At 44.4% G+C, this 213,135-nt stretch carries 185 protein-coding genes and 2 pseudogenes (1 of these 187 cut by a window edge); 94 read left to right on the top strand and 93 right to left on the bottom strand.

The window, feature by feature from the left end; genetic code table 11:
* Positions 1–158 precede the first annotated feature (158 nt).
* The 4 genes and pseudogenes from R7P74_RS05640 to R7P74_RS05620 all read left to right on the top strand — a co-directional run.
* Positions 159–1,022: pseudogene (locus R7P74_RS05640) on the top strand (aldehyde dehydrogenase family protein); the annotation flags it as partial.
* A gap of 142 nt (positions 1,023–1,164) precedes the next feature.
* The gene (locus R7P74_RS05630; RefSeq protein ID WP_443292418.1) at positions 1,165–2,598 is read left to right on the top strand and encodes an FAD-dependent oxidoreductase; all 1,434 of its coding nucleotides are present in this window, start codon (positions 1,165–1,167) and stop codon (positions 2,596–2,598) included.
* Between the two features lie 12 nt (positions 2,599–2,610).
* Entirely contained in the window at positions 2,611–3,927 is a 1,317-nt protein-coding gene (locus tag R7P74_RS05625; protein ID WP_005385877.1) for an NAD(P)/FAD-dependent oxidoreductase, read from the top strand.
* On the top strand, positions 3,924–4,274 hold the full coding sequence (locus tag R7P74_RS05620) for an ethanolamine utilization protein EutQ (protein ID WP_005375208.1): 351 nt from the start codon (positions 3,924–3,926) through the stop codon (positions 4,272–4,274). The genes R7P74_RS05625 and R7P74_RS05620 overlap by 4 nt, the downstream gene beginning before the upstream one ends.
* A gap of 226 nt (positions 4,275–4,500) precedes the next feature.
* Here the strand turns inward: R7P74_RS05620 and azu are convergent, their stop codons facing one another.
* The 4 genes from azu to norR all read right to left on the bottom strand — a co-directional run bounded on the left by azu (position 4,501) and on the right by norR (position 8,659).
* Positions 4,501–4,953 (bottom strand): azurin, encoded by a 453-nt coding sequence (azu, locus tag R7P74_RS05615; protein ID WP_005375211.1) that lies wholly within the window; start codon positions 4,951–4,953, stop codon positions 4,501–4,503.
* Positions 4,954–5,288: 335 nt separating this feature from the next.
* Positions 5,289–5,939, bottom strand: coding sequence for an HAD family hydrolase (locus R7P74_RS05610; protein WP_318122733.1), 651 nt, complete (start codon positions 5,937–5,939; stop codon positions 5,289–5,291).
* Between the two features lie 269 nt (positions 5,940–6,208).
* Complete coding sequence (locus R7P74_RS05605) at positions 6,209–6,727, bottom strand: DUF7691 family protein (protein WP_005375218.1); 519 nt, start codon at positions 6,725–6,727, stop codon at positions 6,209–6,211.
* Positions 6,728–7,126: 399 nt separating this feature from the next.
* Positions 7,127–8,659: a nitric oxide reductase transcriptional regulator NorR gene (norR, locus tag R7P74_RS05600; RefSeq protein ID WP_225473208.1), complete on the bottom strand. Its 1,533-nt coding sequence runs from the start codon at positions 8,657–8,659 to the stop codon at positions 7,127–7,129.
* Between the two features lie 190 nt (positions 8,660–8,849).
* On the opposite strand from norR, the gene norV reads away from it, so the two are divergent.
* The 4 genes from norV to R7P74_RS05580 all read left to right on the top strand — a co-directional run bounded on the left by norV (position 8,850) and on the right by R7P74_RS05580 (position 12,955).
* Positions 8,850–10,352, top strand: a complete 1,503-nt coding sequence (gene norV, locus R7P74_RS05595; protein ID WP_318122732.1) for an anaerobic nitric oxide reductase flavorubredoxin — start codon at positions 8,850–8,852, stop codon at positions 10,350–10,352.
* Positions 10,353–10,362: 10 nt separating this feature from the next.
* Positions 10,363–11,511 carry an NADH:flavorubredoxin reductase NorW gene (norW, locus tag R7P74_RS05590; protein WP_318122731.1) on the top strand — a complete coding sequence of 383 codons (1,149 nt, stop codon included), beginning with the start codon at positions 10,363–10,365 and terminating at the stop codon, positions 11,509–11,511.
* Positions 11,512–11,553: 42 nt separating this feature from the next.
* Positions 11,554–11,892, top strand: a complete 339-nt coding sequence (locus R7P74_RS05585; protein WP_005375231.1) for a DUF1971 domain-containing protein — start codon at positions 11,554–11,556, stop codon at positions 11,890–11,892.
* Positions 11,893–12,076: 184 nt separating this feature from the next.
* Positions 12,077–12,955, top strand: a complete 879-nt coding sequence (locus R7P74_RS05580; RefSeq protein ID WP_318122730.1) for an NAD(P)-dependent oxidoreductase — start codon at positions 12,077–12,079, stop codon at positions 12,953–12,955.
* A gap of 195 nt (positions 12,956–13,150) precedes the next feature.
* Here R7P74_RS05580 and R7P74_RS05575 read toward each other — a convergent pair whose 3' ends face one another.
* From R7P74_RS05575 to malK, 17 genes are all read right to left on the bottom strand, one after another.
* Positions 13,151–14,590, bottom strand: a complete 1,440-nt coding sequence (locus R7P74_RS05575; RefSeq protein WP_017821260.1) for a catalase — start codon at positions 14,588–14,590, stop codon at positions 13,151–13,153.
* Positions 14,591–14,881: 291 nt separating this feature from the next.
* Entirely contained in the window at positions 14,882–15,499 is a 618-nt protein-coding gene (locus R7P74_RS05570) for a glutathione S-transferase family protein (RefSeq protein ID WP_005375238.1), read from the bottom strand.
* Between the two features lie 14 nt (positions 15,500–15,513).
* Positions 15,514–16,548 (bottom strand): NADP-dependent oxidoreductase, encoded by a 1,035-nt coding sequence (locus R7P74_RS05565; RefSeq protein WP_025768523.1) that lies wholly within the window; start codon positions 16,546–16,548, stop codon positions 15,514–15,516.
* Between the two features lie 151 nt (positions 16,549–16,699).
* Positions 16,700–17,299 carry a TetR/AcrR family transcriptional regulator gene (locus R7P74_RS05560; RefSeq protein WP_005385858.1) on the bottom strand — a complete coding sequence of 200 codons (600 nt, stop codon included), beginning with the start codon at positions 17,297–17,299 and terminating at the stop codon, positions 16,700–16,702.
* Between the two features lie 50 nt (positions 17,300–17,349).
* The gene (gene yqfB / locus R7P74_RS05555) at positions 17,350–17,670 is read right to left on the bottom strand and encodes a N(4)-acetylcytidine aminohydrolase (protein ID WP_318056224.1); all 321 of its coding nucleotides are present in this window, start codon (positions 17,668–17,670) and stop codon (positions 17,350–17,352) included.
* A gap of 67 nt (positions 17,671–17,737) precedes the next feature.
* Positions 17,738–18,133 carry a VanZ family protein gene (locus R7P74_RS05550; protein ID WP_318122729.1) on the bottom strand — a complete coding sequence of 132 codons (396 nt, stop codon included), beginning with the start codon at positions 18,131–18,133 and terminating at the stop codon, positions 17,738–17,740.
* A 2-nt stretch (positions 18,134–18,135) separates the two neighbouring features.
* Entirely contained in the window at positions 18,136–19,443 is a 1,308-nt protein-coding gene (locus R7P74_RS05545) for an oligosaccharide flippase family protein (RefSeq protein WP_213893291.1), read from the bottom strand.
* A gap of 8 nt (positions 19,444–19,451) precedes the next feature.
* Entirely contained in the window at positions 19,452–20,483 is a 1,032-nt protein-coding gene (locus R7P74_RS05540; RefSeq protein ID WP_017821257.1) for a glycosyltransferase family 4 protein, read from the bottom strand.
* On the bottom strand, positions 20,480–21,313 hold the full coding sequence (locus R7P74_RS05535; RefSeq protein ID WP_005375258.1) for a putative capsular polysaccharide synthesis family protein: 834 nt from the start codon (positions 21,311–21,313) through the stop codon (positions 20,480–20,482). Before R7P74_RS05535 ends, R7P74_RS05540 begins: the two co-directional genes overlap by 4 nt.
* Positions 21,314–21,328: 15 nt before the next feature.
* Positions 21,329–22,576, bottom strand: coding sequence for an O-antigen ligase family protein (locus tag R7P74_RS05530; RefSeq protein ID WP_318075649.1), 1,248 nt, complete (start codon positions 22,574–22,576; stop codon positions 21,329–21,331).
* Positions 22,542–23,594 (bottom strand): glycosyltransferase, encoded by a 1,053-nt coding sequence (locus R7P74_RS05525; protein WP_047102584.1) that lies wholly within the window; start codon positions 23,592–23,594, stop codon positions 22,542–22,544. Before R7P74_RS05525 ends, R7P74_RS05530 begins: the two co-directional genes overlap by 35 nt.
* 2 nt (positions 23,595–23,596) lie before the next feature.
* Positions 23,597–24,406 carry a putative capsular polysaccharide synthesis family protein gene (locus R7P74_RS05520; RefSeq protein ID WP_047102585.1) on the bottom strand — a complete coding sequence of 270 codons (810 nt, stop codon included), beginning with the start codon at positions 24,404–24,406 and terminating at the stop codon, positions 23,597–23,599.
* Positions 24,384–26,564, bottom strand: coding sequence for a GumC family protein (locus R7P74_RS05515; protein WP_171342490.1), 2,181 nt, complete (start codon positions 26,562–26,564; stop codon positions 24,384–24,386). Before R7P74_RS05515 ends, R7P74_RS05520 begins: the two co-directional genes overlap by 23 nt.
* A 15-nt stretch (positions 26,565–26,579) precedes the next feature.
* Entirely contained in the window at positions 26,580–27,113 is a 534-nt protein-coding gene (locus tag R7P74_RS05510; RefSeq protein ID WP_203345609.1) for a polysaccharide biosynthesis/export family protein, read from the bottom strand.
* A 12-nt stretch (positions 27,114–27,125) separates the two neighbouring features.
* Positions 27,126–28,331: an outer membrane beta-barrel protein gene (locus tag R7P74_RS05505; RefSeq protein WP_203345610.1), complete on the bottom strand. Its 1,206-nt coding sequence runs from the start codon at positions 28,329–28,331 to the stop codon at positions 27,126–27,128.
* A 10-nt stretch (positions 28,332–28,341) separates the two neighbouring features.
* The gene (locus tag R7P74_RS05500) at positions 28,342–29,742 is read right to left on the bottom strand and encodes an undecaprenyl-phosphate glucose phosphotransferase (RefSeq protein ID WP_104980111.1); all 1,401 of its coding nucleotides are present in this window, start codon (positions 29,740–29,742) and stop codon (positions 28,342–28,344) included.
* 421 nt (positions 29,743–30,163) lie between these two features.
* Positions 30,164–31,282 carry a maltose/maltodextrin ABC transporter ATP-binding protein MalK gene (gene malK, locus R7P74_RS05495; RefSeq protein ID WP_005375271.1) on the bottom strand — a complete coding sequence of 373 codons (1,119 nt, stop codon included), beginning with the start codon at positions 31,280–31,282 and terminating at the stop codon, positions 30,164–30,166.
* Positions 31,283–31,954: 672 nt separating this feature from the next.
* Between malK and malE the strand changes: the two genes are divergently transcribed.
* From malE to malG, 3 genes are all read left to right on the top strand, one after another.
* Positions 31,955–33,133, top strand: coding sequence for a maltose/maltodextrin ABC transporter substrate-binding protein MalE (malE, locus tag R7P74_RS05490; RefSeq protein ID WP_005375272.1), 1,179 nt, complete (start codon positions 31,955–31,957; stop codon positions 33,131–33,133).
* A 79-nt stretch (positions 33,134–33,212) separates the two neighbouring features.
* Entirely contained in the window at positions 33,213–34,787 is a 1,575-nt protein-coding gene (gene malF / locus R7P74_RS05485; RefSeq protein ID WP_005375273.1) for a maltose ABC transporter permease MalF, read from the top strand.
* A 12-nt stretch (positions 34,788–34,799) separates the two neighbouring features.
* On the top strand, positions 34,800–35,690 hold the full coding sequence (gene malG, locus R7P74_RS05480; RefSeq protein ID WP_005375275.1) for a maltose ABC transporter permease MalG: 891 nt from the start codon (positions 34,800–34,802) through the stop codon (positions 35,688–35,690).
* A gap of 367 nt (positions 35,691–36,057) precedes the next feature.
* On the opposite strand, the gene R7P74_RS05475 is transcribed toward malG, so the two are convergent.
* The 3 genes from R7P74_RS05475 to R7P74_RS05465 form a co-directional block, all read right to left on the bottom strand.
* Positions 36,058–36,303, bottom strand: a complete 246-nt coding sequence (locus tag R7P74_RS05475; RefSeq protein WP_005375277.1) for a hypothetical protein — start codon at positions 36,301–36,303, stop codon at positions 36,058–36,060.
* 171 nt (positions 36,304–36,474) lie between these two features.
* A complete protein-coding gene (locus tag R7P74_RS05470; protein ID WP_005375279.1) occupies positions 36,475–36,960 on the bottom strand; it encodes an acyl-CoA thioesterase in 486 nt (161 codons plus the stop codon).
* 145 nt (positions 36,961–37,105) lie between these two features.
* Positions 37,106–38,011 (bottom strand): DMT family transporter, encoded by a 906-nt coding sequence (locus R7P74_RS05465; RefSeq protein ID WP_149191610.1) that lies wholly within the window; start codon positions 38,009–38,011, stop codon positions 37,106–37,108.
* 98 nt (positions 38,012–38,109) lie between these two features.
* On the opposite strand from R7P74_RS05465, the gene R7P74_RS05460 reads away from it, so the two are divergent.
* Positions 38,110–38,898: an AraC family transcriptional regulator gene (locus tag R7P74_RS05460; RefSeq protein WP_005385013.1), complete on the top strand. Its 789-nt coding sequence runs from the start codon at positions 38,110–38,112 to the stop codon at positions 38,896–38,898.
* On the opposite strand, the gene R7P74_RS05455 is transcribed toward R7P74_RS05460, so the two are convergent.
* On the bottom strand, positions 38,893–39,810 hold the full coding sequence (locus R7P74_RS05455) for a M14 family metallopeptidase (RefSeq protein WP_318122728.1): 918 nt from the start codon (positions 39,808–39,810) through the stop codon (positions 38,893–38,895). The genes R7P74_RS05460 and R7P74_RS05455 overlap by 6 nt on opposite strands.
* 172 nt (positions 39,811–39,982) lie before the next feature.
* On the opposite strand from R7P74_RS05455, the gene R7P74_RS05450 reads away from it, so the two are divergent.
* The gene (locus R7P74_RS05450; RefSeq protein WP_017821242.1) at positions 39,983–40,888 is read left to right on the top strand and encodes a DUF808 domain-containing protein; all 906 of its coding nucleotides are present in this window, start codon (positions 39,983–39,985) and stop codon (positions 40,886–40,888) included.
* 95 nt (positions 40,889–40,983) lie between these two features.
* Here the strand turns inward: R7P74_RS05450 and pyrC are convergent, their stop codons facing one another.
* Together pyrC and R7P74_RS05440 are read right to left on the bottom strand one after the other, a co-directional pair.
* Positions 40,984–42,012 (bottom strand): dihydroorotase, encoded by a 1,029-nt coding sequence (gene pyrC, locus R7P74_RS05445; protein WP_005385019.1) that lies wholly within the window; start codon positions 42,010–42,012, stop codon positions 40,984–40,986.
* Between the two features lie 155 nt (positions 42,013–42,167).
* The gene (locus tag R7P74_RS05440) at positions 42,168–42,332 is read right to left on the bottom strand and encodes a YqaE/Pmp3 family membrane protein (RefSeq protein WP_005375297.1); all 165 of its coding nucleotides are present in this window, start codon (positions 42,330–42,332) and stop codon (positions 42,168–42,170) included.
* 267 nt (positions 42,333–42,599) lie between these two features.
* Between R7P74_RS05440 and R7P74_RS05435 the strand changes: the two genes are divergently transcribed.
* Entirely contained in the window at positions 42,600–44,417 is a 1,818-nt protein-coding gene (locus R7P74_RS05435; protein ID WP_047101750.1) for a hybrid-cluster NAD(P)-dependent oxidoreductase, read from the top strand.
* A 100-nt stretch (positions 44,418–44,517) separates the two neighbouring features.
* Here the strand turns inward: R7P74_RS05435 and nadE are convergent, their stop codons facing one another.
* The gene (gene nadE / locus R7P74_RS05430; protein WP_005375299.1) at positions 44,518–45,348 is read right to left on the bottom strand and encodes an ammonia-dependent NAD(+) synthetase; all 831 of its coding nucleotides are present in this window, start codon (positions 45,346–45,348) and stop codon (positions 44,518–44,520) included.
* Between the two features lie 178 nt (positions 45,349–45,526).
* On the opposite strand from nadE, the gene R7P74_RS05425 reads away from it, so the two are divergent.
* Together R7P74_RS05425 and R7P74_RS05420 are read left to right on the top strand one after the other, a co-directional pair.
* Positions 45,527–46,060 (top strand): nicotinate-nicotinamide nucleotide adenylyltransferase, encoded by a 534-nt coding sequence (locus R7P74_RS05425; RefSeq protein WP_005375300.1) that lies wholly within the window; start codon positions 45,527–45,529, stop codon positions 46,058–46,060.
* A gap of 14 nt (positions 46,061–46,074) precedes the next feature.
* On the top strand, positions 46,075–46,557 hold the full coding sequence (locus R7P74_RS05420; protein WP_005375301.1) for a hypothetical protein: 483 nt from the start codon (positions 46,075–46,077) through the stop codon (positions 46,555–46,557).
* A gap of 127 nt (positions 46,558–46,684) precedes the next feature.
* Here R7P74_RS05420 and R7P74_RS05415 read toward each other — a convergent pair whose 3' ends face one another.
* Positions 46,685–47,293: an AraC family transcriptional regulator gene (locus R7P74_RS05415; RefSeq protein ID WP_213866217.1), complete on the bottom strand. Its 609-nt coding sequence runs from the start codon at positions 47,291–47,293 to the stop codon at positions 46,685–46,687.
* A 191-nt stretch (positions 47,294–47,484) separates the two neighbouring features.
* Here R7P74_RS05415 and R7P74_RS05410 point away from each other — a divergent pair, with 191 nt between their 5' ends.
* Complete coding sequence (locus R7P74_RS05410) at positions 47,485–48,594, top strand: 1-acyl-sn-glycerol-3-phosphate acyltransferase (protein WP_005385027.1); 1,110 nt, start codon at positions 47,485–47,487, stop codon at positions 48,592–48,594.
* A gap of 74 nt (positions 48,595–48,668) precedes the next feature.
* On the opposite strand, the gene R7P74_RS05405 is transcribed toward R7P74_RS05410, so the two are convergent.
* The gene (locus tag R7P74_RS05405; RefSeq protein WP_017821237.1) at positions 48,669–49,268 is read right to left on the bottom strand and encodes a hypothetical protein; all 600 of its coding nucleotides are present in this window, start codon (positions 49,266–49,268) and stop codon (positions 48,669–48,671) included.
* Positions 49,269–49,587: 319 nt separating this feature from the next.
* On the opposite strand from R7P74_RS05405, the gene R7P74_RS05400 reads away from it, so the two are divergent.
* Positions 49,588–49,860, top strand: coding sequence for a YnjH family protein (locus R7P74_RS05400; protein WP_213866218.1), 273 nt, complete (start codon positions 49,588–49,590; stop codon positions 49,858–49,860).
* A gap of 88 nt (positions 49,861–49,948) precedes the next feature.
* On the opposite strand, the gene R7P74_RS05395 is transcribed toward R7P74_RS05400, so the two are convergent.
* Positions 49,949–50,248 carry a YfcZ/YiiS family protein gene (locus R7P74_RS05395; protein WP_005375307.1) on the bottom strand — a complete coding sequence of 100 codons (300 nt, stop codon included), beginning with the start codon at positions 50,246–50,248 and terminating at the stop codon, positions 49,949–49,951.
* Positions 50,249–50,855: 607 nt separating this feature from the next.
* Here R7P74_RS05395 and R7P74_RS05390 point away from each other — a divergent pair.
* Entirely contained in the window at positions 50,856–51,317 is a 462-nt protein-coding gene (locus R7P74_RS05390) for a TetR/AcrR family transcriptional regulator (protein WP_005385033.1), read from the top strand.
* A gap of 113 nt (positions 51,318–51,430) precedes the next feature.
* Here the strand turns inward: R7P74_RS05390 and R7P74_RS05385 are convergent, their stop codons facing one another.
* The 6 genes from R7P74_RS05385 to R7P74_RS05360 are packed head-to-tail and all read right to left on the bottom strand — an operon-like array spanning position 51,431 to position 56,009.
* The gene (locus tag R7P74_RS05385; protein ID WP_318122727.1) at positions 51,431–52,213 is read right to left on the bottom strand and encodes a heme ABC transporter ATP-binding protein; all 783 of its coding nucleotides are present in this window, start codon (positions 52,211–52,213) and stop codon (positions 51,431–51,433) included.
* The gene (locus tag R7P74_RS05380; RefSeq protein ID WP_005375318.1) at positions 52,213–53,250 is read right to left on the bottom strand and encodes a FecCD family ABC transporter permease; all 1,038 of its coding nucleotides are present in this window, start codon (positions 53,248–53,250) and stop codon (positions 52,213–52,215) included. Before R7P74_RS05380 ends, R7P74_RS05385 begins: the two co-directional genes overlap by 1 nt.
* Before the next feature lie 9 nt (positions 53,251–53,259).
* Positions 53,260–54,129: a heme/hemin ABC transporter substrate-binding protein gene (locus tag R7P74_RS05375; protein WP_005375320.1), complete on the bottom strand. Its 870-nt coding sequence runs from the start codon at positions 54,127–54,129 to the stop codon at positions 53,260–53,262.
* A gap of 28 nt (positions 54,130–54,157) precedes the next feature.
* A complete protein-coding gene (locus R7P74_RS05370; RefSeq protein ID WP_005375322.1) occupies positions 54,158–54,571 on the bottom strand; it encodes an ExbD/TolR family protein in 414 nt (137 codons plus the stop codon).
* Positions 54,568–55,266: a MotA/TolQ/ExbB proton channel family protein gene (locus tag R7P74_RS05365; RefSeq protein WP_005385044.1), complete on the bottom strand. Its 699-nt coding sequence runs from the start codon at positions 55,264–55,266 to the stop codon at positions 54,568–54,570. The genes R7P74_RS05370 and R7P74_RS05365 overlap by 4 nt, the downstream gene beginning before the upstream one ends.
* Positions 55,266–56,009: an energy transducer TonB gene (locus tag R7P74_RS05360; RefSeq protein WP_318122726.1), complete on the bottom strand. Its 744-nt coding sequence runs from the start codon at positions 56,007–56,009 to the stop codon at positions 55,266–55,268. The genes R7P74_RS05365 and R7P74_RS05360 overlap by 1 nt, the downstream gene beginning before the upstream one ends.
* A gap of 160 nt (positions 56,010–56,169) precedes the next feature.
* On the opposite strand from R7P74_RS05360, the gene hutW reads away from it, so the two are divergent.
* From hutW to R7P74_RS05340, 4 genes are all read left to right on the top strand, one after another.
* Entirely contained in the window at positions 56,170–57,540 is a 1,371-nt protein-coding gene (gene hutW, locus R7P74_RS05355) for a heme anaerobic degradation radical SAM methyltransferase ChuW/HutW (protein WP_225473219.1), read from the top strand.
* A gap of 32 nt (positions 57,541–57,572) precedes the next feature.
* The gene (gene hutX / locus R7P74_RS05350) at positions 57,573–58,076 is read left to right on the top strand and encodes a heme utilization cystosolic carrier protein HutX (RefSeq protein ID WP_132936320.1); all 504 of its coding nucleotides are present in this window, start codon (positions 57,573–57,575) and stop codon (positions 58,074–58,076) included.
* Between the two features lie 56 nt (positions 58,077–58,132).
* On the top strand, positions 58,133–58,663 hold the full coding sequence (gene hutZ, locus R7P74_RS05345) for a heme utilization protein HutZ (protein WP_225466685.1): 531 nt from the start codon (positions 58,133–58,135) through the stop codon (positions 58,661–58,663).
* Between the two features lie 97 nt (positions 58,664–58,760).
* Positions 58,761–59,297, top strand: a complete 537-nt coding sequence (locus R7P74_RS05340) for an ATP:cob(I)alamin adenosyltransferase (protein WP_033906781.1) — start codon at positions 58,761–58,763, stop codon at positions 59,295–59,297.
* An 80-nt stretch (positions 59,298–59,377) separates the two neighbouring features.
* On the opposite strand, the gene R7P74_RS05335 is transcribed toward R7P74_RS05340, so the two are convergent.
* The gene (locus tag R7P74_RS05335; protein ID WP_005385059.1) at positions 59,378–60,292 is read right to left on the bottom strand and encodes a chemotaxis protein; all 915 of its coding nucleotides are present in this window, start codon (positions 60,290–60,292) and stop codon (positions 59,378–59,380) included.
* Positions 60,293–60,506: 214 nt separating this feature from the next.
* Between R7P74_RS05335 and ppiC the strand changes: the two genes are divergently transcribed.
* The 6 genes from ppiC to R7P74_RS05305 all read left to right on the top strand — a co-directional run bounded on the left by ppiC (position 60,507) and on the right by R7P74_RS05305 (position 67,565).
* Positions 60,507–60,848 carry a peptidylprolyl isomerase PpiC gene (gene ppiC, locus R7P74_RS05330; RefSeq protein WP_080276970.1) on the top strand — a complete coding sequence of 114 codons (342 nt, stop codon included), beginning with the start codon at positions 60,507–60,509 and terminating at the stop codon, positions 60,846–60,848.
* A gap of 343 nt (positions 60,849–61,191) precedes the next feature.
* Positions 61,192–62,496: an MATE family efflux transporter gene (locus tag R7P74_RS05325; protein WP_225473239.1), complete on the top strand. Its 1,305-nt coding sequence runs from the start codon at positions 61,192–61,194 to the stop codon at positions 62,494–62,496.
* Positions 62,497–62,671: 175 nt separating this feature from the next.
* Complete coding sequence (locus R7P74_RS05320) at positions 62,672–63,433, top strand: ATP-binding cassette domain-containing protein (protein ID WP_213885192.1); 762 nt, start codon at positions 62,672–62,674, stop codon at positions 63,431–63,433.
* 20 nt (positions 63,434–63,453) lie between these two features.
* A complete protein-coding gene (locus R7P74_RS05315; RefSeq protein ID WP_225473240.1) occupies positions 63,454–64,302 on the top strand; it encodes an ABC transporter ATP-binding protein in 849 nt (282 codons plus the stop codon).
* Positions 64,292–65,806, top strand: a complete 1,515-nt coding sequence (locus tag R7P74_RS05310; protein ID WP_225473241.1) for an ABC transporter substrate-binding protein — start codon at positions 64,292–64,294, stop codon at positions 65,804–65,806. Before R7P74_RS05315 ends, R7P74_RS05310 begins: the two co-directional genes overlap by 11 nt.
* 4 nt (positions 65,807–65,810) lie before the next feature.
* Positions 65,811–67,565 (top strand): ABC transporter permease subunit, encoded by a 1,755-nt coding sequence (locus R7P74_RS05305; protein ID WP_374043581.1) that lies wholly within the window; start codon positions 65,811–65,813, stop codon positions 67,563–67,565.
* A gap of 177 nt (positions 67,566–67,742) precedes the next feature.
* Here R7P74_RS05305 and R7P74_RS05300 read toward each other — a convergent pair whose 3' ends face one another.
* Positions 67,743–68,501 (bottom strand): DeoR/GlpR family DNA-binding transcription regulator, encoded by a 759-nt coding sequence (locus R7P74_RS05300; protein ID WP_005375354.1) that lies wholly within the window; start codon positions 68,499–68,501, stop codon positions 67,743–67,745.
* A gap of 274 nt (positions 68,502–68,775) precedes the next feature.
* Between R7P74_RS05300 and ltnD the strand changes: the two genes are divergently transcribed.
* The 6 genes from ltnD to R7P74_RS05270 all read left to right on the top strand — a co-directional run bounded on the left by ltnD (position 68,776) and on the right by R7P74_RS05270 (position 74,915).
* Positions 68,776–69,684 (top strand): L-threonate dehydrogenase, encoded by a 909-nt coding sequence (ltnD, locus tag R7P74_RS05295; protein WP_005375356.1) that lies wholly within the window; start codon positions 68,776–68,778, stop codon positions 69,682–69,684.
* Positions 69,685–69,709: 25 nt separating this feature from the next.
* Positions 69,710–70,966, top strand: a complete 1,257-nt coding sequence (otnK, locus tag R7P74_RS05290) for a 3-oxo-tetronate kinase (protein ID WP_213969429.1) — start codon at positions 69,710–69,712, stop codon at positions 70,964–70,966.
* An 11-nt stretch (positions 70,967–70,977) separates the two neighbouring features.
* Complete coding sequence (gene otnC, locus R7P74_RS05285) at positions 70,978–71,625, top strand: 3-oxo-tetronate 4-phosphate decarboxylase (protein ID WP_005385078.1); 648 nt, start codon at positions 70,978–70,980, stop codon at positions 71,623–71,625.
* A complete protein-coding gene (gene otnI, locus R7P74_RS05280) occupies positions 71,625–72,401 on the top strand; it encodes a 2-oxo-tetronate isomerase (RefSeq protein ID WP_130545818.1) in 777 nt (258 codons plus the stop codon). Before otnC ends, otnI begins: the two co-directional genes overlap by 1 nt.
* Positions 72,402–72,462: 61 nt before the next feature.
* Positions 72,463–73,422: a D-erythronate dehydrogenase gene (denD, locus tag R7P74_RS05275; protein ID WP_017635260.1), complete on the top strand. Its 960-nt coding sequence runs from the start codon at positions 72,463–72,465 to the stop codon at positions 73,420–73,422.
* Positions 73,422–74,915, top strand: a complete 1,494-nt coding sequence (locus R7P74_RS05270; protein WP_005375369.1) for a GntP family permease — start codon at positions 73,422–73,424, stop codon at positions 74,913–74,915. Before denD ends, R7P74_RS05270 begins: the two co-directional genes overlap by 1 nt.
* Positions 74,916–75,181: 266 nt before the next feature.
* Here R7P74_RS05270 and rcnR read toward each other — a convergent pair whose 3' ends face one another.
* Complete coding sequence (gene rcnR, locus R7P74_RS05265) at positions 75,182–75,454, bottom strand: Ni(II)/Co(II)-binding transcriptional repressor RcnR (protein ID WP_005375370.1); 273 nt, start codon at positions 75,452–75,454, stop codon at positions 75,182–75,184.
* Between the two features lie 135 nt (positions 75,455–75,589).
* Between rcnR and R7P74_RS05260 the strand changes: the two genes are divergently transcribed.
* Complete coding sequence (locus tag R7P74_RS05260) at positions 75,590–76,666, top strand: nickel/cobalt efflux protein RcnA (protein ID WP_225473242.1); 1,077 nt, start codon at positions 75,590–75,592, stop codon at positions 76,664–76,666.
* A gap of 548 nt (positions 76,667–77,214) precedes the next feature.
* On the top strand, positions 77,215–78,774 hold the full coding sequence (locus tag R7P74_RS05255; RefSeq protein ID WP_017635256.1) for a methyl-accepting chemotaxis protein: 1,560 nt from the start codon (positions 77,215–77,217) through the stop codon (positions 78,772–78,774).
* Positions 78,775–78,920: 146 nt separating this feature from the next.
* Here R7P74_RS05255 and R7P74_RS05250 read toward each other — a convergent pair whose 3' ends face one another.
* A complete protein-coding gene (locus R7P74_RS05250) occupies positions 78,921–79,820 on the bottom strand; it encodes a LysR family transcriptional regulator (protein ID WP_005375376.1) in 900 nt (299 codons plus the stop codon).
* Positions 79,821–79,961: 141 nt separating this feature from the next.
* Between R7P74_RS05250 and accD the strand changes: the two genes are divergently transcribed.
* Positions 79,962–80,825 carry an acetyl-CoA carboxylase, carboxyltransferase subunit beta gene (gene accD, locus R7P74_RS05245; protein ID WP_017821534.1) on the top strand — a complete coding sequence of 288 codons (864 nt, stop codon included), beginning with the start codon at positions 79,962–79,964 and terminating at the stop codon, positions 80,823–80,825.
* Positions 80,826–80,856: 31 nt separating this feature from the next.
* On the opposite strand, the gene R7P74_RS05240 is transcribed toward accD, so the two are convergent.
* Positions 80,857–81,834: a hypothetical protein gene (locus R7P74_RS05240; protein WP_318122725.1), complete on the bottom strand. Its 978-nt coding sequence runs from the start codon at positions 81,832–81,834 to the stop codon at positions 80,857–80,859.
* A 448-nt stretch (positions 81,835–82,282) separates the two neighbouring features.
* Here R7P74_RS05240 and R7P74_RS05235 point away from each other — a divergent pair, with 448 nt between their 5' ends.
* Both R7P74_RS05235 and R7P74_RS05230 read left to right on the top strand, forming a co-directional pair.
* A complete protein-coding gene (locus R7P74_RS05235; RefSeq protein ID WP_225473245.1) occupies positions 82,283–84,709 on the top strand; it encodes a M9 family metallopeptidase in 2,427 nt (808 codons plus the stop codon).
* A gap of 282 nt (positions 84,710–84,991) precedes the next feature.
* A complete protein-coding gene (locus R7P74_RS05230; RefSeq protein WP_005375384.1) occupies positions 84,992–85,222 on the top strand; it encodes a PAS factor family protein in 231 nt (76 codons plus the stop codon).
* A 77-nt stretch (positions 85,223–85,299) separates the two neighbouring features.
* On the opposite strand, the gene R7P74_RS05225 is transcribed toward R7P74_RS05230, so the two are convergent.
* Entirely contained in the window at positions 85,300–85,677 is a 378-nt protein-coding gene (locus tag R7P74_RS05225; RefSeq protein WP_005375385.1) for a carboxymuconolactone decarboxylase family protein, read from the bottom strand.
* A gap of 58 nt (positions 85,678–85,735) precedes the next feature.
* On the bottom strand, positions 85,736–86,092 hold the full coding sequence (locus R7P74_RS05220) for a MerR family transcriptional regulator (RefSeq protein ID WP_005375386.1): 357 nt from the start codon (positions 86,090–86,092) through the stop codon (positions 85,736–85,738).
* A gap of 520 nt (positions 86,093–86,612) precedes the next feature.
* Here R7P74_RS05220 and R7P74_RS05215 point away from each other — a divergent pair.
* A complete protein-coding gene (locus tag R7P74_RS05215) occupies positions 86,613–87,962 on the top strand; it encodes an alpha-amylase family protein (protein ID WP_005385092.1) in 1,350 nt (449 codons plus the stop codon).
* A gap of 108 nt (positions 87,963–88,070) precedes the next feature.
* Here the strand turns inward: R7P74_RS05215 and R7P74_RS05210 are convergent, their stop codons facing one another.
* The gene (locus R7P74_RS05210) at positions 88,071–88,364 is read right to left on the bottom strand and encodes an ArsR/SmtB family transcription factor (protein WP_005375388.1); all 294 of its coding nucleotides are present in this window, start codon (positions 88,362–88,364) and stop codon (positions 88,071–88,073) included.
* 245 nt (positions 88,365–88,609) lie between these two features.
* Here R7P74_RS05210 and R7P74_RS05205 point away from each other — a divergent pair, with 245 nt between their 5' ends.
* Positions 88,610–88,903, top strand: coding sequence for a hypothetical protein (locus R7P74_RS05205; protein ID WP_005375389.1), 294 nt, complete (start codon positions 88,610–88,612; stop codon positions 88,901–88,903).
* 92 nt (positions 88,904–88,995) lie between these two features.
* Here R7P74_RS05205 and R7P74_RS05200 read toward each other — a convergent pair whose 3' ends face one another.
* The 3 genes from R7P74_RS05200 to R7P74_RS05190 form a co-directional block, all read right to left on the bottom strand.
* Entirely contained in the window at positions 88,996–90,960 is a 1,965-nt protein-coding gene (locus R7P74_RS05200; protein WP_318122724.1) for a monovalent cation:proton antiporter-2 (CPA2) family protein, read from the bottom strand.
* Entirely contained in the window at positions 90,957–91,574 is a 618-nt protein-coding gene (locus R7P74_RS05195; RefSeq protein WP_005375391.1) for an NAD(P)H-dependent oxidoreductase, read from the bottom strand. Before R7P74_RS05195 ends, R7P74_RS05200 begins: the two co-directional genes overlap by 4 nt.
* Before the next feature lie 166 nt (positions 91,575–91,740).
* Positions 91,741–92,166 carry a universal stress protein gene (locus R7P74_RS05190; protein ID WP_005375398.1) on the bottom strand — a complete coding sequence of 142 codons (426 nt, stop codon included), beginning with the start codon at positions 92,164–92,166 and terminating at the stop codon, positions 91,741–91,743.
* 445 nt (positions 92,167–92,611) lie between these two features.
* Here R7P74_RS05190 and R7P74_RS05185 point away from each other — a divergent pair, with 445 nt between their 5' ends.
* The 7 genes from R7P74_RS05185 to R7P74_RS05155 all read left to right on the top strand — a co-directional run bounded on the left by R7P74_RS05185 (position 92,612) and on the right by R7P74_RS05155 (position 104,435).
* A complete protein-coding gene (locus tag R7P74_RS05185) occupies positions 92,612–94,183 on the top strand; it encodes an ATP-binding cassette domain-containing protein (protein WP_318122723.1) in 1,572 nt (523 codons plus the stop codon).
* Positions 94,184–94,389: 206 nt separating this feature from the next.
* The gene (locus R7P74_RS05180; RefSeq protein WP_318122722.1) at positions 94,390–96,549 is read left to right on the top strand and encodes a prolyl oligopeptidase family serine peptidase; all 2,160 of its coding nucleotides are present in this window, start codon (positions 94,390–94,392) and stop codon (positions 96,547–96,549) included.
* Positions 96,550–97,079: 530 nt separating this feature from the next.
* Positions 97,080–97,871 carry a hypothetical protein gene (locus R7P74_RS05175; RefSeq protein WP_005488175.1) on the top strand — a complete coding sequence of 264 codons (792 nt, stop codon included), beginning with the start codon at positions 97,080–97,082 and terminating at the stop codon, positions 97,869–97,871.
* A gap of 90 nt (positions 97,872–97,961) precedes the next feature.
* Positions 97,962–99,104 carry an efflux RND transporter periplasmic adaptor subunit VmeP gene (gene vmeP / locus R7P74_RS05170; RefSeq protein ID WP_005391278.1) on the top strand — a complete coding sequence of 381 codons (1,143 nt, stop codon included), beginning with the start codon at positions 97,962–97,964 and terminating at the stop codon, positions 99,102–99,104.
* A 10-nt stretch (positions 99,105–99,114) separates the two neighbouring features.
* Positions 99,115–102,255: an efflux RND transporter permease subunit VmeQ gene (gene vmeQ, locus R7P74_RS05165; RefSeq protein ID WP_005479247.1), complete on the top strand. Its 3,141-nt coding sequence runs from the start codon at positions 99,115–99,117 to the stop codon at positions 102,253–102,255.
* 120 nt (positions 102,256–102,375) lie between these two features.
* The gene (locus R7P74_RS05160; RefSeq protein WP_318122721.1) at positions 102,376–103,461 is read left to right on the top strand and encodes an OmpP1/FadL family transporter; all 1,086 of its coding nucleotides are present in this window, start codon (positions 102,376–102,378) and stop codon (positions 103,459–103,461) included.
* A gap of 176 nt (positions 103,462–103,637) precedes the next feature.
* Positions 103,638–104,435: a hypothetical protein gene (locus tag R7P74_RS05155; protein ID WP_064369133.1), complete on the top strand. Its 798-nt coding sequence runs from the start codon at positions 103,638–103,640 to the stop codon at positions 104,433–104,435.
* Between the two features lie 47 nt (positions 104,436–104,482).
* Here the strand turns inward: R7P74_RS05155 and speG are convergent, their stop codons facing one another.
* On the bottom strand, positions 104,483–105,022 hold the full coding sequence (speG, locus tag R7P74_RS05150) for a spermidine N1-acetyltransferase (protein ID WP_005375417.1): 540 nt from the start codon (positions 105,020–105,022) through the stop codon (positions 104,483–104,485).
* Positions 105,023–105,268: 246 nt separating this feature from the next.
* On the opposite strand from speG, the gene R7P74_RS05145 reads away from it, so the two are divergent.
* Positions 105,269–105,421 carry a hypothetical protein gene (locus R7P74_RS05145; protein WP_005375418.1) on the top strand — a complete coding sequence of 51 codons (153 nt, stop codon included), beginning with the start codon at positions 105,269–105,271 and terminating at the stop codon, positions 105,419–105,421.
* A 112-nt stretch (positions 105,422–105,533) separates the two neighbouring features.
* Here R7P74_RS05145 and R7P74_RS05140 read toward each other — a convergent pair whose 3' ends face one another.
* The 7 genes from R7P74_RS05140 to R7P74_RS05110 form a co-directional block, all read right to left on the bottom strand.
* On the bottom strand, positions 105,534–106,583 hold the full coding sequence (locus R7P74_RS05140) for a sensor domain-containing diguanylate cyclase (protein WP_021707655.1): 1,050 nt from the start codon (positions 106,581–106,583) through the stop codon (positions 105,534–105,536).
* 282 nt (positions 106,584–106,865) lie between these two features.
* Entirely contained in the window at positions 106,866–107,717 is an 852-nt protein-coding gene (locus tag R7P74_RS05135; protein WP_005375420.1) for a carbenicillin-hydrolyzing class A beta-lactamase CARB-42, read from the bottom strand.
* Between the two features lie 324 nt (positions 107,718–108,041).
* On the bottom strand, positions 108,042–108,578 hold the full coding sequence (gene copI / locus R7P74_RS05130) for a copper-resistant cuproprotein CopI (RefSeq protein WP_172563892.1): 537 nt from the start codon (positions 108,576–108,578) through the stop codon (positions 108,042–108,044).
* A gap of 76 nt (positions 108,579–108,654) precedes the next feature.
* Complete coding sequence (locus R7P74_RS05125; protein ID WP_318122720.1) at positions 108,655–111,864, bottom strand: efflux RND transporter permease subunit; 3,210 nt, start codon at positions 111,862–111,864, stop codon at positions 108,655–108,657.
* Positions 111,865–111,866: 2 nt separating this feature from the next.
* Entirely contained in the window at positions 111,867–113,585 is a 1,719-nt protein-coding gene (locus R7P74_RS05120) for an efflux RND transporter periplasmic adaptor subunit (RefSeq protein WP_318122719.1), read from the bottom strand.
* A 164-nt stretch (positions 113,586–113,749) separates the two neighbouring features.
* Complete coding sequence (locus R7P74_RS05115; protein WP_262579604.1) at positions 113,750–115,141, bottom strand: TolC family protein; 1,392 nt, start codon at positions 115,139–115,141, stop codon at positions 113,750–113,752.
* A 135-nt stretch (positions 115,142–115,276) separates the two neighbouring features.
* A complete protein-coding gene (locus tag R7P74_RS05110; RefSeq protein WP_318122718.1) occupies positions 115,277–115,699 on the bottom strand; it encodes a hypothetical protein in 423 nt (140 codons plus the stop codon).
* Positions 115,700–116,014: 315 nt separating this feature from the next.
* Here R7P74_RS05110 and fdhF point away from each other — a divergent pair, with 315 nt between their 5' ends.
* Both fdhF and R7P74_RS05100 read left to right on the top strand, forming a co-directional pair.
* Complete coding sequence (fdhF, locus tag R7P74_RS05105; RefSeq protein ID WP_213968302.1) at positions 116,015–120,253, top strand: formate dehydrogenase subunit alpha; 4,239 nt, start codon at positions 116,015–116,017, stop codon at positions 120,251–120,253.
* Positions 120,254–120,645: 392 nt separating this feature from the next.
* On the top strand, positions 120,646–121,017 hold the full coding sequence (locus R7P74_RS05100; RefSeq protein WP_005375433.1) for a hypothetical protein: 372 nt from the start codon (positions 120,646–120,648) through the stop codon (positions 121,015–121,017).
* Between the two features lie 109 nt (positions 121,018–121,126).
* Here the strand turns inward: R7P74_RS05100 and R7P74_RS05095 are convergent, their stop codons facing one another.
* The 4 genes from R7P74_RS05095 to R7P74_RS05080 form a co-directional block, all read right to left on the bottom strand.
* Positions 121,127–122,224, bottom strand: a complete 1,098-nt coding sequence (locus R7P74_RS05095; RefSeq protein ID WP_017635233.1) for an ABC transporter permease — start codon at positions 122,222–122,224, stop codon at positions 121,127–121,129.
* The gene (locus R7P74_RS05090; RefSeq protein ID WP_262596933.1) at positions 122,224–123,150 is read right to left on the bottom strand and encodes an ABC transporter ATP-binding protein; all 927 of its coding nucleotides are present in this window, start codon (positions 123,148–123,150) and stop codon (positions 122,224–122,226) included. The genes R7P74_RS05095 and R7P74_RS05090 overlap by 1 nt, the downstream gene beginning before the upstream one ends.
* Before the next feature lie 4 nt (positions 123,151–123,154).
* Positions 123,155–124,105 carry an HlyD family secretion protein gene (locus R7P74_RS05085; protein WP_372060962.1) on the bottom strand — a complete coding sequence of 317 codons (951 nt, stop codon included), beginning with the start codon at positions 124,103–124,105 and terminating at the stop codon, positions 123,155–123,157.
* 207 nt (positions 124,106–124,312) lie between these two features.
* On the bottom strand, positions 124,313–125,104 hold the full coding sequence (locus R7P74_RS05080; protein WP_213968304.1) for a PhzF family phenazine biosynthesis protein: 792 nt from the start codon (positions 125,102–125,104) through the stop codon (positions 124,313–124,315).
* Positions 125,105–125,291: 187 nt separating this feature from the next.
* Between R7P74_RS05080 and R7P74_RS05075 the strand changes: the two genes are divergently transcribed.
* Together R7P74_RS05075 and R7P74_RS05070 are read left to right on the top strand one after the other, a co-directional pair.
* Complete coding sequence (locus tag R7P74_RS05075) at positions 125,292–125,825, top strand: YbhB/YbcL family Raf kinase inhibitor-like protein (protein ID WP_005375444.1); 534 nt, start codon at positions 125,292–125,294, stop codon at positions 125,823–125,825.
* Between the two features lie 19 nt (positions 125,826–125,844).
* Positions 125,845–126,624, top strand: coding sequence for a helix-turn-helix domain-containing protein (locus tag R7P74_RS05070; RefSeq protein ID WP_005375447.1), 780 nt, complete (start codon positions 125,845–125,847; stop codon positions 126,622–126,624).
* Between the two features lie 36 nt (positions 126,625–126,660).
* On the opposite strand, the gene arsB is transcribed toward R7P74_RS05070, so the two are convergent.
* Both arsB and R7P74_RS05060 read right to left on the bottom strand, forming a co-directional pair.
* Positions 126,661–127,716 carry an ACR3 family arsenite efflux transporter gene (gene arsB, locus R7P74_RS05065; protein WP_005375449.1) on the bottom strand — a complete coding sequence of 352 codons (1,056 nt, stop codon included), beginning with the start codon at positions 127,714–127,716 and terminating at the stop codon, positions 126,661–126,663.
* An 85-nt stretch (positions 127,717–127,801) separates the two neighbouring features.
* Positions 127,802–128,143, bottom strand: coding sequence for an ArsR/SmtB family transcription factor (locus R7P74_RS05060; RefSeq protein WP_005375451.1), 342 nt, complete (start codon positions 128,141–128,143; stop codon positions 127,802–127,804).
* 270 nt (positions 128,144–128,413) lie between these two features.
* Here R7P74_RS05060 and R7P74_RS05055 point away from each other — a divergent pair, with 270 nt between their 5' ends.
* Positions 128,414–128,998 carry an NAD(P)H-dependent oxidoreductase gene (locus tag R7P74_RS05055; protein WP_017635228.1) on the top strand — a complete coding sequence of 195 codons (585 nt, stop codon included), beginning with the start codon at positions 128,414–128,416 and terminating at the stop codon, positions 128,996–128,998.
* 167 nt (positions 128,999–129,165) lie between these two features.
* Positions 129,166–129,531 (top strand): winged helix-turn-helix transcriptional regulator, encoded by a 366-nt coding sequence (locus R7P74_RS05050; protein ID WP_005375456.1) that lies wholly within the window; start codon positions 129,166–129,168, stop codon positions 129,529–129,531.
* A 195-nt stretch (positions 129,532–129,726) separates the two neighbouring features.
* On the opposite strand, the gene R7P74_RS05045 is transcribed toward R7P74_RS05050, so the two are convergent.
* Together R7P74_RS05045 and R7P74_RS05040 are read right to left on the bottom strand one after the other, a co-directional pair.
* Positions 129,727–130,410 carry a hypothetical protein gene (locus tag R7P74_RS05045; RefSeq protein ID WP_138939625.1) on the bottom strand — a complete coding sequence of 228 codons (684 nt, stop codon included), beginning with the start codon at positions 130,408–130,410 and terminating at the stop codon, positions 129,727–129,729.
* Between the two features lie 512 nt (positions 130,411–130,922).
* Entirely contained in the window at positions 130,923–131,462 is a 540-nt protein-coding gene (locus tag R7P74_RS05040) for a redoxin domain-containing protein (protein WP_005385152.1), read from the bottom strand.
* A 637-nt stretch (positions 131,463–132,099) separates the two neighbouring features.
* On the opposite strand from R7P74_RS05040, the gene R7P74_RS05035 reads away from it, so the two are divergent.
* The 10 genes and pseudogenes from R7P74_RS05035 (at position 132,100) to R7P74_RS04990 (ending at position 142,796) form a co-directional block, all read left to right on the top strand.
* On the top strand, positions 132,100–133,179 hold the full coding sequence (locus tag R7P74_RS05035) for a phosphoribosyltransferase domain-containing protein (protein WP_225473264.1): 1,080 nt from the start codon (positions 132,100–132,102) through the stop codon (positions 133,177–133,179).
* A gap of 5 nt (positions 133,180–133,184) precedes the next feature.
* Entirely contained in the window at positions 133,185–133,928 is a 744-nt protein-coding gene (locus R7P74_RS05030; protein ID WP_053303784.1) for an HAD family hydrolase, read from the top strand.
* Positions 133,929–133,935: 7 nt separating this feature from the next.
* Entirely contained in the window at positions 133,936–135,054 is a 1,119-nt protein-coding gene (locus tag R7P74_RS05025) for a cysteine protease StiP family protein (protein ID WP_053303783.1), read from the top strand.
* Entirely contained in the window at positions 135,051–135,926 is an 876-nt protein-coding gene (locus tag R7P74_RS05020) for an HpcH/HpaI aldolase/citrate lyase family protein (RefSeq protein WP_225473266.1), read from the top strand. Before R7P74_RS05025 ends, R7P74_RS05020 begins: the two co-directional genes overlap by 4 nt.
* A 70-nt stretch (positions 135,927–135,996) precedes the next feature.
* Positions 135,997–137,109, top strand: a complete 1,113-nt coding sequence (locus R7P74_RS05015) for a hypothetical protein (protein WP_225473267.1) — start codon at positions 135,997–135,999, stop codon at positions 137,107–137,109.
* On the top strand, positions 137,110–138,357 hold the full coding sequence (locus R7P74_RS05010; RefSeq protein WP_225473268.1) for a toxic anion resistance protein: 1,248 nt from the start codon (positions 137,110–137,112) through the stop codon (positions 138,355–138,357).
* Between the two features lie 3 nt (positions 138,358–138,360).
* Positions 138,361–138,927: a TerD family protein gene (locus R7P74_RS05005; protein WP_225473270.1), complete on the top strand. Its 567-nt coding sequence runs from the start codon at positions 138,361–138,363 to the stop codon at positions 138,925–138,927.
* A 9-nt stretch (positions 138,928–138,936) separates the two neighbouring features.
* The gene (locus R7P74_RS05000; protein WP_225473271.1) at positions 138,937–139,515 is read left to right on the top strand and encodes a TerD family protein; all 579 of its coding nucleotides are present in this window, start codon (positions 138,937–138,939) and stop codon (positions 139,513–139,515) included.
* Between the two features lie 500 nt (positions 139,516–140,015).
* Positions 140,016–140,530 (top strand): annotated as a pseudogene (locus R7P74_RS04995) (IS5/IS1182 family transposase); the annotation flags it as partial.
* A gap of 508 nt (positions 140,531–141,038) precedes the next feature.
* Positions 141,039–142,796 (top strand): SgrR family transcriptional regulator, encoded by a 1,758-nt coding sequence (locus R7P74_RS04990; protein ID WP_053307851.1) that lies wholly within the window; start codon positions 141,039–141,041, stop codon positions 142,794–142,796.
* Between the two features lie 9 nt (positions 142,797–142,805).
* Here the strand turns inward: R7P74_RS04990 and R7P74_RS04985 are convergent, their stop codons facing one another.
* Positions 142,806–143,681 (bottom strand): LysR family transcriptional regulator, encoded by an 876-nt coding sequence (locus R7P74_RS04985; protein WP_053307850.1) that lies wholly within the window; start codon positions 143,679–143,681, stop codon positions 142,806–142,808.
* A 141-nt stretch (positions 143,682–143,822) separates the two neighbouring features.
* Between R7P74_RS04985 and R7P74_RS04980 the strand changes: the two genes are divergently transcribed.
* The 3 genes from R7P74_RS04980 to R7P74_RS04970 all read left to right on the top strand — a co-directional run bounded on the left by R7P74_RS04980 (position 143,823) and on the right by R7P74_RS04970 (position 145,735).
* Positions 143,823–144,791 (top strand): aldo/keto reductase, encoded by a 969-nt coding sequence (locus tag R7P74_RS04980; RefSeq protein ID WP_318122717.1) that lies wholly within the window; start codon positions 143,823–143,825, stop codon positions 144,789–144,791.
* A 9-nt stretch (positions 144,792–144,800) separates the two neighbouring features.
* Positions 144,801–145,187, top strand: coding sequence for a GlcG/HbpS family heme-binding protein (locus R7P74_RS04975; protein ID WP_017821615.1), 387 nt, complete (start codon positions 144,801–144,803; stop codon positions 145,185–145,187).
* A gap of 167 nt (positions 145,188–145,354) precedes the next feature.
* Positions 145,355–145,735, top strand: a complete 381-nt coding sequence (locus tag R7P74_RS04970) for a hypothetical protein (RefSeq protein WP_005375467.1) — start codon at positions 145,355–145,357, stop codon at positions 145,733–145,735.
* A gap of 111 nt (positions 145,736–145,846) precedes the next feature.
* Here the strand turns inward: R7P74_RS04970 and R7P74_RS04965 are convergent, their stop codons facing one another.
* On the bottom strand, positions 145,847–146,179 hold the full coding sequence (locus R7P74_RS04965; RefSeq protein ID WP_005375470.1) for a helix-turn-helix transcriptional regulator: 333 nt from the start codon (positions 146,177–146,179) through the stop codon (positions 145,847–145,849).
* 141 nt (positions 146,180–146,320) lie between these two features.
* Here R7P74_RS04965 and R7P74_RS04960 point away from each other — a divergent pair, with 141 nt between their 5' ends.
* The 3 genes from R7P74_RS04960 (at position 146,321) to R7P74_RS04950 (ending at position 149,087) form a co-directional block, all read left to right on the top strand.
* The gene (locus R7P74_RS04960) at positions 146,321–146,632 is read left to right on the top strand and encodes a hypothetical protein (RefSeq protein ID WP_005375472.1); all 312 of its coding nucleotides are present in this window, start codon (positions 146,321–146,323) and stop codon (positions 146,630–146,632) included.
* A 723-nt stretch (positions 146,633–147,355) separates the two neighbouring features.
* Positions 147,356–148,513 carry an amino acid permease gene (locus R7P74_RS04955; protein WP_213867825.1) on the top strand — a complete coding sequence of 386 codons (1,158 nt, stop codon included), beginning with the start codon at positions 147,356–147,358 and terminating at the stop codon, positions 148,511–148,513.
* A gap of 232 nt (positions 148,514–148,745) precedes the next feature.
* A complete protein-coding gene (locus R7P74_RS04950; RefSeq protein WP_213871208.1) occupies positions 148,746–149,087 on the top strand; it encodes a hypothetical protein in 342 nt (113 codons plus the stop codon).
* A gap of 144 nt (positions 149,088–149,231) precedes the next feature.
* Here the strand turns inward: R7P74_RS04950 and R7P74_RS04945 are convergent, their stop codons facing one another.
* The 4 genes from R7P74_RS04945 to R7P74_RS04930 form a co-directional block, all read right to left on the bottom strand.
* Entirely contained in the window at positions 149,232–151,103 is a 1,872-nt protein-coding gene (locus R7P74_RS04945; protein WP_017821611.1) for a methyl-accepting chemotaxis protein, read from the bottom strand.
* A 436-nt stretch (positions 151,104–151,539) separates the two neighbouring features.
* Entirely contained in the window at positions 151,540–152,904 is a 1,365-nt protein-coding gene (locus R7P74_RS04940; protein ID WP_017635848.1) for a YjiH family protein, read from the bottom strand.
* A gap of 455 nt (positions 152,905–153,359) precedes the next feature.
* Positions 153,360–154,031 (bottom strand): YoaK family protein, encoded by a 672-nt coding sequence (locus R7P74_RS04935; protein ID WP_005375484.1) that lies wholly within the window; start codon positions 154,029–154,031, stop codon positions 153,360–153,362.
* Positions 154,032–154,184: 153 nt separating this feature from the next.
* A complete protein-coding gene (locus R7P74_RS04930; RefSeq protein WP_025768472.1) occupies positions 154,185–154,586 on the bottom strand; it encodes a GFA family protein in 402 nt (133 codons plus the stop codon).
* A gap of 200 nt (positions 154,587–154,786) precedes the next feature.
* Here R7P74_RS04930 and R7P74_RS04925 point away from each other — a divergent pair, with 200 nt between their 5' ends.
* Both R7P74_RS04925 and R7P74_RS04920 read left to right on the top strand, forming a co-directional pair.
* Positions 154,787–155,416, top strand: coding sequence for a hypothetical protein (locus tag R7P74_RS04925; RefSeq protein ID WP_017635850.1), 630 nt, complete (start codon positions 154,787–154,789; stop codon positions 155,414–155,416).
* 124 nt (positions 155,417–155,540) lie between these two features.
* A complete protein-coding gene (locus R7P74_RS04920) occupies positions 155,541–156,824 on the top strand; it encodes a peptidoglycan DD-metalloendopeptidase family protein (protein ID WP_025768471.1) in 1,284 nt (427 codons plus the stop codon).
* A 106-nt stretch (positions 156,825–156,930) separates the two neighbouring features.
* Here R7P74_RS04920 and R7P74_RS04915 read toward each other — a convergent pair whose 3' ends face one another.
* Together R7P74_RS04915 and R7P74_RS04910 are read right to left on the bottom strand one after the other, a co-directional pair.
* Complete coding sequence (locus R7P74_RS04915; protein ID WP_005375494.1) at positions 156,931–158,751, bottom strand: putative bifunctional diguanylate cyclase/phosphodiesterase; 1,821 nt, start codon at positions 158,749–158,751, stop codon at positions 156,931–156,933.
* 183 nt (positions 158,752–158,934) lie between these two features.
* Positions 158,935–159,822: a LysR family transcriptional regulator gene (locus R7P74_RS04910; RefSeq protein ID WP_025768470.1), complete on the bottom strand. Its 888-nt coding sequence runs from the start codon at positions 159,820–159,822 to the stop codon at positions 158,935–158,937.
* Positions 159,823–159,927: 105 nt separating this feature from the next.
* Here R7P74_RS04910 and R7P74_RS04905 point away from each other — a divergent pair, with 105 nt between their 5' ends.
* The 3 genes from R7P74_RS04905 (at position 159,928) to R7P74_RS04895 (ending at position 161,913) form a co-directional block, all read left to right on the top strand.
* Positions 159,928–161,121: a multidrug effflux MFS transporter gene (locus R7P74_RS04905; RefSeq protein ID WP_017821607.1), complete on the top strand. Its 1,194-nt coding sequence runs from the start codon at positions 159,928–159,930 to the stop codon at positions 161,119–161,121.
* Between the two features lie 176 nt (positions 161,122–161,297).
* Positions 161,298–161,645 (top strand): hypothetical protein, encoded by a 348-nt coding sequence (locus R7P74_RS04900; RefSeq protein ID WP_005375501.1) that lies wholly within the window; start codon positions 161,298–161,300, stop codon positions 161,643–161,645.
* Positions 161,646–161,778: 133 nt separating this feature from the next.
* Positions 161,779–161,913 (top strand): hypothetical protein, encoded by a 135-nt coding sequence (locus R7P74_RS04895; RefSeq protein WP_017635854.1) that lies wholly within the window; start codon positions 161,779–161,781, stop codon positions 161,911–161,913.
* A 127-nt stretch (positions 161,914–162,040) separates the two neighbouring features.
* Here R7P74_RS04895 and R7P74_RS04890 read toward each other — a convergent pair whose 3' ends face one another.
* From R7P74_RS04890 to R7P74_RS04880, 3 genes are all read right to left on the bottom strand, one after another.
* Positions 162,041–162,655 carry a glutaredoxin gene (locus tag R7P74_RS04890; RefSeq protein ID WP_253657169.1) on the bottom strand — a complete coding sequence of 205 codons (615 nt, stop codon included), beginning with the start codon at positions 162,653–162,655 and terminating at the stop codon, positions 162,041–162,043.
* A gap of 43 nt (positions 162,656–162,698) precedes the next feature.
* A complete protein-coding gene (locus tag R7P74_RS04885) occupies positions 162,699–163,556 on the bottom strand; it encodes a DMT family transporter (RefSeq protein WP_042521505.1) in 858 nt (285 codons plus the stop codon).
* Positions 163,557–164,020: 464 nt separating this feature from the next.
* On the bottom strand, positions 164,021–164,992 hold the full coding sequence (locus tag R7P74_RS04880) for a porin (protein WP_136976480.1): 972 nt from the start codon (positions 164,990–164,992) through the stop codon (positions 164,021–164,023).
* 609 nt (positions 164,993–165,601) lie between these two features.
* On the opposite strand from R7P74_RS04880, the gene R7P74_RS04875 reads away from it, so the two are divergent.
* Positions 165,602–166,660: a porin gene (locus R7P74_RS04875; RefSeq protein WP_042521502.1), complete on the top strand. Its 1,059-nt coding sequence runs from the start codon at positions 165,602–165,604 to the stop codon at positions 166,658–166,660.
* A gap of 220 nt (positions 166,661–166,880) precedes the next feature.
* Positions 166,881–167,495: a fumarylacetoacetate hydrolase family protein gene (locus tag R7P74_RS04870; RefSeq protein ID WP_017635857.1), complete on the top strand. Its 615-nt coding sequence runs from the start codon at positions 166,881–166,883 to the stop codon at positions 167,493–167,495.
* Here R7P74_RS04870 and R7P74_RS04865 read toward each other — a convergent pair.
* The 3 genes from R7P74_RS04865 to R7P74_RS04855 form a co-directional block, all read right to left on the bottom strand.
* Positions 167,492–167,803, bottom strand: a complete 312-nt coding sequence (locus R7P74_RS04865) for an AzlD domain-containing protein (protein ID WP_005385193.1) — start codon at positions 167,801–167,803, stop codon at positions 167,492–167,494. The genes R7P74_RS04870 and R7P74_RS04865 overlap by 4 nt on opposite strands.
* Positions 167,803–168,513 (bottom strand): AzlC family ABC transporter permease, encoded by a 711-nt coding sequence (locus R7P74_RS04860; protein WP_213885957.1) that lies wholly within the window; start codon positions 168,511–168,513, stop codon positions 167,803–167,805. Before R7P74_RS04860 ends, R7P74_RS04865 begins: the two co-directional genes overlap by 1 nt.
* 79 nt (positions 168,514–168,592) lie before the next feature.
* Entirely contained in the window at positions 168,593–169,420 is an 828-nt protein-coding gene (locus tag R7P74_RS04855; protein WP_005385198.1) for an AraC family transcriptional regulator, read from the bottom strand.
* A 229-nt stretch (positions 169,421–169,649) separates the two neighbouring features.
* Between R7P74_RS04855 and R7P74_RS04850 the strand changes: the two genes are divergently transcribed.
* Positions 169,650–170,282: a LysE family translocator gene (locus R7P74_RS04850; protein ID WP_115386735.1), complete on the top strand. Its 633-nt coding sequence runs from the start codon at positions 169,650–169,652 to the stop codon at positions 170,280–170,282.
* A gap of 79 nt (positions 170,283–170,361) precedes the next feature.
* The gene (locus tag R7P74_RS04845; protein WP_054701313.1) at positions 170,362–170,784 is read left to right on the top strand and encodes a GNAT family N-acetyltransferase; all 423 of its coding nucleotides are present in this window, start codon (positions 170,362–170,364) and stop codon (positions 170,782–170,784) included.
* 98 nt (positions 170,785–170,882) lie between these two features.
* On the opposite strand, the gene R7P74_RS04840 is transcribed toward R7P74_RS04845, so the two are convergent.
* The gene (locus R7P74_RS04840) at positions 170,883–172,577 is read right to left on the bottom strand and encodes a phospho-sugar mutase (protein WP_225473274.1); all 1,695 of its coding nucleotides are present in this window, start codon (positions 172,575–172,577) and stop codon (positions 170,883–170,885) included.
* A 330-nt stretch (positions 172,578–172,907) separates the two neighbouring features.
* Here R7P74_RS04840 and coxB point away from each other — a divergent pair, with 330 nt between their 5' ends.
* The 4 genes from coxB to R7P74_RS04820 are packed head-to-tail and all read left to right on the top strand — an operon-like array spanning position 172,908 to position 177,195.
* The gene (gene coxB, locus R7P74_RS04835; protein ID WP_318122716.1) at positions 172,908–174,071 is read left to right on the top strand and encodes a cytochrome c oxidase subunit II; all 1,164 of its coding nucleotides are present in this window, start codon (positions 172,908–172,910) and stop codon (positions 174,069–174,071) included.
* Positions 174,068–175,699, top strand: a complete 1,632-nt coding sequence (ctaD, locus tag R7P74_RS04830) for a cytochrome c oxidase subunit I (RefSeq protein WP_005375510.1) — start codon at positions 174,068–174,070, stop codon at positions 175,697–175,699. The genes coxB and ctaD overlap by 4 nt, the downstream gene beginning before the upstream one ends.
* Positions 175,700–175,719: 20 nt before the next feature.
* Positions 175,720–176,259 carry a cytochrome c oxidase assembly protein gene (locus tag R7P74_RS04825; protein ID WP_017821600.1) on the top strand — a complete coding sequence of 180 codons (540 nt, stop codon included), beginning with the start codon at positions 175,720–175,722 and terminating at the stop codon, positions 176,257–176,259.
* A gap of 51 nt (positions 176,260–176,310) precedes the next feature.
* Complete coding sequence (locus R7P74_RS04820; RefSeq protein ID WP_005385214.1) at positions 176,311–177,195, top strand: cytochrome c oxidase subunit 3; 885 nt, start codon at positions 176,311–176,313, stop codon at positions 177,193–177,195.
* Positions 177,196–177,219: 24 nt separating this feature from the next.
* Here the strand turns inward: R7P74_RS04820 and R7P74_RS04815 are convergent, their stop codons facing one another.
* On the bottom strand, positions 177,220–177,456 hold the full coding sequence (locus tag R7P74_RS04815; protein ID WP_206225727.1) for a DUF2909 domain-containing protein: 237 nt from the start codon (positions 177,454–177,456) through the stop codon (positions 177,220–177,222).
* On the opposite strand from R7P74_RS04815, the gene R7P74_RS04810 reads away from it, so the two are divergent.
* From R7P74_RS04810 to cyoE, 4 genes are read left to right on the top strand one after another with little or no spacing between them, the layout of a single operon-like run.
* On the top strand, positions 177,455–178,246 hold the full coding sequence (locus R7P74_RS04810) for an SURF1 family protein (RefSeq protein WP_195723057.1): 792 nt from the start codon (positions 177,455–177,457) through the stop codon (positions 178,244–178,246). The genes R7P74_RS04815 and R7P74_RS04810 overlap by 2 nt on opposite strands.
* On the top strand, positions 178,236–178,772 hold the full coding sequence (locus R7P74_RS04805) for a hypothetical protein (protein ID WP_025768462.1): 537 nt from the start codon (positions 178,236–178,238) through the stop codon (positions 178,770–178,772). The genes R7P74_RS04810 and R7P74_RS04805 overlap by 11 nt, the downstream gene beginning before the upstream one ends.
* A gap of 11 nt (positions 178,773–178,783) precedes the next feature.
* Positions 178,784–179,803: a COX15/CtaA family protein gene (locus tag R7P74_RS04800; RefSeq protein WP_017635865.1), complete on the top strand. Its 1,020-nt coding sequence runs from the start codon at positions 178,784–178,786 to the stop codon at positions 179,801–179,803.
* Entirely contained in the window at positions 179,796–180,695 is a 900-nt protein-coding gene (gene cyoE, locus R7P74_RS04795; RefSeq protein WP_005375639.1) for a heme o synthase, read from the top strand. The genes R7P74_RS04800 and cyoE overlap by 8 nt, the downstream gene beginning before the upstream one ends.
* 82 nt (positions 180,696–180,777) lie before the next feature.
* On the opposite strand, the gene R7P74_RS04790 is transcribed toward cyoE, so the two are convergent.
* Both R7P74_RS04790 and R7P74_RS04785 read right to left on the bottom strand, forming a co-directional pair.
* Positions 180,778–181,251 (bottom strand): FKBP-type peptidyl-prolyl cis-trans isomerase, encoded by a 474-nt coding sequence (locus R7P74_RS04790; RefSeq protein ID WP_005375638.1) that lies wholly within the window; start codon positions 181,249–181,251, stop codon positions 180,778–180,780.
* A gap of 13 nt (positions 181,252–181,264) precedes the next feature.
* Positions 181,265–181,897: a thiol:disulfide interchange protein DsbA/DsbL gene (locus R7P74_RS04785; protein WP_213903490.1), complete on the bottom strand. Its 633-nt coding sequence runs from the start codon at positions 181,895–181,897 to the stop codon at positions 181,265–181,267.
* A gap of 282 nt (positions 181,898–182,179) precedes the next feature.
* Here R7P74_RS04785 and R7P74_RS04780 point away from each other — a divergent pair, with 282 nt between their 5' ends.
* Positions 182,180–182,806, top strand: coding sequence for an OmpA family protein (locus R7P74_RS04780; RefSeq protein WP_213903491.1), 627 nt, complete (start codon positions 182,180–182,182; stop codon positions 182,804–182,806).
* 191 nt (positions 182,807–182,997) lie between these two features.
* On the opposite strand, the gene R7P74_RS04775 is transcribed toward R7P74_RS04780, so the two are convergent.
* The 4 genes from R7P74_RS04775 to R7P74_RS04760 form a co-directional block, all read right to left on the bottom strand.
* Positions 182,998–183,357, bottom strand: a complete 360-nt coding sequence (locus R7P74_RS04775) for a glutaredoxin family protein (protein WP_005375631.1) — start codon at positions 183,355–183,357, stop codon at positions 182,998–183,000.
* A gap of 111 nt (positions 183,358–183,468) precedes the next feature.
* The gene (locus tag R7P74_RS04770) at positions 183,469–184,011 is read right to left on the bottom strand and encodes a hypothetical protein (protein ID WP_005375629.1); all 543 of its coding nucleotides are present in this window, start codon (positions 184,009–184,011) and stop codon (positions 183,469–183,471) included.
* On the bottom strand, positions 183,998–184,543 hold the full coding sequence (locus R7P74_RS04765) for a YaeQ family protein (protein ID WP_005375627.1): 546 nt from the start codon (positions 184,541–184,543) through the stop codon (positions 183,998–184,000). Before R7P74_RS04765 ends, R7P74_RS04770 begins: the two co-directional genes overlap by 14 nt.
* Positions 184,544–184,632: 89 nt before the next feature.
* Positions 184,633–184,842: a cold-shock protein gene (locus R7P74_RS04760; protein ID WP_005375625.1), complete on the bottom strand. Its 210-nt coding sequence runs from the start codon at positions 184,840–184,842 to the stop codon at positions 184,633–184,635.
* A 365-nt stretch (positions 184,843–185,207) separates the two neighbouring features.
* Here R7P74_RS04760 and R7P74_RS04755 point away from each other — a divergent pair, with 365 nt between their 5' ends.
* The 3 genes from R7P74_RS04755 (at position 185,208) to R7P74_RS04745 (ending at position 188,426) form a co-directional block, all read left to right on the top strand.
* Positions 185,208–185,495, top strand: coding sequence for an alternative ribosome-rescue factor A (locus R7P74_RS04755; RefSeq protein WP_031781276.1), 288 nt, complete (start codon positions 185,208–185,210; stop codon positions 185,493–185,495).
* Positions 185,496–185,760: 265 nt separating this feature from the next.
* On the top strand, positions 185,761–187,203 hold the full coding sequence (locus tag R7P74_RS04750; protein WP_225473275.1) for a transporter substrate-binding domain-containing diguanylate cyclase: 1,443 nt from the start codon (positions 185,761–185,763) through the stop codon (positions 187,201–187,203).
* Between the two features lie 332 nt (positions 187,204–187,535).
* The gene (locus R7P74_RS04745) at positions 187,536–188,426 is read left to right on the top strand and encodes a sigma-70 family RNA polymerase sigma factor (protein WP_017635872.1); all 891 of its coding nucleotides are present in this window, start codon (positions 187,536–187,538) and stop codon (positions 188,424–188,426) included.
* A gap of 26 nt (positions 188,427–188,452) precedes the next feature.
* On the opposite strand, the gene R7P74_RS04740 is transcribed toward R7P74_RS04745, so the two are convergent.
* From R7P74_RS04740 to R7P74_RS04710, 7 genes are all read right to left on the bottom strand, one after another.
* Positions 188,453–188,827: a hypothetical protein gene (locus R7P74_RS04740; protein ID WP_258508919.1), complete on the bottom strand. Its 375-nt coding sequence runs from the start codon at positions 188,825–188,827 to the stop codon at positions 188,453–188,455.
* A 105-nt stretch (positions 188,828–188,932) separates the two neighbouring features.
* Entirely contained in the window at positions 188,933–191,071 is a 2,139-nt protein-coding gene (locus R7P74_RS04735) for an ATP-binding cassette domain-containing protein (protein ID WP_262634130.1), read from the bottom strand.
* On the bottom strand, positions 191,068–192,654 hold the full coding sequence (locus tag R7P74_RS04730; protein ID WP_025768455.1) for an ATP-binding cassette domain-containing protein: 1,587 nt from the start codon (positions 192,652–192,654) through the stop codon (positions 191,068–191,070). Before R7P74_RS04730 ends, R7P74_RS04735 begins: the two co-directional genes overlap by 4 nt.
* Positions 192,644–194,068: a TolC family protein gene (locus R7P74_RS04725; protein ID WP_262634129.1), complete on the bottom strand. Its 1,425-nt coding sequence runs from the start codon at positions 194,066–194,068 to the stop codon at positions 192,644–192,646. The genes R7P74_RS04730 and R7P74_RS04725 overlap by 11 nt, the downstream gene beginning before the upstream one ends.
* Entirely contained in the window at positions 194,043–196,274 is a 2,232-nt protein-coding gene (locus R7P74_RS04720) for an ATP-binding response regulator (RefSeq protein ID WP_318122715.1), read from the bottom strand. Before R7P74_RS04720 ends, R7P74_RS04725 begins: the two co-directional genes overlap by 26 nt.
* Before the next feature lie 3 nt (positions 196,275–196,277).
* Positions 196,278–197,627: an HlyD family type I secretion periplasmic adaptor subunit gene (locus tag R7P74_RS04715; RefSeq protein WP_033906830.1), complete on the bottom strand. Its 1,350-nt coding sequence runs from the start codon at positions 197,625–197,627 to the stop codon at positions 196,278–196,280.
* Between the two features lie 9 nt (positions 197,628–197,636).
* Positions 197,637–198,005, bottom strand: coding sequence for a hypothetical protein (locus tag R7P74_RS04710; RefSeq protein WP_031777210.1), 369 nt, complete (start codon positions 198,003–198,005; stop codon positions 197,637–197,639).
* Positions 198,006–198,187: 182 nt separating this feature from the next.
* Here R7P74_RS04710 and R7P74_RS04705 point away from each other — a divergent pair, with 182 nt between their 5' ends.
* A protein-coding gene (locus R7P74_RS04705) for a tandem-95 repeat protein (RefSeq protein ID WP_318122714.1) crosses the window boundary here: on the top strand, positions 198,188–213,135 show its 5' portion. The gene runs 4,306 nt beyond the window's last position; the window shows 14,948 of its 19,254 coding nt (coding positions 1–14,948); it begins with the start codon at positions 198,188–198,190; its stop codon lies off the right edge, out of view.

Below are 213,135 nucleotides of genomic sequence, written 5' to 3'. Positions count from 1 at the left end.
GAGGCTTCCTTTTTCAACCTCATCAACTACAGTGAGTTTAAAAGCGAGGGAGTAATCGCGCTGAGTTCTTTTAGTTGTTGATTTCATAACACTCTCCAATTTTGGGGGTGGAAAGTGTCAACCTTATTTAGGACGGCACAGGTAATGTTAAAAAAGCGGGCTTCCCAAAAGGCACGATTAACTTGCTATGTGGCAAAGGCTCAGTCGTTGGCAGTCATTTGGTGCAGCATCAAGACGTTGATCAAATTGTCTTTACGGGTTCTGTACCGACCGGCCAACGCATCCTGCAAGATTCAGCGCAACGCGCCACACCATCTGTGATGGAGCTGGGTGGTAAATCGGCTGCTATCACACTGAAAGATGTGAGTCTCGAAACACTTTTGAAAAGTGTCCAGGTCGGTATTTTCTTTAACGCTGGTCAAGTGTGCTCGGCAATGTCTCGTTTGCTGATTCAAAAAGAGCGTTATGAAGAAGTAAAAGCGGCGGTAGTGGAAATGGCAAAAAGCCTAACTATTGGTCAAGGCGAAAGCCAGCCGGACATCACACCCTTGGTATCGGCTGATCAACAAGCGCGCGTGCTTGAAATGATAGAACAAGCAAAAGCCGACGGCGCGAATATCCTAACGGGTGGCTACGCACCTGATTTATCGGGTTACTTTGTGGCACCAACGGTGATTGAAGCCTCACCAGATATGCGTATTGCTCAAGAAGAAGTGTTTGGTCCTGTACTGGTAATTACGCAGTTTGAAACCGATCAAGAGGCTGTTGAAATCGCGAATGGCACCGATTTTGGCCTGGTCGCTGGTGTCTTTGGTGAAAGCCTAAACCAAACATTGCGTGTGGCACAGCAACTGCGTGGTGGACAAGTGTTCATCAATGAATGGTTTGCTGGTGGCATCGAAACACCATTTGGTGGCGTGGGCTTGTCCGGGTTTGGGCGAGAAAAAGGACAAGAAGCGATTTATAGCTACGTCCAGACACGCAATATTGCCATTCGTTTGCAGCAAGACAGCAACGTATAGCTACCGTGTAACTGTATTTTCATCACCTCGTACCGGCTTGGATTTCAGACCACAAGCTAGGGCGAGGTTGATGGAATCGCTACAAATCTGACAGCGGTTTGTAAACACGGAAATTCTGAACAAGGTAGTTGGAGTAAAAGTGATGAGAAAGTGGCTCTGTATTATTTGCGGCTTAATCTATGATGAAGCACAAGGTTGGCCATCCGATGGCATTGCACCAGGAACAGCATGGGAAGATGTACCGGATGACTGGTTATGTCCTGACTGTTTAGTGGGTAAGGCCGATTTTGAAATGATCGAAATCACCGACGATGTGCCACTAGAAGAGGTTGCAGCGGTGTCTTCGGTGTCGGTAGAAGCATCTGTTCAGCCAAATACGGCTCAGCCTCTTCCATCTGAAGTTACTCAACCTGTATTCTCAAATGACCCTATCGTTATCATCGGTAGTGGCCACAGTGGTTACCAGTTGGCGGCGGCACTTAGAGCGCAATCTGAGACGGTTCCGATCACTGTCTTTACCGCTGATGATGGCGCTTTGTACAGCAAACCAGCATTGTCTAATGCACTGGTCATGAATAAAGACGGCGACGCGCTACAAAGTGAGAGCGCGTTGGAGTGGGAAAGCCGTCTCAATATCCGAGTTTACCCGCATACCCGTGTTGAACAGATCGATCGTGCCAATTCAACGCTACATACCTCCATCGGTAAATACGCCTACAGCCGCTTGGTACTGGCAACAGGTGCATCACCGATTGAAATCCCAATTGAGGGCGATCGCTCTTGGGTTATGAGTGTGAACGACTTAGTTGATTACCGCCGTTTCAGAGCGGAGCTGCAAGACAAAAAGCGCATCGCAATCCTCGGCGATGGCTTAATTGGCTGTGAGTTCGCGAATGACCTGATCGAAAGCGGTTATGAAGTGACAATTATCGGGTTAGGTCAATGGCCAATGGAGCGTTTGATCCCGCAACAGTTGGGTGAATCATTACAAAGCGCACTTGCCGATAGAGGCGTGCAATGGGCTCTACAAGACAGTATCACCAGAATCGAGCCAAGGTCGGAATCTTGTGCGGCTTTACATCTGAACAGTGGCAAGCAGATTGAAGCAGATCTAGTGCTGAGCGCGGTTGGACTCAAGCCAAATGTTTCTCTGGCTGAGCAAGCAGGGCTCGAAGTGGGCCGCGGCATTAAAGTGAATCAATTCGGCCAGACGAGTGATGAGAATATTTACTCGCTAGGTGATTGTGTTGAAACTGAGCAAGGTTGGCAGCCCTATATTGCACCGATTAATCAAATGATCCCTTCTGTAGCGAAAAGCTTGCTAGGCGATGTCGCCCCTATCTCGTTAACATTAACTCCAGTGATTGTAAAAACGCCGATTCTTCCACTCACGATTTTCCCGGTAGCCGCTGAAGAACAGGGACAATGGTACATCGAGAACCAAGCAGATGAATTGACCGCTGCGTTTTATTCACCAGAAGGAGCAATGCTCGGTTTTGCGTTGCTAGGAAGAAAAGTACAGTCATTACGCGGACCTTGGCTAGCTCAATTGTCATTGAAACTGTCAGCAGCGTAGCGGAGAAAAAAGATGATTCATTTACCCAATGATGACGTGACGTGTGGTTGGTACCATGCGTTGCCAAGTATTCCAGAAAAATCGGCGTTAAAAGGTAAACAAAGTGCTGACTATGCCGTGTTAGGTGCCGGTTTCGCAGGCCTAGCTATGGCAAGACGTTTAGCTGAACTTATGCCTAATGCACGAATTATACTGATTGATGCGCAACGTATCGGCCAAGGGGCTTCAGGAAGAAATTCGGGCTTTGTTATCGATTTGCCTCATAAGTTTTCACTTGAGCATCCCGACCCTGAGCACAAGCAAAAGTTATTATCACTCAACCGTTCTGCGATTGCTCAGCTAAACACTTTAGTGTCGAAGCACAGTATTTCTTGTCAGTGGTCAGCAAAGGGCAAATATCAAGGAGCCGTAGGGGCGCGCGGTGAAGCATATCTCGATCACTTTGAGCACCTAATGAAAGACCTTGGCGAACCATACTTCCATGTTAATGGTAGTGAGCTGGCGAAAGTCTTGGGAACAAACTACTACAGCCGCGCAATTTACACGCCAGGTGGTTATTTAATGCAACCAGCTGCTTTGGTGCGTGGGCTAGGGGAAAGCCTTCCAGAGAACGTCGAGGTGTTAGAGAACTCGCCAATCCGCAAGCTCAGTAAAGAAAACGGTTGCTGGGTATTACATGGAGATAGTGGCTCTGTTGAAACTCCTGAACTGTTGCTTGGGACCAGCATTTTTACTCGGGAGTTTGGTTATCTTAAAAACAGACTACTTCCAGTGATGACGTTTGCAAGCTGGACGCGTCCATTGACCGACGCAGAAATGCAACGATACGGAGGTGAGCTGAATTGGGGGTTAACTCCAGCTGATCATGCGGGAACGACGTTACGTATGACCGCCGATCGACGTATTTTGATCCGCAATACTTACAAACACGTGCCGAAATATGGCTCAAGCATGAACGATAAAGTCAGAGAACAAATTCGCGACGATCATCGTCAGGTCTTTCTGGCGCGTTATCCCGAGCTGGCCGACGTACCATTTACTCACACATGGGGTGGGGTGTATGCCATCTCTCGTAACTTTACTAACTTTTTCGGTCAATTAGATGAAGGTGTTTATGCCAGCGCTTGTGACAATGGTGTTGGTGCTGCGTGGGGAACCATTTCTGGAACACTGTTAGCTGACTATGTCGTTGGTGCGACATCTAAATCATTAGATGACATACAGCAAGTGACAGGAATGCCTTGTTTGAATCCGCCAGAGCCTTTTTTAGGTTTGGGAGTAAAAACGCGTATCCAATTAGCAAAATGGCAAAGCCGGAGTGAATTATGAAGCAAGTCAAACTTGTTGATAGTAAAAGTCTAGATTTCAATGTTCGTGGTGATACGCCGGGAATGGCGTATGTTGCCAGGGCGTTAAGCCCAGAAATTTCACCAAACATTGGCGTAGGCTTTGCTAAATGGGAAGGCGCTAAAGTGGCTTGGACAGTGCTTTATGATGAAGTTATTTTCGTGATTGAAGGCTGTTTCGAGCTGACCGCAAATGGTGAAACACATTTTGTGCACCCAGGTCAGATGCTGTGGATACCGGAAGGGACTGAATTGGTTTATGGTGGGCATGCTCTGTTCGGCTATGTGGTTCATCCAGGAAACTGGAAAGAGTTACATGGTATTGAATGACTTTTATCATTTAGTAGTGTCTCGGAAAGGCAAAACAAAAATCCGATTTTTACCCACGAGTTTTCGTAAGAGAACTTAATCTCAATGGAGCAAGGGTTTCTTACTTGCTATGTTTCTTGGTCACGTTTCCAGACGTGTTAGACCTTTCTCAATTGCTATTTTATCTATCAAAAAGGGAAGCCTTGGCTTCCCTAGAATGAGTCTTCTTTTGGCTTGGCTAAATCTTTTATTTTAGCTCAAATTTACCCTGCATGATTGCCCAGTGACCCGGGAACGAACAGAAGAATGAATAGTCACCGCCGGCTTTCATTTTCTCAGTACTGAACGTAATGCTGGTGCTTTCACCGCCACCAATTACTTTTGTGTGAGCGTAGACGCGATCATCATTTGGTTTTACGTAGTTATTTTCTGCTCCAGCTGCCATGCCATCAGTACCGACTGCTTGTAGGTTGGCTGTGTCAGAGATGACCACGTTGTGACCCATCGATTGCGCTGGCATCTTACCTGTGTGATTCAGCGTCAGTTTTACCTCTTTACAAGTGGCTGGTACGCTCAATGTTTTAGTAGAAAACTGCATCATATCGTTAGCATCTAATGACACTTCACACTCGGCACTGGCTTGGGCACCAAAGCTCATTCCTACTAATGCGAAGGTTGTTGCTAATAAACGTAAAGACATATAACACTCTCCATTTTGTATTTTAGGCTGACTTGGATTGATCTTATCCAATAGTTCTCATTATCAGCCAATTTTCACTCCAAAAACGTGCTTCAATCGGTATATTGACGTTTTGTTGCAAGCTTGTACTGGTCAGTTCCGCTATTTGATCACTCAAATGCCTTATTTCATGCGATTGCGTGAGTTAAATCAAAAGTCGTGATTAGCCAGAGTTAAGGTGAAATTAATCTCGCTAAACGGGTGGCAAAATCGTTTGGTTTTAAGGTATTGGAGAGGTTTCGAGAAAGAAGCTCAGCTAGACTGCTGAGCTTCTAGAGAACAGATGACAAGTAAACCTAGCGAGTTTGTTTTAACGTGTGCAGCACATCATGCAGTGAAGGTGCGACGGTATGGCCTAATTGTTTTATTTCGTTGCAAGGCTCAACCAAATCAGGAATTTGATAAGTGATCATGTTCGCTGCTACCGCAGCACGCACGCCATTATTTGAATCTTCAAAGGCGAGACATTTGGTTGGATCTACGCTTAGACGACTTGCTGCAAGCAGGTAGATCTCTGGATCAGGTTTGCCGTGTGACACTTCACAGCCCGTCGTTAAGTTGTCGAAATACTTGCTTAGGCCCGCTAACTCCAACTTCTTCTGTGCCACTTCTTTTGCTGTAGAAGTGGCGACTGCAATTGGCAACCCTTGGCCTTTCAACCACTCAAGCAGCTCAATCACCCCTTCTTTTACCGGTATCGCTTGGTGCTTAACCACAGCGTCGTAACGGTCGCGCCACTCTTGGTGTAAGCGGTCAAGATCATCCCCATAAGCTTTACGAAAAATCACTTCAATGCACGCTGCATTGCGACCAATGATTGAAAGGTAAACATCTTTATAGAAGGGTAGGTTCTGGGCTTCACATGCTTCTTGGAAAATATGCATACAGACGCGCTCGGTATCAAGGAGCAAACCATCCATATCAAAAATAGCAGCTTGGTAGTTCATTACATTAAGACTTTTTGGTTGGGATGGCGCATTTTGACACAAGCAGACCGGTTTTTCTTCTAAAAATTAGAACTTGATTTTGATCCTATGAGTTCACATTGCCTCTGAACACACTATACATAGAGTCTATAAATTAGGTGTTAAATATAATGTTTTTAAAATTAGAAAAATTTCAGTTAAATAGATAAAACTCTATCTTAATATAAGCTAGAGTTTTATTAATATTCTATTGTTATTTTAACTATTGGATGATTTATTAATAGTTAAAATTAATAATAAAATAATACCAAATCACGATTGTTTACGACTGCATGAGTGTACCAGCTCTTGACTTCAGATATTTGTTGCTCTGATAAGCCTCCGAAGTCAACGTTATCTTGGTGAATATCTTGATTTTTTATCATAAAAACAACAGGGAAATCGTCAGGGAATGGGAATTTTATAGGATAATCGGTATTAGTGAATGGAATATCGCAGAAATCGTTTACATCGCAAGGATACCAAGAGTTATTGGATAAGTAATAACCAGTTATCTTACATATAGCTTCAAGCAAGTAAGCATAGGCGTAACCCAAGTGACTGTATTTTATCTCTTCAGACAACATTTGCATAAGAAGCTCTTCAGCTCGGATGCTTTCGCCACTACTTTCCAGCATTTCATTAATCACCTTAAAGGAGTCTTGACACCTTTCCATTATGGCTTTTTCTAGCTCTGGATTACGCTCATTCTTTAGTACGTTAAAAACCTTTTCAGTATCTAATGAATATACTGTCGCCCCATATCCCATATTTTATTCTCCTCACTTTTATACAGTTAAATTCATTTAAGTGTTTTTTATCGAAGGGATTATATTTTGATGTTTTTTGAAGGTAAAGTGTATATATAGAGGTTGTATTTATTATGATGAACTTTGAAAGTTTAGATTCTTAAAATAAATACTATATATTTAATTTTATTAGATCTAGCTCATAAAAATACCTTAACTATTATTGTGTTTATTGTTAAGGGTTATTAAATCTGTGAGGTGGTTCAAGACAATAAAATTTAGAAGAAAATACCGTCAAACTTAGGTAGCTATTCTATCTGAGCACTCAGCCCACTACTTATGGTGGGCTGAGTGCGCGGTTGGGCATCAGGCACATTATTTGGCGATGAATATGCCATATTAGGTGATATTCGTTAGTGTCTATTTTATCCCTAGGCGTTTTGCTAAGCGGTGTAAATTACCGTTATCTAATTCAAGCTGACGTGCAGTTGCTGCCCAGTTACCTTGGTTCTCTTCCAGAGCTCTAACAATCATCGCTTTTTGGAAGGCATCTGTGGCAGGCTTCAATCCGCCTTCTGGTAGCTCAAGCCGAGAGTTTTGTTCCGCTTCTTCAATGTTCTTGATGTTCTGATTCGGCGTTCGGATATCAAAATCTTGCTCAACCAACTCAATGTCCAAGGCGTGACTACGCGCTTTTGCCAAAACACCGGCACGTTTAATGACATGTTCAAGCTCTCGCACGTTGCCTGGCCATGAATAGTCTTTAAGTGCCAGCACCAAAGCAGGAGACAAACGAATGCTGTTTAATCCCAATTTGCTTCTTAAGCGTTCGGCGAAAAAGCCTGCGAGTAATACCACATCGTCTTCACGTTCACGAAGAGGTGGAACATGAAGCGGGAAGACACTTAAACGATGATACAAGTCGGCTCGGAAGCGACCAGCAGTCACTTCTTCATGCAATATGCGGTTAGTGGCGGCGACAATGCGTGTGTTGACTCGAATATGACGGTCATCACCCACACGTTGAATGTCGCCGTATTGTAGAGCTCGAAGTAACTTGGCTTGCAGCTCTAACGACAGTTCGCCGACTTCATCCAAAAACAGTGTGCCGCCGTCGGCTTGTTCGAACTTACCCTTACGATTACTGATTGCGCCTGTGAATGCGCCTTTGATATGGCCGAACAACTCGCTTTCCGCGACTGACTCCGGCAGCGCCGCACAGTTGAGGTAAACCAAAGTATTGCTAGAGCGGCTAGAACGATGGTGAATAGCGCTAGCAACCAACTCTTTACCTACGCCCGTTTCTCCCATCACCAGCACAGACAATTCCGTATCGGCGACTGCATCAATCTGCTCTTGAAGATTCTTCATACCCTGAGAGTTGCCAATGATTTCGTTACTTAAGGTGCGCTTCTCGGCGTAAGAATCACGTGGCAGGCTCGCTTGTGTCTCTAGTTGTTCTAGTAGGAGTGCAGTGTGTAGGCCACCTGCTGCCAACGCGCTGACAAAACGTAACTCTTGGTTGCGTAGCCCATCAAATTGGTTGGGGTCGAAGGCGTCAATCGTAATAGCACCAATCAGTTGATCGTCGATCAGCAAAGGCAAACCAATGCAAGAATGGACATGCAGTTTGTCATCGTGGTTTGGAATCAAGCCATCGTATGGATCAGGTAAGTCGCTGTCGGAGGGAAAGCGCACGATATCGCCTGCTCGGGCAATGGCTTCTAATCTTGGGTGCTGCTCAATGGAGAAACGGCGTCCAAGGACCTCTTTCGCCAATCCATTGATCGCTAAAGGTTTAAAGTGCTGGTCTTCATACAAAAGAAGGGCAGAAGAGTCACACTTCAATACCTCTCGAATCGTGGTTAATAACGTGTCAAAGCGAGCTTGTTGAGTGAGCGCCGAGTTAAGGTCTTGCGTGATGTGTAGCCATTGCGCGATTAAAGAAGTCATAGCCAATACCGATTGTGTCAATATGACTATTGTAGTGTCTAAATGACAATTTTCAACTGTGTCTCAATGACAGTCATTAAAGTTGGGTTTCAATTAAGCTATTGAAATATATAGCAATTAGAAGTTGGCACGCCCAGTGCAATACAAGAAGAAATTATTTTTGTTTATCCCGTCATTCAAGGTAGTAATTATGACAATTCACGTAAAAAACAACATCCACTGGGTAGGTCAACGCGATTGGGAAGTTCAAGACTTCCACGGTACAGAATACAAAATGACAAAAGGTACCAGCTACAACAGTTATCTAATTCGTGAAGAGAAAACCGTATTGATTGATACGGTCGATCATCGATTCAGTCAACAATTCATCCAAAATTTAGAGATGGAAATCGACCTTAAGTCTATCGACTTTATCGTGGTAAACCATGCAGAAGAAGATCACTCAGGTGCATTGTCGGCATTGATGGAGAAAATTCCGAACACACCAATTTACTGTACAGAAGCGGCGATTGATTCGATTGTGGGTCATCACCACCATCCTGAGTGGAACTTCAAAACCGTAAAAACGGGCGACAGTATCGATATTGGTAACGGTAAGCAATTAGTCTTCGTGGAAGCACCGATGCTGCATTGGCCAGACAGCATGATGACTTACCTAACGGGCGATGCAGTGTTATTCAGCAATGACGCATTTGGTCAGCACTATTGCGATGAACGTCTGTTCAATGATGAAGTGGATCAAAATGAGTTGATGGAACAGTGTTTGCGTTACTACTCAAACATCCTAACGCCATTCAGCAGCTTGGTAACCGCAAAAATCAAAGAAGTGCTGAGTTTCAATTTGCCTGTCGACATGATCGCAACGTCACACGGTATTGTATGGCGCGATAATCCGGTTCAAATCATCGAGCAATACTTAGCATGGGCAGACAATTATCAAGAAGATCGCATTACGATTTTCTACGATTCTATGTCAAACAACACCCGAATGATGGCCGATGCAATCGCGCAAGGCATTCACGATGTCGCCCCTGGCGTGGCGGTCAAAGTCTTTAATGTCTCTAAGCATGATAAGAATGAAATTCTCGCCAACGTATTCCGCTCAAAAGGTATCTTGGTTGGTTCGTCTACCATGAATAACGTCATGATGCCGAAGATCGCAGGCATGCTAGAAGAAATTACTGGTCTGCGTTTTAAAGCGAAGAAAGCCGCTGCATTCGGTAGCTACGGGTGGAATGGTGGCGCGGTGGATCGTATCCATGCTCGATTGACCGACGCAGGTTTTGAAACCGCAGTGAGCTTGAAAACCAAATGGCGACCAGATGGAAAAGCGATGCGTGAATGTCGCGAACATGGTCAGAACATCGCGAAGTTGTGGGCGAAGCCTGACCTGACAAGTCCTGTTATTTCTCCGGCGATTGCTGCGTCTGCACCACAAGTTCAATCACAACCCGCTGCACAAGTAGCAACACAAGCTGTGGTAGATGCTGCTCCTAGTAACCCTAGTACCGAGGCGCATCCTGCAGATTGTCAATGCATGGTTTGTACGGTTTGCAATTGGGTATACGACCCAGCTAAAGGCGAGCCTAATCAAGGCGTTGAACCGGGTACGGCATGGTCTGAAGTGCCAGATTATTTCTTGTGCCCAGAATGTCACTTGGGTAAAGACGTCTTTGTCGAATACAACGGGTAAGGGGGCGAATATGCAAGCACCTATTGTGATTATTGGTAGCGGCTTTGCGGCTTACCAATTGGTGAAAACAGTGCGTCGAATGGACGCACATATTCCGCTGCAAGTGTTTACTGCTGATGATGGCGCGGAATACAACAAGCCTGATTTGAGTCATGTATTCAGCAACAAGCAAACCGCCCAAGACTTAGTGGTTAAAAGTGGTGAGGCGTTCGCACAGGAACACAACATCGAACTGTTCGCACATACCATGATTGAGCATGTCGACGTGCAAGCTCAGCAAGTGGTAGTCAATGGCCAAGTCTATCCTTACTCCAAGCTGGTGTTTGCTACAGGCGCGAAAGCCTTTGTGCCGCCAATATCTGGTGATGCAGCACCTGAGGTGATAACGCTGAACTCGCTACAAGAATATCAATTAGCGGAAGAGCAAATCAGTCGTGCGAAACGAATTCTAGTAATGGGTGGTGGTTTGATCGGCGTCGAGATCGCCATGGATCTCGCAACCAGTGGTAAAGCGGTTACGGTGGTTGAGCCAAATCCCCGTTTGCTCGCTAACTTGATTCCTGAATTCGTCGCATTGCCGCTTGAAAACCAACTTAAGCAGCAAGGTATTCAACTTGCCTTGGAGACTGGAGTTGCTGCGATTAATCACTCAAATGATTCGCTGGTGGCAAGCTTGAGCCAAGGTAAAGCAATTGAAGCTGATGTAGTGATTTCAGCGGCGGGTTTACGTGCTAACACTTGGTTAGCGAAGGCTTGTGGGTTGAGTGTCAACAAAGGCATCGAGGTGGATGCTCGATTACAGACATCAGCAGTCAATGTGTTCGCATTAGGCGATTGTGCTGAGATCCAAGGTCGAATGATGCCGTACCTCCAACCGATCGTGCTAAGTGCCAATGCTTTGGGAAAACAACTACTGGGGCAAGAAGCAGAGTTGAAACTACCGCCCATGATGGTAAAGGTCAAAACGCCGAGCTACCCAATTCAATTGGCAGGCGATTTTAGTTCGGTGACGAACTGGAGCGTGCAGATTTCTCAAACAGGCATTGCCGCGAAAGCAGAAGATGAAAATAGCCGACTCATGGGCTTCGTCGTGACGGGAGAACAAGTTACGCAAGCATTTCCATTGCTTCGAGAGTTGTCTCAAGCCGGTCAGGCTTAACCGATTTAAACGAAAAGAATTGTAATTAGAGAGGGTATTATTATGTCGCATCTACGAATTCCTAAAGACTGGACTGTTCAACGTTCAACGCCTTTCTTCACTAAAGACAATGTGCCACCAGCGCTACTGACTCATCACAATACCGCTGAGGGAGTGTTTGGACAGCTTTGCGTCATGGAAGGGCAAGTGACTTACTACGGCTTTGCTGATGAAAATGCCACAGAAGCAGAAGTAGTGGTGGTGATTAATGCAGGCCAGTTTGCTACAAGTCCACCGCAGTACTGGCACCGCATTGAGATGAGCGATGATGCTCAGTTCAACATCAATTTCTGGTCGAACAAGGACAAGAGTGGGCAAGCGATGTTCCATGCTAAGCAGTAGTGAACCTATGTAAGTGCTTTGACTGTTACGCTAATCGTCAAGTAAAGGGGTGTAGAAGGCGCAATAAACGGACTGCAATGCAGGATCATCGAGACCGAGGAAAGAGAAATCACGAGTAATGATTTCAATTCTTTAGTAGCATGTTACGAAACATTTCAGTCAGGTGAACTAAGGGAAGCGTGCAATGGAAAAACAACGAGTAGCATTTATTGGTCTGGGTGTGATGGGATACCCAATGGCTGGTTACCTAAGTAAAGCGGGCTTTGAAACCAAAGTATACAACCGCACAAAAGCGAAAGCCGACAAATGGGCTGAAGAATACCAAGGCGTAGCTTGTGAAACACCACGTGAAGCGGCGGAAGGCTGTGACATCGTTTTTATCTGTGTGGGTAATGATGATGACGTTCGTAGCGTTGTTTACGGTGAAGAGGGCATTCTGGTCGGCTTGAAAGCGGACGCAGTGCTAGTCGATCACACGACCACTTCTGCAGACCTAGCGGTTGAGCTGGCTGAAGCGTGTGTTAAGTACGGTAATCACTTTATTGATGCGCCAGTTTCTGGTGGTCAAGCGGGCGCAGAAAATGGTGTTCTAACCATCATGTGTGGTGGTGAACAAAGCATTTTTGACCGTGTGTCTCCGGCGATGGATGTGTACGCGAAGCAGATGACGCTACTGGGTGAAAACGGTCAGGGTCAACGCTGTAAGATGGTAAACCAAATCTGTATTGGAGGCGTTTTACAAGGTCTGAGTGAAGCTTTGTTGCTAGCACAAAAATCAGGCTTGGACATTGCTCAAGTTGTAGAAACACTTAAGCATGGCGCTGCAGGTTCTTGGCAGATGGAAAACCGCGCAAATACGATGGCTGAAGACAAGTTCGATTTTGGCTTCGCTATTGATTGGATGCGCAAAGACTTAGGTTTCTGTCTGCAAGAAGCTGAGCGAGTGGGTCTAGAACTTCCACTGACTAAGAAAGTGGATGAGCAATACGCAGACCTTCAACGTGATGGTTTAGGTCGCATGGATACATCAGTACTGATCAAAGCGGTAGCTAAAAATCAGTAGTTGATGAATCAGTAATAGATAAACAGTTCTTTGGTATCAAAGAGCTTAAAGAAATCTAAGTTAATCATAATGAATCACCTTGAGCATGTTTTGTGACTTGTGATTAAGGATTAGTGATTTGAAATCAGGAGGTACTGTAGAGTACCTCCTTTTTTTCGTCTTTAAATCACACAGTGTAATGATTGCAGCGTTCGCTTACTTGTTTAAGCCTAGTGCAATTTCAAGACCTTTGCCGTACGCTTCGTCCGCTTGGTATGCGTGTTGAACGTGGCGCTGTTGGATGAACTCTGGCACACCGTCCATTGCGCGAGCTGTGTTGTCGAACAGAGTTTGACGTTGCTCTTCGCTCATCAGACGGAATAGGTCACCCGCTTGGCTGAAGTAGTCTTCGTCTACACGGTGGTCGTAGTGATCAGCGTTGCCGTTGATGCGTAGAGGTGGCTCAGAGTAATCTGGTTGCTCTGCCCATTCTTGTTTGTAGTTTGGCTCGTAGCCTAGTGTTGAACCAAAGTTGCCATCAACGCGCATTGCACCATCGCGGTGGTAGCTGTGAACAGGGCAACGAGGCGCGTTCACTGGGATTTGATGATGGTTCACACCTAGACGGTAACGCTGAGCATCGCCGTAAGCGAACAGACGACCTTGTAGCATCTTATCTGGAGAGAAGCCGATACCAGGTACTACTGCAGCTGGGTTGAACGCTGATTGCTCAACTTCTGCGTAGAAGTTTTCTGGGTTACGGTTCAGTTCAAACTCACCAACTGGGATCAGTGGGTAGTCTTTTTGAGACCATACACGTGTTAGGTCGAATGGGTTGAAGTTGACTTCATCCGCTTCTAGCTCAGGCATGATCTGTACGTACATCTTCCATTTAGGGAAGTCTTGACGCTCAATCGCTTCGTAAAGGTCACGGTGATGGCTTTCGCGGTCTTTACCTACGATCGCTTCTGCTTCTTGGTCAGTTAGGTTTTTGATGCCTTGCTGAGTTTTGAAGTGGAATTTCACCCAGTAACGCTCGTTTTCTGCGTTGATGAAGCTGAATGTGTGGCTACCAAAACCATGCATATGACGGTAAGACGCTGGGATACCACGGTCACTCATTACGATAGTCACTTGGTGGAATGCTTCTGGTAGTGATGTCCAGAAATCCCAGTTGTTGGTAGAGCTACGCATGTTAGTGCGAGGGTCGCGTTTTACTGCGTGGTTTAGGTCTGGGAATTTTAGTGGGTCACGTAGGAAGAATACTGGTGTGTTGTTACCAACCAAGTCCCAGTTACCTTCTTCAGTGTAGAATTTTAGTGCGAAACCACGGATGTCGCGTTCTGCGTCTGCTGCACCGCGCTCACCAGCTACAGTAGTGAAGCGAGCGAATAGTTCTGTTTTTTTGCCGATGTCAGAGAAGATCTTAGCGCGAGTGTATTTTGTGATGTCGTGCGTTACTGTGAACGTACCGTAAGCACCAGAACCTTTTGCGTGCATACGACGCTCAGGGATCACTTCGCGGTCAAAGTGTGCCAATTTTTCAAGGAACCAAACGTCTTGTAATAGTTGAGGGCCACGAGGACCTGCAGTCATAACGTTTTGGTTATGTGCGACAGGGCAACCTGCTGCTGTAGTCAATTTCTTGTTTGTCATTTTTCTTCCCCCTCCAGGGTTCAATACCTTAGAAACTGTAGAGGAGGTTATTACGGAAAAGCTGGGGGAGAAAACTGATATTGCTTATCAATTCAATAGATGGTGACTATGGTCGAAACTATATTAGAATCAGAAATTTACTACATTAGCTTGATTGACATAACAATCGGCGTTCTCGAAAGCGATTTACTGGGGGGGAGCGCTATCCAGTTAGCGTGTCTGCGATGCTAGTAATATCGCCCCTTAAATGAAGTTTTACGTGTCATCAAAGGGGCGAAAGGGGGGAAGTAATTAAGAGTACTTCACTTCAAGTTGTTCAGCTTTTGCAAATGCTGGGTGTGTCGCGAGCTGTTTCCCATAACGTTCAATATTAGGGAAGTGATTAACTAAACCAAACTTTTGAACCAATTCGACAATGAAAGACATCATGATGTCTGCGCCAGTCAGACGCTCTTCTACTAGGTAAGTTTTGCCTTCTAAGGATTGCTCGAAGTAGCCTAGTACATTCATTGCTTCCTTGTCGGCATAGCCTGATAAAAACTGAGTTTCATTTGGCTCTTTGCTTACGAAGATTTTTAGCAGCATAGGTAAAATTGCGGAGCTTTCTGCAAAGTGCATCCATTGCAAATATTCTGTGTGTGCTTTTGTACCGCGCTCAGGAGCAAAGGCTCCGTCACTGTATTTCTCAATCAAATATTCGGTCATTGCACCTGACTCAATGATAATCTCGCCGTTATCTTCAAGAACAGGTGACTTTCCTAATGGGTGAACACTTTTTAGTTCTGGCGGTGCCATGAAGGTCACGGAATCACGGACATAGGGTACAATTTCGTAATTTACATCTAGCTCTTCAAGTAACCAAATGATGCGCTTTGAACGAGACTGATTGAGGTGGTGAAGTTTAATCATTTACATATCCCTTTTTATAATGGGTCGTTAATCTGTACTACAAGTTTGCCGAAATTCTTACCTTCCAACAGACCGATGAATGCTTCTGGCGCATTATGCAGTCCTTGTACTAGATGTTCGCGGTATTGGATCTTTCCTTCTGCCAACCATTGATTAATATCTTGCGCAAATTCACCGTAACGATGTCCGTAATCATCAAAAATGATGAAGCCCTGCACCTTGATTCGTTTGGTCAGGAGCTTACCCATTAGTAATGGAAGATGGTCGGTACCTTCAGGCAGCTCTGTCGCGTTGTACTGAGAAATCAAACCACAAAGTGGGATACGCGCATTTGTATTCAGAAGTGGCAATACAGCCTCGAATACTTTGCCACCTACGTTTTCGAAGTAAACATCGATACCTTTGTCACAGGCATTTTTCAGTTGTTCTGCAAAGTCTTCAGCTTTGTGATCAATACACTCATCGAAACCAAGCACCTCTTTAGCGTAACGGCATTTTTCTTCTCCGCCTGCTATACCAACAACTCGGCAACCTTTGATTTTACCAATTTGACCAACTGTTGCGCCTACAGGCCCCGTAGCAGCTGCTACCACGATGGTTTCCCCTGGTTTTGGCTGACCAATGTCGAGTAAACCCATGTACGCGGTAAATCCTGGCATACCTGCAACGCCTAACGCGTAAGAAGGGTTTTGCGGTTCTTTACCAAGTTTAATGACCATCTCACCAGTTGAGATAGCGTAGTCTTGCCAGCCAACAGTGTAGGCAAGAACCCATTCACCCGCTTCGTAATCTGGGTGGTTTGATGTTTCTACCTGACAAACTGTACCACCGACCATTACGTCATCAATTGCAACAGGGTCAGCGTATGATTCGGCATCACTCATGCGACCACGCATGTATGGATCTAGAGATAAATAAACCGTTCTCAATAGCATTTCACCCTCTTTCGGAGTCGGTTTCGTTACCTCTTCTAAACGAAAGTTTTCTTGTGTCGGTGCACCATGGGGACGTGACGCGAGTACGATTCTGCGATTTGTTGCGTTAGTCATATCTATCTCACTTGTTGATTAGACCGGTCGTCTAGTATTTATTTCAAAATATCCCGCTTATTTAAAGCGGGAAGGTTTACTGTGTTAACACTGACGCTTTTTCTGACAGTGAAACGTGTGTAGGGTGTTCATTCTGCTTCCACGCCGCCTGTTATGGACAAGTGCGCGTATTCTGCAGTAAGTGTTGAGTATAGGTCAGACTTTGCGTCAATGCTGCCTGATCTTGATAAAGTTTGTTCAGCAAGCTAGCGCCATTCCAAAGGTAGTATATCTGCCTTGCTAATAACGCACTGTCACCATTGGGGATTGAGCCATCTTGAATGCCGATGTCTATGCAATCCGCTATCGCTTGAATGGTTTTGTCTGCTCCTTGGCGTAATGCCAAGCGCATTGACTCAGAGAGATCGGAGACTTCTGCACTTAACTTGACCAATAAACATTTGTTCGCATTACACACGTCGTCTTCTACTTTGACCATTTCTTCGAAATAGCTCATTAGGCGTTGGTAGCCACTCAGTTCAGTATTGGTAAAGCGTGCGTTTAAACGCTCAAAATACTTAGTAAAGTAGTCTTGAATCATCGCTTCACCAAATTGTTCTTTGGATTTGAAGTAATGATAAAACGAGCCTTTTGGCACTGCGGCCTTTTTTAATAGCTCTGAAAGACCAACACTCGTGAACCCTCGGTTTACGATCAACTCGTATCCGACGTCGAGAATATGTTGGCGTGTGTCATTCGTCTTTGCGTTCATGAAGTGTACTATAGAATGAATTAGACCAGTCGTCTAGTATTTGTTGTGGGTTATTTAATCAGCTCATACTCAATAACAAAGAGCGTGTCGGTATTTGGGTAGATTTCTCGAATTAACTGCTTGAGTTTTGGTAGTTCGATGGCTTCTTGTTCTGCATGAAACTCATTAATATCTTCAAAGTGAAGTGGTTCTACAGAACGTATCTTGATATCGCAGACTTTACGATCCGTTTCTAAGGTAAAAACTTCGACTTCTGTATTGGGAACGTAATGGCTTTCTGATTCATCTCGAATCGTTATCGTCTTTTTGCCTGACGTGATCAACGGGGTTAAGAGTTCAAAAAAAGTAATCTTGGTTGGATGAGATGGCATGATGTACTCGTTAGTCTGGTTGTTTGGCGTAATTATATACCCAAATACCCCAGAGATTCCTGTCTTACTAGAACGATCGAGCGCGGATGAAACGAATTAACTTGGTACTAAAGTAACCTGAGATAACGCCTATCCAGTTGGTGCTGAGATCATCAAAACTAAATGATCGATTTGGAATAAAAAGTTGGCTTATTTCTTCCATTGAAACGATAGCCAACAGCAGTAGCAAAAGACGAATCCCAAAAATGTCGGTTTTATTCGAGCTCACCAGAGAAGGGAACGTGAAAACCGATAAAAAGCCGATCAATAAACTGAAAGTAAAGTGAAGCGTACTCGATCCGCCTAAGTAGGTTTCCATTTGCAGGTAAGCAGTATGGTGTAGGTCAGAGCTTTTCCACAAAGAGAGTGAAGCGGTTAGCATCAGGACTAAAACAAAACTCGTGCGTGCCAGTATTAAAGCCATAATTAACCTATTGGAAAGAAGCCTAAGTAACGTTTTACAAAGTACAGTGCAGCTAAATTCTGGATAGCCATGCCAATTGCCATTGCCCACGCTGCACCAATCACCCCAAACATTTGGCAAAGCGTAACAAGTAGGCAGATAGACACCGTACCGGAGGAAATTGTAATGTATTTCATGGTTCTCTCATGACCGCTCATTAATAATAAAAACCCTACTGAACCAGTCGCAACATTGACTAACTGCCCCAGAGAAAGGACGACTAATAGTGGCGCCGCGGCGAGAAACTCCTCACCAAAAAACTGCATTACAAACTCGGGGAAGAGGGTGCAAATAATTACGGGTACAATCGCTAAACCAACATTGGCTCGGCACGCCAAGCGGCTCAGGTTCTGCAGTTTGAGCATTTGACGCTCTTTGTAGAGAGAGGCAAACATCGGGGCGACCACAAAGTTAATGGTAATCAGCACGAAGCCAATCAGTAGTGATGTACGTTGGGCTGCGGCTAACAAACCGAGTTCCGCTGTTGAGATAAAAAAGCCCGTAATAACAAGGCTTCCCCATTGAAGAACATTCGTGAAGATACTGCCAACCCAGACTTGCTTGGCAGAAGAGACCATTTTTTTGTTTGGTACGAAAGCCGATGTTTGATATTGATCTGAGCCCAGCCAATTGGCACTAGATATGACCGCGACACCTATGCTCGCTAAAAGCAGTGCGGTCATTAGATTGTTGATATTTTGCTGACCGATATAGTCTAGGGCAAAGACAAAAATGACCATCAACATGCTTACCCCAAGCTGCAACGCAAACAGAGATGATACGACTTTTCTACATGCTTGAAGCACCCGACTGTTGGTTTGCGCAAGCACCAAGAAAGGTATGCAAAGCAAGCATAAAGTAATCGCATACATTGGTGATTGAGTCTGGTTTAGCTGTTCTGGAAACAGATTAAACCCTGCCAACAAAACGCCTATGGCGAGCAAGCAAAATGCCATACTTCGATAAAGTGCGGTTTTATAGTTTTGGCTTTGTTCAAGCTTCTCTTTGTTATTAAAAGCGATCGCATTGTAACGAACTAACGAGACATCAAAACCTAGCTGAGAAACGATAGCGAGTAGCGAGACTAGGTTGAATAAAAAGAAAAATTGACCGGCCGTCGAAGCGTCACTGGTCTTCGATACAATCAGAGTCAGTAAAAAAGCAAATAGCGCACTCAACACACGCGTGATTGCGGTTTTTAATCCAGTAGATAACAAGCTTTTTTTACCGCTGGGCATCAACAGTAATTTTTGTTGAACAGTGTGAAACATAGGGGCATTTAACCGTAAAGTTTATTGAGTGCGAGGCGCTGTTTTTCTTCACTGAAGGCATCGTTTAATTCTGCTGTATATTGGCGAAAATCGATCTCTTCATAATGATTGACACAATGCGCGATCTGCTTGGCCATTTCTTCAGGTGTGAGCGCTAAAAACGGGTAGTTGAGATCTTTGGTTGCGCCGATGGTCCGAATAACCATAGGAAGATGTAACTTGGATGCTTCTAGAATGGTTAACGGCATCCCTTCCCATGCTGCAGTATGTAGATAAAGGTCTGAACCCTTGAGCTTTTCAACTACCTCATCGCGAGGCAGCATGCCCGTTACATCCACATTTTCAGTGCGTAATTTCTGTTCGAGTACGTGGTCACCGCCACCTATCCATGTGATCTCTATCGGGCGGTTAAGCGCATACCGATTAAGGAACTGCAATGTGCTGATAAGAAACTGAGGATCTTTTTGGGGCGCGACACGACCAAGTACAACGAGCTTCAGCGCTTCTTGCTTGTTTCGCTCTATACGATCTTCACTTTGATAAGACACGTAGTTGTTGAGCAGTTCGGCACGTTTCGCACCAATGCTAATGGCTAGGTCACACTCTCGTTGGCTACAGCCTGCAACCACATCAATTTTGCTCAGTTTTACTTTCTCTAGTGCTTTATAGATCTGGCGTGCAAGCTCTGAGATATCTTCACGTTCGAAGGCATAACAGTGCGGTGTGTAAACCAAGCGTGCCTTGCCAAGCTTTAGAAATCGGCCGAGAAATCCTGCTTTACTCGAGTGCAAATGCACGACGTCGGGACCAAGTGATGCAATCATGTGGTTTGCATCGCGAATAAATTGAAGCAAGCCGCCTTCTACCCACTTTGTCTGTACGAAAATGTGGTGGTTGTTCTCATTGGTCAAGTCGTTTTCTCGGGCTCTGGCTAGCAAGAAATGCTGATAAGGCTCGTCTCTGGATGAGTGAACATAACTATAGAGGGCGGTTTGAACGCCACCTCCAAATGCTTCTGTAACATGGAGCACTTTCTTCATGATGATTTTGTCCCTGGTGTTTGCATCCATTTGTGTTTAAAAGCATCACGCTCTTGCTCTGAATAAACGTGGCGATACAAGGGAAGATCGTACATATAGAACAGTTTTGAGAAGTCGTAGTGATTCTTAAAGTGTTGGTGGATATTGGAGTACCACTTGTTTTTCGCTTCGTTGCTGTTTTTCAGTACGAAGTCTTGCAACTCAAGAAACTCACCGATTTCTTTATCAAGAGAACTGAGCTGTTCGCATTTGATTAGCATGACGTTGGCCTGATCGTTCTGGAATGTGAAGAAAGGTTGAGTGTTGTCCAGCTCTTGGCGCATCACATCGATATTGAAATTACGCTTTAACTCGTTGTCGAACCAGTCCGCAAAATAGTTGAGATTGATATAGTTATCAAAGCAATGCTCGAGGTGCTGATACGTGACTTCCATATCTCGGTGAATTGCATCATTCTTTTTGCCTTCGATAAATTGCAAATGGAGGTCTTGAAAGAAACGAGAAAAGACAGTTGCGATTGGATCGCGGACCAGCGTAACGATTTTAATCTGCTCGCGTTTTTGTAAGATACGTTTTCGCTGCTTGAGCACTAAGCGATAGAGTGCGCGGTTTCGGAAGTCGAAGAATTTACTCACGTCTTTTTTATTGTGATACATGTGAAATTCTTCGTGATCATCAAAGGTGTGGATGTGATAGCTCGGGATATTTTTCTCCCCTAGCGTGTGCTCAATTGATGAGGAGCCAACTTTGCCCATTTGGTAAACTAAAACAAAATTATCAGCTTGGAGTTCTCGGTTCTTTTCAAATTGTCGAGAGATTGAATACTTCATCTATCCTATCCTTGATTATTCATATTCGTGGTGATGGTTTACCGGAAAAGTATGAGCAATGGCCCTTGAGTCGTTGCTAATGCTGATCATGACGGGTAATAAGAGTATTAAAATTATGGTGGTGTTTACCGCAACGAAAAACACCATGATGAGGGCGTATATCGCAAGTAATAGGCTTTTTCTGTTTTCATTAAGACTACGGAAGCAAAAGCGAATAAAAAGAAAATAACCACCAAACAGCAGACCGATACCAAGCAATCCGTATTCAATTGCGGTATCTAACACAAAGTTGTGGGTGTAGATCGCCAGCTCATCATAATTAAAGTAACTGATCATAAAGTTGGGTAACATTTTCGCGCCGACACCTAGCACTGGGTGTTGAAGTAAAATATCTAGCCCATTGGCAAGTAAAAGTTTTCTATGAAGATTCGATACCCAGCGGGCTTCACTTTGGTTGGCAAATAAGACGTCTTCTTGGGTTATTTCCAATGTGTCTGCTAGCGTTTCAAACCCAACGTAGAGTGTGGTTGTGACGGCAGTAAACACAATGAAGCTCAAGGCTAATAAAATCGCCCACGTGTACGTTTCGCTGAGCGATTTTCTCATTAAGTTTTTTACGAGCAGTTGGTCAAAGAAGAAAAGCAGACAAAAACCAAGTAGCGCTTTTCTTTCTTGTGACAACACCAGTAATACTAAAGCTACGAGCATCAAAAGGTGAAAAGCGCGAATTTTATCTCGATAAAGGTACAGTAGTGAGCACAGTACACCGAACCCGTATTTACTTACCCCGAGTAACTTAAACCCGCTTTGATAGCCCTGAGCAAAGTGCCATAAGGCAACGAGCGTACAGATGAAAAACAACAGATACGTGAAATAAACCATTACCCGTTCGTCATCAAACACGCCATAGGCGTACATTAGGCTCAGTAGGCACAAAATCGCTAACCATTGCACAGTTTCTATAACTAGCGGCATTAAAGGGACGCGATTTAGCAGACCATTTATGAACACATACCCAGTGAACAATACGAGGAACCCCATACAGGGATGCATGAGTTTTTCAGCTTTTCCTTCCAATACCACTAATGCAGTAAAACCAATGGACAAAAGGCTTGCGATGTCAGATGGGGCTAGCGCTATTCCTCCAGCACGAAACTTCATAGGAATAAAGAACAATGCTAATAGGCATGCTGCAAGCAATGAGGCGCGATGGCTCGATGGCACGGAACTATTTGTTGGCGCAAAGCTGCTGGTAGATTCCATAGTAACCTTCACGAAATTTATCGATGGTGTAGAGAGAGGCCCTATTGACTGAGTATTGACTTGCAGCGTCGTACCGCTCAACACTTTCACACAGTTGGAGCACTTTTTGGCTCAGTTCAGTGGCGTTACCAACTTGAAATAAATATTCGGCACGTCCGGTGACGTCATCCAAACCAGGTACGTCCGACGATAGTACGGGTAAGCCTGCTGCCATTGCCTCAACCGCCGCCAAACCAAAGCCTTCGACGTGCGACGATTGCACGTAAATATCCATGTCGTTCAAAAAGGCTGGAACGTCTGAAACTACGCCATGAAAGTGAACACGTTGCGCGACGTTGATTTTTGTTGCCAATGCTTGCAGTGACGATTTTTTTTCTCCATCTCCCGCAAGGTGGAGTTCGTATCGTCTTGGTAAATGGATAAGTGCTTGGATAAGCGTTTCATGATCTTTATGTTGGTGAAGTCGGCCCACCATGCCAATCTTGATGACTGGTTTGTCGATCAGGTGGCTGGCGCACTTCGGCATCATAGGAAACCTTTTTAAATCAACGCCATTGTGCACCACGTGATATTTATGTTGGTAGCGAGGCATGAACTTCACCAGTTCATCTTGTACTTTTTCACTAATACTGACCGTCAAGTCGTGGCCCCAATACAAGACGTATTCCATGAACTTAAACAGCGGATAGTCACGTCGACGGTTATAAGAACAGTGCTCAGTCTGGATTCGTTTTTTACCTACCGCCAATAGCGCTAGGTAAATGGAAGGGTAGAGGTGCCCGTGAACGACATCCGGCCAACGCAGCAAAGAGAATTTCTCACTCAATGACAAAGTGCGCCAGTTAAAACACTCTATCCCTTGGGCGGATAGCATTGGTAAGTAATCATTTTCATCACACAAGACCAAAATTTTGATTTCGTATTCAGGCTTATGTTCTAAAACAAGGTCGACTAAGAACTTCTGAGCACCGCCGTTCTGAGAAAGATCATTAATAATATGTAGAATCTTGGTTTTCATGATTAATTGGTCAGATATTGCTGTTTAAGGTCGGTGATTTCTGCATTTGAGAAAAAGTGCTTCGTCAATTTAGAATTCAGCATTTCTTCAACGTACTCGGGTGTAGGTTGAAATTGCGTTTTGAATTCTTTCAGTAGTGGCGAGTACCATTTGTTGTCTGATTGATTTTCATAAACAACATCCACGGGGTAACCTAAAAAGTCTTCAACTGCAGAATTAGCCTTCGCTAGCTTGTCACTTCGAATCACCAACAGTGAGAAGTTATTGTTATGGTATGTTTGATAGCCTACTTCGTGATTAAAAGACTCGTTAAACACATCAATCCCTGTTAGTTGTTTGATCTCGTTGTCAAACCACTGCAGCGCATATTGATGATTCATGTGCTTATCAAATGCTTCTTGGAGTAATTGCGGTCGTTCGGTACGTATTGCGCTGTCATCCTTTAGATATTTGTCCGCCATCCAAAAAGGAAGTGCTTGAAAGAACATTGAGACATTTCGTCCGATCGGTTCACGCACCAGCGAGATAATTCGAACTTTTTTCTTGCGCTTTAACATTTGGCTCATCGTTATACGCTTTAGTCGTCGCTTTAACGCATTGATCTGAGGCTTATGCAATTGCGCTCTAACGGGGGATATTTGTTTTTGCGCATCGACGGTCATAAGGTCGTGCAAGTGAATCGAGTCAGGAATGGAATGCTCTAATGCACTCGAACCTACTTTGCCCATTTGATAGATCAATACCGGCTGTTCTTGGCTTTTCAACGTTTGGTACCAAGATAGGTTTACGTTAGTAGGCGTATTTCTGGACATAAAGCGTCTCTCCTTCCTTGGCCTTGGCTTGTGTGATTAAGACGCCAAGAGATGGAACTGAGTGTTGTATTTGTTTAGATAACGCAAGGTTAACCAGTGATGATTTTGTTGATTCTGAGCGAATGACGGTGATCAGACCATTGGCATACTGACCAAGAATAAGTGCGTCACTCACTGACAGTAGGGGTGGTGTATCGATAATGATCCGGTCATACTTATTTTGAAAATGTTCGAGCAACTTTTTAAAGCGATCAGAAGCCAGTAATTCCTGTGGGTTTGGCGGAATTAGGCCGGCCGGTAATACATCTAAGTTGGCTTCTTTTATATGTGTAACACAATCTTTGATTGGCGTATCCATCGTCAGGATATGCGTTAAGCCAGGGCTTGATTCAGCAATACCGAATCGCTTTGCTATGGAAGGTCGACGTAAATCGCAGTCGATGATCAATACCTTTTCCATTTTTGAAAACGACACCGCCATATTGATACTGGTCGATGTTTTTCCTTCTTCTGGAATAGCAGAGGTAAAGGGCAATATCTTTTGCTTCGTGTTGGTTAATCTGAGCAGAAGCGAGGTTCTGACGGAGCGGCAAGCTTCACTAAATAGCTTTTCTTCATCATCTAAATACGCGGTATAACTGACGCCGTTTTTACGCAAATTGCGTTTTTTGACCATAGGAATCACACCTAAACACGTAACACCAAGTTTTTCCTGCACATCGGCTGTGCTTCGGATAACTTCTCGCATCGTTTCTAAGATGATGACTAGAGCGCAAGCAATGGCAAAGCCAAAAAAGGTGGCAATTAGTACCAGTTTGATTCGTTGTGGTGCCACCGGGAATAGAGGAATGATGGCTTTATCAGTAAAGCGAGCAGTGACATTCTTGTAGTCGCTGGTGGCGTTGGTCTCTTTCTCACGATTTAAGAACGCTTCATAGAGTGCCTTATTGGATTCAACCTCGCGTTTTAACTGTTCGTAACGCGCTTTTTGTGACCCTAACGATTGGAAGTCTGACTTTTTGTTATCGAGTTCTGCGCGAAGCATGTCCTCTTGCGCTTTTGCAGCAAGAAGGTCTTGTTGCTTACTGAAGGAAATGTCACGGATGAGTTGCTGGGTTCTAGATTGAATTTCAGCAAGCTGCGCTTTCGCCTGAATCATTCGATCATGTTTAGGTCCGTAGCGCTGTGCCAGTTCAGAGAGATTTTTGGCTGCCTGTGCTTCCGACAATTTTAGATCGCGGATTTGCGCTTGATTAGCGAATTCATCAATTGACAACAAGCTGTCTAAACTTTGCGAAGATTTACGTCGTAACAATTGGATTAACGTCTGCGCTTCAATACGCTTATTAACAGCGATATTCAGCTTGCGAGTGAGTTCTTCTAGCTCATTTGCGTAAATTTCATCAATACCGTTTATATCGATCAACCCTTCTTTTAACAAGAATTCTTGCAGCGCTTGCTCCGAGTTACGTAATCGCTCCTCCAATTTTTGAGAGTTATTTGTCAACCAAGTAGCCGCATTTTGTGTAACGACCAATTTGGCTTCAAAATTTGCGTCAATGTAGGCTTGGCCGACCGCGTTGGCGATTGTCGTCGCAAGCTTAGGATCGGTAGAACGAAAGCGAATTCTGACTAATTGGGTGTTACGTACTGGCTCAATATCGAGTTTACTTCTGAAAGCTTGAAGTGCCTGATAATAGGACTCTGAAAACTGGGCGGTTTCTTTTGGGCTTGGTGCCACATTCAGTAGGTCTTGAACAAAAGGAATCGACTTTATTTGGTCGATTTTTTTATTTAACCCCCCTGAGCTTGTGAATTCAGGTAATTGGGTGAGGTTCAGCTCTCTAATGACCTTATCTGCAATATGATTCGATTTTAAAATGGCGATTTGCGTTTGAAAGTACTCTTTTTTTGTCGTGTCGACGCCATATACTTCCTCGATTGAAAGGGCGCTTTTTTGCTCCTCTTGGATGAGTAGCGTAGCTGTAGCTTGGTATATCGATGCTTTGGAGTAGATATACCAAGTACAAGTTAATGAGAACAGAAGCGTGAATGCTGCGATGCTTAGCCAATTCTTTTTAATCGCTTTGAAGTGATGGCCAAAACGAATCAGTTCTACTTTGTTCATCTGGAGATTATTTGGATGAGTCCCGTTCATTTGATTCCCTGTCACTTAAAAGAAGCTCTGGTCAATAAATACAATGTCACCAGGTTCAACGTTGCGGTGCATACTGACCCCTTCCACCGTTTGACCCGTTTTATGCTTGGTTAGGTTAATGCCTTTGCGTGAGGCTCTGTCGGTCAAGCCGCCTGCTAGAGCGATGGCCTTCTCTATGGTTAATCCTGGACGGTACTCAAATCCACCAGGCTTCCTGACTTCGCCATTAACGTAAAACAGACGAAAATTATTGATGGTGACCATCACTTTTGGATTGATGAGATAATCGCCTTTTAAGCCCGTTTCTATTTCGTACTTGAGTTGTTTTGGTGTTTTTTTGATTGCTTTAATTCGGCCAAGGTAGGGGTAATCAAAGTAGCCATCTGACGTTATTAGAATATTTTTAATCGTAAGATCTTCTTCACCATAGACCTGCACGGAAATGGTATCGCCAGTATCGAGTAAGTAATCTTCCTCGTTTGAGTCAGCGTTGACCAAAGTGCTAAATAGCAACAACGCTACACTCATGAATTTGATGAATGCCTTCATTAATAATCCTTTTTACAGAGAAAACTGTGCGCTTAAAGTCCAAATATTTTGTTCGAAGCTATAATCCGATCGGCTAGAGTTTTTATCTTGGTATTGCCAATCGGCTTGCAGCTGTATCCAACGTTTGATCTGATAATCGATACCAAAAGATAGAGTGTACCGATCGTCGTTTCTGGAGATTCCCGTGTAATCATCTTGTTGATAAACAGCACCTAAGCGAGTTGCAAGGTAACTATTCCAATCGTGCTTCAGGTTCAGTCGGTAACGAGTTTGTAGGTTGTAATCGCCATCTTGATCGGGGTTAACCGCCGCTTGAGTGGTTTTCACGCTGACTAGAGTTTGTTCTTGAGGCAACCATTCAAAGCCGATATCCCAACTAAAGCCTTTAAATGTCTCTCGTTGAGCGCTGTCAAAATCTTTGATTTGATAACCGAGTCGAGCGATGCCTTTGGTTTTTCCCGTGACTTCCCATTCGGCACCGGTGTAATAGAAACTGGTGTTGTTATCTTTCGATGGCTGCGCAGAATTTCGGTGCTGATACTCGGTTACGATTTGGTTTGTTCCGACTAACCAATAGGTTCTTGGCGTCGCTCTTAAATAGAACTCCAAATGTGCATTGGGAGCTCGAAAATCGTTGTATTTAGTTTTAGCGTTTGGGCGCCCAGGCAAGCCGTCACGATAGTTTTGATAGGTTTTATCACTATAGCCTAAACCGAATTCGAGTCTGCCTTTGGCACCGTTAGATCCAAAGACATAATTGGTTTTTACATCGTTACGGTTGAACTCTATTGGTGAGTCGATTGCGCTACCATTACCTTCGGTAATATCTTCTCCTCGAACTTCATGCTGGGCGCGAAAACGGTAATCAACCACTAAACGATGACGATGATTAAATTCGAAAAAGTTGGAAAACTGAAAAGTGTGGTCGTCGAAGTCGTTGCGATCGTCAGATGAAAAGCCAGCTTTTAACTTATATAAAATATCTGCGCGATAGCGATTCCGTTCTATACGTGCTAGTAAGCTTGGTTCTATACCCCAAATATTGACCGATTCTACATTGCCGGATTTTTCCGCTTTATTGATGTTGTCATCTCCCTCGTAGAAAATTTTTACGAGGGGAATCAACTCTATACCAGACTCGGTTTGGTAAGCCATCGGTTCTGCGAGCAAGTCAGTAGAAAACAGACTCAATGCTATTGCCATTGTCAGTTTCTTCATAATCTCAACCTTAGTAAGCGTTAGCACCAGTGAAGCCTTTGAAAACGGTCATAAAGATGATTTTGATGTCCATCCAAACCGACCAATGGTGGATGTAATCCAAATCAAACTCGACTCTCTTTTCCATTTTTTCTAAGGTGTCGGTTTCGCCGCGATAACCATTAATCTGTGCCCAGCCAGTAATGCCTGGTTTTACTTTGTGACGTAGCATGTATCGGTCAACAATCTGGCGATACTCTTCATTGTGCGCCACGGCATGAGGGCGTGGACCAACAATAGACATGGTCCCTTGCAGGACATTGATAAATTGAGGCAGTTCGTCCAAAGAGGTGCGACGTAGAAATCCGCCAAAAGGCGTAATACGAGGATCGTTCTTTGTCGCCTGTTTCACGTTGGAACCTTGATCCATGGTTGTCATTGAACGGAACTTCCAGACTTCAATCTTGCGTCCATCAAGACCGTACCGATGTTGTTTAAAGATGACAGGGCCTTTAGACGTTGCCTTAATGACAATCGCAATGACGAATAGAATAGGGGCGATTAAGACCAAAATAATGCTCGAAAACAAGATGTCTTCAAACCGTTTTACCCAAGAAGAAATTCCAGCAAAAGGTGTATCAAAGACACTTAGTGTTTGAACTTGGCCGATCTGCGCCCAACGAGAATGTAAAAGGTTATAAGTGAAGAAGTCGGGAATCAGATACGTATTTGCGGTGGTATCTGAGAATTGGTTAAGAAGTGACGCAATGCGCTCTTTTGCGTGCATTGGCATCGCGATATAGACGTAATCTACTTCCCCTTTTTTAGCTCGCTCAAGGGCGTGGTCAACAGCTCCTTTAATAGGATAATCAGAATTTGGCAATCTGTCGGAAGATCGTTCGTCGTAAAAGCCATCAAAAAGCACGCCGTGTTCTGTGTGGTTTTGAATTTCGTTAGCTAGGGTAATGCCGTGAGGAGTTTGGCCGATGATGATTGCAGTGCGAGTGTTGAATCCTTTTTTTCTCAAATAGGCTAATCCGGTACGGAATGTTACTCGCCATGCCAAAAGCAGAGCGGGCGTAATCGCAAACCACAGCGCTAAAATTGTGTTATCAAATAAGGTATGGACTTCAGAAAAATACAGCACAACAAAGATAAGTGCAGAAGTCACCGCCCAAGCAACACAGACAATAAACATCTGCTCTTTAAACGAACTGGTTCGCCAAGAGCGATACAGATTGCCGCTTTCTGCCATAAATAGAAAGGAGATGCCTCCAACGAAAGCCAATATGACGTAATCTTTCCCCATCGCAGTATTCATGTCTTTGAACACTAAAAGCAGCATAAAAGAGACGATGACAGCAAGATCTGAGATGCGATATAAAAAAGCGAACTCCATCTCATGAGAGCGGATAAGTCCTTTTTGTTTCATGACTCAGTTTCCCTTCTGACACGCTACCGCCCTTGGGTGTCTTCCCCAATTGCCGTGTCGTGAACGTTATTAGTAGTTGGTGCACAGAGCATTCTGTGGAATGCTGCTGAGTTTTTGTCACGTGTAATTTCGTTGATAAGTGTAAAAATTTGCTTTGTTGAGGTAAGTGGAAATAAGAATGATATTTAGCCCTTTGGCTAAGTTTGGCGGGTTAGGAAAAAGCTGGTACTTACTTATGAGGAATGAGGAAAAGTATTAAAAATGAAGTATCAGTACAAAGACAATGGTTTATGTGAGGGTAGAAGAAACGGGTGATTTGATTCGTTAACGATTAATGATTTAGTATCGAATTGCTGATATTTATTAAGATAAAAAAATCCCTCTCACTTGAGAGGGATTTTTTTGAGTAAGGACGAATGAACTATTCGACTTCTACGCCGTTTTCTTTGTATAGGCGGCGGCATGCGCGACCATCACTGTGGAACAGGTGACAACGATGAGCTGGAATACCGATCTCGATTTTATCGCCAGTGTCGACTGCAAGCGTGTCAGGCTGACGGAAAATAACGTCGGCGTCCGCGCCTTCTAGATTTAGGTATACTTGAGTTTCGTTACCTAGCTTCTCAACAATCATCACTTCACCGTGAATACTTGCATCAGCTTCAGAAGCGGATAATAGGTGCTCAGGGCGAATGCCTAAAGACATTCGGTCGCCGCGGTTAACTGTTGTACCATCCACCGGAATCCAGAAAGATACGCCGTTAGATAGTTGAACTTTGACGCGCTCTGCTTCTACTTCATCAATGAATACGCTCATGAAGTTCATTTTAGGAGAACCGATAAAGCCAGCTACAAAGCGGTTTTGTGGGTAATGGTAAAGCTCAAGCGGCTTACCAACTTGCGATACATAACCGCCGTCTAGTACAACGATTTTATCTGCCATTGTCATCGCTTCTACCTGATCGTGCGTTACGTAGATCATGGTACAACCAAGTTGGCGCTGAAGTTTCGTGATTTGTGCACGCATGTTTACACGCAGTGCCGCATCCAAGTTTGATAGTGGCTCGTCTAGAAGGAATACATTTGGCTGCGATACCAATGTTCGGCCAATCGCCACACGTTGACGCTGTCCACCAGAAAGTGCTTTTGGTTGGCGCTCAAGCAAGTGGCCTAGTTGTAGGATTTCTGCTGCTTGTTCAACACGCTTGTCGATTTCTGCTTTGTCTGCTTTTGCTAGTTTCAAGCCAAATGACATGTTGTCATATAAGTTAAGGTGCGGGTAAAGAGCGTAAGACTGGAATACCATACCAACACCACGTTTGGATGGTTCGACGTCATTCATGCGCTGGTCACCAATATACAAATCACCTGAAGTAATGTCTTCAAGACCGGCAATACAACGTAAAAGGGTAGATTTACCACAACCTGATGGACCTACGAAAACAACAAATTCACCTTCGTTGATTGTTAGGTCTACGTTCTTAGAAATCAGTACGTCGCCATACGCTTTACAAACATTTTTTAACGTGACACTCGCCATGTAGCTCGTCCTCGATCAATTTTTTATTATTCACCGCTCATCATTATATGAATTATCTAGCGAGCAGTAACAGTAGGAATCGGTAAGTTATTGCGGTTGGTAAGAAAAGTAGGGTAGCACTTCAATAAAATGTCCTGAATAGAAGTGCTACCCATCATAGCCAAGTACGAGTTTCTCTCCCCCACATTATTCGTATTGTCTCCCCCGTGAAATAATTACCACAAACAACACTAATAATGACATTCCACTCGTCTGGCAATGCAAAACCAGCAAATCTTTTTCCTAATACGTAGGCACTGCTGGGAAAGGGTTCTTACCATCCACTCTTGGATGACTGCAGTTTCTAAGATTGTGCGTAGTGCGACATCCTCCTAATAGAAATAATTGTAGGGGGAGTAGAAAGGGAGGAGTAAAAAAGGAGGAGGAAGAAAGCAGTTGGTCGGAAATCACATTATTGCACCACCTAAAGTTGAAACCGATCACAGGAACTATCCATTTTGTGATTTGAGTCTCTTACCCTTGGCGATTTAGATCACGAAAATACGTCATAATTGTAAGGGCGTAGGGATTAGGAGGATGAGACATATTGGATTATTTCAGATGATATATGTCGAAATACGGCTGAACCTCAATGGACTAGCCCTACATCAAAAATATAAAAAGGATACGAACATGAAAAAGTTAAGCGCTGTAGCACTAGGTACTCTTGTTGCTTTGGGTTCTTTTGGTGCTAATGCTGCCATCGAAGAAGGACAACTTACTATCTGGATCAACGGTGATAAAGGCTACAACGGCCTTGCTGAAGTTGGTAAGAAATTTGAAGAAGACACAGGCATTAAAGTGACTGTGGCTCACCCAGATGGCCTTCAAGACAAATTCCCTCAAACTGCAGCGACTGGCGACGGTCCTGATATCGTATTCTGGGCTCACGACCGTTTCGGTGGTTACGCAGAAGCTGGCCTGCTAGCAGAAATTAAACCTTCTAAGAATATTCAAGAAGGTATCGTTGATTTCGCTTGGGATGCAGTACGTTACGACGGCAAATTGATCGGCTATCCAGTTGCGGTTGAGTCTCTATCTCTAATCTACAACAAAGACCTAGTTCCAAACCCACCAAAGTCTTGGGAAGAGGTTGCAGCATTAGATGCAAAACTTAAAAAAGACGGCAAGTCTGCAATCATGTGGAACCTAAAAGAACCGTACTTCACTTGGCCATTAATGGCGGCTGATGGCGGCTACGCGTTCAAATACACTTCTGAAGGTTACGATGTTAAAGACGCTGGTATCGCGAAAGAAGGCGTTAAAGACGCAATGAGCTTCGTAAAAGGCTTAGTTGATAAAGGCGTAATCTCTGCGGATATGGATTACTCAGTGTCTGAGTCTGCGTTCAACCAAGGCAAAACAGCGATGACGATCAACGGTCCATGGTCTTGGGGCAACATTGAGAAGTCTGGCGTTAACTACGGCGTGACTACGCTACCTAAGTTCCAAGGTCAATCTTCTAAGCCATTCGTTGGTGTTCTAACGGCTGGTATCAGCACTGCGTCTCCAAACAAAGACCTAGCGGTTGAGTTCATTGAGAACTACCTACTAACAAACGACGGCCTACGCATGGTTAACAACGATAAGCCTCTAGGTGCGGTAGCGCTTAACTCGTTCCAACGTGAACTAGATTCAGATACTCGTATCGCTGCGACTATGGATAACGCGATGAACGGCGAAATCATGCCAAATATCCCTCAAATGAACGCATTCTGGGGTGCGGCTAAGAACGCAATCATCAACGTAGTTGACGGTCGTCAAACTGTCGATGCAGCTCTTGCAGATGCAGAAAAACAAATGACTAAATAATTAAGTAAGACCTTTTTAAGGAGGAGGCAACTCCTCCTTACTTTTCTATATTTATTCTATATTCGCTAGCAGGTTCCCTATGCAGTCAGTTCAAGGTACAAATGCTATGACAGCACCAGAAGCCAGCCTTCCGAGCAGCAAAAAAGTGTTCATGAAATGGTCACTTTTAGGCACAGTCGGCATCATCAATGGCTACGCAACAATCCTTATGTATTCTCGCGGTGAGATTGCGTTTGCACTACTTACGCTCATTCTTACCGCTTTAGCGTTGTTCATCTTTGGTAGCAAAAAGACGTACGCACACCGTTACATCTACCCTGGTATAGCAGGGATGATCCTTTTCATTCTTTTTCCTTTGGCGTACACCATAGGTTTGGCGTTTACCAACTATAGCGCGAAAAACCAACTCTCTTTTGATCGCGCTCAGAACGTACTTTTGGACCGAACTTACCAAAGTGGTGATAGCTACCCGTTCACTTTGTATAAAACGGAGCAAGGCCATCAACTTGTGGTTGAAAAAGATGGTGAGCTACTTGCAAGCCCGACTTTTCAGCTTGATAACCTTTCAGCATCGGAGTTTGATCTTTCACCAATTGAAGAAGTAACGGGTGAAAAAGAATCAATCAAGGCGATTGTTAAGAACCGCAGTGCGTTGAGCAGTGTCGATTTACATTTGCCAAGTGGTGATGATATCCGCATGAGTGGGCTGCGCAAATTTGCTGCAGTTGTGCCTTTGTACACATTACAAGAAGATGGTGAAACGCTTTACAACAACCGGACTGAAGAAACGCTACGTCCAAATATGGAAGTAGGTTACTACCAGCCTGTCGATGAAAACGGTCAATTTGTTGGTAGCACAGTGTCACCAGGTTTCGTGGTGAACATTGGTACCCACAATTTTGAGCGTGTTTGGAAAGATGATGGTATCAAAGAGCCGTTTATCAGTATCTTTATCTGGACCATTGTTTTCTCTGCGCTAACCGTATTGTTTACGCTTGTTATTGGTCTTGTCCTTGCCAGTGTGGTTCAGTGGGAAGCACTTAAAGGTCGCTCAGTTTACCGTTTGTTGCTAATCCTGCCTTATGCAGTTCCGGCGTTTATTTCTATCTTGATCTTTAAAGGTTTGTTTAACCAAAGCTTTGGTGAGATCAACATGTTGTTGGAAGGCTTGTTCGGCATTAGCCCGGCTTGGTTCTCTGATCCGTTCATGGCGAAAACCATGATCTTAATTGTGAACACTTGGCTTGGTTTCCCTTACATGATGATTTTGTGTATGGGCTTACTAAAAGCGATTCCAGACGATTTATATGAAGCATCAGCAATTGATGGTGCGAACTTTGTCACGAACTTTACACGTATCACACTACCAATGATGTTGAAGCCATTAACACCATTGTTGATCGCGAGTTTTGCATTTAACTTCAACAACTTCGTACTTATCCAGTTGTTGACTGGCGGTGGTCCAAACATGATTGGTACATCAGAGCCTGCGGGTTACACCGACCTGCTAGTAAGTTACACCTACCGAATCGCATTCGAAGGTGCTGGCGGTCAAGACTTCGGTCTAGCAAGTGCGGTAGCAACGCTTATCTTCCTATTGGTTGGCGCATTGGCACTTATCAACCTACGCGTAACTAAAGTAGCTCAGGACTAAGGAGAAATTACAATGGCAATGGTACAAGGTAAGTCATTAAAGTATCGTGTTTGGGCTACTCATATTGCAATGTGGGCATTCTTGGCACTGATTATTTTCCCTTTACTGATGATCATCGCGATTTCATTCCGTGAAGGTAACTTTGCAACGGGTAGCCTGATCCCAGACAACCCAACACTTGATCACTGGAAATTGGCATTAGGTTTCTCGGTGACTAATCCAGACGGTACAGTTACACCGCCACCATTCCCAGTAATGACATGGTTGTGGAACTCGGTAAAAGTGGGTGGTATTTCTGCAATCCTAATCGTGGCGCTATCAACCACATCGGCTTACGCGTTTGCTCGTATGAAGTTCAAAGGTAAGAACACCATTCTTAAAGCGATGATGATCTTCCAGATGTTCCCTGCGGTGTTGGCACTGGTTGCTCTGTACGCGTTGTTCGACAAACTGGGTCAGTACATTCCTTTCCTTGGTCTGAACACGCATGGCGGTCTGATCTTCGCTTACTTAGGTGGTATCGCACTGCACGTTTGGACCATTAAAGGCTACTTCGAAAGTATTGACTCGTCTCTAGAAGAAGCGGCGGCTCTTGATGGTGCTACACCATGGCAAGCATTCCGTTTGGTATTGCTGCCACTGTCTGTGCCAATCCTAGCGGTAGTCTTCATATTGTCGTTCATCATGGTAATTGGTGAAGTTCCTGTAGCGTCACTACTGCTTTCTGATGTAGACTCGTACACACTTGCAGTGGGTATGCAGCAATACCTATATCCACAAAACTACTTGTGGGGTGACTTTGCCGCAGCTGCTGTACTTTCAGCAGTGCCAATCACTGCCGTATTCTTACTTGCGCAGCGCTGGTTGGTTGGTGGTCTAACCGCTGGTGGTGTGAAAGGATAATCTCTTGTGGTCTGAGATTGATAAGAATAACTAGAAAAGGGCGACCACATGGTCGCCCTTATACTTAGCACGGATATTACAATTTTGGTTTGGCCGCCGATCAGTAATATCTTGGCTTTTATTGGCGTTACGCATAGCTGGCTGTTAGCTTAGTTCCTTACGATTCAATCACTAACAGTTTTTGTAACCATAACCTGAGTTTAGACTCAGGTTTTTTTATGCCTGTTAAAGGCAATTGTGCAATAAGTAGATAGAGATTAGCGGCTTTGCAATGGATTACACAGGGCTTGAATAATGCCCTGCGTAGCACTTCACATAAATAACTAGAGCTTAGTAAAAAGCTAAATTGAGGTAGGGAAGGAAGAGATTAAAACTCTCGGCTGGAAGGTGCGCATCCAACGTATTGAAGCAGCGTGTACAAACTTTCTTGCTGCAGTGCGACGCGACGAAATAGATTAGCAAAGGTAACGTCACCGCCAAAGCAAGTTTGAATGTAATGATTAATTTCTGTTTCGTTATACCCCTCGACGTACATGGTTCTCACCCACTGGTACTCGACCGCTTTTAAATTGGTCAACGTCTCTTCACTTAAGGTCGTTTCTTTTAGTCTCAAGATCCAAACTCTATCCAACTCTAAAATAATGGATGGATTTAAGCAAAGCTAGGTGAAGGATTTATGACAGAGAAGGGCGAGCGTGAAACAAATGGCAAAACCATGATGTTGCTCCACACTCTGGGTCTGGGTAACGTTGAGGTACTTAATAGTGTTCTTAACGGATGCCAGTTACTTGAGATATTTAACGTGTGCTTCCATTTCTTCCCCAATCTCTTTACGCATGTTCATAAGACGGATCGCGGATTGCTCTAAGGCTTTGTCTTCATCTGACTCTGGAATCCATTTCGGTACATCGGTTGGTTTTCCGTTTTCATCTACAGCAACCATGATAACGATACAGTGAGTGGTGAGTCTGTTTTTCATTTGCTTTGGATCACTGGCTTGCACGTCAATCGCAATGTGCATTGAGCTTCGTCCGGTATAAATGACTTTCGCGCTAACTTCGACTAAGTTGCCGACATGAATCGGCGCAACAAACCGAATGCCGCCAGCATATGCGGTAATGCAATATTTACCACTCCACGCTGCAGAGCAGGCGTACGCTGCCAAGTCGATCCATTTCATTACGGCGCCGCCGTGCACTTTTCCGCCAAAATTTACGTCGCTGGGTTCTGCTAAAAAGCGAAGGGTAATGTCTCTTTGACCACTGCTCATCTGTCTTTCCTTGATGGGTTATTGTTTTCCCAATTTAGCAGCAAGATGAATTTTCGGGAATAGCGAATGAAACAAAATTTTAACTTTTATTCGAACGCTGGAAGTGACAAGCCACAGCGTAGTTCTGTGGCTTGGGGTGTAGATGTTAATTGGCGGTAGAGGCAATCTCAGAATTGGATAATGGTTTTCTCTGTCTTACTTTTACTTGCGACAGGATAACGCCAGAGATGACTAACAACCCACCAATAATGTGGTAAGCGTAAATTTTCTCACCAATTAGTGTTGAAGCAAGTATGACGGAAACCACAGGCATTAGGTTCATGAACATAGCACTTGAATCAGCACCAATTGAATCAATCGCTTTGACCCACATCAGCGGCGCGAAAATGGAAGCAGCAATACCAGCATAAGCGATTAATGGTAGCGCATCTTGGCTTGGTAACAGTTGCTCACTAGAGAGCCAAAGTGGTGTGAGCATCAAAACAGAAAAGAAGCCCTGCATGTAAACCAGAGTTAAACTACTGAATGGCATTTTCCAGCGTTTTAGCAGAACACAATAAGCCGCGTATACCATGGCAGCAACGAGCATTAAGCTGTCACCTTGCGTTAAGTCTTGATGTAAAAAGTAAGTGATATCACCGTGACCAAGCATAAATGCCAAGCCGCCGAGCGAAATGACACCACCGACGATACTTAACATTGATATAGATTTACCGAGTAATGGGACACTTAAAAACACACTGAGCAAAGGAACTAAAGAGGTGATCAGAGCCATATTAGAGGCCGTTGTTGTTAAACCGGCATAGTATCCAAGTGACTGGTTGAGAACCATACCAAGTAACGCAAGAAACGCCAACTTAGCTAAGTAAGGTCGAATAATGTGTCGTTGTTTGATGATTGCAGGCAGGCAAAATGGCGTTAGGAGTACCATTGCGACAAACCAACGGTAGAAACTCATCGCACTTGGTTCAATGGCGCTCGCAGCCATCTTGTTCACAATTGAGTTACCACCCCAAATCATAACGGTGAAAAACGGAAGTAAATAAATCATGAGAACCCTATAGCACAATTATTGATGGCGCTAGTCTGGCAGGTCTTTATAATAAAAAGTATCTCTTAAAAGACATCGTAAGCGATAGGAAGACAATTTTGAAAAAGAGCGCCAGAAATCTTCACCCCTCCTTATCAATCGATCGTGCGCCATCAGATGTATTTATGAATTTCGAAGCGTTTCTCTCTAATACAGAAACACGAATTCATAGCCACCCTTGGGGGCAAGTGCAACTGATCAGCGGTGGGATTCTGGAGATGGATGCAGAAGACACAAGATTTCTAGCACCTCCACATCTTGCTATTTGGGTTCCCGCCGGAATTCGTCACACTAGCTACAACCGTAAGCCAATCGAATATTGTTCTTTGAACATTGCCCCTGAATTGACAGCGCATTTTCCTACCAAAACGAGCTTGATCAAAGTGACTCCAATCGTGTCATCTATTATTGAGGACTTTCGTCAGCGAGACATTAACGTGGCGCAAACTGATGAAGACAAGCGCTTGGTACAAGTGTTATTGGACCAGCTTGCAAAGCAAGAAGTCGAACATCACTTTTTACCGACTACCGACAATAAGTATCTTGAACCGATTTTAAAAGCAGTAGAAGAATCGCCGACGGATGAGATCAGTTTGGCGGAGTGGGCGGCAAAAGTGCATACCACAGAACGCACGTTAGCGAGACATTGCCAGAGTGAATTAGGAATGAGCTTTACTGAGTGGCGCTTACGTGTACGTTATTTGCATTCTATGGAGTTGCTGCGTAAAGGGCAGACCGTAAAAGAAGTCGCTCTGACGTTAGGTTATAACCAAGCTAGCCCTTTTATCGCGATGTTCAAGAAATACTCCGGCATGACACCGGAGCAATACAAGAATCGATTGTTATAGCTGAGCGATTATGTAATTCAAACCACCCACCACGGCTGCAACCTGTGCATCGTTACATTCTTCGTCGGTCACCGTTGGGCTGTCTGGGTACACTTCCGTTGTCGTGCCGTAAACGCAATTTGTTACGCCGCCACACAGGCCCAGTTTTACCATTGGGTAGTTGATAACGCCAAACTGTACGACGGGTGAACCAATGATTTCGCCGTTTTCATCTGCTGGTGCAATGTGAGTCACTTTTGCAACTGACTCAATGACCGCTTTTTGGAAGTCAGGCTGAGGGTTTTCACTATCTCCCACCGTGTAAAAGCCATCTGGGGTCATACCTTCAATGTACTCAATACCATCACGAGCAGCTAAGGCTGGACGGAACTCAGTTTCGTCAGAATCTGTCGTTTCATGTAGATCAATGTGCATTAACACATCGCCTAAAGTTGCAACGAGCTTCATGAGGTTAGCGGACTCTTCGGCAGGGCTATCCTTATAGAAAGAGCGGTTTGGATCAATCGCGTTTGGATTCCAGCGGTTGATCACCTCGTAACCCCAAGGGCTTACGCAGGGTGCAACGACAATATTGAAATGCTCTGCATAGCGCTCTGCTTCTGTTTCTACAAACTTTAATGCGCCATGTACACCGCTGGTTTCGTAACCGTGCACGCCGCCTGTGACCAACACAGCAGGTTTAGTTGAATCCCAATTGCGTGTTTTGATACAAAACAGAGGGAAGCGTGCCTCGTTGTATGAGAGCGCACCATATTGTTCAACATCAAAACGCTCGCGTAGGGCATCGATTTTACTGACGACTTCATCTTGGTAGCTACGTTTTACTTCTTGCGTTGCTAACCAAGCTTTACGTTCTTCTTCGTTCCAAGGTTGGCCAGGAGTACCGATCGGGTAAATGTATCCACTTTTCATCTATACTTTTTCTTTTGACTGCTGAAAGGTATCACAAGACTAGACCTGTCTTATCTTTACGGCAATATAAAACACCATTTGGGGTGGTATTCTTTGCAAAATCATCACTTTGATGAGTGATTCATTGGTGTTACATTTTGTTACTTACTCAATTTCATATAAGAGACAAAAAATGGCTGGAGCAAGTTTACTCACACTGTTGGACGATATTGCCACGGTGCTTGATGATGTCGCCTTAATGTCAAAAATGGCGGCAAAGAAAACCGCAGGTGTATTGGGAGATGATCTAGCGTTAAACGCTCAACAAGTGTCTGGTGTTGCATCTGAGCGAGAGATTCCAGTGGTTTGGGCGGTTGCAAAAGGCTCATTCAAAAATAAATTGATTTTAGTTCCTTCAGCTTTACTTATTAGCGCGATTATTCCATGGCTTATTATGCCATTATTGCTAATTGGCGGCTTATTTCTCTGCTTTGAAGGGGCAGAGAAAGTACTTGAGAAAGTGTTTCCTCACTCGCATCCGCACGAAGAAAAAGAGGAGCTAGTTAATACTGGCGAGTCGATAGAAGAGTATGAAAAGCGTAAAGTTTCTGGTGCGATTCGAACAGACTTTATCCTTTCAGCAGAGATCATCGTGATTGCGTTAGGTACCGTGACAGGAGCCAGTCTTGTTACGCAAATTTTAGTTGTCAGTTTAATTGCAGTGATTATGACGGTTGGAGTTTATGGACTAGTCGCTGGGATTGTGAAGCTAGATGATTTAGGCCTTTACCTTGAAAGTCGCTCAAACGGTAAAGGTTGGGTAGCGAAAGTCGGAGGGGCCTTGGTCGCTTTTGCACCAAAGTTGATGAAGTTGTTAACCATTGTAGGAACTGCTGCGATGTTTTTGGTGGGTGGAGGAATTGTGGTGCACAACGTGCCAGCCATTCATCACTTTGTAGAGCCGATTATTATGAACTTTAGTGGTCATTCGGTTGCTACAGCCATTTTGCCTATTTTACTGAACGGTATTATCGGCTTTGTGGCGGGGTTGGTTGTGGTTGCGGTATGGACGATGGTTGAAAAGCTTCGTGGTCAATAATCACATCTAAAACATGAGACGATAATAACAAGGGTCATGACTTCTTTTTACAAAAAGCATGACCCTGTTTTATGGGTGAAACGTCAGTAAAGTACTTACTTCACTTTCCACTCGATCTGTTCATTTGCTCGAATAGGCACAACGATATCATTGCCAAATGGCATCGTTTCTGGCACATCCCAAGCGGATTTTTCTAACGTTACTGTATCTGTGTTACGTGCAATGCCGTAAAAATCAGGACCGTTGAAGCTTGCGAAAGCTTCCAAGTTTTCCAACTTGCCTTCTTTTTCGAAGACTTCTGCATAAAGCTCTAGCGCAGCGTGTGCAGTGTAAGAACCAGCACAACCGCAAGCCGATTCTTTTGCCCCTTTCGCATGTGGCGCTGAGTCTGTACCTAGGAAAAACTTCTTGCTACCACTAGTTGCTGCTTCGATCAGCGCTTGCTGGTGGGTTCCGCGCTTAAGAATTGGCAAACAGTAGAAATGAGGTTTAATACCACCCACAAGCATGTGGTTACGGTTGAAAAGAAGGTGGTGGGCAGTGATGGTAGCCGCTACGTTGTCTGAGGCATTGTTAACGAAGTTTGCTGCGTCGGCGGTGGTGATATGTTCTAGTACGATTTTAAGATTAGGGAAATCATTGACGATAGGAGCGAGGACGGTATCAAGGAATTCTTTTTCTCGGTCGAATATATCAACATCGTGATGTGTTACCTCCCCATGAACCAAAAGTAACATTCCTACTTCTTCCATTGCTTCTAAAACGTGATAAATGTTTTTCGCATTGGTCACACCGGAATCTGAGTTTGTTGTGGCGCCAGCAGGATAGAGCTTGGCAGCAACAATGTGTCCGGTTGCTTTAGCCTTACGTATTTCGTCTGGTGTCGTGTTATCTGTAAGGTAAAGCGCCATTAAAGGCTCAAACTGTTCGCCATGTTGCTCTTTGAGAATTCGGTCACGGTAGGCTAGGGCGAGCTCAGTTGTAGTAACAGGTGGGACGGTATTTGGCATAATCAGCGCACGGCCATTGTAGCGGCTGATGTCGCGAACGGTGTCTTTAAGAACTTCCCCATCGCGTAAGTGAACGTGCCAGTCGTCAGGACGAGTGATAGTCAGTGTTGTCATTAATTGCTCCCACCATTGAAAAGTTGTCTGATTGGAGCCTAAGCGCCGTATTTGCTTTTGAGCAAACGCTTGCGCTTAGGCGACAGGATGATAGAGGAATTGCCCTCATATTTCATCCCATTTTTCAATTTTATAAAGAGTGAGAGTGTAAGTGGTTACTTCATTGTTAACCAAAGCGCGTGGATCGTACCTGGTAGAAAGAAGAAACACGTCAATATTAGATTAATCAAAAAGTCTTTATTTAGACCTTTCTCCATGAACACCGCGACAGGCGGAAGAAAGATACATAACAAAATCAGAACCAGTTTTCTTGTATCCATAATTAAGCTCCAAATCGATAAATGGGAGTAGTGATAACTTGGGTGAATTATGTGTGTCGTATCACACTTTATCAAACGGTATTTGGTCAGAACGGTGTTAAAAAACGCGAATATTGAGTGTAGTAAATACTTGTCACTAAAACCAAATTTATAAGAATATGGTTTCGAGAAAGTTGAAATGGATGAAGAGGCAGCAGACTCTGCAACTTAATGTGATTTGAGTATACAATACCGCAACAAATAAAAAACACCCGTAGGAAGAAGGCTATGTCGCAACCCGTTTTATCCCAAATTAATGTTTTTCCGGTTAAGTCAGTTGGCGGATTATCGCTGTCGTCCGTATGGGTTGAGAAGCAAGGATTGAGCTTCGATCGTCGCTTTATGATTGCGAAAGCTGATGGCTCGATGATCACTGCGCGAAAGTATCCGCAAATGGTAACCATTAAGTCTGCCTTATTGTCCGATGGAGTGGTGTTTAGTAGTTTGGGTATGGAGCCACTTAAAATCCGTTACCAAGATTTCAAAATGCAGGAGACACCTGCAACGGTTTGGAAAGATACGTTTACTGCCTATACCACGACAGATGATGCAGATGACTGGTTTAGTCGAGTGCTGGGGCAGCGCGTTGAGTTGTTGTTTAGTGGTGAGCAATCGAATCGTGTCCGTGAAAAGCTAGGTCAAAACGTCAGTTTTGCTGATGGTTATCCGGTTTTAGTGATCAGCCAAGCTTCACTTGATGAGCTGAACCGAAGAAGTTCAGAGCTACACTCAATGGATCAGTTTCGTACTAACTTAGTTGTCTCTGATACTAAACCATTTGAAGAAGATTCATGGAAGCGCATACGAATCGGTGAGGTAGAGTTTGAGTCTCTCAAACCTTGCGAGCGCTGTATCCTGACTACGGTGAATACCCAAAGAGGCACATTCCGTGAGAGCAAAGAGCCGCTCAAAACCTTGCAACAGTTCCGTGCAAACGATGTCGGTGGTGTGTTCTTTGGCCAGAATCTTGTCGCGCGAAATGAAGGCATTATTCGTCAAGGCGATAAAGTTGAAGTATTGGAGTACAAAGAGCCGGAGTTTTACGTAGATAACTCGCCAGTGCGCATGAAGCTTACATGTGTTGAGCGTGAAGAAATTGCCCAAGACTTTGTGACCTTATGGTTAGAGCCAAACAAAGGTTCGTTGCCTAATTACTTGCCAGGACAACACCTGCCAATAGAGGTGAATATTGATGGTAAGAAAGTGGGTCGACGCTATACCTTATCATCCAGTCCTTCTCGCCCGGGTCGTTATGCTATTTCTGTAAAGCGTATCGCGGGTGGAAGAGTCTCTAACTCACTCTTGGACAACTTACAAGTCGGTGATGTTTTAGAGGCAGAACAACCTGACGGTCAGTTCCACCTTAAAACGCATGAAGCGCAGCCTCTGCTGTTACTCTCTGCGGGTAGCGGAGTAACACCAATGTTATCAATGGTGCGTTACTTAGCGGATCACAATCAGTTGGATAATGTGGTTTTCTACCATCAATGTCGCACCGAGAATGATATTCCTTGTCGCTCAGAGTTGGAGCAGTTAAAGCGTGAGCACCCAGGGCTAGAAGTAAAAGTCTGTTTAACGCAACCTGCTGTTGATTGGTTTGGTTTGAAAGGGCGTTTAAGTTTGTCACACATTAAGCAAATCAAAGATGTTGAACAGCGGCAGGTGTTTGTGTGTGGTCCTGATGGTTTTATGGAGAAAGCGAAAAATCTCCTGCTAAGAAAAGGGCTGCCAGAGGAAAACTACCATCAAGAAGCGTTTGGAGTTTCTTCTCTTACGTCAAAGCCAGAGAAAAGTCTCGCTATTGACTTTAATGGAACTAAAGTCGTAGGCAACAACCAAAAAACGTTGTTAGATCAGCTCGAAGATGCTGGGAAGGTCATCAGCAATAGCTGTCGTGCTGGCTTATGCGGCGCGTGTAAAGTTCAGCTTACGTCGGGGCAAGTTCATCATCCGGACGTGCCCGCGTTGACTGATGAGGAACGTGCAATGGGAACCGTATTGGCGTGTTGTGCTGTGCCAGAGACGGACATAACAGTAACCAACTAGGCGAGAGCACCTTTGTCCTTCGACAAAAACTGTTCCTAGACAAAAAAACGCTGCTATTTTTAGCAGCGTTTTGAGTTTTAAAGAGAGCTGAAAATATCGCTTAGTCGTAAATCGTCGGGATTGGCTGGCGTTTGTGCTGCGTTGCTTTGTAAATCGCTACCAGACGGTCACTCACTTGCTGTGGAACAGGTTTGCCCTCTAAGAAGTCGTCGATTTGCTCGTAAGTTAGGCTTAGGGCATCTTCATCTGCTTTTTGTGGAGCAAGCTCTTCTAAGTCTGCTGTTGGCACTTTCTTCACTAGTTGCTCAGGTGCACCCAATGTAGCAGCTACTTCACGAACTTGGCGCTTACTTAATCCGAACAATGGTGCCATGTCACAAGCGCCATCACCAAATTTAGTGTAGAAACCAGTGATGTTTTCTGCTGAGTGATCAGTACCAAGAACAAGGCCGCCTACGTAGCCCGCGATCTCGTATTGAGCAACCATGCGAGCACGCGCTTTTACATTGCCTTTTACGAAGTCGACTTTTGCTGCATCAGTTGGTAGAAGATCTGTGCCTTCTAATGCAACGTGAGAAGCCGAATGAAGCCCGTCAACACCTGCTTTGATGTTCACCGATACAGAATGGGTTGGCTGGATAAAAGACAGAGCGAGCTGAGCCTCATCTTCATCTTTTTGCTCCCCATAAGGCAGGCGAACTGCGATAAATTGGTAGCTATTGTTGCCCGCTTCTTCGTTTAGTTGGTCTACAGCCAACTGAGCTAAACGACCACATGTCGTTGAGTCAACGCCACCGCTGATGCCAAGAACAAGAGACTTACAGCCCGCTTCTTGCAATTTACGCTTAATAAAAGCGACACGGCGTTCAATTTCAAAATGCGGATCAATTGAAGGGAGTACGCGCATTTCGTCACGGATGGATTGTTCCATTTAGGGTTCCTTTTCCTGCAAATATTTCAGACTCTAAAGCACATTTGCTCAAATGGTGATAAACCATACAGTTGAGGCTCATTAAATGCGACTTTAGGGTCAAAAGCTGTAAAGATTAGTAGTATCATACCGAAATCATCAGATTAGAAAACTCTCTTCAACCAGGTAATCACCGGATATGAAAAAAATCGCCATTTTTGGTAGTGCATTTAACCCACCTAGTTTAGGGCATAAAAGTGTTATTGAGTCTTTGAGCCACTTTGATCTTGTGCTACTTGAGCCAAGCATTGCACACGCTTGGGGCAAGAACATGCTTGATTACCCAACTCGGTGCAAAATGGTTGACGCGTTCATCAAGGATATGGGGCTTTCTAATGTTCAGCGTTCTGATGCAGAGCAAGCTTTATACCAACCTGGACAAAGTGTGACGACCTATGCGTTGTTAGAAAAAATTCAAGAAATCTACCCAACTGCCGATATAACTTTTGTCATTGGTCCTGATAATTTCTTCAAATTTGCTAAATTTAGTAGAGCTGAAGAGATTACGGAACGTTGGACTGTTATGGCATGTCCTGAAAAAGTAAAAGTCAGAAGCACAGATATTCGCAAAGCACTGGCCGAGGGTGAAGAGATCGGTGCCTATACAACACCTTCCGTACGTGATTTATTACTTAGTAAAGGCTTATACAGAGAAACATTGTCTGGGAACTGAGAGGTCAGATTTTCATGGTCAGAGTCGTTTTATTTAGTGCATGTGCGCTGCTTGTGGTGACACAAGCTCATTCCGCGTGTAACTATTTTTCTGATCGTTCCGTGGTGTTTGAAGATAACACTCTTCCAATCTGTGAAGAAATTTTAGATTCCATCGGCGTGTTAAGTACTGAAGCATTGATTTGGTATGCAGCGGAAGCGAAGCTTGAAGGACCAACAGAAAACTATTGGGAGGAGTGGGCGATTAAGCCGGAAGAGACCCCACTTCTAACTCAAAACTTAGAAAAGAATTACTTTGGTCTTGGTTTTTGGATGCCGGAAGAGCTCCGAGACGAAGAGAGTAAAATGGATACAGAAGAGTGGCTTCGTAGTCACGGGTTGATGTTCAGCGTTGGTTTTGGTGATAAATCCGACGGACAGCCAAGAATGCGGTTTGATTATCGTTGGCACGAATATTATGACGCTGACTGGATGATGCAGATAGAGGTACCTTTCTAGACACCTCAAGCAAATGAAAAAAGGGCGTACATTATCAATGTACGCCCTTTTTGCTTTTACTTGAATCTCTACTTTCTGTGTCCGTAATTCTACGTAATGCTGAACACGTAGCTTGTTGAAGAGCAAGTTATAGCGCTTCTCCAAAGACTAAAAAGCAAAGCTGTTCATATTCTTCGATGTTACCAGCAAAAAGAGAGTCAACAATTTGCTCTTCCTTCTTCCCCGACAGTTTCATTTTTCTTGCTTCACGTAGTGTTAGTACCAAGCAAAGCTCTTTAGAAATATTCATGTCACAGCCAGGAGTCCATTGATTGATGGTTCTCGTTAACGTTGAGTGCGCTAGTTTAGGAGACAGCGTCAATATTTCATGTCTTACTACTGTCAGTAGATCGGTTTGCAGATCCGAGCGTTCGGCAGTTGTTGCTAGCTTCTCGACGAGCGCTTTGAGTAGCGGTGAAGGCTTCACAAAGCCCGCCTGTTGTGAGAAGTCGTCATTTAAACGCACAGAAAAATCACAACGATATACACGAGAATTAGGTAAAAAGGTGAGGGAGCTCAAACATCCTTGAGGAATCCAAAAATATTGGCCTGGTTCAATGGCATACTCCTGCTTACCCAATTTAATGACGGCTAACCCTTCGATGACAGACAGTAGACTGTGCTTCAATGCTTTTTTACGCGCAGCTACATCAAGAAAGGGGTATTTAGCGTCGTGAAATTCAATTGCGTAGTTCATTATGAGTACCAGTGTTTTTTGGCGCTAAGGGTAACGTTAAACCCATACGATTCCAACCTGCTGAGAGAATTTTTTAGCATGATAAATGGTGGCTTAACTGGTATGACCATGTTAAAAGTATGGGTTGAAATGCTGCTTGTCAGCAAAACTATGCGTAAAATGTGCCAGCTTTTTTTGATATGTAATGAACAATGACAGCCAATACCGATCCTTATATTGAAATTCGTCCTTACAACGACGAAGAAATTCCAGCAGCGCTGGATCGTCTAATTCAAGATGATGAATTTATCACTGCTATCCTAGAACATCGCTTTGCTAATAAAGCAGCATGGTTCAAAACGCTAATGAGCCCGATCCTGCGCATCTACCTGAAAGCTAAGTGGAGCAAGCTTGATTCTGTCGAAGCAATTCAGATTGAAGTGAAGAAGTATCTGAAAGATACATTGAATAAGACAACGGATGGCGTCACTTTTTCTGGTTTGGATAAGCTGGATAAAAACACGTCATACCTATTCGTTTCTAACCACCGTGATATTGCGATGGACCCTGCGCTCGTAAACTATGGCTTGTACCAAAGTGGGCACCGTACAGTTCGTATAGCGATTGGCGATAACCTGCTGAAGAAGCCATGTGCGACAGAATTGATGCGACTCAATAAGAGCTTCATCGTTAAGCGCTCTGCTAAAGCGCCTAGAGAAATGATGAAAGCATTGGGACAACTTTCAAGCTATATCAAACATTCGCTTGATACTGGCAATTCAATTTGGATTGCCCAAAAGGAAGGCCGTGCTAAAGATGGAAACGACTTTACTGATCCTGCGATTTTAAAAATGTTCCATGTTGAAGGTCGTAAACAAAAGATCAGCTTTGGTGAGTACACGCGTTCTCTGAAAATCGTTCCTGTCTCGATTGCCTATGAAAATGATCCATGTGACATTGCCAAAGCAAAAGAGCTGTACGAAAAAGCAGAAAATGGCCGCTATGAAAAAGGCGAATTTGAAGATATCGAAAGCATCATTCAAGGTATCGTTGGCTATAAAGGCCGTGTACATGTTGCGTTTGGTGATGTGATTGAGCAAGAGTTTGAAACGCCGGAATCTCTTGCTGGTGAAATCGACCGCCAAATTCACAACAACTACAAGTTGTACCCAATCAACTTGTTAGCTGCTGGGCATGAAGATTCGAGCATCATTACGGAAGCAGTTAAGCGTCATCTCGCGGATAAGTTGGATCAGCTACCTGAAGGCGCAAGACCTTATTTGGTGGCGAGCTATGCCAATCCTGTGAATAACCAAGAGTAACTTTCGTCACTGAACTCTGTTGATTCAGAATGCCTTAAAGCCTCGGTCTGCCGGGGCTTTTGTTTATCTGCTCTTTAAGGTGCGACGGCGCCACCAAGGGTTAAATTGCTAGGCCATTTGGTGATCCTGTTACCACCTAAATAGATATTCCCTTTCACCGTCATTGTGTCTGGAAATACTTTCAGCGCTGATCCTCCAATATAAAGATTACCATCAACCACCAATCCTTCAGGAAGTTCAGAAATGGGAGTGCGAATAACACTTAGATCACCTTTTACTCGAAGTTTAGCTGGAAGCGCTTTTAACGGTGTATCTGTCAGATTTAGGTAACCGCCTAGTTTGATGCCTTTAGGCCAGTTTTCGATCTTACTACCTAGTAGGTTTGCATAGCCTTTTATCTTTGTTCCTGAGCGAATAACTTTGAGTGCGCTGTTAGTTGCTTCCAGACTGCCTTCAACATCAAGCCCTTTAGGCAAGGTTTTGATAGGGGTTTGTGAGATGTTTAAGTTGCCCTTTACCACTAGGCCAGAGGGTAGTTGGGTGTAAGGCTTGTTTCTAAGATCAAGATTGCCGTAATTATCGATGTGACCAAACTTAGAATAGTAATCTAGCTCATATGCCAAAGGAGACGAGCAGAGTAGGATTGAAGTAAGGCATAGGGAAACAAAACGCATAGTCAAAGAGTTAGTTAAATACCGAGATCAACAGGTGCTTATCTTATACTTAAATAAACCTATTATGCATTTTTTGCTCACAGTTTTTGATTCATAACTTAAATACTCAAATTAGAGATACACGTTAAAAGTGTGCGCTTCTTTACTGAGCTAAGTAACTTCAAGCTTACTAAAATGAGATAAATTAAATGATTGAATGTGAAGCAGACCCAAGTGTAGAGGTGAGAAAAATATCAGTAGATATTTGAATAATATGAGATTCTTCCAAGAACTTCACAAAGGTCCTTGTTAGTATTATTGAGGTTTGAGGGAGATTTTCATGAAGTTAAAAAGTGTATCTATTTTTACCGCTGGTGTTTTTGCAGTACTGCTGTCGGGTTCCGTTTTTGCTAAATCATACAGTACACCAGAAAACAAAGCGCTAATAGTTGCTGACGGTAAGGTAGGTCAGCGTATCTGTTACTACGATGATAAAGCCTACACCACAGGGGCCGTGATTAATGTTGAAGGCGTATTACTGATGTGTACCGCTGAGAACGATTTTGAAACCAATGGCTCGTTAAAGTGGGTCGTGTTCAGAAAAGATAAATAAACGCGCCGAAGTTGTCTGTTTCATTTAGAGCGGTTTAAGATTAAGAGATTGGAAAAATAAAAAGCGAGCATCATGCTCGCTTTTTTCATTAACGCGCGAGTGAGCGCGTTTTTAATTCAAAGATAAGTTTTTCAGCACTTACTTCAAATTTGAATCGAGCCGTCGCTTGGTTCGATTCTTCGGTTATTTCTGAAACATTGTATTCAACATCAGCACATACTGATTTAGCGAGCTCGATGTATTTTTGTAGTTCAGACTCTAGCTCTGTTTTTGTCTGTGCGAAAACCGTTACGTCGGCAACTTCGTCACCTTCTTTGATGATAAAGCCAATCTCGCCAGCACAGCCGCAGGCCTCACATACTTGGTTTTTTTCTAATTCGACACTCATAACGAATCCTCTTGTAAATACTAAGGGTATTCTATCAGGTATTTGATCTGTATCTACAAAAATGACGACTTTTGCGTAAAAAAGGAACAGAATAGGCACTTGTTAAGTAAGGGTTAAAGATTGGATTACTAAATCATCAAGAACGTTAATGTGATATATATCAACATTTAAAATCAATTAACGAACATAGTGACGAGATTTTGCTCAGTCCAGTTGAACTAATGGTTAATTTATAAGACTATTTCTTGATTGATTATTTTTAATAATTATCATTCTTGGTCTTTGAATAGTTTCGATGAATAATTGGCGCAAGGTTTTGATGAGACTAACTTTTCGCCTTATTTTGAGTAGCATGTATTGACAAAAACATAACTGAAAATTACACATTACGCAGTGTAAAGACGTTATGGTTTGGAACTCGACATGATATTAAATAGTCGCAATACATATACCCAAAGCGCTTTCAAGTGCAGCGCTTAGCAACCTGATTTCTAGGTTTTCGCTAATCGAACCGCATCGGCGAGCCGGGTATAATGCTAAGAATGATTTCATTCTGGCCTCATTTAATAGTGAGTTAGATGGATTTACAAAGAGAAGAGCTTAAAATATGCCAAAGCGTAGTAAAGAAGATACCGAAATCACTATCCAAAAGATCATGGATGCCGTTATTGATCAGCTACTCAGATTAGGTTACGACAAAATGTCGTACACGACGCTAAGCCAGCAGACAGGTATATCGCGTACCGGTATTAGCCATCACTTCCCTAAGAAAACGGACTTCACCGCCGCACTGGATGGCCGTATCTTTAAAATGTTTATTGAACACTTAGAGTTTGATAAAGGATTAAATGCATTTTCACAAAGTTGGATTAAAGCGCTGGAAGATGCTGAGTTCCTCGCGATTTTACGACTGCTATTCCATCACATTGTCACCGCTGAAAATGCGCAAGAATTTGCTGCTAATGGTATTGACCGCTTATACAAAATGGTTGAAAGCCAGTTTGGTGCGGGTGGTGACAAAGAGCTTGAGTGGTTGATTGGTCGTTCATTGATCCAAATGAGCAAGTAATAGCCTTTAAAGCAACAAATTCTGCCAATATCAAAGCAAAGGCCCGCAACTCTCATATTGCGGGCCTTTGTCGTATCAAAGTGTTTTCGAGACGGCTTTAGAGGAGATACGCTTTATGCTGCGGCATGCACTTGAGGGAAGTCTAGCGTCGGATGTTTTGTCACAATAGAGCGATAGCCATAAACTTGTTCAATGCGCTCTGACGTTAGTGCATTCCATGGCGTGTCATCACAAACTAGTTTCCCGTTATGCAAGAGTACAAGGCGGTCCGCGTACTGAGAGGCTAGATTCAAGTCATGTAACACCACAACCACCGCAGCGTTCTGTGCTTTTGCCGTTTCACGAGCAATTTTTAACGTGTTGTGTTGATGGGCGAGATCCAACGCAGAGGTAGGTTCATCAAGCATTAAGATTCGTTTTTCGCCAGATTGATGTAGTTGTGTCATCACTCGTGCTAGATGCAGTCGTTGCTTTTCTCCACCAGATAAAGACGGGTACAGGCTTTCTGCTAAATGCAATACGTCGGTTTGTTCCATGTAATGTAAAGCCAGTTTAGTGGTTTCTTTATTGGACAGTGATAGCGGTATTGCCCCCAGCTCTACGACTTCTCTGGCTAGAAATGGGAAGGTTAAGGTGCTGTGCTGCGGGAGCATTGCAATATGTTTGGCGCTTTTTTCAGGCTCCCAATCATGCTTTTGTTTACCGAAGTAGGTGATGTGATGATTCGAAGAGATCTCACCGCATAGAAGCTTGAGCAAAGTACTTTTACCTGCGCCATTGGGGCCGAGTAGGGCGGTCACTTCACCAGCTCGGATATCAATGTTGATGTCATCGATCACCACACGGTTGCCATACGTCATCGAAATGTTTTTCCCCGATAAAACGATCTGGTTCATTACAAAATCTTCCCTTTTTGCTGGAACAATAAGTAGATGAAAAAGGGCGCGCCAATCAATGCGGTCACGATTCCAACTGGTAATTCAGCTGGTGCCACGGCAACACGAGCAAACATATCTGCGGCAGTAAGAAGCAGTGCTCCCATTAAGGCAGATATTGGTAATAGCGTTCGATGGTCAGGCCCAGCGAGCATGCGCCCTAAGTGAGGAATCACGAGCCCAATAAAGCCAATTGCACCACTGATGCTCACCGTAATACCAACACCCAGTGCAGAAAGTAAAATAAGCTGACGTTTGAGTTTTTGAACCGGAACTCCTAAGTGTCTTGCTTCTGATTCCCCTAACAACAGAGCATTCAGCGCCATCGACTTCTTCTGAAACCAGAGCAATAGGATGACGAGTGTTACAGCAGATAGAGCAATCCCTGACCAATTTGCACCAGCTAATGAGCCCATCGACCAAAGCGTCAAATCTCGCAGCATCTGATCATCTGCGATAAAGTTCATGTAGCCAATCGCAGCACCCGAGAGCGCGCTGATGGCAACGCCGGCTAACAACATAATTGTAACTGAGGTACCAAACTTACTTGTGCCGAGTTTATAAACGAGAATAGTCGTTAGTGCACCGCCAAGGAAAGCAAAAAGAGGCAGAGCCGCTAAGTTCATTAGTTGCGGATAGTTTTGGCTAAATTCAGCAAATACAACAATAGCGAATGCACCACCAAGAGCAGCGCCAGCAGACACACCAATGATACCAGGCTCGGCTAATGGGTTACGGAACAAGCCCTGCATAACCACACCACAAATTGCCAAAATGGCGCCGATGAACATACACAAAATGGTGCGAGGCAATCGGATTTCGTTAATGACCAACTGAATGTGAGGAGCGAGATCAGAACTGCCTCCCGTTAGGCTACGCAAACTGTCAGCAAAGCTAATGTTCATTGGGCCAACGGTAATAGAGGCGATAGCAATAAATGCTAAAAATCCACTAAGCACTGATAACGTCGTTGAAAGGGGGATGCGTCTTAACAACATGTCATGTCTCTATGGGTAAAGCAGTGCATTCAAGCGTTTAGCTTCTGCAAGGCTTTTAAGGCCCAAACCACCTACCAGAGCATGGCCATCAATCGTTATGATGTCTTTGTTCTTTCCAGCGGGTGTTGCAGCAAGAAGCGGCATTGCTTTTAAAATTGCATCGGCACCACCCAACGTTTCATAGCTGCGACCGCTAACAAGAATCACGTCAGGCTGCATCTCTACCATCGCTTCTGTGGATAGAGGCTTGTAAGACGAGAGTTGTGTAGCGGCTGGGTTTTGTCCGCCGGCGAGTTGAATAATTGCATCGGGTGTCGTTTGTGAGCCCGCAACATTTGCAGGTCGCCCTTCATGGATCAGCAGAAAGAGCACTTTCTTTTTCTTCGCTTGATCAGGTTGGTTTGCATTGAGTGCTTGTACTTGCGCCTGGACATCTTGCTTTAAGCTTTCAGCTTGAGCCTTGCGATCCATAAGGTTCGCAATTTGATCAATACGTTGATAAAGGCCCTCGACATTTGCATCAGTATTAACAATTTCTACATCTACGCCAGCCGATTTCAATTGGCTCAATGTTGTTTTCGGCCCCATCTCATCAGAACCAATGACTTTTGTCGGACGTAAGGCGAGCAACCCCTCCGCTGAAAGACGACGATGGTAGCCCACTTTAGGCAGTTCCATCCCTTTTGGTAATTGACTGGTGACGTCGATAGCAACCAAGCTATCTTTAGCGTCGAGTTCAAGCAAGAGTTCAGTGACGGCGCTGCCTGCGCTAACAACGCGCTCTGAGGATGGCGTTTCATTGGCAAAAAGTTGACTACTCGCAAGTAGGGAAATAGCTGCCGTGACAACAGCATGAATAGTGATGCGTGTGTTCTTCATTTTGAAAGGATCTCTATCTTACTTATTTTTATGATGGCTCTTCAGTGAGTAACTGAGTTGCTTGAATTCCGTTTTCTTGTAAAAAGCCGAGAAGTTGTACTAGCGACTGAATATTCGCGGTTTTTTCTGCTCCAATTACAATCGGTTTATCGCTTGACTTACTCTCTTCTAACAGCGCGAGGGTAAAGTTGTCCCAATCGATATATGTCTTGCCGTTAATAGCCCAGTAAGGCTCGTCTTTAAGAATATTTACCGTGATGGATTGCTTATCGACATCTGCAACAGCCTGAGATTCTGTGCTCGGTAAATTGACGTCTAATGAATCGAGTTTGACCGCTGCGGTTAACATCAGGAAAACCATGACGATAAAAATAATGTCTAACAGCGGTGTTAAATCGGGGGTTAAACCGTTACGACTATTTTCTTGTGGTGTTTTAATCATTGAGTTGCAGCCTCAATCTTCTCAGAAGAGCGCAGTGTTACTTTTGAGTGGTCTGGCGAGACATGCTGTAACGAGATACCTTCAAGCCATAAGTTGACGTAGTTTAAAGTGTGCTCAAGCTTGGCGATTACACGATCCGCCCACAAACCAATGATCTGCGCTCCTGAAATGGCAGGAAGTGCGATAATGAGACCCGCGGCAGTGGTGCGCATGGCAAGACCTAGGCCGTCAGCCAAATCATTCGGAGTGATATTCCCCGTTGAAACCGCGATGCCTTTGAACATGTCAATTAAGCCAAGTACCGTACCAAGCAAGCCAATTAAAGGACTGATGACACCAATCAGCGTCAGCAAACGAAGGCCGGAATGCAGCTGATGGCGTTTTTCTTGCAGCCAAATACCTGCGGCATCTTCTCTTAAAGATTTCGAAAACGAATGATGAGCAAGCAACATCGCAACACCACGGTATAGAAGCGGCCGCTTATTCGACAACTCTTCAGCAAGTGCTTCAAGTTCGCTCCCATTTGTTGGGTCTAATCCTGTGAGCTTTTGGCGAATGGCTCGCTTTCCTACACCAAGGCTAATTAACACATGGAATAATCGCTCGGCGATGATCATCACGGTTAGAGCTGAGCAAATGATCAAAGGCCATGTCATCAGCCCAAATTGAGTTTGTAATTCTTGTAGTTGTTCCATTATCCATCCAACTTAAAACGAACAGGTACTTGTACTCGGTGAGCGACTTTTAGCCCACCTGAAATATGTGGTGTAAATTGCCACTGTTTGATCGCACGAAGTGCTGAGGCATCTAGCGACTCTGTGCCGGAAGACTCAATCAAAACCTGTTTAATCTGGTTACCATTCTCATCTAGCCATATCTCATACAAGGCTACACCTTCAATACCGCGTCTTTGTGCAGACCTTGGGTAACGGGGTTGTGTTGGTTGACTCACAAACGTTGGTTTGTCGACCAAGACAGGCTGAGATGTTGCCCCTTTGGATTGGCTCGCAGGTGCGGATTGTTGAGCTACCGTCTCTTTCTTCACCGGTTCCGTTTTTTTCTTTGGTTTCGCTTCGGGCTGAACCTTTTGCTTTGTTACGGTTTTGGTGGGCTCGACCGCTTTAGGTTTAGATTGTTTAACCGGTTCTGGTTTTTTATCTACTACCTTCTTCTTAACAGCGTCTTTCTTGACGACCTGTTTTTTTACAATCTTCTTTTCTGGTTCAGGTTGGTCTTGAGGCTGCTCTTTTGGTGGCGCTACATTTTCTGGTGTAGATTTTTCGACAGCGGGAGGAGCAGACACAAGATTTAGACTTACCGAACTTGCTGGGTTTCCAGCCGGCATCGCGAACACCTTTGTCTCTTGAGAAACAAAAAGAAGTGCGGCATGGATGGCAAGGGAAGCACCTCCTGCAATGACATATCTTTGTACGTTCACGGAATATCTCGGGAAACTATGAAAACTTGGGCAGATTATTACTTACAATAGAAATAAGATCAATTATCAATTGCATTATCATTACGCTCAAATTATGATTCTTGCAGAATTTTTAAGATCAGCTTCCATCCCTTACATGATGGGAGTTAAGCGAGTATATATGAGCGTCGATATCGATAAGCTTGATGAATCAGTGTTGGGCAGTGATAGTCCTGATCCATTGCGATTTGCTTTTGTTAAGAAGCATTCTGCACATGCCGGGGGAGCGAGCGTACCTGTGCCCTCGTCTCAACAACAGGCGATTTTTTCGAGTATTACGGCTAACTCAATTAAAGTGACCAATAAACGCTGTCTTTATATTCATGTTCCGTTTTGTCGCGTTCGTTGCACTTTTTGTAACTTCTTTCAAAATGCTGCAAGTCGCACACTGGTTGATGAGTACTTTGAAGCATTAATGCAGGAGCTTAGAGAGAAAGCGGCATTACCTTGGACACAAAATGGTATTTTTCACGCCGTATATATCGGGGGCGGAACGCCAACGGATTTATCTCCAGTACAGGTTCGTGTGTTAGGCCAGGCTATCCGAGACCACTTTCCTTTGGCTGCAGACTGCGAAATTACCTTAGAAGGTCGCATCAATCGTTTTTCTGATGAGTTGTATCAAGGCGCTTTAGAGGGTGGGTTTAATCGTTTCTCTTTTGGTGTGCAAAGTTTTAATACACAAGTGCGCCGCAGCGCAAAACGTTTAGATGATAGGGAAGATGTCCTCAAACGAGTGAGCGAGATCGCCAAAGAAGACAAAATTCCGGTCATTATCGATTTACTCTATGGCTTACCTTATCAAACCAAAGAAGTGTTAGAGCAAGATTTAAATGATTTCCTCTCGACTGGCGCACACGGACTGGATTTGTATCAGTTAGTGGTTGGCGGGTCAGCTCCCATGCTCAACCTCGTAGAAAAGGGAAAAATCCCGCCACCTGCGACCACACCAGAAAAAGCGGGAATGTATGAGCTCGGTGTGAACTTTATGGCCAAACACCATATGAAGCAACTGAGTGTGAACCATTGGGCAATCGATAACCGCGAGCGTAGTTTATACAATAGTTTAGCCAAGACTTATGCAGAGGTATTGCCAATTGGCTGTGGTGCTGGAGGTAATATAGGTGGCTACGGGATGATGCAACACCGCACACTAGAGACCTATATTAAAGCGGTCAAAGAAGGTCAAAGCACCATCGCGATGATGATGAAGCAAAGCCCTCTAGAACCACTTTTTTCTACACTCAAATCTGCGTTTGACCGTGGCATTGTTCAAGCAAATCAACTTCCATCATTTATGGGAGAGGACGCGTTCGGGTTTTTATTGCCTCTATTTAAAGTGTGGCAAGCGAAAGGCTTAGTACAACTACATGAACGTAGCGCAGTCCTTACTCTTGCAGGCAGCTTCTGGGCAGTGTCATTGGCTCAAAGTTGTATTCAGGTACTCACGTCGGAGATGAACGAAACCGTACCGAAAGCATCCAATAATTAATGAAAACAAATTGAACAAAAACGGAAGACACAATGGAATCAATCAAGCAACAAGTTGAAGTATTACTAGAGCAAGAACCACGATTATTGCCAGCTGCGATGGCAGAGCGTCTTGGCATTTCCGAGTTTGAGGTTGTTGCGGCTCTACCTCAGGAAATGGTGGCTATTGCACCAGGAGAGCAAGCGCAAAGCATCTTAGAAAGTTTGGTTGGTTTTGGCCCGGTGACGACCATCGTCCACTCTTTTGGTTCTATCTTTGAAGTTAAAGCGCCGTTTCCAAAAGGAAAAGTGGCGCGTGGCTATTACAATTTAATGGGTAGAGAAGGTGAACTGCACGGCCACCTTAAATTAGATAACGTTAAAAATGTCGCATTAGTCAGTAAACCGTTTATGGGTAGAGAGAGTCACTATTTTGGTTTTTTCTCAGAGTGCGGAAGTAATATTTTCAAGGTTTATTTAGGCCGTAACGAAAAGCGCGAGTTGATTGAAGAGCAAGTCACCGCATTTCGCGCCCTACAAGCCGAATTAAAAAAGTAATCACAAACATAATCGAGGCTTAACTCGAATACTAATTAGTAAAGTCAGGTATCAATATGGATCAACAAGTTAAACAAGAGCGTTTGCAAGGTCGTTTAGGGCCAGAGATCAAAGAGTTTCGTCAGGAGCGCCGTACACTTCAGCTTGCAACTGTCGATGCAGAAGGTCGCCCGAATGTAAGCTACGCGCCTTATGTCCAAAACCAGGGAGGTTATTTCGTTCTCATTTCTAAAATCGCTCGTCATGCCCGTAACCTTTTAGAAAATCCAAATGTTTCATTGATGATGATTGAAGATGAAGAGTCTTCAAAGCAGTTGTTTGCTCGTAAGCGCTTAACTTTTGATGCGGTAGCAAATGTAGTTGAGCGAGACACAGAGATGTGGCAACAAGTTGTTGGACAAATGAAAGAGCGTTTTGGTGAGATTATTGATGGTCTAAGCCAGCTAGAGGATTTCGTTTTGTTCAACTTAAAGCCAGAATCGGGGCTATTTGTTAAAGGTTTTGGTCAGGCGTATCAAGTGTCTGGTGATGATTTAGTCGATTTTGTTCACCTTCAAGAAGGTCACAAGAAAGTCGAAAGTGCCTGATTGTAAACCGATCATATGAATGTCGATCATTTGGCATAATGAACGTTTAAAGGGAGTTAGGTTATACTGACTCCCTTTTTTATATTGGAACAAAAGCATGAAACCTGTAAGCAAGGAATTGAGCGAGATTTGCTATCCGTTTATTTACGAGGACAGTCCGGTTTGTGACTTTGAAATTACAGCAGATGAACTTTGTAGTCGTATTGGCCTTGTTCTCGCTATGGAGTTGGACGAGTTTAGCCGCGATATACTGACAAGAATGCAGCCTAATGTTTATCATCTAAATGGTTCGGTTCGCGGAAAATTAGCGATTACAGAGACGGAAGTTGAAGAGTTAAAGGCCGATTATGCTTTGCTCAAGCAACGCATTGATGGTGGCTTCAAAGGCTTTGTTCTACCCGGAGGGCACCCGGCAGCCAGTCAATTGCATTTGTGCCGTTGCCAAGCTAAAAAAACGGTACGAGCATTAGTTGCCGTTGAACATACAGGTAAGAAGCAGCCCGCACCTATTTTGTTTCGATACGCGAACTTATTAGCGAATGTACTTTACAGCCTAGCTTCTTATATTAATCATACTCATCAAGTCAAAGAGACGGAATTCGTTTCTCGTAGTTACGCGATGCCAAAGAAGTGAGCTGAGAAATTAGCGGATGTGAGCATCAGGGGTAGGACAAGCACTGCATTATATTCTCAAATCAACTCGTCCAATAAGAGTTAAGAAGTCATAGCTTTGGCTTCTAGCTCTTTTGCTCCGCGAAGCATCGCTTCGATTAGTTCTCCTGCATTGAATTTCTCAAGTGCCTCATGCGCGCCAACTTGGTGAGCTCTGTCTACACAGATTTCGCTCGATAACGATGTGTGTAAAATGCGGTATGAATGGTTCAGAGAGGAATTATTCTGAACTTCAAATGCTAACTCATAACCGTCTAATCCGGGCATTTCAATATCGCTGACCAGAATATCAATTGGGCGATGAGCCGCAGCGTCACTTTTCATCAGTTCCAATGCATCTAAACCATTTTTACAGATTTGATACCCAATATTGATGCTATCGAGTGCGTCACACAGCTGTTTACGAGCGATGGAAGAGTCATCCACCAATAGAATACTGAGTGCTTTTAGGCGTTCTCGCTCAATATCTGTCAGCATTGGTATCTTTGAATTCTCGTACTGCGGATAAATTTTGGAAAGTAGCAGTTCCACATCCAGCATTTGAACAGTTTTGTCCTCGTAGCGAGTAATTCCAGTCACGAAAATATTTTTTCCAGCGCTCGGAGGTGGCGTTTCAATAGCTTTCCAATCGCACTCAATGATCTTCTCTATACTACGAACCATAAAAGCAACCACGGTTCGCAAGCAATCTGTCACGATCAAGTAGCAGCTTTTATATTCTTCTTCACTTATAGGACGAAAGCCAACAGCCGCTGACATATCGATCACTGGTACTGTTAAGTTACGTATCGTAACGGTTCCAATGACGTGATGATGCGAGTAAGGGATCTTCGTCGTTGGCATGTATGGGACGATTTCACGGACTTTTAGCGTACCGATAGCGAAACTCTGTTGCAGGGTGAGCTTAAACATCAACATGCCCTGAGACTGATTCGCTTTGCTAACGACTTTTGCCATGAAAATAACCTTATAAATACCACCGAATTGTGTCTAATCTAATCTTATCAGACGAAGGCTTCAACCATCGGAGAGACAAATGTGAGCTTTTTAGACAATCTTTTAGAGAATAGTGATTAACTGAGCAAAACTTGTTTGTATTTTAAACTCATTATGTAGACGATTTTATATTCCTCGTGTATTTGGGCCTTTACCGCTGAGCTATTATTAAGAAATGTTTGGTCTGTTAAAAAGGATTGGGTACACTTGCGCGACCAGAATAGTGAGAGATAGATCAATGGCAAATACAGCAGCCGCATTACATATTCTTGTGAAGCACAAAGAGCAAGCGGAAGACATAATCAAGCAACTGAAAAAAGGCGCAAAGTTTCAGACATTAGCGAAGAAGTATTCAACTTGCCCGTCAGGCAAACGCGGTGGTGACCTTGGTGAATTCCGCCGTGGTCAAATGGTACCTCAATTCGACAAAGTGTGCTTTTCTGGCGAAGTGTTAACGCCGCATCTAGTTAAAACCAAGTTCGGTTGGCATGTTGTAAAGGTGCTTTACAGAACATAAGGCTTGGTATCGACCTAAACATTGTCAGATGAAACCCACAAGCATTAAATATCATCTGTACGGTCTCTTTTCACCAATCACTACCGTTATGACATGGCAGATACATTCTGATCTGCCATGCTCCACCAAACGCTAATCTTTCCAAACTAGAAACTCATTTATATGCAGTTAACTTGGCTTTTCTCATAAGTTGTTATTCTATTTCAAGCTTTGATATGAGGATACGTTTGCCGGTTGTATCAATTATCAATGCTATTCCTTGCTGGCGAACTTTGGTTCATGTTCGGGCGCCATTCGCATATGATAGCGACCTTATAAAAATTAATCCTGTTCATAATTTAAGATGTCCCTGACTCATAAAGACTATTTTAAAATCGCATTTCCTTTCATCGTTTCTACTGTTACCCAACCATTATTGGGGGCGGTGGACACCGCGGTGATCGGTAAACTCGGTGTGGCTGAGATGATTGGTGGTGTAGCGATAGGCACCGTCATCATGAATACCTTGTATTGGCTGTTTGGCTTCTTCCGCGTCAGTACTACCGGGCAAAGTGCAATCGCATTAGGTAAAAATAGCCCGGAAGATCAAGCGAGCAGCTTATTCCGTCCTTTCGTGCTTTCGCTCTGCCTTGGCTTGATTTTCATTGCGTTGCAGTCCGTGATTTGGATGGGGGCAGAGCTGATTATCTCCCCTGATGCAGTTGTGGCAGAAAACGCTAAGATTTACTTCGATATCATGATCTTTGGTGCGCCATTTGTACTGCTGAACTACACCGTGATTGGTTGGTTGATGGGGCAGGCGAAAGCCAAAGAAACCTTGTTCACGCAAGTGTTTGGTAACGTGCTGAACATCGTGCTGGATATCGTCTTTGTGTTGTACTTCGATATGGGCATTGCTGGCGTTGCGGTAGCGACACTTATCGCGCAAATTTCGACGTTTGTTATTGGTGCGGTGCTGGTGTTGAAAACCTGTCGCTTCCCGCTGTTTGATTACATTCAGACCGCAAAAATGACGCGTAAAGATCTCAAAGTCATCGCGTCTTCCAATATGGAGCTGCTGCTTCGTACTGTGTGTCTATTGGTGTTCTTCAACATGATGGCGCGTGTAGGCTCTCAGCTTGGTTCTGATGTGCTTGCTGCGAACGCAATCTTGATGCAAGTGACCTTTATCGTCAGCTACATGTTCGACGGTGTGGCGAATGCGTCGAGCGTCTTTGCAGGTAAAGCAGTAGGGCAGAAGAATAAGACATTGCTTGATAACGTGATTAAGCTAAACACGCAATGGACCGCAGCGTTCGTTGTTGTCTTGACCTTGCTGCTAGTGCAGTTCAAACACCAAGTGGTGTCGTTATTTACCACTTTGCCAAATCTTGTTGAGCTGTATTTGGACATGAGCCCTTGGTTATTGGCATTCCCGTTGGTTGCTGGTTTTGGTCTTACGTTTTACGGCATCTTTACCGGTACAGGGACGACGCGACCAGTGCGTAACTCTACCTTTCTAACCATGGTGTTGTTCTTAGTGACTCAATTTATTGCGGTGCAATATTGGGGCAACCACGGTTTATGGCTGGCATTCACGTTGTTCTACGTTGGGCGCTTTGTCTTCTTGTTTCCATACCTCGGTCAAGTTAAACAAAAGTGTCTTTAATACACACTGTCACAAATGACCTAACTTATATGTTCTTATCACAAGGGGGGGGGAGCTATCTGCCCTTGTTGATAAATCTGAAAAAGGTGATGAAATAACCTTTCCGACTGGTTTCCTTGCTTTAACCCGCATGATATTATTTGTGATGTTATATTATTACATTTAGTTTGATGCCGTGATTTCTCGACCAATACTCTCCGTTAATAATCTCAGCCTTACAGACTCAGAACGCACACTCTTCAAAGACATTTCTTTTGAGCTGTTTCAAGGTGAAGTTCTTGCCATTATGGGACCTTCCGGCATTGGTAAATCCATGTTGTCGAAAGCCGTCGCAGGTTTTTTGCCGTCTGATATTTGGGTAGACGGAAGTATCCAGCTTAACAGCAGTGAGGTCGCACAAACTGCCATGCTGCAACGGAGTCAATCTCAGCGTCCTGCGGTCATTTTCCAAGATGCACTTAAAGCACTGAATCCATTGGCCTCTGTCGAGCAACAACTGTGTTTGGCATTGACGGGCAACAAAACACGTTTGTCTTCAGCAAACCGAGAAACGGTGACGACCTTGCTGTCTCAACTCGGATTTACGGATCCAAAAGCAGCATTAGCGCAGCATCCAAGCCAGCTATCTGGTGGTCAACGTCAGCGTATTTGTATTGCCATTGCGTTGCTTGGTAGTGCCAACTTGATCATTGCTGATGAGCCCACCAGTGCGCTCGATCCAATCACCGAAGCGGAGATCCTTGAGTTGTTCCGCAGCAGTGTTCAGCAACGCAACATCAGTGGTTTGTTGATCACGCACGACCTATCTGCGGCTTTGGCGTGTGACAAAGTCTTGGTGATTGCGGACAACACCATGGTGGCTTATGGCGCACCATGGCAAGCCATTCAGCAAAGTTCGCATCCTTTCTGCCAACAACTTGCGCAACTGCTGCCTTAACCTCATCTCTGGAGCCTATTTTGACTAAGCACAACTTGATCGGGCACACGCAGCCTAAATCGGCGGAAGTTCGCTTTGAGCAAGCCAGTGTTCACTATTACTCCAAACCAAGTTGGTTAGGGGGCAAGCCGTTTAAAGCGCTCGAACAATTGGATCTTGCCATTGATACACAGAACATTGCGATTGTTGGTCCTTCTGGTGCGGGTAAATCGACCTTGATTGAGCTTTTGTTCGGTCTTCGTAAACCCACATCTGGTGAAGTGTATGTGTGTGGTTATCCGCTATCGCGTAGCTCGGCTAAGCGGCGCCAAGAGTTATGTCAGCACATTCAGCTGATCCCGCAAGAGCCGCAGTCTAGCTTGAATCCGTACTACACCGTTCGCCAGATCTTACTGGAGCCTTTGAGCAACATTGGTTTAACGCAAGAACTTAACGAGAAGGTGGAAAAGGTCTTGGCGGATGTCGGTTTGGATCTCGCATTGTTAGATCGTAACCCGCAGCAATTATCAGTTGGGCAAGCGCAACGTGTGGCTATCGCCAGAGCTTTAATTGTTGAGCCTTGCGTGTTGGTTGCCGATGAGCCAACCAGCAGCCTAGATCCCGTCAGTCGTAAACAGATTCTCGACTTGTTGGCAGGCATTCAAAAGAGTCGTCAGATGCGCCTGATTTTGGTGACACACGACCTCGATGCGGCACAAACCCTATGCGATGAAATCCTGGTGTTAGACAAAGGACGCGTTGTCGAGCACGGCACAGCACAAAACGTGACAACTAACCCATCGCACTTGATCACGAGAGCCTTGATGAGCGCTCAACACAAAAGTAATGAATTCACAAAAACCATTGGAGAGGTTTCTTATGCACCTTAGTACTCCCAAGTTAGCTTTGTCGCTGGCTTTAAGCGCACTGCTGACGGGTTGTTTTGACTCTGGCGAAAGCAAGCCAGAAGCGGAAAAAGCAGCTGCACCGCAAGCAACGGAAATTCGCGTTGCCATGATGCAACCACCACGCACAGGTTTGTCGCCACTTTCAGATGACGCGTTCAAACTGTCACGTTGGAGCACAGCAGAAACGCTAGTGAACCTTAGCGATCAGTCGGTAGCAGAGCCTATGCTGGCAACAGAGTGGGAACAAGTTGACCCGATGACGTGGCAATTTACGGTACGTAAGGGCGTGAAATTCCACGATGGTTCTGACCTTGATGCCAACGCGGTCGTGAACTCTCTACAAAAAGCATTAGATGCCGCACCAAAGCCACGCATTTTGGATGGTATCGAATGGCAAGTTCGCGCATTGGACGACTTCACTGTTGAAATCAAAACGACCTTTAACGATCCATTGTTGCCAAGCCGTCTATCTAGCCCACAGCTAGCGATCCTTTCTGGTGCTGCATATCAAAAAAACGGTCGTGTTGTGCCAATCAATGCGGGTACGGGTCCATTCGTTCTGACAGAAATCAACGGGACAACCAGCGCTAAATTAAAGCGTTTTGATGGTTACTGGGGTGAAAAAGCGAAAGTAGATAGCATTTTTGCGGAATACGTACCAAACGGTTTTGCTCGTGCTGCAGCGCTGCGTACCGGTGAGGCGGATGTCGTTGAAGCGGTTCCTGTATCGCAAATCGCGATGATGGAATCTTCACAGCTGCACGAAGTGGCAATGCCGCGTACCAACACGCTTTACCTAAACAACAAATCAGATGTGTTTAGCCAGTTCGGTTTGCGTAAAGCAGCGGCTCAAGCGGTTAACCGTGAGCAAATCATCAAAACGGTTTACGAGAACCACGCCGACTCAGCGAAAGGTTTGTTAGGTCCTGCATTGGCATGGGCTCAACCAATTCGTGATGCGAACCCTCGTATGGAAACTATGGAAATGCGCCACGCGAATGGTGAGAAGATCACCATTGGTACGTTTACCGACCGTGCAGAGTTGCCAGAAGTGGCGGTGCTCCTAAAGCAACAACTTGAAGCGGCTGGTTTTGTGGTTGAACTAGACGTTCGTGAATACGCACAAATCGAAAACGATGCACTAGCAGGTAAGTTCGATGCGTTCTTGTTGTCACGTGCAACAGTGCTGGATTCTGGTGACCCAGTGGCGTACATGCAAAGTGACTTTAGCTGTAAAGGTTCTTACAACCTAGGTCAGTTCTGCTCTGAAGAAGTGGATGCTGCATTGAAACACGCTGATCGTCAGCCATTGGGTGAGAAACGCCAACAAGCGATCATCGAAGCAGAAAGCAAAATCCTTGAGCAATACGCTGTGATTCCACTGCTTCACGAGCGCGTAATCCAAGGTGAGAGTGACCGCGTGAAGAACGCACAACGTGACCCACGTGAGCGTCGCCTGATCGACCAGTTTACTGAGGTGAACTAACTCGATGTCGTCTGTTGCCAACATGCGCTCTCGTTGGAGCGCTTGTATGCCTGAATGGTTTACGCGTTTTTTGTCGCGCTTCCTGTCTCTCGGGGTAGTGGTTGTGCTGGTGGGTTTGATGCCGGATATTGCCGGTATCGATCCAAGCCAATCAATCCTCCGTGCCCGTGCGGGGGCTCAACAATTGCTGACGGCAGAAGCTCTGCAAGCAATTCGAGAAGATCTTCAACTTGACCGCAGCGCTGCTGAGCGACTGTGGGATTGGTTGACGCTTGCCATGCAAGGTGACTTAGGTGTCTCTTGGGTGAGTGGCGCATCCGTAATGGAGAGCGTTCAACAAACCGCAAAAACGTCGCTATTACTGATGGTTACAGCGTTAGGTATGGCATTTGTAATGTGCATGGCGAGCGTGCTTTACACTGTGCGTCGTTGGCAACAGAATCGTTTAGACAAACATCATGACACGCTCAGTTCGGTGTTGGTTTCATTGCCTGAGTACGTGATTGCTTCATTGCTAATCATGGTGTTTTCCATTTGGTTGGGCTGGTTCCCGCCTTATGGTTGGCAAGGCGTGCAAAACCTCTGGCTACCAAGTTTGGCAATGGCATTGCCTGCTGCTGGCTTGTTCGGTCGCTTGCTCAATGACAGCCTCAAGCGTGTATTAGATGAACCTTGGGTGATCACTTGGCTATCGGCGAACGTCAGTCAGTTTCAAATATTACGCTTTGCCTTGTGGCGTGCTGTTAGTAACTTGATTCCTCAAATCGCAATGACGGTGATTGGTTTAACCGGCGGTGCGGTTGCTGTGGAGCAAGTGTTTTCCATTCCGGGTATCGGACGATTGATCTTAGGCGCGGCGAAGTCACAAGATCTGCCGATGCTGCAAGGTGGTTTGTTAGTGTTGCTGGTGTTCTCGATGTTGATCAGCAGTGCGAGCATCTTATTGCAACGCTGGTTACTCGGGCACAGTGTCACGAGTGGCAAGTTGATCAGCAGTCACAGTACGTTCCGTTTTACCCAAAGCACCACCAAACGTATTGTCAGTGCGACAATCTTTGCCTTGCTGATTGGTTGTGCGGGATGGGCCTTAATGCGCGATCCTTACACCATCCAATTTACCCGCCTTGAATCGCCAAGCTTAGCAGCACCGTTTGGTGCCGATGCGGTCGGGCGAGATCTGCTTGCTCGTGTTGGCGGCGGTATGATGTCGACAATCAAAATGGGCATCATCGCAACGTTCCTAAGTTTGGTGATTGGTTTGTTGCTCGGCTTCGTGACTCGTTATAGCCAAGGCTTAATTGAGATCACCAAAGGTGTGCCATACATTGTGGCGGGTCTGCTGATTGCTGGTCTAACGGGGATGAACCCAAACAGTGCCTTGATTGCGATTGTTATGGTGTCATGGGCACCATTAGCGGCGCACTGTGCAAGTTTGTTGATGGAAGCCAAAGCGCAGCCTTACACGCATCTTGCGCCCATTTGGGGAACCAGTCAGTGGCGAGTACTCCGTTACTACTTGTTGCCTTATGTGCTGCCGCCATTGATTCGTCATGCGTTTCTGCGTTTGCCTTACATTACGCTCAGCCTGACTTCTCTGAGTTTTATCGGACTTGGCGTTAAGCCGCCAGAACCTGAGTGGGGCTTATTGATTGCTGAAAACTTGCCTTACATAGAGCGCTCACCATTGGGTGTCTTACTGCCAATCTCAGGCTTGGTTTTGATGGCAATTGCGGTGAATTTGATTTTTGATGACAAGTGACGAGCAGCGATAAAGCGAAGTGAGCTTCCATATCCAGATGTAATCAGTAATTTGGTAATTTAGAAAACAAAAGGATGTGTTTTCTGCCAGAAAGTACACAGCACGGTCTATGTATATTGGAAGCACCTATAAATTAACGAGTATAAAAGTTACGCGAACTCAGATGTTTAGGTAGTGTTACTCTTTATACACACGTAATCCTTTATCCGTTAACTCTTGAGTGACCACTTCGGATAGGTTTCGATCGGTAATAATTCCGTCCAATTGCTCGATGTCTAATGCATGAAAGCTCGCTATCTGACCGTATTTAGTTGAGTCTGAGATCAGATAATTGGTTTGTGCCGCCTTGATGATTGCTTTTTTAACGAGAACTTTATTTTCATTAGGTGTTGATAAGCCTTTCAAGCTCCAAGATGAAGTCGAAATAAAGGCGATATCAATATTTAGCCCATTCAAGAACTCTGCGACTTTTCCTCCAATGGTGGATTGGTTCTCGCGGTCAATTTTTCCCCCTGTGTGGTAAAGCTCACATTCACTGTGCGTCATAAGGAAAGCAGCAATAGAGAAGTCATTGGTGATCACTAAAAGATCATTACGATTTGCTATTTGATGGGCGATTTCTAGAGAGGTTGTTCCCGCATCCAAGTAAATCGTAGCGTCTTGACCAATTAACGTAGCCGCCAGCTTACCAATTTGAATTTTTTCATCCGCTTGTTGCTCGACCTTCGCATCATGGGAAAGTTCGGAATGTAGAGCTTGAGCGAGTTGCACTCCACCAGAAACAGAAACGACTTTACCTGAGGATTCAAGCTTCACGATATCACGACGAATGGTCATATGTGATACGCCAAGGTGGTCGGTTAAATCTGAAATGCTTAACACTTCTTGATGTGATAACAGGGATAATATGGTTCTTTGACGTTCTGCTGGGATCATAGTTTCACTTCTATATTCTTGTTTTTCAGTATCCTACCAATCTTTTCATTTGTTGTGAATATCTGTGAATTATGTTCTCAACGTTGTAAGAACAGCCTTCGCTTGTGTTAACTGCTCGGATTATCTCTGCCCATAAAGAGGTATATATCACGATATTGTTAATTTGTGTGAAAAAATGTGATTCAAAGCGAGGTCTTAGTATTAATCTTCACATATAATCACATCAACCAAACAAGAATTAACAAAGTTTAATAGACCAGAAGGCATTGTTTTTATGAGTGAAGTTCAATCTGTAGGTGTTATCGGTTTAGGCTCTATGGGAATGGGCGCCGCAAAGTCATGTGTGCGTGCAGGCCTAGATGTCTATGGTTTCGATTTAAATTCTCAAGCGCTTGAAGAGTTAGGTTCATTCGGTGCAAAAGCTGTTTCTACAAATGCAGTTGAGTTTGCAGATAAGCTTGATTCGGTTCTAGTTCTTGTTGTGAACGCAGCTCAAGTTAACACGGTCTTGTTCAAAACCGGTCTTGCTACAGCGCTTAAGCCGAATACGCCAGTAATGGTTTCAGCAACCATCTCAGCAGAAGACGCAAAACAAATTGAAGCGAAATTGGCAGAACACAACCTTGTGATGCTTGATGCACCGGTATCTGGTGGTGCTGCAAAAGCAGAATTAGGTGAGATGACTATTATGGCGTCGGGAGCGCAAAGCACATTTGATGCACTTGAACCAGTACTCAACGCAACGGCAGCTAAAGTCTACAACATCGGTGAAGCGATTGGCCTAGGCGCAACTGTGAAGATTATCCACCAATTGCTAGCAGGTGTTCATATCGCAGCTGGTGCTGAAGCAATGGCATTAGCGGCACGTGCAAACATTCCTCTTGACCTGATGTACGACGTGGTGACGAATGCAGCGGGTAACTCTTGGATGTTTGAGAACCGCATGAAGCATGTAGTTGATGGTGACTACTCCCCTAAATCTATGGTCGACATCTTTGTGAAAGATTTAAACCTCGTATCGGACACAGCAAAAGATCTCAAATTTCCACTTCCTCTATCAAGCACAGCACTAAACATGTTTTTGAGTGCAAGCAATGCTGGTTTTGGGCAGGAGGACGACAGTGCCGTTATCAAGATTTTTGATGGTATTGAGCTTCCAGGTGTAGAAAACAAACAGAAATAAGCGCACGTAAAACGGAGAAAAAATGATGTTATTAGGCGTTATCGCAGACGACTTTACTGGCGCAACAGACATCGCAGGTTTTCTTGTAGAAAACGGCATGCGCACAGTTCAGCTTAACGGTATTCCAAAAGAAGAGATTGATGTAAACGCAGATGCGGTCGTGATCAGTCTTAAATCTCGCTCTTGTCCTGTAGATGAGGCAATCGAGGATTCAGTAGCAGCGCTTAAGTGGCTGCAAGCAAATGGCTGTCAGCAGTTTTACTTCAAGTACTGCTCAACGTTTGACAGCACAGCAGAAGGTAACATTGGTCCTGTAACGGATGCACTGCTTGCAGAGCTAGGTGAAGCGTTCACCATTGTATGCCCATCATTACCAGTGAATGGTCGCACAGTTTACAACGGCCATCTATTTGTATTCCAAGACTTGCTAAGCGACTCAGGTATGCGTAATCACCCTGTGACCCCAATGACTGATTCAAGCCTAGTTCGTATGATGGATGCTCAATCTCAAGGCAAATCTGGCCTGGTGAACTTCCAAATAATTGAACAAGGTCCAAAAGCGGTAATTGAGCGCTTTGAAGAGCTAAAAGTACAAGGCAACCGCTATGCAGTGGTTGATGCATTCAATGCAGAGCATCTTGTCACACTTGGCCAAGCGGCGAAGTCTCTAAAACTGGTAACTGGTGGTTCTGGTTTGGCTGCGGGTATTGCTAAGAACTGGATAGAGAACCTTGAAGATCAAAGTGATGCGAAGCAAGGGGGGAACCCTAAAAAGGCACCAACCGTTGTGTTATCTGGATCTTGTTCTGTCATGACCAACCAACAGGTCGCTGTTTACAAAGAAAAAGCGCCACACTTTGCTATTGATGTGAAGGCGTGTCTGACGGAAGAAGATTACTCAAATCAAGTGTTTGATTGGGTCATGACCAACATCGAAAGCGAGTTCGCACCACTGGTTTACGCAACCGCAGATGCAGCGGCGTTAAAAGCGATTCAACAAGAGTTTGGCGCGCATGCTTCAAGTCACGCGGTTGAACAATTCTTTAGCCAACTTGCAATCAAACTTCAGCAGCACGGTGTGAAAAATTTCATCGTTGCGGGTGGGGAAACCTCAGGGGTTGTAACCCAAAGCCTAGCCGTAAAAGGTTTTCATATCGGTCCTCAAATCGCACCAGGTGTACCTTGGGTGAAGTCACTTGAAGGCGAGCTTTCTTTGGCTCTGAAATCGGGCAACTTCGGCGATGAACACTTCTTTGCCAAAGCACAGTCGTTTTTTGAATAGGTGAGGTTGTGATGAATAAAGAATTGATGACAGAACAACAACTGCGAGAGCAAATGGTCACTATGGCGCGCTCTATGTTTGAACGTGGCTATGCGACTGGCGGCGCTGGCAACCTTTCTCTAAAACTGCCTAATGGACACTTTCTGGCAACGCCAACTGGTTCTTCGTTCGGCCGCTTGATTGCTGAAGAGCTTTCGGTTGTGGATATTGATGGCAACCATATCTCTGGTGAAAAGCCATCAAAAGAAGTGGCTTTTCATCTGGCGATTTATCGAAATAACTCAAAGTGTAATGCGATTGTGCATCTACATTCTACTTACTTGACGGCGCTTTCTTGTCTTGAAGGTTTAGATCGCGAGAATGCCATCAAAGCTTTCACACCTTACTTTGTAATGCGCATTGGCGAACTGCCAGTGATTCCGTACCTGCGCCCGGGCGACCCTCAGATTGCTGAAGAACTTGCGCAGCGGGCAAGTGACTACCGAGCTTTCCTCCTGGCGAACCATGGTCCAGTGATCACGGGTACGGACTTTGAAGATGCAGTGGATAACGCAGAAGAGCTAGAAGAGACAGCGAAGCTAGCGTTCATTCTTAAAGACAGCAACATCCGCTACTTAACGGATACTGAGATTCAAGACCTAAAAGGGAGAGGTAAGTAATGGCTAAATTCGCGGCAAATCTGACAATGTTATTCACAGAAGTTCCTTTTCTAGATCGTTTCGAAAAAGCACACCAAGCGGGCTTCAAAGCGGTGGAATACCTTTTCCCATACGCATTCGAAGCGCAAAAACTAGCAAGCAAGATACAGCAGTTTGGTTTTGAGCAAGCGTTATTCAACATGCCTCCAGGTGATTGGGATGCAGGTGAACGAGGTTTTGCAGCTATTCCGGGGCGTGAGGATGAATTTAAAACGAGCGTCGAGACTGCTCTGATGTACGCCAAGGCACTGAACTGTAAAAAGGTTCACGCTATGTCTGGCATTGTTGATTCTCGCTTCACTCGTGATCAGCATATTGAAACCTTTATCTCAAACATTCGTTATGCAGCGGATAAGTTTGCCGAACATGGTGTTGAGCTGATGATTGAGCCACTCAACAATCGCGATGTACCGAACTACTTTGTTGCACATCAACGTGAAGCGGTGGAACTCATCAAACAAGTGGCTCGTCCAAACGTGAAATTGCAGCTCGATCTCTATCACGCACAAATTATGGACGGTGATCTGAGTACGTTGATTCGCGATGTGGCGCCATACACAGGCCATATTCAAATTGCTTCTGTGCCTGAAAGGCACGAACCATCGGAAGGCGAACTGAATTACCCACACCTATTCAATGTTTTGGATGACTCTGGTTACCAAGGCTGGATCGGTTGTGAATACAACCCAAGGCATAGCACGCAGCTGGGCCTTAGTTGGGTTAAACCATACCTATAACAATTTTAATTTCTATCCATAAATAACTTGAAACCAATTACAAAAACAAAGGGTCGTGACTATGAATATTATCATAACTGGAGGGGCGGGTTTTCTCGGAACCCTACTTGCCAAATCACTACTAAAAGAAAACAAAGCTGAAAGTATTACTATTGTCGACATTCAAAAGTCGCGCTTAGAGGGCATTGATGACCGAGTCGTTTCTTTAGTCATGGATATGACAAAGCGAGAAAATATAGACCAAGTTATTACTGCCGAAACGACACACATTTTTCATTTAGCGGCAATTGTATCGAGCCATGCTGAGCAAGATTTTGATTTAGGCGTAGCTGTAAATCTGACGACCACACAGTTATTGCTTGAGCGTTGCCGTAAAGTAAACCCTAATATTCGTTTTACGTTTGCTTCATCTTTAGCTGTATTTGGTGGTGATCTTCCGGAAACGATTACACCAATAACAGCACTTCATCCTCAGTCATCCTACGGGACGCAAAAAGCTATAGGTGAGTTATTGGTGAACGACTATGCCCGTAAAGGCTTTGTTAAAGCTGTATCCGTACGTTTACCGACTATTTGTATTCGCCCTGGGAAACCAAACCTTGCCGCTAGCTCTTTCGTAAGCGGAATTATTCGTGAGCCTTTGAATGCTCAAGAATCAAATTGTCCTGTAGACCCTACGCTAAAACTTTGGATATCGAGCCCGTCTAGAGTGGTGGACAATATTCAATATGCAGGGCTAATGCCTTATGAGCAGTTAAATAATCTGTCCTATAGAACGCTTAATTTACCTGGTATTCAAACTACACCAGCTGAGATGATTCAAACAATGGACACTCTAATGGGTAAACAACTTTCTAATTATATTACCTATGAGCATGATGCGGGTATTGATCGTATTGTGAGTAGTTGGCCACAAAAAATTGATTGTACTAAAGAACTGGAGCTTGGATTTAAAGCAGACAGTAATTTCAAGGATGTATTACAACAATTTATTTCTGTTAACAATATGGAGATTGTCTAATGTTACCAACCTCAGTAATTGGACTAATAGTAGCCGTATCAGTCCTTGTTTTTCTTGTATTACGTACAAAAGTACATGTGTTAATTGCGATGTTAATTGCGGCATGTATCGCAGGTATTATTGGTGGGTTAAGTGTTGACGACACGATTGCGACCGTTAGCAAAGGATTTGGTGGAACATTAGGCGGTATAGGGATTGTCATCGGTCTCGGCGTTATGATGGGGGCTATTTTAGAGGCTTCTGGAGCAGGAGAAAGTATTGCCTATAATTTTATAAAGTGGTTAGGAAAAAAGAAAGAAGAGGCCGCTCTTGCTGTAACTGGCTATATTGTTAGCATCCCAATCTTTGTGGATAGCGCGCTTATCATTCTTTATCCAATAGCGAAGTCTTTGTCAAAAACGTCCAATCGCTCGATTTTAACGCTTACGGTTGCTCTGGCGGGCGGCTTGGTCGTAGCGCATCACGCTATTCCGCCGACTCCAGGGCCTTTGGGAGTTGCTGGTATCTTTGGTGTCGATCTTGCCAGCATGTTAGGTTTTGGTTTGATGATCGCAGCGCCTTGTGTCATGGGTATTGTTTGGTATGCAAGATGGTTAGAAAAGCAGTTTCCTGAATTCATTCCAACCGAACATTTCTCGAAGTCTAGTGAGCAACTGATTAATGATCACAAAGAGTACATTGCAAGTAAAGAAGCGAAAGACCTACCATCTTTAAGTAAATCTATCGCTCCAATTATTATCCCAATTTTACTTATACTTGCGAAATCAGTGATGGGTTTATTAGAGGGGACTTTCGGTTTCGAAGGGCTGACTGCAACAACATTTGGTCAATTTATCGCTTTTATCGGCAGCCCTACTATTGCACTATCAATAGCGACGTTATTAGCGGTTTACACATTGGGTAATAACCTTACCAAAGAAGAAGCGAATGAAAAGATGGAACAAGGAATCTCCACTTGTGGCATCATTTTGCTAGTAACAGGAGCTGGTGGCGCGTTAGGTGCCGTATTGCGTGAAACGGGTGCGGGCGCAGAGATTGCTAACCAAGTTGCAGGGCTTCCTATTTCTGCGGTTATGATTCCATTTATTATTGCGACGTTAGTTCGTATTATTCAGGGCTCTGGTACAGTCTCCATGATAACCGCTGCTTCTATATCTGCCCCAGTTTTAGTAAATATTCCTGACGTTAATCTTTTATTCGCAGCGACGGCAGCTACGATGGGATCTCTATTTGCTGGCTACTTTAATGACTCGTTATTCCATATTGTTAATCGACTAATGGGGGTGACCGAGGTTAAGAAACAACTCATTATTTGGACTATTCCAACAACAATTGCTTGGGCTATTGGTGGTTCATTAGTCATGATTCTTAACTTATTCTTCGGATCTCATGGTTCAATCTTTGATCCCGTGTTACCACTTGCTGTACTTTTGGGGTGTGTTGCATTTACAAAATCTTACAGCGCTAAGCACGTCGAATTACAAGAGGTATAAAGGTTTACTTGTACTCTTCCATAAAGTAAAAACCTATCACAACATGTATTTTTATCAGATGGTTTAGAGATTGTTAATAATATGAACGGCCCTATGTTTGGGCCGTTTTAGTTCTTATAAATAAACTATTTAACTTGAACCGATATAGGTTCCATTTTCAACTTAATCAATATGAAATGGAATTGTTATTTCCCGCTTAGTAAGCGATTACCTATAAAGGATCTATTCGAGTTTAACTCTAGTGATTTTACTCTAGCGAAGTAGGGTTACTTTATATAAGAGTCCAGTACTTTTAATACGACTTCCATATCTTTTTCACGTTGAGTTTTGTCTTCCTCAAGTACGACGTGTTCAAGTAAGTGACCTTTAATTACTTCTCGCATCAAACCATTTACTGCTCCCCGAATAGCGGCAATCTGCTGCAACACATCTTGGCATTCATGCTCTTCTTCCAGCATTTTTTTAAGTCCATTCACCTGACCCTGTATTTTACTGACTCGAGTGTTGAGCTTCTTTTGATCTCTGGTTGTATGCGACATGTCTTATCTTCTTTACGTTACGGGCCGAGTTATTCTAACTGATAATGTAGCACTCAATTTATACTGGGGGGTAGTATTTAATACTAGGGGGGAGTATAGTTTGCGATAAATTAGAATCAACAACATAGAACAACAATGGATTTTGTCGCGTTACTACAACAAGGTAATGGGTGGTTCTTTATTCCCAGTGCCATTTTGCTTGGCGCCTTGCACGGTTTAGAACCTGGGCACTCTAAAACGATGATGGCGGCGTTCATTGTCGCGGTGAAAGGAACGGTCAAACAAGCCGTGATGCTGGGTTTAGCTGCCACACTTTCTCACACTGCAATTGTATGGTTAATCGCTGTTGGCGGGATGTATGTTAGCCAGAAATTCACCGCTGAAGCGGCTGAACCATGGATGCAACTTATCTCTGGGGTCATTATCGTGACAACCGGCGTATGGATGTTTTGGCGGACATGGAGCGATGAGCGAGCTTGGAACAAAGCTCAGGATCATGCTCGCGATTGGACGACGCAAGTTGTGGATACAGGACATGGGCATGTTTCGCTTTCGATTACAGAGGAAGGGGAGCATCACCGTTTCCAGTTGCGAACACTCAGCGGTAAACCTTTAACTGCTGAAGGTATCAAGGTTTCGGTAGCGAGTGATGGTTATCAACCTGCTGATATTTATCACTTTATAGAGCGTGATGGATACTTGGAATCGGCGTCTTGCATTGAAGTCTCTAATGGACTTTCTGTCACTTTGATCATCGGGCACCATGATCATACCCATGACTTTGATGTACATTTCCGTCCTGGTTCTCATTTAGAAAGCGAAGATAAGGAATATCAAGATGCTCACGAACGCGATCACGCTTTAGACATTCAAAAACGCTTTGAGAATCGAGACGTGACGAATGGGCAAATTCTGCTGTTTGGATTAACGGGCGGTTTGATTCCATGCCCTGCTGCGGTAACGGTTTTGCTTATCTGTTTGCAGCTTAAGGCAATGACTCTTGGTGCGACTTTAGTTGTGTCATTCAGTATTGGCTTAGCCTTGACTCTGGTTGCTGTTGGCGTTGTGGCAGCAGTGGGCGTGCAAAAAGCGACATCTAAATGGAGCGGTTTGAATGATGTTGCACGTCGAGCTCCTTACTTATCGGGCGTCTTGATCAGTGCAGTTGGTTTGTACATGGGTATGCATGGATACATATCGCTGACGAGTTAAACTCTGTGGTAAAGATTCTTTTCCTTTCTTTTTTATGGGCAATGGCTTAATGCCTTGGTTTGCCTATTTTGCTGCCGATTCTTTATTGAGAATCACTCGATCTGACATCGCTGCCATATCTACAAACCAAGTCATTCTCGCTTCACCAAGCATCTCGGATTACAACCGCTGCGATTGTGGCTCTAATATCTGAATCTGAGATACTAAATGATAAAACGGGAGCACTGACCACAGCGCTCCCGACGGCAAAACGCTAATTAGAACTCTTTTCTTTAATGTTCGATACCAATTTGGTCGCATAGTTAAATTTAACTATGCAAACGTTTCCTTTTGCGTACTCGTCCCTTCGCCAAACCTCGTAGAAATGTGACGTTTTGAAGACTTTTTTTCCTTCTGTCTAAAGTAATCGGGAACCAAGCAGATACATAGTTATAAAGTTATGTCTTGCTCTGCCAAACAGACCCAAAATGCAGTTTGGTTGGTTTTGGAGAAGAAAGGCTTAGCGCTCGATTAATGAGCATCAATTGAATTGTATTGAGACAATTATAATGAAAAGAATCATCTTATTAGCAGTCTGCGCCATGTTTGGTATTGCTGTCGTGGCGAGTATGGCATCAACGTACCTAATTTCGAGTCAGAAAATCGATGACATCATCTTAAACAAATCCCAAGTTCAAGCTGAGTTTCTAGCGGGAAATGCGAGTTATATTTTGGAGAACTCAGCCAATCCAATGCAAGATTTACAATCGCTTGTTGAGGGGCTGAAACAACGTTCAGACGTGAGTTATGCCGTTGTAATTGACCGTAACGTAACGGCAGTAGCCCACAGTGATAAGCACAAGCTGAACAAAACCTATAACGATGAATATACTGTTGAAGGCGCGACGAGAGGTGTTCAACAGTACTCAAAGTGGTATGCCGATGTCCAGAAAGTATGGGTGTTTGACATCATGGCACCAATTTATGTGGATGGTCAGTTATACGGTACTTTTGATATCGGTATTCCTATTACCGAAGTGAGCCAAGCGACGAATGGAATTATTACTTACCAGTTGATCTCTATGGTGGCGATCTTCGTTATGTGTGTTTTGATTCTGTCACTTCTGCTAAATAAACTGATGAGACCGCTTTCTGCGCTTAAAGACGCTCTACAAGACATCTCAAAAGGAGACGGAGACTTAACCGTTCGTTTGCCAGCGAAAGGTAATGACGAAGTCGCGCAAATTTCTTCTGCTTTCAACGTTTTTGTTGGGAAAGTACATGAGATTATTACACAAGTTGTAAATACTGGTGTGGAGCTTAATAGTTCAGCTGTCGCTTTGCGTGGGCAATCTCAACAAGCGCTCACAAGAGGGCAAGAGCAGAACGAGCAAACCATGCTGGTTGTCACATCCATGAACGAAATGATTGCGACGGTCAATGAAATTGCCTCCAATGCTGCCGGAGCGGCAAATGCTGCGAGTGCAGCAAGTAATGAAGCGCAAGATGGCTACACGACGCTAGAAAGAACCAAAACGGCGATGACTAATCTTGAAAACGAGATGAACAGCACTTCCAACATTATCGTGAGTCTTGCTGAAAATACTCAGTCGATTGGTAGTATTCTAGAGGTGATTAGAGGTATTTCGGAGCAAACCAATCTATTGGCTCTCAATGCGGCTATCGAAGCGGCACGCGCTGGTGATGCCGGCCGAGGTTTTGCAGTAGTCGCTGATGAAGTTCGCAACCTAGCGACTAAAACGGCTCATTCTACCGATGAAATTGACAATATGATTCACCAGCTACAAACTGAAGCTCAAAGTGCGGTGAATTCAATGAGTAATAGTAAGACTCTTATTGAAGAAGGAACGGCAGAAACTGAGTTAGCTCGACAGGCTTTAGAAGCAATAGCTGCACAAGTGACGACTATTTCAGATATCAATACTCAAGTAGCAACCGCAACAGAACAGCAATCAACGGTAGCAAACGAAATTAATATGAACATGGATACCGTCAGCCACTCAGTGAAAAGTGCGCTAACAGCGAGTGAGCAACTAGAAGAATCAAGTCAACAACTCGCGGAGCTATCGCGAACACTCGATCGTCACGTAGGAGCGTTTAGAATCTAAACGCCAACTGACCCTCTTTAATAAAAGCCAGTAAATGTTAATTGCTGGCTTTTTTATTTGAGAAATCGAGTCTCAAATCGCTTAGCGGTGTTTGTCCTTTCTAGACGATAAAACAGAATACGATAAATTAGTTGAGTAAAGCTTAGCTAGGCGTTAAGTTTTGCGTTTTGCTTTAAATGTTCAACAAACATAGATATTTTCTTAGCTACATGTTTTCTTGACGAGTAAAAGGCGTAAAGCACTAAATCCTCAGGTTCGTACTCTAGAGTGACGATTTCTAGCTCACCATTTTTGATCTCATTTTGGCATGACTCAATTGGCAATATTGCGTATCCAAGCCCTAATAACGCGCCATATCTGGCGAGATGACCGCTGTTTACTTTGAATGAAGATTGCACAGTTTGAGTAATATGGCCCCCAACAGGGTTTCTGAATACCCATGGTGCACCATTTACTGCGGTAAGCGTCGTGATGCAGGGAACATGACTTAGATCCGTAATTTTGTAAGGGGTGGCGTATTTCTCAATTAGTTGAGGCGCGGCTAAAATGGCACTGGGCCAGCGTTTTATCTCTCTCGCCACCCAGTTACTGTCTGACAAAGTCCCTCTATGAAAACTCAAAATGACATCAAAGCTGTCAATAACATCATCTTTAGGGTTTAGCGTTGTATCGCAAGACAAAGAGATTGACGGGTATTGCGTGCAAAAGGTGACAACCGCTTTGGCCAGTACAGGTGTGTCTGGCATAAGAATTCGCAGTTCCCCTGTTACCGTGTGCGAGTGGCGCGTTACCGTTTCTAGTGCGGCGTTGAGTTGCTCCAATAACGGACGAGTGCTGCTATAGAGCTCTTCTCCAGCCTCGGTAGGCGTCATTCGCCTTGTTGTTCTATTGAACAACCTAATGTTTAACTTTTCTTCAAGCAGGGCAATGTGTCGGCTGATATTTGATGTTGGTATATTCAAACACTCAGCGGCTCGCTTAAAGCTGTTGTTCTCATAAACACAGTGAAAACTTTTTAACCAGATTTGGTCAACGTTATCAAACATTTCATTATCCCACTTTATTGGATTATCAAGCCAGCATATCGCACTTTATCCCTGTACTAAGTTACATACAATTTTATTTACAAGTTTAAGCGAACAAACAACGAGATATCGCGCTAGAACGTAATCAATAGTGGTGAATTTATGAGCTGGTTAGAACGGTTATTTGAGAATAAAAATATAATAGGTTCGCGCAAAGCGTCTATCCCTGAGGGCGTTTGGACAAAGTGTCCTGAGTGTGAACAAATACTTTATCGTGCCGCGTTAAAAGAAAATTTGGAAGTATGCCCTAAATGCTCATATCACATGAGAATGGCTGCGCGTCAAAGGTTGATCTCTTTTCTGGACCATGGAACACAACAAGAGTTGGCAAGTGAGTTGGAGCCACAAGATATTTTGGGTTTTAAAGACTTAAAGCGATATAAAGAGCGAATTGCTTTAGCACAGAAAACGACTGGAGAAAAAGATGCGTTGGTGGTGATGGAGGGCAAGTTATTGGGGCTGCCTGTTGTTGCGTGTGCATTCGAATTCTCTTTCATGGCAGGCTCGATGGGCGCAGTGGTTGGCGAGAAGTTTGTCCGAGCAGTTGAAAGCGCAATTAATACAAAATCTGGGTTAGTATGTTTTTCCGCTTGCGGAGGGGCGCGCATGCAAGAGTCTTTGGTGGCACTCATGCAAATGTCAAAAACCAGCGCCGCGTTAAACCACTTATCTGAGCACAGATTACCCTATATCTCAGTATTGACGGACCAAACTTATGGTGGCGTCTCGGCGAGTTTAGCCATGTTAGGAGACATCAATATTGGTGAACCTAAAGCAAGTATTGGCTTTGCGGGAAGACGTGTCATTGAGCAAACGGTACGTGAAAAGTTACCAGACGAGTTTCAGCGAAGTGAATTTTTACTAGCGCATGGTGCGCTAGATATGATTGTCGATAGACGTGAAATGCGCGATCGCGTTGGCCGCTTATTGGCTAAGTTAACCAACGCGAGGGTGGTCTCAGAATAGGTTGTATTAAAGTTAGACTTAGTACTTGCGTTTATTGAGCCGTAATCATTACAAACCGTTCATTTTGCCCCCATCTTGGTTCCGCATTCATTAGGCTGAGATCCAACGCCGTTTGGTATGGGTCAACAGCAAAATGGTCGCTTACTAACCCCCAGAGCATCCAGTTGATTGCGGTTTCATTCTCGGTAAGCTCTTCGAGTGGCGCTTGGAGGAAAAAGTACTCATCTTCGCCATCGTAACCGAGCCGATCATAGATAATGTTGCGTAGCTCTCGATCCAAATCATGTTGGAGGTTGATTGAGTCGTACAGTTGCTCTTCTGTTGGGCCATTCTCATGGTGATAAACATTGCGTTTTGACTCTTTGCGTAAAGTACCAGCGCCAGTTTCAATGCTTACTTTCTTTTGCGAGTGTTGCTCAAGAACTTGAATGATTTCATCCTCTAGTTGATCGAGTTTACTCAGCAAAACTTGATTGTTTATGTCACCAGCGTGGGAGGCCATCGTTTGGAAGGCTTTCACTCTCTCGTAGACTGCTTTCCCGTGAGGAAGGGCCGCAAAACACTGTTCTCGGAGCGCTTCATTGGCTTGCCAAATGCCCGAGTAGAGCTCGTAATCATGTGTATATGGTGGAAGATCTTCAGTATCTTCCCCTAATAATTCTCGCCAGCGCTTTTGCCACTGTTCTTCTTTTGCGTGTTTTACACGCGCGTATTGCTTAACCCAGCGGTTACGAAGTTTTACCCCAAAAATGGCAAGTCCCCATGGAGCGAGCAAATAAAAATAATAGTGAGAAGAGTTATCCCAAAAGTAACCGTAAACGTAAACACCAAAAGCAAGCACCCAAGTTCCAATAGTACAAGCAATAACCCCGGACATTATTGATGATTGGCGCTTTGTTTCTCTTAATGTATTACCTTCAGCACATAACCAAAAAATGCCGCCAAAAACAAAGGCAAACGTTGTCATGAAGTAGGCAATCCCCGCTCCCAAAAATCCCCAAAGTGACATGTATTATCCCTAGCCAAATATCTGCTTTATTCACTCATCAATGACTGGAGGAGTAAATGTGTTTGATTTGGCGGAGAATTTACCATTAATGCCAGCCTTTTGATATGCACTCGATGACTTATTGGGAATGAGTCACAAATAAAAATAGATGGTATCAAGCATCAAAATTTAATTTAGAACCTTTGATTGTCGTGAACTCTATCTGGAAGAGTTAAGGGGGGCGTTTAAGGTCAATTTTCCTCATAAAGTCGTTATTTAGAAAAAGGTAAATTAATGTTTTTATTGATAATTGTGAGTTTTTGGGGAGTGGGATTGCTCCCATTTAATTAGAGTAAAAGACCTATTTTTGGGAGCGGTTTCATAAATTTTATGACACTGATTTCACTGTTTGAGCTGTAAAGAATATAAATCCCCACTCAATGTATGTTAATAATCAATGAGTGTTGTTATGTCTCATATCCGTTTTTTCCCGCGCCATCGTTTGGCGCTTGCTTGTATGCTAGCGAGTGTGTCTGGCTTCTCTTTTGCACAAAATCAGTGTGCTGTTGCTGATTTACAACAATCGCGAGATCTGGCTACTGCCGTTTCTGGTGCTGAGTATGATTGCTACCACGCTTGGTTTTCAGCACCTTCAGAAACGCTGAATGATATCTATAGTGAAGCGAGCCTAAGCCGTATCCAAGTCGCGCTGGATCAAGAAATCGCTCGCTATCGTGGTGAAGCAGATCAAGCCCGTGTTCTAGAGAACCTAGGCGAATTTGTTCGAGCGGCCTACTACGTTCGCTACAACGCTGGTACTGGTACACCTGAGTTTTCGCAAGCGTTGAGTCAGCGTTTTGCTCAGTCGACGAACCTATTCCTAAACAACCCTCATGCTTTGGATCAGGGTCGTGAACAAGTTGGTGCAATGAAGAGCCTGACTTTGATGGTTGATAACGTTAAGCAGTTGCCGCTGACCATGGATAGCATGATGGCCGCGTTGATGCACTTTAATCGTGAAACCGCGCAGGACACGCAATGGGTCGATGGTTTGAACAACTTGTTCCGCTCTATGGCAGGCCATGCGGCGAACGATGCGTTCTACCGATACATGGCAAACAATACACACCATATTGATACGTTGGTGAAATTTGCATCTGATAATGCTTGGGCATTAGATACGGATGCAAGCTTTATCGTTTTCAATGCATTACGTGAAACTGGTCGTTTGCTCGCGAGCCCAGATCAGGAGACCAAACGCAAAGCATTGGCAGTAATGCAACAGGTGATGCAGCGTTATCCACTGGGTAGTGAGCATGACAAACTATGGCTTGCTGCCGTTGAAATGATGAGCTACTACGCACCAGAAGGCCTAAATGGTCTGAATATTGAGCAAGCCAAGCAAGATTTAGCTGCACGTGTAATGCCAAATCGTTTTGAATGTCAGGGACCTGCCATTATTCGCTCTGAAGATCTGACCGATGCTCAAGCAGCGAAAGCGTGTGAAGTGCTAGCGGCAAAAGAAGCCGACTTCCATCGAGTTGCGAATACGGGTAATCAACCTGTCGCTGATGATTTGAATGATCGTGTTGAAGTGGCGGTATTCGCGAGTAACGCTAGTTACGTTGATTACTCTTCATTTCTATTTGGTAATACCACGGACAACGGTGGTCAGTACCTAGAAGGTGACCCTTCAAAAGCGAACAATACTGCGCGTTTCGTCGCTTATCGCTACGCGAATGGTGAAGATCTCTCTATCTTGAACCTAGAACATGAATACACGCACTATTTAGATGCACGATTTAACCAATACGGTTCGTTCAGCGATAACTTGGCTCATGGTCATATTGTTTGGTGGCTAGAAGGTTTTGCTGAATACATGCATTACAAGCAAGGTTACCAAGCTGCGATTGAGCTGATTGCAGATGGTAAACTGAGCCTTTCCACTGTGTTTGATACCACGTACTCTCACGATACCAATCGTATCTATCGTTGGGGTTATCTAGCTGTTCGATTCATGTTAGAAAATCATCCACAAGACGTCGAAAGCTTGTTGGCATTGTCGCGCTCTGGCCAGTTCGAACAATGGGCACAGCAGGTGACGTCTTTAGGTCAACAATACGATGCTGAGTTTGAACGTTGGTTGGACACATTAAAAGTGGAACCTGAGCAACCTGATACAGACCCAGAAGAGCCAACAGAACCAACAAGCCCTGAAGCACAAGTGACTGAATTGACGGCGAACCAAAGCCTTCAGCTCAGTGGCGAAGCATACAGCGAAAAACTGTTCTACGTTGATGTTCCAGCCAACACCGTTAACTTCAATGTATCTATTGAGGGTGCGGGTGATGCGGATCTTTACATGAGCTACAACAAAGTCGCGCATTACTATGATTTCGAAATGAGTCAATATGCTGATGGCAGCAATGAAGAGATTGTGTTTGAACCAGAGCAAGATGGTTACGTTAAAGCGGGTCGTTACTACATCAGCTTAACTGGACGTGATAGCTATGACTCAGTGAATCTTGTGGCTGCGTTAGAAGTGGAAGCGCAAACACCGCCAACCCAAGTGCAAGATGATTTAGCACCTGTGGTATTAGAGTCTGGTGAAGCCAAAATGCTTACCGTTCACAAGCAGCGTTATGCAGCAGTTTATGTGCCTGAAGGTGTTGAAGAGGTTCGTGTATGGCTAACGGCTCACTCTCAAACTGGTAATGTCGATCTATACGCGAGTAGGGAGCATTGGCCTACAGTAGAGCAGCACGAGTATGCGTCCAACTATGCAGGCAGCAATGAATACCTTGCGATTCCTGTTACTGAAGCAGGGTACGTGCACTTCGCTCTTCAGGCTCCAGAGCAAGGCGATGACGTTGAAATGCTAGTGCACTTCAACTAAACAGGTTCGATTAACTAAAGTCGAGATAAAACGTCGCTGATACAGCGACGTTTTTGTTTATATCGGACACGATTATAAACAAACAGCGGCGAATGCTAGTTAATCGGCTGATCTATCGAGTTATCAGTTGCCCTTTTTCTAAACGGCTTTAGGTTTGTATTGCAATTTACCGCGCACATAAACTTTTTTAGCGACGCGTTCTGTGACCTAGCTTCTGATTTGTGCTTCCCAAATGGATACAATATATATGCACCCCGTGCAATAAAGTGAAAAGGGAAAGACATGAAAACGCTTATTTATGAAACGTTGATTAGCCTTGCTAACCAAGAACCAGAACAACATGCAAGAATCCGACAAAATCTCTATGAACAGTTGGATCTGCCGTTCGATAAGCAGCTGGCTTTGTATTCTTGTGCCCTTGGTCCTGCAAGTTCAGGCAAGTTGGAGAGCAGTCAAGGCATTAACAACGCGGTAGATTGCGCGGTTAAACTGCTTGAAACTCCTGAGCGCTAATTCACTCGTTGTTTTAATCACGGCCCGAACCCCAAGGGCCGTTTTTAATTGCGGTTAAATTGATTTCAACGTCGTTATTACTCTGCTCTTTCCGCTAGCACTTCTTTGAATGCAAACATGCCGTTTAATGCCGCGGGAAAACCTGCGTAGACGGACATCTGCAAAATGATCTCTTTAATCTCATCCTCGCTACAGCCTACATTCAGCGCTGCATTTAAGTGCACTTTTAGTTGCGGCGCGCAATTCCCCATTGCCGTTAGCGCGGCGACGGTTGCGATTTCTCTCGATTTTAGGTCTAAGCCCGGGCGAGCATAAATATCGCCAAACGGATACTCAATGGTGTACTGAGCTAAATCTGGACAAATATCTTGTAAGGTTTCGATGACATTATGACCAGCGTCGCCATCAATTTGAGAGAGTAGTTCTAATCCTTTGTTAAAGCGTGATTGTTCCATCGGTATGTTCCTAGTGAATAAACGTAAACACACCTTAATCGTTAGAGTTAACTCTAAGTCAACGAACTTTTCCGCTTTTATACAAGGCAATTTTTTCTTCTAGAGCCGATAAGTGCTTTTTCTGTTGCTCAATGTGGCGTTTGAGGTTTTCTTGGTGTTGTTCTAACAGGGCTTGACGTTGTGGTACAGATTGAGAGCCGACTTCCCTTAATTTGGCATACTCTAGAATCTCTTCAAGTGGCATTGCAGTTTCTTTTAAACGCTTAACAAAGCTTATCCAGTTTAGATCTTTCGAACTATACATTCGATGTCCACTCGCGTTTCTATGGACATGTTTAAGTAAACCGATTTTTTCATAGTATCGAAGTGTATGAGCAGATAGCCCGACGAGGTCAGAAAATTCTTTGATATTCATTATTATCCTCCAAGGTAGAGCATACCCCATAGAGATAAGCTAAGTTTCGCATTTTGAAGTCATTTCGGGACAGATACAAACAGAAATCTTTAGTCTTTTAACGCTAGGTATGGTGATTTACTGGATTTTTGAAACGCGCCAAACGTGATCCATCTGCCAGTTTCGTTTTATTAACAATTGATTACTCAACGGGTTGGCTTGGCTATTTTTATCCTTTGGGCCTATTTTAGGGCGTACATAGGTCTTATGTTCTATCTTTTTAAATTTAAGTTTTTGTTAATCAAAACAATACCTTAGTTTTGTGTTGGTCTGTTCGGGTTGTATGTCGTGTGCCCGTTATTCACTCAGAACGATTTATCGCTGTGCAATGGATGAGTCGCTACGCCTTCGATTTCAGCCTTGAGTTAGTGCTAAAAGGGTGAGTGCCTCTGATGAATAGCTTTTATAATTTCGATTATTGAATTCACTCACAAAAAAATGCAAACAAGTAATCGTGAGTGGAAACGAGCAGGAGAACAACATGAGTGGCTCACAGGAAACACAATCATTCGGTGCAAACGTTATCTTACATGCGTTTGATTGGAAGTATGCTGACATTGCCCAACGAGCAAAAGAAATCCGCGAGCTTGGTTATGGCTCTGTGTTGGTTTCGCCACCAATGAAAAGCGCACACGATGAGCGCTGGTGGCAGCGTTATCAACCACAAGATTATCGTGTTATCGATAATGCTTTGGGTGATACCAAAGATTTTATTCATATGGTTCGTGAACTGGAGCAAGTTGGTGTGTGGGTTTATGCCGACGTAGTGTTTAACCATATGGCAAATGAGGCCCACCTTCGCAGAGACCTTCAGTACCCAAGACAAGAGGTCTTGGAGGAATACCAGAACAACAAACAGAAATATCAGTCGCTAGCGTTGTTTGGCGATCTATCTCAACCACTTTTTGATGAAGAGGACTTTGTTGAAGCATTCGGCATCAAAGACTGGAAAGATAAGTGGCAGGTTCAAAACGGACGTATCACAGGTGGACCAACCGATCCTGGCTTGCCAACTCTTCGTGTTTGTGACCATGTCGTTGAGCAGCAGCGAGCGTACCTAAAGGCGCTGAAAGCTATTGGTGTGAAAGGTTTTCGTATTGACGCTGCGAAACACATGACGTTAGAGCATCTTAAGCGTGTTTGGACAGACGACATCACGCGGGATGTGCATATATTTGGTGAAATTATTACCGATGGCGGTGCGACGGAAGAAGAGTATCAGCTGTTTCTTGAGCCGTATCTACAGGAAACTCGCCTAGGTGCGTACGATTTCCCTTTGTTCTCAACCATGTTTAAGGCGTTTGCTAAAAAGGGCAGCTTCAAGTCTCTGATTGATCCCTATTGTTTTGGTCAGGCTTTGTCCCCCGGTCGTGCGATTACATTTGCTATCACACATGATATTCCTAACAATGATGTCTTTCTTGATCTCATCATGGACGAGGAAAACGAATGGTTAGCTTATGCCTATATTCTAGGCCGAGATGGCGGTGTGCCGTTGATTTATACCGACTTAAACACCAGCGGTATTAAAGGTAAAAATGGTCAGCCAAGGTGGCAAGGTGCATGGAGCGACCCGAGAATGGCAAAAATGATCCAGTTCCATAATATGACGCATGGCGAGCCGATGAGTGTTCTTGAAGGTAACGATGACATGCTCGTACTTAAGCGAGGTGACAAAGGTATTGTGGTGCTTAATAAATCACAGCGTCAACAGTCTTTGACATTAAAAACGGATGGCAATTGGGTTGATTTGATGACAGAACAAATCATTCCAACTGACGGTAAGTTAATCGTACCATCTAAGTCGTCGATGTTACTTGTCGCGAACTAGAAGATGTACACACCGAGCTTAGCAACTTCGGTGTGTATGTTTTTCATCGTCATTCACGTTCTGCTGAAGTTCAATAGAAACTCAAACTCTCTCGTTTTTGCTAGAAATTTATGAGCACTCGTTAACGCAACATTCTGCTTTTAAAAAACCAATTACGTCATCTAAGCACTGATACTCTGCAACACAAAAAAGGGTTCTACCCTCGCGGCGCTGGGTGAGAAGACCAGCTGAAGCAAGGCTCGAGATATGATGAGAGAGAGTGGATGCTGGAATGCCAAGCTTTTCTTGTACGCCGCCTACCGCGATACCTTTGTATCCCGCTTTGACGACTTCTTTGTAAATACTTAAACGAGTCGGATGCCCTAACTCTTTTAGTGCTTTAGCAACGGCTTCAAGCTCCATACTGACCTCTAAAGAATGACCACAGTAATTTTGTTTCGATAATAGGGAAAGTCTCGGTAAATGCCAACTATTACGATCTCAGAACAATTTAAATCAGATGAGATTCATACTGGCTCATGCCTTCATGACAACAATTGTCTGTTCTAATGAGACAGATCAATCTTCATTATTATTTCACGCCACGTTCAAAATCCCTCGTCTACACTCAATGTTGAGTTGTCAGTTGGCAGACCAAGGAGGCGGCCATGATTGCGGTTCATAGAGATTATTGTTTGTCTAACAGTTCGGAGTTACATGCCCACGTTAAAGTCAATCCTGTCGGTAAATTAGAAGTTGAGATTGTTGAACTTCAAGAGCGCCACACCACAGAGTTTGATGATTTGTCTTTTGAGAGTCGTGGGTGTGAAACTCGAATCTGTGGTAAAGAAGACACAACTCCGTGGCAGTTCAATCTTGCAGTTACTGATGCGTTAGAGCTTTCTCATTTAGTGGAAGAAGCAAACGAAGAGTATGAGATTTTAATGAATGATCTTATGTAATATCGAGAAGATCATTTTATCCTGCACGGCGTGTGGCTCTGTACTGAAAAAATAAAAACCTCCCAAGTGGGAGGTTTTTAATATGGAGTGCGTTATCGTTGGATAGGCTCTTCTCTTGGTGGTGTTAGCTCTTGGACGTTATCTTCATTAAAGTCATCGGCGTAACCTTTAGGTGGCGGTGTCCAACCACGTTCTGACCGCGATAGTTTGTCATGACGATCTTTTTGCATCTCTTCCGCCATTTTCTCCTCTAACTGAATAAACAGTTGTCGGAAATTGTTGTCATAGCGTTCACCTTCAGAATCATCCTCCCAAGCTTTGTAAAGTATTTCTGACTTACGTGCTTCAACACGCTTATATGTCGCCTTCTGTTGTTCAACAAAGAAGGGGTGAATGCCAAGGGCTTTCATTGTGTGACCGCCCATCTCCAATGCAGAATGGTAGGTCTCTGATTCAATAATATCAGCCCCCGCTTGACGCAAAAGATAGCCATGTCCACGGTCAAAGGCACGTGCAATCACTGTTACTTTTGGGTACGTGTGCTTAACGTACTTCACCAGTTCTACACTCGATTCTTGGTTATCAATCGCCACAACCAAAGCAGCGGCGTGCTCAATGCCGGCTGTATGTAGCATATCTGGTCGAGTCGCGTCGCCAAAATAGGCGCGAGTGCCAATTTGGCGCATGTTATCGACTTGGTCAGATTGATGGTCAAGTACCACGGTAGTCACGCCGTTTGATACCAATAGGCGATTCACTATTTGTCCAAAGCGGCCGATGCCGGCGATGATCACCGTGCCTGTTTCCTCAATCGTATCGCTTTCGCGTTCATTTGACTGGCTTTCAAAGCGCGGCAGAATCACTCTATCAAACAGAATAAACAAACCTGGTGTCAGGAACATCGAAATCGCAACCACTAACGCAAGAGTTTGTGAAAGTTCAAATGGGATGACGTGGTTTTGCACTGAAAAGCTTAGAAGCACAAAGCCGAATTCACCTGCTTGAGCCAAGCTTAGGGTAAACAGCCAGCGGTTGCTGCCTTTCACCCTAAATATCAGTGCAAGAATAAACAGCACCAAGGCTTTCAATACCATCACGCCAATGGTCAGCGCCATGATCAGCCAGAAATCACCAAATAGAACCGAGAAGTTGATCCCTGCGCCAACGGTAATAAAGAACAGACCTAACAATAAGCCTTTAAATGGTTCGATGTTGGACTCTAACTCGTGGCGGAATTCACTGTTTGCCAATACAACGCCAGCCAAGAAGGTTCCTAAGGCAGGAGATAAGCCCACTAAGCTCATCAGCGCAGCGATACCAATGACCAGCATGAGTGCAGTTGCGGTAAAGATTTCTCGCAAACCAGAGCTAGCCACATAATTGAGCAGAGGTCGACTTAAAAAGTGTCCACCAACGACGACGATTGCAATCGATGCTGTGATTACGATGCCGTATGCCCAGCCAGGCAACCCCGCAACGAGGCTTAATTCTTCATGGTGCGCTGCGGCTGTTTGAGCCGCGGACTGTGCCTGTTCAATTAATTCAGGTAAGGCCAATAGAGGAATGAACGCCAACATTGGTATCACTGCAATATCTTGAAAAAGCAACACGGAGAAAGCGTTTTGTCCACCTTCCGTCTTCGTTAATCCTTTTTCGCTAAAAGTTTGCAAAACAATCGCAGTAGAAGAGAGGGCGAAGATCAAACCTATGGCTAAGGCTATGGTCCAAGGCTGGTCAAAGTACAAGGCAATACCCATAATCGCCGCGACGGTACCACCGACTTGCAGACCTCCTAAACCCATTAAGCGATTGCGCATCGCCCACAACATTTTGGGTTCGAGCTCTAAACCAACGAGAAACAGCATCATCACCACGCCAAACTCGGCAAAGTGCTGTATTGTTGTTGTTTCTTCACCGACTAAACCGATAATTGGGCCAATGACCACACCTGCGATGAGATAGCCTAAAACGGACCCAAGTCCCAAACGCTTAGCAAGTGGGACTGCAATTACAGCAGCAATCAAATATATGAAGGCTTGTAAGAATATTCCTGTCATGAAGCCTCCTTAATGAGCTCTGGCAATGCGCTGTTAAGCTTGATTAATGACGCCGCAGCTTCAACATCCAACCTATCTTCGACTAAAGCTGTTAGCAGGCTCTTGTACCGCTCAACATGACGAGGGATTCGCCCTTCTTCATCGGCTGTACGTGCGCCAAACATCGCGAGAGGGGCAATGTAGTTCATGCCGGTCAGTGCGGACATTTGTTCAATAGGCGCAAGCAGTTGACGAATCGTAAAGTGGTTGTAGCCCTCTGCCTTATAAGCTTCTTCTTTACCCCCTGCAGACAGCACACAAAGCATGGTCTTGCCTTGCAGTGCTGTGCCATCTGTACCGTAAGCAAAGCCATATTCCAAAACCAGATCTTGCCACTCTTTTAAAATCGCAGGCGTTGAATACCAATATAGTGGGAATTGGAAAATCACCACGTCATGTTCACGTAAGCGTTGCTGCTCACGGTCGATATTAATATCGAAACGAGGGTATTCGCCATAGAGATCAACACATGTCACGCCTTCAATTTTTTGAGCTTCTTTGAAAAGTGGAGTATTCACTTCTGAACGATGCTGGGAAGGATGAGCAAAGAGAATGAGTACTTTTTTATTTGCCATAGGGATCCTTGCTATCTAAATAACCATGCCCAGTAGGAGCGCGGGTTGGTTAGAAAATGTAACTCATAAATGATCGCCAAGCTAGTTTGGAAAACTGTTTAAGCTGTTTCAATATCAATAAAAAACCACCAAATAAATTGGTGGTTTTGGGAAGCGTTACGTTTTACTAATCATGAATAGGGACGACTAGAATATCCACCGGTGACTTGTTAATTAAGTGTCTCGAGTAAGAAATAATCTTGCTCCAGAAATCTTGGTGGTGGCCACAAATCAGAAGATCCACTTCTTGCTCTTTAATGGTGACCTCTAATTTATCAGCCAAGTCGCCAGTACCTACGAAGAAATGTTTAAGTGGGTAATCCATGTAATCACTAAATGTTTTTAAACATTCCATTGAATGCTCATTCAACGGCCTTTGATCCGGGTTTTCTTTAATGTCTACAAGCTCACGATAGATTTCTCCGTGCGTACCATCAATATGAATAAAGGAGATATCGGAGTCGAGATAGTTTGCCATTGATACCGCTCTGTCGATAAGCACGGTGCTTTCATCTGACAGTTCGAGTGCAACAAGGATATGTTTGTATTTCATAACCACGCCCTTATGTGGATTATCTTTACCCTAAGCATAGTATGGCTTGGATAAAAATTGTGTTGCTAAGATCTCGAAATTGTTCAAAGACTTGTTAAAAAGTTAATGTGATATAACAACTTACTGTGAAACTTTCTTTTTGTTCACATTTGGTTAGAAAGCTTGCTTTTTGAACAAAAAAGCGGCTACACTTTGGGCATCATTTCTCTAGGAGATTACGCCAACATGAAGAACTAAACCTGTCATCCATGTTTTTACTTATTTTTTGGATCTGCAGGGTTAGTAGGCGTAGCTCACTTTCCGATATTTCTTTGCAACAAGATGACCTTTTGATTTGACGTTTATCGTCGAGCTTTACATAGAGCTTAATGCGTTTGTGCACGCGTTTTGTTGCAATCTCAAATCATAGCTACGGCTGTTGTCCCTGTCATACAGGAGGCAAATTATGCCAGTTTTACAAGCTTTTAATGTTAGCCATCAGTTTGATAATGGTGAGACGCTATTTCAGCCTATTTCTTGTTCCATGACTAAACGACGTGTTGGTTTGGTTGGGCGCAATGGCATCGGTAAGTCGCTTTTGGCTTCGATTTTGGCGGGCGAAACTCAGCCTGCCAGCGGTGTTGTGACTTCTCCCTCTTCTTTCATGATGTATCGCCAGCAGCCGTCTGATTTGCTTTCAGGTCAGCAATCGATCGCCCAGTTTCTGGGAACAGACTCGGTCTTGCATGCTTTAAAGCAGATTGAACAAGGTGATGTTTCTGAGCATTGGTTCGAACTGGTTGGCGAACAGTGGGATATTGAACTGAAACTCAAACAGCAGCTTGCTGCGATGGGCTTACCGCAAGACCCTGATTTCTCATGTGCTCGGCTCAGTGGTGGTCAGTTGGCGCGTTTGCAGTTATGGCAGTTGTTTGAAAACGAAACGGATCTTTTGATTCTCGATGAGCCATCCAATCACCTCGATACCGAGGCGAAACAATGGCTGATAGAGTCTATGACGCATTTCAGCGGTGCGATTTTACTCATCAGTCACGATCGTGAGCTGCTGCGAGAGATGGAGGAAATTTGGGAGCTATCGGGCCTAGGTTTACAGGCTTTTGGTGGAAATTACGATGTGTACGCCGAGAAAAAACGCACTGAACTGCAAGCGGTCGAGAGGCAGTTAGCGCAAGTCGATAAACAGAAAAAACGGTTAGCCGAGCAAGCCCAGAAAAATCGCGAAAAAGCAGACCAACGCGCCGCGCAAGGGAACAAACTGCGCAAAGACGGCAGTCAGCCCAAAATTTTGCTTGATGGAAAAAAGGATAGCGCGACCGCCAGCGCTTCAAATCGCAATAAGAATGAGCAACTCAGACAAGCGCATTTACAAGCCAAAGAACAGGCGTTGCAATCGCGACATGAGCAGCTCAAGGCGCAAAAGCTTTATCTTACAGATAATCCGAACCGTTCGCGAAAAGTGTTGTCGATACAAGAAGGTATATTACCTTTTGGGAATTCTACGCCTATCACGTTGCAGATTTTTGCGAACGACAAAGTCCATCTCAAAGGGAGAAATGGCTGCGGAAAATCAACCTTGTTAAAGACGTTGCTTGGCGAGTTATCGTTGCAGAGTGGTGAGTTGCAAGTGAATACGCCTTTGTATTATCTCGACCAACATTTTGGTGCAGTGAATCCAAATCTTTCGTTACTTGAGAACGTAATGGAGAGCTGCCAAGAGATGACGGAAAGTGAAGCGAGGACCTTATTGGCCGGGATCGGTTTTCGTCGAGATGCTGTGTTTCGATTGGGGCGCCTACTGAGCGGTGGCGAGAAGATGAAGCTCGCGATGCTGATAGTCAGCCACCAAAATTCTCAGCCTTTGCTGCTGCTTGATGAACCAGATAACCATCTCGACCTCGAGTCAAAAATAATGCTTAGTCAGGCGTTAAATACATACAAAGGTGGATTTGTTCTGATCAGTCACAACCAAGATTTCGCTTCTGAGTCTGGGGTTTTGCGCCAAATCGAGCTGACTTAGACGAAAGAGAGTAAACGCCATCGTAGCTCTTCAGTATTGTTCCCAAGTTCTACACCGCCACTTACTAGTTTGTAGAACTGGAAGGAAATGAGGGAGTTAGGATGGCTTTCACAACTCGTTTAATGAAATTAGATTCATTTTGTCGATATATAGTAGAGTTCTGATGTATTGCACAAAAAGACAACAGAAAAATAAAAAGGAATTTCATGAAAAAGAATACCCTAGCACTCACAACGGCTCTCGTACTCGGAAGTGTGTTGTCTGTGGCGTATGCCAATGAAGCGGCGCAATCGTCGGTTGAACAGGTAACCCCGAAAACCATCACGTATCCAACCACACAAAAAGTGGATGTTGTCGATGACTACTTTGGTACAAAAGTGAGTGATCCTTATCGCTGGTTGGAAGACGATCTCAGCCCAGAAACCGCAGAATGGGTTAAGGCACAAAATGCAGTGACGTTTGATTATCTGTCGAAAATCCCTTACCGCGAGCAGATTGAAGAGCGCATCACTAAGCTCATGGACTACGAAAAGCAAAGCCAACCGTTCAAAGAGGGTAAGTTCACTTATTTCTACAAAAATGACGGGCTACAAAACCAAGATGTGCTTTATCGGCAGTTAGGTGATGGCGAAGCAGAAATTTTCCTCGATCCAAATACTTTTAGTGAAGATGGCACCACATCGTTAGCGGGAGTGAGCTTTTCACGTGATGGTTCTTTGGTTGCATACAGCATTTCGGAAGGCGGTAGCGATTGGCGCAAAGTCATTGTGTTAGACACAGAAACCAAAAAGCCCGTCGGCGAAACGCTGGTGGATATTAAGTTCAGTGGCATCAGTTGGCTCGGCAATCAAGGCTTCTATTACTCAAGTTATGACAAGCCAAAAGGGAGTGAACTTTCCGCGAAGACAGACCAACACAAGCTCTACTTTCATAAGCTAGGGACGAAACAAAGTGAAGACCAATTAATTTTCGGTGGTGTAAAGGACGAAAAGTATCGCTACGTTGGGGGTTACACGTCGGAAGATGAACGCTACTTGTTTATCTCAGCCAGCGTATCGACGTCGGGCAACAAACTGTTCTTTAAAGACCTGAGTAAGCCAAATAGCCCGCTGAAAACCATTTTAGATAACACCAGTTCTGATACTTGGGTGATAGACAACCAAGGCACGAAACTGTACTTGGTTACGAACCTTAATGCGCCGAACAAACGCGTCGTGACGGTGGATGCAAGTCAGCCGCAGCCCAAAAACTGGAAAGATGTGATTCCTGAAACAAAGAACGTGTTACGTGTTTCTACCGCGGGTGGCAATTTGTTTGCGAGCTATATTGTTGATGCGATCTCGATGGTGAAGCAATACGACATGAACGGCAAACTCATCCGAGAAATCAAATTGCCTGATATTGGCAGCGCATACGGTTTCTCGGGGAAAAAAGAAGAAACCGAAGTCTACTACTCTTTCACCAACTACAAGATGCCAAGCACTACCTATCGTCTGAACATCAAAGATGGTGATAGCGAGGTGTACTACAAATCTAAAGCGCCATTTGATCCAGCTTTATATGAATCTCGCCAGGTGTTTTACACCTCAAAAGACGGAACAAAAGTGCCGATGATCATCACCTATAAAAAAGGGACACCGATGGACGGCAGTGCACCAACAATCCTATATGGTTATGGCGGTTTCAACATTAGCCTCACGCCATCTTTTAGCCCGACACGTGCGGCTTGGTTAGAGCTTGGTGGTGTTTACGCGGTAGCGAACATTCGTGGTGGTGGGGAATATGGCAAAGAATGGCACAACGCTGGCATTCAAATGCAAAAGCAAAATGTGTTTGATGACTTTATTGCTGCGGCTGAATTCCTAATTGATGAAAAGGTAACGTCATCAAACAAGTTAGCCATTAACGGTGGATCGAATGGTGGCTTGTTAGTGGGGGCCGTTATGACGCAACGTCCAGAGCTGTTTAAAGTGGCGCTGCCAGCAGTCGGCGTACTGGATATGCTGCGTTACCATACTTTTACCGCAGGTGCTGGTTGGGCGTATGACTACGGCACGGCAGAGCAAAGTAAAGAGATGTTCCAATATCTGAAAGGTTATTCGCCAGTGCACAATGTAAAAGCAGGGGTGGAATACCCAGCAACATTGATTACAACGGGTGATCATGATGATCGTGTTGTTCCTGCTCACTCTTACAAATTTGCTGCTGAGTTGCAGTCAAAACAGGCGGGTTCAAATCCGACCTTGATTCGCATCGAAACCAATGCAGGACATGGTGCTGGCACACCAACGCGTAAAATAATTGAGACAAATGCAGATATTTATAGCTTTGCACTGTTCAATATGGGGATAGAGAAACTGCAATAGTGCGAATCGTTTGCGTTTTTAGTTAACGAAATGCATTGGTGCTTTTGCACTCGAAAATAAAAGGAGATCACAGAGTGTGATTTCCTTTCAATTTATTGTGGAGTAACTATTCTAAATTGACCGCAAGGCTAATTAAATTAAGGTATTTGCAATTTATTACAACTCTCTTCTTTACCTGAAGAGTAATATACGATACAAATAAAACTTGATCGCGATCACCTAACACCATTGCACTCCTTATTTATATGGTAAATTTAATTAATCATTTGTTCTAATGATAATTGAATTTTCATAAGTTTTAATATTCCCTTCTTCGTAAAGCTTACCAAATTTCAAGTTATATAAGATATAAGTAGCAGTGATTGAACTTTTACGACGCTTTATTTTATTTTAATTAAAACGTCTAATGTTTCGTCATTATTAAATTTGCTTTGATAATTTATATTATCCAAAGCGAGTTGTGTTGCTTGCTATTTATGATGACCTCATGACGTGAATAATTTTATAATCATTAAAATGGATACAGTTTTATGAATTTAGTGAAACCGTCTGTTGTTATCATGGCAGCAGCCCTTCAACTCGCGTCTTCTGCTTATGCTCAGACAAATAATGACGAAGAACTACAAGATATGTCTGACCCACTTGCGGTTTACACCCAAGCGGGCTTTGGTATTACTGACAAAGGCGCGAACATCAAAATCGGTCAAACTTACCAATCTAGCCAGCCTGGCACCATGGCGATGAACATCATTGAAATGAAAGGCATTGGTGGTGAGCTATTTGGCATTCGCGACAATGACGATCCAATGTATGCCAATGTTGATGACAGCATTGACTCTTTCCGACTACGTAATTTCCAAGTAGAAGTCGCAAAAGGTCTAGGCCGTCAATTAGATGTAAACTACGATGTTGATAACGATAAATTAGATGCATCTTACAGCTTTATTCAAGGCCTACCTAAGTTTGGTATGTTGCAGTTATTTCCTTTAGCTGGTGCGGGTGTCACTATTGCTAATGATTTTAGTGATGATGACAAAGGTTATGAAATTCCAGGTACTTTCACCGTTGTCGGTATGTACTCAAAAATTGAATTAACCGATAAAATCTGGATTAACTACAACCCAATGTATATGCATACATTGTCAGGGTCTAGTCAATATAAAGATACTTATTACGCGGGTGAAGATAATATCTTAACTCATGAGTTTGCGTTGTCTTATCAAATTAATCCTCGCGCAAATATTCGTTACTTTGCAAACTGGAATGAGCACGTTAATTTCGGTGATGGTGATCACCGTATCGAATTTAACTACCAATTCTAACTCCCTCGTTTATTTCCAGAATAGAAAGTGTGTTTATCCATATATTTAAATATTTAGGCTAGGGCACTTTCTACATAAAGTAGGTTTATCATGAAAGCCAAATATAAATTTGCGTTGGTATCTATTGCTATATCTTCTGCATTACTATCAGGATGCAAAACTGGCGATATCGCAACGAAAACTGCCCAAGCACCCTCTGTTGAAACCGTTACTCTAACCGAAACAAAAATCACTCCTTATCATACTTTTATCGGTCGAACTGAAGCGGTAAATGACGTTGATATTATGCCTCGAGTCGGTGGCGAATTAACCGCGATTCATTTTAAAGATGGCGATATGGTCGAAAAAGGCCAATTGCTGTTTGAAATCGACGACCGTCCTTACAAAGCGGCACTGGCGTATGCAAAAGCGTCGTTGCAAAAAGCAAAAGCACAACTCGTTCAAACTACGCGTGATGCAGAACGTGTGAAGAAACTCATCAAAGATAAAAGCATCAGTGAGCAGCAATACGATGACGCCATTGCTGCGCACGCCGCAGCGATTGCTTCGGTAGAAGAGGCGAAAGCGACGCTGGTTTCAGCAAGGCTCGATCTTGAATTTAGCTCTGTGCGTGCTCCTTTCTCTGGCCGCGTGGGTTTCAGCAACTTCCGAGTGGGTGACCGTATTTCGAAAATTCAACTCGTTCCTCTTGTTTCGATCACTCAAATCGACCCAATTCGCTTTGGCTTTGATGTGGATGAGAAGCTCTACCGCCGCGTAAGAAGCGCGATTGATGTGGCTCATCGTAACGATGACAAACTGGATGTTGATTTAACACTGACGCTTTCAGACGGTTCATTGTATCCGCTTGATGGCAAGATCTACGCCGTTGGCAACAAGATCGATTTAGAAACAGGCTCAATTCGAGCAGAAGCACAATTCGATAACCCAACTTACGCGCTTATGCCGGGTGAATATGGCAACTTGACCATCAAGCTGCGCAACAAAACCATTGATGGTTTGCTTATCCCATCGGCGGCTGTTCAGCAAGACCAAGCGGGTGACTACGTCATGGTGGTTGGTGATGATCACGTGGTGTCACGTCGTAACGTTGAACTCGGTCAGACCTACGGTGTGAAACGTGCTGTGCTGACTGGCTTGGCGGCTAACGAAAAAGTCATCGTCAATGGTCTTCAAAAAGTGCGTCCGGGTGCAACGGTGAAAGACGTTGAACTACAGAGTGAACAAGGCTGAGTGAGTACTGATGTTAAGTAAATTTTTCATTCATCGGCCGAAGTTTGCTTTGGTGATCTCACTGGCGATGACATTGATGGGTATGATCGCCCTGAAAGTCTTGCCAATTTCTGAGTATCCTCAAATCTCTCCAACGGTAATTACGGTGAGCACCATGTATCCGGGTGCAAACGCGGACGTGGTTAAAAAGACGGTAGCACAACCGATAGAAGCCAAAGTCAACGGCGTTGAAGACATGATTTACATGTCTTCTGTGATTGGTAACGATGGCTCATACACATTGCGTATTTACTTCCGAGTGGGCGCAGATGGCGATATGGCACAGGTTCGTGTGAACAACTTGGTGGCACAGGCGACGTCGTCTCTACCACAAGAAGTAAACCAAATCGGTGTGACGGTTAAGAAGAAATCTTCCGACATGCTGGGCGTTATCACACTGCGTTCCCCGAAACAGTCTTACGACAGTATCTACCTTTCTAACTACGCGGATCTCAATATCGTTGAGCGTCTAAAACGTATCGAAGGTATGAGTGACATTACGCTGCTGGGTAAGAAAGACTACTCAATGCGTATTTGGTTGAACCCAAATAAACTGGCTACCTTGAAGCTTTCTGCTAGCGATGTTATTGGCGCAATTAAAACGCAAAACATCCAAGTGGCGGCGGGTAAGATCGGTGGTATGCCAGCTCCGGGTGACCAGCAATATCAATATGTTTTGCAAACCAAAGGCCGCCTTACTTCTGCGGAAGAGTTCGAGAACATCATCATCCGTGCGAGCAAGAAAGGTTCTTTGATTCGCTTGAAAGATGTGGCTCGTGTCGAAGTTGGCGCACAAGGCTACGAAGCTGATGGTCGTATGAATAACGAACCAGCCGCCGTTCTGGCCTTGTACCAGTTGCCGACAGCGAACGCGCTAGACGTGATGGAACGCGTGAAAGAGGCCATGAAAGAGTACGAGAAATCGTTCCCAGATGATTTGGTCTACGACATCGCGTATGACTCTACCGAATACGTAGAGACGTCGATTGATGAAGTGTATGAGACGCTGGTGATTGCGGTACTTCTTGTAACCTTCGTTGTGTACGTTTTCTTGCAGAACTGGCGAGCGACCATCATTCCAACCTTAGCGATTCCGGTTTCCATCATTGCGACGTTCGCAATCATGGGCGTGATGGGCATGACCATTAACACGATCTCGTTGTTTGGCTTGATCCTCGCCATCGGTATCGTGGTGGACGATGCGATCATCGTGGTAGAGAACGTGGAACGGGTTATCCATGAAGAGCATTTAGACCCGATTCCGGCCACGATCCAAGCTATGAAAGAAGTGACGGGGCCAGTATTGGCAACAACGCTTATTTTGTTGGCGGTATTCGTACCGGTTGCGCTATTGCCGGGTATTTCTGGTCGAATGTTCAACCAGTTCGCGGTCACCATCTGTGTATCGGTGCTGATCTCTGCGATCAACGCATTGACGTTAACGCCAGCGCTTTGTGCGTTGATGTTGAAATCTACTCACTCGCAACCTATTGCGCCTTTGCGTGCGTTTAACCGAGGTTTTGAAGCAATAACGCGCAAATACCAAGGTTTAGTTGGCTTCTTGAGCCGTCGTATTGTGCTGAGTATCGGTGTTTATGGCGCGCTTATTGCGGTGCTGGCATTTGCGTTCATGACCGTACCTTCTTCTTTCGTACCGAACGAAGATAAAGGCGTGTTCATGGTCGAAATGCGTTTGCCAGACGCAGCAGCATTGCAGCGTACTGCACCATTAATGAAGAAGTACGTTGATGAGCTAAAACAGATGGAAGGTGTGGAGAACGTGGTTTCGGTTGCGGGCTTCTCGGTAATTAACATGGCGTCGATTCCAAACTCGGGCATGTTGATCATCAAACTGGATAACTGGAGCAAACGTAAAGACCCTGAGCTACACCAACGTGCGTTGATGAACAAAGTTAACCAAATGCTGAACTCAACGCCAGATGCCGCTTCGTTCGTTTTCGCGACGCCGGCCATCAAAGGCATGGGTGCGGTGGATGGTTTCAACCTTGTGCTGCAAGACAACTTGGGCCGTTCTCCACAAGAGTTGGCAAAAACAACCGCTGATTTTGTTGGCCAAATCAATCAACTGCCTGAAGTGGCGCGTGCGTTCTCGATTTTCCGTGCGAACATTCCGCAACGTTACATCGATATTGACCGCGATAAAGCGATTTCGATGGGCGTACCGTTGAATGAAATCTTCAGCACACTGCAAGCACAGTTGGGCGGTGCCTACATTTCTGACTTCAACTTGTTTGGTCGTTCGTACCAAGTGAAAGTGCAAGCAGAAGAGCAATACCGTGACAACATCGACGACATCGACCATCTGTTTGTTCGCTCAAGCTCTGGAAAAATGGTGTCACTGGCAACGCTAGTGAAAGTGAAGCCGATCTTCGGCCCTGATACCTTATCGAACTACAACATGTTCAGTTCTGCAACCGTGAACGGTGCGCCAGCGCCAGGTTACAGCTCGGGTGATGTTGTAAAAGCCATTGAAAAACTGGCTGCGGAATCTTTGCCAAGTGGTTACTCGTACGAGTGGTCAGGCATGACTTACCAAGAGATGAAAGCAGGCAACATGGCGCCAATCGCGTTCGCATTGTCTTTGCTGTTCACCTACTTGTTCTTGGTGGCTCAGTACGAAAGTTGGACCATTCCTGCTGCGGTAATGATGGCGGTTCCAGTCGCGATTCTCGGCGCAATGGGCACGCTACTGCTGGTGGGACAACCGTTCGATTTGTACGTGCAGATTGGTGTGGTCATCTTGATTGGTATGTCCGCCAAAGTGGCGATTCTTATCGTGGAATTTGCCAAAGTTCTGCGAGAAGAAAAGGGCTTATCCATCATTGATGCTGCCAAAGAAGCTGCTCGAATCCGTTTCCGTGCAGTACAGATGACTGCGTTCGCCTTCATCTGGGGGGTATTCCCGTTGGTGATTGCATCGGGTGCTGGTGCGGCATCTCGTCACTCACTGGGCTTTGCGGTATTCGGCGGCATGATTCTCTCTACGTTTGTAGGCACGTTACTGACGCCAGTGTTCTTCGTGATGATGCAATCTCTGCGCGAGAAGTTTAAGCGAAAGAAACCCACTGAACTTGAGGTGAGCGAGCAATAACGCTGATTTCAACTGACTGACTCCACAACACCCCCACGCTGTGTGCGATTGGCCAATGCCTTTCATTGATATACAACCACCGTCGCAGCGTGGGTTCCCCAAACAATAATAGGTTTTAGCATGAAAAATCTTTCAAAAATCGTCGTAGCGAGCTCTCTACTGACGTGTGCTGCTGCGCAAGCGGGTGGGTTATACCTTTACGAAACAACTGCATCGGATATTGGTTTGGCATCCGCTGGTATGGCGGCTCGTGCGCAAGATGCCTCAGTAATGGCAGCAAACCCGGCTGGTCTGGCGAATGTTTCTGGTAAATCTTTCTCTGGTAACCTGATTGGCCTTTACGGTGACGCGCAACTAGACACGATGACTGGCGATGCGGGCAACGTGATTGGTTTTGTTCCTATGGCGTCGGCATTTTACAGCCAACAAGTAAACGACAAATGGACGCTGGGTATTGGTCTGTATGGCAACTACGGCCTTGGCCTCGAGTACGAAGGTCTTTTGGATAATCATTTAGATATTCCTACAGCAACGACGCAAGCCTTAACCATTCAACCTTCCGCTTCTTACCGCATCAATGATCACTGGTCTGTGGGTGCGGCGCTTGGTATTCAGTACGGTATGTATGAAGTGGAAACGAAGGGAGTCTTGAACTTCAATGACGAAGACCAAGATACTCAGGTAAACGGCCGAGTAGGTGTGCTTTATGAGGCAACATCAGGCACGCGTCTTGGTCTGTCTTACTCTTCTGAAGCCGAATTTGAATTCGACAAGAGTAACTCCATTGCTCCACAACAACTGATCTTCAGTGCTTACCATGAAGTGAATGATGACCTAGCGGTGATGTGGAACGTGAACTGGCAAGACTGGAGCGAATACACAACCACGCTGGGCGTAGAGACACAAGACACTTACCAAATCGCATTGGGTACTCAGTACAAACTGAATGAAAAAATGATGTGGAATGCAGGTTTTGCATTCGATACCAGCATGTATGAAAGCCAATCAAACGGTGACATTACCGTTCCTACTGGCAAGGCGTACCGCATTGGTACAGGCATTGATTACAAATTGGATTCAGAAAACTCAATTGGTTTCGCGTTTGAAGCGGTCTTGATGGAGTCTTCAGAAACGCCACGCTTACAAGCTGGTTTTGATGAGCCTGCACTGTACTTCATGAGCATGAGCTACAACTGGAAAAACTAATCATTCCTAATCGCTAAAACGCCTTCCTTACAGGCCATTCTACCCTAACTACCTGCACTGGATGCTGTCACGCCATCTAAGGTAGTTAGGGCGCTTTTGTCACATCCAGTGAGTGATGATTCAAAAAATATCTGCGCAGCTAAGTGCGGGTATTCAACATCTCAAAGGACTAAAAAATGAAAAACAAACTAGCGTTAGTGTGTACGACTTTGTTGGTCAGTACGCTGGCTCATGGTGCCGAGCATCGAGTAAAAGACAATAAAAACAAGTTGGCGGATGACCCAACAAAAGTCATCACGAAATTTGGCGCGTCGTACGCAAACAACTACGATTTTGATGATCAAAACATCTCATTCTCGGGCTCACTTGCGCTTGACCAAGCGCGCAAAATCAACCTGCGTATCAATGATGATGCGAGCGAGTGGCGTATTGGTGGCTCGTGGTTGTTTCCGGTCGGTATCGTGAACTTCAACTTCGGTAAAAATGAATACGTAAACGGCGCGGATCAAACCAACTACAGCGTTGGTACCTTTATGCCGCTAAGTTATTTCGGGATTGAGCCAGCAGGCTTCCAAATTTTCCCAATGGCAGGCTATACGTACAACACTGGTGATGTTCCTGTTTGTGACGGTGCAGAAAGTAGTCTCTGTAGCGAGCCTAACTTTACGGGTACGCCAAGTGCAGAGAATGGCTTCAATATGATGAGCTCTTCAGGCAGTAGCGGTTACGTTGGTGCATTTGCGCTGAAATCGTTTACCAAAGAGCTGACGTTAATCAGCTTTGCAGCAGGCACTTACGGCTCAGAAAACAGTGAAGGAGAGAACTACAAAGGCTTCTTTGGTGGTATTGGTCTTGGTTACCTCGTGAGCAAACGCCACTCTTTTAACGTAATGACGTTTGGCATGGACAACAACACCTATTTGGATGAAGCAGACAAGCGCATCGTATTATCATATCAATATCAATTTGAATAAATAAAAACGCAGCCCAAATAGCTGCGTTTTTACTTTGATAGAATGAACTAGTGAATTGAGTTGTTTTCTTCGATCTTTTTCTGGTACTGGTGTTTTAATATATACATGCGCTTAACATCGCTGTAAGCGCCGTTAATAAAGTATTCTTCTACAAGGTGACCTTCTTCGATAAAGCCGCACTTTTTGTATAAGTGAATAGCGACTTCGTTATCCACTGCGACTAATAAGTAGATTTTACGTAGATTAAGAATTGAGAATGAGTAATCTAACGCACGATTAATCATCTCTGTCGCATAACCTCGGCCTTGATGCTCTGGGGCGATGATTATCTGAAATTCCGCGCTGCGGTGAATGTAGTTAATCTCGATCAGCTCAACTAAGCCAATTACGATGCCGTCTTCATCTTCGACGACAAAACGCCTTTCAGCGTCATCATGTATATGTTTTCGATAAAGTTCTTCGAGCTCGTCATAAGACTCGTAAGGTTCTTCGAACCAGTAGGCCATGATATTTCGGTTGTTATTCAGTTCATGAATAAAGCGCAAATCAGAACGCTCTAATGCACGCATTTTTAGGCCTTTCTTCATCATTTTTCTCCAATGAGGGCGGAGAATACCTCCGCACTTGATGCTAGAAAATATTACCGTATTTCACAAGAATAGCGCATCTTTTTTTGGAAAATATCCTGTGATTTTCAATGTGGAAACTTAGAGTTCACGACAAATATAAATTAATCTTTACGATAAAAAACTCGATTAGGTGCTTTGCCTAATATCGTATTAAATACCGCGCAACGACTTAGTGTCTTAATCTAAACAAACAAGGTATTCAATATGTTTTCAATCGGTGACGTAGTAGTAGCGACTAAAGGTATCGATCTTGGCGAAATGGTTGTTACAGGTTTAAGCAGTGGCGGTTTTTACACACATGTAAAAGCAGGCGAAAAAACACTAACTTACCCAGCTAAAGATCTTAAGAAAGCATAATTAAATTTGCTCATTCTTATTTTTAACTGGCTTAAAGTTCGTATTAGTTATTTTAAGCGGGTTAGAATCGATAAAAGGTAGCGCAATGAGTCGCTACCTTTTTTTATTTTTTCTACCTTTCTTCACCAATATGAAACTCAACGCGATTTCTTCCAGTTTCTTTTGCCTTGTAAAGTGCTAAGTCGGCGCGTTTAACTAATGGTTCAAATGAGTCGTCGAGACGACAGACTTGAGTTACCCCAATACTCGCGGTGAAGCTCATATCACAACCTGAATGTTGAACGGTCGTCGTTTCTAGTGCATTACGAATCGTTTCTAATGTGTCTAGAGCTTGCTGTGATGAGCGACTTCTTAATACGATGGCAAACTCTTCACCGCCAACTCTGGCAAGTAAGTCACAATCAAGTAGATGACTTTTAATAGTATTAACTGCATGGATCAGTGATTTATCGCCTGCGTCATGACCAAATCGGTCATTGAGGCTTTTAAAATTGTCGAGATCTAAAATAGCAACATGGAAGTCAATGCCCTGGGTTCGGTATTCATTTAGGCGGCTTTCGATTTGTCGCATGAACTCTCTGCGGTTTGGAATACCTGTTAGATCATCCGTCGTGGCGAGGTGCTCCATCTTCATAATCTGTATATGAAGGGCAATGTTTAAAGCAATCCAATTAGCGATGCACTGAAGCTGTGCCGCTTGTTCGTTTGTGTAAATGTGCGTTTGATGATGCGCAACATTAAGCGTTCCTAGGCAGACTTTACCGTGCATTAAAGGCGCGTCCATACACGTACCCATACCATTGGATGCGAGCATCATACAATCGATCTCATCAGATTGCGTAACATCATCGCAGATCATCAGTTGTTGCTTTTTGAACACTCGGCCAACAAACGCTTGATGAATGGGCACTAAAAATTCAGCGGGAATCGCTTTACTACCAGAGAAAGAGTAGACCTTTAAATGATCATTGTTTTCATAAAGTGTGATACTCGCACGGTCAGAATTAAATATACGATTTATCCATTCTGCCACCGTATCAAGTACTTGCTGTAGTGTTTCCGATTGAGCTAAAAAGTGAACAAACCCTATCGGCATACATATCGGACTTTCCATGTTTTGCATCGATAAGTCATCAGGGTTAAAAGTTCTTTCAAGTCTCAATAGACATCTCCTTGGCAATGTTGCAAATAACAACAATAAATTACGTGAAGCTATTTTGTAGAAAATGTGCTTCTTGGTAAGAGTATGGTTTAATTATCGCCATTTGTGTGAATTTGGTTGCTTAATGTGGGCGTTAACTCACCCTAAATAAGTAAATCTTATACCTATTTATAAGTAAGTCATTACTCAATAAGTGGTGTTTTTAAGATGGAAGTACAGAATGAGCCCTTCTGGAAGAGAAGGGCTAGAAAAGGATACAAATAGGGTCAGGTGAGTGGTGACTTAATTGTCTTTGTACTTTTGTAAAATCAACTGACTTATCTGCGCAACGAGTTGGTCCCTAGCTTGAAGTGAGAGCTCGGTTTCTGTGACATAAATACTAATGTAAACAGGTCGATGATTTTCCTTCCATATAATCGCGTTAATGCCACGCGAACCATGACCTCCCGCACCAGAACGGTCTGCAATAGACCAACCTGTTGGTAATACAGAACGCATTAACGAGTCTGAAACTTTGTTGTCCTGCATCCAGATTTTTAATTGTACACGAGACTCATAAGACAACGTTTCGCCTTCGACCAAAGTTCGAAGAGTGTTTAGTATGGCGTTAGGTGTGGTTGTGTCGCGGCTGTCGCCTGGTGTGGCTTCGTTCAAGCGAGGTTCTATTCTGTCTAGGCGCGTTGCTTTATCTCCAATTGTTCGCAGAAACATTGTTACGGCCTTAGGGCCGCCAATTTCATTTAATACTAAGTTGGCTGCGGTATTATCACTCATTAACATAGCGGCTTCACACGCGTGCTCTATGCGTGTGTTTTGGCCTGCGAGCTTATCCATCACTGGAGACCATACAACGATACTGCGCTCATCGACTTTTGCGGTCGCATTTTTACTTAGCTTACCGCTGTCCATATCACTTAGCATTTTGGCACAAGCTAGGGTTTTGAATGTGCTCATGAGTGGGAAGCGTTCATCGCCACGGTAATCCCAACGCTCGTCTGCTTGGGTATCCCAAACTGACACCCCAATTCTGCTTGAGGTTTGTTGCTCGAGGAGAGAAATGTCCTCATTCAGTTGGGACGCGTAACTTAGGGTTGAGCAAACCATTAGCCCAGCCAACAAAAATAACTTTTTCATGGATCGTGTTCTTCAATTTTAGTTTTAGTTCGCACGGTAGCGATGTCACGTAAACTATAACGAGCCAATACTCTAAACACTGTTAAATCTATGTCTATTTTATGTAGGATTCTTTGCAATACGCTTAAACGGTCTCAATATGGGGAGAAGAGTGTTGCTATCAAGGCCTGTAGTTTGGCTTATATATTACGTCGGTGATTCGGTCACAAAAATATCTTAGCGTGAGACACTGGCTCAGAATTTCTTATCATGAGCTAACGAATAGTTTGATCCAGAAATAAAAGGAGCTGAATCATCAGCTCCTTTGTCTAGTTGGATAATTACTTACAGTTCAATCTTTTTAACCATGCCCGATTCTGCATGGCCTGGAATGTTGCACGCGAACTCAACCTTGTTGTCACCGTGGAAGTGCCACAGTAATTGCTTCGCTTTACCTGGTTCTACCGTAACTGCGTTGCCTGAGTCATGCATGTGATCACCGCTCATTGTCTTCATCATTTCGCGATGTTCTAGCTGCTCTTTAGCCGAACCAATCGTAAACTCGTGGTTGATCTTACCGGTGTTCATGACCACAAATTGCACCACATCGTTTGGCTCAATTTTAACGTCTTTTTTGAACTTAATAGTCATGTCATCACCCAAGATAACGTGTACCACTTTGTCTGGCTTTGCCCCTTTTGCAGGCATACCAACTGCCGACATGCCCGGCATATCCATCATGTTTGAATGGTCCATTTTACTGTGGTCCATCTTCATGCTGCCGTGGTCCATATTTTCATGCTTCATATTGCCATGATCCATTTGGGCAAAGGCAGCCGTTGTAGTTAGGGTTAGAGCAAGAGTGATTAGTGTCTTTTTCATTTTTATATCCTTGTTTTAATTCATTAATAACTTGGTTACTTCCCCTCAAACGGATTGTTTGAGGGGAAGGTAGGGATTACGCCTTGTTGCCAGTGTGAGCTTTGTTGTCGGTGTTTTCGATTTGATTACCAGCTTGCGTACTTGCTTGACTAGGAGTTGAGTTACTTGGGCGCAACTCGCGTTGTTTCCACAGCTTGAAGATGGCTGGAAGTACCAAGAGCGTCAGTAGCAGTGCCGATGCCATACCACCAATCATTGGTGCGGCGATACGTTGCATCACTTCTGACCCTGTACCTTCGCCGTACATGATCGGAATCAGACCAATAATGACCGTTAGTACCGTCATCATTACTGGGCGAACACGTAAGCCTGCACCTTCGCGAATGGCATCGGTTAGGTCTTTCGCCTCAAGCTTCTGTTGGTTCTCTTCCGCATCGAGTTTTTTGTAGTGCCACGCTTGGTTGAGGTAGACGAGCATGATGACCCCAATCTCAACTGCGACACCTGCTAGGGCAATAAAGCCGACCCCGACGGCAATCGAGAAGTTGTAGTTGAGGATATGCATGAGCCACAAACCACCGACCATAGCGAGCGGTAGGGTAAGCATTATGATCATCACTTCACCGACACGACGGAAACTGAAGTAAAGCAGCAGCATAATGATGGCAATGGTGATTGGTACCACGACACTCAAGCGGTCTTTCGCACGCTCCATGTATTCGTATTGACCAGACCAAGCCAGCGAGTAACCCGCAGGAAGTTCCAATTGATCAGCAACAACCTGTTGCGCTTCTACGACGTAAGAGCCAAGGTCACGACCATCGATGTCGACAAATACCCAGCCGTTTGGACGCGCGTTTTCCGTTTTGATCATCGGAGGGCCGTCTTCGTAACGAATGTCCGCTACATCAGCCAGCGCAATACGGGCGCCATTTGGTGTCACTAACGGTAGGTTTTGCAGTTTAACCACTGAATCACGGTAGTCTTGTGGGTAACGAACGTTGATTGGGTAACGCTCCAAGCCTTCGATGGTTTCACCCACATTCATGCCGCCCACCGCAGTGGAGATCACCTGCTGAACGTCTTTGATGCTCAAGCCATAACGCGCTGCGGCACGACGTTTAATGTCGATCGTGACATAACGACCACCTGCTACACGTTCTGCATAAACCGATGCTGTGCCTTGTACGCCGTTAAGAATTGGCTCCAACTGAGAACCGATCTTCTCAATCACTTTCAGATCAGGTCCGGCGATCTTAATGCCGATAGGGGTTTTGATGCCCGTTGCCAACATGTCGATACGCGTTTTGATCGGCATTACCCAAGCGTTAGTAAGACCAGGGAACTGAACCAGCTTATCGAACTCTTTGCGCAGTGACTCGGTTGTTACGCCTTCACGCCATTGATCGCGTGGCTTCAACTGAATCACGGTTTCGATCATGGTGAGTGGCGCTGGATCGGTTGCGGTCTCAGCTCGGCCTATTTTGCCCCATACGGTTTTCACTTCTGGAACGGTTTTGATCAGCTTGTTGGTTTGTTGTAGAAGCTCACGCGCCTTACCAATCGAGATACCCGGATAGGTCGTTGGCATGTACATCAAGTCGCCTTCATCCAGCGGCGGGATGAACTCGCTACCCAGTTTACTGGTTGGGTAGTAAGCCGATGCCATTAGACCTAATGCGATAACAATCATGGTCTTAGGGTATTTTAAGCTGGTGTTCAACAGCGGACGGTACAACGCGACCAAGCCACGGTTAACCGGGTTTTTGTGTTCCGGTAACACCTTACCGCGAATGAAGTAGCCCATAAGAACAGGGACGAGTGTGATCGCCAAACCTGCAGCCGCTGCCATGGCGTAAGTCTTAGTGAATGCAAGCGGCGAGAACATCTTGCCTTCTTGGCCTTCTAAGGCGAACACTGGTACGAAGCTAAGAGTAATGATCAACAACGAGAAGAACAGCGGTGCGCCGACCTCTTCTGCGGCTTTGCCGATTACTTGCCAGCGGTTTTTATCGGTCAGTGGCGTTCGTTCAATGTGCTTGTGAACGTTTTCAATCATCACGATTGCACCATCCACCATGGCACCGATGGCAATCGCAATACCACCCAAAGACATGATGTTGGCATTGATGCCTTGCCAATGCATTACGATAAACGCACTAAGAATACCAACCGGTAGGCTCAGAGCGATAACCAACGAAGAACGAATGTGGAATAGGAACAACGCACACACAATCGCAACGACGATGAACTCTTCTGCAAGCTTCTTCCACAGATTTTCTACCGCTGAATCGATAAGGGTAGAGCGGTCGTAGGTTGCAACAATTTCCACGCCTTCTGGCAGGCTGCGTTGTAGGTCTGCGAGTTTGTCTTTGACTTTTGCAATCACTTCACTGGCGTTTTCACCAAAGCGCATCACGATAACGCCGCCGACCGCTTCACCTTCGCCATTCAGCTCTGAGATACCACGGCGCATTTGTGGGCCAAGGTTAATGTCTGCGATATCACCTAATAGCAACGGCGTGCCTTTCTCGGTGACTTTTAGCGGCAGTGATTTTATGTCTTCAATGCTGGTTAGGTAACCCGTGGTACGAACCATGTGCTCGGCTTCAGCCACTTCGATAACGGACGCGCCGGTTTCTTGGTTGCCGTTTTGGATTGCCATGTTCACTTGTTGCAGAGTGAGGTTGTAAGCACGAAGCTTGGCAGGGTCAATCTGCACTTGATACTGCTTCACCATACCGCCCACGGTCGCAACTTCAGAAACGCCATCAACGGTTTGCAATTCGTACTTCAAGAACCAGTCTTGCAGGCTGCGGAGATCCGCCAAATCATGCTTGCCGGTTTTGTCTTGTAATACGTAGCTGTAAACCCAGCCCACGCCCGTTGCATCAGGACCTAGGGTTGGTTTTGCGTTCGGTGGCAGCTTTGGTGCTACTTGGCTTAAGTACTCCAACACGCGTGAACGTGCCCAGTACATGTCGGTATCATCGTTGAAAATGATATAAACGTAAGAGTCACCAAAGAAAGAGTAGCCACGAACCGTCTCAGCACCCGGCACGGCAAGCATGGCGGTGGTGAGTGGGTAAGTAACTTGATCCTCGACGACTTGAGGAGCCTGACCCGGATAGCTTGTCTTGATGATCACTTGCACATCAGAAAGATCTGGAATCGCATCAACAGGCGTATTCTTTACACTGTAAAGTCCGCCTAATATAAGGGCTAAGGTCGCGACCAACACTAGGAATCGGTTGCTCAGTGACCAACGAATAATAGCATTGATCATAATTAACCCTCGACGGCTGTTGTTACAGGAACTAATTGTTTAAGAACGTAGTCAGATCCTTGTTTTTCAACTAGAAACCGAACTTTCTGTCCTTCTTCAAAACCCGATAGATCAACGTCTTCTCCCACAGAGAAGTTCATCTCACCTGCATCCCAGTTCCATTCTGCAACCGGTAGGTGGTTTAAGGTGATCATGCCAAAATCAGCCATCAGCATGCTAATGTCACCAGTTAGCCAAACTTCTGCTGCAATGACGCTGTTGTCTGCCTTATAGTCAACGATTTGGTACTGACCGGACTCCGTCTTTTGCATTTCAAATTCGATAGCCTGACCTTTTTTCAAGTCACCCATTTCAACGCCATCTGCGAAAGTGAAGTTCATTACCATGCCCGGCCAATCCCATTCTGGTACAGGCTGGTGGTTGATGGTCAGCATGCGGTGATCTTTCATTACGTCTGTGATCTCACCTTTGGCCCATGCTGTTTCCGCCGCTGCTTCTACACCATTGATGCGAGACAGATCCGCCGACTGGCTTGATTCAGAGTCGAGCATGAAGTGAGATGAAGCAACGATCTTATCGCCTTGTTTAAGTCCTTGTAATACTTCGATTTGTTCGCCAGCTTCACGGCCAACTTCAATTCGAGCAGAGCGGTATTTGCCATCACCTTCCGCCAGAACAACGCGAGTCATACCGCCAGAGCGGATAACAGATGATTTGGGAATCGTTAATACTGCGTCGTCAGTGACAGGCTGCAAGGCAATATTGGCGAACATGTTTGGCTTCAATGCGCCATCTGGGTTAGGGAATTTAAGACGCACACGCAACGTACGTGTTTTCGGATCGAGGATTGGGTACACGTAATCGACAACGCCTTGCCATTCATTGCCCGGAATCGCGTCAAGGGTCATCGTGGCTTGAGAACCTGCTTTCATCCAGTGTGCTTGACGCTCAAAGACTTCCGCATCAACCCAAACATTGTCCAAAGGACCTGCACTGATCACCGCTTGAGCAGGGGACAAATAGCCACCTTCACGCACGTTTAAGCTCGCGATAACGCCATCAGCAGGCGCTTTGATTTCAATGGTTTGCGATGCTTTACCACTACGAGTAATGGATTTGATTTGAGCACGGTCAACCCCAAGCGTTACCAAGCGTTCGGTCGCGCCTTTTACCAGACCTTTGCGGCCAGTGCGGTACGCATTCAGCAATTCTTCTTGTGCTTTAACCAGTTCAGGAGAGTAGAGCGTGAACAGCACATCGCCTTTCTTCACTTTCTCACCCACGGCATTGATGGAGAGTTTTTCTACCCAACCCGCCACACGAACGTTGGTTTGCCATAACAGACTTTCATCAAAGGCAATATAGCCAACCGTTTCGATGCGTGGTGATAGCTGTTGCAGTGTCGCGTTTGCGGTTTTAACCCCGAGGTTATTTTCTACTGAAGGGTCGATAGTCACAGTACCCAGTGCGTCTTGTTCACCGGATAGATCTTCTGCGTAAACCGGAATCAAATCCATGCCCATTGGGGATTTACCCGGCTTGTCGCGTTTGTAGTTCGGATCCATTGGGGCAACCCAGTAAAGCGGATCATTAGAGCTTGCAGCAGATTCGCCACCCATCGCACTCATGTCGTGAGCCGAGCCCGTAAGAAAATGATTAGCGCCAAACCCTAAAGCACCACCAACAATCAGCGCGATGGTTGCAATCTTAAATGTTTTCATTGTTTTACCTTATTTTCCCCTTCACATTTGACGCTACAGCGTTGTTGCCTGCTCTCGTTCACCCAAATCACATAGAAGATCCCTTAGTTTGTTAGGGAAAGTGCTCATGGGATTCTCTCGTTTGCCGCCTAGCTGTAGCCCCAACTGTCTTGGGGAATCACAAATTAATATGTCGAAATAGAGCGAGCTTCTGGTGAAGCGACTTGGTAGTCGAAACCACCGAGTAGGGTGGCTAAATTGCTGTTTGCGATGTTGAGATCGGTCAGCAGACGTTGTTGCTCTAATTGCAGAGCCAACTCGTCAGTAGTGGCAGAAATCACATCGTTAAACTGCGCTGTGTTGTTTTGATAACCCCGCTCAACGGCTTGAATGCGCGCTTTCGCTTGAGGCAATAAGGTGGATTGATAACGTTCTAAGCGTTGGGTTAAGTTGCCGCGATCAACCAGCAAAGTGTTCACCTTGGCATTCATCTGCGTTAGTAAGGTGTCTTTTTGCGATTGTGCCGCGCCAACTTGGTATTGAGCGGCCGCAAGATTGCGATCTTGGCGGTCACCCGTAAACAACGGAATGTCCATGGTTAGGTAAGCGCTGACTAAGTCTGATGCTGGCTCACCCATCATGTTGTCGGCTTGGCGGTAGGCGTACATTACTTCGACGCCAAATTGTGGGTTGTAGGCTTGCTCAGCAATTTCCACCTGAGTTTTATTGGCAGAAATACTGACGTCGGCCATCTTAACCATCGGGTGTTGGCTGAGTTGCTGATAATGCTTGGTGGAACCCTGACTAGCAGCAAGTTTGCTGTTCAGAGTGTCCCAATTAAGTTGATTGCTCGCGTGCAGAGCCCGTTCGTTTGCCAACCAATCTGACCCCAACCATTCGGAGAGTTGAGAGATAAGACGACGTTGCATTTGTGCGTTGGCTTGCAGTTTCTCATCCAACTTGCTGACTTGAAGTTGGGCGTTAAGCAGATCTTGCGCTTCACTCTTACCAATCGAATAGTTGGTTTGAATAAAGCTTTCCATCTCCTTCATCAACTTGCGGTTCTCAAGCATGATTTGCTCAGCGCGTTGCTGGTAACCAAGTTCTAACCAAAGTTGAGTCATGCTGTTGGCTACCTCAAGCTCACGAGCATGCACTTGAAGACCAAGGCCGTCGGCTTGTTGATTGGCTTTCTTCTGCTGTAAATCAAGCGTAGAGCCACGCTCAAACTGTTGCATTAAACCAACGGAGATGTTGGTCATTGGGTCTTCATCGAATTTGAAGCTGTCGACAGGCAAGCCACCAAAACCCACTTTCAGTTTTGGGTCCATCAAGGTTGCACTTGCGACGCCCGTTTCACGCATGGCAGCAGATTGCGCTGAGTATTGCTTACGATTGCCATCGTTACTCAAAGCGACGTTGATCAGTTGGGCAAGCTTGGTCGTTGAAGCTCGCTCACTTGATGCGGAATTTTGTGCTGCGTGCGTCTCTTTACCAGCGGCGTTAACCAAGGTTGGCGCAGCGACCAGAGCCACCATAAAAATAGGTGCAGCTAAGCGGTATGGTTTGATATCCATAATCTAAATCCAGTGTTCGCCGGATCGATGGAGGTGCGGATTTTATTGCGGGAACAGTAAAGCCTTGTTACCTCATCGTTCAGGCGCATTAAAACAACCTGCGATACACGCGCAGGGTCGAATGCTAGGACGGATTTAGGCTATAGGAGGTCGGTACAGGTCGCGACTGACGTCTACGACTGGGGAAGCAACTTCAGGAGTAATGGTTGCGCGATAGACGACGGGCATTGGGCTATTGATAGGATTCGGTAGGGGGACGAAAACTATCGTACACGCGGCAGTACAGCAGGTATGAACCATGCCAGAGCCTCCACCACAGTTCATGCTGGTTTCTCTTGCATCGCCATCTTCGGACATAGAAGCGTCAGTCATGGAGACGTCCATCATGCCAGGCATACCGCAGTGTTCGCTGTCACTCATCATAGAAGGATGGTGAGCCATGCCAGTAGACATCATTTGAATATTCATCAACGGCTCACTGTTCGCCACACTAGATACCAATAGTACTAGCGTCGTGAAGAGAGTTAACCAGATTGTATGCAGCGATTTTAAGTGCATACCCTTTCCCATGTGTTTGATGAAAATGATGAAAACCCTTCGATTCTAAAGGTTAACCTAAGGGTAAGGTCAATCATTTATTACTCTTATTATCAAAATAGTCCAACCCTACAGTTTTCGCACTTTCGAGGGAGTAAAACGTTTGTTAAACACCGAGTGTTGAAAGTTAGCGAAAGAAGCCCTCGCTTTTTATGACACGTGAAAAATGTGGTTTATAAGTTTTACATCACACTAACTTGTCTTACAAATGATTATCCTTATAGAATGCATGGTTTTACTTGTGCAGATTTGGATTTGCTTTGCTGCGGGGGTTGCATGATAGAAATTGTCATCGATGGAAAATATAGAATTGTAGAAGAGGGTCTAACCCTTTTAGAAGCAGCAAAAGTGTGTGGGGTCGAGATCCCATCGCTGTGCGGAATGAACAAAAGTAATGAAAAAGTACCGTGTGACTTGTGTGTAGTTGAAGTCGAAAGTGGCGGTACTAAGCGTGCGTGTGAACTCGAAGTTTACCGCGGCCTTAATGTGGTCACGCAATCAGAACAATTAAGCGAGCACCGCAGAAAAGCACTCAACCGCATCATGACGGACCATTACGCCGATTGTGAAGCGCCATGTAAAACCGCGTGTCCTGCGGGCGTGGATATCCAGTCGTACCTTTATCACATCGCACAGAACGATCATCAAAAAGCAATTGAAGTGATTAAGCGTACACTTCCTATGCCACTATCGATTGGTCGCGTATGCCCGGCATTTTGTGAGAGCGAATGTCGCCGCTCGTTAGTCGATGAGCCTATTGCAATTCGTCAGCTAAAACGTCATGCCGCGGATGCGGATTTGTCTGCGCATGAAGCCTACGTACCAGAAAAGAAACCAAGTAAAGGTTTGAACATTGCCGTCGTCGGCAGTGGTCCTGGTGGTCTAACGGCTGGCTACTACCTATCGAACGAAGGCTATGACGTTACGGTCTTTGAATCCATGCCAAAAGCAGGTGGTTGGTTGCGTTATGGCATTCCAGAATACCGTTTACCAAAAGACATTCTCGATAAAGAAATCGAACTGATGTGCCGTAATGGCATGCAAGTTAACACCAATCAAAAGCTGGGTGTGGATTTCACGCTTTCTCAATTGAGCGAAGAATACGACGCAGTGTGTTTGGCGGTCGGCGCGTCTCAAGCGGTCGAAATGCATTACACAGGCAGTGACCTTGAAGGTTGCTACTTAGGCGTTGATTACCTAAAAGATTACGTTACCGAGCAAAACTATGTAACGGGTCAGAAAGTTGCGGTGATTGGTGGTGGTAACACGGCAATTGACTGTGCTCGTACTGCGCGTCGTGCTGGTGCAGACACCACGTTGATTTATCGTCGTACCCGTGACGAAATGCCGGCGGAAGACTACGAGATTGTCGAAGCGGAACACGAAGGGGTGAAATTCCACTTCTTGACCAACCCTGCAGAAAACCTTGCCGATGAAACCGGACGCGTGAGTGCGATTCGTCTAGAGCGCATGGCGTTGGGTGATCCGGATGCATCTGGTCGTCGAAGCCCTAAACCAACCGGCGAGTTCTTTACCGAAGAGTTCGACACCGTGATTGCGGCAGTATCGCAAAAGCCAGATCTGAGCTTCCTCGAAGGCGAAGATTTGTCGATTCCGCTTACGCGCTGGAACACCTCTGATGCAGATGAAAAGACCATGCACACCGGCACGGGTAACATCTTCAGTATTGGTGATTTCCGCCGTGGTCCAGCAACGGCAGTTGAAGCCGTGGGTGATGGTCGCGTTGCGGCAAAAGCCATTGACCTGTTTTTGAATGGCGATATGGCGGATATGCCAAAGGCGGCGTTCAACTCGCGTAAAGAGAAGAAACTCTCTCAAGTCGATCCGCTTCACTTCGAGAACATCCAAAAAGTCGCTCGCTCTATCATGCCTGAGCTGACTCCAGCACAACGCGAGCAAAGCTTCGCTGAAGTGGAGTTGGGCTTTGATAACGAAGAAGCGATGAAGGAAGCGGCGCGCTGTCTAGAATGTGGCTGTCAGGCAAATACTGATTGTGCGCTGCGTGATTACTCCACCGAATATGAAGCTGAGCAAAGCTTTGACTTCTCCTTGCAGATTAAATCACACCAAGATTGGTTAGATCTTCGTGCGAAAGACTTGCGTCATAAGTACGAAGTTGACCGCAGCTCTGAGTTTATTGAGTTTGATGCCAACCGCTGTATTAGCTGTGGTCAGTGCATCCAAGCGTGTCGTGACAAAGCCGTGCACGGCGTACTGAACTTTGTGTGCGACAAACAAGGTCGTCCTGCATTACGTCCTGACGATCGTCCACATTTTGGAAGTAACAAGAATGGCTTAGCCTTGATGGGCGATTCGAACTGCGTGCAATGTGGCGCGTGTGTTCAAGTGTGTCCAACGGGCGCGATGGTCGATAGTCGTGACCGTTCGCAAGGTCGTACTGAAGATCTGAAAGCGGTCGACACCATTTGTACATACTGTGGTGTGGGTTGTAAGTTGACTATGTTCGTGGACGAAGCAACCAATACTATTCGTTACGTGAAAGGCGGTGACTCGCCGGTGAACCAAGGCATGTTGTGTGTGAAAGGGCGCTTTGGTTTTGATTTCATTGGCAGTGAAGAGCGTCTTACCACGCCATTGATCCGTAAAGACGGTTGGCTGCAACCTGCAAGCTGGGAAGAGGCGATTCAACTGATTGCGAGCAAGTTCTCTGGCATCAAGCAAGATTTTGGCAGCAACGCATTAGCGGGCTTCTCTTCAGCGAAAACCACCAACGAAGACAACTACGCGTTCCAAAAATTTGTCCGTCGTGAACTGGGCACTAACAACGTCGACCACTGTGCGCGTTTGTGTCACGCATCGAGTGTAACCGGCCTTGAAGCGTCACTGGGTAGTGGTGCAATGACCAATGACATCCCAAGTATTAAGCACTCGGATGTGATCTTTATTATTGGTTCGGATACCACATCAGCACACCCGATCATCGCTTCACATATCAAACAAGCCATTCGTCACCACGGCGCTCGTTTGATTGTGGCTGACCCGAAACGTGTCGATATGGCAGAGCATGCAGAGCTGTATATGGCGCACCGTCCGGGTACGGATGTGATGCTCCTGAACGGCGTCATGCAGCAGATCATCAAGAACGGTTGGTACGATCAAGAGTACATCGAAGAACGTGTCGACGGCTTTGATACCTTGTTGCAAGAGGTGATGTCGCCAGCTTACAACCTCGATAAAGTGGAATTGGTTACGGGCGTAAAAGCCGAAGACATTCAAGCAATGGCGCGCATGATCGGTACGGCAGATCGTACAGCTGTGTACTACTCGATGGGTATTACTCAGCACACGACAGGTCATGACAACGTGCGTTCTATCGCTAACCTGCAATTACTGTGTGGCAACATCGGTATTGAAGGTGGTGGTATCAATCCGCTGCGTGGTCAATCAAACGTGCAAGGCGCGTGTGATATGGGGGCTTTGCCAAACAGTTTCCCAGGCTACCAAAAGGTATACAACCCAATTGTGCGTCAGAAGTTTGCGATTGAATGGAACGCACCAAATCTGCCTTCTGAGCAAGGTCTAACCCTGACAGAAATCATTGATGCGGCTTGCCATCGTGACGTTCGTGGTATGTACATCATGGGTGAGAACCCAGTGTTGAGTGACCCGAACCAAGCGCATGTGATTGAAGGTTTAGAAGCGCTCGATTTCTTGGTGGTTCAAGACATCTTCCTAACGGAAACTGCGCAATACGCGGATGTGGTTCTGCCTTCTTGCTCATTTGCAGAGAAAGCGGGTCACTTCACCAATACGGAGCGTCGTGTTCAGCGCGTGAATCCGGTTGTCACGGCGCCGGGTGAAGCGAAAGAAGATTGGTGGATTATCCAAGAGATCGCCAATGCCATGGGTAGTGATTGGGATTACCACTGCGTGTCTGATATCACTAATGAAATCGCACGAGTGACACCTCAATACGCGGGTCTTCGTTGGGATGCCATTACGCCAAACGGTGTGCAATGGCCGAGCAACAAGAACAACCCTGCGGGTACTCGCATCATGCACCAAACCCAGTTTACTCGTGGTAAAGGGCAAATGGTGGGCGTACCGTTCCGTTATGCGGCTGAGCTGCCAGATGAAGAGTACCCACTTGTGTTAACGACGGGTCGCGTACTTGAGCAGTTCCACACTGGCACCATGACGCGTAAGACCAAAGGGTTGGATAACCTTGCTGGCCCTCGCGCGATGGTGAGCGTGGAAGACGCAGAAGCGCTAGGCATCAGTAATGGTCAGCGTTTGACGGTGTCTACACGTCGCGGCAGCATTGAGATTGATGCCTTTGTGACTAAGCGTATTCAAAAAGGTGTGGTGTTCATTCCATTCCACTTTGTTGAATCGCCGGTGAACCGTTTAACGACAACGGCGACTGACCCGCATGCGAAGATCCCTGAGTTCAAGGTCGCTGCGGTTAAAGTGGAAGTGAGCGAGAAAACAACGCAGACAGAGTCTCTCGAAGATAGTTACCAACACGTTTAAATTCGGTGAGTCACATTGTTGTGGTCACTGACAATTTGAGCCTAGTTGATGGGCGGATAATCTAATCTTGATTTCCGCTCTCACTATATTCACTCGGATTGTCTTTTTCTTCCAACTCCTTTTACTTTTCTGTTATCACCGCGCTCCGGTTAGTTTTCCTTTCTTACTTCTTACTTCTTACTTCTTACTTCTTACTTCTTGCTGTCTCTGCGGCGTATTTTTTGTTCAAGCCCATGATGAGAGTTCAATAAAGTTTGTTGTTGAGCTTGTCATAGAATTGACTGTCTCTGACTGTCCTCTGTTATTTGGGCAAGTTCTATAACCTAAACTTTGCTCGCTTCCTATACTGAATTAACGAAGCAAGATTTTTATAACAACAAGAGGAAGCTTGTATGACAAGAACAACCTCATTTGCACTCGTTTTATTACTTATGTGCGCATACTTTGGTTACAACCGTTATTATGTTTACCCCCAGCAGTTGGAAACACAGGCGAAGTCCATGCTAATACAAATGGCAAATCGCGAAGAGTGGGTCGATGTGTTTGAGATGATGAATCGCGTAGATGCGCACAAGGGCCATTTGGAACTTGTTGCTGACGTGACATCCTCTGATGGTCAGCGTGCGTACAGTGAAGGTATTATCACGTACACGGATCGCGAAGGCGTTGTCTGTAAACAGGTAGTGTTCAACTTTAAAATAAACTCTTTGAAAAACTACAATATTTCCGATTTACGAGATTGTTCCTACGGTGAGTACTATTAATATTGTCTGAGAGTTGAGCTCGATAGCACAGTGTATAAATACAGAAACAAAAAATAGCCCTTCGTTGGGGCTATTTTTGTTTTTAAGGAATGAACGCAATATCGTGGGATTAGTCGAGTGATTTTTTGAAGCGAAATGAAGCGACAATAAGGCCGATAACGGTGAATCCAAGTAACCAAACTGTATCTCGCCATAGCTCCATTAAGTCTGCACCGCGCAGCACCACACCACGAATAATGCGCATAAAGTGAGTGGCTGGTAGGGCTTCTGATATCCATTGTGCCGCGACGGGCATTCCTTCATAAGGGAACATAAATCCTGACAGAAGAATCGACGGCAAAAGAATAAACACCGTCATTTGCATTGCTTGAAGCTGTGTCGTCGCAATGGTGGATATCACCAAACCTAAGGTTAAACTCGCGGCGATAAACAACAGCGTGCCAAACAGTATCTGACTAATGGCGCCGTTTATCGGCACACCAAATATCCAGTGCCCCAAGCCTAAAATGATAAACACTTGTATCAGACCAACAAAGATGTAGGGAATGATCTTCGCCACCATGAGTTCGATGGAGTGGATTGGCGTAGTAATCAATAACTCCAAATTGCCTCGTTCCCGTTCCCGAACAATGGCCGCACTGGTGAACAAGATCATCGTCATAGTCAGAATCACGCCCAATAGACCGGGGACAATGTTCACCGCCGAGCGCCGACTCGGGTTGTAATACAGCGCAACTTCAAAGGTTTTGGTTGGAGCAGGGCGTATCTCAAAATCAAAATCTGTTAACGGCATGGTTTGCAGTGAGAGAATCGCAGAACTGATCATGGTGTCTGAACCATCTACAATCCACTGCCCAAGCTCTCGCCCTTGCACCATACGTTGGGTTAAGTCGCTAGGCAGAATTAAAGCCGCTCGCACCAAACCGTCTTGAATGGCTTGCTCGGCTTCAGAAGCGGTAGCGAAGGTTTCGACCACATCGACCACTTGTGTGACTTTGACGGATTCGGTAATCACGCGCCCGGCAGTACTGCCACTTTGATCGACGACGCCAACGGGAATGTTGCGAATATCCGTATTAATGGCAAAGCCGAACAGCAAAAGCTGAATCAACGGGATCATCACGACCATGCCAAAGGTAATTCGGTCACGTGAAAGCTGACGGATCTCTTTGATCATCACCGCTTTCATACGGGCAATAGATTTCATCATTGGCGACCTTCTCCCGTCACGCTGATAAACACATCTTCCAAGCTCGGGCGAGCAATGTTCATCTCGCAGCCCTCAAGCTCAGGAAAGGTCTGGGTTAACCATTCGATCGGTTGTTCGATGTGCTGGTGGATCAAAATGCGTAAGCGAATGCCTAGTTGTGCGGCAGAACGGACCTCTTCACGCTGAATGACTTTCTCTTTTAGCTCGCGTAAATTATCCGCTTTGACTTCGACGATGTTAACGCCCATTTGCGCCATGAGTTCTTCTGGCTCACCATCGGCGCGGATTTCGCCCGATTCCATAATCGCCAGACGATGACAGCGTTCGGCTTCGTCCATGTAGTGCGTAGTGACCAAAATCGTCGTGCCTTGGTCAGAGAGGTCAAACAACTGCTCCCAGAAATCGCGTCGGTTCTCTGGGTCAACCGCAGACGTGGGTTCATCGAGAAACAACAGTTCGGGTTTATGCATGGTGGCTGCGGCGAGAGATAAGCGTTGTTTCTGGCCGCCGCTCATTCCGCCGACGCGCTGTTTACGCAGTTGGTCGAGACCGTAGGTGGCTAGTTGTTCTCCGATGCGAGCTTTCAGGGCCTTGGTTTCCATTCCAAAGATTTGTCCAATAAACTCAAGATTCTCTTGAACCGTCAGGTCATCGTAGAAGGAGAACTTTTGCGTCATGTAGCCTATCTTGAGGCGCAGAAGCTCAGATTGTTTTGGGATCTCTAACCCGAGTACATCAACATTGCCTTCACTTGGGCTAAGCAATCCCGTCAACACTCGAATGGTTGTCGATTTACCGCAGCCGTTAGGGCCAAGAAAACCATAGATACTGCCTTTAGGCACATTAAGCGTGATGTTGTTGATGGCGGTGAAGTCACCAAACTTCTTCACTACATTTTCAGCTTGAATCGCGAATTCGGTCATTGGCTTACTCCACCAAATCCACTTGCGCTGGTATACCTGAAGGCAAGGATTTTGCTGAGTCTTGAAGGTCGACTTCTGCTAGGTACATCAAACGCGAGCGTTCTTCCTCGGTAAGCGCGAAATAAGGCGTGAATGAAGGCTCAGTCGCTACCCAACGAACGGTGCCGCTATATGGTTGCTCAACGCCATCTACATGCACGTTAACCGTTTTACCCGGCACAAAGTTGACTCGATAATTGGCAGGAACATAAACACGGGCGTATGGGACGCGGCTCGCTTGAATTACGGCAACAATGCCATTCACCGGAACGCGTTCACCAAGGTTAAACGGTAGGTTATCTAGCAAGCCATCTCGCGTGGCCGTGATGGTGAGTTCTGCCAGTTTCTGTTCTTGTAGTGCTACATCGGCTTTTGCAACCATGAGTGCGGCTTTCGCTTGTTCAATATCTTCAGGACGAGAGCCAGCGGTCAGTTTGCTGAACTCTTCTTGTGAGGAGTCTAGCTCTGCACGGGCAGAATCTCTGGCTGCTAAAGCGGTGTCTTTTTCTGATTGGCTGATGAGTTTTTTACGAACTAACTCCGCTTTACGTTGGTAGTTCTTTTGCGCTTCAATCAATTGAGCTTCCGCTCTGGCAACGCGAGCTTGCGCTGCGGCAATGTCTTCTGGTCGCTCACCATTGGTCAATTTCAAAAGATAGGCGTCAGCCTTGGCTTGTTCGGCAACGGCGTGAGCTAAAACGGCTTCTTGGTTCTTTGTATCGAGCTGAACCAGCACTTCTCCTTCGGTGACTTGGCTGCCTTCCTTAATGGGTAGGGCACGAATTATCTCGCTAGAGGTGGCAGTGAAGGTTACGCGGTCACGTTCTAGTGTACCAAGGGCTTGCTGTCCGTCATCTTTGGAACAGGCAGTTACAAGAGTCAGGGCTAGGGTGCCAAGAATGATTCGCTTCATCATGCGACGCTTCCTCTAAGAAGGTGAGCTCGAACTCGTATCAAGCTATAGAAGAGTATGGGACTGCATTCAGTGTAACGTGAGTCAGTTTTGTCCGGCTAGGAAGTTAATTCCTTCAATATTCATCAATTGATTAATTGTTGAAGCTGGCTTGATCCTGCGGAAGCCGTGCTTTACTTGGCTCTTTTAAGTTGATTACATGAATATCATTTAAACAAAAATCTTGCCTTTCATGTAGAGCACGCCGTCGCCAGATACTCTTACTTGTTCGCCAGTAACTTCACAGTGCAAAATGCCTCCGCGCTGAGAAGCTTGGTAAGCAATCAGAGATGTTTTGCCTAACTCCTCTGCCCAGAACGGTGCTAATCCAGCGTGAATCGAGCCGGTTACGGGGTCTTCGTCGCCACCATTTGCAGGCCAAAAGTAACGCGATACAAAGTCTTGTTGATCGCCTTTCGCAGTAACGACCACATCGTAAGGAGCGAGTGTCTTGAGGTGTTCGGAACGGTATTGAACCTCAAGTACTTCCTGCTGGCTGTCGACCACCACGAAATACGCTTGAGGGCTAAGCAGTACGCGTTCTACATCGCAACTTAGGCCATCAATCAATGCCGAGGGAATATCAGAAACGGCTTTTGGAGGACGAGCAGGGAACGTCATCTCGATCTTACCTTGCGCATTCTTCTCTACGGTGAGGGTTCCTACTTCCAGAGTATGAAATTCAATCGTGCCATTAATGCCAAACTCATCAAACAGCACTAACGAAGAGGCCAGTGTTGCGTGTCCACAGAAATCGATTTCAGTAATCGGAGAGAACCAACGAATCTCATATCGGTTTGCGCCAATGGATTTTAGAAAAGCCGTTTCCGACAAGTTGTTTTCTGTCGCGATATTTTGCATCAATTCTGGGGCTAGCCATTCCTCTAACGGTACGACCGCTGCTGAGTTGCCTTTGAATTGCGTATCGGTGAAGGCGTCCACCACGTAGATATCCAATTCCATTTTCCTTCCTTGTTCCGTGAGCGATTAATTAGCATAAACCAAGTGCAATTAAGAGAGTAAGAAATTTGTGTTAGAATCTTAAAGTGTCAAAATTATAGATTATTTTGTGTTTTTTGATACTTACTGACAAGGATTCGGACTGCTGGGTACTTACACTAGTGTTGAATTCATTGAAAGGAAGAAAAACATGAAAGCGATCTACAAATCAGTTTTGGCATTGAGTGTTTTTGCGGTCGGTTCTGCCCATGCATTTGAACTCGTGAGTAGAGATATTCAAGAAGGCCACCCGATGGCGAAGACATTTGAATACTCTGGTTGGGGATGTGATGGCGGGAATCAATCACCACAATTGATGTGGAAAGAAGCTCCAAAGGGCACAAAAAGTTTTGCGATCACCGTGTATGACCCCGACGCGCCAACAGGCAGTGGTTTTTGGCATTGGATAGCGTTTAATATTCCATCCACCGTTAGCGAACTGCCTCGAGGCATTGATATGAACAAGTTAGGCGGCAAAGAATCTCGTATTGACTACGGCACAACGGGGTTCGGCGGCGCGTGTCCTCCAAAGAATGATGGGATGCATCGTTACCAGTTTACGGTGTGGGCATTGCCAACTGAAGAACTGAATTTGGATGAAAACACGCCACCAGCCATTGTAGGGTTTACTTTGAATAGTGTTGCTTTGGGTAAAGCGACATTAACCACGACTTACACGCGATAATTGAATATAAGGGGAGAGAATGGGTCACCAATATCAGGTTACGCTGTTTCGTGCGGAGCAGCAGCAGAAGCTTCGTAATGTCAGGATTCACTCCCCAAGCCTTATTCAGATTGTTAAGGGGAGTAAACATCTTTTCTGGAAAGATGGAGTACTCGACATCCATCATCCAAATATCATGCTTTGTGAAGCAAATGCATCCCTAAATTTTGAAAATCTTCCTCTACAAGGGCGATTTCTTTCTCGAATGTTCAGTTTTCACTGTGTGCCTAGCGATGAAATGTTGGAGCTAAGCATGAGCAACGCATTAGGAAACTATGTACCCGTTGTTGAGACAGATAAAGCATTGCAAGCGACGTTAAATGCTTTGTTTTCGTTTGAGCGGGAAAGCTTAAGTGAAGCGACACAACGCTATTGGATTATGGGCCTATATCAGCAGCTAGCTGAGAGAGGGTTATTGCATCGGTTGTTCTCGAGTTCACATATCTCTTTTAGTCAGAAACTTAGTCGTTACTTATCGCGCTCTCCAGGGGAGGAGCATCCATTAGATATGGTCGCGGGGCACTTTGCTATGAGCCGAGCAACATTGATACGCAAACTGAAACAAGAAGGTACTCAGTATCGCGAAGTATTGGCAGAAGTCCGCTTAAATCACGCACTTTACTTGATGCAAAATGGCTCGTATAACGTTGCGCTGCTCGCACAGTTGTGTGGTTATCAGTCAGAGGGGCGTTTTAGCCAACGCTTTAAAAGTAAGTTCGGCCTAACGCCCAGTGAGTATATTAAAACGGTGGTGAGTTAATGTTTTACCGCTTTTTTATTTTTTGTGCTTTTTAGGTTAACCATAATATTTGGTTTTCATTCGCAATGCTACGTTCACCAAAGCAATCAATACAGGCACTTCGATCAGTGGACCAATGACACCAGCAAAAGCTTGGTCTGAGTTTAGGCCAAACACCGCGATAGAAACCGCAATAGCCAATTCAAAGTTGTTGCCTGTTGCTGTGAAGGCAATCGACGCATTTTTGTCGTAGTCGATGCCCATTTTCTTACCAACGAAGAAGCTGACAAAGAACATCAACACAAAGTAGATAGCCAGTGGAATTGCTACACGGAATACATCCATTGGCAGTTCAAGAATCATCTCACCTTTTAAGCTGAACATCAGTACGATGGTCGCAAGTAGGGCGATAAGGGTAATTGGTGAAATGCGTGGGATGAACACGTCGTTGTACCATTGCTCACCTTTCGCAGCGACCAGCCATTTACGGCTTAGGAAGCCCGCTAGGAATGGGATACCAAGGTAAATCAGAACGCTTTCCGCGATGTCCATCATCGAGATATCAACCACGAAACCTTCGTAACCAAAGACTGGTGGCAACACAGTGATGAATAACCATGCCATCACACTGTAAGTCACGATTTGGAAAGCGCTGTTTAGTGCAACTAGGGCTGCACCGTATTCTTTGTTACCGCCACCGATATCGTTCCATACCAATACCATGGCAATACAACGAGCAAGACCAATCAGAATGATACCAACCATGTAACCCGGATGATCACCTAGGAAAGTCAATGCAAGGATGAACATCAAAATAGGGCCGACAATCCAGTTCATGACCAAAGACAGCGTGATCGCTTTTTTATCTTTCGTCACTGTGCCTAGCAAGTTGTAGTTCACCTTTGCGAGTGGCGGGTACATCATCAAAATCAAACCAATCGCTAGCGGTACGTTTGTGCTACCAACTGACATTGACTCGTTCCACTCAGCAACTTGAGGGAATGCTGCGCCAATACCTACACCGATTGCCATTGCCACAAAAATCCACACCGTTAGGTAACGGTCCAAGAAGCTCATTTTGTCGCTGGCACTATTTAAAACTTGAGTAGTCATAGTGTTCTCTTATTCGTTTATCGTCGAAAGGCGATAGTTAAAGGTATAGTTTATCTCTGCACGCCTGAACAGCGTGCAAAGGGCATTAATCAAATAACTTGGAAAATCCTAGATTGAACTGATCAAACGCGTCGCGTTGAATGCGGTAACACACCTTAGGTGGGTTTGGCTCGGCGCTGATAAAGCCTGCTTGCTTTAGAATACGCAAGTGCTCGGAAACAGTAGATTGCGCAAGACCCAGTTCAGAAACCAAATCACTGTTCAAACAACCGCCCATGGTATCGAGCGTGTGCAGGATATGCAGAATGCGCAAACGTGCTGGATGCGACAAAGCTTTTGCTTGCGCTGCTAGAGTTTGTTCTTTCTCGAGCTGTTGTTGCGTTGTCTGAAAAACGACTTCGCACGTGTCCTTGCACTTATCACTCATTCGCTGGCCTTAATAGTTAATCGTCGAATTGCGATAAAGTGTACGCCTGCTCTGTGGAAGATGCAACAAATCGATGAAAAAATTAATCGTGAAATAACGATGGATAAAAAGTTGAAAAAATATATCTTTTAAAAACAGTGATATAATTAAAAATTAAGTAGGTTACTAAAAGTTAACTAATTGCACTATATTTCTAGGTTACCATAATAAACCACATCCGACGCACAATGGTTACTGCGTCATCTTGTGAACTTATTTAAAGGTAATCCCATGAGCAACGTACTGATCATCAATGCACACGAACCATCACCATATTCAGAAGGTCGTCTAAATGCTTCTCTTGTCGACAAAGCACAGACGCTTCTGCAAGCAAAAGGCCATGAGGTTCGCGTTGTGACAATGCAAGATGAGATCAACGTAGATGAGCAACTCGCACACTTTGAGTGGGCTGATCGCGTGATCATCCAAAGCCCAATCAACTGGATGTCTGTGCCTTGGTCATTCAAAAAATACATGGACGACGTGTTTACTGCGGGTATGGGCGGCGCACTATGTGCATTCGATGGCCGTAGCGCAGAAGAACCAAAGAAAAACTATGGTACAGGCGGCACTCAAACCAACAGCAAATACATGCTGTCACTGACATTCAACGCGCCAGAAGAATCGTTTGATGATGAGAGCGAATACCTATTCCAAGGTAAAGGCGTGGACGATTTGATGTTCCACATGCACGCTAACTTCCGCTTCTTTGGTATGTCAGCACTGCCTACATTCGCTTGTTACGACGTGATGAAGAACGCAGATATCGAAAACGATTTTGTTCGTTTCGAAGCTCACATTAACGAAAACTTCTAATCCTTTTAGAAAGATAGTGCGAACTGAATGATGAATTGAGATGGACTGCTACATGCGGTCCATTTTTATTTGTTTGCGGCGAGGTGACGTTTTTATTACTCTAAAGCACTAAATGTATCTAGCTTACTTTTCGTTACCTAGATTAGGTGCGTATCTTGAGGTGTATTGTGGAAAGCAGAATCAGTGTAGATAGCAAAGGTCGTAAGTCAGTGGCGAACGTATGTGCGGAGCCATGTGCTATCGAGAAAGGGATGCGTCTAATTGGTGGTAAATGGAAAGGTTCTCTGATTTATCATTTGAAAGACGGCCCAGTTCGTTTCAATGACTTAGCACGCATGCTAGGCGGTGCAAGTAAAAAGATGATCGACCAACGCCTGAAAGAGTTAGAAGCGGAAGGTATGGTGGTGCGCAAAGTGATCAGCGACCGCCCAATTGCAGTCAGCTATGAACTAACAGAGTTCGGCCGTACCGCACTTAAGATTCTTGATGATTTGCGAATTTGGTCTGAAAAGCATCAAATTGAGCTTCGTTAAGACCAAAGTAGTTAATCGCAAACGTCACTCTCTTTTGAAAGCTGATTAACAATACATCGCCGTTTATACCCAAGTAACTTAGATGTACTTCATTCAAATCGTAATTTGTTTCGTAAAACAACGTACTCTTTCGAGTCAGGCATATCGAAGCTACTTGAGCATAATCGTACTTTTTAAGTTTTTGATTTTTAGTTATTATTTTATCATACTTAGTAAGTTGTAGAATAAATCACTCACTTCAGTTGAATTTAAAAAAGCACTATTTAATTCCAGTTTCTTTTCAAAATCGGAATATTTATCGAATTCCTCTTTCTCAACTAAACCTATTGGTGAGTTGTCGTTAACGTGGCTTTCATATTTTTTGATGGTATATAATTTAGACTTTTCGTCAAAATATTGAATTATCTTAATGTTAACGTCAGGTCTCTCCGTATTATACGTGATCGTAATTTTTTCATAATCTTTATTAATCGGAGTCGTAAGCCCTGTAGGGTAGATGATTTTAAACCCATTAATGTCATTCTTCTTCGTGCTTTTATAATGTTTTGAGTATGAAAAGTTTTCAATTGCACTTTTAGTGACGATAATTGACTCACCTTTCTTTAAACCGTATTCGGTGCATTCATAATCGTCAACAACCGTAGAATTTCTCTTCTTTTCAATCAGGTAGGACATGGTTGCAGATGTCCCTCCGTGTTCCAGTTTTTGTTGGTTTACAGAACAATAGAAATGACCTTTGTCCACCGTCATTGCGTTGACTTGTTCCGGATTTGAAATGGTGGGATGTATATCTTTTGCTGGATCGTTGTCGCTTCCTCCTGAACCGCATCCAACTAATCCGATACAAACGGCCATATAAAGCAAAGAGATTTTATTCATACTGTATTTCTCAATTAAGATGTGTGATTGCAAATAACGATTAATTACACTTTTATAAAGTGAAGTGTTTTTTATTTTAATTGAACGGTGTTTTATTGATAATTTAATCGTTTGCTTTTATTTTGTCTCTTACGGTATCTATGTTTTCATTTATGGTATGAATTATTAGATTTGCACAATTGTGAGTTGCAATAGGATAATAATCGCTAGCCAACTACTTGTGTAGGTACCGTTATGATTTATATATCCGTTAAGTCTAAGTTTTTAGTCTTAATTTCATGTATTTATCGTGAAAGTGACTTAGAAGTAAATAACTAACGTTGTTTGAGGGGAGCCTGGGCTTCACTGATCTTGTTTTTCATCAAGGCGTTGTATAATGAACAAGGACTCTATTTCCAACTTGTTGATACATATCAGATCTCACGGATCTGATATGTATTCCAAGTTATTCTCACTAAGGCAAGAATCCTAGCTTATTTAAGGATAGAAAGTTTACTTGGGTGTAGAAGATATTAGTAATCCAATGTGCCACGGATAGGGTAGTTATTGTTTGGATCGCGAATCCATGCCAATCCGCGTGATAGTGCGCCAAGCTCAGGGCGAACAAACGGGTTGTTTGAAATATCCACCACGTGTAAGTCGCCGTGTTCATTCACCACAAACAGACCTGGTTCTGCGAAATTATGATCGGTTTCCTGTTCAGATCGAGGAATAGATACATACAAGCCTAGCGTTTTCATTTGTTCTTCGGTCAGGCCGTAAGCGATAGGGAAGCTGATTTCGAGTTTCTCTAGATGCCCCTCTAGCTGTGCTTTTGAATCGCCAGAAACGGCAAGAATATCGACGCCAGCATCAGCGAAAGCCTGTTTGTAACTCTCAAGCTCGTTGAGGTACTTAGTACAAAGAGGGCAGTGTTTACCACGATAAACGAATACTGCTTGCCAAGTCGCATCACCTTGCGGCTGACCCAACGTTACGCTTGAACCATCTAGCAAAGTGGCTTGAAGATGAGGGAAGCTGTCGCCCGCTTTAAGTTTCACTGAAGTTGCCATATTGACTCCCGAATTGGTGGTGTATATCCATGAATGCCCCTTTCTCAACAAAGCGATTGGGGGATGAGACTTCAATGTAAACTCTGTTTTTCGGTGTTTCAACTAGTTAACTTTTAGTAACCACAAAAACTGCAATGGAGCTTTAAGGTGTAATCTGACTTAGCTTAGGGTGATAAACTACTAGCTTACCTGTTACCTTCAAAACGAGTTAGGTTTAAAGGCAAACCTTCTCATAAAACAATGAGTTTAGAGCCTTAAGGAATGACGATAAGTTAGCGGTTATCATTGAATTAAATGTTGAAGTTGGAGAGGTGCGGAGGAATAGGCATTTAAATCTATTGATTTAGGTAAAGTGTTACACCTTATCTACGTGGAAGTTATACGATTGAAATTACCTTTAATTTTCGATGGAAAGGACAAAAACTAAGACTTTTGGCGATTTTGATGTTAAAAGCACATGCTTGACATGCATAATCACTAAATTATTAGAGTTTTAGTTCTTTCTGCAAGTTCCTAATATACATTTTTTATGTTTATTATTATATTAACTCTATTTTTTAAGTGATCTCTTCATTCTTTTTTATATTTGTGAAAGTAAATAATCACGATGAATGAAATTAATTAGCAACCGATAATAATGAATAAATTTAAAATAGAAATTAAAAATGGAACATTAAATATTGATTTATTTAAGCAGATGATGCCATTTGAGGATCTATTAGACTTCGCTTCAAGAGAGAACCCTAAAAGAGGTTTTTTATTTGTTTCTAAAGTTTTAGGAAAACATATTTCAGTAAAACCAAGTACGATGAGAGATACTTATGATTTACTTGTTTCGCAGATTAATAATGATCTAAGCAGTTTTGTGATTGGTATGGCTGAGACCGCGACGGGCTTTGGTGCTGGTGTTGCGGATAGTCTAGCTAGGGCACAAAGCAGAGAAGTTTACTATCAGCATACCACTCGTTACAAGTGCGACCTGCCAATCTGGTTTACGTTAGATGAAAATCATAGTCACGCTATTGATCATATTTTGTATCAACCAAAGATAGAACTATTAGAACCTATTTCTAATTGTCAGCGTCTTATACTCGTTGATGATGAGATTTCAACTGGTCGTACGCTAAAGTTACTCGGTGATAAGATTTTACCAAAGATGCGATTTGTGAAAGAGGTTGTAATAGTCTCATTAGTCAACTGGTTAAGCGAAGAAAATCGCGCTCAGTATGAAGAGTGGGATGTTACAGTTACTCATGTTTCATTAATTGATGGTCAGTTTGACTTTCAGGCAAAGCCTAACTTAAATCTTTCTCTCCCAGAAAAAGTTGATGGAGACCTTGTCAAAAAGCCTTGTAGGGATGATTTAGGGCGATTTGCTATGAAAATGCCATTCTGTGGTCATATACCTGTATTAGATATTACTTTTCCGAGAACTGTTATCGGAGATGGAGAGCACCTATATTTGCCTTTCCTAGCTGCGGAGCTAGCAGAGAGTCGAGGAGGAGATGTGATCTTTCAATCTACAACTCGTTCCCCGATTTTGGTGGGAAATGCAATTAATACGAAAGAAGCTTTTCAGGTGGATAGCCGAGATGTAGAGCATTACATTTATAACCTTCAAGAGAATGAGAGGCTACCAGTGCTCTTTTTAGAAGATGAATCACTTAGATCTGAGCACCAATTAGCCCAGCGTTTTCCTCCACTTGAGAGAGAGTAGTTATCATGCGTACTGTGCTTTTTACAGATATTGATGATTGTTTTATGGCAACTAAAAGGAAGTTTTCAGAAAGCGATAGCCTTTCTATAGCGTCATTAGATATTGACGGCCAAGCTCGTTCATTTATGTCAGAGAAACAGCGGACTCTTTTGGAGTTATTTATTGACACTAGATCTACAATTATTCCGGTAACTGGACGGAGTTATAACACGCTCAAAAGGGTTCAAGTAAGTTCATTATTTAAGTCGTGGATGGTCGTTTCTCATGGTGCTTTAATTATTGAACCTAACGGAAAGAAGTGCAACGCCTGGGTTGAGCATATTAAAAATAAATTTCCACTTGGATTATGGTCTGATAAATTGAATTTAATAAATGAAGAATTAAAAGAATTTATACTTTCTAAAGGGTTTAATGCACAAAGTTATATTGTTTCCGAGGATGATATTGATTGTTATGTTTGTGTAAAATGCACTGAAGGTATAGATTATGATTTTATATTCGATTCAATACTTTCACAAATCAGTATAGATTTAAATGATATAAAAATACATATTAATGGCCGAAATATGGCACTTTTGCCACCTTATACCCAGAAAAAATTAGCTGTTGATTATATAATACGTCAGCTAGATGAAAAGTCATTAATTTTAACCATGGGCGATAGCCTATCTGATATCCCATTTATGAAACTTTCTGATTTTGCTTTGATGCCCACTAAAAGCCAGATCGCAGATTCATTATCTTGGTAATAATATTATGAGCTTATCTATATCTCCAATAATCGGTAGTTATAATGAGAACGACTGTCAGTTCCTCTTAGAGGTTGTCAAGTGTCAGTTCTTTTCAATTAATGAAAAAGAAAATCTAATCCAGTCTGAAGGGGTTCATTACTCTGAATTATTGAACAAAGAATCAAAACCATCAATTAAATATCAAAGACTGTTCTTTGAATTTACCGATAAGTATAAAAACAAACTAGCAAAACACATTTTTTCTCTCGCTGAAAAGATTAATAATAATCAATTGGGAGATATCACTCTGGTTTCTTTAGCTAGAGCAGGAACACCAATTGGCGTTTTAATAAAGAGAGCGTTAGAGTATTATTTTAATAGAAAAGTTTGTCATTATAGTATTAGCATTATTCGGGATAGAGGTATTGATTCGGTTGCTCTTGATTACTTGTTGAAAATTAAAAGATATGATTCCTCTTCCTTAGTATTCATTGACGGCTGGACTGCAAAAGGAGTAATCACTAAGGAATTAAAGCGATCTATTTTCTCTTATAACAAAAGAAATAATACTGATATAAAACCGTACCTTTATGTTGTCAGTGATACAGGTGGGGTTGCCGATTATTGTGCCACGAAAGAAGACTATCCAATACCTTCGTCTATGTTGAATTCTACAGTATCAGGTTTGATTTCGCGAAGTTTATGGCAAGATCCTAAAAAACAAAAATTCCATGGCTGCGTAATCAATAATCACCTAAAAGAATTTGACTATTCCCACTGGTTTGTGGAAAAGATAGCAGAATGTTTTTTGAAAGAAAACTTTAAAGATGAACCTTTTGAGCAACATGAGACAATTGTCGATTTAGATAACACTAAAGATCAAATAAAAAGATTTATATCCTCATTGACCATTAAATATTCTATTAAAGATGTAAACTATATTAAGCCTGGGATAGCCGAAGCAACTAGAGTCATGCTAAGACGTGTTCCTTCTTTACTTATTGTTCGCTCAATAGACAGCAATAAAGTCAAACATTTATTAATGCTAGCAGATGAAAAAGGAGTCAAAGTAGAAGAAGAACCAACCTTGCTATTTGAAGCATGTGCACTTATTAAGCCACTTAATATAGAGGCAATAAAATGAACATCTCTAGCTACTTCTCTTTGGGAGCAACATTGTATACTCCGTGTAATCACCCGAATCTAAAAATGTTAATGAAAGAAGGATTGGGATCAAAGAGTATGGTTTTTTGTACTGAAGATGCCATTTCTGAAGGTGAATTGAATCAATCACTTAAGAATTTGAGTGTTGCGATCGATGGATTAGATAGTTCAAATACACAGTTCAAAAGGTTTATTCGTCCCAGAAGCCCAGAAGTTCTTGAAAATATATTGTATTTTAGAGGGATTGAAAAAATAGATGGTTTTGTTCTCCCTAAATATGATCTAAAAACAAATGAAGATTATCATAGAGTATTAAAATGTCACTCTATTAAGTTTAAACTAATGCCTACCTTAGAATCTCTTGATGTAATTGATGCGTTTAAATTACCAGAGATTAGAAGAAGTTTACAAAATATCTATGGAGATATAACTTGCCTTCGTATAGGAGGTAACGATTTATTCAATCTTCTGGGTATAAAACGTATGACAGGCCAAACAATTTATGAAACCCCCTTACGTTCGGTGATAGAGAATTTAATTATCGCTTTTAGGCCATACGGTTATGAGCTTTCTGCGCCTGTGTTTGATATGATCGATGACCATAAAACGTTGATAAGGGAACTTGCTATGGATGTTAACTATGGCCTTTTTGGAAAAACTGCTATTCATCCTCAACAAGTTAAAATAATTGAAGGTTTTTTTAAAAGTTATTCAAATACACATATTGTTCAAGCTGAGTCAGTTTTGGCAGATTCTTCCCCGGCAGTTTATAAAATGAATGGACAAATGATGGAAGTAGCATGCCACAGTAATTGGGCTAAACGAACTAAATTTTTGGCTAATTCATTTTAGACAACTTATGACCTCAAATTGATAATTATTATTGAGGAAGTTTTGATTTAATATCATAGTGCGAAAAGTAATGATAAAAACATTTCATCATAAAGATTTAGATCCAACTCATGTTAATGAACTTCCTGAAAATGAAGAAAAACATGAATTAGCTGTCAAGAAATTTAGCCATATAAAGTCTAATAGAAGTCTTGTATCCGAAGAGAGTTTTGAACACCTTCAGAGTGAAAAATATGGGAAAAACATAAAATATAATAATAAGAAAAAACCTTCAGTTTTATTTAGCAATAAAATAAAGTCAATTCAAAGTGACTTAGTTAATGTTGAAGAAGATTTTAAAATTGAAGTTGAAAAACTGTGTAGAAGAGAGTTTAAAAATGTCAATTTAAATAATGGAGACTATTTGGTTATAATTAACATTTACAATTCTATTATTTTCAATGATCCTATGTATCAAATAGAATTTGGAAATGTGGAGTCAAAAAAATTCCAACAATTACAAGGGTTTTTGTCCGATTATGCTAAGTTAAGTAAGGTAGATAAAATTTTAGGATTAGGACAGATCATTATTAAATTGGCAAAAAGTATAGATATTGATATTTTCAATCCACATAAGTTTGGTACGAAGCTATCTAAACTTTTTGGTAACCATAATCAAAAAATAAGAAAGATTAAGTATGACTTTGATTATGTAAGTGATAATATTGACGAAAGAATAAATCGAGTATTTGATAACCTAGCTGAAATGCGAACGCATCTCGAAAAGTTTCAGTATTGGTCTATAGAGTTACAAAGCTTGAATAAAAACCTTATATTCAAAATTTTAGCATTGATACTAAGGATGGATAAAGAAAAAAAATCAATTCAACAAGAAAGTATTAATCTTTCTGACTCTTTTAAAAAAAACGGATTTGATTCAATTAAAAGATGGGAAAGGAAAGTACAAACTTTGCTTTCTCTAAAACAATCTATAGATTTGACTTTCCCCCAAATAGAATTATATAGCTCTAATTTGTTAGGTAGCTTTGAACAGTTAGAAAAAATTAAAGTAGATATTATTCAAGTCTGGAAACAGCAATTTTTAACAGTTATTGCTATCGACGAATCAAACGATTCAATACTTTACTATGAGCTGAACGACATTCAGGAACAATTGATTCGAAATATAGAGGAGCTGCGATAAATGGTATTCCAACCGAAGACTTTTACATCCAAAAATGTTAATTCTAACAATATAGAAAATTCATCTAATACTAATGTTGTAAAAACAATAGAAAACTCACTAATAGTTGAAGGCACTACAGATATCTCTAAACTTCCGACGATTAAAGGACAAAATGTTAAAAGTATATACAGTTGTGTTGAAAAATCGATTGAAGTTTATCAAGCTGATCTGAACGAAGCGAACTTAAACCCGAGAGAAGCATTTCAACGTATAGTTACTCAACTTAATCAGATTGATATCTATTCGTCACGAGGTATTAGTACTCTCGGTCATGAGTCAGCTGAGAAAATAGCTGAATATTCTGACTCTATGTTGAATCAAGTTCGGACTAAAGATCTGGAAGAAATGGGAGAGAACCTAAATCAAGTTGTGGGCTTGGCTAAAGGAGTTGATTTAAGTGGGCTAATGGGGAAAGACAGCTTTTTTGGAAAGTTGATATCTAGATTCAAATATTCTAAAGAGGCTATTTTAGCTCAGTTTAACTCGGTAAGCACTCAGCTCGACAGGGTAGTAAAAGAGATTAATTCGCAGCAAGTGCGTCTCCAGGAGCGTTCTGTTCAGCTCGAAACTGTTTTTTCTCAAAACATAGCGCAGTATAAGGCGTTAACAGAAGCCATAATATACGGAGAATCAAGGCGTTTGCTCATAAAAGGTAAAGCAGAAGTCTTAGCAAAAGAGCTTGAAGATGAAAACTCTCCTTTAAAAGCGCAAGAATTAAGCGACTTACAGTCCTTTCACAATCGTATTGAAAAACGTGTTCACGACTTAAGGTCATTGCAAATGCTTGCGTTACAAACGGCTCCAATGATTCGGATGGTACAGACTAACAATATCACTTTGATTGAGAAGTTCGACAATATTAAGACATTAACGATCCCATCGTGGAAGAAGCAATTTACGCTTGCTATTTCTATGTTAGAGCAGAGAAAGTCGCTAGAACTTGCGGGCAAAATTGACAATGCTACAAATGACTTAATTAAGAGAAATGCAGATTTATTAAGACAAAATACGTTGCAAACAGCAAGAGCGAATCAACGTTCAGTTATAGATCTGGAAACACTGGAGCACGTGCAAAATACTCTGATTACCACATTGCAAGATGTTGTTTCCATTGAACAGGAGGGAGCTAGAAATCGCGAGATCGCTGATGAGAGAATGGTTAATATGAAAAAAGAATTATCTAAGCTATTAAAAAATAAGGAATAATCAATGTCGATTAATTTAGAAAAAGGTAATACAATAAACTTAACGAAAGCTGAGCCTGCGTTGCGTAAGTTGAGGCTTGGGCTTGGTTGGGATCTAATACCCACAGAACCACCAATTGACATTGATTGCTGTATATTTATTTGCTCTTACGATGCACAAGATCAGCCTAAACTTTTGTCTGATCAGCACTTTGTTTTTTACAATAATCTGGAGTGTCCCCAGGGAGCGGTGGTACACCATGGTGATAACCGCACCGGTGCGGGCGATGGTGATGATGAGGTCATCAACATAGATCTGCAATCAATTGACCTAAGAGCAGCTGAGTTATCTATTTTTGTTACGATTCATAACGATACACGTGGTTTTTCACATGTAAATACCAGCTACATTAGGCTTTACAATGACGTAACTGGGAGCTTGATTGCTGAGTACAAACTAGGTCAAGAGTTTGCAAACGAATCTGCTGTGCAAGTAGGTTCGTTAGTTAAAAGTGGTAACGAGTGGGAGTTCCATGCAGTTGGAGCTGGCTACCAACTAGGTCTCGGCGACATTGTGGCTGGTTATCAATAAGGTAAGATTATGTCTATTAATTTATCAAAGAACTCAACGATATCGCTTACTAAAGAAGTTGAAAAATTATCTAGTATTACTGTTGGTTTAGGTTGGGACGTAGCTAAATCGAAAGGTTTCCTTGCTTCTATTTTCGGTACCGCTTCAATTGACTTAGATGCATCCTGCCTATTGATTGATGAAAATTTAAATGTACTAGATTCTGTTTGGTACGCTCAGTTGAAATCAAAGTGTAAGTCTGTTATCCACCAAGGAGATAATTTGACAGGCAAAGGTGATGGTGACGATGAGAAAATTACTATTAACCTGACAAAGTTGCCTAATTCTGTTAAATACATTGCTGTTACAGTTAACAGTTTTAGAGGACAAACTTTCGATAAAGTCGAAAATGCTTTTTGCCGTATTTTGGATCAATCTTCAAATGAGATTTGTCGCTTCACTTTAAATGAGCAAGGGGGTCATACAGGAATTTATATTGGCCTTTTGACTTATAAAAATAAAGAGTGGAACTTTACTTCTAAAGGGGTTAACGCTAATGGAAGTAATGTGAATCAGATTGCAAGCACGGTTTTGCAACATATATATTAATTAGTTTATATGATATTTTACATTTAAAATAAACAAAGCCTAACTGTTAATTTTTGTTAGGCTTTTTTAATGGTGAATTATATTTGTTAATGCTATTTATAATGAAATGTCAAATTTAAATGATATTAAAAATTTAATATTACTTAACTTTTCTTACCAAATTCGTCTGTGCTGAGTAATTTGATGTAACTAAATAAATAAGTTGCGATTTGATAGGCTGCACTAGTTAATAACCATAACCATAACCATAACCATAACCATAACCATATGCGTAAACCTCGTTAGAAAACCACTAAATAATGCCTTCATTAACCGGGGCTCACCCACTTTTGGGGTTGATGAATAAACCATAAGCGAATAGAAGCAAAGCAAATCGAACAAGCGTACTATGTCTCGTCGGATCTGAGACCTAGCTATTACTACCGCACTGGTGGTAAAGGGCGTTTTCTCTATAGGGCATTAAGCTTTCATTTAAATCAACACTAGGAGCGCAATAGAGTATCTGGCGCAAGTTATATTTAGCCGTAGATACCAGCGCGTGCGAAATAGTCGAAGTAGCTCTGAGTTTATCTAAATAACCGGTGCCGAAGTATTGCCCCATTTACTTAGGTAGACACATTAAACGGTCCTAGAAGTATCAGATGATGGCACTTATGGCACAAGAAAATACCATGATGTCATACGAATAAAGAAAGCAGTTCCTATCATTTAGCCAAGGGAAGGATCGGCCTTTTAGGAGCGTGGATACCTTCGTAATCTGGCTTTAGGATGTAAGACATTCTACGGTATATAAAGGAGGTCAAGAAAGAGCTCAGATGTGCACTCTCCGAAAAAGCTATGTATCGAGTAAAGCAGTTGCTGGGTTAGAAACTATAACTAAGAAACTACAACGCTCAAGTTGGTGAAACTTACACCATGATTAAAAGTGCTCAACAAGCTTAGAGGGTTTGGCATGCCTGAAGCTCAGTGTTTTATATCAAAATCACTTCTCTTTAGGCTGTTTAGCCTCTTGTAAGAATTTTGCAACAACGCTAATAGTGCATGAAATAATACTATTTCAAATAGTCAACTTTTAGTAACCTGCAATAAGGTATTGGAGTGCAAATGATGAAAAAGCAGAACTTAAGATACAACGAAGTGGGGGTGTAGTATCAGGAGCTAAGTTCTGCTTGAGGTTAGGCTATGACCACTGGAACATATCGTTAAGATAAACCAGAGTCATCACTTCTATTTTATTACTCGATTGAGCTAGGCGTTGCTGAAAAAAGTACGCCATCATTGGCTTCTTCATTTTTTCCTCCTTTAGCTGACGAGTAAATTATGTGTATAAAAGGGGATATAAAAAAGAGAGTGCTTTTGTTGGCTTTTTTCCTAATAACGTAAATATATGGGGCTTTAAAGCCGAATTTGGAGGTTAATTGTGGAAAAGGGGAACAGATAATTAGGAAGTTTTCTTATTTTATTACCGCCAACTTAAGTAAACTATTCCTATCCACAAGCTTCACAGCTCTAAGGTTGATTCAGTGTCTGATCTCAATTTGTTTCGCTATTACCAACGATTACTCTCGTTTAGCGTTGGTGATGAAACAAAAACCACGTTACAGGACATTGCCGACATCATGTTCACTTCTTCTCGGCATGCTCGTAGCCTGCTAACGCAGATGCAGCAGAAGGCGTGGTTGAGCTGGCACCCGAAAGCTGGGCGGAATCAACGATCGACTCTTATTCTGAATATGGAGTTAGACGTTTTAAAAGAGAGCTTGGCTCTTGAACGTATCAAGTTAGGCAAGTATGAAAAAGCACTGGCGATATTAGATGAAGACGAAATGGCATTTGGCCGTTTGTTAAAAACAACGTCTGGTGCTTCTGTTCAAGAAGGACAGCTCAATATTCAATTAACCTATAAGCGAATGTTTGAGCGCGTCGTTCCACATCAACTTCAGCGTAGCAGCGAACGTTTCTTATTAAGGCAAATCTATTGTTGCTTAGTTTCGAGTGATCACAATGGGAAAGTGCAACCAGAACTCGCACATCACTGGCGTTATGACGAAGACACCTACGAATGGACTTTCTACCTTCGTCCAGGTCTGACTTTTCATAATGGTAATTCCATTGATGCAGAAACAGTGGTTAGCTTGTTTGCAAAATTGAGTTCACTACAGTATTACGAAAAAGAGTTGGCACATGTTGCTAACATTACTGCGCCAACGCCATTGAAGGTTGTTTTTAAGCTTAATCGAGCTGACTTGGGCTTTGCTGGACTTATTTCTGGTGTGAAATACGGCATTCAACCAGTAAGCCAAGTTAACGTAGCGAATAACAAGCTGGTGGTCGGAAGTGGCCCATTCTCTGTTGTCGAGCACAATGAAAGTCGTTTAAAACTGCAAGCATTTAATGGTTACTATGCATGTAGAGTTCTAACGGATTTGGTGACTATCTGGATTGTTAATGACGAGCAAATGGAGAACCCGTCATTGGCAGCAAATACGTTGCAAAGGGATACTTCGCCCGAGGAGGATTTGTGTGGACACTATATGTCGACGCAAAACCGAGAAAACTCATCGGCGAGCAAGCGTAGTCGAATAGAAGATGGTTGCTTATTCGCCTTATTTAATCAGCACGCTAAGCACAAACTCTCTTTAGCGCAGCGCCGTTATATTAGTGAGCTAATTCAACCTGAGCGCTTGGCCGAAGTGATGCGCCGCGAGAATATTGTATTTGGGAGTATACCCGCTTATAACCTGCTACCAGGTTGGAAGCCAGTGCTCCGTCCGTTCAGTGAGCCGCTTAAGTTACCTAAACACATTACGATAGCAGGATATAACTATACCGCGTTGCGTCGCTGTGCGCGGGCTATTTCTAATCGTTTGGCGAGTGTTGGCAGTAAAGTAGAAATTGTTATGTATTCCTACCGTGAGCTGAACGAGAAGGCTAAGAACGGTGAGCTAAATGAGACAATGGTCGTAACGAACATAAACCTAGATGATAATCGTCATGCCTCTGCGTTCACGAACTTCTTCAGCAACGCTGTGCTATTCCACACTTTGGGAGAAAAGAACGCAAAATGGTTAGATGAACAACTACAGAGAGTCAGATCTTTCGTTCCACTTGAGGACTACCTTAATGCATTGGAGCCAATTGCATCGACGTTGATCAGCGAGTATTGGATTGCACCCATGTTCCACCATACACAAACTTTGCGTTTCCAAGGTGTTTTAGAAGACGTCGCTCTTACTAACTGGGGTTGGCCAGATATTCGCTCGGTGTGGTCGGCGGATTAACTGCTTTAGTTATTGAGCAAAGTGCTGCTTCACAAATTCAATGAAGGCTCTGGTTTTCGCCGATTGATAGATAAGTTGTGGGTACACCAAGTACACCGCGTTGTGCTGGTGGTCGGTTTCTTCCGATAAAACCTGCACTAGACGGCCGTGCTCAACGTCTTGTTCGACAAAGTAACTTGCTAACCGAGCAATGCCATTGCCAGACAGGGCTGATTCTTTGAGTAAGCGGTTTTCATTGCTTGAAAGCCAACCTTGGGTTTGAACTGTTCCCGTTTTTAACGGCCACTCTTTTTGATGCAATGTGGTTAAGCATTGATGCTGTTTTAAATCTGCTAACGTCTCTGGCGTACCTTCTTCTTGCAGATACTGAGGAGAGGCAACCAGCCAGTGGTGGTAGTCCAAAAGGTGATGCGCAATCATATTCTCGGGCGGCGTTCTTGTTGCTCGAAACGCAAAGTCGACGCTGGTTTCCGTCAGATTAAACGCTTGATAGCTAGAAAGAATCTCGAACTCTACGTTTGGATGTAAAGCGCGAAACGCCACACACAAATCATGCAGCACCGCTTCGGCAAACATCTTGGGAGCAGTAAGACGAATCAGACCGTCTACTTGCTCAGATTGCTGACTTAAACTCTTTTCCATTTCCATTACGCGGCGTTTGAGATCTTCCGCTTGTGCAAAGATCGATTCACCTTCTGCCGTCAATCTCACGCTGCGTGTGGTTCGAACAATCAAAGGCGTGGCGAGTTCCGATTCCAATCGCTTGATTTGTTCCGACAGGTAACTTTTAGAGATACCAAGTTGCTCTGCTGCTCTAGAAAAGTTGAGTGTTTGAGCCACTTCAGCAAACAGCATCAGTTTTTCGATTCTCTTATAATCTGCCATCTTTATTGCTCGCTTTAATTGTTCGGTAACGAGGATAATGAATTCGATTTTACGGTATTAAACTAATTTTTACGAACGGTAAGATGGTTCGAGTTAATTTAAGAAATTGAAGATGCAGAAATCGGAAAAGTGAGAATAACGATGAACAATCCAACACTACCGCTCGCCAAAACCTTACCTAACGTTAGCCGCTTGGTCTTCGGCTGTATGGGACTTGGAGGGGAGTGGAATCGCAACCCATTAACCGCCCAAGATGAAAACCAAGCTTATGCCGCTGTAGAGGCAGCATTAGAGGTTGGCATCAATCTCTTTGATCATGCGGATATCTACAAATTCGGTAAGGCTGAAGAAGCGTTTGGGTGCATCTTAGCCAATGACTCAACGTTACGAGAACGAATTTATCTGCAATCCAAGTGCGGCATCCGTCTAGGAGATGAGCAAGGTGTGAAGCAGTATGACTTCTCTGCTAAATGGGTGACGGCTTCTGTTGAGAGCATTCTTGAACGCCTTGGCGTGGAAAACCTTGATGTTTTGATGCTGCATCGCCCGGATCCTTTGGTTGAATTTGAAGAACTGGGCACAGCGCTCCAAGCACTGAAACAAGCTGGCAAAGTTAACCACTTTGGTGTCTCTAACATGAACAGTGCTCAAATTGATCTTCTCCAACAAGCTACGGGTGAAGTTATCGTGGCGAACCAGTTGGAAATGAGTCTGGCTAAGTCTGACTTCATCAAGCAAGGCATGGGGCTTCCTTCGTCGGCATCTGATTACGTTGCAGGAACACTGGAACATGCCCGTAAGCACAATATCCAACTGCAAGCGTGGGGCAGTATGGCGCAGGGAAGATTCTCAGAGCGTGGCTTACATTCTGATGATCACAACACCAGACAGACGGCGGAGATGGTGATGGCGCTGGCAGCTGAATATGGCGTGTCGTCTGAGGCGATTGTTTTAGCCTTCCTGACGCGTCATCCAAACCAAATTCAGCCTGTTATTGGTACTGCAAACCCACAACGTATTCGCGCTTGTGCTCAAGTGGAAAACGTCACGCTGTCGCGCAGCCATTGGTATGGCTTGCTCGAGAAAACCCTTGGTCATGAGATCCCGTAGGAGAGAAAAATGAAATACGTACAAGTTCAAACTCTGATTCAAACGGCATTGGAAATTGCGACTGCTCGCAAGCAAAACATTGCGGTTGCCGTGGTTGATACACATGGAGAATTGCTCGGTTTTGCCCGAATGGATGATGTGAGTCTGCAAGCAGGTTTGTTGGCCCAGAACAAAGCTTACACCTCGGCTAGAGACCGTCAGCCTAGCGGCAATCTGGGTGCTTGGGCTCGTGAGACGGGTAAGCAGTTGAGTTATTGGACTGACCCGAAGATCACAGGCTTTATGGGTGGTGTGCCTATAGAACAAGAGGGGAAAATCGTCGGTGCAATTGGCATTAGCGGTTTGGCTGAGCAAGATGATGAAGCACTTGCGATGGAAGTATTAAACGCGCGTTGAGTATAATGTTTATCAGTAGGTGTGATGCTTTGTCCAGCTTTGTACTCACTGTAGGGACTCAAGTTCACAGGCTTCGTCGAGTCACAATGCTATCTAATAGCCTGAAGTAAGCAGAAGTTGAAATCGCGAACTATGATTAATTTATTTGAAAGCTTTGAGGCCTAAATATGTTTCATAAGGTATTCGTTTCGCTATTTTTTGTTCTCCTCTCAGGCTGTGGTACGAGTGACAGCGCGTTAAAAGAGAGCGGTTATGATGAAGCTTATATTCAAGGCTTTCATGACGGTCGGCATAGTGGTATGCAAGAGGCAGGGAATGATTTTGAACACTATATTAAGGACGAAACAAGGTATCAAACCGACTCCGATTATCGACAAGGCTGGGATGCTGGTGAGGTAGAGGGTAACAAGTTACAAAAGCAGGCGACCGCGATAGGACAAGGCATGATTGATAATTCGTATGAAGAACGTGATGTCTTTGATCCTGATAAAGTGGCGAAAGATGCAATAAAAGGCGTTGATACATCGGAATTAAAAAGCCTAGAGTAACGGACTGATATAAAGAATAAAACTCGTCATTTGACGAGTTTTATTTTTGTCTAAACGATTCATGTTTCAACGCTCAACAGGGCATTCATCGTTTGAGTATGAGTAATGTGGTTAATCACCTTTCTTGTTCTTTTGTTCAAGGATTAACGATAACAGGCGAACGAGCAGGGACTGAGCTTCCGGTGAGAGCAATCGCGCCACGGCCGTTAAGTCATTTGCTGTGACATGCTGAACATCACGTACATCTAAGGCAATATCTAGGTCAGTCAAATGAAGCGAACGCAATATGGCACGATATTGTGAGAGTTTAAGATCGGACTCTCCGCGCTCGATCCTTTGATATGTTTTTACGCTCATTCCAGCGATGTTTGCCATTTGCTCACGGGAGAGGCCATTCGATTTTCGTCTTGCGATCAGTGCTTGAATTATAGGGTCTACCTGCATGTGCTCTCCTGAAAGGACAGTTTTGACCTAAACGGAGCAAGAAGTGGACCAGTTTAACCACCACATATTTACCTGCTTTGCAATCAGTATAAAAATAACTGTCTTATAAAAACGTAAATATTTTAGTCAGTTATTAACTCAATGGAAAAGTATCAATCATACAAATCAATAGAAACGAAAGCTTCTATTCGCAAAATGCAACGCATTTTAGATCATTTATTTAGTGAAATTGATCAGCAACATCGTGAGACTAAAGAGAATGTTGTGACACTGATTCAACAGTCACAACAGCGATTGATGAACTACAAAGAGCTTTACCTTCACAAAGAATCGATAAGTGAAGTAGAGTTGCGGATGGCGCATGAAAATATGAGTGAGACTGAGAAGCAGGTCGCCGATATGGGTATTCCAGTGTTAACTTATATCATTGGCGCGCTAGATAAAGCGTATTAACACAGCCGTAAAGTCGGGCGATACAAGATTTATGGAATTTCGATCAATTGATGCCATCTAAAAGAAAGGATGCAAATGCTGGGGAACCACACCCAGCATTCGGACACTCATTTACCTATATTTTCGAACCGTAAATCAGTGTTTAGAGGTATGTGAACCGAACAGTGTCGGTACGCAGCGAATAATAGCGATATTGTCCGATCTAGGCTACGTCCTTGGAATCTAACACCTTCACTTAACCTGTAAATTAATCTGTACACCCAGCCAAATTGAGCCATTGAGCACGTTCTTCCTTTTCTTTAAGCGATAAAAGACTAATTAGTGACGAAAAAAACAACACATCTTAGGTAAAAGATAAGAGTTGTTAAAATATATCGCTATAAGATTGACCTTTTGCTTTTCAATCGTCCTGCTTATGCCTTACAATCTTTTCGAACCAAATCCATTCATAACGAATGGGGTTGATGAATTAAGATGAACAATTTTGCTTCGAACCCAAAGTTGCGCACATTTCATCAGCGATGACATCGCCAAAAATGACTCTCAAGTGTTCATGTGCAAATGATTAACCACCTTTTGTTGCATGTTTTCTTAGCCATACAGGGCTCTTGTAACATAGTGCTCTTGTAACCAAATTTTGACTAAGTCGGAGCGTTTTGTTGTGTGCTTTAGATAAAGCACAACTGGTGAGAAATTAACGGATTGAATTTAGAGGTATTAACCGTGAACCTAAAACTTGTCGGCAGCTCCCTGATCGTTGCAGGTACTGCTCTTGGCGCTGGTATGCTTGCTATACCAATGGTGCTTGCTCAATTTGGCCTCCTTTGGGGCACTCTTCTTATGTTGTTCATCTGGGCTGGAACGACTTATGCTGCGCTGCTCCTTCTTGAAGCCAGTTGTAAAGTAGGTGGTGGTGTGAGCATGAATGCAATTGCTCGCGAAACGCTTGGTAAAGGAGGCCAGTTGGTAACCAACAGCTTGCTTTACGCCCTGTTAGTTTGTCTATTAATGGCTTACATCATTGGTGCGGGTGATCTCGTACAAAAAGTAACAGCCTCAATTGGGCTTCCAACATCTACGATCTCAAGCCAAGTCGGTTTTACTCTTTTAGTTGGTATCATTGTTTCGGCAGGTACAGGGGTAGTAGATAAGCTGAATCGCGGTTTGTTCCTAGGCATGATCGTAGCGCTGATCCTGACACTTTTTGCGCTTGCACCAAGCGTCTCGTTTGAAGGACTTGATGAGGTTGTGAGCGACGATAAAATGGCACTTATCAAAACCAGTTCGGTGCTTTTCACCAGTTTCGGTTTTATGGTCGTGATCCCATCGCTTGTAACTTACAACAAAGAAGCGAGTAAAACACAGCTGCGTAATATGATTATCGTGGGCTCAACTATTCCGCTTGTTTGTTACCTATTATGGTTGTTAGCGGTTGTCGGCAACCTACCACCTCATGAGCTTGTTCAATACTCCAACGTAACAGAGTTGATATCGGTACTAGGTCAGCAATACGAGGGCTTAGAGTTCATCCTATCCATGTTTACTGGTTTGGCACTACTAACGTCGTTCTTAGGTGTTGCAATGGCGCTATACGATCAAAATGCAGACCTACTGAAAGCAAGTAAGCCAGTGATTTTTGTTACTACTTTTGTGCTACCACTATTAGGTGCTGTATTTGCGCCAGAACACTTCCTAGCTATTCTCAGCTACGCGGGGATTATTCTTGTGTTTCTCGCGGTCTTTGTCCCATTATCAATGACCATGAAAGTGCGCCGAGTGCCGGTAAAAGATGACAATATTTATGAAGCTGGTGGCGGCGCAATGGGAATGAGCATGATCTTCCTATTCGGCTGTTTCTTGCTGTTTGCCCAAGCAGTATAAAATCACGCTAGCTTATTTAAAAACTGAGCCGCTCGTAGTCAAACGGGCGGCTTTTTTGTATTCATAGCCGAACCCAGGCCACTCAAAGTCATCAGCATTTGTGATGTTTGACGTTTCTCTGATAATCACGGTTAGCGCTGACTTTTTAGTAAAACTCCTTAGCGAAAGGCTGACATGTACAGTGATTCACCCTTCTATTATATCGATGTTGATATGAATAAGAGGCTCTGTTGTGTCAAAGCAATTATCTTTTGCCATGGTTGGCGTTATGTTGTCTTTAGGTGTGTTGAGTACAGAAGCGGTGGCTGACCCGAAGCATAAGCATCGACATCGGTACGATCACCATCATGCGCATCACCACCATCATAAACACAAGCGCAAGCACAAGCATAAACACAAACATCGTGACGTTATTTATGTGGAGACCCGACGACCAAGGCGCAGTTACTATTACCATGACCGAATTCCTCGGAATAGTACCTACATAAAGATTGGAGATTTCACTTATCTAAAAGTGGACGACCGCTATTATCGTCGTTCTAATGATCGCTATATCCATGTCGAGTTCAATTAAACTTGAAAGGACACATAGTCGGCGTTCTTGTAATGTTGAGCTTAAAAGCACCAACATGGCACACGTAACATCGACCAATACTAGGGTTGAGGGTTAAAAACAAAAACAGCGAGCCGATGCTCGCTGTTTTTGCTTAGATGAGTGTTAGACAGTAAATCTATTTAAGATTTGATCTTGTTTATGTACATCTTCTTGTTGCGCCTGCATCGCGTCGTTGGTTCGATTTGCCGATTCGGCGACTTGAGTCGATAGGTCTTTAATATTCACCGTATTGTTGTTGATCTCTTCAGCGACGAGGCTTTGCTCTTCCGCTGCTGAGGCAATTTGCAAGTTCATATCGGAAATACGCTGAATCGCATCACGAATGCGTTGTAACGCACTATTTGCTAAACCCGCTTTTTCAACGGCCTCTATAGCACTACCTTTGCTTTGATGCATGGCATTTGCCACAGATGAAGCGCCAGATTGTAGTTGCTCAATCATAGTACGAATCTCTGTTGTCGACTCTTGGGTACGTTGTGCCAGTGTACGTACTTCATCTGCAACAACGGCGAAGCCTCGGCCAGATTCTCCCGCACGTGCAGCCTCGATTGCGGCATTCAACGCGAGTAAGTTCGTTTGGTCCGCAATATCGTTGATGACTTTTAGAATCGTTTCGATATTGGCGGTAGCAGATTCCAACACTTGTACTTCTTCGACTGCAAGGTCAATGCTATCGGAAAGCATGTTTATCGTTTGTGTCGATTCACCAACGATAGAAGACCCCTCAACCGTTGCTTGGTCGGCTTCTTTGGCTGCACTTGCCGCACCTTGCGCATTATTAGCAACCTCTGTCGCGGTGACAGACATCTCATGCATCGCGGTAGCAAGTTGTTCTAGCTCTTGCAGCTGAGTGTGAATTGCGCCTGCCGAGTCTTTTGCGCCCTCAGCGGTGATTTGAGTTCCATTTAAAATTTGATCAGAAATACGTTTCGACTCAATGATTTGCTGTTGTAAGTTCTCCATGAACGTATTGAAGTTTGTGGCAAGCTCAGAAAACTCTTGGTCAGTATCTGTTTCGAGGCGTTGTGTAAGGTCGCCTTTCCCTGATGCTACATCTTTAATCGCATTGTTTAGCGTGTCCAAAGGACGCATGAGAGTGCGAATCAACAGAGTTAGGGCGATAATAGATGCAATCACGGCAATGATTGAATAAATAATAGCGTTGTTACGAAGCTCTCCTACGGCAGAATAGGCAACAGCTTCATCGATTACCGAACCTACGTACCAGTTCTCGCCAGGAATGTGAGTCAGGTTAACCATGTAGCGGTTGCCATCAATCTCAACATGTTGTGCTGATTGCGTAAGTTCGATTTGTGGGAGGTAGCTACCGACTTTCTCACCGTTGTATTTACTTTGAGGGTGAGCAATGGTTGTGCCATCAGCGGTGACCAAAAATAAGTAACCAGCATCAAACAGATTCACTTGGTTGACGAGATCAGAAAGGGTAGTTAATTCGAGGTCATAAAACATACCGGCTAAAAACTGGCCATTTTCTTTTACTGGCGTACCAACAGAGATGATAACGTTTTTCGAAGACGCATCGACGTACGGATCGGTTACGACCAAATCGCCTTTGCTCTTAGCTGCAATAAACCAAGGACGCTGACGTGGGTCGTAGTCTGGGCCCGCATCCCAGCCGTCGTCATTTTCAATCACAAAGCCATTACTTTCATAACCAAAACCGATGGCAAGGAAGCTGCTTTTTGGCGTGGGTCTTTCAAGTATGTTTTGAACATAGCTATGTGAACTGGGGTCAAGCTCAATCACTTCAGTAATGGAGCGAGCGAGATCCTTCTTTGCATTCATTTCTGATTGCACAGTGTTACCAACACTGGTCAATATCTCGTTTACACTTGAGTCGATTTGCTCCTGAGTTTGGGAGCGGATGGTCATAACTTGTTGTGTCGACAATAACGACACGGTAATTAGCAGCAAAAATGAAGAGGCTGTGACAACCTTATGTCTGAATTTCATGAGCTTTCCTCTGATTCTCCCGGTTGGTTCCACTTTGCTTTCGCCTCTTTTAAACCGAGCGAATTGGGCATAAAGAGAAACCTATTGTGTTTGGTTATATTTTTATCGACATCTTTGTCAAAAACATGAACTCATTTGTCGTCTTTTTTAACTAAATTTAAACAAAACGGTAGTTTACGTTAAAACTTGTGAGTGTGATCATGTTTGCGAGCTCGATTAATGAAATCGTCATAATGAAAAGAATTGCTTAACAAATAGTGGCATCAACTGGCTTTGCAGGTGAGGTGATGAAAATTTTGTTGGTGCTGGCAGGTGTTTTGTTGAAGTTTTGTCTTTGTAAATTATGAGCTTTTTACTAAAAGCCTAATGTGAACGGAGTTTTGGGTATAAAAAAGGCCCCGACGATGCGGAGCCTTTGTTTATTGACGTCTCGATTTTAGAAAATAAGATGAGCAACGCCAGCAATCACAGGTAACGTGATTAACGTACGTAAAATGAAGATTACGAAGAGCTCTACAATGTTTACTGGAATTTTGCTGCCTAACAGTAGGGCACCTACTTCCGACATGTAGATAAGCTGAGTTACTGACATTGCCGCAATAACAAAACGTGTCATTTCGTTATCGATTGAGGCCGCTAAAATTGCTGGAATAAACATATCCGCAAAGCCAACAACGATTGTCTGTGATGCTGCAACAGCTTCAGGGACTTGCAGTAGCTCTAGGTATGGGATAAACGGTTGACCCAGAATTGCAAATACAGGCGTGTATTCTGCAATCACCAATGCAACGGTACCAAGACCCATCACTACAGGTAGTACGCCAAATACCATGTCGACTGCGTTGTGTACGCCTTCTTTAAATACAGACTGAACCGATGTGACTTGACCAGCTCGCTTAAGAGCTAGATCCATACCCCAAGAGAATGTGGTGTGGCCTTCTGGTACTGCATCTGCGTCTTTATCAGGGTTGCTGCCGTCAATGTAGCGATCTTTCTTCAGACTAAGCGGAGGCAGGCGAGGAATGATAATCGCAGCTACGATTCCAGCTAGACAGATAGCGCCGTAGAAAGGCAAAAATAAGTGCTCTAGTTTTACCTGAGCGATAACAACTAGGCTAAACGTGATCGATACTGCTGAGAAAGTGGTCCCGACAACAGCCGCTTCACGCTGAGTATAGAACTTATTTTCGTATTGCTTGCTGGTTAGCAAGATACCAACACTTCCGTCGCCTAACCAAGATGCCATACAGTCAATTGCACTGCGGCCAGGTAGGTTGAATACCGGACGCATTATTTTACTGAGTAACGCACCAAATAGCTCCAGAAGACCGAAGTTCAAAAGAAGCGGAAGCAGTAAACCCGCGAAAATGAAAACGGCAAACAGAGTAGGTAGGAGACCAGTAAGAACAAGCCCGCCAGTGTTCTCTTCCCAAATTGCTTTTGGACCCACTTGGAAGAACGTCATTAACACGGCAGCGCCGCCGATTAAACGAACAACGAGCCAAAGTGGAGATGGGTTGAAGAGACCGTTTAAAAAACCATTACGTAAAATTGCAGCTGGCTTAAAAATTTTGCAAAGAACAGAAGCAACGGCCATGAAAGCGATGATACTGGTGACGATAGCAATCAAGGTATCGCCTAACACCGCTGGGATGACTTTTGCCATCACGGCAACGGGAATGGTTAGGCCGCCATCGTAAGAGATCGGAGCCATAAAGAGTAGAAGACCAATTAGGGAAGGGATGAAAAACATCCAAAAGTTGCCCTTAGGAGCTTCAGTAGCATTAGTGGTGTTATGCATAGTTGTCTCGTGTTACTACTAGTCAATACTTGCCATTTCCATGACATAAATATTCACTAAACATCCGTATTTAATCACAGTTTTGCGGAGGGTACCCGCAAACTGCATCCATTGCAATACTATTCATTAAATACATCTAGTTATTCAGCCGATTTGTCGGGTAATTGGTCAAATAACGTCTAAGTGTATGCGAATATGTTGCTTGTGTTAGAAAATTGTAGCACGAGAGGCGAATTGCGCAGTGAATTATGCGGCGCATTGTGACTGGAATAATAAAATGGTAAACAAATGTGATTTTGATCTAACTAACTTCTTTGCCAGAAATTCAGTTAGCCTTATCTATTTTAAGGTTTTTAGTGGTGTCAAAATACCGTTCAGCGTTTCTTGTACCGTTGCAGTGTGAACCTATTGAGCCAAATCCGATTGAAGCATGTCGCTTCAATCGGATCGAAATTTTATGCTTTTTGTTGACGGCTAAGTATGTATAGGTAACTCCAGTAAATCAGAGCTGTAGAAAAAGCCAATATTGCTGGGAAAACCAGCGTATATAAACCATATACCGTAAATAGAGCCGCTCCCGCGACGCCGCCAAACAAAAAGCCAAAGAAAATGAATAGGAATAATTTTGCTTTACGTCGGTCAAATTGACGACCTCTCAAGCTCTCTCCAATCATAATCCCTAGATCGGTGATGATTCCGGTCATATGTGTGGTTCTGACTACTGCGCCGCTAAACGTGGTGATCATTGCGTTTTGTAATCCACATGCTGCTGATGCTAGATATTGGCCGTACAAATCCCCTTGCACCAAAAAGCCCAAGCTGAGTAAGAGCAAGCTTCCTTCTATGCACAGTGCAACACCATATCTTCGTCCTAGCTTTAACGCACTGCTTTCAATAAAAAAGCCGCTAAAGGCAGCGCCAATCAAAAAGCTAAATACGATGAAGAGCAGGTGAATGGAGCTATCCACACCTGTTAGCAAGCTGTTCCCTAGCTGAGTTACGGTTCCCGAAAGATGAGTTATCGCTTGGTGTTGAAAGCCGAGAAGACCAACGGCGTTGACGCAGCCCGCGAGAAGAGCTAGTAGAAACGCGCCATATTCCACCCAACGAGGAAGTCTGGAAATCACAATAAACCCCCACCAAATATTAGGAGCCGATTATAACGCTCACACCGAGTTACGAAACCCTTTACAGTAAAACTCGATTGATCATTCTCAAAAAAATCTCACTTATAGGGTGTTTGTCCGAGCCAAAGTAAATATGTGAACGTGGATTGCCCGCTAGCAGATGTGTTCCGTTGTGCATTCGAAACTCACCCACCCGTGTTTCATTTGTTCATAGACTGAAACGGTAGGTTGGTGGAACTCTTTATCGGTAAATAGACCGACGGGAATGATCATGATTTCTGGGTATGCAGCAACGAACAACCTCATTGTCGTGCCGCAGGATGGACAAAAGTCATACTGAACCTCACTGCCATCATCGCCAATTCGGGTATAGCTAGTGACTTCACCGTTTAAAGTGACGTGCTCTTTTTCAAAGCGAGCTTGTACCCCAAAAACACTGCCAGTTCGTTTTTGGCATTCGAAGCAATGGCAGACAGACGTGTGGGTGGGCTCTCCTTTACAACGGATCTCAACTAAACCGCAGGCGCACTCGCATGTATGAATGGTTTTTGTCATCGTGATTACCTATTTGTCCCAATACACCAATAGACCTAGAGCACAGAGCTTGTGTCACTAGCTCGTTATGAGCTCTGGACTTGAAACTATTTGGATATAATCAGTTTAGTTTAATTTTGAAACACTTGAAGAGGTGAAATCATTTGGGTATACAATGGTATACTCGCTTTTCGTTTATACCTTGAAACAAGGAAGCTTTCATGACTCACAAAAAAATCCTGCCGATACCACTTATTCTACTTATTCCAATCGTTTTATTAGTTGTGGTTGTGATCGCGGGTGTTTATCGTTTTAGTTTGTCTGATGACGAGATCATGGCTAAGTTTCCTCAAACAGAAGTAGAAACTAACGTTATTGTGCAAGAGACGCTTGGTATCACTGCACGTAATCCTTGGACGATCCAAGTCCCCGAGCAGGGTGCGGTCACTTTTCTTGATGAGTGGGATAAAGAAAACGGCTATTTGATAGGTGACTATGATGCAGGTGCGACGAAAGGTCAGGTACTTGTCCCAACTGCGTCGATTAGTCAGCGTGAGATTGAAGGTGTTTCATGGGTTGTTGCACCGATGATTGTAACGACACAAGGTAGCGGTTCGTTTAACTATGTTGGCTTGTTCAAGTTTGACCCCGTGCCGAGCCGAGTTGTACTTTTAGACAGTATTTTTGTTGGTGACCGCGTGAAATTTACTCAGCTCGAATGGAAAAGTGATACAACTATCACGCTTTCATATTTAGCGCACGGTGACGATCAAGCAATGGCAGACACGCCAAATCAATTCAATTCATCCACATTACAGCGTGTAGGGAATAACTTACATATGCAACAGTGATGAATTTTTTTTGAGTTCTGTAAAAATTCAGTATTTTCTGCGCTAGATCTCGAAATTTCCTAGTGATTTCTTATTCGGGAATGCATAAGCTATGAGCCTTGTTTGAAAGGAGATAGTAATTCCCGTGTCTACAAATGAAATTACAAGACGGTTGCCGAATCTGACAAGTCGTAGAGCGCTGCTGTTATACTCCTTGCCAGTTTTAGTTGCGATTGGTGTTTCTCACTCTCTCAAAGAGTCATCTTTAACCAAAACCATCGCATTGAACCTACCTGAATCTCAGGTCGTTGAAAAAATTCTTGATGCGACAACTGCCGAAGTTGTCACTCCCCCGAACTTCGAATATCAAATCCAAGCAGGTGACAACCTAAGCACTATTTTTAGTCAGCTCGGTTTCGGTTACAGCTCGTTAATGAAAGTAATGGAAACGGATTTGAACTACTTGGCACTTGATACACTTAAGCCGGGCAATACGCTCCGTTTCTGGCGTGATGATGCGACAGGCGAGTTAGCGAAAATGGAACTGCAATTTTCTATTGCAGATAAAGTGGTCTACAAGCTGAATAGTGATGGTAGCTATGACTTTACTGATATTTCCATTCCTGGCGTGTGGAGCCAAGAGCCTTTAGTTGGCGTTATTCAAGGCAGTTTTTCTTCTTCTGCGAGTCGTTTAGGTTTAACGTCGGCGGAAGTGAGTCAAGTCGTAAGCTTACTCAAAGAACAACTTAACTTTGGACGTGACCTTCGTGCAGGTGATCGATTTGAAGTTGTTCGTCGCTCACAAAGCATCAATGGTGTACCAACAGGTAAGAACGAAATTGAGGCGATTAAGATTTATAATCGCGGCCGCGAGATCACCGCTTACCTTCATACTGATGGTCAATTCTACAATGCCAAAGGTGAAAGCTTACAGCGCGCATTCCAGCGTTACCCTGTAAGTAGCCGTTGGCGTATCAGTTCTGGCTTCAACCCTAATCGTTTACATCCAGTAACGGGGCGTGTTGCGCCGCACAACGGCACTGACTTTGCTGTACCAACCGGTACACCAGTCGTTTCTACTGGTGATGGTACAGTGATCATGACTCGTAAACACCCCTATGCGGGTAACTACGTGGTTGTTGAGCACGGCAGCAAATACAAAACCCGTTACTTACACCTAAGTAAGATTTTGGTGAAGAAAGGGCAAAAGGTTTCTCGAGGCCAGCGTATCGGTCTTTCTGGTAAAACAGGTCGAGTGACTGGGCCACACCTTCACTATGAGTTGATTGAATACGGCCGTCCAGTTAACGCTATGCGAGCAAATATCCCAATGGCGAGTTCTGTTCCTAAGAAAGAGATGGCTACTTTTGTCGCGAACAGAGATGAAATGGATAGACTATTACGCGATAAAGAGAAAGCAGTGCTGTAATAAAGTACTTCGCTTAAAAAACAAAAAGAGACTAAGCATAGCTTGGTCTCTTTTACTTTGTGCATTAACTAGATTTGAATTCTATGACAGCAGTCTGTTCAGTACGTTAGGCACTCCGCACTTCACGTTCATTTATCAGGTGTACGATTTCTTCAACACTGTGTGGACGAGAGTAAAAATAACCTTGGATGTAGTGGCAGCCCATTTCAATTAACTTTTGTAGTGCTCTATCGTCTTCTACGCCTTCGGCAATCAAATCCACATCAAGCAGCTCTGCCAATTGCGCTATCAAAAACACTACTTGTTCAGAGGTTGTATTTGAGAGCATGTTCTGCACAAAGGTAGCATCGATTTTGATGCTATCAATTGGATAATTGTGTATATAGTTCAAGCTTGAGTATCCCGTACCAAAATCATCCAGTGCGACTTTAAAACCCAAGTATCGCAACGAGTTAAGTACCATCTGTTCACGGCCACTTTGTGAGAGTAAGACGGTCTCGGTGAGCTCTATAACAAAGTCTTTTGCTTCGTGCTGATACTTTTCAACCATGTTGGTTAAGTGATTAATATAACGGTTGGAATCAACCAGCTCATACGCTGAGCAATTGATGGAGAGTTTGACTTTATAGCCTAGGTTCGCTTCGAGTTCTTGCTTTGCGATACACGCGAGTTCAATAATCCGTTCACCTAACTCGATAATCAGGCCTGATTGTTCGGCAGCTTCAATGAACTCCGCTGGAGAGATATTTCCATAGATATTGCTATTCCAACGAGTCAAAATTTCAAAGTAATTCCAGCGGTCGCTCGTGATATCGACGATCGGTTGAACCACTACATACAACTCATCGCTGTCTTGTATATCAGTACTTAGCTGGATTCGCATTGCCTCAATAAGCTGCGTCCTACGGTGGTATAAAGCACTAAGGTGTGTGTCGTAATGCTGAATCCGTGTATCGCGGTGTTTTTTACAATCTTTGAGAGCGAGACTGGCATTCAAAATCAGCTCATCGCTGTTCAACATATGTACTGGGGCACGTGCAATACCAATACTAACGGTGAAAGAAATCCGGTTAGATTTGTCGCTGTAGCCGCTTTCAATTTTGTCGAGTACTTCCTGACACACGGCGACAGGATCTTCGTCGTACGTGATGAAGGCGAATTCATCTCCTGCAACACGGAACGCATTGTTTGGCGACGACAAGCTCTGTTGAATGGCGTTAGCTGTGAACTTAATGATTTGGTCGCCGATATAGTTTCCGTTGATATCATTGATCGATTTGAAATTATCGATATCAAGATACGCCAAACTGAATGGGCGAGTCGCCTGCTGCGTTAATGTCTCCAAGGTATCAGCTAAACAGCTACGGTTGAGCAGTCCAGTTAGGTTATCATGCGATACCTCATAGCTAAGCTGATTAAGAAGCTTATCTGAACGTTCACTGACCCACTTTTCACGTAAGCTATGAATAATGACATTGGCATAAAATCGGTGGAAGTCGAGGATATCTTGCGCTTCTTTCGCGTGGATGCTTCGGGTAAAGGTAGACAGTAAAATTCCCAGAACTTCGCCATTTTGTGTCTTCAATGGCAGGCCAATGTAAGCTTGAATGCCATCTTCTTGAAACATCTGATCTTCAGGAAAACGCTTGTATACCTGGTCTTGATAGAAAATATGTTCGCCAATGTCTTTCGCCACTTTTTCACAGGGGGTGCCTGAAAGGTGGTAGCTTAGGTTGTCTGTAATTTTTCCATTGCTGGCGAAGGAAATGGTATGAGCCGAATGCTGAAGATGCGCAACTTCTACAACGCAAGTGCAATGGCTCTGCAAGTGTTGATGAATATCTAGCGTGACTCGGTTTAGCTGAGCCGTGCCGTTTAGCTTCAATATCTCATCAATTTTGTGGAAACTGATTTGTACCTGACCCATTGAGCATTTCACCTAGCGTTGTTATTTACATATCGTGTAAGACACGACGAATTATTATTTGATATGCATCAAATAAACTATCGGTTACTAAGGCAGATTTTTCAAATTTTGTGAACGAACAAATCATTATTTTCATGTTTTTATGCTTGAACCTTTTAAAGCTATAGCGATAAAAACGCTAAGCTAGGCGCGCTTCTCCTCTTCTAATCGTGATTTGAGATAATCGAGGAATAGCTTAGTTCGGGTATGCTGATAATCCAGCTTTGGATAGTAGGCATATACAGTGGCTTTATCCGCTGTGATATCGGGCAGGATAGGGACTAACGCGCCGGATTTGAGATCATCTTTGATCATGACGTTGTTCGTCATCAAAATACCCATGCCTCTTTTGGCACCATGAAACAGCGCTTCTGGGTTGGTCGTGGCAAAGTTACCGGACAAGCTGATACGTTTGCCTCGATTTGTTTTGATTTCTCGTGAGGGTTTTTCTCCCCAAATCAGGACATTATGCTCTGTCAGATCCTCAACGCATTGTGGTGTGCCATATTTCTTTAGGTAACTAGGCGCGGCGTAAAACTGGGCTTTATGTTCGAAAAGTGCAGTAGCTTTGAAACTTAGAGAGTTCAGTTGCTCTAATTCCCGGCTAATAAACAGGTCTAAGCTTAGCTCTGGCAATTGACCTGGTAGCGTTGTTGTTAATTGAAGTGTGATGTCTGGATATTTATCAAGAAAATCATCAAGATAATGAACTAGAAATTTAGAACCAACGGCCAACGTTGCCCCAATTTTTAATAGCCCCGCTGGTGATTGGTTGACTGAGCGAGTTTCATCTAATACCGATTGCCATGAATCAAGCTGACTTTTTGCTCGTTGATAAAACAGAGCACCAGCTTCAGTTTGGCTAATTGAGCGGGTCGTACGTTTGAGTAGTTGAACGCCAATTTTATCTTCTAGCCATTGAACTCGCTTACTGATGGCTGAGCTGGTGGTATTGAGTTTCCGCGCTGCTGCATTAAAGCTACCTTCTTCGACCACACGAATATAACTCTTCACGCTTTGAATCCAGTCCATTGTATCTCCTTGGGAATTAATTCCTTTCCAACTTAGCTGATTATCATCTTTGAGTATCAAATATACACTGTTTGCCATCAATCTGTCACAAAGTAGGAGGAACGTTTGCGTAAAACACCATTGTTATTAGCGATGATGATCATTGCCACAGGCCAAGTTGGCGTCAGTATTTATCTTCCTTCTTTGCCATTGATTGGTCATGACTTGAATTTGCCGCAACATTCGATTCAGAATCTCGTCACGCTATTTCTCGTTGGCTTCGGTATCTCTCAGCTTTTTTACGGCCCATTGTCTGATGCGATTGGTCGTCGGCCGGTGTTTATTCTGGGGCAAAGTGTATATCTAGTTGGTACGGTTATTTGCATCGCGTTTTCGGACAACATTGTTGCCCTTGAAGCGGGACGGTTACTGCAAGGCCTAGGAGCGGGCAGCGCTTCGGTACTTGGTCGGTCAGTACTGCGTGATAGTTATGACGGTATGCAATTAACCAAAGCGCTATCTTATATTTCAGTCACTGCTTCAGTGATGCCAATTATTGCTCCGCTGTTTGGTGGCTGGATTGCTTTTCACCTGAGTTGGCATGCTGTCTTCGTGTTTGTGCTGATTTACTTAATGGCAATTTTTACACTTGGTTTGTTGGTGTTGCCAGAAACGCTGCCTTATCCGAAGAGAAAATTTAAAGTAGGCGAAGTAAGCGCGAACTATTTGCGTCTGTTAACGAATACACAAGTGATTGGTAGTGCGAGCTACAACTGGCTTAGTTATTTATCGGCTCTGGTTACGCTCTCCTTGTATCCATTTTTAATGCAACAAGAGTTAGGATTAACGGCGGCAGATTACGGCTCTTTGATGATCATACCATCAGTTGGTTTGCTGACGGGTAGCTTAGTGCTGAATTTGATCAATGCTCGTTACAAAGCTCAGCAAATCTTGCTGATGAGTTTCGCGATTGTTGCTGTTGCTGGCTTCATGTTGTTGGTTACCCCCTTCAGTGTATTTTCATTGCTGACGGCATTCACGTGTTTAAGTTTTGCTCAAGGCATGTCATTCCCAGTATCGATCAGTTTGCTACTTTCACCACATAAGCAACAGGCAGGCGCGGTTTCTGCGCTATCTGGTTCTATTCAAATGTGTTTAGCAGGTTTGTTTGGTGGGTACTTAGTAGACTCATGGGTTACGAATCAGCAGCAGCTTGGGGTGTTTTATTTGTTTATTGCGTTACTTTCTTGCTTTGTTCTTGTACTAAGCCAATTTCGTAAAGTGCCAGAAGGGACGGTTCAAGCAGAAACTTCCATCTGAATATACTTGCAACCAGAAGGTCGGCTTTCTAAAATGCGCAGCTAAATTAAGTCTGGCCTGTTGTGTATACTGAATGACTTGGTTTGAAAGGAAGAGGGCGAACCTTGATACTTCTCTCAAGCTTGGAATACATTTCTGCCCAATGGCTATCCGATCTCTAATCGTTAGGTGAAAGAATGCAACAAAACGAATTTGAAACACTGGTAAAAGAAATTACTCAGCAAGAAAGCATGCCAAAGGCACTTGAAATCTTGAAGGCGTGTGAGGAAGAAGAAGTTGCACAAGCGGCGCAATCCCTAACGGGTCAGTTTGGCCTTGCAGAAGTTGATGGTGAGAAACGTATTTACCATATTACCACTCAAGAAGACGAGTCCGGAGAAGAGCAAGAATACGTGGAGCACGTCATGAATGAAGGCGATCACTTGATCAAATTTGCTGCGTGGTTCTTTGAAACATTCTTTGAAATCAAACAGAAAGATACGTACGTCGCAGCGGGTAAAACATACCAGCAACCTAAGCGATAGGCGCCCGTTTAGAAAAAGTAATCAGAACCAATCTGAAAGTTAATTACAAAATAAATGTGACCCTGGTCTTGTTTTTATCTAGTTGTGGTGTAAAATTACAACATAGTTAAGTCAATACATTCAGGAGAAGGTCATGGGTAACGAACTTGGTGGTGCTTATATTGGCCAGATGATTGCAAAAGACGCGATGCACAAAGCGCTTTACGGTAAAGCGAAGAAGAAAAAAGCTTCTGTTTTTGCTCGTGTTATTAAAAAACTGGCGAAATAATTTAAAAAGCCCTGATTGAAAAATCAGGGCTTTTTGCTTTTCTCTGTTTTGTTGTTAGTAAGTAGCCAACATATTGCACAACATTGGCAAAACGCTACTCAAAGACTGATGACATTTAAATCTAGAATTACGCGGATTGGCTTGGTATCTCCACAACATTGTTAGGCACTTTATCTAGCCCCTTTGCTGATAACCACTTTTCTAAATCGTCAGCGCCTCCAATATATGTTCCATCTAACCAGATTTGCGGCACTGTTACCGGTGTTTTTTCGCCAATGATGGCTTTTACTTCAGGAATCATGCGGTATAAGGCGGCGCTGTCTTTAACTACATCATGGTACTCATACTGAACGCCAGCCTCGTCAAGTAATTGTTTGGCTTTGACACAGTAAGGGCAAGTTGCTTTACCATAAACAATGTTACCTTTTAGCTCATCGCGTTTTACCCACTCAGCAATAACAGACTGTACAAGCACACCCCGATTCAATGCTTCTCCTTGACTGATAACTTTCCCTTCGACAAGAAGAATGGGTGCATGCCAAGCACCAGCTTTTAATGGTTCCCACCAGTGCGATAACCAATCTTTTACTTCAAGTTCAACGGGCACATCGGCTAGTTCGTTTTCAAAAGTATCCTTTAAAATATCTTTGGTTAATGTACATTCACCACAAGGAATATTGACTTTGAATGGGCCCCAACTACCAGCCCAGCGATACAGTGTAATTTTGATTGGTTGACTCATATGGGTTCCTCATTTCCTTTCCTGAAAATATAGAACTTTTAAATTAGATTTTTCTTTCAACTAACTTTGTCTTTTTCGCTTCCCAATGCGTAATAAACGCAATAGATGCAATAATAATCGCAGCACCTAACCATAAACGACCAGGTGGCACCCAACCAAACACCAACCAACCAGCAACAACATTCAAAGGCAGTTTGGCGTGATCAAATGGTTGCACAAATGAGGCGTCTGCTACTGCATATGCTTTAACGATAGCCCATTGAGCGAGTGCTGTAAGTGCACCTGCGGCTAAAAGCACACCCCATATCGTCCACGTATCTGGCATAGTAAACGTCGGTATCGCTAACAAGATATTAAATGGTGTTATCAGCAGCAATAAATAGACAACCATGGTTGAAGGCGGATCGTTTACCGACATTTTTTTTACCATTAATGAATACGCTGCCCAGAAAAATGCGGCGCCAACAGGGAGCAGGGTCGCCCATGTAAATGAGTCTGCCCAAGGCTCAAGAATGATCATGGCACCAACAAACCCCGTCAATGTCGCTAACGAGCGTGCAGTACCTACTTTCTCTTTGAGTAACAAGCCAGAACCAACTGTGGCAAATAACGGGGAGGTCATGAGAAGTGCAATACCTTGCCAAATTGGAACTGGGTAAGCGAGAGCCCATAACCAAAGTTGAATCCCGATAACAGAGAGAAAAATGCGGAATGCATGCCAGCCAAAGTGTTGGGTTCTTAAAGAACGTCTAATCCCAAGTGTACGTAGGTAGGGCAGAATAACAAATAAGGCGATTGCATATTGGAATAACGCAAATGTGGTGGAGGAGACACCAAAGTTGATGCTAGCAATTTGGGCGAAGCTGTTCACTATGGCGAATGCCAAGCCAGCTGTTAGCATCCAGGACGCACCTTGAACAGGATGATGATTCAATTGAAAAATTCCAGTTTGATAGAGGTGGCGGGATCATACGTCCTATTGTTTTTCGCGCCAATAAAAAAATGCCTCCCAGAGGGAGGCGACATTACCAATTCAAAGGACGTGCCTGTTATAACAGGTACAAAGAACGAGAAGCACAAACGCTGCCATGCATTTGCATAAATAATATTGCAGAACACGTGCCAACTTTTATGTGTTTGATTTTAAATGGTTTTTTGGTTTTTCTATGTTGTCGATTAGATGAAATGCACTAACTTAGTGATCAATCGCATTAAAAGAGGGCAGAAGTAGGCGTCGTTACGCTCGTTTTTCATTGCTGAGCGATGCTTCGATAGTGTGAAAACTTATCGAGTTGTGTTGGGTTAAATAAAAAATGGCCAGCAAAGGTGCTGGCCAAGTGGACTCGCTCTTAGGACAAGAGTGAATTAGAAATCGTAACGTACGCCTAGGCGCAGTGTATCTTCGCCTTCTGTTACTAGACCTGTTGTTGCATCTTTTGCTTCATCAAGTTGGTTGATGTAGTAAGACAGGTAAGTACGGAAGTTGCTGTTTAGTTTGTAGTAACCAACAAGCTCGATACCTTCAACTGTGTCGTACTTTGAACCGTTGTCTGGATCATTCTCTTGAGCTGTGTATAGAGCTGCAAGTGTCACTTTGCTTGCTACTTTGTAGCTTGCGACTAGCTCGTAAGCCGTAAAGTCTTCAGAGTCAGTCAGGGAACCTTGAGAATAAGTACCTGCTAGGTAAAGGTTGTCCATCGAGTAAGCGATACCACCTAGAATTTGATCTTCAGAGTTATCTTTATCTACATCGCCACCAGAGTATGCAAGACCAAAGTCGAGGCCCATTGGTAGTGAGTACATTCCAGAGATGCCGTATTTATCTTCGTTATCGCTAGAGTTTGCTTGGTAGGTTGCTTGAAGTTGTAGTGCATCAAACGCACCACGGTATGCGAAAACGCTGTCTTGCTTATCAGACGACGAATCAATAACTTGCTGAACACCAGAGAATTCTGTGATATCCGTCATGTCAGAGATGATGACTGCAGCCATGTCTTGACGACCTACAGAGAAAGCACCGATATCAGAGTCGACGCCTGCATACATGTAGCGGTTTTTGAATTCACTCTTGCCCGTTTTTTGTTCGGCTTCGTAAACACCGAAAGCAGAAAGGCCGTTGCCGATGTCTGTTTTACCTTTTAGGTTAAGACGAGCACGGCTTTTATCTTCCATGGAACCTTCAATTTCAGCACCGTCTGAACCGATGAAGTCACCACGAAACTCAACGCGGCCGCCAACTTTTAATTCAGTACCGTCGTTTTTGTATACAGTTGCTGCGAATGATGGTGCTGATACCAATGCTGTAAGAATTGCAGTAGTTAGTGCTGCCTTTTTCATTTTCTTATTACCCTAGTTGTAATCGATGGGCTTTCTTGCCCGATGTGTTGATGACGCTAAGGTAAAGGCTGAAAATGAAAGATAGATTTCTGTTAAGTTATGATTTGATTGCACTTTTATTGCTGGAAAGAATAAGTGCCCCTTCTCATACCACTTATAAAAAGAAAGGTTTATCTTTTTTGAGGTTTTTTCCTCTCCGTTGAAGACTGTGTTTTTTTCAAAAAGTTCCTGAATTGTTTCTTGACCCTAAATGTAAGTAAACATTTCAATTTGGCAGGGAAGTTTGGCCTAAAAATAGCGAATCATCAGCTATTTGTGAGCTAACTCTCTCTAAAGCATTTCTTATTGTAAGGTTTTTATTTCTCGATTTTTTGAAGGCTAAGTAAACGAATGCTTTTTAGGTTTTGTCTGAGATCTTTTCACTCGGTTGTCAGGAACTAATCAAATAAAGTGTCGGCAGTTGTTACACAAAGGTAAAACTAATCTGGTGGAAACGATGCCTCGGATAGCCTTTGTATTCCTCTCTTTGTTCATCATTTCGTTTTTACGAAAGTGAACCAAAGCCGGGTCTAAAACTGACTAACCAACTAATAAGTAATGGATTTAGAAATGAATAAAAAATTATTAGCAGCGGCAATCGCGGCAGCAACCTTCGGTACTCAAGCAGTTGCAGTGGAACTATATAATAACGATGGCACAACATTTTCGATGGGCGGCCACGTTTCTGTTAATTTAAATGGATCAGAGCAAGGTGACACGGATGTGGGTACTAACTCTCCTCGTATCAATATCTCTGCGACACAGGATTTGGGTAATGGCTTCACCGCAGACGCACGTGGTGAATGGGCGCTAAACTACTTAGACGGTGGTGAAGAGTCGTTTAAAACTCGTCTAGGTTACTTAGGTATAACACATGAGGTTTATGGTCGTGCAGTAGGTGGTACGCAATGGTCACCTTACTACGATGTCGCAGGTATTGCAGATATGCCAATCGCGTTTGCAAACGACTTCATCTATGACGATCATGGAAACCTTGGCACTGGCCGTGCGGATAAAATGCTTTCTTACCGTAATGCCATCGAGCTGGGTGAAGCGGGTGTGATCAACTTTGGTCTTGGTTGGCAGGGTGCAAACGATGATTACACGCGCAACGATGCTGGAGTTATAACTGGCGGTGCTAAATACGATGATCGTGTGCAAGCTGCGCTTTCTTACTCAATCATGGGCGCTAAAATCGGTTACTCATACAATGGCGGTGATTTCCAGCACCCTGCATATGCAGGTAAGCACACGGCGGAATCACACGTTGTATCAGCATCTTACGGTGCGTACGGCCAAGGCCTATTCCTTGCTGCGGTTTATGGTTCAAACGAAAACATGAACTTCAGTGCAAAAGGCGACCGTTTAGAAGAAAGTGATGCGTACGAAGCGATCATCGCATACGCTCTAGCAAACAGCCTAAACTTGAGTGTTAACTATGAGATGGTGGAAGGTAAAGAGTTTAAGAGCTCTAAAACAGAAACTGCTCGTGAAGAAATGGCACTACAAGCAGAATACAACTTCACGCCTAAATTTGTTGGTTACGCGGGTTACCAGTTTGACCTAAATGACGACAATGGTCGTGAAACTGATGACAAATGGGCGTTAGGTGCTCGTTACTACCTATAATAGGGTTTAGCGAGAACTATTATTCAAGCTCATTGATCTAAAGCCAGCCTCGTGCTGGCTTTTTGTCTATTTGTTTTACAAATACTTTGCTGTTTCAATTAGATGATACAAAACTCAAAACGGGGTGAATGTCTTATTTTTTACACTAGAGGTTGCTATTTAGTGTCGTTAAGTCAATAGGTTAGATTATGATGGGATTTTTGTTTTGCAGGGAAGAATGATGAGTGTTATTCAAGTTGAAGAAAAGAAAGTAGAAGTGGGTAAAGTGCTTTGTGTTGGACGAAATTACGTTGAACATATTCATGAGCTTAATAATGCAATGCCTGAGCAAATGGTGGTATTTAATAAACCCGCAACTTCCGTATCAACAACTCTGCGTTCATTCCATCAAGAGCCCCTTCATTATGAGGCTGAAATCTGCTTTTTGATCAAGGATGGACGTTATTCAGCGGTTGGTTTGGGATTGGATCTGACCAAGCGTGGTTTGCAATCCTCGCTTAAAAATCAGGGGTTGCCGTGGGAGCGTGCTAAGGCATTTGATGGCTCTGCTGTGTTTAGTCGGTTTGTCTCTTTGGATAACATTGATATCAACGATCTTAACCTTGAGCTCTTAATTAACTGTGTTCGTGTACAAAAAGGTCACGTTAACCAAATGCTCTATCCGCCGCTAACTATCCTGGATGAATTAACCAGTTACACAACACTTCAAGATGGCGATGTAGTGATGACTGGTACACCAAAGGGCGTTGGTGAGGTACATGAAGGTGACATCTTCCTTGGTCGATTAAAGTGTGGCGATGTCACCTTGTTGGAGATTGAGTGGTTGGCGGATTAAAGCCAAATTCGTAGAACGAGAAATACCACCATACTGATAACCGTCGTTAAAAGAACATTTTTAGTAAAATACGCGATTAAAGCAGCCAGTACGGCAGCCAGTAAAAATGGGTTTTGCACATTGACGCTGAGCTCCCCATCGGGAATGAAAACGATAGGTGCCCAGATCGCAGTCAGTACTGCGGGGCTAGCGTAATTGAGTACTTTTTGAGTGCGCGTCCCTAATCGCAATGGTAGCTTGGGTTCTAAAAACAAGTAGCGGCTGGTGAAAACAAGTACCGTCATCAGCAAAATAGCCAACATGATCATTAGCGTTTCTCCTTTACTTGTTCCACAAAGTAACCAGTAAGCATGGCTAAAATGCTTGAAATCATCAAACTTCCCTCAATTTGATAATAGGTTAGGGCAACTGAGCTCACCAAAGCCACAATAACACTCGCGAGCACTGCTGCATTTTTAATGGTGGGTACTACTATCGCGATAAAAGTTGCGGCTACAGCAAATTCCAAACCCATTTCGTTCAGTTCAGGGATTAGACTTCCCGCAATAATGCCCGTCAATGTCGCGACATTCCAAAACAGGTAAAAACTCAGACCAGCCCCAAGTGCATACCAGCGATTAAACTGTTTATCGGAATGGTGGCCTACAATCGCAAACAGCTCGTCAGTAAGTAAGAAGCCGAGTGATAATCGCCATTTTAGAGGGAGCGGTGCAATTTTACTGCGCATCGATACACTGTAGAGGAAGTGTCGAGAGGTGATAAAAAGCGTTGTCAGTAACATGGTCACTAGACCTGCTCCCGTTTTAATCATTCCCATCGCGACGAGCTGTGCAGAACCTGCGAACAGAATGGCGGATAGTGCTTGTCCTTCCAAAGGGTGAAGCCCAGTATCAATTGCGAATGAGCCTGCGAGTAAGCCCCAAGGGAGCACTGCGATACTCAGAGGCATCATCGCAAGTGTACCTTGCCAAAATAGCGTGGCTTTTGATTCTTTTTGTAACGGCAAAGTGTGGTCCATAGTTTCTTCTTATTTATTCCTAAATCAGATTACCAAGATAGCTCGGTAGTCGCATAACGCCTTGTACAATATTGCTGCTTTAGCTGTGACGGACGTATTGGCCGGGAGTGACGCCCATGGCTTTTTTAAAGTGTCGATGCAGATGGCTTTGATCATGGAAGCCGCATTCTTGTGCCACGTCTGAAATTTTTTGTCCCATTTTTAGTAGCTTCTTCGCCATACGTAAACGTTGCTGAATTTGATAGGCATGAGGCGGAAAGCCAAATTGCTTTTGAAACTCTCTCAGCAGATGAAAAGGGCTTAATCCAGACAGTTTGGCGAGTTCTTCTAGTGAGACGTCCGTTTGTGGAAAGTCTTCCAAAAATTCTCTGACTAGCTGCACTTGTCGCTGAGCTCTGGTTGATTCTTTCAGTGGTGCCCGATGAGTGCTGTGTTTACTGGCTAGCTTAATCAACGTGCCGTAAACCAAAGTTTCTCTCAACAAACGGTTGTCTGATTTTTCTAGTGTTTCAAATACCAATCGTAACTGACTAGCCAGCTCAGGATCGTAAACCACAGGTTGAGGGAAATAGGGCAGAGCTACATTTGGTGAACCAAGCTCTTGTCCTAAAGTTTGAAACTGCTGAGGTACGGGGTACATTGCTTTGTATTCCCAGCCGCCTTCCGAGGCTGAATGTCCGTTGTGTACTTCATCTGCATTAACAAGGATGATGCTGTCCTGTGGCGCGATATGATTCCCGCCCGTCCTAAAAAATTGTTGTGCCCCTTTTTCGATGACACCAATAGTGTAACCTTCGTGGCTATGGCGTGAAAAATTCTGCTTCTCATACTTTGCATCGAGAAGTTCTAAACCGCCGAGCTCTTGAGCTATCTTGAAGGTAGCGATTTCCTTATTCTTTTCTTTCATCTTTATCCGGTCTGCTCAAGAAAATCATTTTAGAAGTGTAACGGATCCATCGTGCTTATTTTTGTACAAAATTGCTATTCGATTTTGATAAACAGGCGAATTGATTGCTATTTTTCAACTGGGCAAACTATGATTTTTATTTTTTGATTTATCTTGGCTATTTTGGGCTGGATGATGTTATTTTGTTGGTATAACATTCGCCGCCTTGTTGTAGAAAAGCGGTTTCATCATGATTGATTTATCTGTACTTCCTGTTTATCTCACCGCAGTAGTGGCTTTGTTGCTGTTACCAGGGCCCGATATGTTGCTGATAGCGAGCTCTAGTATGAGTTACGGTAAGAAGGTCGGTTTTTTTGCTAGCTTAGGCAATGCGACGTCTGGTGTTATTCTTACTTTGCTTGCTGCAATGGGCGTATCTACCCTGATTGCCATGAGCCCAATAGCCCTTAAAGTCCTTCATCTATTAGGTGGCGCTTACTTGCTAAAAATGGGTTGGGACTGCTTACGAGCTGAGGCATCTTCGGCTCCAGAGCTTGATGGTCAAAACAAAATGGCATCAACTTATTATCAACGTGCTTTGATGAGTAATTTGCTCAACCCTAAAGCCTTGGTCTTTTTTGTGATGTTTTTGCCGCAGTTTGTCTCAAGCAATATCACGGCATCTTCTGGTGAGCAGATGCTAGCGCTAGGGTTATTGTTGAACGTTCTTGGCTTGTCATTCAATTTATTACTTGTTGGGTTAGCAGGCACATTGGGCAAAGGGCTGCTCGAGAACGAAAAATTCCGCACGTATCAACATAAACTAATGGGGTTAGTGTTTGTTATTCTGGCGTTGTGGATGCTGAGTAGTTTCGCCTTGTAAAGTTATCATATTCCATCAGAAAGCCAGCAATTGCTGGCTTTTTGTTTTAGGATATTGGTGTTTCCTAAGGAGAGGGTATATGAAGCTTGAATTTTGTTTAAATCCAGATCAAACAGACCTTGATTTTGTTCGTGAAGGTATTCGATCTTATAACCGACTGCATTTACCTGAAGGGGAAGTGCATGCTATAGGCTGTTTCGCAAAAGATGAGAATGGCAAGATCATGGGTGGCTTGACTGGCGAAATGTTTAAAAATACGGTGTTTGTTGAGTTTTTGTGGGTAGACGCTGAAAGTCGAACCTCTGGTCTCGGTAGTCAATTAATGTCGATGCTAGAACAAAAAGTAAAGCCTCATGGGGTTACCCATGTTTATTTGGATACCTACAGCTTTCAAGCTCTTGAGTTCTATCTCAAATTGGGTTTTGAGAAAGTGGGGCAGTACTCAGGCTATCCTGCAGAGGGCATCCACAAGTACTTTCTACAAAAGGAAATTGTAGGCTAGGGAAAGCACGGGTTAGCTTGACTTGTTCTAGTGAAAATCAAAAAAGAGGCGCGAATTTGCGCCTCTTGTTGTATCAAATATCTATGTTTCTCTTTGACTTACAAACTTTGCTGGTGCGCGTCGATAAGTTCGTTCATCTTCGCTTCTGCTGCTTGCTGTGCTTGTTCATAGCTCATATCCGCAGGGAAGAGGTTGATGACTTCGTAGTAACATTTTAGTTTTGGCTCAGTACCAGAAGGACGAACAATCACGCGAGATTGATCTTCTAGGTGATAAATCAATACGTCACTTGCTGGTAAGTCAATGGATTCTTCAGAGCCGTCGTCAAACATGCGAACCGATATTTTAAGATCTTCGGTTACTGCAACTTTTTTACCAGCAATCTCTGTTGGTGGATTGGCTCGGAGTTTGTCGCCGATTGGTGGAGAGTTCGGGTCGAGAGCGATGCTGCGTTGTGCGTTGAAGTAGAAACCGTGCTCGCGGTACAGCTCTTCCAGTTTATCCCACAGTGTTTTGCCTTGCGCTTTAAGCTTGCCTGTTAGCTGTGAAAACGCGACGATTGCAGATAAACCATCTTTATCCCACACCTTGTTACCCACGGTATAACCGAGCGCTTCCTCATAAGCAAACAAGAATGGGTTGGTTTCTGTCTCTTGTTCCATGGCAACGTTAGTAAGCCATTTAAAGCCAGTTAATGTTTGATAGTATTGTGCGCCATGCGCCTTAGCGATGCTGCTCAGCATTCTTGAGGATACGATGGTGTTGCCAACCAAAGCGTTAGGTTGCTGTTCCAGCAAGTAATCGCCAAACAGTGAGCCCACCTGATCACCTGTTAGCATTTGATACTCGCCATCTGGGCGTTTAACTGCCACGGCAAAACGGTCCGCATCTGGATCGTTCGCGCAAGCGATATCGGCATCTACGGACTTACCTAATGCCATCACCATATCCATTGCACCGGCTTCTTCAGGGTTTGGGAAGTTGACGGTTGGGAAGCTTCCATCAGGTTCGCGCTGTTCCTTAACACTTGCCACTTTTTGGAAGCCTGCGTCGGCAAGTAGCGTTTCCGCCATATTCGCGCCAACGCCATGCATTGCGGTGTAAGCAATAGATATATCGGTATTGTTGTCAGGAGTAAGCAGCGCGTTTTCATTCATTGTCTTACGGTAAGTTTGGTAGTAGTCGTCTTCCAACCAAACTAACAAACCGTGCTGTTTTGCATCATCGAGAGACATTAAAGGTAATGGCTTCGTTGTTGCGTCATCAATTTTCGCTGCGATTCCAGAGTCGTGCGGAGGAATAATCTGTGCGCCATTTTCCCAATATACTTTAAAGCCATTGTATTCTGGTGGATTGTGGCTGGCAGTAACAACAACAGCGGCCGCAGCATTCAATGTACGGACACCAAACGCAACAATTGGGGTTGCTGCAACGTCATACGTTAGGTAAACCTTGATACCAAGGGCCGTCAGTACGGAGGCGGTATCATGCGCGAATTGTTTTGAATCGGGACGACCGTCGTAGCCAATAACGACACCACGACTCGCGGCATCTTTGACTTGCTCAAGCAAATAGTTCCCTAAACCAGTGGCGGTCTCTTGAATCACCAAGCGGTTCATTCGGTTTGGACCTGCGCCCACTTTGCCACGTAAGCCTGCAGTACCAAAGGCAAGGCGTGAGCCAAAGCGATCAGTAAGTTCTTGTTCATTGTTCGTATCGACGAGGTGTTGTAGCTCTTCACGAGTCTTAGGATCAGGGTCTCGTTCTAGCCATTGCGTAATTAGTGCTGTCATATCAGTCATTCCTTAGTAGGGGGAGCCTACTTTCTTGGACACTTCGTTTGGTAAGTATCTCAATGTTTTCTTTTAAATCAATGTAAATGGTTCTCAATTACATTTCAAAGAGGGCAATCGATAAACCGAATTAATTTTTCTTATCCGAACAAAATTTAATCATACTTAATTTCTTGAAGAACCTTGGAACTATAACTAGCCTTTTAACATAAATATAACAAACCGTGTCGAAATCGTAGTTTTTGTGATTTTTCGTAAAGTTGTTCGATATTTGCATCGGGACGCAAGGAAGCTCGCGTAGGCGTAGCGGCTGAGCAGAGGAGAGATCTTTTGAAAAGATTAACGACTACTCTAGCCTTATCACTGAATGTGATTTTAATCACATTTTCCTCTTTTGGTTGGTCAAAGGAAAATGACTACAACATGACAAAAGGGGTCACAGAGATAAGTGGGCAAGTGTATGAATTACATATGCTGATTTTCTATATCTGCTGTGTAATTGCTTTGATTGTTTTTGGTGTGATGTTCTATTCCATCTTCCGTCATCGCAAGTCAAAAGGAGCAGTTGCCGCACATTTCCATGAAAGTACAAAAGTGGAAATTATTTGGACGGTCATACCCATCATCATTCTTGTCGCTATGGCGATTCCCGCAACAAAAACTCTAGTAGCAATGGAAGACACAAGCCAATCGGATATCACGGTCAAGATCACAGGCTCGCAATGGAAATGGCATTACAGCTATTTTGGCGAAGATGTTGAGTTTTTTAGTTTGCTTGCCACCAGCCAAAAACAAATTGATGGAATCGAAGCTAAAGGCGCACATTACTTACTGGAAGTAGACAACCCTTTGGTGTTGCCTGTGAATCGCAAAGTGCGTTTTTTGATGACTTCTGATGATGTCATTCACTCTTGGTGGGTACCGGACTTTGCCGTCAAGAAAGACACCATTCCAGGTTTTATTAATGAAGCATGGACAAGAATTGATGAGCCAGGCGTATATCGCGGCCAATGTGCGGAGCTATGTGGTCGTGCACACGGATTTATGCCGGTGGTGGTGCATGCGATGGAAGAAGAGAAGTTCGATGAATGGCTAGCGAGTAAGAAGCAAGAACTCGCACTTCAAAAAGCGGCGGCACAAGAAGCGCTCTCTCAAGACTTATCTATGGATGAATTGATGTCGCAAGGCGAATCGATATACACGGCGCGTTGCGCTGTGTGTCATCAGGCAAATGGTGAGGGGATTCCGGGTGCATTTCCCGCGATTAAAGGCAGTCCTATTGCAACCGGAGATGTTACAGAGCACATAGATATTATTGTCAACGGTCGCCCGGGCACCGCAATGCAGGCTTTTTCTAATCAGTTAAGTGACAAAGAAATTGGCGCGGTTATCACATATCAACGAAATGCATGGGGCAACGATACTGGCGATACAGTGCAAGCATCCGATGTGAATGCCTTTAAAGCAAAAGGCAGTGCTAAGGAGGAAATATGAGTAAGCCAATAGATAAGGCAGTGAAGTCTGCGCCAGCAGAAGCCAGTGCGAACAGTACCATTGCGATTGATGATGGTCACGAGCATCATGCACCCCAGGGCATCACTCGTTGGTTGTATTCTACAAGCCATAAAGACATAGGCACCCTCTACCTTTGGTTTAGCTTTGCGATGTTTCTAACAGGTGGTGCGATGGCTATGATCATTCGTGCCGAACTGTTCCAGCCAGGGCTACAGCTAGTCGATCCGCAGTTTTTTAATCAAATGACCACGGTACACGGTTTAGTGATGGTATTTGGTGCGGTGATGCCAGCATTTACGGGGCTTGCTAACTGGATGATCCCGATGATGATCGGCGCTCCAGATATGGCGCTGCCGCGCATGAACAACTTGAGCTTTTGGATCTTACCTTTTGCATTTCTTATTTTGTTGAGCTCGTTGTTTTTACCTGGCGGCGGTCCTGATTTTGGTTGGACGTTTTATGCTCCGCTGTCCACGACTTATGGCCCGGATAGCACTGCGCTGTTTGTATTCTCTGTTCATATCATGGGTATCAGCTCCATTATGGGCGCGATCAACGTTATCGTGACGATCGTAAATATGCGAGCTCCGGGAATGACTTGGTTCAAGTTACCAATGTTTGTTTGGACTTGGCTAATCACCGCTTTCTTGTTGATCGCGGTTATGCCGGTACTAGCAGGTGCGGTGACCATGGTTCTTACTGACAAATATTTCGGGACTAGCTTCTTTGACGCAGCTGGTGGTGGTGACCCGGTAATGTTCCAACACATCTTTTGGTTCTTTGGTCACCCAGAAGTGTACATCATGATTTTACCGTCGTTTGGAATCATCTCCGCCATTCTGCCTGCTTTCAGTGGTAAGAAGCTGTTTGGTTATCATTCGATGGTTTACGCGACGTGCAGCATTGCATTGTTATCTTTCCTTGTGTGGGCGCACCACATGTTTACCACGGGGATGCCAGTTTTTGCTGAGCTCTTCTTCATGTATTGCACTATGCTGATTGCGGTACCAACGGGGGTTAAAGTCTTTAACTGGGTTGCCACCATGTGGCGTGGAGCTCTGACATTTGAAACGCCAATGTTGTTTGCCATTGCCTTTATTGTGCTTTTTACTATTGGCGGCTTCTCGGGACTGATGTTGGCGATTGTGCCGGCGGACTTCCAATATCATGACACTTACTTCGTAGTTGCCCATTTCCATTATGTGTTGGTATCTGGTGCGGTATTCTCGATCATGGCAGCGGCATACTACTGGCTACCTAAGTGGACGGGCAATATGTACGACCACAAGCTGAGTTTATGGCATTTCTGGTGCTCAATTATTTCCGTCAATGTCCTGTTTTTCCCAATGCACTTCCTAGGCTTAGCGGGCATGCCAAGACGCATACCGGATTACGCCATTCAGTTTGCTGATGTTAATCAAATAGTATCAATTGGTGGGTTTGCATTTGGGTTGTCACAACTGATCTTCTTATGGTTGGTGATCAAGTGTATTCGTGGCGGGGAAAAGGCTTCTGCAAAACCGTGGGAACGTGCGGAGGGCTTAGAGTGGACAGTGCCAAGCCCTGCGCCACATCATACGTTTACTACACCGCCTAAGATTGACTAGCAAAGAGTGGGGTGAGTGACATGAAACCGAATCCATCAAACAAGAAGCTCACAGTGAAGTTGCTTTTGGCGACCCTGTTAATGTTTGGCTTCGGCTATGCACTGGTCCCACTTTATGACGTGATGTGCGACGCACTGGGAATCAATGGAAAGACAAGTGAAGTGGCCGCCATTCAACCGACAGGTATGCAACCGGACATGAGCCGAACTATTCGCGTGGAGTTTATGGCGCATGTCAGCCCAGATATGCCTTGGGAGTTTAGACCCAAAGTGATTTCGATGGATGTTCACCCAGGTGAAGTCGTACAAACCGAATACCTTGCATTTAATGAAAGCGGGCAGAAGTTGGTGGGGCAAGCCGTTCCTTCTGTTTCTCCCGGGACTGGAGCTGCTTACTTCAATAAGATTGAGTGTTTTTGCTTTAACCAGCAGCCTCTGGATGGTAAACAGCAAGCTCAAATGCCGTTGATTTTTTATATCGAACCGGACTTGCCGGAGTCTATACACACGTTAACGCTGTCTTACACACTCTATAAACTTCCCCCTCCTACAGGCTCTTAGCCACTCAGGGAGAGAGATACAGACCAAGGTTGGTCAGTAAGGAGAGAAATTATGAGTAACAAGCCAGGAACATATTATGTTCCCGCTCAAAGTAGCTGGCCGATCATCGGTGCATTTGCTCTGTTTTTGGTTGCTGTTGGCGCAGGCATGACCGTCCAGGGGACACAAAGTGACGGTGCAGTGGGAACCATTGGTGGCATTGTGCTAGCGGTGGGCTTCTTGTTCTTGCTTTACATGTTGGCGGGTTGGTTTAGTAATGTGATTACTGAATCACTGAGTGGAAAATACAGCTCGCAAATTACTCGTTCTTTTCGCCAAGGAATGAGCTGGTTTATCTTTTCTGAAGTGATGTTTTTTGGTGCCTTTTTTGGTGCCTTGTTCTACGCCAGAATGATTTCTGTGCCTTGGTTAGGTGGGGCAGATAATAACTTCATGACTAACGAAGTCCTGTGGCCAACCTTCGAAGCGATGTGGCCACTCACACTGACACCGGGGGGAGAAACAACACAAGCTATGCCGTGGCAGGGCATACCCCTTACCAATACTATCTTGCTGCTATTGTCGTCTATTACGCTACATATGGCGCATATAAGCCTTGAACAAGACAAAAGAACGGCACTGATTGTTTGGTTAGAGATAACCATCGTACTTGCTGGCTTTTTCCTATATTACCAAGCGGTTGAGTATGTTCATGCTTATCAAGACATAGGGCTCACGTTGCAGTCCGGTATTTACGGTAACACGTTCTTCATGTTGACGGGGTTCCACGGTTTACACGTTTGTCTTGGGACTATCTTCTTGATCGTGCTGCTGTTCAGAATCGCTAAAGATCACTTTTCGCCAAAGAACCATTTTGCCTTTCAAGCGGGCAGCTGGTATTGGCATTTCGTGGATGTGGTTTGGTTATGTCTGTTTGTGTTTGTTTACGTACTTTAGGCGCAGTGTGAACTCTTCGTTCGACTAATAAGGGCGAGGGTTTGGTGCTAGCCAACCCGAGCTGAGCGCAATAAGCAAAAGGACGACCACTAAAGCGGAGAACATGACTCGACGGCCTAAGTAATGACTCATGGGTTTGTCTCTTTTTTCAGGAGTATCTGGGTCTTCACGAACCATTTCGATAAGCGCTTTTGCGAGGTTGAAGATAATGAAAAGCAGCAAAAGGACAAGCGTCAGTTTGAATAGAAATACGGTGGACATGGCACCTCCGGTTTCATCATTGTTGTTATCAAGACAATTATGGCTATCGAAACGGTTTTGGGTTGCAGTTGGTTTAACTGTGGTTGTGTTTTCTCTTTTGGTCAAACTGGGTTTTTGGCAGTTTGAGAGAGGGCAAGAAAAACAAGCATTGGAACAAGCCATTCTCGCGCGTGCGGATAGTGCGTACCAAGCACTAAGCGTCGTTCTTGAAGACAACGACTGGCGAGAGGAAAGTATCCTCGGGAAAAAAGTGGAAGTTAATGTTGTTCCTCAGGCGTTTCCCGTAATTTTGTTAGACAACCAAACGCATCAAGGCAGTGTGGGATATTTAGCATTTCAGATTGTATTGACGATCGATGAGCCTAGTGCCTATGCGTTATTGGAGCTTGGTTTTGTCGAGGGAAGAGCAGAACGCTCAGTGTTACCAACGGTCACCAAACTCGATAATTCGACTTTCATCACAGGACGCCTGTACCGAAAATCTACTAATCCACTGAGTTCAGAGTTAATGCCGGAAGTTGGCGATGTTATTCGCGTGCAAAACCTAAACATCGCGCAATTGAATCAGCTACTGAATATTGAACTTATGCCCGCAGTCTTGCAGCCAGACAATTTAACTCGTTGGCCCTATGACTTTCCTTGGAATCCATTGCCTCTCAATAGTGCCAAACATTTTGGCTATTCGATTCAATGGTTTTCGATGGCAGGTGTTTTCTTATTACTGACTTTAATTGTTTTTGTTCGTTGGCAAAAAAAGTTGCGTCACATGGAGGTGAAGCATGACATCTAAAGTAACCAAAGGACGACTAATGTTGATTGCGCTGGTTTGTACGTTCGCGCTTCCCGCTGTCATTGCAAAAGTCATTCTCACACAAGGGTGGTATCAAAGCGGAGTGACCAATAGAGGCGAGTTAGTCGAACCATACACGACGTTAGAGCAACTTGGTCAAGAGTCACCTCTCAAAGACCATGGTTGGCAACTCGCTTATGTATTGCCTAACGAATGCACTGAAGAGTGTAAACAGCAGCTTTACCTGCTTCAGCAAAGCCATGTTGCTTTAGGTAAGTATCAAGAGCGAGTAGTGCCAGTCGTTTGGCAGACTGAGCATTCAGATCCCATAGAAGTATCGATGTTAGCGATGCAAATGAATGAATTGGTTACCGCAAAAGTGAAACCTGGGCAAATGTTGATCGTTGATCCTCTTGGGCAACTGGTGATGTCTTACTCGCCGAAACCAAATGAGGACTTAGTCCTATTGAATAAAGGTATGTTGGCGGACTTACGCAAGCTCTTAAAACTGTCACGAGTCGGTTAGAGGAAGTGCATATGAAATTAATTCAGTTGGTTAGATTCAGTTTGCTGCTAACTCTCGTGGTGATCATGTTAGGGGCATATACTCGCCTTTCAGATGCAGGGTTAGGTTGCCCGGACTGGCCTGGTTGTTATGGGCACTTTTCTGTGCCGCATCAAGAAGAAGACGTCATACGTGCTAACCTGAACTTCCCCGAGCGGGCAGTAGAGCATGAGAAAGCATGGCTTGAGATGATTCATCGCTATTTTGCAGGAACGTTAGGTTTAGTCATTTTTGCGATGGCAGCGATATCAGTAAGGTCTGAGCGTGTAAATTCAACCATTCCAATGTTGCTAAGCGTATTGGTGATTGGGCAGGCACTTTTGGGAATGTGGACAGTTACTCTTAAATTAATGCCCGTCATCGTGATGCTTCACTTGCTCGGTGGTTTTGTTTTATTGGCGTTACAGGCGATTTTTTACTGCCAATTAAAAGCGCAAAACAATCTCTATTTCTCTCCATCTTCTAGCTCTCTGAGAGGCTTTTCATTGTTGGTTTTCCTGGTTGTTTTGGTGCAAGTGCTCCTTGGAGGATGGACTTCGTCAAATTATGCTGCGCTGATGTGTACCACACTGCCGATTTGTGAGGGAGACTGGATGAGCCATCTCTCATGGAAAGAAGCGTTTTCTTTCTGGCAAACTGGATTCGAGAATTATGAATTTGGTGTCTTGGAGTATCCGGCAAGAATGACTATACACGTCACTCATCGTATAGGCGCTATTGTTACCGCCACCGTGGTATTGGCTTATAGTATTGGGCTTATGAGGCAAGATTCTCATCATTCACAGAGAATCGGAGGGTGGTTGTTATTCACTCTGGTGTGCCAAATTATGCTGGGTGTAAGCAACGTAGTATTTCAACTTCCTATCTATGTCGCGGTGGCGCACAACCTTGGTGCCGCTGTTATGTTGAGTCTCGTTTGTGTTAGCCAGTTTTACTTGTGGCAGGGTAAAACGGCTTGGAATTACACCGCGAAAGGAGTTCGCTATGAGTAAAGAAATCGCGCTGTCGTTAAATGGGCGAAAGCGACTAAGTTCCGTTTATTTGAAGTTAACGAAACCTAAAGTGGTGGCGTTAATGTTGGTGACGGCAGTAGTAGGGATGAGCTTAGCCCCGGTTGATGATTTCCCCTGGTTGCAGGCGGTAGTTGGCCTAACGGGGATTGGTCTGATGGCAGGGTCTGCGGCAGCGTTTAATCATCTAATTGACCGCCGAATTGATGCGAGAATGGCACGCACACACAAACGACCATTGCCATCGGGTGAGACTAAACCATCATCGGTGATAGCCTTCGCTACAGTTTTAGGTGTCTTAGGGTTTGTACTTCTATATGCGATGGTCAACCCGCTGACGGCATGGTTGACTTTGATGAGTTTGCTCGGCTATGCGATGGTATACACAATGTACCTCAAACGTGCTACGCCCCAAAATATCGTCATTGCAGGGATTGCCGGTGCGATGCCGCCTCTTCTCGGTTGGACTGCTGTAACAGGGCAATTACATGCGAATGCTTGGCTGCTCGTGATGATCATTTTTATCTGGACGCCACCACATTTTTGGGCTCTGGCTATTCATCGTGTCGAGGATTACCGCAAGGTAGATATTCCCATGCTGCCAGTGACACACGGCATTGAGTACACCAAAACTTCTATTCTGTTGTATACGGTGCTATTGACTTTGGTTTGTGTCCTACCGGTTTTGGTTGGTATGGTCGGCGTGGTGTATCTTTTTGCCTCGCTACTACTCAATGTTGGCTTTATGTACCATGCATGGAAGCTAAAATATGCACCAGAGCCAAATACCGCGATGGAGACGTTTAAATTCTCTATCTATCATCTTTTGGCGTTGTTCATTGCATTGCTTTCGGATCACTATATTGGTTTTTAACCTTTCTTAAAACAGAAAACGCCGCGTGGTTCGCGGCGTTTTTGGTTTTGATACTTTGGCTTTAAGACAAAGCTTTCTAGATTTATTGAATTTCTAGTAGTTCAACATCAAAGATCAAAACACTTGCTGGTGGAATTGGGCCAGAGCCACTCTTACCATAGCCAAGCGTGCTTGGTACGAAAAGGCGGATTTTCTCACCTTCTACCATGTATTGTAGACCTTCTTGCCAGCCTTTAATGACTTGGTTAAGACCAAATGAAATAGGCTCACCACGATTAACAGAGCTATCGAATACCGTGCCATCAATCAAGGTGCCGTGGTAGTGTACTTTTACTTTACTTGTTGCCGTTGGGTGAACCTCACCTTCGCCTTTTTCAAGAACCATGTATTGAAGGCCACTTTCTGTTGTGATAACGCCTTCTTTTTTCGCATTTTCTAGTAAGAATGCTTGGCCTTTGGCAAAGTTTTCATCTGCTACTTTATGGTTTGTCCAAGTACGGTAAATGAAAAAGCCCGCCAAAATAAAAATAATAAGAGGAAACAAAAATTTAGACACGTAATCTCCTTGTCTATTTAGGTTGTTTTAGCAAAAAGTTGATGGTTTCTGCCATGGCTTCAACGCTGTCATGACCACCAGTAATCACTTGATATTTTCCGTTTACGATAAAGGCTGGAACGGAGTTAATTTGGCCGCGAGTCGTGATCGCTTCTGCCTTAGTGATGTACTCAAACAGCGTTTTTTGCTGTGCTTCATCTAAATGGTAAGGGCTGATAAGGTTGCGAGACTCAAAGGCTTTCTCTACGGCGATTTGGCGTTCCTCAGCCGTTGCATCGGCACCCATTTGCACAGCAGTAAAAAGAGCCGCCATAAACGCTTTATCTGGTGTTGATTCAAGCTGCATTACGGCAGTATAGAAGATGATGGCGCTCACTTGTGCACTTTCATTGAACGTTACATGCATTTTTTCAACGCTTTGATCGGTCAATGATTCAATTTGAGGGACAAACTCTTCCATTGAGCGGCAGTGGCCACAAGTTAAAGAGAATGCTTCAGTCAGGGGAGCTAAATCATATTCTTCAAGGGATACTGGCAAAACTTCGTATTGTTTGCCTTGCTGAGGCTGACTCTTGCCGCTATCGCATGCCGACAAAGCCATTACGGCAACAACAACAGCAAAGCCTTTCGATATGGTTTTTAACATAGTAGTGCTCTAAATGAGAAATTTGCGTTAGTTTATCGGTTAACGATAGTGACTAAAACCATTAAATAACAATAAAGTGAGACCATTGGTAACAGACTTTGCCTGACGTATGGGCTGTAAGGGTAGGGTATTTTAGTGTTGCTTTTTATTTGAGAGATGATTTTGCATTGACTCCAGTGGCATGAACGCTGCATAGACAAACCAATCGGTGGACAAAAGCGCTAAAGATTCGGCGTGTTTTGTCGACACAATGAACAAGAGTTTTTCTACGTTGGTAATGGTATGAAGCATTGGTTTTTAATTGTTTGTGGCATTCTGGCCGGGTGCAGCAGCCTCGATCAAGATATGGTCCCTGGTGGGAACATTTTAGATACAGCTCCTAAATCAAACACAGAGCTGAGACACCCAGAATGGGGATACCCGAGCGCATCCAATGTGGCTTCTTCCCCTCGTCCATATCAAACGGCGAGGGCGTCAGTAAAAAAGTCGCAAAACGTGACCTCTCTGGAAATGTTCCTGAGCAGGCATAACATTCCTCACGAGACGCTCAGTGGTGGTCACCTGATGATACGTTTGAAAGAGCAAGTGCATTTTCAAACGGGCTCTGCACGGTTATCTGCTCAATCTCAAGATTGGATTCGAAACATTGGTCACTATCTGGCTGGAAGAACTGATGTTGATGTCGTGATTGATGGTCATGCGGATAGTACGGGAGCTGAAAGCTTCAACGACACGCTATCTGAAAAGCGAGCTCGTGAAGTAGAAAAACAACTATTGGCGACGAGTATTCCACGTCAACGAGTGTTTTCTAGAGGCTTCGGAGAGTATGTACCGAAGTGCAGCAATGCGACAGCAAGTGGTAAAGCTTGCAATCGGCGCGTAGAGCTAACATTGATCGTGGATGAATAACGCAGACGTTGGGCGGTAATCTTCGTTGTGTTGTTCTCGCATACTCGTTATTTGCTTAGTGGAGTTTAAGTTCGGAGTTGAGCAAGAAGACTGAATAAGGAAAGCTCGCACGGCAACATCTAGCTAGAAAAAATAGAAAAGAGGCACCGTTAGGTGCCTCTTTTACATCCGCCAATGTTCATAGGGGGAACTTAGGCAAATTCTTTTTCAACGTAAGCGACGATGTCCGATGACTCGTATAACCACTGTGTTTCGCCATCTTTTTCGATACGAAGGCAAGGGACTTTAACTCGCCCACCACCTTGCTCTAGTTCAGCTCGATGAGTCGGGTTATTTTTTGCATCACGTAGCTCAATGTTCACCGATTGACGCTTCATTGCACGGCGGACCTTTACGCAAAAAGGGCAGGCTTCAAATTGGTAAAGTGCGTATTGTTTCGCTTTTTCATCAATACGTTGCTGTTCTTCTGCGGTGCGCTTAATACCACGAGGTGAGAACACCGCGTTCAGCAATAAGATAACCTTGCCTAAAATCCAACGGATAAACTTCATAATGATCCCTTGATGTTCATTGGGTAACTGTCCTTTAAGAATGCAATCATGATGCTTGTTGCACTGAGCGTGAAGTCTATCAGTTGTTTGAAATGGATAAAACCATGTATTTTATGCGGAAAATAGACGTTTAAACCAACCCCAAAAGCCACTTGCTGAAGCCGGACGGGCTTCCTTACCTTGATAAAAACTTTGCATGAGTTCGGTTCTGAATGCATCAACGTCCATGCGTTTTATGACAAGCTCGTGCTGCAATGTATTTTGAGTCTGCTCAGCATGATCGTGCGCCAAGCTGAAATCCATATTTAAATAGCCTTGCGTGTATAACCAAAGGTGGGTGACTAAGATTAGGTCTTCAGCAGATTGGTTAGTAAACTTATCCGCGTGCTCATTACCCAAGGAGTCAGTCAGAACTTGCTGCATACGCTGGGTAGAGTGAGCATGTTGCTCGTAGTTAGCACTTGCTTCAATATGTGATTTGGTCAAAAGGCCAAGCAGGTGAAGAGTAGGTGCTGTTGTGGGTTTGTTCTCACAAACTTTTGTAAATAGTTGTGACTGTTCTTTTAACCAACGTCGCTTTGCTGCTTTATGTTCTTTAACAAAGGGGATTTCTTCAAATCCCATCTCTTGACTCAGTTCACTAAGAGACGTCATGGTTTTTTAGTTCCTTCACCGTTACTTCGATATGCTGATCATTGATATCAACAAAAATTGAGCTGCCAGTAATCATAACAGAAAGGCTAGTACCTCGGTCAAGGTGCTGACAAATCAAGTCGATAGCGTCATAGTCAAAGCTCTCTACGTTGACGGGAAGCATTGAGAACTTTCCTGACATTTTGTCCCACCAGACAGCCGCTTTGGTGTTATAAGTGTAAACTTTTACATGCTTTGCTAGGCGAGAAGCTTTCTTAATTCTGTCTGGTTCTGGTTCGCCAATTTCAATCCAGTGAGTAATGCTTTGATCATCGCCAACATGCCATAAATCAGGCTCTTCAATCGTAGAGAGTCCTTTTGTAAACTCCAGATTGCTTTGAGCATTTAAACAGTAAGCTAGAATGCGAGCCAACATTCGTTGCGGCTTTTCAGAAGGGTGAAGGGCGATAGTTAGATTTTTAGAATCGTAATAGTCATTATTCATATCGGAAATGGCGATACGAAATTTGTAAATGGTTGGTTTAAGAGCCATAGATTTATATCGTTTTGTTGGCAAAATAAGTTTTAGGCAAAAAAATAGCCAGCTTTAAAAGCTGGCTATCGTATCAAATTCTTTAAGAATTAAAGTACTTTGATTTGCTCTGCTTGAGGGCCTTTTTGACCTTGAGAGATAACAAATTCTACTTTCTGGCCTTCAACTAGAGTACGGAAGCCGTCACCAGTGATTGCAGAGAAGTGAGCAAATACGTCAGGACCGTTTTCTTGTTGAATGAAACCGAAGCCTTTAGTTTCGTTGAACCACTTAACTGTGCCAGTAGCTGTGTTAGACATGTCTATTTCCTAAATATCTAAATAATGTAATCTTTCGCCTCAACGGCGCTTATAGCGTGGAAAAATAAATTGCTATTGCGTACCACAGGACGACGGGTTACAAGTAATCCAACGAAATGTGAAAACAAAGAACTTTCTTTCTAGCCGTGTTTGAGTCTAGGTTAATTCCACGAAGAGTCAACATATATTAGTGCTTTATGGACAAATATTTGTATTTAGTCACTATTTAACCAGCATGTTTTTGATTAAATTTCAAATAAATGACGGTGATGTGAAGTTTTTTAGCATAAAATTCAACTAAATCTATAAATTTGACTTATTTATATAATTATTGTCCAATCTGGTTCGACCATTAAGGAGGATTTATGGCAAAGCGTAAAATCAGTCCTCAACCGAGTGGCTCACAACATGAGACCGACTTCGGCAGAGGTGAAATCAAAGACAACGCGTTAAAAGCGGTTGTTACCAGTCAGCTGTTCCAAACACGAGTCGTTAAAGCGAAAAAAGGTAAAGGTAGCTTCAGCCGTAAAATGAAGCATAAAGGCAAAGAGCCCTATTCAAAGTTCTCCCCAAGGTGGATTTTGAATAGGGCTTTTTTATTGGTACTAGGTGTTTGCAAAACTGATGATATTCAATTTTTTAGTACCAGATAAGTTTTCCTAATTTATCATGTACTGCTTCAACTGCTTCAACTGCTTCAACTGCTTCAACTGCTTCAACTGCTTCAACTGCTTCAACTGCTTCAGCGAACCAAGTGCTTCAGCGAACCAAGCGTTGAAAGTACCAATTAAGTACTAAAACTTACTAAGTTAGATTCATATCAATAAGCGTCACTTCCTGTCTTATGCAACTCTACTATATCTTTAGTCTAATCAAACAGCCGAGATTATGGTTTAAAAAGACTGGTGAGAAGTAGGTATGTCATCGACGAGTTATGGTACTTATGGTTGCAAATGTAAAAAAGCGTGTGCTTCTTTATTACTAGTGTGGCTGTCCATTTGTCCGATGGCGCATGCGCACAAATCAGAGTCTCATTCTTTAATTGTTGCTAACTCCAAAGCGTGGAAGCCGCTCTCTTACCTTAGCCCAGATGGTGAACCTAAAGGTATTTTAATCGACTTTTGGAAAGAGTACGCGGCGAACAACCAAATCGACGTTCAGTTTCTCCTTTTGGATTGGGATGCTTCTTTGCAAGCCGTAAAAGAGGGTAAGGCTGACTTTCACGGAGGACTTGTCTACTCGCCCGAAAGAGCGAAGTATATGGACTTTGGCGCAGTCATAATGCCTATCCAAACCAAATTGTACGTAAATAAAGATGTACTTTCGGTTGATATCAGGAGTGTTTTAACTGGCGAAATGACGCTGCCAATTGGCGTTGTTAAAGGAAGTTACGAGTCTGAGTTTGTTCAGACGAATTACCCGAATGCACCTATCGCAGAATACATTAACAATGATTCGATGATACAAGCCGCCGTCGATAAAAAGGTGCTGTACTTCGTTGCAGACCTGCAAGTTGCTAACTTTTATATGGCAACCACGCCGGGAGCGGGTATGTTTGTCCCGACAATTAGCTTATATAGTAAAGATCTTCGGATTGCAGCAGGAATGCACAGTGCAACTTCCATTTTAGAGGTATCACGAGCGTTTGAAAAAGTCATCGATACGGATCGTGAGCGGATCCTCACCCGTTGGAGTGTGGTGAAAACGGTTTATCCACTTTATCTTTTCCCTATTGCTATTTTCATTATGGCGGTCGCAACGCTTTATCATATTTTTGCTCTCAAACGTATGGTTGCTCTTCGGACAAGGCAATTAACGATTGCCAATCAGCAATTGCTGGAGATGACGTTGACGGATTCTCTCACAAAGCTATACAACCGTAGACACCTGATTGAGCAATTGGCGCTACTGAATCATTTGAAGCGAAACTTAACGGTGATGGTGTTTGATATTGATGATTTTAAATCAATCAATGATCGATATGGCCACCTTGCTGGAGACCGAGCAATAGTTGCCATCGCAGAAGCCGCTAAGTCGATGACTGATGACCGAATGACATTGGCGAGAATTGGAGGAGAAGAGTTCGCACTCGTTACGTCGTCTCTGTCAGAGCGAGAAGCGCTCAATTTTGCCAATATGCTTTGTAAAGCCGTTTACGATCAGCCTGTTATACTGGGTGGACAAGCAATTCATTTGAGTATCAGTTTGGGCTGTGCTTACTATCCTGAGTTTACCCACATCGTGAGCTTGCAAGATGCTGACGAGTTGATGTATCAAGGTAAGTCTGAAGGAAAGAATCGTGCAGTTTTCCAAGTTATAACAGACTGTCAGCTTCAACCTGCGCTTCGTCAAGTGAATTAGGTCTCGCTAATTCAACTGATACTTCAAACCATCCTCAAGCCTCAAAGGTTTAGTCAGAGTAACGTGGTAAGCGTTGACGATTACGTTGCGTTGTTTTCTTTGAGGCCAATTTGCGTACAAATATTCGCACTTTCATATATATAACCCCCACCTGCTCACGTTTTTATCATAGAAGCAGTAATTGTTTTAAAGTGATAAGCGATTTCTTGGTAAAGATCAGAACCCCTGTCTACACTCAGTGTAAAGTAATGCATATAAAGCATGATGCATACAGTGTTGTACAAAAACAATTAAAGAAGATAAGAAATAAGTTGGCTTGAGAAGGACGGGGAATGAACAACGAATGCTTTGCTAGGTTCCGAGCTGTCACGGATGAACTGTCAATGAAAGAATCGTTGTCAGTTGGGAAAGACCCTTATGCTCACTATCTCAAAGATATTGTGGGGATTGATTTGTTGTCTCGTGAAGAGGAGTTGCATTACGCCAAACTTAATCGAGCTGGTGATGAAGAAGCGCGCGAAATGTTGATTGAGTCTAATCTTCGACTTGTTGTGAAAATCGCAAAAGGCTACCTCAAACGGCCAGGCAATAACTTTACTCTGCTCGATTTAATAGAAGAAGGTAATATTGGTTTGATAAAAGCGGTCGATAAGTTCGATCCTGAGCCAGGCTACCGTTTTTCTACTTATGCGGTATGGTGGATTCGCGAGAATATAGAAGCGGCATTAATGAACAATGGCCGAACGGTACGTTTACCTGCTCATGTGTGCAAAGAGATAAATAGCCTGGCTTTAAAAAAGCTCGATGCGTCAAAAAGTGAGAGCAAGGAGTTGTCTATTTCTGAACTCTCACGCTGCTCAGGGGTGAAAGCAGAGCGTATAGATGAACTTGTTGCGCTTAGTGGCTTTATTGATGTATCGACCACTGCGGACCTACATCGCGTTCCATTTGTTCTTGAACTGTGTGAAAGTGAGTATACGCCAGATCCACAACAAGACTGTGAAAATCAGTGCTTTACTCAAGCTATTGAAAATATTATTAAAACCTTGCCAACTAAGTTGCAGAAAGTCTTGATCCATCGATTCGGATTATTTGACCAGAGAGTGAAAACCTTGTCGGAAATAGGCCTGTTATTAAACGTATCTAACGAGCGTGTTCGTCAGATGCAGATAGAGGCGGTTGAACGCGTGCAGAAACGTCTCCGATTCGATGGTTGGGTTTAAGATTTTTAGCCCCTTATCCTAGCCGATTAATTTACTGGCTTGCTACTCTGTTCTTCCGTAAGTAACAGCAGCTCAAGCTGTGCTTTAGCTGCTGCCTCCAATCTCCATACACTCAATAATCGGTTAAGTGCTGCGCGATAAGCACGACTTTTGAGTAAAAAAGCGAGCGTACTTGTGTAGCTGTTTACGACTTGCGCTTGTGTCTCGACTAATGCGGTTTTGTTTTCGATGTCGATGTGTTGAAGGTTAAAGTCAGGAAGAAACGCACACTCATACCATACCTCTACAATTTCACGAATTTCGAGTTCTTCTTCAGGCACATCGAAGTCTTGTAACTGGTAGTTTTCTGGTATTGTTGATAAATAAACCACATCCAATTTGTCTGCAACAAATGTATACATCGGATTCCTTAGTGTACGCGCTTACAGAGTAAATAGTCTCATCGTTTACATTTTTGTCAATGACCGTGCTCAAGTATGAATGATGAACCACACCACATTCCGAACTTAACTTAGACTTTTTAAGTACTTATCGGTTAACCCGAAATATTTCAGGTTGCCATCTGGCTCCAAGACTAAGCTCATGTTGGATGTAGAGATCATGCCCGGATCATTCGTTGAGAAAATAACGGTCTTATTGAGTAGTTTGTCGCTGAATAACCGCTTGAAGTAGTGCGAGTTTTCTTGCTCAGCACCATTAAATGGCTCGTCAATGATAATCAAAGATTGTTCGCAGTTACCTAGCCCTAATGCGAGCCGCAGTCTTTGTTGAATACCATTTGGTAAACTTTTACAGATATCAACGCTCAATTGAGTGTCCAGGCCTTGTGGCAACCATGTATCGAGCTCAAAGAAATTCACCATTTCACGCATTTTTTCTGTTGGGATTAACCCATTATGCAAGATGAAGTTAGTCTCCAAGGAGCCTTCAAAAATATGCAGGTTAAACGGGATGTAGTTAATCGAGGTTCGATAGCGGTAACTGTTGAATTGTTTGATGTTATAACCGTCCACCGAAACTGAGCCTTGATAGCGTTCCTCTAGCCCAGCGATAATAGAAATGAGCGTCGTTTTACCGCAACCTGTTGGTCCACAAATCACAACTTTTGCGCCCGGTGGAATTTTAAAACCAAGATTAGTTAAGCCTGTTGCCGCACCACTATAACGATGGCTCACACCAGAGCCGACGATACTACCTTGAAATAGGCGAATAGGGGGGCTTTTCTCTAACGTTAGCTTATCGTCATTCATCGCCATAAGGTTGTTGATTTGCGCAGAAGACGCCTTAATGGATTGGAACTTAGAAATAGAGTTGTAGATGCCCATAATAGGCCCCAACGCCTTCCAGACTAAAATTACGGTAGCAAGCATTGCACCTGCATCGGAGGTGCCGTCCATCACGCCGATAACGGCCGCGACGATACTTGCGGTACCAATAACCTGAATCAAACTCCCGCCTGCTGCCTGAACCCTGCTATTAGTCACTGAAACATGTTCTGCATCGTTGGTGCTTTGTAAATGCGATGCGCTAAAGCGGGACTGGATAACACGCAATAATGGCAAGCCTTGGATGGTTTTTATACCACGAAGAATCTCATTCCATTGGTAAGAAACCATGGCGTTGGCGCGAGAGCTCTTGGACGTGGCTTGCGAGTAGATGTAACGAGAATAAACACAGAACACCAACATTAGAATCAACCCCGCCATAACGACTAGCGCTGCGGTACCAGACATAAGAGCAATGGCAATAATGAATACGATAACAAACGGCATGTCGAAGTAGCTTAATGTTGACTCTGCGGTTACCAAACGGCGGAAAGTGTCGATGTCCTTCAATCGTGCTAACTGAGAAGAGACACCAGCGGTAGATGTCATCGAATAAGGAAGCCACAACAGTTTGGATATTACGTTTTGAGAAATATGCACCGCCAAATCCTTTCCTGATGTGGCGATGATGTTGACCCGCATTTTCTTGAAAAAGTATTCCGAGAACCCAACAATCACAGCAAATAACGTGAGCCAATAAAGCGTGGCTTGCGAGCTAGAGGTTAAGGCGAAGTTGTACACACTCATAATAAAAAAGGGCTGGAGTGCGCCGAGAATGCTGACCACGAAGCTGAGAATAATCAGGCTTTTGAGTTCATTGTTGTAGCGATAAAACGCGTATTTAATCCAGTTACTGCGGTCTTGAGATTCAGGTGGCGGTTCTCGGAATAAGCGGGAGTATTCGCTGATCGAGACCAACAAGCACGGCTTCTTGCAGAGCGGGTATTCAATGGTGTTGTTATTTGTGTAATCAAACAGGATCAGTTTGCCGTCTTTAGTGCCCAAGAAAATCGCAGGGAGGTTTTCTATCTCGATAAAACAAGGATGAGGATGCCCCTCGATGTGCTCCAACGTTTTTAGTTTGGTGACGTCACAACGGTAACCAAGGCGTTCAATCGTAGCGATAAAACTGTCGCTGTCTTTTGGTTTAGGGATAAAAGCGTCGCTGAGGATAGAAGGTGTGCCTTCCCATTCAAGCGCTATGAGGGTGTAAGCTAAACCACGAATCAAAGGTGACTCATTGTATCGCTCGTCATAACTGCGAGCCTCAAAGTCCAACAAGCGCTGAGGGACATTATTAAAATCAACCAAAATACTCATTGGTCACCTCCGGTAAGTTTGACGCGTTTGAGGCGATGATTGAGCTTGTCCATCTTGTTGCTGACGATGATGAGGATTTTGTCGTTGGCGCGATAGGCGGTGCTGGTCAAAACCAATCGAGCAAAGTCGTCATCATAAACACAGTCGATGTCGTCGAAGATCAACACACGTTTGTTCGCGAGTAAGGCACGCACTAACAACAAGGCATAAGCGACTTGGCGCGAGAATGGGTTGCGTAAATGTCCTTTCAGCTCGGTGTAAAAACCAGCGGGAAGGGCATCGATTTGTGCCTTGATGTTCATGGTTTCGCAAAGCGCAAATGCCGTGTTATTTAAGCTCGGGCGGAAACAAGTCAAGTTGTCGATGATGGTGCCTTCGACGAACGAACTGGTTTTGTCGACCATGAGCACGCTATTACGCCAGACGTTGTAGTTGACGTCATCGAGCGGTGTCTCGTTGATTTGGATATCGAGCTTGCTGTCGGTGTTTTGCCGCGTAATGCAATTGGCGAGGTGGGTTTTACCTGCGCCGCTTTTCCCCGTCAGCAAGTAAGCCTGACCGCGTTCAAACTCAATGCGTTGTTTTTCCGAATACTTCACCGAGATGCGCTCGACTTCCGTCGTGTCGTTTTGTTGTTCTATAGATGCAGCAAGCTCAAGCAGCTCGGCGATACGTTGAATATGAAGCTTGTTCAACTCCCATCGACTCACCGTGCGCATTACTTGCTGGTATGGCGCGAAGTAGCGGTTGGTAAGCATGATGATGGCAGCCATGATGCCTTGGCTCGATTGCATGTTGATAACTGCCGTTGCCAAAACCACCACCACACAAGCGATGGAGAGCTGTTGTATGAGCGACAAGATAAGGTTGAAGTTTGATTCAATTTGCTCGTATTTGATGTTCTCGACTTCACGTTCTTCCACCATTTGTGTCATCAAACTCTCAACGCGATATTCCATATTGCGCGCTTTGATATCGAGTGGGCTAGAGATGATCTCGATGATTTTTGAGGTGGTTAAGCCTTCGATGTCGGATTTGTTTTCTAGGCTGTTGATTTTTTGCTTAGACAGACTAAGCGCGAACACCGCCAAAATGATGGAGGCGAGCAAGATGGTCACCCCTGCCCAGATGTTGATCAGACCGATAATCAGAATGGTCAGTATGCTGACGGCAAGGTTGATCAATGCCCGTACAGATTCTCCGCCAAAGAAGGATTTAATCTCTGGAATGGTGGCAATACGCTCTAGGTATTCACCGGGTTCTAGGCGACGAAACTTCGAAATCTCAGCCAAACAGATGGATTGAAACACCTTGTTGGTTAGGTTGGTTTCGAACTGCTTCATGATCACCGACGAAATCTTTTCTTCCTGATTTTTTAAGTGATAGTCGAGGAAGATGGTGATCAAGATAATGGCAAACAGAAGAAACAGCGTGTCTTTGGCTTGGTTAGGTAAAACTCGGTCAAAAATAATCAGAATCGAAAAGGGCAGCACTAAACCAAACAGCGTGGAGATGACCGTTGAGAAAGTCAGATAACACTTGTCAGCAAAGTTAATCTTCTGGGAAAAGTGCTCAGTTTGCATTGCGACCTCCTTTCTTAATCGATGGTTTGGAGAGAAGGTGTTTTGGAACTAAGTCTTGATTGCTTCTGCCTTCGATATCGCCCATCAACTGCATGATGCTTTCGATGGATTGCACCGACAGCATGCCTTTGATTTGCTCAAGATTGATCGATTCAATGATGTAGTCATAACGCGCGCTCTCGTAATCACGTAGCGCGCTAAACAGTTTACTTTCCGCTGCCAGTAAGTCGGTAATGGTTCGCGTGCCAAGCTGGTAAGCGCGTTGAATGCCTTTGTAGGAAGCGTAGTTTGCACGGATGATGTTCTCGTAACTGCTGATGGCGCGGGAGAAGTCATTAATGTTGAGTACTGAGGTGTTAACGCTATTGCGCGTCGTGAACAACGAATCTTGGTACAGCAGCTCCGTTCGCTCGATGGCAGTCGATGATTTTTGAAAACCGTAGTAATCCGAACCGCCTGAGAAAATTGGCACATTCAAGTTCAAGCCGACACTGGTGGAGTTACTGTCCCCTGTTGCGGTTGGGTCGGTTCGGTCATAGTTGTTCGCATCGTCGTAGCGGTAACTGGCAGAGAGCGATACGGTCGGCACAAAGTTTGAACCGCTTTCTTTCAAGCCTCTTCGGCTGCGCTCGACGGTTTTCTTCGCAACCAATAAGTCGTTATTGAGCTTCAAAGCTTGTTCAAGAATCTCACGTTGTTCGGATTCGCTGATTTCCGCCAAGGGAACACTTTCGTAGATGTCTTGTGATGGGGTGACTGGGTATTGAACTTGAATCTCTAAACCGTTCAAAATTACGCGCCGGTCTTTCTCTAAGGTTCTTAAGCGGTTGGCAATGCCTTCTTTCTGAGCAATCACCTCATACAACTCGCTCGCCGCAGTGTTGCCAAGCTCCACGTTGCGACGCATTTGGCGCTCACGTGTTTCAGACGATTTAAGTTCAACTTTGGTGGCTTTGATTTGCGCGTTGTTTTTCAGGTACTCGAAATATTGCGTCGCGATTTCAGAAATAGTGCTCTGGATTTTGTTCTCGTGTTTGATTTCTTCAATGTTGAAATCCAGCTTCGCGGTGCCGTATTTGAAAATGTCGCCAAGGTTAAACACCGATTGGGATAAAGACACGCTGTAGCTGTTCGAGTTGTAGCTAGAACGTGTATCCGGTGTTCCCGTTAATATGGTTTCGTTTTCATTCCATGTGGTATCAGCAGCACCGTTTAAAGAGGGTAGAAACTTAGAACGGCTAATGTCGATGTTGTATTCGTTTTCTTCCACGCCTTTGTCACTAGCGCGCAGAGATAAATTGTTTTCCATGCCGAGCTTGACCGCCTCAAGCAAGGTGGTCGCCATTGCCGAAGGAGCATTGCTCAATGTAAGCGCTGCCAATACGCAGCTAGTTAAGTTTCTGTACCGCCACATACTTGTTGATCACCTTGATGATTTCGTCGTTTTTATAAGGTTTGCTGATCACGTAATCCATTCCAGCTTCGATACAAGCTTGGTGTTCATTACTACTGGTCAATGCTGTCGCGCCTATGATGGTGCAAGGGTGTTGTCCGCTCTCTTGTTCGTATTGTCGAATGCGTTTGGTTGCTTCAATACCGCCCATGCCAGGCATGATGCAGTCCATAAAAATGATGTCCGAGCGCTGATTCATGAAGTGCTGAACAGCGTCTGCGCCATCGCCAACGGTGTCGGCTTCGTATTCTTGCTTGCTCAAAATACGTTTGAGTAGAATCTGTTGAACACGGTCATCTTCCACAATCAGGAATGAGCTGTTCTCCATCTGTTCTTCAGAGGCTTCAGCTTCCATGATTGCTAATAGGTTAGGGATGAACTCATACGGAATCGCAGGGGAGTTCAGAATCTTGTCGACAAAGGTATGGCTCTCTTGCGCTTGCTGAGTGCTAGTGACCGAAAGCAGCAACTTGGTGTTCGGGTGATTGCGCAGTTGCGATTTCACCGTTTTGCTCAGTGAGGGCAGCTTGTTTGGCTCGAACGTGTCGGTCAGCATGATGGCATCGTATTCGCCAAAGGTTTTTGCAGCAGAGAAGAGTTCGTTCGGCGTTCGAATTGGCGTGATCTCCAAGCCCAAGTTGACTAACATTTTGTTCATTACATCAATGCGCAGCTGAGAGTTGGCACACAGCAACAAACGTTTATTGTCGAAGCGAGTTTTTTCGGTGTGGAAGCTTTTGGCTTTTAAATCGAGCTGAATTTGAAAACGTTCCTGATTGCCCGATTGATACCAATGGCTCTCGTAATAGCCATAATCTTTCAGTACGCTTTTCGCCAAATCGTCTTTGGTTGCAGTGTGCTGTTTATGGTCGCTCCAGTGTAGGGTATTGAGCTTGGCAAACGGCACATCCAGCGTGGTTAAGAAGTTTAGATTGATGGTCAGGCGGGTATTTTCAATGTCTGACGCCGCACCTGATTCAATGGTGACAAACAGTTTCTTGTCGGCTTTGAGTTGGATGGCATTTGATAGCTGAAGGAACAACACCCAGAATAAGCTGGTGGATTGTCCTTCAACACGGTTTGGTAAGTTATCCGAGATAAAGCAGTCTAGCTCACCTTCATTTCGCTGCACTTTTGAACTGATGTGAATCATCAATTCAGAAAGTACATTCAGCAGTGAAAACTCTTTCGATTTGCTCTCGGTCCCTTGTGAAATGAGTCGGTTGTAGTTCTCTGCCAATTCAGACAGGGTATTGGCAGCCGAGGTTATATCTTGCGCCATCAACACTCCGCTCTCATCGGTCTCTTGAACGAGATATTGCACGCCGCCGTTAATGGTGTTGGTGATGCCACGAATCTCGTAACCAATCAGAGCATAGAGCTGCTTGTAGAGATCGTTATTGCGTTTTTGCTCTTCGAGTTTGCTGAAAATCAGTTTTAGGTGTGAGTAGATCTGACGCTGTTTAGGATTGATGCTCACTTCATTCAGCAACTCTTCCAACCTTTGTAAATCCAGTAGTTTGAGTTCTTGATAAAGCTCATCGAATTCTTGGTCAATGTCACGCTCATTCGAGCTGGATTTTTTCAGTTTAAGGATTGCCACCAAGTTCGATAGCACGGCGATACCAACCAGTACGACAACGACCACAAACAACCAAATGAAGAACTCGTTTTTCTCCATCATTAGGTCGCTCGCATGGTTGTTAAATATGGTCCGGTAGTTGTCGTCCATTTGTAGGTAGTTATTGGTGAGCGAGAGGTATAGTGCCAACACATCGTCGCGTGTTTTTTGGCTGTCTGAGAACCGATTGATTGCCAGTTCAAGCTGCGTGTATTCGGTCGCGCCCACCAAGCTAAACTCGGTTTTGTTGAGTGACGCGAGCGACTTAAACTGGTCAATTTCGTCTATCAGAACCTTAAAATCAAGCTCTGTTGCACTGCAATAACGTTCGGTTAAACAGCGTTGAAGCGTTTGAATATCAAACTCGATAGTTTGGTTGAGCTGTTGAGCTTGAACCAACAGAGGCGCGTTTTGCACTTTCTCGACTGAATCCACTTTTTCCCAAGAGATATACAAATAAAAGGCGAGGGCAGCCAGCATCAAGCTGAAAGCAATGCTTAGGCGCATAACAGGAACGGAAATATTGTAAGAAGGCTTGCTACTCATCCATCACCTCTCATCGAATGCGTCTTCGATAGCCGACATAACCGGCTTCGCTGCGTATTCGATAACCCGGCGTGAACCTGTTTTCACGTCTGCGGTAAACTCCATATAAGGGGACAGCTTGTATTGTGTGCCTCCGCGCTCTAGATAGTTTTGACTGATTTGGATTTCCGCGAGGTAGAATTCAGCGTCTTCTTCTTCATAAGAAGAACGGCTGATCGATGCAATTCGACCTTCCAAAAATCCGTATTTGGCAAAGTTGTAGGTATCCATCTTCACTTTGACCGCTTGTCCGATTTCTACAAAACCCATGTCTTTACGCGGGATCTTCGCCTCTCCATGAAGGGCGTTATTGATCGGTGCAATGTCCGCGATGCTTTCACCTGGCGGTATCACAGCGGAGCGGAAGTTGAAGTGCACTTTATCTACTACACCGTCAATAGGGGCGTAAACCACGAGGCGATCCACTTTATCTGAGTGTTGAGGACGTAATATACGTTTCAACTTTAAGTCCTTGTTTGCTTGAATGATTTGCGCTTGATACTCGGCATTACGATTCTCCACCAAGTCTCGGTACTGCTTCTCTAGTTTGTCGAGTTGGAAGCGCTCATTCATGACCGACTCATCAAGGTTTTCAATCTCACGCACCATGTTTGACTCTTGAACCTGCATATTCAGAACATCGACGTAAGACGCCATTTCCTCTTTGTACAAGGTGTTCTTGATATTGAGCTGCTTGCGTATCAAGGAGAGCTGGTTCTCGGAGCTTTTACGGCGCTTGAGCATTGAATCAATAAGCGAATTCTTATGTTGGATATCGTGAGTGATCAACTCTTCATTGGAACGGTTTTTAGAAAATTCTTGCTGCCAGGTATTCATGTTGACTTGCACTAATTCTGGGTACTTTTCGATGTAGGCAGAAAAATCGGGTTCCACCATATCGCGCAGGCTTTCGTAACGAATCTTGTCTAGCTCAAGCTGAATGATCTCTGTGTTTACCGTATCAAGTTGAGTGTTTCTATCCAGAGAGCGAAGGCGTGCAATAGGTTGACCTTCATAAACCACTTCGCCTTTGCGCACTAGCATTTCTTCTAGAATACCGCCTTCAAGGTGTTGCACTTTTTCGATGTCAGATTCGAGCAATAGCTCACCGCGCACCGACACCACAATGTCGATACGAGCCTGAGATGCCACGGCGATAGCCACCATGGAAAGCAAAAAGATAACCAGCAAGGTTTTGTGTACGCTGGTCATTGCACTGGCTAGCACGATTGTATCGTCTGCTGTTACCTTCGAAGCTTCGTTGTTCGAAACGAGCGCCTTTTTGAGGTGATGTTCTATTTGCTTATTACTCATGAGCCACCCCTACGATTCACTACCAGTGCGGCTATCGATTGAATTTTCGATTTTTAACAGCTGGCTAATTTGTTTGTTTACGTTGTTAAGCTCGGTTTTAACGTCCTCAATCAATTCATTAGGAGCAGGGAAATGGTGTTTGTTTAAGTGTTCAAGCTTTGCCAATTTTGGTGGTAAGTCGTCATCACATAACAAGACGAGAATGGTCTTTAGTCTTTTTGAATAACATCTGAGTGCTTCAAAACGGTTTTGTTTATGCAGCATCTCAATATCAATCCCTGCGTCACTGAAATCTTGGTAAAAATCGCCTAATAGCAATTGCAGCCCTTTATGGCTGTTGTCGACTGAGCGCAACAGATTTGTCATATTTATCATTATCCCACCGCACTAATTGCTTTAATGACAACAAGTAAGGATCTTTATACTGGGTTTTCAAATTTTTTTGTTTTTATGGAACTCGAAAGGTATGAAAAAAGTTGTATAAAAAAGTTGGTTTCTAAAAATGGTGTCCTTTACTGCCTCTAAGTACGATCAGTTAGCTAAAAGCAACGGAGGCTGTAATGGCAGGCGACACTAATCAAGAAAAAGACAATGAAAAGCTTAACGATGCGGTAGAGCAAACAGAAACGAAGGATACGGGGACAAAAGAAGAAAAACAGCAGTCGACCGTCTCTTCGACTGTAGCGACCGGTGCTGAAAGTGCAGATGCTGTTGATGAAGCCAATCGTGCGATGGAAGAAAATCCTAGTGGCGCGGGTACGGAAGAAGAAGCAGTGAGCTCGGGTGGCGCAGTTCAAGAAGAGGATACTGAAAGTAGCAGCGACTCTGACGCTGCACAATCCAATGTTGTTGATAGTGTAGCTTCTAGCGGAGAATCAGGTGACGAGGCTCTGGGCAGCGGTGGTTCGGATTCTGGGGCGGGTGCCCAAGCGGTCGGTGGTGGTGATGCCTCTGGCTCTGAAGGTGGTTCGGACGCAGAAGGCAATGAAGCGCAAGGACAAGCGGTACAAACTTCATCTGCGCCAAGTGCTTCTTCAGACTCTGAAGGTTCTCAAGGTGGTGACGAGCTAGATTCAGAAACCACTGAAGAGAGCTTCGCGGTGGATGTACAAGACACCAGCGAAGAAACCACGACGCAAGTAGAAGACGATTTCGACTCCGAAACTACGAGCGAGACGTTCCAAATTAAAGTCGAAGGTGAAAATGACGCGCCAGAAGTAGGGCAAGATCTGGCATACATCATGGATGAAGATGGCACTATTACCTTCACTCAAGAACAACTTCTCGGGTACGCGAGTGATGTTGATGGCGATGATCTTGCCGCATTTAACGTGCAAGTGGGTGCTAATGCATCAGTTGTGGATAATGGTGATGGCACTTATACCGTCACACCTGAAGCTGATTTTAATGGTGAACTCGACTTAACGTTTGATATCAGTGATGGTCAAGAAACCATTTCTAGTTCGATTGATTTAACTGTTCGTCCAATCAATGACGCACCAGTGCCGGAAGATAAAACCTTTGAGGTGGAAGAAGACGGCACGCTGATCTTCACCGATGCTGACCTGCTTGCTGGTGCAACGGATATTGAAGGCGATAACCTCACAGTTGAAGGCGTGAGCTACGACGGTGGCGACGGCATCCTGACCGACAACGGTAACGGGACTTACACTTTTGCGCCAAATGAAAACTTCAACGGTGATGTAAACTTCAGCTTCGACGTGTCTGATGGCACAGATACAGTTTCAGCGAATGTAGATGTGAGCGTTACGCCGGTGAATGATCCTCCTGTGGCTGGTTCAACGTCTTACACGGTTCACGAAGACAACTCTATTACCATTTCTGATGCGCAGCTGTTGGCAAACTCTTCGGATTTAGAAGGGGATGTCTCGATAGATAGCGTGAGCTACTCTGGCAGCGATGGTGTGTTGCAAATCAATGGTGACGGTACGTACACCTTCTCTCCAAATGAAAACTTTAATGGTGAAGTGACGCTTGATGTTGTCGTCGCTGATGAAGAAGGCGCAACGGATGTCACCACTGCCGGCATTACAGTACTGGAAGTGAACGATCCACCAGTCGCAGGACCAACTTCTTACACCATTAATGAAGATTCAGTTCTGACCTTTAGTGAGTCGCAAGTGCTGCTGAATGCCTCTGATGTGGAAGGCGATGTAGAGCTTGTTGGCATTAGTTACGATGGTCCGGATGGTATTTTCACTGTTAACGATGATGGCACGTGCAGCTTCGCGCCAAACGAGAACTTTAACGGACAAGTTCAACTTGATGTGACCATTCGAGATGAAGATGGGGCAGAAGTTGATACCGTCATCAATGTGAATGTATTGCCAATCAATGATGCGCCAGTATCGGGTGATTTGGCTTACAGCGTTGATGAAGACGGTGCGATTACACTCAGCCAAGAGCAGCTTCTTTCTCAAGCGTCTGATATTGAGGGCGATGACCTGACTGCTAGCGATTTGACTGTCGATGGAAACGCAACCGTTACAGCGAACGATGATGGCAGCTTCACGATTACGCCAGATGCGGACTTTAATGGTGACATTGATATCCAATTCAACATTACGGACGGCACAGACACTATCCAAGCAACGGCGGATCTAACGGTTAATCCGGTTAACGATCTTCCTGTTCCTCAAGACCAGCAGTTCAGTGTTGAAGAAGACGGCACGCTGCAGTTTACTGACGCAGACTTGCTTGCTGGTGCGACCGATATCGATGGCGATAACTTAACGGTTGATGGCATTAGCTACACAGGCAGCGATGGTGTGCTGACTGACCACGGCGATGGTACTTACACCTTTGCACCAAATGAAAACTTCAACGGCGACGTCAGCTTTAGCTTTGGTGTTTCTGACGGCACTGAGACCGTACCTGCCAATGTGGATGTGAGCGTCACTCCGGTGAACGATCCTCCGGTTGCGGGTTCAACGTCTTACACGGTTGATGAAGATAATGCGATTACGATTTCCGACGAGCAGCTTCTGGCTAACTCTTCGGATTTAGAAGGGGATGTCTCGATTGATAGCGTGAGCTACTCTGGCAGCGATGGTGTGTTGCAAATCAATGGTGACGGCACGTACACCTTCTCTCCAAATGAAAACTTTAATGGTGAAGTTACGCTTGATGTTGTCGTCGCTGATGAAGAAGGCGCAACGGATGCCACCACTGCTGGCATTACGGTGCTGGAAGTGAACGATCCACCAGTCGCAGGACCAACTTCTTACACCATTGATGAAGATTCAGTTCTGACCTTCAGTGAATCGCAAGTGCTGCTGAATGCCTCTGATGTGGAAGGCGATGTAGAGCTTGTTGGCATTAGTTACGATGGTCCGGATGGCATTTTCACCGTTAACGATGATGGCACGTGCAGCTTCGCGCCAAACGAGAACTTTAACGGGCAAGTTCAACTTGATGTGACCATTCGAGATGAAGATGGAGCAGAAGTTGATACCGTCATTAATGTGAATGTATTGCCAATCAATGATGCGCCAGTATCGGGTGATTTGGCTTACAGTGTTGATGAAGACGGTGCGATTACACTCAGCCAAGAACAGCTTCTTTCTCAAGCGTCTGATATTGAGGGAGATGGTCTGACTGCTAGCGATTTGACTGTAGATGGAAACGCAACCGTCACAGCGAACGACGATGGCAGCTTCACGATTACGCCAGATGCGGACTTTAATGGTGACATTGATATCCAATTCAACATTACAGATGGCACAGACACTATCCAAGCAACGGCGGATCTAACGGTTAATCCAGTTAACGATCTTCCTGTTCCTCAAGACCAGCAGTTCAGTGTTGAAGAAGATGGCACGCTTCAGTTTACCGATGCAGACTTGCTTGCTGGCGCGACCGATATCGATGGCGATAACTTAACGGTTGATGGCATTAGCTACACAGGCAGCGATGGTGTGCTGACTGACCACGGTGATGGTACTTACACCTTTGCACCAAATGAAAACTTCAACGGAGACGTCAGCTTTAGTTTTGGTGTTTCTGACGGTACTGAAACCGTACCAGCAAATGTGGACGTGAGCGTCACTCCAGTGAACGATCCTCCGGTTGCGGGTTCTACGTCTTACACGGTTGATGAAGACAACGCGATTACCATTTCCGACGAGCAGCTTCTGGCTAACTCTTCGGATGTGGAAGGCGCAGTGTCCATCGATAGCGTGACCTATTCAGGCACCGATGGCGTATTCCAAGACAACGGTGACGGCACTTACACCTTCATGCCGAATGAGAACTTCAGCGGTGATATCAGCCTTGATGTGATTGTGGCGGATGAGCAAGGTGCGATTGACGAAACGACTGCAGGCATTACCGTCATTGAAGTGAATGACCCTCCAGTTGCCGGTCCAACGTCTTACACGATTGACGAAGATTCAGTACTGACATTCAGTGAGTCACAAATTCTTGCTAACGCATCTGATATCGAGGGCGATGTAGAGCTTGTTGGCATCAGCTATGAAGGCTCGGATGGTATCTTTACCGTCAATGGCGATGGTACTTGTAGCTTTGCACCAAACGAGAACTTCAATGGTCAAGTTCAGTTGGATGTGACCATTCAAGATGAGAATGGGGCAACCGTTGATACGCACATCAATGTCGATGTATTGCCAATCAACGATCCACCAGTATCGGGTGATTTGGCTTACACCATCAACGAAGACAGCTCAATCACGCTAAGCCAAGAGCAGCTGCTTGCCAAAGCGGGCGATATTGATAGCGAGAACCTTGAAGCCATCAATCTATCGACAGATGACAACGCAACGATTCAATACAACGATGATGGCAGTTACACCATCACACCGGATGAAAACTACAACGGCGACCTAGATCTGACCTTCGATATCATTGATAACGATGGTGGCTCGGTACAAGTTGGTCTGGACATTACGGTTAATCCTGTGAATGACTTGCCACAAGCGCAAGATCAACAGTTCACGGTAGAAGAAGATGGCACCTTGCTGTTCACGGATGCAGACCTATTGGAAGGCGCATCGGATATTGATGGCGATGATCTGTCTATCGAAAACGTTCTCTACACAGGTGCAGATGGTGTGCTTACCGACAATGGCGATGGCACCTACAGCTTCGCGCCGAATGAGAACTTCAACGGTGATGTTCAGTTCACATTCGATGTGTCTGACGGCACAGGTTCAACACCAGCATTCATTGATGTCAGCGTGACACCAGTGAACGATCCGCCGGTTGCAGGTTCTACGTCTTACACGGTTCAAGAAGACGGTCAAATCACCATCAGTGACGAGCAGTTGTTAGCCAACTCTTCTGATGTGGAAGGCGACGTAGCCTTGGCGAATGTTAGCTACTCTGGTAACGACGGTAGCTTCGTGGACAATGGCGACGGCACATATACCTTCACACCAAATGAGAACTTTGACGGTAACATTTCGCTCGACGTTACGGTCATCGACCAAGATGGTGCAACGGATACGACAACCGCAGGCATCGATGTTATCGCGGTGAACGACGCTCCTGAAACATCAGGCATTCAAGCTGAAGTGGATGAAGATAACGCCATCACCATCACGCAAGAACAGTTGCTTGCGAATGCGACAGACATTGAAGGTGATGACCTTGTTGCCAGCAATCTACAAACCAATGACCCAGATGCGACGATCGTAGCCAACGATGATGGTTCATTCACCATTACGCATACGGAAAACTTTAACGGTGAGTTGGACTTCACTTATAACATCAGCGATGGCGAAAATGATGTTCTGACCACGTTGGATCTGACCGTTAATCCTGTCAACGATGCGCCAGAAGCGGGCGACGAGATCTTTATTCAAGCAGAAGAAGACCAAACAGTGGGTGTTTCTCTGCGTGAAGAGCCTGCGTTACGTCTCGACCAAGCCCCTGAAAACGGCATCATTGAAGCAAATCTAAATGACGAATGGGTACAGCTAGAAGTCGGGCAGGAGGTGCCTGCAGACACGGAAGTGCGCTTCATTCCAAACGATGATGCATTGGCGAACGGTACGCATACGAGTAAAATTGGTACCTTTGATGACAACGCTAGCCTCGATGATTGGGGGACTGCTGTTGACCCTTACACACGTGAGTTTGTTGATGGTGATTTGAAAGTTACCGTTCAAAGTAATGACGACCCACTCGGTGCGTGGAATGGTAAAACACACATCGGTCACGGTATTGGCGATACTGACCGCCAAGGCTTGAGCGGTGATGAAAAACTGACTGTGACCGTTGAAGGCCAAGACATCAACGAAATCAGCTTCCACCTAGATGGTCTAGGCGGCTGGTTTATGGAAGAGTCTCGCCACTTTACGGAAGTCGAAATTCGCGCCTTTAACTCTGATGGTGACTTGATCGACTCGATGACTTACCACAAAGAAGATCGTGGTAGCTATGAGACGGATTACACCCTAACGGTGAACGAACCGGTATCTTACTTTGAGCTAGGTACGATTCAAGGTAACGGTACTTACGTGGTTCAAAACATGACGGTTTCGAAAACTTGTCATGATGAAGCGGTGTTCACATCTATTGGCGTGGACGGCACGGAAATCACGGAAACGGTAGAACTGAATATCCGTGAAGGTGACAGTGAAATCGAACTGACGGCTGATCTGCCAAATGTGACCATCGATACCGAAGGTTCTACGCAGTTTGCCTCTGTGGTTATCACTGAAGAGCAGCTTCTCGCACAAGCGAGTGATATCGATAGTGACGTTCTTGATATTCAAAACCTAGAGCTGGTGGGGGATAACGCGGAGCACGCTACGTTAACCGACAACGGCGATGGTACATGGACAGTCACACCGGATGAGAACTTCTATGGTGAGATTGAGCTTGGTTACCAAGTTACGGATGGTGAACTCACCGACGACAACATCATCAACATCAACTTCGAAGCAGTAAACGATGCGCCAATCGTTTCTGGTCCGATTGTGTTGTCGACTGATGAGGATGTGGGCATTACGTTTAGCGCGGATGATTTGCTTGCCAATGCAAGTGACGTGGAAGGCGATGCGCTGTCTATCTCTGATATCTCTTACAGCGGTGACAACGGTGAGCTTGTCGACAATGGCGACGGCACTTACACCTTTATGCCGAATGAAAACTTCAATGGTGAAGTCGACATCGATTACAAAGTCTTCGATGGCACCGATGAAGTCGATACCCATCTAGATCTGACCGTTATTCCAGTCAACGATGTGCCAGTTCCTGGTGCGCCGCTGCATACTCAAATGCTAGAAAACGGCACCATCATCATCGAAGCAAAAGACCTGTTATCAGGTGCGACCGATGTGGATGGCGACATTCTGCATATCGAGAACCTGCTGCTTGTTGACCAGTCACAAGGTACGTTGACAGACAACGGCGACAACACCTTTACCTTCGAGCCAACTTCGAACTTCTACGGCGAAGTGAACCTGACCTTCGACATCAGCGATGGTCAAGCAAGCGCACCAAGCACAGCGAAGATCGATGTTGAGATCGTCAACGAAGGTCCAGAGGTCAGCGGCCCTGTTGATGCGGTCGTCGATGAAGATGGCTCAATTACCATCACTCAAGAAGACTTGTTAGCGAACGCGACGGACGTGGATGGTGACAACCTTGAAGCGGTGAACCTGTCGACCAACGATCCTAATGCAACCATCGTTGAGAACGCTGATGGTAGCTTCACGATTACACCGAGTGAAAACTTCTTTGGTGAAATCGAATTTACTTATGACGTAACTGACGCGATTGAAACCGTCGCTGCAGATCTAAACCTCACCGTTAACCCTGTGAATGACCTGCCAGATGTGCCTGATTTGTCCTTCACTACAGAAGACGGCGAAGCCATCACGATTACTGAAGCAGAGCTGCTGGCTCAAGCGACGGACATCGAAGGCGATGACTTATCTGTTGTGAACGTGACGAGCTTAAGCGATATGGTTCAAGTGACAGACAATGGCGATGGCACCTACACGTTAACGCCAGAGCAGGGCTTCTTTGGTAATGTTGACCTCACGTTTGATGTGAGTGATGGCACCGATGTGGTGGCGGCAAACATCGACTTGAAAGTTGAGTTCGTCAACGACGCACCAGAAGCAGCGCCAATCGTGGCAGACGTGGACGAGGATGGCTCTATTCTCGTGACACAAGAAATGCTGCTTGAAAACGCCAGCGATCAAGATGGTGATGACCTATACGCAACGGCACTAGAAACCAATGATCCGAATGCCTCTATCGTGGATAACGGTGACGGCACCTTTACCGTTACGCCTTCACAACACTTCAATGGAGACATCGAGTTTACTTATGAAGTGAGCGATGGTGAATTGAGTGTTGCCAATGAAATGACATTGACGGTGAACCCAGTCAATGACATTCCAATTGTTGCGCCTGGCATGTACCACATTGAAGAGGATGGCAGCATCCTGTTCACGCAAGAAGATCTGCTAAGTGGTGCGATTGATATTGATGGTGATGACCTCACCGTTACCAGCATTAACTACTCGGGTGATGAAGGTACTGTAACTGACAACGGTGACGGTACATTTAGCTTCGTACCAGAAGAGCACTTCAGTGGTGACTTGCAGTTCAGCTTTACGGTTTCTGACGGTACTGATGAAGTTGAGCAAGACATTAATGTCCATATCGAAGCCGTGGCAGATGCGCCAGACCTAGTCATCACTGATGGCGATGGTCGAAACGTGGATGACCAAGCGATCTTGGTTGAGCCAGGCGGTATTGTTGAAGTGAACATCGCCGCAGCATTGGTTGACCAAGACTTGTCAGAAACGCTGACTGTGACCGTTGATGGCGTTCCAGAAGGTTCGGTGATCAGCTACGACAACGAAGGGGTACTTAACGATCAAGACAACGGTATCACCAGTTTCAACGATACTGAAATCACGGTTACGTTTGAAGGTGAAACCGCGGGTTACCAAAACACAGCGGGTTACTACAAAGTCGATGAAGACGGCAATATCACTGGCGTTGAAGTGGTGTACGAAAACGCCTCTCAAGTTGGCGGAGGCGGTGACCTCATTCCGGGACAAGATCAGTTCAGCTTCCAAATCTCGGAAGGGGAAAGCTTCAACCTATTCTTGATTCCTAACGGTCATAACTTCAATGACTTTGCGTCCATGCAAGATGGCCAGTATGAGTTCCGTGCGGCAGATGGCTCTCCTGCGAACATGGATACGGTCGACCCACAACTCGTGTTTGTGGGTGCTGATGGTTCTGAAACCGTGATTCAAAGCCAATTTGGTGATGCAGTCTTCCATGGCGGCACAAGCTCAGAGCTCAACCAAGATGGCATTGAACATACTCGAACTACTGTGAACGAAGACGGTGAACTGGTTTACGGCTTTGAAGATCTCTACGGTGGCGGCGATGCCGATTATAGTGACTTCAACTTCACCATTGATGTAGGTGAAGTGAACAGCCAGATCTACAGCGGTGAAGTAACAGTCGGTCCAGATGGTTCTGTAACGCTTCCAACCACAGCAATTGAACAAGAGCTACAGATTCAATTGCCAGAAGACTTTAACCAACAGCTAGAAATCAATGTAACGGCAACGGCGACAGAGCTATCAAATAATGATTCTGAAACCGTTTCTCAAACCATCTACGTCAATGCAACGGGTGCTCACATTGAACATACGCCTGAAGCATTGCCTGTTTCTGCTGTGGTTGAAGAAGATGGTTCAATCCTAATCACGCAAGAAGATTTGCTCGCTAATGCGCGTGACTTGGATGGAGACCAACTGACAGCACTGAACTTGGCAACGGATGATGAAAATATCACCATCACAGACAATGGTGACGGTACTTACACCTTAACGCCAGATGCGGACTTTAATGGTGACATCACCTTTACGTTCGATGTGTCTGACGGCGATGATGTTGTCTCAACCAACCTTGAGTTATTGGTGTCACCAGTTAACGATGCGCCTGAACCACAAGATCAAGCGTTCACCATTGGTGAAGATGGTGTGCTGACCTTTACTGATGCGGATCTCCTAACAGGCGCTACCGATATTGAAGGGGATGACTTATCTGTTGAGGGCGTCACTTACACAGGGGCGGACGGTGTTCTTACTGACAATGGTGATGGCACATATAGCTTCGCACCAAACGAGAACTTTAATGGCGACGTGAACTTCACTTTCGATGTTTCCGATGGCACGGATACCGTGACGGCGAATATCGACGTAAGCGTGACGCCGGAGAACGATCCACCGGTTGCAGGCAGCACGGCTTACACCGTTCATGAAGACAATTCGATTACCATTAGTAACGAACAGCTGTTGGCTAACTCGTCTGATATAGAAGGCGAAGTGGCGATTGATAGCGTGAGCTACAGCGGTAACGATGGCGTGCTGGAAATCAACGGTGATGGTACGTACACCTTCTCACCAAACGAAAATTTCAGCGGCGAGGTGAGCCTAGATGTTGTCGTTGTCGATGAAGATGGTGCAACGGACTCGACCACTGCAGGCATTACTGTGATTGAGGTAAATGACCCACCAATCGCAGGTCCTACCGCATACACTATCGATGAAGACCAAGTTCTAACCTTCAGTGAATCGCAAGTGCTACTGAATGCTTCGGATGTTGAAGGGGATGTTGAGCTAGTAGGCATCAGCTACGACGGTCCAGATGGCATCTTCTCAGTAAACGGTGATGGTACTTGTAGCTTTGCACCGAATGAAAACTTCAACGGTCAAGTACAGTTGGATGTGACCATTCGCGATGAAGATGGCGCAGAGGTTGATACTTACATCACAGTCGATGTCTTACCAATCAATGATGCACCTGTATCTGGTAACTTGGCGTACAGCGTTGATGAAGACAATTCAATTACGCTAAGCCAAGAGCAGCTACTTGCTCAAGCATCGGATGTAGAAGGTGATGCGCTGACTGCGTCTAACCTAGTGGTTGACGGTGATGCAACGGTTACGGCAAACGACGATGGTAGCTTCACTATCACGCCAGATGCGAACTTCAATGGCGACATTGATATCACGTTCGATATCAACGACGGCAGCGACACTATTGTTGCAACGGCGGACCTAACCGTTAACCCAGTTAATGACTTGCCGCAGCCGGAAGATCAAGCGTTCACCATTGGTGAAGATGGTGTGTTGACCTTCACTGATCAAGACCTGTTGGATGGTGCAACGGACATCGATGGCGATGATCTATCGGTAGAAGGTGTCACTTACACAGGCGCGGACGGTGTCCTAACTGACAATGGCGATGGTACATATAGCTTCGCACCGAATGAGAACTTCAATGGTGATGTGAACTTCACCTTCGATGTTTCCGATGGCACGGACACCGTGACTGCGAATATCGATGTGACAGTCACACCAGAGAACGATCCACCAGTGGCAGGTAGCACATCTTACACAGTGCATGAAGACAACTCGATCACCATCAGTAACGAACAGCTGTTGGCTAACTCGTCTGATATAGAAGGCGAAGTGGCGATTGATAGCGTGAGCTACAGCGGCACAGATGGTGTGTTCCAAGACAATGGTGACGGTACGTACACCTTCTCGCCAAACGAGAACTTCAATGGCGAAGTGAGCCTAGATGTTGTCGTAGTAGATGAAGACGGTGCGACGGACTCAACCACCGCTGGCATTACTGTTCTTGAGGTGAACGATCCACCAATCGCAGGTGCGACTAGCTACTCAGTGAACGAAGACGAAGTCATCACCATTAGCTCTGAACAGCTATTGGCGAACGCTTCTGATGTTGAAGGTGAAGTTGCGATTGATAGCGTCAGCTACAGCGGCTCCGACGGTATCTTTACTGACAACGGCGATGGCACATTCAGCTTCGCACCAAACGAAAACTTCAACGGTGATGTTAGCCTAGATGTTGTCGTTGTTGATGAAGACGGTGCAACTGCGTCAACCAATGCAAGCATCGATGTATTGCCAATCAACGATGCGCCAGTATCAGGTGATTTGGCTTACAGCGTGGATGAAGATGGTTCTATCACTCTCAGCCAAGAGCAACTTCTTGCTCAAGCCGGCGACGTGGATGGCGACGACCTAACCGCATCCAACCTGACAGTTGATGGCAATGCGACCGTTGTTGCGAACGATGACGGCAGCTTCACTATCACACCAGATGCGGACTTCAATGGCGACATTGATCTGAGCTTCGACATTACGGACGGCGATGCGACCATTCAAGCGACTGCCGATCTGACTGTGAACCCAGTGAATGACTTGCCAACGGTTGGTCAGCCACAGTTTGTTACGCAAGAAGACACCAGCTTCACCTTCACCGAAGAGCAACTGCTGCAAAATGCAGGTGATATCGATGGTGATAACCTAACGGTTGAAAACGTTGCTTCTGACAGCGGTACTTTAGTCGATAACGGTGACGGCACGTACACCTTCGCACCAAACGAAAACTTCGATGGCAACGTGAACGTAACGTTTGATGTCAACGATGGCACTGCAACCGTGCCAGCAGAAGCGAACATTGATGTTCAATCTGTGGTTGATATGCCAGAGCTTTCGATTGCTTCAGACTTGGTGATTGCCTCTGATAATTTCGAGTCTGGCTCGAACGGTTGGAACGCGAACACTGAAAGCTCTCAAGGCTTCGAAACGGGCGACATGCTGGGTCGTATTGGTGGCACTGGCGGTGATGAAGCGGTCAGCAAAACCTACGAGATCCCAAGTGATGTTAATGAAGTGAATATATCGTTTAGCTTCTACGAAATCGATTCTTGGGATGGCGAGTCGTTCCAAATCTTTGTGGGCGGTGAACAGCTAACCACCTTGGAAAACTCCGCGTTCCGTACTCAAGATGGTACGACAACGCTTTACGACTCAGATGGTAATGAAGTGGGTGAAGTGATCCACGGAGCCTCTCAACGTGAAGGCTTCAGTGGTTGGAATGACCAAGCTCACCAAATCAACCTAACGGTTCCTGTCGAGGATGGTGAATTGCAACTGGGCTTCGGCTCAACCTTGAATCAAGACGTTTGGGATGAATCATTCGGCATCGACAACATCGAAATCACGGTAGCGGACGCGGATTACCAAATCATTGGTACCGAAGATACGCCAGTGCCGCTTGATATCGATGCGGCGTTAACCGATACCGATGGTTCAGAAAACCTCGCTATCTTGATTGAAGATGTGCCAGAAGGCAGCTCGCTATCAGCGGGTGTTGATAATGGTGATGGTACTTGGTCACTGCAACCGGGCGAGCTAGAAGGGCTAGAGTTTATTCCTTCTGCGGACTTCAATGGCGATGTGACGCTAACCGTGAATGCAACCTCTACGGATGTAGATACCGGAACCACGGCGACAGCGACGCAAGATGTGACGATTCATATCTCGCCAACCAATGATGCACCAGAAGTGACGGGTGATATCACGGCGGTAACTGCCGAAGACAACAGCATTACGTTGACTCAAGAGCAGTTACTTGAGCATGCCGTTGATATCGATGGTGACGACCTAAGCGCAATCAACCTGAGCACCAATGATGAAAATGCAACGGTTGAAATGAACGAGGATGGCAGCTTCACCATTACTCCAAGCGAGAACTTCTACGGTGACATCGAGTTCACCTACGATGTGACTGACGGGGAAGAAGTGGTCGCGGCTGGTCTCGACCTAACGGTAACGCCAGTCAATGACGCACCAGAGCCACAAGATCAAGCGTTCACCGTGGGTGAGGACGGTCTTCTTACCTTTACAGATGCAGACCTATTAACAGGCGCGACGGATGTAGAAGGTGACAACCTAACAGTTGAAGGCGTGACTTACACAGGTGCAGACGGTGTCCTAACCGACAATGGTGATGGCACTTACAGCTTCGCACCGAACGAGAACTTCAATGGCGATGTGAACTTTACCTTCGATGTGTCAGACGGTACGGATACAACCTCTGCCAACATTGATGTGAGTGTGACGCCAGAGAACGATCCACCAGTTGCGGGCAGCACGTCTTACACCGTACATGAAGACAACTCGATCACCATCAGTGACGAGCAACTACTGGCTAATTCGTCTGATATCGAGGGTGATGTTGCGATCAGCAGCGTGAGCTACAGCGGTAACGACGGTGTGCTAGAAATTAATGGCGATGGTACGTACACCTTCTCACCAAACGAAAACTTTACAGGCGATGTTAGTCTTGATGTTGTCGTGGTTGACGAGGACGGCGCGGTTGATACAACAACAGCGGGAATTACCGTTCTTGAAGTGAACGATCCACCAATCGCAGGCGTAACCAGTTACACCATTGATGAAGATGAAGTCATTACCATCAGTGCAGAACAGTTGTTGGCAAACTCTTCCGATATTGAAGGTGAGGTAGCACTAGATAGCGTGAGCTACAGTGGCAGCGAAGGTATCTTTACCGACAATGGTGATGGTACGTTCAGCTTTGCACCAAACCAAAATTTCAATGGTGAAGTGAATCTTGATGTTGTAGTCGTGGACGAAGATGGTGCGACCGCTTCGACGACGGCAAACATTGATGTTCTGCCAATCAATGATACTCCGGTATCGGGTGACTTGGCTTACAGTGTCGACGAAGACAACTCAATCACGCTAAGCCAAGAACAATTGTTGGCACAAGCAACGGATGTAGAAGGTGATGCACTAATCGCTTCTAACCTAGTGGTTGACGGTGATGCGACGGTTACGGCTAATGACGATGGTAGCTTTACCATTACGCCTGACGCGAACTTCAATGGCGACATTGATATCACGTTCGATATCAACGATGGCAGCGATACTATTGTTGCAACGGCGGACCTAACGGTTAACCCAGTTAATGACTTGCCGCAGCCAGAAGATCAAGCGTTCACCATTGGTGAAGATGGCGTTTTGACCTTCACTGACCAAGATCTGCTTGATGGTGCAACCGATATCGATGGCGATGACCTATCGGTAGAAGGTGTCACATACACTGGCGCGGACGGTGTCCTAACTGACAATGGCGATGGCACGTATAGCTTCGCACCGAACGAAAACTTCAATGGCGACGTAAACTTTACCTTCGATGTTTCCGATGGCACGGACACCGTGACCGCGAATATCGATGTGAGTGTGACGCCAGAGAACGATCCACCGGTGGCAGGCAGCACGTCTTACACAGTGCATGAAGATAACTCGATCACCATCAGTGATGAACAGCTACTAGCGAACTCATCGGATATTGAAGGTGATGTATCGATTGATAGCGTGAGCTACAGCGGTAACGATGGTGTGCTGGAAATCAACGGTGATGGCACGTACACCTTCTCGCCAAACGAGAACTTCAATGGCGAAGTGAGCCTAGATGTTGTTGTAATCGACGAAGATGGCGCGACGGATTCAACTACCGCAGGTATCACGGTACTTGAGGTGAACGATCCGCCAATCGCAGGTCCAACTGCGTACACCATCGATGAAGACCAAGTTCTAACGTTCAGTGAATCACAAGTGCTTCTGAATGCTTCGGATGTCGA

The sequence above is a fragment of the Vibrio sp. 2033 genome (assembly GCF_033339735.1).
The sequence above is the reverse complement of the archived record's forward strand: the minus strand, read 5'-3'. Positions and strand labels throughout refer to the sequence as shown.

Excerpts from the sequence above, each read along its gene's own strand:
- R7P74_RS05100 (WP_005375433.1), top strand. The coding sequence starts at position 120,646 with ATGACAAGAACAACCTCATTTGCACTCGTTTTATTACTTATGTGCGCA.
- R7P74_RS05095 (WP_017635233.1), bottom strand. The coding sequence starts at position 122,224 with ATGAAATCTATTGCCCGTATGAAAGCGGTGATGATCAAAGAGATCCGT.
- R7P74_RS04735 (WP_262634130.1), bottom strand. The coding sequence starts at position 191,071 with ATGAGTATTTTGGTTGATTTTAATAATGTCCCTCAGCGCTTGTTGGAC.
- malG (WP_005375275.1), top strand. The coding sequence starts at position 34,800 with ATGGCAATGGTACAAGGTAAGTCATTAAAGTATCGTGTTTGGGCTACT.
- R7P74_RS05510 (WP_203345609.1), bottom strand. The coding sequence starts at position 27,113 with ATGAAGGCATTCATCAAATTCATGAGTGTAGCGTTGTTGCTATTTAGC.
- R7P74_RS04925 (WP_017635850.1), top strand. The coding sequence starts at position 154,787 with ATGACTCACAAAAAAATCCTGCCGATACCACTTATTCTACTTATTCCA.
- R7P74_RS04820 (WP_005385214.1), top strand. The coding sequence starts at position 176,311 with ATGAGTAACAAGCCAGGAACATATTATGTTCCCGCTCAAAGTAGCTGG.
- norV (WP_318122732.1), top strand. The coding sequence starts at position 8,850 with ATGACAATTCACGTAAAAAACAACATCCACTGGGTAGGTCAACGCGAT.
- R7P74_RS05520 (WP_047102585.1), bottom strand. The coding sequence starts at position 24,406 with ATGTCCAGAAATACGCCTACTAACGTAAACCTATCTTGGTACCAAACG.
- R7P74_RS04945 (WP_017821611.1), bottom strand. The coding sequence starts at position 151,103 with ATGAAATTCAGACATAAGGTTGTCACAGCCTCTTCATTTTTGCTGCTA.
- hutW (WP_225473219.1), top strand. The coding sequence starts at position 56,170 with ATGAGCGTCGATATCGATAAGCTTGATGAATCAGTGTTGGGCAGTGAT.
- R7P74_RS04975 (WP_017821615.1), top strand. The coding sequence starts at position 144,801 with ATGAAATACGTACAAGTTCAAACTCTGATTCAAACGGCATTGGAAATT.
- R7P74_RS04940 (WP_017635848.1), bottom strand. The coding sequence starts at position 152,904 with ATGCATAACACCACTAATGCTACTGAAGCTCCTAAGGGCAACTTTTGG.
- R7P74_RS05220 (WP_005375386.1), bottom strand. The coding sequence starts at position 86,092 with ATGAATATCAAAGAATTTTCTGACCTCGTCGGGCTATCTGCTCATACA.
- R7P74_RS05045 (WP_138939625.1), bottom strand. The coding sequence starts at position 130,410 with ATGAATAAAATCTCTTTGCTTTATATGGCCGTTTGTATCGGATTAGTT.
- R7P74_RS05585 (WP_005375231.1), top strand. The coding sequence starts at position 11,554 with ATGTCGCATCTACGAATTCCTAAAGACTGGACTGTTCAACGTTCAACG.
- denD (WP_017635260.1), top strand. The coding sequence starts at position 72,463 with ATGAATATTATCATAACTGGAGGGGCGGGTTTTCTCGGAACCCTACTT.
- R7P74_RS05270 (WP_005375369.1), top strand. The coding sequence starts at position 73,422 with ATGTTACCAACCTCAGTAATTGGACTAATAGTAGCCGTATCAGTCCTT.
- R7P74_RS05120 (WP_318122719.1), bottom strand. The coding sequence starts at position 113,585 with ATGAAAACATTTAAGATTGCAACCATCGCGCTGATTGTTGGTGGTGCT.
- R7P74_RS04850 (WP_115386735.1), top strand. The coding sequence starts at position 169,650 with ATGATTGATTTATCTGTACTTCCTGTTTATCTCACCGCAGTAGTGGCT.
- R7P74_RS05075 (WP_005375444.1), top strand. The coding sequence starts at position 125,292 with ATGAAAGCGATCTACAAATCAGTTTTGGCATTGAGTGTTTTTGCGGTC.
- R7P74_RS05155 (WP_064369133.1), top strand. The coding sequence starts at position 103,638 with ATGAAAAACAAACTAGCGTTAGTGTGTACGACTTTGTTGGTCAGTACG.
- R7P74_RS05410 (WP_005385027.1), top strand. The coding sequence starts at position 47,485 with ATGACAGCCAATACCGATCCTTATATTGAAATTCGTCCTTACAACGAC.
- R7P74_RS05090 (WP_262596933.1), bottom strand. The coding sequence starts at position 123,150 with ATGACCGAATTCGCGATTCAAGCTGAAAATGTAGTGAAGAAGTTTGGT.
- R7P74_RS05060 (WP_005375451.1), bottom strand. The coding sequence starts at position 128,143 with ATGAGTGATAAGTGCAAGGACACGTGCGAAGTCGTTTTTCAGACAACG.
- pyrC (WP_005385019.1), bottom strand. The coding sequence starts at position 42,012 with ATGACAACACTGACTATCACTCGTCCTGACGACTGGCACGTTCACTTA.
- R7P74_RS05235 (WP_225473245.1), top strand. The coding sequence starts at position 82,283 with ATGTCTCATATCCGTTTTTTCCCGCGCCATCGTTTGGCGCTTGCTTGT.
- R7P74_RS05025 (WP_053303783.1), top strand. The coding sequence starts at position 133,936 with ATGAGCTTATCTATATCTCCAATAATCGGTAGTTATAATGAGAACGAC.
- R7P74_RS04755 (WP_031781276.1), top strand. The coding sequence starts at position 185,208 with ATGGCAAAGCGTAAAATCAGTCCTCAACCGAGTGGCTCACAACATGAG.
- R7P74_RS05540 (WP_017821257.1), bottom strand. The coding sequence starts at position 20,483 with ATGAAGAAAGTGCTCCATGTTACAGAAGCATTTGGAGGTGGCGTTCAA.
- fdhF (WP_213968302.1), top strand. The coding sequence starts at position 116,015 with ATGATAGAAATTGTCATCGATGGAAAATATAGAATTGTAGAAGAGGGT.
- R7P74_RS05255 (WP_017635256.1), top strand. The coding sequence starts at position 77,215 with ATGAAAAGAATCATCTTATTAGCAGTCTGCGCCATGTTTGGTATTGCT.
- R7P74_RS05085 (WP_372060962.1), bottom strand. The coding sequence starts at position 124,105 with ATGATGAAGCGAATCATTCTTGGCACCCTAGCCCTGACTCTTGTAACT.
- R7P74_RS05380 (WP_005375318.1), bottom strand. The coding sequence starts at position 53,250 with ATGTTGTTAAGACGCATCCCCCTTTCAACGACGTTATCAGTGCTTAGT.
- R7P74_RS05515 (WP_171342490.1), bottom strand. The coding sequence starts at position 26,564 with ATGAACGGGACTCATCCAAATAATCTCCAGATGAACAAAGTAGAACTG.
- R7P74_RS04970 (WP_005375467.1), top strand. The coding sequence starts at position 145,355 with ATGTTTCATAAGGTATTCGTTTCGCTATTTTTTGTTCTCCTCTCAGGC.
- azu (WP_005375211.1), bottom strand. The coding sequence starts at position 4,953 with ATGTCTTTACGTTTATTAGCAACAACCTTCGCATTAGTAGGAATGAGC.
- malE (WP_005375272.1), top strand. The coding sequence starts at position 31,955 with ATGAAAAAGTTAAGCGCTGTAGCACTAGGTACTCTTGTTGCTTTGGGT.
- R7P74_RS05225 (WP_005375385.1), bottom strand. The coding sequence starts at position 85,677 with ATGGAACAATCACGCTTTAACAAAGGATTAGAACTACTCTCTCAAATT.
- R7P74_RS05010 (WP_225473268.1), top strand. The coding sequence starts at position 137,110 with ATGGTATTCCAACCGAAGACTTTTACATCCAAAAATGTTAATTCTAAC.
- R7P74_RS05625 (WP_005385877.1), top strand. The coding sequence starts at position 2,611 with ATGATTCATTTACCCAATGATGACGTGACGTGTGGTTGGTACCATGCG.
- R7P74_RS05560 (WP_005385858.1), bottom strand. The coding sequence starts at position 17,299 with ATGAACGCAAAGACGAATGACACACGCCAACATATTCTCGACGTCGGA.
- R7P74_RS04915 (WP_005375494.1), bottom strand. The coding sequence starts at position 158,751 with ATGGGTCAGGTACAAATCAGTTTCCACAAAATTGATGAGATATTGAAG.
- R7P74_RS04765 (WP_005375627.1), bottom strand. The coding sequence starts at position 184,543 with ATGGCTCTTAAACCAACCATTTACAAATTTCGTATCGCCATTTCCGAT.
- R7P74_RS05000 (WP_225473271.1), top strand. The coding sequence starts at position 138,937 with ATGTCTATTAATTTATCAAAGAACTCAACGATATCGCTTACTAAAGAA.
- R7P74_RS04980 (WP_318122717.1), top strand. The coding sequence starts at position 143,823 with ATGAACAATCCAACACTACCGCTCGCCAAAACCTTACCTAACGTTAGC.
- vmeP (WP_005391278.1), top strand. The coding sequence starts at position 97,962 with ATGAAAGCCAAATATAAATTTGCGTTGGTATCTATTGCTATATCTTCT.
- R7P74_RS05375 (WP_005375320.1), bottom strand. The coding sequence starts at position 54,129 with ATGAAGAACACACGCATCACTATTCATGCTGTTGTCACGGCAGCTATT.
- R7P74_RS05530 (WP_318075649.1), bottom strand. The coding sequence starts at position 22,576 with ATGGAATCTACCAGCAGCTTTGCGCCAACAAATAGTTCCGTGCCATCG.
- R7P74_RS04750 (WP_225473275.1), top strand. The coding sequence starts at position 185,761 with ATGTCATCGACGAGTTATGGTACTTATGGTTGCAAATGTAAAAAAGCG.
- R7P74_RS05195 (WP_005375391.1), bottom strand. The coding sequence starts at position 91,574 with ATGGCAAATAAAAAAGTACTCATTCTCTTTGCTCATCCTTCCCAGCAT.
- R7P74_RS04900 (WP_005375501.1), top strand. The coding sequence starts at position 161,298 with ATGCAACAAAACGAATTTGAAACACTGGTAAAAGAAATTACTCAGCAA.
- R7P74_RS05565 (WP_025768523.1), bottom strand. The coding sequence starts at position 16,548 with ATGACTAACGCAACAAATCGCAGAATCGTACTCGCGTCACGTCCCCAT.
- R7P74_RS05450 (WP_017821242.1), top strand. The coding sequence starts at position 39,983 with ATGGCTGGAGCAAGTTTACTCACACTGTTGGACGATATTGCCACGGTG.
- R7P74_RS05205 (WP_005375389.1), top strand. The coding sequence starts at position 88,610 with ATGATTGCGGTTCATAGAGATTATTGTTTGTCTAACAGTTCGGAGTTA.
- R7P74_RS05055 (WP_017635228.1), top strand. The coding sequence starts at position 128,414 with ATGAGCAACGTACTGATCATCAATGCACACGAACCATCACCATATTCA.
- R7P74_RS05215 (WP_005385092.1), top strand. The coding sequence starts at position 86,613 with ATGAGTGGCTCACAGGAAACACAATCATTCGGTGCAAACGTTATCTTA.
- otnK (WP_213969429.1), top strand. The coding sequence starts at position 69,710 with ATGTTATTAGGCGTTATCGCAGACGACTTTACTGGCGCAACAGACATC.
- R7P74_RS05440 (WP_005375297.1), bottom strand. The coding sequence starts at position 42,332 with ATGGATACAAGAAAACTGGTTCTGATTTTGTTATGTATCTTTCTTCCG.
- R7P74_RS04725 (WP_262634129.1), bottom strand. The coding sequence starts at position 194,068 with ATGTGGCGGTACAGAAACTTAACTAGCTGCGTATTGGCAGCGCTTACA.
- R7P74_RS05250 (WP_005375376.1), bottom strand. The coding sequence starts at position 79,820 with ATGTTTGATAACGTTGACCAAATCTGGTTAAAAAGTTTTCACTGTGTT.
- R7P74_RS05620 (WP_005375208.1), top strand. The coding sequence starts at position 3,924 with ATGAAGCAAGTCAAACTTGTTGATAGTAAAAGTCTAGATTTCAATGTT.
- R7P74_RS04860 (WP_213885957.1), bottom strand. The coding sequence starts at position 168,513 with ATGGACCACACTTTGCCGTTACAAAAAGAATCAAAAGCCACGCTATTT.
- vmeQ (WP_005479247.1), top strand. The coding sequence starts at position 99,115 with ATGTTAAGTAAATTTTTCATTCATCGGCCGAAGTTTGCTTTGGTGATC.
- R7P74_RS05455 (WP_318122728.1), bottom strand. The coding sequence starts at position 39,810 with ATGAAAAGTGGATACATTTACCCGATCGGTACTCCTGGCCAACCTTGG.
- R7P74_RS05400 (WP_213866218.1), top strand. The coding sequence starts at position 49,588 with ATGAAGTTAAAAAGTGTATCTATTTTTACCGCTGGTGTTTTTGCAGTA.
- R7P74_RS04720 (WP_318122715.1), bottom strand. The coding sequence starts at position 196,274 with ATGAGTAGCAAGCCTTCTTACAATATTTCCGTTCCTGTTATGCGCCTA.
- R7P74_RS05185 (WP_318122723.1), top strand. The coding sequence starts at position 92,612 with ATGCCAGTTTTACAAGCTTTTAATGTTAGCCATCAGTTTGATAATGGT.
- R7P74_RS04785 (WP_213903490.1), bottom strand. The coding sequence starts at position 181,897 with ATGTTAAAAACCATATCGAAAGGCTTTGCTGTTGTTGTTGCCGTAATG.
- R7P74_RS05630 (WP_443292418.1), top strand. The coding sequence starts at position 1,165 with ATGAGAAAGTGGCTCTGTATTATTTGCGGCTTAATCTATGATGAAGCA.
- R7P74_RS05580 (WP_318122730.1), top strand. The coding sequence starts at position 12,077 with ATGGAAAAACAACGAGTAGCATTTATTGGTCTGGGTGTGATGGGATAC.
- R7P74_RS05405 (WP_017821237.1), bottom strand. The coding sequence starts at position 49,268 with ATGCGTTTTGTTTCCCTATGCCTTACTTCAATCCTACTCTGCTCGTCT.
- R7P74_RS05070 (WP_005375447.1), top strand. The coding sequence starts at position 125,845 with ATGGGTCACCAATATCAGGTTACGCTGTTTCGTGCGGAGCAGCAGCAG.
- R7P74_RS05110 (WP_318122718.1), bottom strand. The coding sequence starts at position 115,699 with ATGCACTTAAAATCGCTGCATACAATCTGGTTAACTCTCTTCACGACG.
- R7P74_RS05505 (WP_203345610.1), bottom strand. The coding sequence starts at position 28,331 with ATGAAGAAACTGACAATGGCAATAGCATTGAGTCTGTTTTCTACTGAC.
- R7P74_RS05020 (WP_225473266.1), top strand. The coding sequence starts at position 135,051 with ATGAACATCTCTAGCTACTTCTCTTTGGGAGCAACATTGTATACTCCG.
- yqfB (WP_318056224.1), bottom strand. The coding sequence starts at position 17,670 with ATGCCATCTCATCCAACCAAGATTACTTTTTTTGAACTCTTAACCCCG.
- R7P74_RS05550 (WP_318122729.1), bottom strand. The coding sequence starts at position 18,133 with ATGGCTTTAATACTGGCACGCACGAGTTTTGTTTTAGTCCTGATGCTA.
- R7P74_RS04960 (WP_005375472.1), top strand. The coding sequence starts at position 146,321 with ATGGAAAAGTATCAATCATACAAATCAATAGAAACGAAAGCTTCTATT.
- R7P74_RS05325 (WP_225473239.1), top strand. The coding sequence starts at position 61,192 with ATGTCCCTGACTCATAAAGACTATTTTAAAATCGCATTTCCTTTCATC.
- R7P74_RS04780 (WP_213903491.1), top strand. The coding sequence starts at position 182,180 with ATGAAGCATTGGTTTTTAATTGTTTGTGGCATTCTGGCCGGGTGCAGC.
- cyoE (WP_005375639.1), top strand. The coding sequence starts at position 179,796 with ATGAGTAAAGAAATCGCGCTGTCGTTAAATGGGCGAAAGCGACTAAGT.
- R7P74_RS05080 (WP_213968304.1), bottom strand. The coding sequence starts at position 125,104 with ATGGAATTGGATATCTACGTGGTGGACGCCTTCACCGATACGCAATTC.
- R7P74_RS05145 (WP_005375418.1), top strand. The coding sequence starts at position 105,269 with ATGTTTTCAATCGGTGACGTAGTAGTAGCGACTAAAGGTATCGATCTT.
- R7P74_RS05545 (WP_213893291.1), bottom strand. The coding sequence starts at position 19,443 with ATGTTTCACACTGTTCAACAAAAATTACTGTTGATGCCCAGCGGTAAA.
- R7P74_RS04840 (WP_225473274.1), bottom strand. The coding sequence starts at position 172,577 with ATGACAGCACTAATTACGCAATGGCTAGAACGAGACCCTGATCCTAAG.
- R7P74_RS05300 (WP_005375354.1), bottom strand. The coding sequence starts at position 68,501 with ATGATCCCAGCAGAACGTCAAAGAACCATATTATCCCTGTTATCACAT.
- R7P74_RS05340 (WP_033906781.1), top strand. The coding sequence starts at position 58,761 with ATGAAACCTGTAAGCAAGGAATTGAGCGAGATTTGCTATCCGTTTATT.
- R7P74_RS05610 (WP_318122733.1), bottom strand. The coding sequence starts at position 5,939 with ATGAACTACCAAGCTGCTATTTTTGATATGGATGGTTTGCTCCTTGAT.
- R7P74_RS04805 (WP_025768462.1), top strand. The coding sequence starts at position 178,236 with ATGACATCTAAAGTAACCAAAGGACGACTAATGTTGATTGCGCTGGTT.
- R7P74_RS05465 (WP_149191610.1), bottom strand. The coding sequence starts at position 38,011 with ATGATTTATTTACTTCCGTTTTTCACCGTTATGATTTGGGGTGGTAAC.
- R7P74_RS05260 (WP_225473242.1), top strand. The coding sequence starts at position 75,590 with ATGGATTTTGTCGCGTTACTACAACAAGGTAATGGGTGGTTCTTTATT.
- R7P74_RS04715 (WP_033906830.1), bottom strand. The coding sequence starts at position 197,627 with ATGAGTAATAAGCAAATAGAACATCACCTCAAAAAGGCGCTCGTTTCG.
- R7P74_RS05210 (WP_005375388.1), bottom strand. The coding sequence starts at position 88,364 with ATGGAGCTTGAAGCCGTTGCTAAAGCACTAAAAGAGTTAGGGCATCCG.
- otnI (WP_130545818.1), top strand. The coding sequence starts at position 71,625 with ATGGCTAAATTCGCGGCAAATCTGACAATGTTATTCACAGAAGTTCCT.
- R7P74_RS04910 (WP_025768470.1), bottom strand. The coding sequence starts at position 159,822 with ATGGACTGGATTCAAAGCGTGAAGAGTTATATTCGTGTGGTCGAAGAA.
- R7P74_RS04885 (WP_042521505.1), bottom strand. The coding sequence starts at position 163,556 with ATGCTAACAGCTGGCTTGGCATTCGCCATAGTGAACAGCTTCGCCCAA.
- R7P74_RS04965 (WP_005375470.1), bottom strand. The coding sequence starts at position 146,179 with ATGCAGGTAGACCCTATAATTCAAGCACTGATCGCAAGACGAAAATCG.
- R7P74_RS05385 (WP_318122727.1), bottom strand. The coding sequence starts at position 52,213 with ATGAACCAGATCGTTTTATCGGGGAAAAACATTTCGATGACGTATGGC.
- R7P74_RS05395 (WP_005375307.1), bottom strand. The coding sequence starts at position 50,248 with ATGAGTGTCGAATTAGAAAAAAACCAAGTATGTGAGGCCTGCGGCTGT.
- ctaD (WP_005375510.1), top strand. The coding sequence starts at position 174,068 with ATGAGTAAGCCAATAGATAAGGCAGTGAAGTCTGCGCCAGCAGAAGCC.
- R7P74_RS05030 (WP_053303784.1), top strand. The coding sequence starts at position 133,185 with ATGCGTACTGTGCTTTTTACAGATATTGATGATTGTTTTATGGCAACT.
- R7P74_RS05370 (WP_005375322.1), bottom strand. The coding sequence starts at position 54,571 with ATGATTAAAACACCACAAGAAAATAGTCGTAACGGTTTAACCCCCGAT.
- R7P74_RS04740 (WP_258508919.1), bottom strand. The coding sequence starts at position 188,827 with ATGTATACATTTGTTGCAGACAAATTGGATGTGGTTTATTTATCAACA.
- ltnD (WP_005375356.1), top strand. The coding sequence starts at position 68,776 with ATGAGTGAAGTTCAATCTGTAGGTGTTATCGGTTTAGGCTCTATGGGA.
- R7P74_RS04810 (WP_195723057.1), top strand. The coding sequence starts at position 177,455 with ATGGCACCTCCGGTTTCATCATTGTTGTTATCAAGACAATTATGGCTA.
- R7P74_RS05525 (WP_047102584.1), bottom strand. The coding sequence starts at position 23,594 with ATGAAAACCAAGATTCTACATATTATTAATGATCTTTCTCAGAACGGC.
- hutZ (WP_225466685.1), top strand. The coding sequence starts at position 58,133 with ATGGATCAACAAGTTAAACAAGAGCGTTTGCAAGGTCGTTTAGGGCCA.
- R7P74_RS05135 (WP_005375420.1), bottom strand. The coding sequence starts at position 107,717 with ATGAAAAAGTTATTTTTGTTGGCTGGGCTAATGGTTTGCTCAACCCTA.
- R7P74_RS04770 (WP_005375629.1), bottom strand. The coding sequence starts at position 184,011 with ATGACGTCTCTTAGTGAACTGAGTCAAGAGATGGGATTTGAAGAAATC.
- R7P74_RS05180 (WP_318122722.1), top strand. The coding sequence starts at position 94,390 with ATGAAAAAGAATACCCTAGCACTCACAACGGCTCTCGTACTCGGAAGT.
- R7P74_RS05570 (WP_005375238.1), bottom strand. The coding sequence starts at position 15,499 with ATGATTAAACTTCACCACCTCAATCAGTCTCGTTCAAAGCGCATCATT.
- norW (WP_318122731.1), top strand. The coding sequence starts at position 10,363 with ATGCAAGCACCTATTGTGATTATTGGTAGCGGCTTTGCGGCTTACCAA.
- R7P74_RS04890 (WP_253657169.1), bottom strand. The coding sequence starts at position 162,655 with ATGAGTCAACCAATCAAAATTACACTGTATCGCTGGGCTGGTAGTTGG.
- R7P74_RS04865 (WP_005385193.1), bottom strand. The coding sequence starts at position 167,803 with ATGATCATGTTGGCTATTTTGCTGATGACGGTACTTGTTTTCACCAGC.
- R7P74_RS05115 (WP_262579604.1), bottom strand. The coding sequence starts at position 115,141 with ATGGATATCAAACCATACCGCTTAGCTGCACCTATTTTTATGGTGGCT.
- R7P74_RS05040 (WP_005385152.1), bottom strand. The coding sequence starts at position 131,462 with ATGGCAACTTCAGTGAAACTTAAAGCGGGCGACAGCTTCCCTCATCTT.
- R7P74_RS05240 (WP_318122725.1), bottom strand. The coding sequence starts at position 81,834 with ATGTCACTTTGGGGATTTTTGGGAGCGGGGATTGCCTACTTCATGACA.
- R7P74_RS05005 (WP_225473270.1), top strand. The coding sequence starts at position 138,361 with ATGTCGATTAATTTAGAAAAAGGTAATACAATAAACTTAACGAAAGCT.
- malK (WP_005375271.1), bottom strand. The coding sequence starts at position 31,282 with ATGGCGAGTGTCACGTTAAAAAATGTTTGTAAAGCGTATGGCGACGTA.
- R7P74_RS05365 (WP_005385044.1), bottom strand. The coding sequence starts at position 55,266 with ATGGAACAACTACAAGAATTACAAACTCAATTTGGGCTGATGACATGG.
- R7P74_RS04880 (WP_136976480.1), bottom strand. The coding sequence starts at position 164,992 with ATGAAAAAGGCAGCACTAACTACTGCAATTCTTACAGCATTGGTATCA.
- R7P74_RS05420 (WP_005375301.1), top strand. The coding sequence starts at position 46,075 with ATGGTCAGAGTCGTTTTATTTAGTGCATGTGCGCTGCTTGTGGTGACA.
- R7P74_RS05415 (WP_213866217.1), bottom strand. The coding sequence starts at position 47,293 with ATGAACTACGCAATTGAATTTCACGACGCTAAATACCCCTTTCTTGAT.
- R7P74_RS04930 (WP_025768472.1), bottom strand. The coding sequence starts at position 154,586 with ATGACAAAAACCATTCATACATGCGAGTGCGCCTGCGGTTTAGTTGAG.
- R7P74_RS05435 (WP_047101750.1), top strand. The coding sequence starts at position 42,600 with ATGTCGCAACCCGTTTTATCCCAAATTAATGTTTTTCCGGTTAAGTCA.
- R7P74_RS05425 (WP_005375300.1), top strand. The coding sequence starts at position 45,527 with ATGAAAAAAATCGCCATTTTTGGTAGTGCATTTAACCCACCTAGTTTA.
- R7P74_RS05310 (WP_225473241.1), top strand. The coding sequence starts at position 64,292 with ATGCACCTTAGTACTCCCAAGTTAGCTTTGTCGCTGGCTTTAAGCGCA.
- R7P74_RS05200 (WP_318122724.1), bottom strand. The coding sequence starts at position 90,960 with ATGACAGGAATATTCTTACAAGCCTTCATATATTTGATTGCTGCTGTA.
- malF (WP_005375273.1), top strand. The coding sequence starts at position 33,213 with ATGCAGTCAGTTCAAGGTACAAATGCTATGACAGCACCAGAAGCCAGC.
- R7P74_RS04775 (WP_005375631.1), bottom strand. The coding sequence starts at position 183,357 with ATGAAGTTTATCCGTTGGATTTTAGGCAAGGTTATCTTATTGCTGAAC.
- R7P74_RS04745 (WP_017635872.1), top strand. The coding sequence starts at position 187,536 with ATGAACAACGAATGCTTTGCTAGGTTCCGAGCTGTCACGGATGAACTG.
- R7P74_RS05190 (WP_005375398.1), bottom strand. The coding sequence starts at position 92,166 with ATGAAATACAAACATATCCTTGTTGCACTCGAACTGTCAGATGAAAGC.
- speG (WP_005375417.1), bottom strand. The coding sequence starts at position 105,022 with ATGAAGAAAGGCCTAAAAATGCGTGCATTAGAGCGTTCTGATTTGCGC.
- hutX (WP_132936320.1), top strand. The coding sequence starts at position 57,573 with ATGGAATCAATCAAGCAACAAGTTGAAGTATTACTAGAGCAAGAACCA.
- R7P74_RS04815 (WP_206225727.1), bottom strand. The coding sequence starts at position 177,456 with ATGTCCACCGTATTTCTATTCAAACTGACGCTTGTCCTTTTGCTGCTT.
- R7P74_RS05125 (WP_318122720.1), bottom strand. The coding sequence starts at position 111,864 with ATGATCAATGCTATTATTCGTTGGTCACTGAGCAACCGATTCCTAGTG.
- R7P74_RS04800 (WP_017635865.1), top strand. The coding sequence starts at position 178,784 with ATGAAATTAATTCAGTTGGTTAGATTCAGTTTGCTGCTAACTCTCGTG.
- otnC (WP_005385078.1), top strand. The coding sequence starts at position 70,978 with ATGAATAAAGAATTGATGACAGAACAACAACTGCGAGAGCAAATGGTC.
- ppiC (WP_080276970.1), top strand. The coding sequence starts at position 60,507 with ATGTTTGGTCTGTTAAAAAGGATTGGGTACACTTGCGCGACCAGAATA.
- R7P74_RS04760 (WP_005375625.1), bottom strand. The coding sequence starts at position 184,842 with ATGTCTAACACAGCTACTGGCACAGTTAAGTGGTTCAACGAAACTAAA.
- R7P74_RS04875 (WP_042521502.1), top strand. The coding sequence starts at position 165,602 with ATGAATAAAAAATTATTAGCAGCGGCAATCGCGGCAGCAACCTTCGGT.
- R7P74_RS05160 (WP_318122721.1), top strand. The coding sequence starts at position 102,376 with ATGAAAAATCTTTCAAAAATCGTCGTAGCGAGCTCTCTACTGACGTGT.
- R7P74_RS05230 (WP_005375384.1), top strand. The coding sequence starts at position 84,992 with ATGAAAACGCTTATTTATGAAACGTTGATTAGCCTTGCTAACCAAGAA.
- R7P74_RS05390 (WP_005385033.1), top strand. The coding sequence starts at position 50,856 with ATGCCAAAGCGTAGTAAAGAAGATACCGAAATCACTATCCAAAAGATC.
- R7P74_RS04985 (WP_053307850.1), bottom strand. The coding sequence starts at position 143,681 with ATGGCAGATTATAAGAGAATCGAAAAACTGATGCTGTTTGCTGAAGTG.
- R7P74_RS05175 (WP_005488175.1), top strand. The coding sequence starts at position 97,080 with ATGAATTTAGTGAAACCGTCTGTTGTTATCATGGCAGCAGCCCTTCAA.
- R7P74_RS04730 (WP_025768455.1), bottom strand. The coding sequence starts at position 192,654 with ATGCAAACTGAGCACTTTTCCCAGAAGATTAACTTTGCTGACAAGTGT.
- R7P74_RS05335 (WP_005385059.1), bottom strand. The coding sequence starts at position 60,292 with ATGGCAAAAGTCGTTAGCAAAGCGAATCAGTCTCAGGGCATGTTGATG.
- nadE (WP_005375299.1), bottom strand. The coding sequence starts at position 45,348 with ATGGAACAATCCATCCGTGACGAAATGCGCGTACTCCCTTCAATTGAT.
- R7P74_RS04825 (WP_017821600.1), top strand. The coding sequence starts at position 175,720 with ATGAAACCGAATCCATCAAACAAGAAGCTCACAGTGAAGTTGCTTTTG.
- rcnR (WP_005375370.1), bottom strand. The coding sequence starts at position 75,454 with ATGTCGCATACAACCAGAGATCAAAAGAAGCTCAACACTCGAGTCAGT.
- R7P74_RS05575 (WP_017821260.1), bottom strand. The coding sequence starts at position 14,590 with ATGACAAACAAGAAATTGACTACAGCAGCAGGTTGCCCTGTCGCACAT.
- arsB (WP_005375449.1), bottom strand. The coding sequence starts at position 127,716 with ATGACTACTCAAGTTTTAAATAGTGCCAGCGACAAAATGAGCTTCTTG.
- accD (WP_017821534.1), top strand. The coding sequence starts at position 79,962 with ATGAGCTGGTTAGAACGGTTATTTGAGAATAAAAATATAATAGGTTCG.
- R7P74_RS04870 (WP_017635857.1), top strand. The coding sequence starts at position 166,881 with ATGAGTGTTATTCAAGTTGAAGAAAAGAAAGTAGAAGTGGGTAAAGTG.
- R7P74_RS05470 (WP_005375279.1), bottom strand. The coding sequence starts at position 36,960 with ATGAGCAGTGGTCAAAGAGACATTACCCTTCGCTTTTTAGCAGAACCC.
- R7P74_RS04845 (WP_054701313.1), top strand. The coding sequence starts at position 170,362 with ATGAAGCTTGAATTTTGTTTAAATCCAGATCAAACAGACCTTGATTTT.
- copI (WP_172563892.1), bottom strand. The coding sequence starts at position 108,578 with ATGAAAAAGACACTAATCACTCTTGCTCTAACCCTAACTACAACGGCT.
- R7P74_RS04855 (WP_005385198.1), bottom strand. The coding sequence starts at position 169,420 with ATGAAAGAAAAGAATAAGGAAATCGCTACCTTCAAGATAGCTCAAGAG.
- R7P74_RS05500 (WP_104980111.1), bottom strand. The coding sequence starts at position 29,742 with ATGAAACAAAAAGGACTTATCCGCTCTCATGAGATGGAGTTCGCTTTT.
- R7P74_RS05605 (WP_005375218.1), bottom strand. The coding sequence starts at position 6,727 with ATGGGATATGGGGCGACAGTATATTCATTAGATACTGAAAAGGTTTTT.
- R7P74_RS05035 (WP_225473264.1), top strand. The coding sequence starts at position 132,100 with ATGAATAAATTTAAAATAGAAATTAAAAATGGAACATTAAATATTGAT.
- R7P74_RS05015 (WP_225473267.1), top strand. The coding sequence starts at position 135,997 with ATGATAAAAACATTTCATCATAAAGATTTAGATCCAACTCATGTTAAT.
- R7P74_RS05305 (WP_374043581.1), top strand. The coding sequence starts at position 65,811 with ATGTCGTCTGTTGCCAACATGCGCTCTCGTTGGAGCGCTTGTATGCCT.
- norR (WP_225473208.1), bottom strand. The coding sequence starts at position 8,659 with ATGACTTCTTTAATCGCGCAATGGCTACACATCACGCAAGACCTTAAC.
- R7P74_RS04895 (WP_017635854.1), top strand. The coding sequence starts at position 161,779 with ATGGGTAACGAACTTGGTGGTGCTTATATTGGCCAGATGATTGCAAAA.
- R7P74_RS05535 (WP_005375258.1), bottom strand. The coding sequence starts at position 21,313 with ATGAAGTATTCAATCTCTCGACAATTTGAAAAGAACCGAGAACTCCAA.